At 35.1% G+C, this 230,686-nt stretch carries 192 protein-coding genes, 6 tRNA genes and 44 pseudogenes (2 of these 242 running past the window's edge); 128 read left to right on the top strand and 114 right to left on the bottom strand.

The window, feature by feature from the left end; genetic code table 11:
* On the bottom strand, positions 1-225 hold the 5' portion of the coding sequence (locus AAGD95_RS02055; protein WP_341818703.1) for a heme lyase CcmF/NrfE family subunit. The gene continues 1,803 nt to the left of window position 1, outside the view; the window shows 225 of its 2,028 coding nt (coding positions 1-225); the start codon lies at positions 223-225; its stop codon lies off the left edge, out of view.
* A gap of 225 nt (positions 226-450) precedes the next feature.
* Here AAGD95_RS02055 and AAGD95_RS02050 point away from each other — a divergent pair, with 225 nt between their 5' ends.
* Together AAGD95_RS02050 and AAGD95_RS02045 are read left to right on the top strand one after the other, a co-directional pair.
* Complete coding sequence (locus AAGD95_RS02050; protein WP_341818702.1) at positions 451-801, top strand: hypothetical protein; 351 nt, start codon at positions 451-453, stop codon at positions 799-801.
* Positions 802-853: 52 nt separating this feature from the next.
* Positions 854-1,705, top strand: a complete 852-nt coding sequence (locus AAGD95_RS02045; protein ID WP_410542088.1) for an IS982 family transposase — start codon at positions 854-856, stop codon at positions 1,703-1,705.
* 291 nt (positions 1,706-1,996) lie between these two features.
* Here AAGD95_RS02045 and AAGD95_RS02040 read toward each other — a convergent pair whose 3' ends face one another.
* Entirely contained in the window at positions 1,997-3,271 is a 1,275-nt protein-coding gene (locus AAGD95_RS02040; protein WP_341818701.1) for a pitrilysin family protein, read from the bottom strand.
* A 1-nt stretch (position 3,272) separates the two neighbouring features.
* Positions 3,273-3,881, bottom strand: coding sequence for a superoxide dismutase (locus AAGD95_RS02035; protein WP_265026315.1), 609 nt, complete (start codon positions 3,879-3,881; stop codon positions 3,273-3,275).
* A gap of 175 nt (positions 3,882-4,056) precedes the next feature.
* On the opposite strand from AAGD95_RS02035, the gene AAGD95_RS02030 reads away from it, so the two are divergent.
* Positions 4,057-4,650 (top strand): hypothetical protein, encoded by a 594-nt coding sequence (locus AAGD95_RS02030; RefSeq protein ID WP_341818700.1) that lies wholly within the window; start codon positions 4,057-4,059, stop codon positions 4,648-4,650.
* 553 nt (positions 4,651-5,203) lie between these two features.
* Here AAGD95_RS02030 and AAGD95_RS02025 read toward each other — a convergent pair.
* The 4 genes and pseudogenes from AAGD95_RS02025 to AAGD95_RS02010 all read right to left on the bottom strand — a co-directional run bounded on the left by AAGD95_RS02025 (position 5,204) and on the right by AAGD95_RS02010 (position 7,663).
* Positions 5,204-5,740 carry a transposase gene (locus AAGD95_RS02025; RefSeq protein ID WP_341818699.1) on the bottom strand — a complete coding sequence of 179 codons (537 nt, stop codon included), beginning with the start codon at positions 5,738-5,740 and terminating at the stop codon, positions 5,204-5,206.
* Positions 5,622-6,504: pseudogene (locus tag AAGD95_RS02020) on the bottom strand (IS982 family transposase). The gene AAGD95_RS02025 and the pseudogene AAGD95_RS02020 overlap by 119 nt, the downstream one beginning before the upstream one ends.
* Before the next feature lie 249 nt (positions 6,505-6,753).
* Positions 6,754-7,014, bottom strand: a pseudogene (locus tag AAGD95_RS02015) (lipase family protein); the annotation flags it as partial.
* 10 nt (positions 7,015-7,024) lie between these two features.
* Positions 7,025-7,663, bottom strand: coding sequence for a hypothetical protein (locus AAGD95_RS02010; protein WP_341818698.1), 639 nt, complete (start codon positions 7,661-7,663; stop codon positions 7,025-7,027).
* A gap of 321 nt (positions 7,664-7,984) precedes the next feature.
* Here AAGD95_RS02010 and AAGD95_RS02005 point away from each other — a divergent pair, with 321 nt between their 5' ends.
* The 4 genes from AAGD95_RS02005 to AAGD95_RS01990 all read left to right on the top strand — a co-directional run bounded on the left by AAGD95_RS02005 (position 7,985) and on the right by AAGD95_RS01990 (position 11,510).
* The gene (locus AAGD95_RS02005) at positions 7,985-9,904 is read left to right on the top strand and encodes a porin (RefSeq protein WP_341818697.1); all 1,920 of its coding nucleotides are present in this window, start codon (positions 7,985-7,987) and stop codon (positions 9,902-9,904) included.
* A gap of 114 nt (positions 9,905-10,018) precedes the next feature.
* Entirely contained in the window at positions 10,019-10,243 is a 225-nt protein-coding gene (locus tag AAGD95_RS02000) for a TA system antitoxin ParD family protein (protein WP_341818696.1), read from the top strand.
* Positions 10,240-10,518, top strand: a complete 279-nt coding sequence (locus AAGD95_RS01995) for a type II toxin-antitoxin system RelE/ParE family toxin (protein WP_341818695.1) — start codon at positions 10,240-10,242, stop codon at positions 10,516-10,518. Before AAGD95_RS02000 ends, AAGD95_RS01995 begins: the two co-directional genes overlap by 4 nt.
* Positions 10,519-10,658: 140 nt before the next feature.
* Entirely contained in the window at positions 10,659-11,510 is an 852-nt protein-coding gene (locus tag AAGD95_RS01990) for an IS982 family transposase (protein WP_410542088.1), read from the top strand.
* A 14-nt stretch (positions 11,511-11,524) separates the two neighbouring features.
* On the opposite strand, the pseudogene AAGD95_RS01985 reads toward AAGD95_RS01990, so the two are convergent.
* A pseudogene (locus tag AAGD95_RS01985) lies at positions 11,525-11,794 on the bottom strand (IS982 family transposase); the annotation flags it as partial.
* 77 nt (positions 11,795-11,871) lie between these two features.
* Between AAGD95_RS01985 and AAGD95_RS01980 the strand changes: the two are divergent.
* Positions 11,872-12,141, top strand: a pseudogene (locus AAGD95_RS01980) (transposase); the annotation flags it as partial.
* Between the two features lie 57 nt (positions 12,142-12,198).
* On the opposite strand, the gene AAGD95_RS01975 reads toward AAGD95_RS01980, so the two are convergent.
* Positions 12,199-13,446 carry an IscS subfamily cysteine desulfurase gene (locus tag AAGD95_RS01975; protein ID WP_341818693.1) on the bottom strand — a complete coding sequence of 416 codons (1,248 nt, stop codon included), beginning with the start codon at positions 13,444-13,446 and terminating at the stop codon, positions 12,199-12,201.
* Between the two features lie 646 nt (positions 13,447-14,092).
* Between AAGD95_RS01975 and recJ the strand changes: the two genes are divergently transcribed.
* Positions 14,093-15,832, top strand: a complete 1,740-nt coding sequence (recJ, locus tag AAGD95_RS01970; protein ID WP_341818692.1) for a single-stranded-DNA-specific exonuclease RecJ — start codon at positions 14,093-14,095, stop codon at positions 15,830-15,832.
* A 512-nt stretch (positions 15,833-16,344) separates the two neighbouring features.
* Here recJ and AAGD95_RS01965 read toward each other — a convergent pair.
* The 3 genes and pseudogenes from AAGD95_RS01965 to rsmA all read right to left on the bottom strand — a co-directional run bounded on the left by AAGD95_RS01965 (position 16,345) and on the right by rsmA (position 18,547).
* Positions 16,345-17,195: pseudogene (locus AAGD95_RS01965) on the bottom strand (IS982 family transposase).
* 92 nt (positions 17,196-17,287) lie between these two features.
* Positions 17,288-17,518: pseudogene (locus tag AAGD95_RS01960) on the bottom strand (IS4 family transposase); the annotation flags it as partial.
* 216 nt (positions 17,519-17,734) lie between these two features.
* Entirely contained in the window at positions 17,735-18,547 is an 813-nt protein-coding gene (gene rsmA / locus AAGD95_RS01955; RefSeq protein WP_341818887.1) for a 16S rRNA (adenine(1518)-N(6)/adenine(1519)-N(6))-dimethyltransferase RsmA, read from the bottom strand.
* 78 nt (positions 18,548-18,625) lie between these two features.
* Between rsmA and AAGD95_RS01950 the strand changes: the two genes are divergently transcribed.
* The 3 genes and pseudogenes from AAGD95_RS01950 to AAGD95_RS01940 all read left to right on the top strand — a co-directional run bounded on the left by AAGD95_RS01950 (position 18,626) and on the right by AAGD95_RS01940 (position 20,552).
* Positions 18,626-18,698, top strand: a tRNA-Thr gene (locus AAGD95_RS01950).
* 24 nt (positions 18,699-18,722) lie between these two features.
* A complete protein-coding gene (locus tag AAGD95_RS01945; RefSeq protein ID WP_341818886.1) occupies positions 18,723-19,451 on the top strand; it encodes a triosephosphate isomerase in 729 nt (242 codons plus the stop codon).
* Positions 19,452-19,701: 250 nt separating this feature from the next.
* Positions 19,702-20,552: pseudogene (locus tag AAGD95_RS01940) on the top strand (IS982 family transposase).
* On the opposite strand, the gene uvrC reads toward AAGD95_RS01940, so the two are convergent.
* The 5 genes from uvrC to AAGD95_RS01915 form a co-directional block, all read right to left on the bottom strand.
* Positions 20,549-22,378, bottom strand: a complete 1,830-nt coding sequence (gene uvrC / locus AAGD95_RS01935) for an excinuclease ABC subunit UvrC (protein WP_341818691.1) — start codon at positions 22,376-22,378, stop codon at positions 20,549-20,551. The pseudogene AAGD95_RS01940 and the gene uvrC sit on opposite strands and share 4 nt — an antisense overlap.
* Complete coding sequence (glyS, locus tag AAGD95_RS01930) at positions 22,362-24,479, bottom strand: glycine--tRNA ligase subunit beta (protein WP_265035437.1); 2,118 nt, start codon at positions 24,477-24,479, stop codon at positions 22,362-22,364. The genes uvrC and glyS overlap by 17 nt, the downstream gene beginning before the upstream one ends.
* Before the next feature lie 3 nt (positions 24,480-24,482).
* Entirely contained in the window at positions 24,483-25,322 is an 840-nt protein-coding gene (locus AAGD95_RS01925; RefSeq protein WP_341818690.1) for a glycine--tRNA ligase subunit alpha, read from the bottom strand.
* Positions 25,323-25,366: 44 nt separating this feature from the next.
* Positions 25,367-26,125, bottom strand: a complete 759-nt coding sequence (locus tag AAGD95_RS01920) for a phosphatidylglycerophosphatase (RefSeq protein ID WP_265035435.1) — start codon at positions 26,123-26,125, stop codon at positions 25,367-25,369.
* An 85-nt stretch (positions 26,126-26,210) separates the two neighbouring features.
* Positions 26,211-26,354: a hypothetical protein gene (locus tag AAGD95_RS01915; RefSeq protein ID WP_341818689.1), complete on the bottom strand. Its 144-nt coding sequence runs from the start codon at positions 26,352-26,354 to the stop codon at positions 26,211-26,213.
* Positions 26,355-26,369: 15 nt separating this feature from the next.
* Between AAGD95_RS01915 and AAGD95_RS01910 the strand changes: the two genes are divergently transcribed.
* Positions 26,370-27,221, top strand: a complete 852-nt coding sequence (locus AAGD95_RS01910; protein WP_410542099.1) for an IS982 family transposase — start codon at positions 26,370-26,372, stop codon at positions 27,219-27,221.
* Here AAGD95_RS01910 and AAGD95_RS01905 read toward each other — a convergent pair.
* Together AAGD95_RS01905 and AAGD95_RS01900 are read right to left on the bottom strand one after the other, a co-directional pair.
* A pseudogene (locus AAGD95_RS01905) lies at positions 27,213-27,656 on the bottom strand (transposase); the annotation flags it as partial. The gene AAGD95_RS01910 and the pseudogene AAGD95_RS01905 sit on opposite strands and share 9 nt — an antisense overlap.
* A gap of 103 nt (positions 27,657-27,759) precedes the next feature.
* Positions 27,760-29,037 carry an adenylosuccinate synthase gene (locus tag AAGD95_RS01900; protein WP_341818687.1) on the bottom strand — a complete coding sequence of 426 codons (1,278 nt, stop codon included), beginning with the start codon at positions 29,035-29,037 and terminating at the stop codon, positions 27,760-27,762.
* 180 nt (positions 29,038-29,217) lie between these two features.
* On the opposite strand from AAGD95_RS01900, the gene AAGD95_RS01895 reads away from it, so the two are divergent.
* The gene (locus AAGD95_RS01895; protein WP_341818686.1) at positions 29,218-30,810 is read left to right on the top strand and encodes a hypothetical protein; all 1,593 of its coding nucleotides are present in this window, start codon (positions 29,218-29,220) and stop codon (positions 30,808-30,810) included.
* Between the two features lie 113 nt (positions 30,811-30,923).
* Positions 30,924-31,774 (top strand): annotated as a pseudogene (locus AAGD95_RS01890) (IS982 family transposase).
* 30 nt (positions 31,775-31,804) lie between these two features.
* Here the strand turns inward: AAGD95_RS01890 and hemB are convergent.
* The 10 genes from hemB to AAGD95_RS01840 form a co-directional block, all read right to left on the bottom strand.
* Entirely contained in the window at positions 31,805-32,809 is a 1,005-nt protein-coding gene (gene hemB, locus AAGD95_RS01885; RefSeq protein ID WP_341818685.1) for a porphobilinogen synthase, read from the bottom strand.
* Positions 32,802-33,827 (bottom strand): NADH-quinone oxidoreductase subunit NuoH, encoded by a 1,026-nt coding sequence (nuoH, locus tag AAGD95_RS01880; protein ID WP_265025691.1) that lies wholly within the window; start codon positions 33,825-33,827, stop codon positions 32,802-32,804. The genes hemB and nuoH overlap by 8 nt, the downstream gene beginning before the upstream one ends.
* Positions 33,811-35,859 carry an NADH-quinone oxidoreductase subunit NuoG gene (gene nuoG, locus AAGD95_RS01875; RefSeq protein ID WP_341818684.1) on the bottom strand — a complete coding sequence of 683 codons (2,049 nt, stop codon included), beginning with the start codon at positions 35,857-35,859 and terminating at the stop codon, positions 33,811-33,813. The genes nuoH and nuoG overlap by 17 nt, the downstream gene beginning before the upstream one ends.
* Positions 35,860-35,861: 2 nt before the next feature.
* On the bottom strand, positions 35,862-36,077 hold the full coding sequence (locus AAGD95_RS01870; protein WP_341818683.1) for a hypothetical protein: 216 nt from the start codon (positions 36,075-36,077) through the stop codon (positions 35,862-35,864).
* Positions 36,078-36,322: 245 nt separating this feature from the next.
* Complete coding sequence (locus tag AAGD95_RS01865) at positions 36,323-37,825, bottom strand: leucyl aminopeptidase (protein ID WP_341818885.1); 1,503 nt, start codon at positions 37,823-37,825, stop codon at positions 36,323-36,325.
* Between the two features lie 96 nt (positions 37,826-37,921).
* The gene (locus AAGD95_RS01860; RefSeq protein WP_341818884.1) at positions 37,922-38,572 is read right to left on the bottom strand and encodes a protocatechuate 3,4-dioxygenase; all 651 of its coding nucleotides are present in this window, start codon (positions 38,570-38,572) and stop codon (positions 37,922-37,924) included.
* 1,065 nt (positions 38,573-39,637) lie between these two features.
* Entirely contained in the window at positions 39,638-40,594 is a 957-nt protein-coding gene (locus AAGD95_RS01855) for an IS5 family transposase (protein ID WP_341818409.1), read from the bottom strand.
* Between the two features lie 210 nt (positions 40,595-40,804).
* Positions 40,805-41,569 (bottom strand): SDR family oxidoreductase, encoded by a 765-nt coding sequence (locus tag AAGD95_RS01850; protein WP_341818682.1) that lies wholly within the window; start codon positions 41,567-41,569, stop codon positions 40,805-40,807.
* On the bottom strand, positions 41,556-42,188 hold the full coding sequence (locus AAGD95_RS01845) for a YihY/virulence factor BrkB family protein (RefSeq protein WP_341818883.1): 633 nt from the start codon (positions 42,186-42,188) through the stop codon (positions 41,556-41,558). Before AAGD95_RS01845 ends, AAGD95_RS01850 begins: the two co-directional genes overlap by 14 nt.
* Positions 42,189-42,318: 130 nt before the next feature.
* Positions 42,319-42,513, bottom strand: coding sequence for a hypothetical protein (locus AAGD95_RS01840; RefSeq protein ID WP_341818681.1), 195 nt, complete (start codon positions 42,511-42,513; stop codon positions 42,319-42,321).
* Positions 42,514-42,528: 15 nt separating this feature from the next.
* On the opposite strand from AAGD95_RS01840, the gene AAGD95_RS01835 reads away from it, so the two are divergent.
* Both AAGD95_RS01835 and AAGD95_RS01830 read left to right on the top strand, forming a co-directional pair.
* Positions 42,529-43,380, top strand: a complete 852-nt coding sequence (locus AAGD95_RS01835; protein WP_410542088.1) for an IS982 family transposase — start codon at positions 42,529-42,531, stop codon at positions 43,378-43,380.
* Positions 43,381-43,481: 101 nt separating this feature from the next.
* Positions 43,482-43,835, top strand: a complete 354-nt coding sequence (locus AAGD95_RS01830) for a TrbC/VirB2 family protein (protein ID WP_341818680.1) — start codon at positions 43,482-43,484, stop codon at positions 43,833-43,835.
* On the opposite strand, the gene AAGD95_RS01825 is transcribed toward AAGD95_RS01830, so the two are convergent.
* Complete coding sequence (locus AAGD95_RS01825) at positions 43,832-43,969, bottom strand: hypothetical protein (RefSeq protein WP_341818679.1); 138 nt, start codon at positions 43,967-43,969, stop codon at positions 43,832-43,834. The two genes, AAGD95_RS01830 and AAGD95_RS01825, sit on opposite strands and share 4 nt — an antisense overlap.
* A 15-nt stretch (positions 43,970-43,984) precedes the next feature.
* Here AAGD95_RS01825 and AAGD95_RS01820 point away from each other — a divergent pair, with 15 nt between their 5' ends.
* Positions 43,985-44,836: an IS982 family transposase gene (locus AAGD95_RS01820; RefSeq protein ID WP_410542088.1), complete on the top strand. Its 852-nt coding sequence runs from the start codon at positions 43,985-43,987 to the stop codon at positions 44,834-44,836.
* Positions 44,837-45,150: 314 nt separating this feature from the next.
* Here AAGD95_RS01820 and ccmC read toward each other — a convergent pair whose 3' ends face one another.
* Complete coding sequence (ccmC, locus tag AAGD95_RS01815) at positions 45,151-45,861, bottom strand: heme ABC transporter permease CcmC (protein ID WP_341818882.1); 711 nt, start codon at positions 45,859-45,861, stop codon at positions 45,151-45,153.
* A gap of 135 nt (positions 45,862-45,996) precedes the next feature.
* On the opposite strand from ccmC, the gene AAGD95_RS01810 reads away from it, so the two are divergent.
* The 4 genes and pseudogenes from AAGD95_RS01810 to AAGD95_RS01795 all read left to right on the top strand — a co-directional run.
* Positions 45,997-46,815, top strand: coding sequence for a pyruvate, water dikinase regulatory protein (locus AAGD95_RS01810; RefSeq protein ID WP_341818678.1), 819 nt, complete (start codon positions 45,997-45,999; stop codon positions 46,813-46,815).
* Positions 46,816-46,883: 68 nt separating this feature from the next.
* Entirely contained in the window at positions 46,884-47,012 is a 129-nt protein-coding gene (ykgO, locus tag AAGD95_RS01805; protein ID WP_250296744.1) for a type B 50S ribosomal protein L36, read from the top strand.
* A 49-nt stretch (positions 47,013-47,061) separates the two neighbouring features.
* Positions 47,062-47,376 (top strand): FtsB family cell division protein, encoded by a 315-nt coding sequence (locus AAGD95_RS01800; protein ID WP_265035566.1) that lies wholly within the window; start codon positions 47,062-47,064, stop codon positions 47,374-47,376.
* A 257-nt stretch (positions 47,377-47,633) separates the two neighbouring features.
* Positions 47,634-48,199 (top strand): annotated as a pseudogene (locus AAGD95_RS01795) (IS982 family transposase); the annotation flags it as partial.
* Between the two features lie 15 nt (positions 48,200-48,214).
* Here AAGD95_RS01795 and AAGD95_RS06445 read toward each other — a convergent pair.
* The 4 genes and pseudogenes from AAGD95_RS06445 to AAGD95_RS01775 form a co-directional block, all read right to left on the bottom strand.
* Positions 48,215-48,337 (bottom strand): annotated as a pseudogene (locus tag AAGD95_RS06445) (IS982 family transposase); the annotation flags it as partial.
* A 16-nt stretch (positions 48,338-48,353) separates the two neighbouring features.
* Complete coding sequence (locus AAGD95_RS01785) at positions 48,354-49,205, bottom strand: IS982 family transposase (protein ID WP_410542088.1); 852 nt, start codon at positions 49,203-49,205, stop codon at positions 48,354-48,356.
* 567 nt (positions 49,206-49,772) lie between these two features.
* The gene (locus AAGD95_RS01780; RefSeq protein ID WP_341818677.1) at positions 49,773-50,660 is read right to left on the bottom strand and encodes an aspartate carbamoyltransferase catalytic subunit; all 888 of its coding nucleotides are present in this window, start codon (positions 50,658-50,660) and stop codon (positions 49,773-49,775) included.
* A 205-nt stretch (positions 50,661-50,865) separates the two neighbouring features.
* The gene (locus tag AAGD95_RS01775) at positions 50,866-51,891 is read right to left on the bottom strand and encodes an extracellular solute-binding protein (RefSeq protein ID WP_341818676.1); all 1,026 of its coding nucleotides are present in this window, start codon (positions 51,889-51,891) and stop codon (positions 50,866-50,868) included.
* A 696-nt stretch (positions 51,892-52,587) separates the two neighbouring features.
* Between AAGD95_RS01775 and AAGD95_RS01770 the strand changes: the two are divergent.
* Positions 52,588-53,162 (top strand): annotated as a pseudogene (locus AAGD95_RS01770) (IS982 family transposase); the annotation flags it as partial.
* A gap of 14 nt (positions 53,163-53,176) precedes the next feature.
* On the opposite strand, the pseudogene AAGD95_RS01765 reads toward AAGD95_RS01770, so the two are convergent.
* The 4 genes and pseudogenes from AAGD95_RS01765 to AAGD95_RS01750 all read right to left on the bottom strand — a co-directional run bounded on the left by AAGD95_RS01765 (position 53,177) and on the right by AAGD95_RS01750 (position 58,285).
* Positions 53,177-54,026 (bottom strand): annotated as a pseudogene (locus tag AAGD95_RS01765) (IS982 family transposase).
* 224 nt (positions 54,027-54,250) lie between these two features.
* Complete coding sequence (purF, locus tag AAGD95_RS01760) at positions 54,251-55,636, bottom strand: amidophosphoribosyltransferase (RefSeq protein WP_341818675.1); 1,386 nt, start codon at positions 55,634-55,636, stop codon at positions 54,251-54,253.
* Between the two features lie 25 nt (positions 55,637-55,661).
* A complete protein-coding gene (gene rodA / locus AAGD95_RS01755; RefSeq protein ID WP_341818674.1) occupies positions 55,662-56,765 on the bottom strand; it encodes a rod shape-determining protein RodA in 1,104 nt (367 codons plus the stop codon).
* A 53-nt stretch (positions 56,766-56,818) separates the two neighbouring features.
* Positions 56,819-58,285: a proton-conducting transporter membrane subunit gene (locus tag AAGD95_RS01750; RefSeq protein ID WP_341818673.1), complete on the bottom strand. Its 1,467-nt coding sequence runs from the start codon at positions 58,283-58,285 to the stop codon at positions 56,819-56,821.
* Between the two features lie 64 nt (positions 58,286-58,349).
* Between AAGD95_RS01750 and AAGD95_RS01745 the strand changes: the two genes are divergently transcribed.
* The 3 genes from AAGD95_RS01745 to virB9 all read left to right on the top strand — a co-directional run bounded on the left by AAGD95_RS01745 (position 58,350) and on the right by virB9 (position 60,092).
* On the top strand, positions 58,350-58,664 hold the full coding sequence (locus AAGD95_RS01745) for an NADH-ubiquinone oxidoreductase subunit NDUFA12 family protein (protein WP_341818672.1): 315 nt from the start codon (positions 58,350-58,352) through the stop codon (positions 58,662-58,664).
* A 2-nt stretch (positions 58,665-58,666) separates the two neighbouring features.
* On the top strand, positions 58,667-59,122 hold the full coding sequence (locus tag AAGD95_RS01740) for an outer membrane lipid asymmetry maintenance protein MlaD (protein ID WP_341818671.1): 456 nt from the start codon (positions 58,667-58,669) through the stop codon (positions 59,120-59,122).
* Between the two features lie 187 nt (positions 59,123-59,309).
* The gene (gene virB9, locus AAGD95_RS01735) at positions 59,310-60,092 is read left to right on the top strand and encodes a P-type conjugative transfer protein VirB9 (protein WP_265026132.1); all 783 of its coding nucleotides are present in this window, start codon (positions 59,310-59,312) and stop codon (positions 60,090-60,092) included.
* 4 nt (positions 60,093-60,096) lie between these two features.
* Here the strand turns inward: virB9 and AAGD95_RS01730 are convergent, their stop codons facing one another.
* From AAGD95_RS01730 to AAGD95_RS01715, 4 genes are all read right to left on the bottom strand, one after another.
* On the bottom strand, positions 60,097-60,699 hold the full coding sequence (locus AAGD95_RS01730; RefSeq protein ID WP_341818670.1) for a ribonuclease HII: 603 nt from the start codon (positions 60,697-60,699) through the stop codon (positions 60,097-60,099).
* A 6-nt stretch (positions 60,700-60,705) separates the two neighbouring features.
* Positions 60,706-61,686 carry a phospho-N-acetylmuramoyl-pentapeptide-transferase gene (gene mraY, locus AAGD95_RS01725; RefSeq protein WP_341818881.1) on the bottom strand — a complete coding sequence of 327 codons (981 nt, stop codon included), beginning with the start codon at positions 61,684-61,686 and terminating at the stop codon, positions 60,706-60,708.
* A gap of 442 nt (positions 61,687-62,128) precedes the next feature.
* Positions 62,129-62,671 carry a demethoxyubiquinone hydroxylase family protein gene (locus AAGD95_RS01720; RefSeq protein WP_341818669.1) on the bottom strand — a complete coding sequence of 181 codons (543 nt, stop codon included), beginning with the start codon at positions 62,669-62,671 and terminating at the stop codon, positions 62,129-62,131.
* A complete protein-coding gene (locus AAGD95_RS01715) occupies positions 62,646-63,065 on the bottom strand; it encodes a disulfide bond formation protein B (protein ID WP_341818880.1) in 420 nt (139 codons plus the stop codon). The genes AAGD95_RS01720 and AAGD95_RS01715 overlap by 26 nt, the downstream gene beginning before the upstream one ends.
* Between AAGD95_RS01715 and AAGD95_RS01710 the strand changes: the two genes are divergently transcribed.
* Entirely contained in the window at positions 63,019-63,153 is a 135-nt protein-coding gene (locus AAGD95_RS01710) for a hypothetical protein (protein ID WP_341818890.1), read from the top strand. The genes AAGD95_RS01715 and AAGD95_RS01710 overlap by 47 nt on opposite strands.
* A gap of 10 nt (positions 63,154-63,163) precedes the next feature.
* Here the strand turns inward: AAGD95_RS01710 and der are convergent, their stop codons facing one another.
* The gene (der, locus tag AAGD95_RS01705; RefSeq protein ID WP_341818668.1) at positions 63,164-64,489 is read right to left on the bottom strand and encodes a ribosome biogenesis GTPase Der; all 1,326 of its coding nucleotides are present in this window, start codon (positions 64,487-64,489) and stop codon (positions 63,164-63,166) included.
* Between the two features lie 129 nt (positions 64,490-64,618).
* Between der and AAGD95_RS01700 the strand changes: the two genes are divergently transcribed.
* Both AAGD95_RS01700 and AAGD95_RS01695 read left to right on the top strand, forming a co-directional pair.
* Positions 64,619-65,452, top strand: a complete 834-nt coding sequence (locus AAGD95_RS01700) for a hypothetical protein (RefSeq protein ID WP_341818667.1) — start codon at positions 64,619-64,621, stop codon at positions 65,450-65,452.
* Positions 65,453-65,522: 70 nt separating this feature from the next.
* Positions 65,523-66,479, top strand: coding sequence for an IS5 family transposase (locus tag AAGD95_RS01695; protein WP_341818621.1), 957 nt, complete (start codon positions 65,523-65,525; stop codon positions 66,477-66,479).
* Positions 66,480-66,532: 53 nt separating this feature from the next.
* Here the strand turns inward: AAGD95_RS01695 and AAGD95_RS01690 are convergent.
* A pseudogene (locus AAGD95_RS01690) lies at positions 66,533-67,383 on the bottom strand (IS982 family transposase).
* A gap of 15 nt (positions 67,384-67,398) precedes the next feature.
* On the opposite strand from AAGD95_RS01690, the gene AAGD95_RS01685 reads away from it, so the two are divergent.
* The 4 genes and pseudogenes from AAGD95_RS01685 (at position 67,399) to AAGD95_RS01670 (ending at position 70,601) form a co-directional block, all read left to right on the top strand.
* Complete coding sequence (locus AAGD95_RS01685) at positions 67,399-67,539, top strand: hypothetical protein (RefSeq protein ID WP_341818666.1); 141 nt, start codon at positions 67,399-67,401, stop codon at positions 67,537-67,539.
* 262 nt (positions 67,540-67,801) lie between these two features.
* Positions 67,802-68,652: pseudogene (locus AAGD95_RS01680) on the top strand (IS982 family transposase).
* A gap of 95 nt (positions 68,653-68,747) precedes the next feature.
* Positions 68,748-68,948: a hypothetical protein gene (locus tag AAGD95_RS01675; protein ID WP_341818665.1), complete on the top strand. Its 201-nt coding sequence runs from the start codon at positions 68,748-68,750 to the stop codon at positions 68,946-68,948.
* 126 nt (positions 68,949-69,074) lie between these two features.
* Positions 69,075-70,601, top strand: a complete 1,527-nt coding sequence (locus tag AAGD95_RS01670; RefSeq protein WP_341818664.1) for an acyl-CoA carboxylase subunit beta — start codon at positions 69,075-69,077, stop codon at positions 70,599-70,601.
* Between the two features lie 53 nt (positions 70,602-70,654).
* Here the strand turns inward: AAGD95_RS01670 and AAGD95_RS01665 are convergent.
* Positions 70,655-70,727: transfer RNA gene (locus AAGD95_RS01665), tRNA-Thr, on the bottom strand.
* Positions 70,728-70,856: 129 nt separating this feature from the next.
* Between AAGD95_RS01665 and mutM the strand changes: the two genes are divergently transcribed.
* Positions 70,857-71,672: a bifunctional DNA-formamidopyrimidine glycosylase/DNA-(apurinic or apyrimidinic site) lyase gene (mutM, locus tag AAGD95_RS01660; protein ID WP_341818663.1), complete on the top strand. Its 816-nt coding sequence runs from the start codon at positions 70,857-70,859 to the stop codon at positions 71,670-71,672.
* A gap of 16 nt (positions 71,673-71,688) precedes the next feature.
* Entirely contained in the window at positions 71,689-72,282 is a 594-nt protein-coding gene (gene pdxH, locus AAGD95_RS01655) for a pyridoxamine 5'-phosphate oxidase (protein ID WP_341818662.1), read from the top strand.
* 199 nt (positions 72,283-72,481) lie between these two features.
* Here the strand turns inward: pdxH and AAGD95_RS01650 are convergent.
* Positions 72,482-73,332 (bottom strand): annotated as a pseudogene (locus tag AAGD95_RS01650) (IS982 family transposase).
* Between the two features lie 15 nt (positions 73,333-73,347).
* Here AAGD95_RS01650 and AAGD95_RS01645 point away from each other — a divergent pair.
* From AAGD95_RS01645 to AAGD95_RS01630, 4 genes are all read left to right on the top strand, one after another.
* Positions 73,348-73,767, top strand: coding sequence for a transposase (locus AAGD95_RS01645; protein WP_341818291.1), 420 nt, complete (start codon positions 73,348-73,350; stop codon positions 73,765-73,767).
* A gap of 784 nt (positions 73,768-74,551) precedes the next feature.
* Positions 74,552-75,124 carry a Holliday junction branch migration protein RuvA gene (gene ruvA / locus AAGD95_RS01640; RefSeq protein ID WP_341818557.1) on the top strand — a complete coding sequence of 191 codons (573 nt, stop codon included), beginning with the start codon at positions 74,552-74,554 and terminating at the stop codon, positions 75,122-75,124.
* Positions 75,121-76,101: a Holliday junction branch migration DNA helicase RuvB gene (gene ruvB, locus AAGD95_RS01635; RefSeq protein ID WP_341818558.1), complete on the top strand. Its 981-nt coding sequence runs from the start codon at positions 75,121-75,123 to the stop codon at positions 76,099-76,101. Before ruvA ends, ruvB begins: the two co-directional genes overlap by 4 nt.
* Before the next feature lie 77 nt (positions 76,102-76,178).
* Positions 76,179-77,078 (top strand): hypothetical protein, encoded by a 900-nt coding sequence (locus tag AAGD95_RS01630; RefSeq protein ID WP_341818559.1) that lies wholly within the window; start codon positions 76,179-76,181, stop codon positions 77,076-77,078.
* Between the two features lie 114 nt (positions 77,079-77,192).
* Here AAGD95_RS01630 and AAGD95_RS01625 read toward each other — a convergent pair.
* Positions 77,193-77,333, bottom strand: a pseudogene (locus tag AAGD95_RS01625) (IS982 family transposase); the annotation flags it as partial.
* An 81-nt stretch (positions 77,334-77,414) separates the two neighbouring features.
* Between AAGD95_RS01625 and AAGD95_RS01620 the strand changes: the two are divergent.
* Both AAGD95_RS01620 and AAGD95_RS01615 read left to right on the top strand, forming a co-directional pair.
* Positions 77,415-78,283 (top strand): annotated as a pseudogene (locus tag AAGD95_RS01620) (IS982 family transposase).
* Between the two features lie 13 nt (positions 78,284-78,296).
* Positions 78,297-78,476 (top strand): annotated as a pseudogene (locus AAGD95_RS01615) (transposase); the annotation flags it as partial.
* 1,015 nt (positions 78,477-79,491) lie between these two features.
* On the opposite strand, the gene AAGD95_RS01610 reads toward AAGD95_RS01615, so the two are convergent.
* Positions 79,492-79,566: transfer RNA gene (locus AAGD95_RS01610), tRNA-Gln, on the bottom strand.
* Positions 79,557-79,892, bottom strand: a complete 336-nt coding sequence (gene cutA / locus AAGD95_RS01605; RefSeq protein WP_341818661.1) for a divalent-cation tolerance protein CutA — start codon at positions 79,890-79,892, stop codon at positions 79,557-79,559. The genes AAGD95_RS01610 and cutA overlap by 10 nt, the downstream gene beginning before the upstream one ends.
* Positions 79,893-80,111: 219 nt before the next feature.
* Between cutA and AAGD95_RS01600 the strand changes: the two genes are divergently transcribed.
* The 5 genes from AAGD95_RS01600 (at position 80,112) to AAGD95_RS01585 (ending at position 82,584) form a co-directional block, all read left to right on the top strand.
* Complete coding sequence (locus AAGD95_RS01600; protein WP_341818660.1) at positions 80,112-80,396, top strand: IS630 transposase-related protein; 285 nt, start codon at positions 80,112-80,114, stop codon at positions 80,394-80,396.
* Between the two features lie 312 nt (positions 80,397-80,708).
* Complete coding sequence (locus tag AAGD95_RS06440; protein WP_406831131.1) at positions 80,709-80,825, top strand: hypothetical protein; 117 nt, start codon at positions 80,709-80,711, stop codon at positions 80,823-80,825.
* A 40-nt stretch (positions 80,826-80,865) separates the two neighbouring features.
* Positions 80,866-81,027, top strand: a complete 162-nt coding sequence (locus AAGD95_RS01595; protein ID WP_341818659.1) for a transposase DNA-binding-containing protein — start codon at positions 80,866-80,868, stop codon at positions 81,025-81,027.
* A gap of 20 nt (positions 81,028-81,047) precedes the next feature.
* Positions 81,048-81,191 carry a hypothetical protein gene (locus tag AAGD95_RS01590; RefSeq protein ID WP_341818658.1) on the top strand — a complete coding sequence of 48 codons (144 nt, stop codon included), beginning with the start codon at positions 81,048-81,050 and terminating at the stop codon, positions 81,189-81,191.
* Positions 81,192-81,558: 367 nt separating this feature from the next.
* Positions 81,559-82,584 carry a pyruvate dehydrogenase complex E1 component subunit beta gene (locus tag AAGD95_RS01585; protein ID WP_341818657.1) on the top strand — a complete coding sequence of 342 codons (1,026 nt, stop codon included), beginning with the start codon at positions 81,559-81,561 and terminating at the stop codon, positions 82,582-82,584.
* Here AAGD95_RS01585 and AAGD95_RS01580 read toward each other — a convergent pair.
* Positions 82,581-83,298 (bottom strand): annotated as a pseudogene (locus AAGD95_RS01580) (transposase). The gene AAGD95_RS01585 and the pseudogene AAGD95_RS01580 sit on opposite strands and share 4 nt — an antisense overlap.
* 15 nt (positions 83,299-83,313) lie before the next feature.
* Between AAGD95_RS01580 and AAGD95_RS01575 the strand changes: the two are divergent.
* From AAGD95_RS01575 to folD, 6 genes are all read left to right on the top strand, one after another.
* Positions 83,314-83,496, top strand: coding sequence for a hypothetical protein (locus AAGD95_RS01575; protein ID WP_341818656.1), 183 nt, complete (start codon positions 83,314-83,316; stop codon positions 83,494-83,496).
* Positions 83,497-83,626: 130 nt separating this feature from the next.
* A complete protein-coding gene (locus AAGD95_RS01570; RefSeq protein ID WP_341818655.1) occupies positions 83,627-84,805 on the top strand; it encodes an aspartate aminotransferase family protein in 1,179 nt (392 codons plus the stop codon).
* A gap of 88 nt (positions 84,806-84,893) precedes the next feature.
* The gene (locus AAGD95_RS01565; protein ID WP_341818654.1) at positions 84,894-86,174 is read left to right on the top strand and encodes an HlyC/CorC family transporter; all 1,281 of its coding nucleotides are present in this window, start codon (positions 84,894-84,896) and stop codon (positions 86,172-86,174) included.
* Between the two features lie 13 nt (positions 86,175-86,187).
* The gene (locus AAGD95_RS01560; RefSeq protein WP_341818653.1) at positions 86,188-86,454 is read left to right on the top strand and encodes a DUF2312 domain-containing protein; all 267 of its coding nucleotides are present in this window, start codon (positions 86,188-86,190) and stop codon (positions 86,452-86,454) included.
* A complete protein-coding gene (locus AAGD95_RS01555; protein WP_265025842.1) occupies positions 86,447-87,109 on the top strand; it encodes a UbiX family flavin prenyltransferase in 663 nt (220 codons plus the stop codon). The genes AAGD95_RS01560 and AAGD95_RS01555 overlap by 8 nt, the downstream gene beginning before the upstream one ends.
* Positions 87,093-87,971 carry a bifunctional methylenetetrahydrofolate dehydrogenase/methenyltetrahydrofolate cyclohydrolase FolD gene (folD, locus tag AAGD95_RS01550; protein WP_341818878.1) on the top strand — a complete coding sequence of 293 codons (879 nt, stop codon included), beginning with the start codon at positions 87,093-87,095 and terminating at the stop codon, positions 87,969-87,971. Before AAGD95_RS01555 ends, folD begins: the two co-directional genes overlap by 17 nt.
* A gap of 244 nt (positions 87,972-88,215) precedes the next feature.
* Here folD and AAGD95_RS01545 read toward each other — a convergent pair.
* Together AAGD95_RS01545 and AAGD95_RS01540 are read right to left on the bottom strand one after the other, a co-directional pair.
* A pseudogene (locus AAGD95_RS01545) lies at positions 88,216-89,066 on the bottom strand (IS982 family transposase).
* The gene (locus AAGD95_RS01540) at positions 89,030-89,470 is read right to left on the bottom strand and encodes a transposase (RefSeq protein WP_341818652.1); all 441 of its coding nucleotides are present in this window, start codon (positions 89,468-89,470) and stop codon (positions 89,030-89,032) included. The pseudogene AAGD95_RS01545 and the gene AAGD95_RS01540 overlap by 37 nt, the downstream one beginning before the upstream one ends.
* A 416-nt stretch (positions 89,471-89,886) precedes the next feature.
* On the opposite strand from AAGD95_RS01540, the gene recR reads away from it, so the two are divergent.
* Positions 89,887-90,486, top strand: coding sequence for a recombination mediator RecR (gene recR, locus AAGD95_RS01535; RefSeq protein ID WP_410542098.1), 600 nt, complete (start codon positions 89,887-89,889; stop codon positions 90,484-90,486).
* 3 nt (positions 90,487-90,489) lie between these two features.
* Complete coding sequence (locus tag AAGD95_RS01530) at positions 90,490-91,719, top strand: P-loop NTPase fold protein (RefSeq protein ID WP_341818650.1); 1,230 nt, start codon at positions 90,490-90,492, stop codon at positions 91,717-91,719.
* Positions 91,720-91,792: 73 nt separating this feature from the next.
* Here AAGD95_RS01530 and AAGD95_RS01525 read toward each other — a convergent pair whose 3' ends face one another.
* From AAGD95_RS01525 to AAGD95_RS01505, 5 genes and pseudogenes are all read right to left on the bottom strand, one after another.
* Entirely contained in the window at positions 91,793-92,677 is an 885-nt protein-coding gene (locus AAGD95_RS01525; protein WP_410542086.1) for an IS982 family transposase, read from the bottom strand.
* Between the two features lie 333 nt (positions 92,678-93,010).
* Positions 93,011-93,412: pseudogene (locus AAGD95_RS01520) on the bottom strand (transposase); the annotation flags it as partial.
* Between the two features lie 674 nt (positions 93,413-94,086).
* Positions 94,087-94,695 (bottom strand): SCO family protein, encoded by a 609-nt coding sequence (locus tag AAGD95_RS01515; RefSeq protein WP_341818649.1) that lies wholly within the window; start codon positions 94,693-94,695, stop codon positions 94,087-94,089.
* 44 nt (positions 94,696-94,739) lie between these two features.
* The gene (dnaQ, locus tag AAGD95_RS01510; protein WP_341818648.1) at positions 94,740-95,435 is read right to left on the bottom strand and encodes a DNA polymerase III subunit epsilon; all 696 of its coding nucleotides are present in this window, start codon (positions 95,433-95,435) and stop codon (positions 94,740-94,742) included.
* Positions 95,436-95,481: 46 nt separating this feature from the next.
* Complete coding sequence (locus AAGD95_RS01505) at positions 95,482-96,111, bottom strand: Tim44/TimA family putative adaptor protein (protein WP_410542082.1); 630 nt, start codon at positions 96,109-96,111, stop codon at positions 95,482-95,484.
* A 164-nt stretch (positions 96,112-96,275) separates the two neighbouring features.
* On the opposite strand from AAGD95_RS01505, the gene secB reads away from it, so the two are divergent.
* The 4 genes from secB to AAGD95_RS01485 all read left to right on the top strand — a co-directional run bounded on the left by secB (position 96,276) and on the right by AAGD95_RS01485 (position 103,602).
* Complete coding sequence (secB, locus tag AAGD95_RS01500) at positions 96,276-96,779, top strand: protein-export chaperone SecB (RefSeq protein WP_265025696.1); 504 nt, start codon at positions 96,276-96,278, stop codon at positions 96,777-96,779.
* A gap of 14 nt (positions 96,780-96,793) precedes the next feature.
* Positions 96,794-99,379, top strand: coding sequence for an aconitate hydratase AcnA (gene acnA / locus AAGD95_RS01495; protein WP_341818647.1), 2,586 nt, complete (start codon positions 96,794-96,796; stop codon positions 99,377-99,379).
* Between the two features lie 132 nt (positions 99,380-99,511).
* Positions 99,512-102,652, top strand: a complete 3,141-nt coding sequence (gene putA / locus AAGD95_RS01490) for a bifunctional proline dehydrogenase/L-glutamate gamma-semialdehyde dehydrogenase PutA (protein WP_341818646.1) — start codon at positions 99,512-99,514, stop codon at positions 102,650-102,652.
* A 422-nt stretch (positions 102,653-103,074) separates the two neighbouring features.
* On the top strand, positions 103,075-103,602 hold the full coding sequence (locus tag AAGD95_RS01485) for a transposase (protein WP_341818583.1): 528 nt from the start codon (positions 103,075-103,077) through the stop codon (positions 103,600-103,602).
* On the opposite strand, the pseudogene AAGD95_RS01480 reads toward AAGD95_RS01485, so the two are convergent.
* Positions 103,483-104,327 (bottom strand): annotated as a pseudogene (locus AAGD95_RS01480) (IS982 family transposase); the annotation flags it as partial. The gene AAGD95_RS01485 and the pseudogene AAGD95_RS01480 overlap by 120 nt on opposite strands.
* 15 nt (positions 104,328-104,342) lie before the next feature.
* On the opposite strand from AAGD95_RS01480, the gene AAGD95_RS01475 reads away from it, so the two are divergent.
* The 3 genes from AAGD95_RS01475 to AAGD95_RS01465 all read left to right on the top strand — a co-directional run bounded on the left by AAGD95_RS01475 (position 104,343) and on the right by AAGD95_RS01465 (position 109,853).
* A complete protein-coding gene (locus AAGD95_RS01475; protein WP_341818645.1) occupies positions 104,343-104,537 on the top strand; it encodes a hypothetical protein in 195 nt (64 codons plus the stop codon).
* 321 nt (positions 104,538-104,858) lie between these two features.
* On the top strand, positions 104,859-108,224 hold the full coding sequence (carB, locus tag AAGD95_RS01470; RefSeq protein WP_341818644.1) for a carbamoyl-phosphate synthase large subunit: 3,366 nt from the start codon (positions 104,859-104,861) through the stop codon (positions 108,222-108,224).
* A 120-nt stretch (positions 108,225-108,344) separates the two neighbouring features.
* Complete coding sequence (locus AAGD95_RS01465; protein ID WP_341818643.1) at positions 108,345-109,853, top strand: hypothetical protein; 1,509 nt, start codon at positions 108,345-108,347, stop codon at positions 109,851-109,853.
* Between the two features lie 14 nt (positions 109,854-109,867).
* Here AAGD95_RS01465 and AAGD95_RS01460 read toward each other — a convergent pair whose 3' ends face one another.
* Positions 109,868-110,677 carry an SDR family oxidoreductase gene (locus tag AAGD95_RS01460; RefSeq protein WP_341818642.1) on the bottom strand — a complete coding sequence of 270 codons (810 nt, stop codon included), beginning with the start codon at positions 110,675-110,677 and terminating at the stop codon, positions 109,868-109,870.
* 5 nt (positions 110,678-110,682) lie between these two features.
* Positions 110,683-111,327 carry an alpha/beta hydrolase gene (locus tag AAGD95_RS01455; protein ID WP_341818641.1) on the bottom strand — a complete coding sequence of 215 codons (645 nt, stop codon included), beginning with the start codon at positions 111,325-111,327 and terminating at the stop codon, positions 110,683-110,685.
* Between the two features lie 223 nt (positions 111,328-111,550).
* Between AAGD95_RS01455 and AAGD95_RS01450 the strand changes: the two genes are divergently transcribed.
* Both AAGD95_RS01450 and AAGD95_RS01445 read left to right on the top strand, forming a co-directional pair.
* The gene (locus tag AAGD95_RS01450; RefSeq protein WP_341818621.1) at positions 111,551-112,507 is read left to right on the top strand and encodes an IS5 family transposase; all 957 of its coding nucleotides are present in this window, start codon (positions 111,551-111,553) and stop codon (positions 112,505-112,507) included.
* A 269-nt stretch (positions 112,508-112,776) separates the two neighbouring features.
* Positions 112,777-113,472: pseudogene (locus AAGD95_RS01445) on the top strand (transposase).
* Positions 113,473-113,531: 59 nt separating this feature from the next.
* On the opposite strand, the pseudogene AAGD95_RS01440 reads toward AAGD95_RS01445, so the two are convergent.
* Positions 113,532-114,382, bottom strand: a pseudogene (locus AAGD95_RS01440) (IS982 family transposase).
* Positions 114,383-114,682: 300 nt separating this feature from the next.
* Between AAGD95_RS01440 and AAGD95_RS01435 the strand changes: the two are divergent.
* Positions 114,683-115,855, top strand: coding sequence for an NADH-quinone oxidoreductase subunit D (locus AAGD95_RS01435; RefSeq protein ID WP_265026012.1), 1,173 nt, complete (start codon positions 114,683-114,685; stop codon positions 115,853-115,855).
* A gap of 243 nt (positions 115,856-116,098) precedes the next feature.
* Here AAGD95_RS01435 and AAGD95_RS01430 read toward each other — a convergent pair.
* From AAGD95_RS01430 to AAGD95_RS01390, 9 genes and pseudogenes are all read right to left on the bottom strand, one after another.
* A pseudogene (locus AAGD95_RS01430) lies at positions 116,099-117,442 on the bottom strand (IS4 family transposase); the annotation flags it as partial.
* Positions 117,443-117,457: 15 nt separating this feature from the next.
* A pseudogene (locus AAGD95_RS01425) lies at positions 117,458-118,308 on the bottom strand (IS982 family transposase).
* A 130-nt stretch (positions 118,309-118,438) separates the two neighbouring features.
* The gene (gene ccmE / locus AAGD95_RS01420; protein ID WP_341818640.1) at positions 118,439-118,831 is read right to left on the bottom strand and encodes a cytochrome c maturation protein CcmE; all 393 of its coding nucleotides are present in this window, start codon (positions 118,829-118,831) and stop codon (positions 118,439-118,441) included.
* A gap of 117 nt (positions 118,832-118,948) precedes the next feature.
* Complete coding sequence (locus AAGD95_RS01415; protein WP_341818639.1) at positions 118,949-119,731, bottom strand: biotin--[acetyl-CoA-carboxylase] ligase; 783 nt, start codon at positions 119,729-119,731, stop codon at positions 118,949-118,951.
* Between the two features lie 17 nt (positions 119,732-119,748).
* Entirely contained in the window at positions 119,749-121,113 is a 1,365-nt protein-coding gene (locus AAGD95_RS01410; RefSeq protein WP_341818638.1) for an NADH-quinone oxidoreductase subunit N, read from the bottom strand.
* Positions 121,110-122,552 carry an NADH-quinone oxidoreductase subunit M gene (locus AAGD95_RS01405; RefSeq protein ID WP_341818637.1) on the bottom strand — a complete coding sequence of 481 codons (1,443 nt, stop codon included), beginning with the start codon at positions 122,550-122,552 and terminating at the stop codon, positions 121,110-121,112. Before AAGD95_RS01405 ends, AAGD95_RS01410 begins: the two co-directional genes overlap by 4 nt.
* A gap of 7 nt (positions 122,553-122,559) precedes the next feature.
* Positions 122,560-124,413 (bottom strand): NADH-quinone oxidoreductase subunit L, encoded by a 1,854-nt coding sequence (gene nuoL, locus AAGD95_RS01400; RefSeq protein WP_341818636.1) that lies wholly within the window; start codon positions 124,411-124,413, stop codon positions 122,560-122,562.
* Positions 124,414-124,417: 4 nt separating this feature from the next.
* Positions 124,418-124,726 carry an NADH-quinone oxidoreductase subunit NuoK gene (gene nuoK / locus AAGD95_RS01395; protein ID WP_250294899.1) on the bottom strand — a complete coding sequence of 103 codons (309 nt, stop codon included), beginning with the start codon at positions 124,724-124,726 and terminating at the stop codon, positions 124,418-124,420.
* The gene (locus tag AAGD95_RS01390; protein WP_341818635.1) at positions 124,717-125,304 is read right to left on the bottom strand and encodes an NADH-quinone oxidoreductase subunit J; all 588 of its coding nucleotides are present in this window, start codon (positions 125,302-125,304) and stop codon (positions 124,717-124,719) included. The genes nuoK and AAGD95_RS01390 overlap by 10 nt, the downstream gene beginning before the upstream one ends.
* A gap of 180 nt (positions 125,305-125,484) precedes the next feature.
* Between AAGD95_RS01390 and AAGD95_RS01385 the strand changes: the two are divergent.
* Positions 125,485-126,060: pseudogene (locus tag AAGD95_RS01385) on the top strand (IS982 family transposase); the annotation flags it as partial.
* 14 nt (positions 126,061-126,074) lie between these two features.
* Here AAGD95_RS01385 and AAGD95_RS01380 read toward each other — a convergent pair.
* Entirely contained in the window at positions 126,075-126,926 is an 852-nt protein-coding gene (locus AAGD95_RS01380; protein WP_410542088.1) for an IS982 family transposase, read from the bottom strand.
* Between the two features lie 102 nt (positions 126,927-127,028).
* On the opposite strand from AAGD95_RS01380, the pseudogene AAGD95_RS01375 reads away from it, so the two are divergent.
* From AAGD95_RS01375 to AAGD95_RS01355, 5 genes and pseudogenes are all read left to right on the top strand, one after another.
* A pseudogene (locus AAGD95_RS01375) lies at positions 127,029-127,244 on the top strand (transposase); the annotation flags it as partial.
* Between the two features lie 376 nt (positions 127,245-127,620).
* On the top strand, positions 127,621-128,043 hold the full coding sequence (locus tag AAGD95_RS01370; RefSeq protein WP_341818634.1) for a hypothetical protein: 423 nt from the start codon (positions 127,621-127,623) through the stop codon (positions 128,041-128,043).
* A gap of 120 nt (positions 128,044-128,163) precedes the next feature.
* On the top strand, positions 128,164-130,077 hold the full coding sequence (locus AAGD95_RS01365; RefSeq protein ID WP_341818633.1) for an ATP-dependent helicase: 1,914 nt from the start codon (positions 128,164-128,166) through the stop codon (positions 130,075-130,077).
* 213 nt (positions 130,078-130,290) lie between these two features.
* Complete coding sequence (locus AAGD95_RS01360; RefSeq protein WP_410542086.1) at positions 130,291-131,175, top strand: IS982 family transposase; 885 nt, start codon at positions 130,291-130,293, stop codon at positions 131,173-131,175.
* A 137-nt stretch (positions 131,176-131,312) separates the two neighbouring features.
* Positions 131,313-131,447 (top strand): annotated as a pseudogene (locus AAGD95_RS01355) (IS5/IS1182 family transposase); the annotation flags it as partial.
* Positions 131,448-131,481: 34 nt separating this feature from the next.
* On the opposite strand, the gene AAGD95_RS01350 reads toward AAGD95_RS01355, so the two are convergent.
* The 4 genes from AAGD95_RS01350 to AAGD95_RS01335 all read right to left on the bottom strand — a co-directional run bounded on the left by AAGD95_RS01350 (position 131,482) and on the right by AAGD95_RS01335 (position 134,154).
* Positions 131,482-132,033 carry a 5-formyltetrahydrofolate cyclo-ligase gene (locus AAGD95_RS01350; protein ID WP_341818632.1) on the bottom strand — a complete coding sequence of 184 codons (552 nt, stop codon included), beginning with the start codon at positions 132,031-132,033 and terminating at the stop codon, positions 131,482-131,484.
* On the bottom strand, positions 132,017-132,637 hold the full coding sequence (locus AAGD95_RS01345) for an oxidoreductase (RefSeq protein ID WP_265026527.1): 621 nt from the start codon (positions 132,635-132,637) through the stop codon (positions 132,017-132,019). The genes AAGD95_RS01350 and AAGD95_RS01345 overlap by 17 nt, the downstream gene beginning before the upstream one ends.
* Positions 132,638-132,732: 95 nt before the next feature.
* The gene (locus tag AAGD95_RS01340) at positions 132,733-133,887 is read right to left on the bottom strand and encodes a SurA N-terminal domain-containing protein (RefSeq protein ID WP_341818877.1); all 1,155 of its coding nucleotides are present in this window, start codon (positions 133,885-133,887) and stop codon (positions 132,733-132,735) included.
* 176 nt (positions 133,888-134,063) lie between these two features.
* A tRNA-Ser gene (locus AAGD95_RS01335) sits at positions 134,064-134,154 on the bottom strand.
* Between the two features lie 314 nt (positions 134,155-134,468).
* On the opposite strand from AAGD95_RS01335, the pseudogene AAGD95_RS01330 reads away from it, so the two are divergent.
* Together AAGD95_RS01330 and AAGD95_RS01325 are read left to right on the top strand one after the other, a co-directional pair.
* Positions 134,469-135,206 (top strand): annotated as a pseudogene (locus tag AAGD95_RS01330) (transposase); the annotation flags it as partial.
* A 9-nt stretch (positions 135,207-135,215) separates the two neighbouring features.
* Positions 135,216-136,099 (top strand): annotated as a pseudogene (locus AAGD95_RS01325) (IS982 family transposase).
* Between the two features lie 154 nt (positions 136,100-136,253).
* Here the strand turns inward: AAGD95_RS01325 and ispD are convergent.
* On the bottom strand, positions 136,254-137,465 hold the full coding sequence (ispD, locus tag AAGD95_RS01320; RefSeq protein WP_341818631.1) for a 2-C-methyl-D-erythritol 4-phosphate cytidylyltransferase: 1,212 nt from the start codon (positions 137,463-137,465) through the stop codon (positions 136,254-136,256).
* 86 nt (positions 137,466-137,551) lie between these two features.
* Here ispD and AAGD95_RS01315 point away from each other — a divergent pair, with 86 nt between their 5' ends.
* From AAGD95_RS01315 to AAGD95_RS01300, 4 genes are all read left to right on the top strand, one after another.
* Positions 137,552-138,082 (top strand): alpha/beta hydrolase, encoded by a 531-nt coding sequence (locus AAGD95_RS01315; protein WP_341818630.1) that lies wholly within the window; start codon positions 137,552-137,554, stop codon positions 138,080-138,082.
* Between the two features lie 35 nt (positions 138,083-138,117).
* Entirely contained in the window at positions 138,118-138,447 is a 330-nt protein-coding gene (locus AAGD95_RS01310) for a hypothetical protein (protein ID WP_341818629.1), read from the top strand.
* 49 nt (positions 138,448-138,496) lie between these two features.
* Positions 138,497-139,561, top strand: a complete 1,065-nt coding sequence (locus AAGD95_RS01305) for an AI-2E family transporter (RefSeq protein WP_341818628.1) — start codon at positions 138,497-138,499, stop codon at positions 139,559-139,561.
* 129 nt (positions 139,562-139,690) lie between these two features.
* Positions 139,691-140,326: a DnaA ATPase domain-containing protein gene (locus AAGD95_RS01300; protein WP_265026005.1), complete on the top strand. Its 636-nt coding sequence runs from the start codon at positions 139,691-139,693 to the stop codon at positions 140,324-140,326.
* A 174-nt stretch (positions 140,327-140,500) separates the two neighbouring features.
* Here AAGD95_RS01300 and AAGD95_RS01295 read toward each other — a convergent pair whose 3' ends face one another.
* From AAGD95_RS01295 to AAGD95_RS01285, 3 genes are all read right to left on the bottom strand, one after another.
* The gene (locus AAGD95_RS01295; protein WP_410542088.1) at positions 140,501-141,352 is read right to left on the bottom strand and encodes an IS982 family transposase; all 852 of its coding nucleotides are present in this window, start codon (positions 141,350-141,352) and stop codon (positions 140,501-140,503) included.
* Positions 141,353-141,814: 462 nt separating this feature from the next.
* The gene (gene groL, locus AAGD95_RS01290) at positions 141,815-143,464 is read right to left on the bottom strand and encodes a chaperonin GroEL (protein ID WP_265025571.1); all 1,650 of its coding nucleotides are present in this window, start codon (positions 143,462-143,464) and stop codon (positions 141,815-141,817) included.
* A gap of 100 nt (positions 143,465-143,564) precedes the next feature.
* Positions 143,565-143,855, bottom strand: coding sequence for a co-chaperone GroES (locus AAGD95_RS01285; RefSeq protein ID WP_265035585.1), 291 nt, complete (start codon positions 143,853-143,855; stop codon positions 143,565-143,567).
* Between the two features lie 174 nt (positions 143,856-144,029).
* On the opposite strand from AAGD95_RS01285, the gene AAGD95_RS01280 reads away from it, so the two are divergent.
* The 3 genes and pseudogenes from AAGD95_RS01280 (at position 144,030) to secD (ending at position 148,237) form a co-directional block, all read left to right on the top strand.
* The gene (locus AAGD95_RS01280; RefSeq protein ID WP_341818627.1) at positions 144,030-144,836 is read left to right on the top strand and encodes a folate-binding protein; all 807 of its coding nucleotides are present in this window, start codon (positions 144,030-144,032) and stop codon (positions 144,834-144,836) included.
* 523 nt (positions 144,837-145,359) lie between these two features.
* Positions 145,360-146,243, top strand: a pseudogene (locus AAGD95_RS01275) (IS982 family transposase).
* Positions 146,244-146,728: 485 nt separating this feature from the next.
* Positions 146,729-148,237 carry a protein translocase subunit SecD gene (gene secD / locus AAGD95_RS01270; RefSeq protein WP_341818876.1) on the top strand — a complete coding sequence of 503 codons (1,509 nt, stop codon included), beginning with the start codon at positions 146,729-146,731 and terminating at the stop codon, positions 148,235-148,237.
* On the opposite strand, the gene AAGD95_RS01265 is transcribed toward secD, so the two are convergent.
* Positions 148,234-149,019: an enoyl-ACP reductase gene (locus tag AAGD95_RS01265; RefSeq protein ID WP_341818626.1), complete on the bottom strand. Its 786-nt coding sequence runs from the start codon at positions 149,017-149,019 to the stop codon at positions 148,234-148,236. The genes secD and AAGD95_RS01265 overlap by 4 nt on opposite strands.
* 336 nt (positions 149,020-149,355) lie before the next feature.
* Between AAGD95_RS01265 and AAGD95_RS01260 the strand changes: the two genes are divergently transcribed.
* The 3 genes from AAGD95_RS01260 (at position 149,356) to dxr (ending at position 152,061) form a co-directional block, all read left to right on the top strand.
* Positions 149,356-150,207 (top strand): IS982 family transposase, encoded by an 852-nt coding sequence (locus tag AAGD95_RS01260; RefSeq protein ID WP_410542088.1) that lies wholly within the window; start codon positions 149,356-149,358, stop codon positions 150,205-150,207.
* 119 nt (positions 150,208-150,326) lie between these two features.
* Entirely contained in the window at positions 150,327-150,824 is a 498-nt protein-coding gene (locus AAGD95_RS01255) for a hypothetical protein (protein WP_265026115.1), read from the top strand.
* 73 nt (positions 150,825-150,897) lie between these two features.
* Positions 150,898-152,061 (top strand): 1-deoxy-D-xylulose-5-phosphate reductoisomerase, encoded by a 1,164-nt coding sequence (dxr, locus tag AAGD95_RS01250; protein WP_341818625.1) that lies wholly within the window; start codon positions 150,898-150,900, stop codon positions 152,059-152,061.
* Between the two features lie 54 nt (positions 152,062-152,115).
* Here dxr and AAGD95_RS01245 read toward each other — a convergent pair whose 3' ends face one another.
* The gene (locus AAGD95_RS01245) at positions 152,116-152,967 is read right to left on the bottom strand and encodes an IS982 family transposase (RefSeq protein ID WP_410542088.1); all 852 of its coding nucleotides are present in this window, start codon (positions 152,965-152,967) and stop codon (positions 152,116-152,118) included.
* 182 nt (positions 152,968-153,149) lie between these two features.
* On the opposite strand from AAGD95_RS01245, the gene dnaE reads away from it, so the two are divergent.
* The 6 genes from dnaE (at position 153,150) to AAGD95_RS01215 (ending at position 159,725) form a co-directional block, all read left to right on the top strand.
* The gene (dnaE, locus tag AAGD95_RS01240; protein WP_341818875.1) at positions 153,150-156,590 is read left to right on the top strand and encodes a DNA polymerase III subunit alpha; all 3,441 of its coding nucleotides are present in this window, start codon (positions 153,150-153,152) and stop codon (positions 156,588-156,590) included.
* A gap of 48 nt (positions 156,591-156,638) precedes the next feature.
* Positions 156,639-157,421 carry a 30S ribosomal protein S6 gene (gene rpsF, locus AAGD95_RS01235; RefSeq protein WP_341818624.1) on the top strand — a complete coding sequence of 261 codons (783 nt, stop codon included), beginning with the start codon at positions 156,639-156,641 and terminating at the stop codon, positions 157,419-157,421.
* Positions 157,421-157,696, top strand: a complete 276-nt coding sequence (rpsR, locus tag AAGD95_RS01230) for a 30S ribosomal protein S18 (RefSeq protein ID WP_250294995.1) — start codon at positions 157,421-157,423, stop codon at positions 157,694-157,696. The genes rpsF and rpsR overlap by 1 nt, the downstream gene beginning before the upstream one ends.
* 7 nt (positions 157,697-157,703) lie before the next feature.
* On the top strand, positions 157,704-158,249 hold the full coding sequence (rplI, locus tag AAGD95_RS01225; protein ID WP_341818623.1) for a 50S ribosomal protein L9: 546 nt from the start codon (positions 157,704-157,706) through the stop codon (positions 158,247-158,249).
* A gap of 111 nt (positions 158,250-158,360) precedes the next feature.
* Positions 158,361-159,653, top strand: a complete 1,293-nt coding sequence (purB, locus tag AAGD95_RS01220) for an adenylosuccinate lyase (RefSeq protein WP_341818622.1) — start codon at positions 158,361-158,363, stop codon at positions 159,651-159,653.
* Positions 159,653-159,725: transfer RNA gene (locus AAGD95_RS01215), tRNA-Met, on the top strand. The genes purB and AAGD95_RS01215 overlap by 1 nt, the downstream gene beginning before the upstream one ends.
* Positions 159,726-159,901: 176 nt before the next feature.
* Here AAGD95_RS01215 and AAGD95_RS01210 read toward each other — a convergent pair.
* The 3 genes and pseudogenes from AAGD95_RS01210 to AAGD95_RS01200 all read right to left on the bottom strand — a co-directional run bounded on the left by AAGD95_RS01210 (position 159,902) and on the right by AAGD95_RS01200 (position 163,135).
* A complete protein-coding gene (locus AAGD95_RS01210) occupies positions 159,902-161,158 on the bottom strand; it encodes an iron-containing alcohol dehydrogenase (protein ID WP_341818874.1) in 1,257 nt (418 codons plus the stop codon).
* A gap of 40 nt (positions 161,159-161,198) precedes the next feature.
* Positions 161,199-162,049: pseudogene (locus AAGD95_RS01205) on the bottom strand (IS982 family transposase).
* 129 nt (positions 162,050-162,178) lie between these two features.
* Positions 162,179-163,135, bottom strand: coding sequence for an IS5 family transposase (locus AAGD95_RS01200; RefSeq protein ID WP_341818621.1), 957 nt, complete (start codon positions 163,133-163,135; stop codon positions 162,179-162,181).
* 121 nt (positions 163,136-163,256) lie between these two features.
* Between AAGD95_RS01200 and dapE the strand changes: the two genes are divergently transcribed.
* A complete protein-coding gene (dapE, locus tag AAGD95_RS01195) occupies positions 163,257-164,453 on the top strand; it encodes a succinyl-diaminopimelate desuccinylase (RefSeq protein WP_341818620.1) in 1,197 nt (398 codons plus the stop codon).
* A 464-nt stretch (positions 164,454-164,917) separates the two neighbouring features.
* Here dapE and AAGD95_RS01190 read toward each other — a convergent pair whose 3' ends face one another.
* Both AAGD95_RS01190 and pdhA read right to left on the bottom strand, forming a co-directional pair.
* Entirely contained in the window at positions 164,918-165,823 is a 906-nt protein-coding gene (locus AAGD95_RS01190) for an IS982 family transposase (RefSeq protein ID WP_341818619.1), read from the bottom strand.
* A 349-nt stretch (positions 165,824-166,172) separates the two neighbouring features.
* Positions 166,173-167,153, bottom strand: a complete 981-nt coding sequence (pdhA, locus tag AAGD95_RS01185; RefSeq protein ID WP_341818618.1) for a pyruvate dehydrogenase (acetyl-transferring) E1 component subunit alpha — start codon at positions 167,151-167,153, stop codon at positions 166,173-166,175.
* Positions 167,154-167,218: 65 nt separating this feature from the next.
* Between pdhA and hemJ the strand changes: the two genes are divergently transcribed.
* Complete coding sequence (gene hemJ, locus AAGD95_RS01180) at positions 167,219-167,647, top strand: protoporphyrinogen oxidase HemJ (protein ID WP_265026302.1); 429 nt, start codon at positions 167,219-167,221, stop codon at positions 167,645-167,647.
* Between the two features lie 165 nt (positions 167,648-167,812).
* Here the strand turns inward: hemJ and AAGD95_RS01175 are convergent, their stop codons facing one another.
* On the bottom strand, positions 167,813-168,139 hold the full coding sequence (locus AAGD95_RS01175; protein ID WP_341818873.1) for a transposase: 327 nt from the start codon (positions 168,137-168,139) through the stop codon (positions 167,813-167,815).
* 179 nt (positions 168,140-168,318) lie between these two features.
* On the opposite strand from AAGD95_RS01175, the pseudogene AAGD95_RS01170 reads away from it, so the two are divergent.
* Positions 168,319-169,169, top strand: a pseudogene (locus tag AAGD95_RS01170) (IS982 family transposase).
* Here AAGD95_RS01170 and AAGD95_RS01165 read toward each other — a convergent pair.
* Positions 169,166-169,741: a transposase gene (locus AAGD95_RS01165; RefSeq protein ID WP_341818617.1), complete on the bottom strand. Its 576-nt coding sequence runs from the start codon at positions 169,739-169,741 to the stop codon at positions 169,166-169,168. The pseudogene AAGD95_RS01170 and the gene AAGD95_RS01165 overlap by 4 nt on opposite strands.
* 170 nt (positions 169,742-169,911) lie before the next feature.
* Here AAGD95_RS01165 and tyrS point away from each other — a divergent pair, with 170 nt between their 5' ends.
* Positions 169,912-171,162, top strand: a complete 1,251-nt coding sequence (tyrS, locus tag AAGD95_RS01160; RefSeq protein ID WP_341818616.1) for a tyrosine--tRNA ligase — start codon at positions 169,912-169,914, stop codon at positions 171,160-171,162.
* Between the two features lie 99 nt (positions 171,163-171,261).
* On the opposite strand, the gene AAGD95_RS01155 is transcribed toward tyrS, so the two are convergent.
* Entirely contained in the window at positions 171,262-172,113 is an 852-nt protein-coding gene (locus AAGD95_RS01155; protein WP_410542088.1) for an IS982 family transposase, read from the bottom strand.
* 15 nt (positions 172,114-172,128) lie between these two features.
* On the opposite strand from AAGD95_RS01155, the gene AAGD95_RS01150 reads away from it, so the two are divergent.
* On the top strand, positions 172,129-172,266 hold the full coding sequence (locus tag AAGD95_RS01150; RefSeq protein WP_341818614.1) for a hypothetical protein: 138 nt from the start codon (positions 172,129-172,131) through the stop codon (positions 172,264-172,266).
* Positions 172,267-172,315: 49 nt separating this feature from the next.
* Here the strand turns inward: AAGD95_RS01150 and ubiB are convergent, their stop codons facing one another.
* A complete protein-coding gene (gene ubiB, locus AAGD95_RS01145) occupies positions 172,316-173,746 on the bottom strand; it encodes a 2-polyprenylphenol 6-hydroxylase (protein ID WP_341818613.1) in 1,431 nt (476 codons plus the stop codon).
* Entirely contained in the window at positions 173,743-174,483 is a 741-nt protein-coding gene (locus tag AAGD95_RS01140) for a metal ABC transporter ATP-binding protein (protein WP_265026426.1), read from the bottom strand. The genes ubiB and AAGD95_RS01140 overlap by 4 nt, the downstream gene beginning before the upstream one ends.
* Here AAGD95_RS01140 and AAGD95_RS01135 point away from each other — a divergent pair.
* Entirely contained in the window at positions 174,475-175,356 is an 882-nt protein-coding gene (locus tag AAGD95_RS01135; protein WP_341818612.1) for a zinc ABC transporter substrate-binding protein, read from the top strand. The genes AAGD95_RS01140 and AAGD95_RS01135 overlap by 9 nt on opposite strands.
* 65 nt (positions 175,357-175,421) lie before the next feature.
* On the opposite strand, the gene AAGD95_RS01130 is transcribed toward AAGD95_RS01135, so the two are convergent.
* Both AAGD95_RS01130 and rpmG read right to left on the bottom strand, forming a co-directional pair.
* A complete protein-coding gene (locus tag AAGD95_RS01130; RefSeq protein ID WP_341818611.1) occupies positions 175,422-175,658 on the bottom strand; it encodes a helix-turn-helix domain-containing protein in 237 nt (78 codons plus the stop codon).
* A gap of 64 nt (positions 175,659-175,722) precedes the next feature.
* On the bottom strand, positions 175,723-175,923 hold the full coding sequence (rpmG, locus tag AAGD95_RS01125; protein ID WP_265026429.1) for a 50S ribosomal protein L33: 201 nt from the start codon (positions 175,921-175,923) through the stop codon (positions 175,723-175,725).
* Between the two features lie 149 nt (positions 175,924-176,072).
* Here rpmG and AAGD95_RS01120 point away from each other — a divergent pair, with 149 nt between their 5' ends.
* The 5 genes from AAGD95_RS01120 to AAGD95_RS01100 all read left to right on the top strand — a co-directional run bounded on the left by AAGD95_RS01120 (position 176,073) and on the right by AAGD95_RS01100 (position 182,861).
* On the top strand, positions 176,073-177,836 hold the full coding sequence (locus AAGD95_RS01120; protein ID WP_265034605.1) for a ribonuclease E/G: 1,764 nt from the start codon (positions 176,073-176,075) through the stop codon (positions 177,834-177,836).
* Positions 177,837-177,923: 87 nt separating this feature from the next.
* A complete protein-coding gene (dnaK, locus tag AAGD95_RS01115) occupies positions 177,924-179,846 on the top strand; it encodes a molecular chaperone DnaK (RefSeq protein ID WP_265026431.1) in 1,923 nt (640 codons plus the stop codon).
* Between the two features lie 79 nt (positions 179,847-179,925).
* Positions 179,926-180,213, top strand: a complete 288-nt coding sequence (locus tag AAGD95_RS01110; protein WP_341818610.1) for a BolA family protein — start codon at positions 179,926-179,928, stop codon at positions 180,211-180,213.
* A gap of 4 nt (positions 180,214-180,217) precedes the next feature.
* The gene (gene metC / locus AAGD95_RS01105; RefSeq protein ID WP_341818609.1) at positions 180,218-181,459 is read left to right on the top strand and encodes a cystathionine beta-lyase; all 1,242 of its coding nucleotides are present in this window, start codon (positions 180,218-180,220) and stop codon (positions 181,457-181,459) included.
* Positions 181,434-182,861 (top strand): UDP-N-acetylmuramoyl-L-alanyl-D-glutamate--2,6-diaminopimelate ligase, encoded by a 1,428-nt coding sequence (locus AAGD95_RS01100; RefSeq protein ID WP_341818608.1) that lies wholly within the window; start codon positions 181,434-181,436, stop codon positions 182,859-182,861. The genes metC and AAGD95_RS01100 overlap by 26 nt, the downstream gene beginning before the upstream one ends.
* Here the strand turns inward: AAGD95_RS01100 and AAGD95_RS01095 are convergent.
* Together AAGD95_RS01095 and AAGD95_RS01090 are read right to left on the bottom strand one after the other, a co-directional pair.
* Positions 182,843-183,028, bottom strand: a pseudogene (locus tag AAGD95_RS01095) (ComF family protein); the annotation flags it as partial. The gene AAGD95_RS01100 and the pseudogene AAGD95_RS01095 sit on opposite strands and share 19 nt — an antisense overlap.
* Before the next feature lie 15 nt (positions 183,029-183,043).
* Entirely contained in the window at positions 183,044-183,895 is an 852-nt protein-coding gene (locus AAGD95_RS01090; protein WP_410542088.1) for an IS982 family transposase, read from the bottom strand.
* Positions 183,896-184,380: 485 nt separating this feature from the next.
* Here AAGD95_RS01090 and rpmF point away from each other — a divergent pair, with 485 nt between their 5' ends.
* The 3 genes from rpmF to AAGD95_RS01075 are packed head-to-tail and all read left to right on the top strand — an operon-like array spanning position 184,381 to position 186,560.
* Positions 184,381-184,572: a 50S ribosomal protein L32 gene (gene rpmF / locus AAGD95_RS01085; RefSeq protein ID WP_341818872.1), complete on the top strand. Its 192-nt coding sequence runs from the start codon at positions 184,381-184,383 to the stop codon at positions 184,570-184,572.
* 1 nt (position 184,573) lies between these two features.
* On the top strand, positions 184,574-185,611 hold the full coding sequence (gene plsX, locus AAGD95_RS01080; protein ID WP_341818607.1) for a phosphate acyltransferase PlsX: 1,038 nt from the start codon (positions 184,574-184,576) through the stop codon (positions 185,609-185,611).
* Complete coding sequence (locus AAGD95_RS01075) at positions 185,604-186,560, top strand: beta-ketoacyl-ACP synthase III (RefSeq protein ID WP_341818606.1); 957 nt, start codon at positions 185,604-185,606, stop codon at positions 186,558-186,560. The genes plsX and AAGD95_RS01075 overlap by 8 nt, the downstream gene beginning before the upstream one ends.
* A 13-nt stretch (positions 186,561-186,573) precedes the next feature.
* On the opposite strand, the pseudogene AAGD95_RS01070 reads toward AAGD95_RS01075, so the two are convergent.
* Positions 186,574-187,457: pseudogene (locus AAGD95_RS01070) on the bottom strand (IS982 family transposase).
* Between the two features lie 158 nt (positions 187,458-187,615).
* Between AAGD95_RS01070 and AAGD95_RS01065 the strand changes: the two are divergent.
* The 3 genes and pseudogenes from AAGD95_RS01065 (at position 187,616) to gatA (ending at position 191,581) form a co-directional block, all read left to right on the top strand.
* Positions 187,616-189,000 (top strand): annotated as a pseudogene (locus AAGD95_RS01065) (IS4 family transposase).
* A gap of 140 nt (positions 189,001-189,140) precedes the next feature.
* On the top strand, positions 189,141-189,992 hold the full coding sequence (locus AAGD95_RS01060) for an IS982 family transposase (protein ID WP_410542088.1): 852 nt from the start codon (positions 189,141-189,143) through the stop codon (positions 189,990-189,992).
* Positions 189,993-190,084: 92 nt separating this feature from the next.
* Positions 190,085-191,581, top strand: coding sequence for an Asp-tRNA(Asn)/Glu-tRNA(Gln) amidotransferase subunit GatA (gatA, locus tag AAGD95_RS01055; protein WP_265034567.1), 1,497 nt, complete (start codon positions 190,085-190,087; stop codon positions 191,579-191,581).
* A gap of 562 nt (positions 191,582-192,143) precedes the next feature.
* Here gatA and AAGD95_RS01050 read toward each other — a convergent pair.
* A complete protein-coding gene (locus tag AAGD95_RS01050; protein ID WP_341818605.1) occupies positions 192,144-192,338 on the bottom strand; it encodes a hypothetical protein in 195 nt (64 codons plus the stop codon).
* A 15-nt stretch (positions 192,339-192,353) separates the two neighbouring features.
* Between AAGD95_RS01050 and AAGD95_RS01045 the strand changes: the two genes are divergently transcribed.
* Positions 192,354-193,205, top strand: a complete 852-nt coding sequence (locus tag AAGD95_RS01045) for an IS982 family transposase (protein WP_410542088.1) — start codon at positions 192,354-192,356, stop codon at positions 193,203-193,205.
* 498 nt (positions 193,206-193,703) lie between these two features.
* Here AAGD95_RS01045 and miaB read toward each other — a convergent pair whose 3' ends face one another.
* Positions 193,704-195,020: a tRNA (N6-isopentenyl adenosine(37)-C2)-methylthiotransferase MiaB gene (miaB, locus tag AAGD95_RS01040; protein ID WP_341818604.1), complete on the bottom strand. Its 1,317-nt coding sequence runs from the start codon at positions 195,018-195,020 to the stop codon at positions 193,704-193,706.
* Positions 195,021-195,584: 564 nt separating this feature from the next.
* Here miaB and AAGD95_RS01035 point away from each other — a divergent pair.
* From AAGD95_RS01035 to AAGD95_RS01005, 7 genes and pseudogenes are all read left to right on the top strand, one after another.
* A pseudogene (locus AAGD95_RS01035) lies at positions 195,585-196,322 on the top strand (transposase); the annotation flags it as partial.
* A gap of 9 nt (positions 196,323-196,331) precedes the next feature.
* Positions 196,332-197,216 (top strand): IS982 family transposase, encoded by an 885-nt coding sequence (locus AAGD95_RS01030; RefSeq protein WP_410542086.1) that lies wholly within the window; start codon positions 196,332-196,334, stop codon positions 197,214-197,216.
* Between the two features lie 80 nt (positions 197,217-197,296).
* Positions 197,297-197,569 (top strand): hypothetical protein, encoded by a 273-nt coding sequence (locus AAGD95_RS01025; protein WP_341818603.1) that lies wholly within the window; start codon positions 197,297-197,299, stop codon positions 197,567-197,569.
* 6 nt (positions 197,570-197,575) lie between these two features.
* The gene (locus AAGD95_RS01020; RefSeq protein WP_341818602.1) at positions 197,576-198,187 is read left to right on the top strand and encodes a hypothetical protein; all 612 of its coding nucleotides are present in this window, start codon (positions 197,576-197,578) and stop codon (positions 198,185-198,187) included.
* Between the two features lie 30 nt (positions 198,188-198,217).
* On the top strand, positions 198,218-198,886 hold the full coding sequence (gene pyrF, locus AAGD95_RS01015) for an orotidine-5'-phosphate decarboxylase (RefSeq protein WP_341818600.1): 669 nt from the start codon (positions 198,218-198,220) through the stop codon (positions 198,884-198,886).
* A 410-nt stretch (positions 198,887-199,296) separates the two neighbouring features.
* Positions 199,297-199,995 carry a transposase gene (locus tag AAGD95_RS01010; RefSeq protein WP_341818189.1) on the top strand — a complete coding sequence of 233 codons (699 nt, stop codon included), beginning with the start codon at positions 199,297-199,299 and terminating at the stop codon, positions 199,993-199,995.
* Positions 199,996-200,127: 132 nt separating this feature from the next.
* Positions 200,128-200,978, top strand: a pseudogene (locus AAGD95_RS01005) (IS982 family transposase).
* An 881-nt stretch (positions 200,979-201,859) separates the two neighbouring features.
* Here the strand turns inward: AAGD95_RS01005 and AAGD95_RS01000 are convergent.
* Positions 201,860-201,936: transfer RNA gene (locus AAGD95_RS01000), tRNA-Met, on the bottom strand.
* Positions 201,937-202,282: 346 nt separating this feature from the next.
* On the opposite strand from AAGD95_RS01000, the gene AAGD95_RS00995 reads away from it, so the two are divergent.
* On the top strand, positions 202,283-203,167 hold the full coding sequence (locus AAGD95_RS00995) for an IS982 family transposase (protein WP_410542086.1): 885 nt from the start codon (positions 202,283-202,285) through the stop codon (positions 203,165-203,167).
* 126 nt (positions 203,168-203,293) lie between these two features.
* Here the strand turns inward: AAGD95_RS00995 and prmC are convergent, their stop codons facing one another.
* Entirely contained in the window at positions 203,294-204,136 is an 843-nt protein-coding gene (prmC, locus tag AAGD95_RS00990) for a peptide chain release factor N(5)-glutamine methyltransferase (protein ID WP_341818599.1), read from the bottom strand.
* Between the two features lie 309 nt (positions 204,137-204,445).
* Positions 204,446-205,297: an IS982 family transposase gene (locus tag AAGD95_RS00985; protein WP_410542088.1), complete on the bottom strand. Its 852-nt coding sequence runs from the start codon at positions 205,295-205,297 to the stop codon at positions 204,446-204,448.
* 15 nt (positions 205,298-205,312) lie between these two features.
* On the opposite strand from AAGD95_RS00985, the gene AAGD95_RS00980 reads away from it, so the two are divergent.
* Entirely contained in the window at positions 205,313-205,444 is a 132-nt protein-coding gene (locus AAGD95_RS00980; protein ID WP_341818598.1) for a hypothetical protein, read from the top strand.
* Between the two features lie 518 nt (positions 205,445-205,962).
* On the opposite strand, the gene fabD is transcribed toward AAGD95_RS00980, so the two are convergent.
* On the bottom strand, positions 205,963-206,937 hold the full coding sequence (gene fabD, locus AAGD95_RS00975; RefSeq protein WP_341818597.1) for an ACP S-malonyltransferase: 975 nt from the start codon (positions 206,935-206,937) through the stop codon (positions 205,963-205,965).
* A gap of 128 nt (positions 206,938-207,065) precedes the next feature.
* Here fabD and rpmE point away from each other — a divergent pair, with 128 nt between their 5' ends.
* Positions 207,066-207,269, top strand: coding sequence for a 50S ribosomal protein L31 (gene rpmE / locus AAGD95_RS00970; protein WP_250294634.1), 204 nt, complete (start codon positions 207,066-207,068; stop codon positions 207,267-207,269).
* A 38-nt stretch (positions 207,270-207,307) separates the two neighbouring features.
* Positions 207,308-208,102 carry an NAD kinase gene (locus AAGD95_RS00965; RefSeq protein WP_341818596.1) on the top strand — a complete coding sequence of 265 codons (795 nt, stop codon included), beginning with the start codon at positions 207,308-207,310 and terminating at the stop codon, positions 208,100-208,102.
* Between the two features lie 106 nt (positions 208,103-208,208).
* On the opposite strand, the pseudogene AAGD95_RS00960 reads toward AAGD95_RS00965, so the two are convergent.
* Positions 208,209-208,423: pseudogene (locus tag AAGD95_RS00960) on the bottom strand (transposase); the annotation flags it as partial.
* A 102-nt stretch (positions 208,424-208,525) separates the two neighbouring features.
* On the opposite strand from AAGD95_RS00960, the gene AAGD95_RS00955 reads away from it, so the two are divergent.
* Positions 208,526-209,377: an IS982 family transposase gene (locus AAGD95_RS00955; RefSeq protein WP_410542088.1), complete on the top strand. Its 852-nt coding sequence runs from the start codon at positions 208,526-208,528 to the stop codon at positions 209,375-209,377.
* Here the strand turns inward: AAGD95_RS00955 and AAGD95_RS00950 are convergent.
* Positions 209,349-209,561, bottom strand: a complete 213-nt coding sequence (locus AAGD95_RS00950) for a type II toxin-antitoxin system RelE family toxin (protein WP_341818871.1) — start codon at positions 209,559-209,561, stop codon at positions 209,349-209,351. The two genes, AAGD95_RS00955 and AAGD95_RS00950, sit on opposite strands and share 29 nt — an antisense overlap.
* A 65-nt stretch (positions 209,562-209,626) precedes the next feature.
* Positions 209,627-209,860: a DUF6290 family protein gene (locus tag AAGD95_RS00945; RefSeq protein ID WP_341818595.1), complete on the bottom strand. Its 234-nt coding sequence runs from the start codon at positions 209,858-209,860 to the stop codon at positions 209,627-209,629.
* Between the two features lie 251 nt (positions 209,861-210,111).
* On the opposite strand from AAGD95_RS00945, the gene lipB reads away from it, so the two are divergent.
* A complete protein-coding gene (gene lipB / locus AAGD95_RS00940; RefSeq protein WP_341817024.1) occupies positions 210,112-210,729 on the top strand; it encodes a lipoyl(octanoyl) transferase LipB in 618 nt (205 codons plus the stop codon).
* A gap of 233 nt (positions 210,730-210,962) precedes the next feature.
* Positions 210,963-211,964 carry an LD-carboxypeptidase gene (locus tag AAGD95_RS00935; protein WP_341818870.1) on the top strand — a complete coding sequence of 334 codons (1,002 nt, stop codon included), beginning with the start codon at positions 210,963-210,965 and terminating at the stop codon, positions 211,962-211,964.
* A gap of 123 nt (positions 211,965-212,087) precedes the next feature.
* Here AAGD95_RS00935 and AAGD95_RS00930 read toward each other — a convergent pair whose 3' ends face one another.
* Positions 212,088-212,939, bottom strand: a complete 852-nt coding sequence (locus tag AAGD95_RS00930) for an IS982 family transposase (RefSeq protein ID WP_410542088.1) — start codon at positions 212,937-212,939, stop codon at positions 212,088-212,090.
* A gap of 103 nt (positions 212,940-213,042) precedes the next feature.
* On the opposite strand from AAGD95_RS00930, the pseudogene AAGD95_RS00925 reads away from it, so the two are divergent.
* Together AAGD95_RS00925 and AAGD95_RS06435 are read left to right on the top strand one after the other, a co-directional pair.
* Positions 213,043-213,528 (top strand): annotated as a pseudogene (locus AAGD95_RS00925) (IS982 family transposase); the annotation flags it as partial.
* Positions 213,529-213,544: 16 nt separating this feature from the next.
* Positions 213,545-213,667: pseudogene (locus tag AAGD95_RS06435) on the top strand (IS982 family transposase); the annotation flags it as partial.
* A gap of 298 nt (positions 213,668-213,965) precedes the next feature.
* Here the strand turns inward: AAGD95_RS06435 and topA are convergent.
* Positions 213,966-216,416, bottom strand: coding sequence for a type I DNA topoisomerase (topA, locus tag AAGD95_RS00915; RefSeq protein WP_341818594.1), 2,451 nt, complete (start codon positions 216,414-216,416; stop codon positions 213,966-213,968).
* A 452-nt stretch (positions 216,417-216,868) separates the two neighbouring features.
* On the bottom strand, positions 216,869-217,720 hold the full coding sequence (locus AAGD95_RS00910; protein ID WP_410542088.1) for an IS982 family transposase: 852 nt from the start codon (positions 217,718-217,720) through the stop codon (positions 216,869-216,871).
* A gap of 127 nt (positions 217,721-217,847) precedes the next feature.
* Here AAGD95_RS00910 and AAGD95_RS00905 point away from each other — a divergent pair, with 127 nt between their 5' ends.
* The 5 genes from AAGD95_RS00905 to ubiA all read left to right on the top strand — a co-directional run bounded on the left by AAGD95_RS00905 (position 217,848) and on the right by ubiA (position 223,785).
* Entirely contained in the window at positions 217,848-218,522 is a 675-nt protein-coding gene (locus AAGD95_RS00905) for an efflux RND transporter permease subunit (protein ID WP_341818593.1), read from the top strand.
* 88 nt (positions 218,523-218,610) lie between these two features.
* On the top strand, positions 218,611-220,173 hold the full coding sequence (gene nusA / locus AAGD95_RS00900) for a transcription termination factor NusA (RefSeq protein WP_341818869.1): 1,563 nt from the start codon (positions 218,611-218,613) through the stop codon (positions 220,171-220,173).
* 9 nt (positions 220,174-220,182) lie between these two features.
* The gene (gene infB / locus AAGD95_RS00895) at positions 220,183-222,507 is read left to right on the top strand and encodes a translation initiation factor IF-2 (RefSeq protein ID WP_341818592.1); all 2,325 of its coding nucleotides are present in this window, start codon (positions 220,183-220,185) and stop codon (positions 222,505-222,507) included.
* 9 nt (positions 222,508-222,516) lie between these two features.
* Complete coding sequence (locus AAGD95_RS00890; protein ID WP_341818591.1) at positions 222,517-222,924, top strand: ribosome-binding factor A; 408 nt, start codon at positions 222,517-222,519, stop codon at positions 222,922-222,924.
* A 3-nt stretch (positions 222,925-222,927) separates the two neighbouring features.
* Entirely contained in the window at positions 222,928-223,785 is an 858-nt protein-coding gene (gene ubiA / locus AAGD95_RS00885; RefSeq protein WP_341818590.1) for a 4-hydroxybenzoate octaprenyltransferase, read from the top strand.
* Positions 223,786-224,233: 448 nt separating this feature from the next.
* Here ubiA and AAGD95_RS00880 read toward each other — a convergent pair whose 3' ends face one another.
* Complete coding sequence (locus AAGD95_RS00880; RefSeq protein WP_410542088.1) at positions 224,234-225,085, bottom strand: IS982 family transposase; 852 nt, start codon at positions 225,083-225,085, stop codon at positions 224,234-224,236.
* A 414-nt stretch (positions 225,086-225,499) separates the two neighbouring features.
* On the opposite strand from AAGD95_RS00880, the gene AAGD95_RS00875 reads away from it, so the two are divergent.
* Positions 225,500-228,154, top strand: a complete 2,655-nt coding sequence (locus tag AAGD95_RS00875; RefSeq protein ID WP_341818868.1) for a 2-oxoglutarate dehydrogenase E1 component — start codon at positions 225,500-225,502, stop codon at positions 228,152-228,154.
* Positions 228,155-228,405: 251 nt separating this feature from the next.
* Here the strand turns inward: AAGD95_RS00875 and AAGD95_RS00870 are convergent.
* The 4 genes and pseudogenes from AAGD95_RS00870 to AAGD95_RS00855 form a co-directional block, all read right to left on the bottom strand.
* Positions 228,406-229,289, bottom strand: a pseudogene (locus tag AAGD95_RS00870) (IS982 family transposase).
* Between the two features lie 226 nt (positions 229,290-229,515).
* Positions 229,516-229,839 (bottom strand): Grx4 family monothiol glutaredoxin, encoded by a 324-nt coding sequence (gene grxD / locus AAGD95_RS00865; protein ID WP_265035036.1) that lies wholly within the window; start codon positions 229,837-229,839, stop codon positions 229,516-229,518.
* Between the two features lie 15 nt (positions 229,840-229,854).
* Complete coding sequence (locus tag AAGD95_RS00860; RefSeq protein WP_265035034.1) at positions 229,855-230,073, bottom strand: BolA/IbaG family iron-sulfur metabolism protein; 219 nt, start codon at positions 230,071-230,073, stop codon at positions 229,855-229,857.
* 78 nt (positions 230,074-230,151) lie between these two features.
* On the bottom strand, positions 230,152-230,686 hold the final stretch of the coding sequence (locus tag AAGD95_RS00855; protein WP_341818589.1) for a malic enzyme-like NAD(P)-binding protein. It continues 788 nt past the right edge of the window; 535 of the gene's 1,323 nt are visible here — the last part of the coding sequence; the start codon falls outside the window, past its right edge — the gene reads right to left on this strand; the stop codon is at positions 230,152-230,154.

The following is a 230,686-nucleotide window of genomic DNA, read 5'->3' as shown; positions in this document are numbered from 1 at the left end:
TCCACAAATCTTATAGATCAAAGGTTTTGTTGTGTGTGAGTGGTAATATACGTTTTCAAGTGAAAAATCATTTGTAATGTGGCAGTAAATCAAAATAGCCATTGATGTTGATACACAAAAAAATATGGCAGTGGTAATAAACCGATAAGAACTGAGCGGTAAAAACAAATATGTCAAAGACAATAAGCAGGCTACCAATAGCAATATATTCCCAAATTCAGGCATAAAAAATTATAGTTTTTATATAAACAATATTACTAATGACAAGTTAGAAGTTAAAGTGTTAATTGACGCTAGCATAATGCTCCCGTAGTTAGCTGTGCTAACAATGTCAGCATTAATTAAAAATTAAATATTAAATCTTTATACTTTTATAGATAGCGTTAATATTGAGGTAACATTGTGGGTACAACTAAGATTAGTAAATTTCCATTTAATATAAAAGGTAAAGTGGCAAAACAACATGCCGAACCAATAGTCGCAAAAAATCTCTATACTATTTTGGGATTCAAAGATATAGAAGATTTTGAAAATAAGACAAGTAAGCTTGTTAATAAAAAAGTTTGGCAATCATTTGTTGACTGCTTTGCAAAAGAAATAGATTATGCAGCAACCGAAAAAGTTGTAAAAAACATCGTTTGTAACATTGCAAAAAGTGATCAAGGTAATGCTTTTACCAAAACTGAACATCTGATATTAAATGAAAAGCAAGATAATAGAAAGAGAGAAAAAGCGATTAGAAAAGCTAATAACGCGAATTCTGGATTAAAGGAGAATAGAAAAGGCAAGAAAACAGGGTAAACTCAGCAGTTATAAAAAAACAGATGAGGTTAACCATGGAAGATATAACAAACTGTTTTGTTTGGTCGATGATTTTTGCAGAGATATAGAGAAAAATTTTGCAGGTAAACTACTGCCAAATGGTAAAAAACCCACAAGAACAACGGAAATTGAGCACTCCGAAATCATGACAATAATCCTGCTATATCAACAATCTCCGTGTAAAAATTTCAAAACTTTCTATCTACATTACCTAACGTTGCTCTACAAATCAGAGTTTCCAAAGTTGCCTTCATATACCAGGTTTGTTGCTCTAAAGCCTAGGGTTTTGTGGCATTTAGCAATGTTGTTGCATTGGCTTTGTGGACAGTCAGAAAACACTGGAATTTCATATATAGACACAACTCCCATTGCAGTTTGTCATGCAAAAAGAATATCCAAAAACAAAGTTTTTGCTGGAATTGCAAAATTAAGCAAGAGTACTTACGGCTGGTTTTTTGGTTTCAAATTACATATGGTAATCAATGAAAATGGTGAAATTCATTCACTTACGCTAACAAAAGGCAATGTTGATGATAGGATACCTGTGCCAAATCTGACGGAAAAATTAACCGGCCTTTTGTTTGGTGACAAAGGTTATATTGCAAAAGAGCTTTTTCAGAAGCTGTTTGACCGAGGTTTGAAACTTGTTACCAAGGTGAAAAAAGGTATGAAAAATGCATTGATTTCGCTAAATGAGAAGATTTTACTGAGAAAAAGGTCTATCATTGAGACTGTTTTTGGTTACCTAAAAAATAGACTAGAAATTGAACACACTCGCCATAGATCCCCTGTTAATTTTTTGGTTCATATCTTTTCTACTCTCATTTCCTATTCCATCAAATCCAAAAAGCCTTCTATTTCCTATACTTTCTTCCTTCCTTAATCCAGAATTCGCGTTGTAAGCAAAAAACCACTTGCACCACCAGTACCTCCTAAAAATTATACGGAAAAAGTTACGCAAAGCAGAAATGCAGATGGGATTGGAATAGGTAAGTGATTCATGTATAAAAGACAAGAGTTAACTGACAGAAGAATTAAAACTAATGTCAGACTCTTGTTTAATATATATAATTGCTTATATGTATGGTTCATAGCATATTATTTCAACTTACATTTCTGTAATCACTGTGCTAAATTATATTGTAAAGCAGCCAAATCAATATAATAGAATACGCTAAGCTTTAAGCATAGAAACCACTTTATCGTAACTTGGCAATGATTTAATTTCTCCAATTGCAGCTAGAGTGGTTTTTTCATGCTGAGATAACAATTCTTCTGCTGCTTTTTTTACGTTAGCAGTGGTAACTGCACTAATTTTTTCTATTAATTCATTTTTACTGATGTACCTATTATAGTTACCGTAGTAGTGTCCCAATGTTTCAGCACGTGAGCTAACACCTTCGCGCGACATTAAAATTTGGGATTTTACTCGCTCTTTCACTCTATTTACTTCTTCTTCCTTCAGATCATCTGTAGACAACTTCTTCAACTCTGTCATTATAGATTTTAAAAGCTTATCTAAGTTACTACTGTCTGTACCAGCAAAAATGGAAAACACCCCTGTATCAGTGTAGCTGGAATTAAATGAATAAACAGAGTAAGCTAATCCCTGCTTTTCCCTTACTTCCTGGAACAGACGTGATGACATTCCGCTCCCTAATATAGAATCAAGCACTTGAAACGTGTGATATTTATCGTCATAACGAGAAACGCTAGGTAAACCAATTAGCAAGTGCACCTGATCTAATTTACGATGTTCTAAATACTCACCACCAGTGTAGCTCGTCGCATTTTGGCTTTTTTTTAGCTTTTTAGAATGAATCTTTGAGAGAAAATCTTTGGTTAATGCAACAACTTCTTCATGTTCAACATTTCCTGCAACGGCAAATAGCATATTCTCGCCAAAGTAATGTTCGTTTATGTAGTTATTTAGATTTTCCCTAGTAAATGACTTTACCGTATCTTGCGTACCTAAGATTGACTTACCAAATGGTTGATCTTTATAAGCTGCCTCAAAATATTTATCGAAAACAATGCCACTTGGTGAATCATTAGTTTGAAAAATCTCTTGTATTACAACGCCCTTCTCACGTTCCAATTCATCTTCTGGAAATGTTGAATTCATCAATATATCTATTAATATATCAATACCAGTTTTGATGTACTTCTTGAGAACTTTTGCATAATAGGTGGTGCTTTCCCTACCAGTGCTGGCGTTGAAAACCCCACCTATGTCGTCAAAAGCTTTTGCAATTTCAAACGCAGTTCTTGTCTTCGTTCCTTTGAAAGCCATGTGTTCTAGAAAATGGGATATTCCATTTTGATTTGCACTTTCCGCTCTACTGCCAACACCAACTCGTATACTTAAAGCTACAGAGTCAACATCACGCACCTGCTCAGTTATTATGCGCAGACCATTATCTAATTTCGTTACCTGAGGTGTATTCATCTTATGTATTCTTTTTTAAATTTTCTTCTGCAAAATCCCAATTAATCAAATGGTCAAGGAAAACTTTTATGTAGTCAATTCTACGATTTTGACAATCTAAATAGTATGCGTGCTCCCACACATCCATAGTGAGTAATGGCACTTGACCATAAGTTAATGGCAAATCTGCATTTGGAGTTTTGGTGATTTTGAGCTTTCCTTTTTCAAGCACTAACCACACCCATCCACTACCAAACTGGCTTACTCCATAATTGGAGAATTCTTCATAAAATTTATCAAAGCCACCGATATCGTCCTGAATTTTTTTTGCTAAAAGACTACTATCTTTAGGCTTACCACCACCATTTTTTTTCATTGAGTTCCAATAAAAAGTGTGGTTCCAAACTTGTGCTGCGTTATTAAATATAGGCAAGTTGTCGCTATTACCATGCACTTTTGTTATTAATTCCTCAATTTTCACATGTTGATAATCCGTATTTTCAACCAGCTCGTTGAGTTTATTTAAATATCCTTTATGGTGCTTATCATAATGAAAATCTAAGGTTTTTGCAGATATGTAAGGCTCCAAAGCGGTTTTACCGTATGGTAATTCAGGTAAAGTAAAATTCATTCAACCTCCTCAATTTCTAACCTACTGCGATGTTAGAGCAATATATGCTTTTGTGCAACATATAATTTGGTTAAAATATTCATATTATTGCAATTGTTCTAAAATAAGTTATACTAGTACAGTAACGTTAATAATAATTACATTTTTTATTATATAGTTCTTTTAGGAGGCTAATATGTCAAGTTTATGTGAAAACCTTAAGTATTCATATGAGAATTTTAAGCAATATGCTCAACACGGAACTGTTCCTGCTGTAGAAAAAAATAACAGTCAAGTTCCACAAAACTGTTTCTATAAGTCTGTTCATCATATCGATAGTGTTGTGGGACCAGTGAAGGATATGCTCGTAGGGGTAAATAAAGATGCCGATACTTCAACAACAACTTTGGGAAAAAGAGAGAAAAAAGTCTGCGGTACGAGACATAATGAATTTTATCATGGCTTTGCAAATTTATTACTTGTACTCTATACAGGGGTTGCATATTTAACGTATTTGCCAGTAAAATTAATTTCACATTTAAAGGGAACAGATGGTCCAAAATCTCTTTTAGGGTATACCAATAATTTGCAGAACAAAGCAGAACAACATGGTGAAACCTGCGCTAAGTTCTTAAGTTTAGTCTTGTCTTACATTATTTCAGCCGTCATCTGGGCTGCAGCACTCATTATTACACCACTGACTTGGGCTGTTGATAAAGTGTTAAGTAAGTTTAGTGACGCAAAGTCTGAAGCTGCTGACCTTAATGGGAAAGCTCCTCTACTAAGCTAATCTGAACAACATGGCTTTAACACTTGGCCACCGGAAAGGGTGTTATCCCAGTGCTTCGGTACTGGGATGGCTTTGTTGCATCGCTAGCTATGATGGATTAAAGATAAAAAAGATGGAGAATATCAGTAGCTTATTATTCTGGTATTTATAACAAGAACGGTCAGTGAATACCTAAATTTGAGTAAAAGAAATTTCACTACCACTCACTAATCCGGCTAAAATTCAAGAATTTCAATGCTTTAGCTATTTTCAATAGAATTAAGTTTATTAATATAAATAATAAATTACTATTCTTAAATTTGATCAGATTGATTGCAAAAAAACAAGATTTTCAATAGGTTGCTTATAATCCTAACTATAGTTAGCCTTTCATAAGTAGCGATGCAACAAAGCCTACTGGGATCCAGCCTTCCATGCAATCCCATCAAAAACGTTTATTTGAGCATAAGATTAGCTATTTTCTATGCTCACCAACCCAGCGTACAGTAGGAATTTCTGGATTCCAGCGGGCTTTGTTGCATAGCACCTTAAGCAGTGATGGTTTACGACAAATTTATGTAATGATTTCAAATTTATCCATACCAATATCAGTGAATTTGTTGAGCAAATAGCACTTAATTAGTAATTCTTTTTCACGATTTACTTCAGATTTATTCCTAAAGCTAAATCCAAATACTTGCTTCAACCTTGAGAAAAATCCTTCTATGTAAGATCTCTTTCCATAAATTGCTTCCTTTTTCCACTCTTTTACACCATCTTGTCCATATAATTTTATTAACCTAATAGCAGCATTTCTGTCAGACATATAATCTATTTTTGAATGTTCTGCTGCATCCTTTTTTGGTAGAACTTTTGTCTTTATATCGTATTTCTTACACAATTTATAAAGTTTGTGCCTATCGTATGCCCTATCTGCATATAATGCTTTTATTTTGTGCTGAAAATTAACTTCTTCAAACGCGAATTCTGGATTAAGGAAGGAAGAAAGTATAGGAAATAGAAGGCTTTTTGGATTTGATGGAATAGGAAATGAGAGTAGAAAAGATATGAACCAAAAAATTAACAGGGGATCTATGGCGAGTGTGTTCAATTTCTAGTCTATTTTTTAGGTAACCAAAAACAGTCTCAATGATAGCCTTTTTCTCAGTAAAATCTTCTCATTTAGCGAAATCAATGCATTTTTCATACCTTTTTTCACCTTGGTAACAAGTTTCAAACCTCGGTCAAACAGCTTCTGAAAAAGCTCTTTTGCAATATAACCTTTGTCACCAAACAAAAGGCCGGTTAATTTTTCCGTCAGATTTGGCACAGGTATCCTATCATCAACATTGCCTTTTGTTAGCGTAAGTGAATGAATTTCACCATTTTCATTGATTACCATATGTAATTTGAAACCAAAAAACCAGCCGTAAGTACTCTTGCTTAATTTTGCAATTCCAGCAAAAACTTTGTTTTGGATATTCTTTTTGCATGACAAACTGCAATGGGAGTTGTGTCTATATATGAAATTCCAGTGTTTTCTGACTGTCCACAAAGCCAATGCAACAACATTGCTAAATGCCACAAAACCCTAGGCTTTAGAGCAACAAACCTGGTATATGAAGGCAACTTTGGAAACTCTGATTTGTAGAGCAACGTTAGGTAATGTAGATAGAAAGTTTTGAAATTTTTACACGGAGATTGTTGATATAGCAGGATTATTGTCATGATTTCAGAGTGCTCAATTTCCGTTGTTCTTGTGGGTTTTTTACCATTTGGCAGTAGTTTACCTGCAAAATTTTTCTCTATATCTCTGCAAAAATCATCGACCAAACAAAACAGTTTGTTATATCTTCCATGGTTAACCTCATCTATTAATCCAGAATTCGCGTTAGCAGGATAGTAAAAGAGAGATACGTTATTATTTGACTTGAAATCACTTTCATCCATCATCTTAATAGCTTCATGATAACCATCTATTCCATGAAAATAATCTATACCAGAATATCCTTCTGGTGTTGGTACTCTTAATTGTGCACCTACGTGAGCATAACCAAACGAACCAGGTAATACTGCTGGCACTGGATCTTGCCTGTGGTGAGTGACCCTTATGGTTTTTTCCTGAAGAGCGTCATTATAAATTTCACTAGCAGTAAGGTCAAAAACCCTTGGATCAGCAAAAGTTGCAACATGAACATCTTCAGCGTCTTCTTTTTTGTTGAGGCATAAAGCAGCTATCTTAGCAATAGCTCCTCCCATGCTATGACCTGTGAGATTAATTCTAAAATCTTTTATTTCTGATTTTTGTTTTTCAGCATGAGATTTCAAAATGCCATAAAGATTAGGCCATGAATCTTGAAACGAATTATTAAAGCCACGATGCATTCTTCCACCTTCAGGTAAAAGTTCTGAGGGAGTAAAAAACAAAATTGAGATCAGTGATTCCATCGTTTAAGCCCGATAAGCCATATTCTAATGGATTTTTCAAACGAGTACCATGGTAAGCTATTGTTATTTCTTTATCTTTTATAAAAACATGACCAGCATCTTTTTCGAATCCATTACCAAATGGAATAATTTCATAACCTTCACTAATAAGTTCAGCTCTAGTTTTATACATTTTTTCAGTGGATGGAATAATTTCAAAATCTTCTACAACTTTAAATTCAGTTTTGTATACTCCTTCAGCTAAGTTGTGACATCTTTTTTCACTTAGCTTATTGTCGTCATCGCCATAGCTTATTTTACAGAAATTACTCATTTCCAATAATTTCTCTTTATTAAATCCTGCAATTTCTGCAATACTTTCATCTATTTGGTAAGAAGAAGGTAAAGAATATGGTTCATTTGGGTCAGCAGGATTTATAAATTCATAATCTTCAATGATCTCAAACTCATCATCCACCTTATATTTGCCGTTATCTGCTAAGATGGAGCTTGATTGTTCAACATCACTTAATTGTGAATCTATACTACTTGCACTAGTACCTGTGGTGCTAAACCAATTGCGTAAAAAACTAAAATCCATAACCACCTCAATCTACTATCAGCTAAACAATTTATTTAACTATAATGTAGATTGATATTATTGTCAATAGTATTTTCTATAATCTTTCTATTGCTAGAATAAAAAAATTTTACTTCCATAGAATAAATATAGAGTTATAATGGACTAACAAGCGAACCTCTGTACTAAATTTTGGTTAATATACACGTTGAGCGTATTAAGAAAGTTGCTTTTAAGGTATTGCATTTTACTTTTATTTTCGTTATAAGGTTGCTTTAAGTTGAATTTTCAACATTTTTATACTATTTACATTTAAGATATGATTTCAAAATTTTTTGGGGGCACTTCATGAAAAAATCTATTTATACTAGAACTGCTCTAGCTTCTCTATTAACTTTATATTCTTTCAGCGGCTTTGCAGCTGACTTTCCTGATGAGAGTATGAAGGAAATAAAAAAGCAAGAGAGCACAAAAACTTCTGGAAAAACAGAAGTTATGAAAACATCAAATAAAAAACTGAAAGAAAAGATGGACAGAATATGTAATGCTGATCCAAGAAAAAAAGCTGAAGAGCTTAAGAAAAAAGAGGAGATCAGGCTAGCAAATGAGAAAAAAGCAAAGCTTATAGAGGATTCAAAAGCGAAAGCTCTAAGCGCTAAGAATTCTAATATAGAAAAAGGTAAAGTTTCAAAAACTAAGCGTTCTAAAACTAAGAATGCTAAAGTTGAAGCTAAAGATGTAAAGAAGGATGTAAAAGTTGTTAATCAAAATACAGAGAAAAAAGGTAAGGCAAGTCCTGTTGTTTCAGTTGGTGGAGTTGATGTTATCGATACCAACCAAGGGCAAAGTAATTTAAGAATAACTTTTGGCGGTGTTGTTGATGCTCAAGGCTATGGCAAAGCAGGGCCAAGTAGCACAGATTATAAACGCTACGACGTTATGCCTGGCAAATCTATAAATTATTATGAGGATGCTACGGATAAGGTAAAAGGAGCAAATCCAGTGTTCCCTGAGGGAATAGGAAATATCGGTGACTATAGCGATAATATGGGTATGATTGCTGATGCGATATTGCACCTCAGAGCAGAAAATAAGAATGAAGATTTAGGTCTTCTTTATGGTGCTGACGTGCAGTTTCATGTTCCAGTGACCGAAGGTAAGGGAGCTTCACAGGGTGTTTATGCTGCAAAAGGCAGAAGTGCGCATGTGTTTGTTAACTCAAAATATGGTGACGTGAAGCTTGGTTACCAATTTGGTCCTGAGGCTCTAATGAGACTTGATGCAACAAGAATTGCAACTGTTGACGGAGCTGCAGATAGTGACTGGTTCAGAAAAGTGAACTTAGAAGGAAGCGCTGCAAGCTTTCCATTTTATGTAACACCACGTCTTTACACTGAAAGTTTTTCGAGTGAAAGTGAAAAATTCTCTTTCCGTATGGCAGGGAAATATAACAAAGGCGTTATGACTACACTGCCGTTTAGAGTTGCTTACTACTCACCAAATTATATGGGCGCAAGGTTTGGTGTTAGCTATTCACCTCGCTATGATAGTAGTTTATTTGTTATAAAGGATGATGATGACATAAAACATGTCGGTCCAGATTATGAGCATATAGTAAGTGCTGGTGCATCATATGAATATGACTTTGATAAATACAAGGTGAAAGTTAAAACTTCTGCAGTTGGTGAATATGGTTGGCCAAAACAATCAAATAAAGATAAGCATGTTTATAATGAATATGTGGAGTACAATGACCTGATGGGCGTTAATTTGGGTGTAAGCGCTGATTATAAGATTAATGAAGACCAAGGCGTAAAATTTGCTGCTTCTTTTGCATACTTGGGCAAATCTGCTCAACCAAAGGATATTAAAATAAAAGGTAATGATGACTATGAAAAAATTCCTGCAAAGGATTCTCAAGGTCAAAACAATGAGGAGTATAAAAGAATTGCAGGCTTAGCTCAATTCAATAACAATACCATGTATTGGACTGCAGGGGCTGGTTATCAACATGAGAATATCTACACAAGTTTGACGTACTTTGGCAGCAGAATGAATGACAAAGATATGCTTCACGATGGCGCACTTGGCGTTCAATATGATCTGTCTCCTGCATGTAGTAAGAGCAAATTTGTTCCTTACGCAGCTCTCCATTATTTTATGACTAATGAGAAAGGTAATGATATTAAGCTGAAAGGTAAGCCTAATGATGCTGTACCTTCTAACCAAGGAATTCTCCTTCTTACTGGTGTGAAATTTTCTTTCTAACCAGCCAGTACACACCACAGCTTGAATGTGGTGTGTATTTCCAGATGAAAATTATTTATATTGAAAAAATTTTCAATATATGGTATAATAGCTTAAAGTAGAAGTAACAATATCATGGGTATAACAGTAAATCTTGATGGAGAATTTGAGAAAATAGTACAGTCTCATTCCATGTTACAAAATCGTTCCGTACCACAACAAATCGAGCATTGGGCTAAAGTTGGTCAAGTTGTTGAAGATAACCCTGAGCTAAGCTATAACATCATTAAAGAGATTCTATCAGGTATTGAGGATGCAAAATCAGGTGATGTTGAGGAGTATAAATCTACAAAATTTTGAAGGTTCTTCTCACCAACACTTTTAAGCGGTCAATGAAAAAGCTGCATAACAGTCAACTACCTAAACTTGAAGAAGCTATCAAGCAAATTCAAGATAATCCATGTATCGGAGAACTAAAGTCAGGTGACCTTGCAGGTGTTCGTATATACAAATTCTCTATTTTTAATCAACTTACTTTGTTGGCTTATCTTTATAATGAACAAAATAATGAGTTGACACTTCTTGCCCTTGCTCCACATGAGAATTTTTATAGAGATCTGAAGAAGCGAGTTTAGTCAACATAGCAGCCGTTTCTTTTCTACCATTATTTATAACGCGAATTCTGGATTAAAGGAGAATAGAAAAGGCAAGAAAACAGGGTAAACTCAGCAGTTATAAAAAAACAGATGAGGTTAACCATGGAAGATATAACAAACTGTTTTGTTTGGTCGATGATTTTTGCAGAGATATAGAGAAAAATTTTGCAGGTAAACTACTGCCAAATGGTAAAAAACCCACAAGAACAACGGAAATTGAGCACTCCGAAATCATGACAATAATCCTGCTATATCAACAATCTCCGTGTAAAAATTTCAAAACTTTCTATCTACATTACCTAACGTTGCTCTACAAATCAGAGTTTCCAAAGTTGCCTTCATATACCAGGTTTGTTGCTCTAAAGCCTAGGGTTTTGTGGCATTTAGCAATGTTGTTGCATTGGCTTTGTGGACAGTCAGAAAACACTGGAATTTCATATATAGACACAACTCCCATTGCAGTTTGTCATGCAAAAAGAATATCCAAAAACAAAGTTTTTGCTGGAATTGCAAAATTAAGCAAGAGTACTTACGGCTGGTTTTTTGGTTTCAAATTACATATGGTAATCAATGAAAATGGTGAAATTCATTCACTTACGCTAACAAAAGGCAATGTTGATGATAGGATACCTGTGCCAAATCTGACGGAAAAATTAACCGGCCTTTTGTTTGGTGACAAAGGTTATATTGCAAAAGAGCTTTTTCAGAAGCTGTTTGACCGAGGTTTGAAACTTGTTACCAAGGTGAAAAAAGGTATGAAAAATGCATTGATTTCGCTAAATGAGAAGATTTTACTGAGAAAAAGGTCTATCATTGAGACTGTTTTTGGTTACCTAAAAAATAGACTAGAAATTGAACACACTCGCCATAGATCCCCTGTTAATTTTTTGGTTCATATCTTTTCTACTCTCATTTCCTATTCCATCAAATCCAAAAAGCCTTCTATTTCCTATACTTTCTTCCTTCCTTAATCCAGAATTCGCGTTGCTAAATGCCACAAAACCCTAGGCTTTAGAGCAACAAACCTGGTATATGAAGGCAACTTTGGAAACTCTGATTTGTAGAGCAACGTTAGGTAATGTAGATAGAAAGTTTTGAAATTTTTACACGGAGATTGTTGATATAGCAGGATTATTGTCATGATTTCGGAGTGCTCAATTTCCGTTGTTCTTGTGGGTTTTTTACCATTTGGCAGTAGTTTACCTGCAAAATTTTTCTCTATATCTCTGCAAAAATCATCGACCAAACAAAACAGTTTGTTATATCTTCCATGGTTAACCTCATCTGTTTTTTTATAACTGCTGAGTTTACCCTGTTTTCTTGCCTTTTCTATTCTCCTTTAATCCAGAATTCGCGTTTTTAGCGTATGAAGAAAGAATAATGGATCTACGTAAGGAAGAAGCCATCCTTGAATACAGACTTGACCTTGCTGAAGAGAAAGGTATACAAATTGGCGAAGAAAGAGGCATCAAAATCGGTAAAGAGGAAGGAAAAATTGAAGTCGTAAAAGCAATGCTGGCTAATAATGTTGATGTCAACACTATTGTCAAGTTTACTGGCCTTTCTATTAGTGAGATTGAAGAATTAAGTGAAAATCTGTGAATGGTTACAGAGTAATTTCAAAGTGCATTTGCAGTTGGACTGGCTGAATGGATACATTTAATGAGAGTCCCATTTCACGGTGTTCAAATCTACTCCTTCTTGTACCATCTCCCAAAGTGGGCTCATTTCTCTCAGTCGGCCAACATTTTTAGCAACAAGATCTGCTGCGTACAAAACTTCTTCTTTAGTTGTAAATCGGCCTAGGCCAAATCTAATTGATGAATGCTCAAGGTCATGGCCATTATTTAGCGACCGTACGACATAGGAAGGCTCAAGAGACGCAGACGTGCACGCAGAACCAGAACTTACTGCTAAATCCTTGATTGCCATGATGAGAGACTCACCCTCAACATAGGGAAAGCTCAAGTTTAGGTTGCCAGGAATTCTATTTTCATAATCACCATTTAAAATGATATCAGGAAACGCTTCTTTTATCTTGTTATACAAAATATCCCTTAATTCTTCCACTCTAGTTGTTTCTTTTTTCATTTCTTCTCTAGCAATACGTGCCGCTTCACCAAAACCAACTGCAAGAGGTGTTGGAACTGTTCCAGAACGCATACCTCTTTCTTGTCCACCACCACTAATTAGTGGTACCAGCCTAACACGAGGATTCTTTCTACGGACATATAATGCACCTATTCCCATAGGTCCATAAATTTTGTGGCTAGAGAGACTCATAAGATCAATGCACATCTCATTAACATCAATTGGAACTTTTCCAAAGCTTTGAGCAGCGTCTGTGTGGAAAAATATATTATGCTTTCTACATATTACACCAATTTCTTTGACAGGCTGAATTACTCCGATTTCATTATTTACCATCATCACTGAAACTAGGATTGTTTTATCAGTAATTGCTTCCTCAAGCTTTGATAAATCTATAATTCCGTTTTGCTTAACAGGCAAATATGTAACTTTAAAGCCTTCATTTTCCAGATGCCGACAAGAATCCAGAACACACTTATGCTCCGTGCAGACAGTTATTATATGATTTCCTTTATTTTTATAAAAGTGAGCAACGCCCTTGATTGCCGTATTATTTGACTCAGTTGCACCTGAGGTAAAGATAATTTCTTTGCTATCTGCGTTCACCAGATCAGCGATATGTTTCCTTGCTTTTTCCACTGCTTCTTCAGCAGTCCAACCAAATGAATGGCTGCGAGAGTGTGCATTACTGAACTCACCAAAGCAAGGTATCATCACCTCTAAAACACGGGGATCTACTTTAGTAGTAGATTGATAATCAAGAAATATTGGTAATTTTATTTTAGCATCATGTATTTTTTTACTTTCAACATTCATAAAGCTACCACAGAGACAAAATTTACAATTATTTTATAGCATTAAAACTTAATTTTTTCAAGATATAATCTTGCATCAACAAACGTTGTCACCAAAGGGATGTGTGTATGACGCTGGTTCACTCTGTGATGGTGTCATGCAAGTAGCTTGACGCTGGGATGGCTTTGTTGCATCGCTAGCTATGATGGATTAAAGATAAAAAAGATGGAGAATATCAGTAGCTTATTATTCTGGTATTTATAACAAGAACGGTCAGTGAATACCTAAATTTGAGTAAAAGAAATTTCACTACCACTCACTAATCCGGCTAAAATTCAAGAATTTCAATGCTTTAGCTATTTTCAATAGAATTAAGTTTATTAATATAAATAATAAATTACTATTCTTAAATTTGATCAGATTGATTGCAAAAAAACAAGATTTTCAATAGGTTGCTTATAATCCTAACTATAGTTAGCCTTTCATAAGTAGCGATGCAACAAAGCCATTCCAGTGTCAGCTACTTTCATGACACCCTCATAAAGGAACCAGTGTCAAGCTACTTTGATGACACCTTTTTTCTGCTTAGTTTAGGTTATGCAGAAGTCTAATACAATTATAGAACAAGCTTAAAAATTCTGGTAAAGTAGTTTTATTTACAAAGAATATGCTACTTGAAATTGAAAAGCGCAGCATAACAAATGCATTGTGGAAGTTACAAGAAGCAGATCAAAGGGAAATCTTAACTCTTATACAGAGATTTGAGTTGCCAGAAGTACTAGCAAGAATATTGGTTACTCGTGGTGTTAACATAGAAAATGCAAGCGACTTCTTATATCCACTAATCAGATTGCTATTACCAGATCCCTTTCACCTTCTTGATATGGATAAAGCTGTTTCTCGTATAATACGGGCAATAAAAAATAATGAAAACATTGCAATATTTGGTGACTATGATGTTGATGGTGCAACGTCGTCAGCATTGATCAACAGGTACCTAAGAGCAATCGGTATACACTCTATAATCTACATTCCAGATCGTGTTGATGAGGGCTATGGATTAAACACAGATGCTTTATTACAACTTAAAAAAAACGGGATCGATTTATGTATTTCCGTTGATTGTGGTACGCTTGCATATCAACAAATAGAAGATGCAAAGGTCTTTGGTCTTGATATTATAGTTGTCGATCATCATCTTGGTACGGAAAAATTACCAAGCGCCGTAGCAGTTGTTAACCCAAACCGCCTTGATGAGAGCTCTCCTTATAATAACTTAGCAGCAGTTGGAGTGTCATTTCTGCTAATTGTTGCTCTTAATAAAAGCCTACGTGAGCAAGGATTTTTTACCAACAAAAAAGAACCAGATTTATTTGATCTGCTGGATTTGGTTGCCCTGGGAACTGTCTGTGATGTTATGCAGATTACCGGCCTAAATAGAGCATTTGTCTCACAAGGATTAAAAGTGATGTCAGCAAGAAAAAACGTTGGCTTGCGTGTTTTATTTGATGCTTTGGGAATCCTTGAAAAACCAAGTGTTTCGCGGTTAGGGTTTAGTATTGGGCCATGCATAAATGCTGGAGGAAGAATCGGAGAAGCATCGCTTGGTGCACGGCTACTTTCTACGGATGATGAAGAAGAGGCACATTCAATCGTGCTAAAATTAATAGATTTGAATAATGCAAGGAAAGTGTTAGAAAATGAGGCTCTCTTAGAAGCCACAGCACAAGCGGAAAAATTTGCCCAATTAGGTGTAAATTTTATAATGGTAAGTGGCAATTGGCACCAGGGGATAATCGGTATAATTGCATCAAGGCTAAAGGAGCAGTTTCACTTACCAACGATAGTGATGTCTTTAAACAATGGAATAGGAAAAGCAAGCTGTAGATCAATTTTGGGAGTTGATATCGGTGCTGCAGTCCTTTCCGCAAAGTTTATAAATTTGATTATTGAAGGTGGTGGCCATAGTATGGCGGCAGGATTTTCAATTAAAGAAGACAAAATAAATGATTTGCATGATTTTTTTACTGAAAGATTTTCAAACTCTATAAATGAGAAAACTTTAAAAGCTGATAGTATAGTAACTGCTAAAGCAATAAATTTATCTTTATGGAATCAATTGCAACGCTTGGGACCATTTGGAGTTGGGAATCCTGAACCAAGGTTTATTATCCAAGGAGCAAAGATAAGAAAGCCTGAAGTTATAGGAGTTGACCATATAAAATGTTTTATTGCTGATGATAATGTTATGGTAAGAGCTATTGCATTTCGCTCTGCAAATACTCACCTTGGCTCTGCTATCATGCAGGGTAATGTTAAAGCCATTTTGGGTAAAATCTCTATGAATTACTGGAATGGCAATGAATTTGTACAATTTTTAATAGAAGATGTATTGACCATTAGTTGAGTGTATCTGTTCAGCAGAGTGGCAAAATAGGTAGACAAGATAAACCAAAAAATCAAGAAAAAGTGAGTGTACAACAAATGGTGTCATTCCAGTGCTTGACACTGGAATGGCTTTGTTGCATCGCTACTTATGAAAGGCTAACTATAGTTAGGATTATAAGCAACCTATTGAAAATCTTGTTTTTTTGCAATCAATCTGATCAAATTTAAGAATAGTAATTTATTATTTATATTAATAAACTTAATTCTATTGAAAATAGCTAAAGCATTGAAATTCTTGAATTTTAGCCGGATTAGTGAGTGGTAGTGAAATTTCTTTTACTCAAATTTAGGTATTCACTGACCGTTCTTGTTATAAATACCAGAATAATAAGCTACTGATATTCTCCATCTTTTTTATCTTTAATCCATCATAGCTAGCGATGCAACAAAGCCATCCCAGTGTCAAGCACTGGGATGACACCATTTGTTGTAAACTCACTTTTACTCTATGGTTATAACGCGAATTCTGGATTAAGGAAGGAAGAAAGTATAGGAAATAGAAGGCTTTTTGGATTTGATGGAATAGGAAATGAGAGTAGAAAAGATATGAACCAAAAAATTAACAGGGGATCTATGGCGAGTGTGTTCAATTTCTAGTCTATTTTTTAGGTAACCAAAAACAGTCTCAATGATAGACCTTTTTCTCAGTAAAATCTTCTCATTTAGCGAAATCAATGCATTTTTCATACCTTTTTTCACCTTGGTAACAAGTTTCAAACCTCGGTCAAACAGCTTCTGAAAAAGCTCTTTTGCAATATAACCTTTGTCACCAAACAAAAGGCCGGTTAATTTTTCCGTCAGATTTGGCACAGGTATCCTATCATCAACATTGCCTTTTGTTAGCGTAAGTGAATGAATTTCACCATTTTCATTGATTACCATATGTAATTTGAAACCAAAAAACCAGCCGTAAGTACTCTTGCTTAATTTTGCAATTCCAGCAAAAACTTTGTTTTGGATATTCTTTTTGCATGACAAACTGCAATGGGAGTTGTGTCTATATATGAAATTCCAGTGTTTTCTGACTGTCCACAAAGCCAATGCAACAACATTGCTAAATGCCACAAAACCCTAGGCTTTAGAGCAACAAACCTGGTATATGAAGGCAACTTTGGAAACTCTGATTTGTAGAGCAACGTTAGGTAATGTAGATAGAAAGTTTTGAAATTTTTACACGGAGATTGTTGATATAGCAGGATTATTGTCATGATTTCGGAGTACTCAATTTCCGTTGTTCTTGTGGGTTTTTTACCATTTGGCAGTAGTTTACCTGCAAAATTTTTCTCTATATCTCTGCAAAAATCATCGACCAAACAAAACAGTTTGTTATATCTTCCATGGTTAACCTCATCTGTTTTTTTATAACTGCTGAGTTTACCCTGTTTTCTTGCCTTTTCTATTCTCCTTTAATCCAGAATTCGCGTTTTGAGGGTGGAACTTTACAAGTTAGTGGATCCATAAGTTCACATTCTATTCCCAAACTTTTTTTAACTAACTTTAAAATCATAGAAAATACTGTCGTAAAAGGGAGTTTTCTTGTTCGCGTGAAACTGTTCTTTCCAACACAATGGATTCTCTGAAAAGCTTTCGAGTATATTATATTTTTAATTTGTAGAATAAAATTTTTCCTTTTTGCATGTTTCACCTAAAAAGGACACATTTTAAACTTCTTTGTTGAAATAAAATAGAAACAAAAGTGCTGTTTCCTGCGGCTTCTGGATAATTTAATGGTAAAAAATTTAGAGAGAAATTTTGCACATTATCGCTTATATTTTTCCTTAAGTTGACGTCATTGCCTGAACGGATACGTTCTGTCGTATAGCTCTAACTGTTTTTAGGGGATAGAAAGGCTATATGGTTGCTAATATATTTTATTGCAAAATAAGCATTCTACATTATTTGCCAGCAAACAAAACTGCTCAATAGTTAAGTTTTCTGGACGTTCGTTTCCACTCAATTTAGCGTTTTCAAGGACAGTTTCAGCGTGGTTCGTTATATTTTGCAAGCTATTTCTCAGCATCTTTCTTCTTTGAGAAAAAACGATACGTGTTAATCTTGTTAAGGTTTCCAAATTTACTGCAAACTTTGGGGTAGGCAAAGGATTTACTGTAATTACTGAAGAATGTATTTTTGGTCTTGGAAAAAACTCTTTAGGTTCAATATCAAATTCCTTTTTTATATCACATAGCAACTGGCTTAGCACTGATAAGGAACCATAATCTTTAGAATTGGGTCTTGCCGTAATGCGATCTGCTACCTCTTTTTGAAACATTAATGTCAAACTCGTAAAAAATTTTATATTATTTAACCACTTTAAAAATAACACTACCGAGATATTGTAAGGCAAGTTAGCAATAACTTTGACTGGGCGCTCTATCAGCTCTTCTTCTATAACATGCAGTGCATCCGCTTCTATAATTCTATACTTTCCTTGATGCTCATTTAGCAGTTGGTCATGGTGTTTTACTAAATCTCTATCTTTTTCTATAGAAAGTAGAGACTTTGGATTATGCACCAATATTTCTCTTGTTAATGCACCATATCCAGGACCAATTTCAATGACATTAAAATTCTCTAGACTACCGGCTAAAGCGACGATTTTTTTTGTTATCTCACTCGATAAAATAAAATTTTGCCCTAGACTCTTTTTTGGCTTCAGTAAAAATTTTCTCATATTATTTTCATTATACAGTATTTTAAAAATCAGTTGACTAAAATCCATTGATAATTGTATATTATTAATGTGTTTAACGCCGGCTTAGCTCAATTGGTAGAGCAACTGACTTGTAATCAGTAGGTTGTCAGTTCAAGTCCGACAGCCGGCACTCTCGCCCATATAAGTAAAGTTGATGTCCTTTTTAATAGTAGCAAATTGGAAAATGAATGGAATGCGTTCTTCATTTGTTGATTTTATAGGCAAACTTAACAACAAGAGCAACAAAATTACCTCTAAATTAGTAATTTGCCCTCCTTTTACATCATTTCCAAGCAGTATAGAGTTGAACAATAATATTAATATAGGAGCACAGAATTGCCATCATAAAAAGTTCGGTTCTTACACAGGTGAAATTAGCGCAGAAATGTTAAAAGAACTAGGGTGTACTTACGTAATACTTGGGCATTCTGAAAGGGCCAATAAAAAAGATAGTGAAATAAAACTTAAGTCAGAAATAGCAATAGAATCAGGCTTACACCCAATTATCTGTGTAGGTGAAAATTCAGAAGATTATAAGAATGAAAAAACAAAAGAAGTAATAGAATATCAATGCAAAAACCGTTTGCCAACACACGGTGAATATACCGTAGCATATGAGCCAATATGGGCAATAGGCACAGGTCATGTGCCAAATAATGATGCAATTGCTGAGGTGATAGAGGTAGTAAAATTGTGTACTGGTAAAAAACACATTATATATGGTGGTTCAGTCAGTTCAGAAAATATAGAAAATTTGCTCAGTATCTCAAATTTATCAGGAGTTTTAATTGGCAGTGCAAGCTTAGATTTCGATCACTTTTATAAAATTATACAACAAGTTGAAAAAAAGTTTTCTCTTATCAATTCTAAAATCAGCAACTAAGAATCCTATGACAAATGTCATCATTCCAGTGTCAAGTGTACGAGCATCTAGTAAAACGACATAGCTATAGCTATAGTAATCTAGAAAATTAACGATATTTTATTCCCCGGTGAACGCTCTATTCTGTTTTCCAACTCTAGTTCTAAAAACGCGAATTCTGGATTAAAGGAGAATAGAAAAGGCAAGAAAACAGGGTAAACTCAGCAGTTATAAAAAAACAGATGAGGTTAACCATGGAAGATATAACAAACTGTTTTGTTTGGTCGATGATTTTTGCAGAGATATAGAGAAAAATTTTGCAGGTAAACTACTGCCAAATGGTAAAAAACCCACAAGAACAACGGAAATTGAGCACTCCGAAATCATGACAATAATCCTGCTATATCAACAATCTCCGTGTAAAAATTTCAAAACTTTCTATCTACATTACCTAACGTTGCTCTACAAATCAGAGTTTCCAAAGTTGCCTTCATATACCAGGTTTGTTGCTCTAAAGCCTAGGGTTTTGTGGCATTTAGCAATGTTGTTGCATTGGCTTTGTGGACAGTCAGAAAACACTGGAATTTCATATATAGACACAACTCCCATTGCAGTTTGTCATGCAAAAAGAATATCCAAAAACAAAGTTTTTGCTGGAATTGCAAAATTAAGCAAGAGTACTTACGGCTGGTTTTTTGGTTTCAAATTACATATGGTAATCAATGAAAATGGTGAAATTCATTCACTTACGCTAACAAAAGGCAATGTTGATGATAGGATACCTGTGCCAAATCTGACGGAAAAATTAACCGGCCTTTTGTTTGGTGACAAAGGTTATATTGCAAAAGAGCTTTTTCAGAAGCTGTTTGACCGAGGTTTGAAACTTGTTACCAAGGTGAAAAAAGGTATGAAAAATGCATTGATTTCGCTAAATGAGAAGATTTTACTGAGAAAAAGGCTATCATTGAGACTGTTTTTGGTTACCTAAAAAATAGACTAGAAATTGAACACACTCGCCATAGATCCCCTGTTAATTTTTTGGTTCATATCTTTTCTACTCTCATTTCCTATTCCATCAAATCCAAAAAGCCTTCTATTTCCTATACTTTCTTCCTTCCTTAATCCAGAATTCGCGTCAGTACTCCTCTCTTATAATTCACGTGTTTAAGAATGACTTCTGCTAAACCTTTACTAATTCCATGTACGTTTTGAATTTCAACCAGAGAAGCTTTGCTTATATTTTTCACTAAACCAAAATAAGACATCAACGCTTTTTTTCTTTTGTTGCCAATGCCGGGTATTTTGCTTAATTGTGAAACTATAAACTGTTTATCGCGTTTTTTTCTATGTGAAGTTATCGCAAAGCGGTGGGCTTCATTACGCAGCGATTGTAAGTAAAGCATGACTTTGCTGTCATTTGCCAGACTGAATTCTTCCCTGCCCAGCATATAAAATCTTTCATTTCCTGCGTTACGATCAGGACCTTTTGCCATACAAGCAAAAGGAACGTTTATATTCAATACTTCCAGTACATTCTGTACTATGGAAACATGTCCTGGTCCACCATCAATCAGTAAAAAATCAGGTATTATGCCTTTTATATTGCCGGAGAAACGTCTGGTTAGCACTTCCCTCATCATTTTATAGTCATCGCCTGAAAATTTTTCCTTTATAGTAAATTTTCTGTACTCACTTTTTAAAAAACCCTCCTGCCCTGCAACAACCATTACACCAATTTGTTGGTTTCCAAATATATGGCTATTGTCATAAACCTCAATACGCTTTGGAATGTTTGGTAACAAGAAGATTTTGCTAAGCTCTTCAAGCTTTTCTAGGTTATTTCTATAATCGATAAGCTTCTGCTCTAAGCTATGCTGAGAGTTATCATAAACAAATTTCAATAAATCACGCTCTTTTTTATTCTTTGCATGCAGAACTTTTACTGGCTTTTGAGCAACCTTATATAGTGCTTGTTCTATAATTTCCTTATCCACAATAGAATCTGGAACGTAAATTTGTATTGGAGGTATGTTAGCTGAATTATAAAAATTGACCAAAAAGGTGGATAAAATTTCATCATTTGAGTGATCACCACAGTTCTCGGCAAAGTAAGGAGTGCTGCCGTAGTTGTCTTTATTTCTGAACGATAACACACTAATACATGCTAGATCCTCTTCACGTACAATACTGAAGAAATCTGCATCTTTTTCAAAAGAAAAATCCGTGTGCTGTATTTGAATTTGCTCAAGAAACTTTACCCGATCTCTATATATAGCAGCAAGCTCATAGTTTTCTTCACTGCTGCACTTTCTCATTGTGAAAAGTAACTGTTCTTTCACTTCCTTATTTCTTCCAAGCAATGTATTTCGTGCCTGTTTTACTGATTGGCAGTAGTCGTCTTTTGTGATTTTGTTTATGCATGGTGCTGAGCAGCGCTTAATTTGATACTCAATACATGGTCTTTTTGTTGATGAAAAGTATTGATCTGAACATACTCTCAAGAGAAAAACTCTTTGCAATGATAATATAGTTTGCTTAACAGCAGCGACAGATGTAAAGGGACCATAATAATGAAACTCATTCTTCTTAAATTTGCCTCTATATTTCGCTATTCTTGGATAATCGTGCTTGGAAATTGTTATATAAGGATAATATTTTCCATCCTTAAGCACAATATTATAAGGTGGCTTCAACGATTTTATTAACTGTGCTTCAAGAAGCAGTGCTTCGATTTCATTCTCAGTGATGAATATTTCAACCTTAATAACCTGTGAGAGCATAACTCTAATTCGTTCAGAAAGGTTTTCGAATTGAAGGTAGTCGGATAACCTCGACTTCAAGTTTTTTGCTTTACCAATGTATAAAATCTTATTCTTATCTCCAACCATCTTATACACGCCACAGGACTGTGGAGATGATTTGATTTGTTCTTTATATTGCCTGAGCATTTATCCATTGCTTAACCTGTATGAGGTTAAAATCTGCTACTAAATGAAAGACGGAAACTACATTTTCAAGCAAAGATAATCTGTTTCTTCTCAGCTTATCAGAATCACAGTTAATCTTTACACTGTCCATAAACTGATTGATAAACGGAGCAAAACCAGCAAGTTCATCAAGCGCTGCATTAAAGTGGTTATTTTTTATTGCTTGTTTTATGTTTTTACAAGCAGTTATAGCACAATTTGATAGCGCAATTTCTTCATTTTCAATCAAAAATCTCTTACCGTAAGATGCACTATAAGTAGTGCCATCACTTTTCCTTACTTTGCTCATCATGTTACTGACTCTTTTGTAAGTGCTTAGAATCTGTTCACCCTCTGGCGTACTAAGATAACGATCCAATATAACAGTTTGCTTTTCTGCTGTCAGCAGATCATTAATATCGATTTTATATAGTATTGAATCTACGACATCTTGCCTTATATCTCTATTTTTTAAAATAACCTTGAATCTTTCTAAGCAGAATCTAAATACTAGTTCTGAAATTTGTTTTCTATTTGGCTTATCAACTGACGTTGTATTTTTATTAAATAGAAGCCTTGAATATAAAGATACTGACTTGTCTATCATTAGCCTAATTGGAATATGCAAATTATTTTCAAGTATTGTCCTAATTATACCAATTGTCATTCTCCGCAAACCAAACTGATCATACGAACCAGAGATTTTCTCACCTGCTGCAATTAAACCAACTAAGCTATCCACTTTGTCTGCAATTGACACAGCAATTGCTGAAGGGGATTTAGGACATTCCTGCTCTGGCCCGATTGGCTTATAGTGTTCAGTTATAGCTTCCACTATTTCTTTATCTTCGTGAAAATAAGAAGCATAATATCCACCCATTACTCCTTGTAATTCTGGAAACTCTCTTACTATCGATGTTGCCAAATCAGCTTTTGCCAAATATGCAGCACGTTCAACTTTTATCAGCGAAGCATGTGGAATAAATATAGCTATATACTTTGACAGAGCCGTAATACGCTTTACCTTTTCCCCCACGCTGCCAAGTGAAGCATGGAATAATATCGAACCTAATTTTTTGACATAATAATCTAGATTTTCCTTTTTATCTTGAGATATTAAAAATTGGGCATCAGCAAGACGTGCTTCTAATATTCTTTCGTGTCCTTTAACAACTTCACCATTGTTGACGTTGACAACAGTGACAAAGTGTGAAATTCTCTTTCCATTACTTAAAGCAAGGTATTTTTGCTGCGTATTAATTATACTAAGAATTACTTCCTTCGGTAATCCAAATGACTTTTCTTGATTCACTTCACCAAACAGTACGATTGGCCACTCTATAAGCCCTGTCAATTCATTTAGTAAATAATCATTTTTCTCAAGTTGTAAATTCTGCTCTTTTGTGAATTTATTAATCTGATCTAGTATAAATTGCTTTCTTTTGTCCATTTGGAGAATTACACTGTTTTTTTCTAGCAATTCAAAATAGTCTTTAGGTGCTTTAACAGTTAACGCTGTACCACTTGAGAGAAATCGATGGCCATATGTTGTGTTAGATGCTGTGATCCCTGCAAAAGACACAGGTATTATTTCATCATTTAAAATGCATAAAATGTTTTTAATTGGCCTAACCCACCTTTCTTTTCCTTCGCCCCATCTCATACTTTTTGGCCAAGAGAAATTTTTTAATATTTCTCCTAGTTGATTTTTAAGAAACTCTTGAATGTTAAATGAGCAGCTTTCTCTTTTAATGAAGTAAAAATCCTCATTATTTACTTTTCGAACGAGCAAATCTTCTTCATTTTTCTGATATTTTCTTAAAAAACCTTCGATAGCACTTTTTGGTGCGTTAATGTTTGGTCCCTTAACTTCGTTATTGGAATCCTTTAGCTCCAAAGCATTTATGTTGTCGACAAATAGGGTAATGCGACGTGCCGTTACAAAAACCTCTATAGATGCAAATCTTAAATTGTTTTTATTAAAAGCACTGGTAATATAACTCTTAACTTGAACTGCAGCTGAATTCTGCATTCTCGGTGGTATTTCTTCTGAAAGGCACTCAAATAATAACTGCAACGACATACGCTATTTACTCATGTACAATTCACAACATTTTTTTGTCAGCTCTCTAACTCTACCAATATGCGCTGTACGTTCATTTACACCAAGCACACCTCTTGCATCAAGCAGATTAAGTAGGTGACTAGTTTTAATACATTGGTCATAAGCTGCCACTGGTAGCTCCTTTTCAATAAGGAACTTACACAATTTTTCCGTATCTTCGAATTGCTGCTGTACCACTTTAGTATCATAATAATCTAACGCTAGATAAGAAAATTCATATTCTCTTTGTTTAAAAATATCTCCGTAAGTTACACCATTATCGTTCCAAATTATATCGTAAACATTATCTACACCTTGTATGCACATTGCTAAACGTTCCAACCCATATGCCACCTCACCAGGAATCATCTTGCAGTCAATCCCTCCAACTTGCTGTATATAAGTAAGCTGTGTTACTTCCATTCCATTGCATGTAACTTCCCATCCAAGTCCTGATGCACCAACACTTGGATTTTCCCAATCATCTTCAACAAACTTAATATCATATTTTTCTGTAGATATGCCAAGAGCTTTTAAGCTATCTAAATAGACGTCTTGTAAATTATTACCAGACGGTTTTATTATAACTTGGTATTGATGATGTTGATACAAGCGATTAGGGTTATCGCCATAGCGACCATCTCCTGGCCTAATTACTGGTTGTAGATATGCAATTTTTGTCGGTTTTGTATCAATTGCAGACATAATTGTTGCAGGATGTAATGTGCCAGCACCAACTTCAGATGTGTATGAGTGAAGTATAACACATCCTTCACTAGCCCAAAAATCTTGTAACTCTTTTATTATACTTTGTAAGTTCACACAAATTGCACACTTTTTATACTAAATATATAAATAAATAAGTACTATTCAATATTTATTTTTTTTGCAGCACTATGTAAATAATCACCTAAAACTGCTGAACTTTCCCTCACATACTGAATTATGCTTTTATTTAGGACAATTGCATCATGCATAGTTAAATCGCAGAATATAAATGCTGTTAAATACAGTAAAATCACCGCATAAAATGTGTGAAAAATCCCCTCAAATGTAATTGACATTGCATTATTATAGCTGAGCTGTATTGAACTTATTGGCCATGGTTTTATCACTTCTACGACATTAAAAAATACGTAAGGTATCATAAGAAAAAAGAAAAAGTGCATAAAATCATTAAACCAAAATGGGCATTGAAACATCTGCTTACATATACTCCCATAGAGTTTACTTACAGCATAATAAATTGACATTATTGCTGGCATTGAAAGTGCTACAGTCAGTACTTGCCCTGACGCTATTTGTATTACTATGTCTTCACCACTGTTTGCTGAAGGGTCCTGAGCATGAAAAATAAATATTCCAATTAATTGCATTACTAACATAACTATTGCCAATTTTGTAAAAATAGCAGCTACAACTATTCCTGAATTTGGCATTTTATATAGTAAATATTCGCCTCCATATGTAAAAATCAATATAACATCGACAATAAATAATATTAAAAAAGAAGACCAATAGTTCTGCCAACCTGGTAAATATCCTATTCCCAAAAAAGAGCTTACTGTTTTGGCAGGAAAAACCTTGCCCAGCATCTTTCCCAAAAATTCAAAAAAAATCCCCATGCCCTAAGTAACACTTGGTTTATATTATTTATAATACTGTATTGTAACGGACTTATCAATAACTTAAAACATGTATTGGAAAATTTTAAGTAATATGCAGCAACAGTAGAAGAACATGCGCCAAAAATTTAGTAATTTTATAACGCGAATTCTGGATTAAAGGAGAATAGAAAAGGCAAGAAAACAGGGTAAACTCAGCAGTTATAAAAAAACAGATGAGGTTAACCATGGAAGATATAACAAACTGTTTTGTTTGGTCGATGATTTTTGCAGAGATATAGAGAAAAATTTTGCAGGTAAACTACTGCCAAATGGTAAAAAACCCACAAGAACAACGGAAATTGAGCACTCCGAAATCATGACAATAATCCTGCTATATCAACAATCTCCGTGTAAAAATTTCAAAACTTTCTATCTACATTACCTAACGTTGCTCTACAAATCAGAGTTTCCAAAGTTGCCTTCATATACCAGGTTTGTTGCTCTAAAGCCTAGGGTTTTGTGGCATTTAGCAATGTTGTTGCATTGGCTTTGTGGACAGTCAGAAAACACTGGAATTTCATATATAGACACAACTCCCATTGCAGTTTGTCATGCAAAAAGAATATCCAAAAACAAAGTTTTTGCTGGAATTGCAAAATTAAGCAAGAGTACTTACGGCTGGTTTTTTGGTTTCAAATTACATATGGTAATCAATGAAAATGGTGAAATTCATTCACTTACGCTAACAAAAGGCAATGTTGATGATAGGATACCTGTGCCAAATCTGACGGAAAAATTAACCGGCCTTTTGTTTGGTGACAAAGGTTATATTGCAAAAGAGCTTTTTCAGAAGCTGTTTGACCGAGGTTTGAAACTTGTTACCAAGGTGAAAAAAGGTATGAAAAATGCATTGATTTCGCTAAATGAGAAGATTTTACTGAGAAAAAGGTCTATCATTGAGACTGTTTTTGGTTACCTAAAAAATAGACTAGAAATTGAACACACTCGCTATAGATCCCCTGTTAATTTTTTGGTTCATATCTTTTCTACTCTCATTTCCTATTCCATCAAATCCAAAAAGCCTTCTATTTCCTATACTTTCTTCCTTCCTTAATCCAGAATTCGCGTTGCTACGGTCAGTTATCTCTGCTGTTGTTATATAAATTGCATGCTTGCGTATCTACTGCAATACGGCCCTGAAATCTTCTTGCCTGCATCATAGCTTCAGCAGTATCTGCATTTTTTACACTCTGTGCATCAATTATGCAGAAGCTTTTCCGACCATTGTTTTGTCGCAACTATTTTTTTTTAATACCAGCTCCAGAACACTTTCTTTATTTGCATCTGGTTTTTCACTCCACTTCTTAAAATAGTCGTAACAATTGCGCCATTTTGGAAACTCTTTTGGTACCATTCTCCACTGGCAACCACTTTTTAACACGTATAACACTCCACAAAATACATCATATAAATCAAGTGTTCTTGGTTTTATCTTCTTTCTGCAAGATTCCAGATCTGCTACAATAATCTCAAACTTTTCTCGACTTATGTCACTTGGTTATAAACTTCGCATATCCTACTTTATATACTTTATCCTCTCACTTTATCTCTTTTTTGAGATTACGTACAGGCTCTAAGATACAAAGACGTTTTCAGAAATCTTTAAGCTCAATAACATCCTCTCTCTTTGGACTAGTTGAGATTAGATGAATTGGTACACCTATTAATTTTTCTAACCTGTCTATATATTTTATTAAATTAATAGGCAATGCTTCAATCGACCTTTTACCTTGAGTATTTTCTTTCCAGCCAGGAAACTCTTCATATATTGGCTCTAATTCCTCCTGTATTGAATGCGATGCGGGTAAATAATCATACATTTTCCCACTATACTTGTAACCAGTGCATATTTTAATTGTATCAAAAGAATCAAGCACATCTAATTTGGTTAATACAATGCTTGAAACTCCAGAAAGTTGCACAGCCTGGCGCACTAAAACTGCGTCAAACCATCCGCAGCGCCTTCTTCTATTGCTCACTGTTCCAAGCTCCTTGCCTATAGTAAATAAGCTATCCCCCACTTCATTCTTTTGCTCAGTAGGAAATGGGCCATTGCCTACTCTGGTTGTATAAGCTTTCGCCACACCAATAATGTTAGCATTCGAGAATAACCCTGAGCCTGTTATTGCTTGCGATGCTACAGTATTACTTGAAGTAACAAAAGGGTAAGTTCCGTGGTCGATATCTAAAAATGCGCCTTGGGCACCTTCAAATATTATTTTCTTACCTTCTTTCATCAAGTCATTTAATATCTTCCATACAGGTTTTTTATATGGAAGAATTTTTTCTGAAATCTCTTGAATTTCCTTTAATATTTCTTCTTTTTTAACCACCTGGTAGTTAAGGCCTTTTCTGATAGCATTGTGGTAATTCAGAAGAGTATCCACTCTTTTGTTGAGCTCATCTGCGTTTTCTAAGTCACAAAGGCGTATAGCTTTCCTGCCAACTTTATCTTCATAACATGGCCCTATCCCTTTGTTTGTTGTACCAATTTTGTGATTTCCGTTTAAATCTTCAAATAGCTTTTCCTTGTCCTTATGTACGCTAAGTATTAATGGACAGCTCTCGGATACCATCAAGTTGTTATAGTTTATTTCCACTCCTTTAACTTTCAATGACTCTATTTCTGAGACTAGAGCATGCGAATCAAGAGCAACACCGTTTCCTATAATAGATATTTTGCCCGTTCTCAAAACAGCAGAGGGCAGTAAATTTAATTTATAAACCTCATCATCTATTACTATAGTGTGCCCTGCATTATTTCCTCCCTGAAATCTCACAACTACATCTGCATTCTCAGAAAGATAATCTACTATTTTACCCTTGCCTTCGTCACCCCATTGCAGACCAATAATTACAATGTTATTCATCATTATTTTCTAAATTAATACATAAATATTAATACAGTACGCTACAAATGAAAAGAGAAATCTACGCCTTTCCTACACCTCTTAAATAAAGAAATATACTGTCGATTTTCTTAATATATTACCAAATTATTCATCATTATATGATATAACTTACAGCATATTTACAGTAAGGTGTTATTTATGAAAGAGACAAAAGGAAAAAATAATAAGAGTCCAGTAGTTAAATTAAAGGCCACAGCTAAAGAGTTCAATTTTAGTAAATTAAGAGCAGATCAAGATAATAAATTAGCGAATTCCGGTGAAACAATGTTCTTAGATTTTCAAAGGATGAATTTTATTATTAACGGAAAAGAAATAGATAAAAATCTTATTATTGCATTTAAGGAAGGAGCTAAGCACCGCAGAAGCGAACTTTTTAATAGTGATGATATATATAATGACGAAATATTTAACAAAAAAGGAACAAGAGAAATAGATACGGATCATGGCAAAGCATTTGTTGCTTCAGTACTTGAAGATATTGAGAAAGAGCTTGCAAGTGATGCATTGGGTGAGCTGTGGAAGGATCACTGCGAGAATCCCAAAACTGCTGATTATCAAAAAACTGATTCATATAAGAAAGAATTTGAAGAATTTTACAATGCTGGCCACGGGTATATCCATTTATTACCTACAGAGAGAGATGAAAACAAGGATTACCGTTCCTTTGCAAAAGAAGTTTTCAAGAAAATGTTTAGATACGCTGGAGCAGAAGTTCCAAGTAATGCTATTTTAGAAGAGCTAGTCACCAATTGTAATCAAGCAGGGTATGGGGCTGGTATATTTAATGAATCTCATGCCGCACTCAGTAGTTGTAATTTAACTCCACACAGTCCTAAAAAAGCGCTAAACATTTACTGCACTGACCACAACCGCATAAAAGTGACGTCTGATATGGCAATGCCTATAACCACGATTGACAATCCGGAAGAGAAAATATGTGACCTATCCAGCTCATTAGAATTCACACTTGAATCTCAAGATGGTAAAAATAGTATAACATATAAAGAAGGTAAATTATCACTTACTATTCCTAAAGAGTTAAAAAATTATAAAGATAATGGCAAGAGCTTGTTTGACATTATTAAAGAATATTTTCAGAAATTCTGTGCAAAATTAGGATTTAAACCTGAGACAAAAATACAAATAGAGTATAGCTTAGGTACTCAAAGTAACTATTTAGATGGTACAATATCTACTACAGGATCAGATGCAAATGAAGAATTTATCGATCTTTTAGAGAAAAGTCTCAAAGATGGGTTGTCGAAACTAGATGATAATCAAGAAGATATTGATGCTTATGTTGAAGGTAAAGTGCCTACTGTTATTGAGTTATTAAGTAATTATGCTAAACTTGAAGATAATAAAGAAAACAGAGAGTTATTAACAAGTGAAGTAGCAGATAATTTAGGGCTTTCCACTCAAGATAAAACAGCATCAGAAGCATTGATGGAATTAAACTCTTTACCTTCTTTGATAAAAGGTCAGGTTAATCATAATCAAGTGCAGTTTGTTGTAAATATTTTTACCAATTTAATCATTGAAGGAAAAAGAGAAGTATACGAAAAAAAAGGTGCGATTAATGCAATTGATGCAATTCATAAGGAGATAGATAAGGCAATTGTTGAACAAGAAAAAAAAGCAACTAATAAACAAGATATAGAAAATGATAAATGGACAGATAGAATAACAAAACAGAGATTATCTGTGGAATCACATGAACATTTACTTTAAAGATACTGGTAACGCGAATTCTGGATTAAAGGAGAATAGAAAAGGCAAGAAAACAGGGTAAACTCAGCAGTTATAAAAAAACAGATGAGGTTAACCATGGAAGATATAACAAACTGTTTTGTTTGGTCGATGATTTTTGCAGAGATATAGAGAAAAATTTTGCAGGTAAACTACTGCCAAATGGTAAAAAACCCACAAGAACAACGGAAATTGAGCACTCCGAAATCATGACAATAATCCTGCTATATCAACAATCTCCGTGTAAAAATTTCAAAACTTTCTATCTACATTACCTAACGTTGCTCTACAAATCAGAGTTTCCAAAGTTGCCTTCATATACCAGGTTTGTTGCTCTAAAGCCTAGGGTTTTGTGGCATTTAGCAATGTTGTTGCATTGGCTTTGTGGACAGTCAGAAAACACTGGAATTTCATATATAGACACAACTCCCATTGCAGTTTGTCATGCAAAAAGAATATCCAAAACAAAGTTTTTGCTGGAATTGCAAAATTAAGCAAGAGTACTTACGGCTGGTTTTTTGGTTTCAAATTACATATGGTAATCAATGAAAATGGTGAAATTCATTCACTTACGCTAACAAAAGGCAATGTTGATGATAGGATACCTGTGCCAAATCTGACGGAAAAATTAACCGGCCTTTTGTTTGGTGACAAAGGTTATATTGCAAAAGAGCTTTTTCAGAAGCTGTTTGACCGAGGTTTGAAACTTGTTACCAAGGTGAAAAAAGGTATGAAAAATGCATTGATTTCGCTAAATGAGAAGATTTTACTGAGAAAAAGGTCTATCATTGAGACTGTTTTTGGTTACCTAAAAAATAGACTAGAAATTGAACACACTCGCCATAGATCCCCTGTTAATTTTTTGGTTCATATCTTTTCTACTCTCATTTCCTATTCCATCAAATCCAAAAAGCCTTCTATTTCCTATACTTTCTTCCTTCCTTAATCCAGAATTCGCGTCAAAAATTTAGTAATTTTATAGGGCTTGTGCACTTAAATTTTTTGCAATATCAAGTGCAGCGTAAGTGAATATTGCATTTGCACCCGCACGTTTGAAACCAATCAAAGACTCATAAATCACCTTGTCATAATCTAGCCAGCCATTATTTGCAGCAGCTTTTATCATTGCGTACTCACCGCTTACTTGGTAAGCAAAAATCGGAAAATTAAACTTATCACTTGCTGTTTTGATAATATCTAAATATGGCATACCTGGTTTAATCATAATAAAATCTGCACCTTCATTTATATCCATTTCAATTTCGCACATTGCTTCGCGCGCATTTTTATAATCCATTTGATAACCACTTTTGTCTATAGAATGTGATAGCCCACATGAACCAACGACTTGCCTGAATGGAGCATAGAAGCTAGAGCAGTATTTCACCGCATAAGATAATATTAATACGTCTTGTAAGTTGTTATCATCTAATGATTTTCTGATTCTTCCTATTCTACCATCCATCATGTCAGAAGGAGCAACTATATCACATCCTGCCTTCGCTAAAGCAAGTACTTGCTTACACAGTACTGATATAGTTTCATCGTTTTCTACATCCACCTGATTATCTTTTAAAATGCCGTCATGGCCATGAATAGTGTATGGATCCAGTGCAACATCTGCAATAACACCAATTTCCGGTACCTTTAATTTTACAGCACAAATTGCTTTGCAGATTAAATTGTCAGAATTATACGCTTCCTCAGCGTTTTCAGATTTTAGTTTACTACCAACTACAGGAAAAATTGCAACAGCATTAATTCCTAAATCTTTAGCTTCCTTAACTATGGACACTAATCCATCTATTGAATAACACTTTACGCCTGGTAAGCCAGAAATTGGTTCAGTTGTTTCTTCTCTGTTATGAACAAACAGAGGAAGAACCAGATCATTTACTGATAAACTATTTTCACTTGTTAAATTGCGAACCCATTTGCTCGAGCGCCTGCGCCTTAACCGTGTGTTTGGAAAATTAAACATTGGATCCAGGCAAATTCCCAGTAAAGAGCAACACCCCTGAAATGAGTATCACCCAAAGCACCGATATTGGTAAAAACACTTTCCAACCAAGGCGCATTAGCTGATCATATCGGTAACGAGGTATTGTTGCTCTAATCCAAATAAATATAAACAAAAGTATAACTATTTTCAAAATGAACCAAATTAAACCTGGAATTTTATAAAGCAAACCAAGTTCTAATGGAGGATACCACCCTCCTAGAAAGAATATCGTCATCATAGCACTTGCTAGAATCATATTTGCATATTCTCCAAGAAAAAAGAGGGCAAAAGGCATGGATGAATATTCAACGTTATATCCAGAGACAAGCTCTGCTTCAGCTTCTGGTAAATCAAATGGGTGACGATTAGTTTCTGCAAGCAAAGAAATAAAAAATATTATTCCTATAGGCATTAGTAGTAAATCAACCCAAAATGGCATATTATGTTTTGCCACTACCATTTCTCCAAGATTTAATGTTCCAGTGGTAATAACGACTGTAGCAACTATTAAGCCTATTGAAACTTCATATGAAATCATCTGAGCAGCCGACCGTATAGCGCCAAGAAATGCATAATTAGAATTGCTTGACCAGCCTGCAATAATTACGCCGTATACTCCCAGCGACGATATAGCTAGCACATAAAGCACTCCAACATTAATATTTGCTATAACCTTAGGAATAACTACTTGCTGGCCATTTTCTACAATTACTTCAGCACCAAACGGTATAACTGCCCAGGCAATTAATGCCAAAATAAAGGTAAGCATTGGAGCCATAATGAACAGTATAGTGCTCGCTCTAAATGGTATTATCGGCTCTTTAATTATCAATTTGATAGCATCTGCGAACGGCTGCAATAACCCAAATGGCCCGACTACACTTGGGCCGTGCCTTAGTTGAATTGCAGCAATAACCTTACGCTCAAAGTATACCAAGTATGCAACTGAAAGTAGTAGCGGTACTAAAACAAATAAAATATTAACTAGCGTGTTCATAAAAAGCCTTAGTACAATCCGCCATTATTTTTGAAGCGCGACTTATTGAATCCGTCATATAAAAATTACACTCCTTTAAAGTAAAAGGTGTATTACTTAAGCTTATTTCACCGCTGCTGATTGGAATCCATTTATTTTTTATCACTTGATCAGCATTTCTAAACTGTGGACCGATAGTATCTAATTTTTTTCTCACGTCAAATAAACTATCATATGGTAAGGAGAGATCCAAATATTGCGAGAGATTTTTAATAATTAACCAATCCTCCTTTGCTTCACCTGGAGGAAATACAGCTAAATTTGTTCTTTGCGCTCGACCTTCAGTGTTTACATAAGTTGCATATTTTTCTGTATATGCAGCACCAGGCAAGATAACATCTGCTACATGTGCACTTTTATCACCATGATGACCTTGATAAATTACAAATGTATTTTCTAATTTTGATGTATCAATTTCATCTGCACCAAGAAGATAAACCACTTCTATTTCACCACTTTCTGCATGTTCCAATATTTGATTAATATCCCTTTCGCCTTTTTTAGAAGCAAACCCAATATCTAGCCCACCAACTCTTGCTGCAGCTTTATGCAGCACATTAAAGCCATTCCAGTCGTCTCTGACCATGTTAAATTTTTCTGCAATTTTGCCAGCTAGAACTAGAACTGATTCAGAATCGTCTCTTATCAACGCATCTTGACCGATAATCAGCATAGGGTTTTGAGCAGCTACCAGCAGCTCACAGAACTTATGATTTCCATTTGCTATTTCACTCAAAATATCAGGATTATCGCCCAATTTCTCAACATGATATAAATATTCAATGTTAGGACCAACACTTGCAACAGGAAAGTTGCCCTGTAAATATCTCTTTCTCAATCTTACGTTAATGATCGGTGCTTCTATCCTTGGATCTGTATTTATAAGCAGACATAAATCTGCATTTTCTATACCTTCAATAGTGGTATTGAACACATATGACCCACGATTACTTGGTATAAGCTTTGCACCATCTTGCCTGCAGTCTATATTTCCCGAGCCGAGCTTCTGCATCACTTCTTTGAGTAGAAGCATAGACTCACAATCTGCTAAATCACCTGCAATTGCAGCTATTTTATTTGATTTTGTATTCTTTAATTTTTTTGCAGCAATAGTCAATGCTTCATTCCAATCAACTGGGGCTAATTTACCATCTTTTTTTACATAAGGTCGATCAAGACGCTGAACTTTTAGTCCATCATAGGCAAAGCGGGTTTTATCTGATATCCATTCTTCATTTACCTCTTCGCTCAGTCTTGGTAATATTCGCATAACTTCCAGGCCACGATAATCAACTCTAATGCTACTTCCCACAGCATCTAGCACATCTATAGTCTCACAATGTGATAGCTCCCATGGACGCGCTGTAAAGGAGTAAGGCTTTGAAGTTAAAGCCCCTACCGGGCAGAGATCTATGATATTTCCAGATAATTCAGAACTAATATGCCTTTTTATGTAAGTGCTAATCTCTATATTTTCTCCCCTTCCGATTCCTCCAAGTTCATTTGTACCTGCAACATCAGACAAAAATCTAACACACCGAGTGCAATGAATGCATCGATTCATCGCAGTCTCAATCAGTGGTCCGAAGTGTTTTTTTGGCACAGCCCTCTTATGCTCATCAAGTCTGCTGTTTCCTTTCCCATAAGCCATCGTGATATCTTGCAAATCGCATTCACCACCTTGATCGCAAATTGGGCAATCAAGCGGGTGGTTAATTAGCAAAAACTCAAGCACACCTTCACGTGCTTTTTTAACCTTAGGGGTATCAGTGTGAATAACCATCCCTTCTGCAACTGGCATTGCACAAGAGGCTACTGGTTTTGGAGGTCCACCCTCCACTTCAACCAAACACATTCTGCAGTTACCAGCAATTGCTAAACGCTCATGATAACAAAAACGTGGAATTTCAACGCCCACAATTTCACAAGCTTGAATTATAGTGAGCCCATGCTCTACTTCACATTCCTTAGAATTAATAGTAACTTTAACCACAACTATTGTACAGCTTCCCACTTTATAGGATTGCCGCTTACCTCATCTTCAACCATATTGCCGTTGTCATATTGAGCAGACATATAATTCATGCGCGAGTCACGATCTATATATCTAACAGGTTTTACCGGTTTATCTTTATACATTTTTTGCTCGGCTTTCTTACGCTGAGTAGGGTTATTTTTACTAGCTGTCTTTGCTTTCCCACCTACTGCCATATAAACTCCTAAAAACTTTTCATTCTATTTTAACACTTAAGTATATAGCGTCAATATTTAATAACTTTAAAATTTCAATAGATCTCTTATTATAATCATTGTTTAAATAAAAAGTTACTCCTTGATATCATTCCAGTGCTTGACCAGAAAAAAAGAAATATGTATCAGCTACTTTCATTTGCTGCGCCTCGAAAATAAATGTTCATGTAGCTGTGAGTCAAGCCATAAATCCAGTATAAAGACCTTTAATCATTGGCTTCATAGTACTTTTCAACCAACTTATTAAGTAACCTTACACCAAAACCTACTGCTCCTCTTGGACAAATGTCAGTACCTTTTTCGTGCCAAGCAGTGCCTGCGATATCTAAATGTGCCCAGCAAGTTTCATTCACAAAACGCTGTAAAAACTGTGCAGCCATTATGCTATCTCCACCAGAGCCTGCAGGAGCGATGTTTTGAACATCAGCAATCGGTGAATCAATAATTTTGTCATAAGTTTCATTCATAGGAAAACGCCATAACTTCTCACTTACTTCATTTCCTGCATCAATCAGACGGTTTGCTAATTCATCATTATTTGAAAAAAGACCAGCATATTCGTTATTTCCAAGTGCAACCACTATAGCACCAGTTAAAGTTGCAAGATCAATCATAAATTTTGGTGAGAATCTGTCTTGCGTATACCATAAAGCATCTGCAAGTATGAGCCTTCCTTCTGCATCGGTGTTCAACACTTCTATTGTCTGTCCAGACATTGAAGTTACTACATCACTCGGTCTTTGAGCATTACCACCCACTGCATTTTCTGCAAGTGCGACCACGCCGATTGCATTTACTTTTGCTTTTCGTCCTGCTAAAGCATGCATCACCCCAACCACAGTAGCAGAGCCTGCCATGTCATATTTCATTGACTCCATACCACGTGAAGGTTTGAGTGATACTCCACCAGTGTCAAACGTTATACCTTTACCAACAAAAGCTATTGGCTTTTGTTCTTTAGCAGCCCCATTCCATTTTATCACTACTAATTTTGGTTCTTTACTACTTCCTTGTGCGACTCCAAGCAAGGCTCCCATTTTTTTCTCTTCCATCTGCTTTTTATCAAGCACTTCGATTTCAAGGCCAAGCTTAGTAAGTTCTTTTTTTATATGATCAGCATAGGATTCTGGATATAGAATGTTAGGAGGCTCTGTTATAAAAGAGCGCGCAAGGAATATACTCTCACCTTCTTGCCTTAAGTGCTCAAATGATCTTTCAGCATTACTTAATTGCTTATCTTTTACTAATACGGTAATTTCCTTTACCTCTGTAATTTTCTCATCCTTTTTAGTTTTATACTTATCAAACTTAAAACTACGCAGAAACGCACCATATGCAACATTTGCTGCACTACCTTCGATTAAAATCGCTGCTTTCTTAATTTTTAATCTGCTTAGCTCACAATATATTTTACCACCAATATTTAATTCTTTATTTTCATTCCATTCATCCTTCTTACCAAGTCCAACAACTATGACATTTTTTTCTTCTGGCAAAGTAGTAGAGAAAAATTCACCAAAACTTCCATTGAAATCGCTAAATTGCTTTATATTATCTATGATCTGTTTTCTTTGCAAAACTCCGCCATCATTTACGGTTTCGTTGTCCTCAAATAAACCCGTTACTATTGTTTTAAAATCGGGCGAAATTTTAGAAATTGTTATTTTCATTGCTGGCATCTCCGTTGCAAATAATTGTAAACTGTACATAAAACATAGCAAAAACATCAGTAAGATATTTTTCATATACATCCTAAGTACAATAACACTTAAGTTTACTATGGACTACCTTATATGCAAGGGTTTTTATCTTTTATTAGAGAACTTATTATATCCGCCCAAGGTAATGTTAAACGTATAGGTTTTTATGACCTGATCACTGTAAGTAAATGGTGTTATGAGAAGGCTTGCAAGCCCATTACTAACAAAATCTCCAAGAACAGGATCAGCACAATTATCGCAATTATGGTCAGCAAAAAACATTTGCGTTGTGAATTCTGGAAAATCTGGATGTTGAACTAGAAAGTTGATATGTGGAGCTCTATCACCAATTTTGCCAGGTGCTATCGTAATAAAATTATAATAGCCAAGGTTATTCACTACAAACCTTCCTGATCCAGCAAAATTCGGATCGAGTTGATTATCCTCTATATTCTTATCGTAATGGTCCACGCCGCGTGAATTTGCGTGCCATATAGAAACTACAGCATTTTGTATTGGTAAACAGTTTATATCAGTAATTCTACCCACTATGTGTATTAATTCTCCTGTTGCACTATTTGGAGAACCAGGTTTCCTTCTTAAATTGTTTGAAGAGTTAAAATTTTTTGGCCTTGCATCAAGATCATAAATCTCTGGAGTTTCAATGCAGTTAAGCAAAACAGGATCAGCTGCAAATAGCGGCAAACTGAATACCGTTTGTACTAAAAACGCTAATAAGATATTTTTCACATTCATTTCATTCACAATAGACTTCTTGCATAACCATATAACAAACTTTTATTGGGAATAGAAACAAAAAACTTACTTGACACCCTTCGCCAGTCCCCTTATCATGAGACTGAAGCTATTTATTTATCTTCGCAATCTGTGCAGGTTAATGACAAAAAACTTAGGGTATTTGGCGTCTCATGTTTAATTTTTCGCACTACGTGCATCGCATGTCTTTAAAAATTCTGGGTTTTTACCTATATAAGCCGAAACGCGCTTACAAAGCGTTTAAGACAGCAAAAAACGTCAAATTGACAAGGGAGAATTTGAATGCTAGCTACTACGGGGTTTCTTTGCCTTTTTTCCTGCTTAGTAAATTTCTTAAACACTTGCGGTGTAGGTTAGTTGCAAGTTAAAAGCAGCTAAATCGCTCTTAATCAAGCGTTTTAGAATAAAAAAACGCCGATATTTTAGTACATAGTAAATAGCCAACCACCAACGGGGTTTCTTTTGCCTTTTTTTTATTTGGTAAATTTCTTAATGTTTATAGCTAAACGACAACCGTCATTCCAGTACCTTCTCTTGTCATCCCAGTGCCCAGACACTGGGATGGCTTTGTTGCATCGCTAGCTATGATGGATTAAAGATAAAAAAGATGGAGAATATCAGTAGCTTATTATTCTGGTATTTATAACAAGAACGGTCAGTGAATACCTAAATTTGAGTAAAAGAAATTTCACTACCACTCACTAATCCGGCTAAAATTCAAGAATTTCAATGCTTTAGCTATTTTCAATAGAATTAAGTTTATTAATATAAATAATAAATTACTATTCTTAAATTTGATCAGATTGATTGCAAAAAAACAAGATTTTCAATAGGTTGCTTATAATCCTAACTATAGTTAGCCTTTCATAAGTAGCGATGCAACAAAGCCATTCCAGTGTCTGGGCACTGGAATGACACCGTCTTGGATGGAAGGGCTGGATGACAGGAGAAGGAGGCTACTTTCATGACATTATCATAAAGTAAAATGAGATCCCAGTGGGCTTTGTTGCATAGCACCTTAAGCAGTGATGGTTTACGACAAATTTATGTAATGATTTCAAATTTAGCCATACCAATATCAGTGAATTTGTTGAGCAAATAGCACTTAATTAGTAATTCTTTTTCACGATTTACTTCAGATTTATTCCTAAAGCTAAATCCAAATACTTGCTTCAACCTTGAGAAAAATCCTTCTATGTAAGATCTCTTTCCATAAATTGCTTCCTTTTTCCACTCTTTTACACCATCTTGTCCATATAATTTTATTAACCTAATAGCAGCATTTCTGTCAGACATATAATCTATTTTTGAATGTTCTGCTGCATCCTTTTTTGGTAGAACTTTTGTCTTTATATCGTATTTCTTACACAATTTATAAAGTTTGTGCCTATCGTATGCCCTATCTGCATATAATGCTTTTATTTTGTGCTGAAAATTAACTTCTTCAAGCAAATCGCAAGCTCCATAGTGGTCAGAGTAGAAGCCATTACTGTATCTTGCAGCTATAGCTTTTTTACTATTTACACTTAACATAACATGTAACTTTCTTACTTGCTCGTAGCTTCGGTACTTTCTATCTGCACTGTTTTCCTTACTGTGGCCAGGAGTGTTACTGTAAATGCTGATACTTGTGCTATCTATGATAATTTCAATATTTTCCATGTTGCTTTTATCAACCCTGCAATCATTTATCTTAATATTAAGTTTTTTAAACCTTCTTGATGCTTGTGAATAGCTGATAACTGCCAAATTTTTTCCTATTTGTTGCAGATATCCTTTTATAAACCCCACCGTTTGTCTTAAACCAATTCTAAAAAGATTGACAATTATATGCACCAAAATTACGACTTTATCACTGTAAATATAGTTGCCGCCCTGCATTTTTGGACTATTTTCATACCAATTTTCGATAGCTTCATCGATGTAACGAAAAATATTTCCCCTTTTTTCAAGGAATTTGTTATATTCGTTTTGGTTACTGACTTTCATTTTCTGTGGCATATTTTTTCTTCAACAGTTAAATGGTTATTTATAATGAATTTTGTCAGTAGCCACCAGATTTTTTCGGTTGCTATGCAACAAAGCCATCCCAGTGTCACGCACTGGGATGACACCATAGAGGCACTGGGATGACATCCTTCCTAGTGGACTCAAATCACAATGTTCATACAGTTGTGGGCTTAACGGTATCTTTGCAGATACTATGGTAATTTATTCGGGAGATTTGCTGAGCGGTAAGATTTTTCCTGATACGCTGCAGTCTTCAGAAGCTAATTCCACAAATTTATCTGTTAGTTTATCAGGTGACACCAATTCAGATGTATCTTTTCCAAGAAATGCCTGCTCACTACCCACAGGTCCTTCCGTGTATGCAGCATTTACACATAATTTTGTATGTTTTGTCTCAGATGCATATATCTGCACCACTATTTCTAGTGCAACTTTACTCGCAGCATACGGCATCCAATATGGATAAGAGGAAGGAGAAAGTGTCACCTCTGAGGTCATGAATATCGCTCTTCCAGCATTAGACTTTTTTAGCATTGGATCTAAGTTTTTTAGTAAGTACCAATTGGCAGTAAAATTTGTATTCATTACGTTCTGTAGCTCTTCAAGCTCGCAATCATGAACAGGGTTCAATTTGCCTAAAATTCCAGTACACGCAACTAATATATCAAGTGCTCCAGATTCTGATAATTTCAGGCTTTCTATCATGTTTGTCAGTATCTTTACATTCTCAAAGTCTAAAAGATCAAGCTGAATTAGTTTCACAGAGCCTTCTTTAAATTCTTCAAGCTCTTCAATTTCATTATATAGTGGCTTGAGATTATCAAGAGATCTTGAAATCAGAATCACACATGCACCTTCTCTTACAAACCTTTTTGCAACAGCAGAGCCTATTTCACCTGAAGCCCCGGTAATTAAAGCTACTTTACCTTCTAACTTACCCATTTCTTTTTCCTTAGCGAGATTCATTGAAGTATTTTAGCTGAAAATTAAATTTTGCTCCATATATAAAAATCAAACTTAGCATATAAAAAAATAGTAATGACACTACCATACCACCTAAACTTCCATATATCAAATTCAGTTGATCAAAGGAAGCTTTTAAGTATTGCTTGAAAGCTGAAGCGGAAATCGTCCAAAGAATAACAGCCACACAAGATCCAGGAAAGACGTCTGATAAATTTTGTTTTATGTTTGGCAACATAAAATATATCCAAGAGACTACTGTGAAAAGTACAAATTCAATGAGCAGGTATTTAGTATAACTTAGCCCCTGATAGGAAAAATCAATTAGCATTGGCACTAATGTAGAGAACGCTATAGTTAGAGTTATAATAAGCGTGATCACTAAAAATTGTAATATACTGAGTACCCTTCTCCATATATAAGGCGGCGAAACCGGAATTTTATAAGCTTTGTTCAATACTGTTCTTAGCCCTTCAATTGTTGACGAGGCGGTCCAAACAGCACCTACAATTGCTAAAGTTAGTAAGCTTTGCGGCAGGCCTGATATTATCTCCCTAATGCGTGGCATCAAAGATGATAAAATATCCTGTGGCATGTTATCAATGATAAATACCCAGCCAATGTTATACTGGTCTCAGAAACTTGCGAATGTTGACGCCACAGCCATTAAAACGATGAGAAAAGGAAATATTGATAACAGAATTAAAAATGATAAATACCCTGCGTGCTCCACCCCATCGTTATGAATTGTGTCAATCAAAGCACGATAAAGGCAATAAACGATGCTGTAAAATTTCTGTAGCACTGTAATATAAACGAACCAAGAAAAGTATTCTAAATGAAATAAAGGATACTTTTAAACGCGAATTCTGGATTAAAGGAGAATAGAAAAGGCAAGAAAACAGGGTAAACTCAGCAGTTATAAAAAAACAGATGAGGTTAACCATGGAAGATATAACAAACTGTTTTGTTTGGTCGATGATTTTTGCAGAGATATAGAGAAAAATTTTGCAGGTAAACTACTGCCAAATGGTAAAAAACCCACAAGAACAACGGAAATTGAGCACTCCGAAATCATGACAATAATCCTGCTATATCAACAATCTCCGTGTAAAAATTTCAAAACTTTCTATCTACATTACCTAACGTTGCTCTACAAATCAGAGTTTCCAAAGTTGCCTTCATATACCAGGTTTGTTGCTCTAAAGCCTAGGGTTTTGTGGCATTTAGCAATGTTGTTGCATTGGCTTTGTGGACAGTCAGAAAACACTGGAATTTCATATATAGACACAACTCCCATTGCAGTTTGTCATGCAAAAAGAATATCCAAAAACAAAGTTTTTGCTGGAATTGCAAAATTAAGCAAGAGTACTTACGGCTGGTTTTTTGGTTTCAAATTACATATGGTAATCAATGAAAATGGTGAAATTCATTCACTTACGCTAACAAAAGGCAATGTTGATGATAGGATACCTGTGCCAAATCTGACGGAAAAATTAACCGGCCTTTTGTTTGGTGACAAAGGTTATATTGCAAAAGAGCTTTTTCAGAAGCTGTTTGACCGAGGTTTGAAACTTGTTACCAAGGTGAAAAAAGGTATGAAAAATGCATTGATTTCGCTAAATGAGAAGATTTTACTGAGAAAAAGGTCTATCATTGAGACTGTTTTTGGTTACCTAAAAAATAGACTAGAAATTGAACACACTCGCCATAGATCCCCTGTTAATTTTTTGGTTCATATCTTTTCTACTCTCATTTCCTATTCCATCAAATCCAAAAAGCCTTCTATTTCCTATACTTTCTTCCTTCCTTAATCCAGAATTCGCGTTTTTAAGCAAAAAAATCCTTACCGTTTACTTAAATTTAATCAAAGTGATAGATAATCAAACATGAAATAGAAATTATCGGAGGCATAATGAAAAATTTTCTTCTACTTATAGCTTTAATTCTCTCCTTTGCATTTGATGCAAATGCTGATGAAACAGCAAGTACAATATGCAACATAATAGACTATACTAAAACACTAGGCGGACCAATGATCACGATAGTGATAATAGGTGCAGCTTTGCTTGCGATATTTGGCAGAATGCCGTGGCCTGCACTTTTTGCGCTAGGTATGTTTACTGCTACGTTTTTTGGCGCTCCTTCAGTTGTAAAGGCAATAACAGGACAAGAGGTGTGTCAGGCAACTGCTACTAGTAATTGCCCTACTGGTCAAACAATGAAGGCAGGCACAGGAAATGATAAAACGGTTAAGTGTAGACCTTAACAATCAGCAGAAGCAACAGAAAATATTGAGTATATGGTGCTCCTTAAACGCGAATTCTGGATTAAAGGAGAATAGAAAAGGCAAGAAAACAGGGTAAACTCAGCAGTTATAAAAAAACAGATGAGGTTAACCATGGAAGATATAACAAACTGTTTTGTTTGGTCGATGATTTTTGCAGAGATATAGAGAAAAATTTTGCAGGTAAACTACTGCCAAATGGTAAAAAACCCACAAGAACAACGGAAATTGAGCACTCCGAAATCATGACAATAATCCTGCTATATCAACAATCTCCGTGTAAAAATTTCAAAACTTTCTATCTACATTACCTAACGTTGCTCTACAAATCAGAGTTTCCAAAGTTGCCTTCATATACCAGGTTTGTTGCTCTAAAGCCTAGGGTTTTGTGGCATTTAGCAATGTTGTTGCATTGGCTTTGTGGACAGTCAGAAAACACTGGAATTTCATATATAGACACAACTCCCATTGCAGTTTGTCATGCAAAAAGAATATCCAAAAACAAAGTTTTTGCTGGAATTGCAAAATTAAGCAAGAGTACTTACGGCTGGTTTTTTGGTTTCAAATTACATATGGTAATCAATGAAAATGGTGAAATTCATTCACTTACGCTAACAAAAGGCAATGTTGATGATAGGATACCTGTGCCAAATCTGACGGAAAAATTAACCGGCCTTTTGTTTGGTGACAAAGGTTATATTGCAAAAGAGCTTTTTCAGAAGCTGTTTGACCGAGGTTTGAAACTTGTTACCAAGGTGAAAAAAGGTATGAAAAATGCATTGATTTCGCTAAATGAGAAGATTTTACTGAGAAAAAGGTCTATCATTGAGACTGTTTTTGGTTACCTAAAAAATAGACTAGAAATTGAACACACTCGCCATAGATCCCCTGTTAATTTTTTGGTTCATATCTTTTCTACTCTCATTTCCTATTCCATCAAATCCAAAAAGCCTTCTATTTCCTATACTTTCTTCCTTCCTTAATCCAGAATTCGCGTTGGTAGGCTCCTTGAATATTTTAGAGTTCATGGTTGCAACGGTTGCTATTTTACAATGCACCTCATCGTAAAAACTACGTGCCGTTGCATCATCTGTTTCAAGAACGTTGGTAAAATGTTCAAGTTGATCTCGATTCAATACCTGATCTATTCTAGTTAGTTGGTCATTGCTGCTTTTAAAATTAGTTAGATCACATAACATAGCACGTTCTTCAGTTTCAGCAGGCAAGTATTTAAAGTGACCAAAGATATTTTACCTAATTTTCTCTAGCATATTTACCTGTATACTTACAAAGCTACCTAATACCGCATACTGATTTCTCTCTTTATCTTATATAAATTAATTAAGTAAAGCGAATACAGTATCCACACTACTAAAAAAAATGTGGCACAAAACATAAACATTACAACGAGTGGCAACAGCAAAGAACTTTCTATTGCTACTCCACCTCTTCTCAAAATGCTTGCTGGCTGATGGAGAGTAGACCATAAATTCACAGAAAACTTTACTATAGGAATATTTATAGCACTAAAAATGGCAAATACTGCTGCTGATTTTTCTGCCCTCGCTTCATTATCAAAAGCGCTCCACAATGAAAGGTAGCCAACATATAGGAAAAATAAAATCAGCATTGAAGTAAGCCTTGCATCCCATACCCACCAAGTGCCCCAGGTTCCTTTTCCCCAAATGCTGCCTGTGATTAAGCATATTGCAGAAAAGATTGTCCCTGCAGGAGCAGCAGCATGTGCCAAGACACTAGCAATGCTATTGTTCCATACTAATGAAATGAAACTGAGTGAAGCAATTAATCCATATATTCCAAGAGCAAGCCATGCAAAAGGCACATGAAGATACATAATTCGTACAATTTCTCCTTGTTTATAATCTTCTGGGGAGAAGAATAACGCCAAAAACATTCCAATCAAAAAACATGCGAAACAAATAACCCCAAGCCAAGGTAGAGCTTTCTTAGAAAAATAAGAGAAATTTGTAGGCTTTAATAAAAACATTCGTTTTGAGAATAATTGTGTTAAGAATTTACCAATTAGTTTGAGTTTTATCAACAGGATAGTTTTTCTATATTTACGTAGGTCAACAAATTAGCATAATTTCAGTAGCAGATTGCTAGCTATTATTTTTAGTATATGACCCTTAAAAAGCTTAATCTACATTTAGTATCAGATTCAAGTGGTGAAACTGTTATATCAGTTGCAAAATCAGCCCTGAAACACTTTCGTTCTATAGAAACGATCGAATATGTTTGGTCTTTTGTAAAACGAGAAGAGCAGATTGACAAAATTCTGGAGGAAATTAATAGGAAAAGTGATGAGCATAATTTTGTTATATGCACTATTACTGATGATGAGCTAAGAAAATATCTAAAAGATAACTGTATAAAGTTGAAAATTCCCTATAGAGCAATATTATCACATATTATTAGAGAAATTTCGTCTTATCTTGAAATTGAAAAAGACGAAAAGCTTGACTTGCATACTGAGATAAATAACGAATATTTTCAGCGCATTGAGGCAATAAACTACACTATTAATCATGATGATGGACAAAATATTCAAGATATTGATAAAGCAGATATAATTTTGGTTGGAGTTTCACGCACATCAAAATCTCCCACCAGTACGTATTTAGCTTACCGAGGCTATAAGGTTGCAAATATTCCTTTTGTTAGTGGAGTACCCTTTTATGTCGACTTGGCAAAATTAAAAAATAAACTAACGATAGGGGTAACAATAGACGTAAGTAGGCTAATAGAAATACGCAAAAATAGACTTACTTCAATTAACAACGAAGATAATAATATATATGCTAACCCTGAGAAAGTAGAAAAGGAAATTAAAGAAGCAGAGGAACTATTTAAGCAGAATAACTGGCCAATTATTGATGTCACGCAAAAGTCAATCGAAGAAGTATCAGCAACAATTATACAATATTTTAATAAAATGTGAAAATTTATCAATTGACTAACTCTCTGTAAGTGATCATAATATGAGGTAATTTAGTTCTTACTATAGATATGAAAGTCAAGAGTTCGCTAAAATCTCATCGTAACAGAGATAAAAATTGTAAAGTTGTGAAAAGGGGTGGTAAGATTTACATTATAAATAAGGTAAAGCCAAGGTGTAAAGCGCGTCAAGGTTCTTAGCTTTTTGTTCACCTTTTCATGTTATATATTTCTTGTATGTGAAAGTACGGTGCTTATATCTAAAAAGAAGCAAAAGTTGCTGTGTTTAAGCGCAGCCTTACTCATTTCTTCTCTTACATTATATTTCAGCATTAGCACAATTACAGGCAAACGTGGCTTGTTGACGTTAATCGATTTAAAAAAAGAAATTGAGTACAATGAACTTTTGCTGAAGGATATCTCTTTTGAAAAGGAAAAGTTGGGTAACAAAGTATTCGGCTTATATGAAAAAAGCTTGGATTTAGATCTGCTTGATGAGCAAGCAAAAAATGCTTTAGGTTATGTGAACCCTAATGAACTTATGGTTGTTCTTGACGTGGAATAGCAGTATAGAACAGATCAGATCTCCCTACGTCATACCGCCGCGGTATCTCGTTGTAGATTTCACTAACAAGCAGCGGAATGACGGGTTACCAAATTGTAGGTAAATCTAAGGTAACCGTTCACAGATTTCCACTTAATTCTTCAATCTCACTAATAACGCGAATTCTGGATTAAAGGAGAATAGAAAAGGCAAGAAAACAGGGTAAACTCAGCAGTTATAAAAAAACAGATGAGGTTAACCATGGAAGATATAACAAACTGTTTTGTTTGGTCGATGATTTTTGCAGAGATATAGAGAAAAATTTTGCAGGTAAACTACTGCCAAATGGTAAAAAACCCACAAGAACAACGGAAATTGAGCACTCCGAAATCATGACAATAATCCTGCTATATCAACAATCTCCGTGTAAAAATTTCAAAACTTTCTATCTACATTACCTAACGTTGCTCTACAAATCAGAGTTTCCAAAGTTGCCTTCATATACCAGGTTTGTTGCTCTAAAGCCTAGGGTTTTGTGGCATTTAGCAATGTTGTTGCATTGGCTTTGTGGACAGTCAGAAAACACTGGAATTTCATATATAGACACAACTCCCATTGCAGTTTGTCATGCAAAAAGAATATCCAAAACAAAGTTTTTGCTGGAATTGCAAAATTAAGCAAGAGTACTTACGGCTGGTTTTTTGGTTTCAAATTACATATGGTAATCAATGAAAATGGTGAAATTCATTCACTTACGCTAACAAAAGGCAATGTTGATGATAGGATACCTGTGCCAAATCTGACGGAAAAATTAACCGGCCTTTTGTTTGGTGACAAAGGTCATAACGCGAATTCTGGATTAAGGAAGGAAGAAAGTATAGGAAATAGAAGGCTTTTTGGATTTGATGGAATAGGAAATGAGAGTAGAAAAGATATGAACCAAAAAATTAACAGGGGATCTATGGCGAGTGTGTTCAATTTCTAACGCGAATTCTGGATTAAGGAAGGAAGAAAGTATAGGAAATAGAAGGCTTTTTGGATTTGATGGAATAGGAAATGAGAGTAGAAAAGATATGAACCAAAAAATTAACAGGGGATCTATGGCGAGTGTGTTCAATTTCTAGTCTATTTTTTAGGTAACCAAAAACAGTCTCAATGATAGACCTTTTTCTCAGTAAAATCTTCTCATTTAGCGAAATCAATGCATTTTTCATACCTTTTTTCACCTTGGTAACAAGTTTCAAACCTCGGTCAAACAGCTTCTGAAAAAGCTCTTTTGCAATATAACCTTTGTCACCAAACAAAAGGCCGGTTAATTTTTCCGTCAGATTTGGCACAGGTATCCTATCATCAACATTGCCTTTTGTTAGCGTAAGTGAATGAATTTCACCATTTTCATTGATTACCATATGTAATTTGAAACCAAAAAACCAGCCGTAAGTACTCTTGCTTAATTTTGCAATTCCAGCAAAAACTTTGTTTTTGGATATTCTTTTTGCATGACAAACTGCAATGGGAGTTGTGTCTATATATGAAATTCCAGTGTTTTCTGACTGTCCACAAAGCCAATGCAACAACATTGCTAAATGCCACAAAACCCTAGGCTTTAGAGCAACAAACCTGGTATATGAAGGCAACTTTGGAAACTCTGATTTGTAGAGCAACGTTAGGTAATGTAGATAGAAAGTTTTGAAATTTTTACACGGAGATTGTTGATATAGCAGGATTATTGTCATGATTTCGGAGTGCTCAATTTCCGTTGTTCTTGTGGGTTTTTTACCATTTGGCAGTAGCTTACCTGCAAAATTTTTCTCTATATCTCTGCAAAAATCATCGACCAAACAAAACAGTTTGTTATATCTTCCATGGTTAACCTCATCTGTTTTTTTATAACTGCTGAGTTTACCCTGTTTTCTTGCCTTTTCTATTCTCCTTTAATCCAGAATTCGCGTTTATAACAAGAACGGTCAGTGAATACCTAAATTTGAGTAAAAGAAATTTCACTACCACTCACTAATCCGGCTAAAATTCAAGAATTTCAATGCTTTAGCTATTTTCAATAGAATTAAATTTATTAATACAAATAACAAATTACTATTCTTAAATTTGATCAGATTGATTGCAAAAAAACAAGATTTTCAATAGGTTGCTTATAATCCTAACTATAGTTAGCCTTTCATAAGTAGCGATGCAACAAAGCCAACCTTTTCCCACGTTCTGACCAGGTGAAAAAGCTGTTTTTACGATAGCCGTCTAATTTGCCGTTCTGCAAGGTTGTTGATTGACTTCAGGCTTTCGTAAAAACTTCCACACCATATCCTCGGCCTTAACATCTTAGCAGCCATTCTCAAACCATTTACAAGCCTTGTCATTTCATGCCCTCCCTTTTTGCATTAGTTGTATAGCATCTTTTAATATTAACAAGGCCTATAATAGTGCAGCACTGCCTTACGTATTGCCAATCCGAATTCTACTTGCTGTAAAATAACACAATCTGCTACATCACTGCTAAGCTCAATCCCTCTGTTTATTGGCCCTGGGTGCATAACAATCGCATCTGGTTTTGCGTATGATAGCTTTTGTGAATCAAGTCCATACAAATGAAAATATTCTTTCTCTGAAGAACTATTATTCATGCGCTCTTTCTGCAGCCTTAAAAGCATAATTACGTCAGCATCCTTTATACCTTCAATTAATGAATAATGGACTGAATCTACTTCAGGAAAATGCTTACAAATCAAAGTTGGTGGTGCGACCAAGCATATTTTTGCTCCAAACATTTTTAGCAATCTTATATTTGATCTTGCAACTCTACTGTGCAGAATATCTCCACATATCACAACTTTGAGGTCCTTTATTTGCTTTTTATGATTGATGATTACAAGATAATCTGCAAGAGCTTGAGTTGGGTGTTCACTGCTTCCATCGCCTGCGTTGATTAGCGAGCAGCTAACATTCTTAGCCAGCATATTAACAGTACCGCTATTTTTTTGCCTGATTATCATGTAATCAGGATTCATTGCATTTAATGTTTTGATCATGTCTTTTAGATCTTCTCCCTTGTTAATAGAAGAAGATCTTATTGGCAAAGTTACAACATTTGCTCCAAGGCTTTTTGCTGCTATTTCAAAAGACGCAAGTGTACGCGTTGAATCTTCAAAAAATAAATTTATTACTGTCTTATTTTCCAAGATATAACTATTTGCAGCTTCTTTTTTAAGGTACTGGTTGGCCAACTTAGTTATATTTTCTACATCATCGACTGTAAGGTCTGAGATGTTTAACAAATTCCTTCTCTTGTTCATAATTTCCTTTTCAACTACTTGAACCTATTCTACTTTCTTACTATCGTTTTTCAATAGACCTCTTGTGCAGCAATTGTTTTGGTGAAAGAACGGGAAAAGATAGTAAAGTCAAAGTTGAGTTGGAGAAAAGTTCAGCGAGTCAAGAGCAAAGTACTGCAAAAGGTTAGCATAAATCTTTCATCCCAGTGTTTGGTGGCACTGGGAATTACTTCCACTTACACTCATCCGCTATCATAACAGCCTCAAAAAGATGCTTCTCAAGTTCACTTAGAGGCAAATCACTTTGTGAATAATTTCCCCAAGATTTTAGTATATCGGAAGTTTCAACGCCTTCAATAATAGGATATTCTTGGTTTTTTTTAGCGTATAACTCTTGAGCCTGCTTGCTTACTAAAAATTCCAATAAGACTATAGCATTTTCCCTGTTTTTTGCGTTTTTTGTTACTGCGGCACCACTGATGTTTACCATTACACCGTGATCGTTGCGATTAGGAAAAAAAGCCCCTAGCTTGTCTGCAACATTCTTTTTATTTTCTGATGAAAGAATTCTCGCAAAGTAGTAGCTGTTTACTATTGCAACATCTCCCTCACCAGCTGCTACGGCGTAAATTTGGTCAGTATCACCACCACTTGGTTTTCTTGCCATATTGCTCACAATTCCGCTTACCCATTCTTTCGTCTTTTCAAAACCATTATTTGCAATCATAAAAGCAATTAACGATCTGTTATATGGACTTGTAGAAGAACGCACTAATATTTTTCCTTTCCATTTTTCATTTGCTAAATCTTCATAAGTACTTAAGTCCTTAGGGTCTACTGACTCTTTATTGTAAACCAATATCCTAGTTCTTTTTGTAAGACCAAACCAATAATCTTCACTGTCTCTAAATCTTGCAGGTATAACACTTTTTAAAACCTCTGAATCCACTTGAGATAAAAGCCCTCTTTTTTTTGCTAGAATTAAGTTGACTGCATTAGCAGTTAAAAATAAGTCAGCTTCACCCCCGTTTTCTATTCGTGAAAGTAGCTGAGAATAATCATCAATGATGTAACGTACTTTAATGCCTGTATTTTTCGTGAATTCATCAAACAAAGTACGTACTAATTCCTCTTTACGTGATGAATAAACATTTACCACTTGTGAGTCATTAGTTCCGTCGTTTCTGTATAAATAAGTAATAACTATCAATATAATTGCTATTAAGGACGTGAATATAAAGGCTTTTTTCATATTGGATAAAAAATAAACTTCTTTCAGTTAAAGATACTCAAATAACGCAATCTTAGCAAGTGTAAAATTCGTTAGATAAGTCATGAGAGCTACAAAAACTTCCTTGACAAACTCCGCCAGTCCCCATATCATGAAACTGAAGCTATTTATTTATCTTCTCTGTACAGATTAAATGACAAAAAAACTCAACGTATTTGGCGTCTCATGTTTAATTTTTTGCACTATGTGCATCTTATGTCTTTATCAAATTTCTGGGTTTTTACCTACACAAGCTGAAATACGCTTATAAAGCATTTAAAACATCAAAAAACGCCAACTTAAAAAATGGATAGTGAATAACTAGCTACCCTAGGGTTTCTTTTGCCTTTTTTTCTGTTTAGTTAATTTCTTAACGTTTATAATTTAGATTAGTTGCAGCTTAAAAGCAGCTGAATCGCGGTTATTAAGCGTTTAGAATAAAAAAACGCCATACTTGAAAGTATAATGTAAGTAATTAGCCAACCACGGGGTTTCTTTTGCCTTTTTTTTATTTGGTAAATTTCTTAATATTTATAGCTAACATGAACAAACATTTGAGAGTAACTTCCGCTATTAACGCGAATTCTGGATTAAAGGAGAATAGAAAAGGCAAGAAAACAGGGTAAACTCAGCAGTTATAAAAAAACAGATGAGGTTAACCATGGAAGATATAACAAACTGTTTTGTTTGGTCGATGATTTTTGCAGAGATATAGAGAAAAATTTTGCAGGTAAACTACTGCCAAATGGTAAAAAACCCACAAGAACAACGGAAATTGAGCACTCCGAAATCATGACAATAATCCTGCTATATCAACAATCTCCGTGTAAAAATTTCAAAACTTTCTATCTACATTACCTAACGTTGCTCTACAAATCAGAGTTTCCAAAGTTGCCTTCATATACCAGGTTTGTTGCTCTAAAGCCTAGGGTTTTGTGGCATTTAGCAATGTTGTTGCATTGGCTTTGTGGACAGTCAGAAAACACTGGAATTTCATATATAGACACAACTCCCATTGCAGTTTGTCATGCAAAAAGAATATCCAAAACAAAGTTTTTGCTGGAATTGCAAAATTAAGCAAGAGTACTTACGGCTGGTTTTTTGGTTTCAAATTACATATGGTAATCAATGAAAATGGTGAAATTCATTCACTTACGCTAACAAAAGGCAATGTTGATGATAGGATACCTGTGCCAAATCTGACGGAAAAATTAACCGGCCTTTTGTTTGGTGACAAAGGTTATATTGCAAAAACGCGAATTCTGGATTAAGGAAGGAAGAAAGTATAGGAAATAGAAGGCTTTTTGGATTTGATGGAATAGGAAATGAGAGTAGAAAAGATATGAACCAAAAAATTAACAGGGGATCTATGGCGAGTGTGTTCAATTTCTAGTCTATTTTTTAGGTAACCAAAAACAGTCTCAATGATAGACCTTTTTCTCAGTAAAATCTTCTCATTTAGCGAAATCAATGCATTTTTCATACCTTTTTTCACCTTGGTAACAAGTTTCAAACCTCGGTCAAACAGCTTCTGAAAAAGCTCTTTTGCAATATAACCTTTGTCACCAAACAAAAGGCCGGTTAATTTTTCCGTCAGATTTGGCACAGGTATCCTATCATCAACATTGCCTTTTGTTAGCGTAAGTGAATGAATTTCACCATTTTCATTGATTACCATATGTAATTTGAAACCAAAAACCAGCCGTAAGTACTCTTGCTTAATTTTGCAATTCCAGCAAAAACTTTGTTTTGGATATTCTTTTTGCATGACAAACTGCAATGGGAGTTGTGTCTATATATGAAATTCCAGTGTTTTCTGACTGTCCACAAAGCCAATGCAACAACATTGCTAAATGCCACAAAACCCTAGGCTTTAGAGCAACAAACCTGGTATATGAAGGCAACTTTGGAAACTCTGATTTGTAGAGCAACGTTAGGTAATGTAGATAGAAAGTTTTGAAATTTTTACACGGAGATTGTTGATATAGCAGGATTATTGTCATGATTTCGGAGTGCTCAATTTCCGTTGTTCTTGTGGGTTTTTTACCATTTGGCAGTAGTTTACCTGCAAAATTTTTCTCTATATCTCTGCAAAAATCATCGACCAAACAAAACAGTTTGTTATATCTTCCATGGTTAACCTCATCTGTTTTTTTATAACTGCTGAGTTTACCCTGTTTTCTTGCCTTTTCTATTCTCCTTTAATCCAGAATTCGCGTTTTTGGGTAATTTAATGGTAAAAAATTTAGAGAGAAGTTTTATACACAATCACTGATATTTTCCCTTAAGTTGACGCCATTGGCTGAACGGGTACAATTGAGCTTCAGTGATCTTGTGTAGACTATTTGCCAATCGGATAATCACCAGTGAAACAAGCATCACAATATTGTGGTGTAGCATTGTTACGCTTTTCTGCTTTAACAGCCTGATATAGTCCATCAATACTCAAGAAGGCTAGGCTATCTACTCCTATAACTTCCTTAATTTCCTCTACAGATTTATTTGCAGCAATTAAATCTTTGCACTCTGGCGTATCTATTCCATAAAAACAAGAATGCTTAATTGGTGGGCTTGAAATTTTGAGGTGAATTTCTTTTACTCCTGCATCCTTTAACATAACTATTATATTTGTTAACGTACTACCACGCACTATACTATCATCTATTAAAATTATGTTTTTACCCTTTAAAATGTGCTTATTAGCGTTGAATTTCAATTTTATTCTAACTTTACGTACTTCAGCGGTTGGTTGTATAAAAGTTCTTCCTATGTAATGATTACGAATTATCCCCAGTTCCATAGGTAATCGTGAATGTTCTGCGTATCCAATAGCTGCAGCTATTCCAGAATCAGGTATTGGTACAATCATATCCACATTATTTTTTGGTGGACTTTCCTTCGCAAGTATTCTTCCTATTTCTTTTCTTGTATCGTATATAGACCTATTCTCCATTATGCTGTCTGGTCTTGAAAAATAAACGTATTCAAAAATACAAAAACTTGATTTTTGCTGTGGGAAAGGAAACATTGAGGCTAGCTTACTATTCGAACTGATGGTAACTAATTCGCCTGGTTCTATTTCTCTAACAAATTCTGCATTTACTATATCAAGAGCACAAGTTTCAGATGCAAGAACGTAAGAACTGTTTAACTTTCCTAAAACAAGAGGCCTGATTCCAGATGGATCACGTACTCCAATAACTACTTCTTGATTGATTGCCACAAAAGAATAAGCACCTTGTATTCGCTTTAATGCATATATAAAACTCTCTAAGAAGCTATCTTTTTCACCGCTTGCTGTTAGATGCACTACTACTTCTGTATCAATATCTGACTGAAAAACGCACTCTTGTTTAATTAATTGTTCGCGTATCGGAGAAATATTAATTAAATTACCATTATGTGCTATGGCAAAATCCCCAAATTTGCCACTTTTGCCAAACATGGGCTGCACTCCAAATTTACTACCACTTGTTGAGTATCGAACATGACCTATTGCACAATCTCCAGGTAAGGATTTCTTTATTTCATCTATATCATCAAATACGCTGCTCACTTGACCTTGAAAGTGATAAGAGTGCAGCTTATCGTTGTTACTGGTTGCTACGCCAAAAGACTCTTGACCTCTATGCTGCAAAGCGTGGAGAGCAAGTATAGAGTTAAAAGCAGCACTTTGGTTGCAACTTATGCCAAATACCCCACACTCCTCACGCATTTCATCTAGCATAAAAACTATTAAGTAAAGTTTAATTCTACTTTAGCATAGGTAAAATACAAGCATTTTGTTGTTCATCTGCTTTTATTGCCAGCAATAATCCTATACATATCAAACTTGCAGCAGTTGTACTTCCTCCATAGGACAGAAATGGCAATGGGTCGCCTATCACAGGCAAGAGGCCTATTGACATTCCGATGTTTATAAAGAAATGAGCACTAAAAAAGGCGAAAATTCCGATAGATACTAACTTAGAAAAATAATTTTTCGACCTATAAGCGATAGAGAAAATTATTCCAAGTAATGAGGTATAAAGCAAAATTAAAGCCATGCTACCTAAAAAGCCCCACTCCTCACTCAGCACTGCAAAAGCAAAATCTGTACGCTTTTCCGGCAAAAATCCAAGTTGAGTTTGACTTCCATTAACAAAGCCCTTACCAAGTAAACCTCCTGAACCAATAGCTATCTGAGATTGCTGCGCATTATAACCTATCCCAAGTGGATCCACTGATGAATCCAAAAACGACAATATCCTTTGCTTGTGATAAGGACGTAAAAAAGGCCAAATAGCCGGTACTGCAAAAATGCCAAGAGTTCCACATATTACTGAATGAGATCTTTTTATTATTGCTGTGAATATAATTGACATCCCTATAAGTAACATTATTACAGCTGTGCCTAAATTAGGTTGCTTTAACACCAAGAACACGGGTAAGAAAATAATTATAAGTGCCTTAAGCAATCTTTTAAATTCCATCATTTTATACACACTCTGCTTATCAAAATAGCGAGCAAGCACAAGTATTAAGCCCACTTTTGCAAATTCTGATGGTTGCAAACTAATCGACCCAATTCTTATCCACCTCGTCGCACCCATTATGTGTGAGCCAAAAAAATTTACTGCTAATAGCGAAATCGTTGCTGCTATATAAAAAAAGTAGGCGTGCTTCAAATAAAAATCTAGTTCTATGAATGACATAGCTATAGCGAGTAGGAAAAAGAAGGAGAATATGACCAGTTGGTGAATCGCAAATGGCACCCACTTTCCTCCAGCAGAAGAGTATTGAACAACAATGCCAACGCAAAACAGAGCTATCACGTTAATGACTAACAACCAATGAATCTTCTTCAGCCTATCCACAATAAAGACCTTATAACCTTAAAGTATAGTAAAATATGAAACAAAGATAAAAATCAAAAAACCAACTTCTCAACTACTAACCGAATTGAAGTGCTATATATTCCAGTTACTACTGTTAAAGCTGCCATAAATAATAGACAGAAAAGCATAGGAAATGGCACATCATTAATTTTGTCCGGTGTCATTCCAGTGCGTGACGTTGCATCATCTTCAAAATACATTTTCTCTACCATCTTCCACATATATATCAATGCAAGGAAAGAGCCAGCAGCAAATGTTACAAGGGAAATCCACGCATGAGATTCGATAATTGCTTTCATTATATACCACTTGCTTACAAAGCCATTTGTTAAAGGCACACCGATTAATGCTAAACTGAGTAGAGTGAACGCAAGTGCTGTATAAGGCATTGATTCCTTGAGTACCGATAAATTCTCTATTTTTGTTGTATCAAATTTGTAAGAAATACATCCTGCAGCCATGAATAAAGATGTTTTTATTATGCTGTGGTTTACTATGTGAAGAATTGCTGCAAATACACCTGTTTTTGAGTTAAAACTCAGTGCTAAAATTATATAACCAATTTGGCTAATACTAGAGTGAGCAAACAGTCTTTTTATGTCTTTTGCGGTTATTGCAAATATCGACCCAAATACAATAGCGCAAAGTGCGAGGATAATTATCACATTGTCCAACAGCGGCTTAAACAAGAAAAAATTTTGTTGGAAAATGGTATAAAAGATTCTGATGAAAACATATATCATCACTTTAGTTACTGTGCCTGAAAAGAATATGCTAATGAAACTTGGTGCCTCACTATATGCATTAACCAGCCACCTGCTTAATGGAAATAGTGCCATTTTGATTGAGAGACCAACAAAAATGAACAATGTGCCAAGTCTCATGATGTTATTATCGTATAATGGCACTATTCTCTCAGCCATGTCAGACATATTGAGCGTTCCTGTCATGGAGTACAAAAGCCCGATGCCAAATAAATAAAATGTTGCGCCTATTGTTCCACTAATTAGATATTCAAATGCTGCAACTAGAGCTTTTTTATCCCTTCCCATTGAAACTAATACATAAGAAGAAAGAGATGAAATTTCCAAAAAAACATAAAGATTGAATATGTCGTTTGTTACTAAAATTCCGAATAGTCCGCTTAAGCACAACAGAAATAGAGAGTAAAAACCAGTGATTTTGTTTTTGCTAATTTCTTTTTCGTTAATATAAAAGCTATAAAGCACACTAATCAGTGCTATAAAATTCACCAAAGTTAGAATCAAGGAGTTTAACACGTCGATTCTTAACTCTATGCCGTACGGAGGAGCCCAATTTCCAAGGTGATAAGTTATAATCTCGCCTTTATATGTTTTAATGAGTAGTATCGATGAAATGATAAGAGTGATTGTTGTTGCAATAAAAGAAATGAACCAAGACACCTTGTGTTTCTTGGCAAGAAAGCAAAACATTGATGCAATTATTGGTATAATAACTTGTAAAATTGGTAATTGCATTAAATTATTGTTAATATATCGTTAAAGTATTAGTATATATAATACTTTTTGTTTTAATACCCTTATGTTATCTAAAGTTTGTAATGCAATAAAACGCCTATTACGAAGAGAAGATAAATTTGTAGGAAGAGATGAAAATGGAAATTCTTACTATGAATCAAGTAAAGGGAAAAGGTGGGTTATATATAGCAGTGTCTCTGAGCCTACAACAGTGTCTCCGGAATGGCATATATGGCTTCACTATACTGATAATGTAGTACCAGTTAATAATAAAAAAAGAAAAGTAAAACATACTCCTAATTTAACGGGTACAAAAGATGCATACTATCCAAACCAAAAAGTGAAAAATTACTATAAAAGCTGGAGTCCTGATAACTAAAGATGCGAAGGTCAAATATACTTGAAATAACCGCTGGATTATTTGTATTAATTTTTACTATTTTTCTGATTTTCTTTGCTATTGATAAGCTATCTTACATAAAGAAAAACTATAAGGATTGCAATAAAATATATGGTCTTTTTGCTAACGCTAACGGTATAGGAGTTGGTGATAGTGTCAAGATCTCTGGTGTGGACGTTGGAAGCATAACTGTTGTATCACTTGATAAAGCTACCTACGTAGCACGAATCGATATGTGTATAAGCAGAGACATAAAATTGCCAATTGATAGTTCAGCTCTGATCACTAGCAGTGGAGTTGTTGGTAGTAAATTTGTTAATATATCACCTGGGTCAGATGCTAAACTAATTTTGAATGGTGGTAAAATAGAGCATACTCAAGCTGAAGCAAATATGGGTGGAATAATGGACAAAATTATTGGTATGTTTACGAAGTGAAAATGGCAGGATTCCAAGTATATCCGTTTAGGTGAAGCCTCCTGTAGTTCTAAAGTATTTAAGGAGTTTGCCTTATTTCTTGCCTTTTCTACCGCTCGCTAACCTATAATTGGGGTTTATAGTATAGCTTAACAGTTGCAGTGCATGTCTATCAATGATAAAATGAAGATTAATTTATTTTGATATTATGATTGGTTTACTGTTTGCCGTACTGTTGTTCCTCTGTGGTAGTGATGCACTTGCAAAACAGGAGCCACGTTCAATAGCTGGAGATGATCACATAAAGGTGATAAATTATAACCCACAGGCTATACATAAGTATACGGGTTTTTATGGTTATCAATCCAGCATATTGTTTGAACCAGGGGAGGTAATACAAAACCTTTCAATGGGTGATTCAACTGGTTGGCAACTCCTTCCTCAAGGTAACAGATTGTTTATTAAGCCTATAGATGATATTGCCGATACTAACGCAACTATAATTACCAATAAAAGAGTTTATTACTTTGAGCTTCATGCTGAAGAAGCAACTGGACTAGATGATCCAAGATTAGCATATGAAGTAAGGTTTCTTTATCCACTATTTAGCAGTGATGAGATTTACACAACAAATAACGGTGATATCTTCGAACAAGCTAGTCATAACATTATTCCTGATATAAACGACATTGAAGTTGTAAAGAAGGGATTAAATTTTAATTATTCCATCTCGCACGTTAAAGGCAGTCAGTCAATAATACCAATTAAGGTTTTTGATGATGGAAAATTTACATATCTGCAATTCAATAAAATAAACTCTGATTTCCCGGCAGTTTTTATGGTTGATTCTGCAGGGTATGAGTCTTTAGTAAACTTCCGTACAGTTGACGACTACCTGATAATCGAAAGGGTGAGTTCAGTGTTTACCTTAAGGAATGGATCAAGTACAGTTTGCCTATTTAATGAAAATGCGCCTTTCAAAAAAGGGTGAGTGATTAAAGGCTATAATGCCCGAGATATGGGTGCAAAATTTTTCTATGGTGTTCTGTAATTCCATAAAGGCCAATAGCGTTAAGGTGCTCTTTTGTCCCATATCCTTTATTTTTATACCAATTATATTCAGGATGCTTATTGTTCAATTCTTGCATAAGCCGATCTCTCGTAACTTTTGCAACGATTGAAGCTGCTGCAATTGATGTACTCAAATTATCACCATTTACTATGGATTTCACTTGCCATTTCACTTCAGGTGGTTGATTACCATCAACTAGCACATAATCTAATTCTAGGTCCAAGTCTATTAACGCACGTTTCATTGAAAGTTTTGTTGCTTGCAAGATATTGTATGAATTTATTTCTTCTACGCTTGCCATTCCTATACCAAATTTTGCAACGGATGTTATTTTTTCATATAGGACTTGCCTACATTGAGGAGTCAACTTTTTCGAGTCGTTGATTCCATCAATAATTGTATTTCTATCAATAAACACTACGGCTGCGGATATTACTGGACCAGCTAGCGGACCTCTTCCAACTTCATCCACTCCTGCTATCACTCCTGATAATTTATTTTCTAATGTAAAGTCTGGGTATTTCATAGGTTTTTATAATAAGAAAGTTATAGTAAAAACTGAACAGATAATAGAAATTATCCAAAATTTCATAACGATTACATTTTCTGACCATCCCTTCTTTTCAAAGTGATGATGTATTGGTGCCATAAGAAAAACTCTTTTTCCTTTTCCATATTTAAACTTTGTATATTTAAAATATGATATCTGAATAATTACAGATAGAGTCTCTATTACAAAGATTATTCCAATAACGGCAAAAAGCATTTCTCTTTTAATTAGGACACTAGTTAACCCTAAAGCTGCGCCTACCGACAAGCTACCAACATCACCCATAAATATTTTTGCTGGATGTGTGTTAAACCACAAAAAACTTAGAATAGCTCCTATAAATGCAATGCAGAATAAAGTAATATTCATATCTGCTTGAGTTATGTATGCAATTAGCCCCAAAAAAGCAAAGGAAGTGATGACTTGAGTTGCAGCAAGGCCATCCAAACCATCTGTGAGATTCACAGCATTAGAAGAGCCGACAATTACAAACGCAGCAAACGGAACATATAGATAGCCAAAGTCGATTATTATTCCTTTAAATAGGAACATTTTTGTAAAACCTTCAGCAGAGTATAGCTTAAGTATAGACATACTAACCAGAGTTACAATAAACTGAATAAGTATTTTGGTTTTTGCACTTAAACCTCGATAGTGATTTGTCTTCAATTTTAAATAATCATCAATAAATCCAAGTAGAGCAAAAAATAGAGTTGTCAATATCAGCAGCAAGATTTCTGGTGTTAACTGAGCCCAGAGTAAAATTGGTAATAAAGAAGAAATCAGTATTATTATTCCGCCCATAGGTGGTACATTCTTTTTTGTTATTAAATGACTTTCTGGTCCACATGATCTAATTGGTTGCCCATCTTTACTTATTTTTTTTAGAAGCTTTATAAAATAGGGAAAAAGAATAAATCCAAAAACAAATGAGGTAAAAAATATTTTTGTAGCTAAGATCATCTGCTTATTTAATTGACTAAGTATCATACCATCTGGGTAAGGTCAATAATCATCTCCTGCTTTTTCTAGCTTTAATTGTAGTCCTTGAGATAAATTGGTTAGTACGCCGTTCATCGGATTGTGTCTAAAGTTAGATATGACAAAATGATCCTTATCGAAAATGTAAGATGTGAAAGGTAAGTTAATTCTTTCTTCGTTATTTATTTTGACAGCTACGAGCTTACTTCTACCATCACAAGCAGTATCTCCTGGTTCTAAATTAAAACGCACTTTTATCCCTCTTTAGTAATCTATACTCTGGATGTAGTTAATTTACAAATACTAATTATTTATTAATAATGGTGATATGTAAATATAGTTATAAAGTAACTGTTACACTTGAATTTCTTCCTGGTTTCTGTTGTCATCAGAACATTAAAAACACTTTAAGAAAGCTGCTTAGTTAAATTAACTTGGACAAGTAAATAGCAGCTTTGCAGCCTGTTTTTATGAATGAAGATAAAATGTTGTAGCCAAATGCGCTTTCAGCATTGTGCTGAATTGCAATATCTCTGTGCTCTAACTCCTCGTCACGAAATTTACTTATAGTTTCTTTTAATTCTCCATCTTCTAAATGTGAAACTTGCTCTCTGTAGTGCTCCCCTATAACTTCTTCAACTGCAGCAGTGCAAGCCATAGCAGCTTTTTTGCCCATAATGGCAGTTGCAACGCCAAGTGACACTCCTAAAACACGCCAAACTGGCAACAAAACAGTAGGACGAACTTTTTGCTCTTTAATTTTCTCATTAAAATAGTGAAAATGCTTTTTTTCCTGCTCTTCCATTTCAATTATTTCATTGATTATAGAAGATTTTTTAAGAATAAATTTTTGACCAGAATAAATACAAATAGCTCCATATTCTCCAGCATGATTTACTCTAATTGCCTGTTGCAAGAACTGATTGTTGCTGCACCTTAAATTATTTAGATTTCTTTCTTTCTCCACAATACACTTTACCTGATACGAACAGAGCTACTATGAGATAAATTAGATTCCATGTTGCTAGGGAAACACCTAGAACGTAATGAGGTCTGTCACAAGATGGAGAGTAATTAGGGTTTAACAGATTATTTCTTAACTCTTCTACACTAGCGTTACTACTTACTTGCTCTGTGCATCCTAAAATGTCATGAAACCAATGAAGTTCAAGGCCTACATGGTAAAAAGATATTATTGCACCTACGAGATAACTGCAAAACATTGCATAGATTAGAATTTTGTTGTTTTTAAGCATGCACGCTACTGCAAGTAATCCGGCGATATAGTAAACTATTCGCTCGTATGTACATAACTTGCATGGCAGCATGTTGAAAAAATATTCTAGCACATATGCAAAAATTAGAGCAAAAGCACTTGATAGCAGAAAGACTGTAGGAATTCTGGAGTTATTACACATAACTTTAAGTAAATTATCCCTGAAAGTATAAAGCAGAGTATTCATTTTGCATAGGGATTTTTATTTTTTTTCAAAAGTAATCTGACTGGCACGCCTTCAGCAAAGAAATTTTTTCTAAGATCATTAATTAAATAGCGTTTGTAACTTTCATCAACACTTTCAGGTATGTTACATATCAAAGAAAAAGCTGGAGGTTTAGTACCAATTTGAGCGATATACTTCATTTTAACTGCTTTGCCTTTTACAAGCGGGTGAGAGTGCCTATCTAAAGCTTCAATTAGCCACTTATTCAGTTTTGCAGTGCTGACTTTCTTGTTCAAAGATTCACTCACTTCAAGACACTTATCTACCACATCACCGCAGCGCATACCTTTTAACGCAGAAATTGTTATAGTTGGCACTCCCAAGAATAACCGAGTCACTTCCTGTTGTTTGACAAATTTTATTAATTTACTTCTGTCATCTTTATTTATTAAATCCCACTTATTTAAAACAACGATAATCCCCTTTCCTCCTTTGATTGCAGCTTCACCAATTGATAAATCCTGCTGCTCAATACCAAGTAGGGAGTCTAGCATTAAAACTACCACATGAGAGCGCTTTATTGATTCTAAGCTTTTCTCAACAAATCTTGATTCTAATTTATCTGTAACATTAGCCTTTCTGCGGATTCCTGCGGTATCGATGAGAGTAATTAGCTTTCCATTATGATCGTATACAATATCTAAAGAATCACGTGTTGTGCCTGGCTCTGAATTCACTATTACTCTGTTTTCTGTAAGCAAGCTGTTTAAAAAAGTTGATTTTCCGACATTTGGACGACCGATGATTGCAATTCTAAGTCTGCTGGATTCATTTTCAAGTAGTTCAGTGTCCTCATTTAAATCTTCAATAACACCAGCTAGTGCATCATAAAGATCAACCATACCAAGATTATGTTCGGCAGAGATGTATACCGGGCCTATAAAATCAAAAAACTGCAAATAATCAACATTTTCAGACTTATGACTCTCGCATTTATTTGCTATGAGGATTACAGATTTATTCATTTTTCTCTTCAGCCACTTTGCAAGTTCTTTGTTTTGCTCATTTTGCACTTTTGCGTCAACAAGAAAGAAAATGACATCTGCACTCAATAAAGAAAATTCTATTTGCTCAATAACTTGCAGTGAAAAACTAGTTTGGTCGTTCCATCCTCCTGTATCTATAACTTTAAACTCTAAATCGCTAATTCTGCCTATTCCTTCTCTTCTATCTCGTGTAACCCCTGGAATATTGCTGACCACCGCTGCTTTTCTTCCCACCAATCTATTAAAAATAGTTGATTTACCAGCATTTGGTAGGCCTACTATAGCGATTTTTAGCATAATTTAAGAGCACCTTCTATACACAGTAAATTATAACCGAAATCTTGCAATTTAACTATTGACTTTATAGATCACGCTAGCATACTATAACTAGAATTTCTTGTTTTATTATGTCAAGTAGGGAGATATATGGTAGGTCAAGGTATACAAAAGCATAATCCAGATTCGATAGATGAGGGGTATTGTGGTTCTCCAGGTAGTTACAAGGGTTTTGAAGATAAGATCATAGATGATGAAGATGTAGATGAGTCTGAAGATACACTCAATGTATCATACAAACCAGAATATATAAAGGATATGGATAAGCCTGAGGATGAAGATACACTTGATCACAATGTATTAAATAAAACTTTTATAATAGAAGATACACTTGATCACAATATACTAAATAAAGCTTTTATAATAGAAGATGGTGAAGGTGAGCCTAAAGCGTTAGAAGCGACGAACGCATCTCAATCAGACATAACAATGTATAAACAAGTTGATGAATGTATACGTGAAAATACCTTGAGTACATTATTGAGCACAAGACGTCAAGCTAGCACCTTACACTTGTATAGCGATGAGACAGTTGCAGAGGGAATGATAAAGGAATCGCTAGAGCTCATAGCACTTGGAAAAGACAAAAAGATAATGTTTGGCATGCCATGTTATGCGTTCTCTGAGAATACATCATTAATAGATTTTTTGGTGCGCAACTTATATATCCTAAAAACACAAGAGTTGTCCACTTATGAAAGATATCAACTAGATCTTCTTTCATCAAAAATGTCCGATCTAGTTTCAACAGGCACTTATATGAGTGAGGAAGCTTTGAAGTTATTGCCAACAAGTCTACTGGAAAAACATACCAGCTATTTATCAAATCTAAAACAAATTGTATGTGAGGGCATTGAAAAAGATGGAGAAGAAAATGTGATAAAAGATGTTATAACGCGAATTCTGGATGGCTTTGTTGCATAGCAACCGAAAAAATCTGGTGGCTACTGACAAAATTCATTATAAATAACCATTTAACTGTTGAAGAAAAAATATGCCACAGAAAATGAAAGTCAGTAACCAAAACGAATATAACAAATTCCTTGAAAAAAGGGGAAATATTTTTCGTTACATCGATGAAGCTATCGAAAATTGGTATGAAAATAGTCCAAAAATGCAGGGCGGCAACTATATTTACAGTGATAAAGTCGTAATTTTGGTGCATATAATTGTCAATCTTTTTAGAATTGGTTTAAGACAAACGGTGGGGTTTATAAAAGGATATCTGCAACAAATAGGAAAAAATTTGGCAGTTATCAGCTATTCACAAGCATCAAGAAGGTTTAAAAAACTTAATATTAAGATAAATGATTGCAGGGTTGATAAAAGCAACATGGAAAATATTGAAATTATCATAGATAGCACAAGTATCAGCATTTACAGTAACACTCCTGGCCACAGTAAGGAAAACAGTGCAGATAGAAAGTACCGAAGCTACGAGCAAGTAAGAAAGTTACATGTTATGTTAAGTGTAAATAGTAAAAAAGCTATAGCTGCAAGATACAGTAATGGCTTCTACTCTGACCACTATGGAGCTTGCGATTTGCTTGAAGAAGTTAATTTTCAGCACAAAATAAAAGCATTATATGCAGATAGGGCATACGATAGGCACAAACTTTATAAATTGTGTAAGAAATACGATATAAAGACAAAAGTTCTACCAAAAAAGGATGCAGCAGAACATTCAAAAATAGATTATATGTCTGACAGAAATGCTGCTATTAGGTTAATAAAATTATATGGACAAGATGGTGTAAAAGAGTGGAAAAAGGAAGCAATTTATGGAAAGAGATCTTACATAGAAGGATTTTTCTCAAGGTTGAAGCAAGTATTTGGATTTAGCTTTAGGAATAAATCTGAAGTAAATCGTGAAAAAGAATTACTAATTAAGTGCTATTTGCTCAACAAATTCACTGATATTGGTATGGATAAATTTGAAATCATTACATAAATTTGTCGTAAACCATCACTGCTTAAGGTGCTATGCAACAAAGCCATTCTGGATTAAGGAAGGAAGAAAGTATAGGAAATAGAAGGCTTTTTGGATTTGATGGAATAGGAAATGAGAGTAGAAAAGATATGAACCAAAAAATTAACAGGGGATCTATGGCGAGTGTGTTCAATTTCTAGTCTATTTTTTAGGTAACCAAAAACAGTCTCAATGATAGACCTTTTTCTCAGTAAAATCTTCTCATTTAGCGAAATCAATGCATTTTTCATACCTTTTTTCACCTTGGTAACAAGTTTCAAACCTCGGTCAAACAGCTTCTGAAAAAGCTCTTTTGCAATATAACCTTTGTCACCAAACAAAAGGCCGGTTAATTTTTCCGTCAGATTTGGCACAGGTATCCTATCATCAACATTGCCTTTTGTTAGCGTAAGTGAATGAATTTCACCATTTTCATTGATTACCATATGTAATTTGAAACCAAAAAACCAGCCGTAAGTACTCTTGCTTAATTTTGCAATTCCAGCAAAAACTTTGTTTTGGATATTCTTTTTGCATGACAAACTGCAATGGGAGTTGTGTCTATATATGAAATTCCAGTGTTTTCTGACTGTCCACAAAGCCAATGCAACAACATTGCTAAATGCCACAAAACCCTAGGCTTTAGAGCAACAAACCTGGTATATGAAGGCAACTTTGGAAACTCTGATTTGTAGAGCAACGTTAGGTAATGTAGATAGAAAGTTTTGAAATTTTTACACGGAGATTGTTGATATAGCAGGATTATTGTCATGATTTCGGAGTGCTCAATTTCCGTTGTTCTTGTGGGTTTTTTACCATTTGGCAGTAGCTTACCTGCAAAATTTTTCTCTATATCTCTGCAAAAATCATCGACCAAACAAAACAGTTTGTTATATCTTCCATGGTTAACCTCATCTGTTTTTTTATAACTGCTGAGTTTACCCTGTTTTCTTGCCTTTTCTATTCTCCTTTAATCCAGAATTCGCGTTTTTCACTGTTGCTTATTGGAAAAGTCATCTGGAATCTGCCCTTTATATCATGATATTTTCCATCTTGTATTCGTATTACATCATCTCCTTTCCCGATCTTTAATGCTCCATCTAAATTTTGAAATTCTGGATTACTCAGGAATTTTGCAGGAATCACAATGCTTGCTTCTGGACACTGTATACAATAAAATTTATTATCTCTTTCTACTATAAACGCGAATTCTGGATTAAAGGAGAATAGAAAAGGCAAGAAAACAGGGTAAACTCAGCAGTTATAAAAAAACAGATGAGGTTAACCATGGAAGATATAACAAACTGTTTTGTTTGGTCGATGATTTTTGCAGAGATATAGAGAAAAATTTTGCAGGTAAGCTACTGCCAAATGGTAAAAAACCCACAAGAACAACGGAAATTGAGCACTCCGAAATCATGACAATAATCCTGCTATATCAACAATCTCCGTGTAAAAATTTCAAAACTTTCTATCTACATTACCTAACGTTGCTCTACAAATCAGAGTTTCCAAAGTTGCCTTCATATACCAGGTTTGTTGCTCTAAAGCCTAGGGTTTTGTGGCATTTAGCAATGTTGTTGCATTGGCTTTGTGGACAGTCAGAAAACACTGGAATTTCATATATAGACACAACTCCCATTGCAGTTTGTCATGCAAAAAGAATATCCAAAACAAAGTTTTTGCTGGAATTGCAAAATTAAGCAAGAGTACTTACGGCTGGTTTTTTGGTTTCAAATTACATATGGTAATCAATGAAAATGGTGAAATTCATGCACTTACGCTAACAAAAGGCAATGTTGATGATAGGATGCCTGTGCCAAATCTGACGGAAAAATTAACCGGCCTTTTGTTTGGTGACAAAGGTTATATTGCAAAAGAGCTTTTTCAGAAGCTGTTTGACCGAGGTTTGAAACTTGTTACCAAGGTGAAAAAAGGTATGAAAAATGCATTGATTTCGCTAAATGAGAAGATTTTACTGAGAAAAAGGTCTATCATTGAGACTGTTTTTGGTTACCTAAAAAATAGACTAGAAATTGAACACACTCGCCATAGATCCCCTGTTAATTTTTTGGTTCATATCTTTTCTACTCTCATTTCCTATTCCATCAAATCCAAAAAGCCTTCTATTTCCTATACTTTCTTCCTTCCTTAATCCAGAATTCGCGTTAAAAGGTTGTAATGACTCTATCTTCTGAAAAGGCTGACAAACCAGAAAATGCCTCAAGCTTTGGTGCAATAACAGTGCATATGGATGATAAAAGTTGTGAAATATTCTCAAAGTACCTTGAAGAGCTAGAAAAAGAACCACGTATAAGCAAGGTTGTTGAGGCTGCTAAAAGTTTTGTGCAAAACAAAACTGTTTCACCTCCTCTTTCTTCTTTAGGTGATATTAATATCCAGCATCCTAAGAGCAATGTCGAAAGTTTACAGAGTAGTGGCAAAGTCTAGGTTGGAAAAAGTTTTAATTATTACGATACACATACACTGTTGCATATAGCAATAGTGTATGTATATAGTAGTAGAGTTTGTAAGCTTAATTAAGGTCTACAACTAATTTAAAAACTACTTTATTGTATGCAAGACTTTAAAATACTAGAAAATCTAAAAACCAAAGCACTAGAAGCTGAAAAAGGAGGTGGTTCTGACAGGATTACCAAACAACATGAAAAAGGGAAATTAACTGCTAGAGAAAGACTCAGTATATTGCTTGATGAAAATTCGTTCGAAGAATACGATAAATTCGTGAAGCATCACGCAGCTGATTTTGGCATGCAGAATGCTAATTTTTTAGGTGACGGGGTCGTAATCGGTCATGGTACTATTTATGGCAAAAAAGTTTTTGTTTACTCTCAAGATTTTACTGTCTTTGGTGGATCACTTGGTGCGCCACATGCAAAAAAAATATGCAAAATTATGGATATGGCAATTAATGCCAGAGTTCCGGTCATTGGACTAAATGATTCTGGTGGAGCCAGAATTCAGGAAGGAGTAAATTCTCTTGCTGGTTATGGAGAAATTTTTCAAAGAAACGTAAATGCATCAGGTGTTATACCACAAATTTCTTTAATTATGGGCCCATGTGCAGGTGGTGCAGTTTATTCCCCAGCATTAACTGACTTTACTTTCATGGTGAAAAACAGTTCATATATGTTTATAACCGGGCCAGATGTAGTAAAAAAGGTTACCTACGAAGATGTAAGTTTCGAAGACCTTGGTGGAGCAAAAATTCATACAAGCAAAACAGGAGTGGCAGATTTTGCATTCAATAATGATGTTGAGATGCTACTCAAAATGCGTGAATTCCTTACCTTTTTACCAGCAAATAATCAAGAATCACCAAAATCTGCACCAACCTGTAATGATGTTAATGAGACTGATGAATCCTTAAACACTCTAATTCCTACCAATCCTAACACTCCTTATGATATGTATGAACTCATTGAAAAAGTGTGTGATGGAAGGAAATTTTTTGAGTTAAAACCTGATTTTGCTCGTAATATCATAATTGGTTTTGGTAGAATTGGAGAAAACACTGTTGGTATTGTTGCAAATCAACCTATGCACCTTGCAGGATGTTTGGATATTGATTCTTCAAGAAAAGCTGCAAGGTTTGTGAGGTTTTGTGACGCATTTAACATTCCGATCATCACACTTATTGATGTTCCAGGATTTCTGCCGGGTACAAATCAAGAATACAATAATATAATACAACACGGAGCGAAACTGCTTTACGCTTATGCTGAAGCGACCGTGCCGAAAATTAGCCTTATCACTAGAAAAGCGTATGGTGGTGCATACATTGTTATGAATTCGAAACATCTAAAAGGTGATATAAATTATGCCTGGCCAACTGCTGAAATAGCTGTGATGGGCCCTGAAAGTGCAGTTGAGATTATATTTCGATACGAAAAAGATCAGCAAACACTGATTAAAGAGTATAAAGAAAAATTTGCTAATCCATTTTTTGCTGCATCATATGGATACATTGATGACATTATAGTGCCAAGTAAAACAAGGCATCACTTTTGTAAAGCATTAGAGCTACTCAAAAACAAGAAAGTAGAAAGGATATGGAAAAAGCATGACAACTTACCTCTGTAACTTTCTTCTAAGCCTTGCTTACAAGTTATGCAATATTATAAGTGTAATCAGTGTGCCGTTACCAAGACTCGAACTTGGGACCTCGTCATTACCAATGACGTACTCTACCACCTGAGCTATAACGGCAGGATTTATATATAATGATAATGAATAATATAAAAAAGAATAAGGAAAAAGAAGAGGAGAAAAAAAGATTAGCGAAAGCTTTAAAGCAAAATATTTTGAAAAGAAAAAAGCAGCAACAGAGTAGACAAGATGCCAGAACTACCGGAAGTGGAAGTAATCTCTAACTTCTTGCTTGATAAAATTAAAAACAAGCAAATTAGTAATGTTATAGTTAATAATTGGAATTTACGTGCCCCAATAACAAAAAATATTGATGATATGCTAAAGGGCAAAGTCATACGCAACATCAAGCGTAGAGGTAAGTATACGATCTGGAATACAGATGGTAGTATGGCTGTAATCATACATCTTGGCATGAGTGGAAAGCTTATATATGCTGACCACGATCAAGTGAAGAATAAACATGATCATGTGGTATTTTTATTTTCTGATAATACTTCAATAATCTTTAATGATCCAAGAAGATTTGGAGTAGTCATTGTCTTAAATAAAGAACAAGAAGTAAATTTTTTTGATGATTTCGGAATAGAGCCCCTCACAGATGAATTCAGTGGAGACTATTTACAGGAGTTGCTGAAAAACAAAAAAGCAAATATCAAATCAGCATTAATGGACAATAAATTAATAGTTGGCGTAGGCAACATATATGCTTCTGAGAGCTTGTTTAGAGCCCGCATATCACCACTCAGGTCAGCAAAAGACTTGACCTATAGAGAGTGCGAAAAACTTGCTACTGAAGTAAAAAATACTCTGAGTGATGCAATTGCTGCAGGCGGTTCAACACTGAAAGATTATGCACAGCCATCTGGATCTGCTGGACACTTTCAAAATCACTTTTACGTATATGGTAAAGTTCAAAAACCTTGCAAGATCTGCAACAATATCATAACACTTATACGACAAAATGGCCGTAGCACTTATTTTTGCAACGCGTGCCAGAATTAAGATTTTATTTTTTGATATGATATTTTCACCTGAAAAAGATCCGTTTGATTTGTTTTCAAAGTGGTATAAAGCAGTACTTAATTCTCCGTGTAAACAACCAACTGCGATGACGCTAGCAACTTGTAGCAAAGACTGCATTCCATCTGCAAGAGTGGTATTACTAAAGGAATATAGCAAAGAAGGTTTTGTGTTTTTCACTAACGTAAACGGTAAAAAAGGGAAAGAATTGACTGAGAACCCCAAAGCTGCGTTAGTGTTTCATTGGATAGAATTTGCTAGGCAAGTACGAATTGAAGGAGAGGTTAAACTTCTAAACGATGAAAGAACTGACAAATACTTCTCTTCTCGAGCGCGCGATAGTCAAATTAGCGCATGGTGCTCAAAACAATCGAGCATTCTGAAAGATTGGCAAGATTTTGAGCAAGCTATAAAATTGAAGGAAAAAGAATTTTACAATATACAAGTTTCTTGTCCTGACTTTTGGGTGGGATTTTGCGTAATCCCAAAAGTAATTGAATTTTGGCAAGAAGGTGAATATAGGAAGCATATTAGATTTAGATACACCCTTGTTGAGGGAAGCGATTGGAAAATAGAACAACTATATCCCTAGCTACATTCGTTATTGCAGACCCTTCTTAATTTACCACTGAGAATTGGATGACACCCTACTAATCCGAGTTCTGGATTAAGGATAAAAAAGGGCAAAAATATCAATAACTTATAATTTTATAGCTAAAGTGACTTAGGTTTACCGATAATTTGAAAAACAACAAATTCGTCATTCCGCTACTTGTAACGCGAATTCTGGATTAAGGAAGGAAGAAAGTATAGGAAATAGAAGGCTTTTTGGATTTGATGGAATAGGAAATGAGAGTAGAAAAGATATGAACCAAAAAATTAACAGGGGATCTATGGCGAGTGTGTTCAATTTCTAGTCTATTTTTTAGGTAACCAAAAACAGTCTCAATGATAGACCTTTTTCTCAGTAAAATCTTCTCATTTAGCGAAATCAATGCATTTTTCATACCTTTTTTCACCTTGGTAACAAGTTTCAAACCTCGGTCAAACAGCTTCTGAAAAAGCTCTTTTGCAATATAACCTTTGTCACCAAACAAAAGGCCGGTTAATTTTTCCGTCAGATTTGGCACAGGTATCCTATCATCAACATTGCCTTTTGTTAGCGTAAGTGAATGAATTTCACCATTTTCATTGATTACCATATGTAATTTGAAACCAAAAAACCAGCCGTAAGTACTCTTGCTTAATTTTGCAATTCCAGCAAAAACTTTGTTTTTGGATATTCTTTTTGCATGACAAACTGCAATGGGGTTGTGTCTATATATGAAATTCCAGTGTTTTCTGACTGTCCACAAAGCCAATGCAACAACATTGCTAAATGCCACAAAACCCTAGGCTTTAGAGCAACAAACCTGGTATATGAAGGCAACTTTGGAAACTCTGATTTGTAGAGCAACGTTAGGTAATGTAGATAGAAAGTTTTGAAATTTTTACACGGAGATTGTTGATATAGCAGGATTATTGTCATGATTTCGGAGTGCTCAATTTCCGTTGTTCTTGTGGGTTTTTTACCATTTGGCAGTAGTTTACCTGCAAAATTTTTCTCTATATCTCTGCAAAAATCATCGACCAAACAAAACAGTTTGTTATATCTTCCATGGTTAACCTCATCTGTTTTTTTATAACTGCTGAGTTTACCCTGTTTTCTTGCCTTTTCTATTCTCCTTTAATCCAGAATTCGCGTCTTAAGCAGTGTAATCAATATGGCATAAAAACGAAAATTCCTCCGAAAAACAACGCAGCAGAGCATCCAAAATTGGATTATATGCTTGATAGAAATGCCGCTATTCAGTTAATGAAATTACATGGTGAGAATGGTATAAAAAGATGGAAAGAAGAAGTAAATTACGGAAAAAGATCGTATATTGAAGAATTTTTCTCAAGGTTGAAGCGAATATTTGGGTTTAGTTTTAAGAATAAATCTGAGACAAATAGAGAGAAGGAACTACTTATTAAATGCTACTTAATGAACAAATTTACTGCAATTGGTATGCCTAAATTTGAAATAGTCGCATAAAATTATTTACTCTGGAAAAAACTTACGTTGCTATGCAACAAAGCCCACTGGAATCCAGGAATTTTGATTGGGCACTAAGTTGGTGAGTATAAAAGTATAGCTAACGCGAGCTCTACGTCATACCACCACGGTATCTCTTAGCCGCTAACACGTAGCGGGACGACAGCAATCCTACGTCATACCGCCGCGGTATCTCTAGATCCCGCTAACAAGCAGCGGGATGACGATTGTCGTTTAGCCATAAACATTAAGAAATTTACCAAACGAAAAAAAGGCAAGAGAAGCCCCGTTGGTGGTTGGCTATTTACTATGTACTAAAATATCGGCGTTTTTTTATTCTAAAACGCTTGATTAAGAGCGATTTAGCTGCTTTTAACTTGCAACTTACCTACACCGCAAGTGTTTAAGAAATTTACTAAGCAGGAAAAAAGGCAAAGAAACCCCGTAGTAGCTAGCATTCAAATTCTCCCTTGTCAATTTGACGTTTTTTGCTGTCTTAAACGCTTTGTAAGCGCGTTTCGGCTTATATAGGTAAAAACCTAAAAATTTTTAAAGACATGCGATGCACGTAGTGCGAAAAATTAAACGTGAGACGCCAAATACCCTAAGTTTTTTGTCATTAACCTGCACAGATTGCGAAGATAAATAAATAGCTTCAGTCTCATGATAAGGGGGCTGGCGGAGTTTGTCAAGTGGTTTTTTAGCCACGTTTCCCTGTTATAATGTTCGTTTGCTTGACCTAAGATCCAGGAGTATTTAAACTGAACTCTATATAGTGTTAAAAATGATAGGAAATCTAAGCGGAATAGTTGATGAAGTGCGCAGCGATCACATAATCCTGAATGTGAATGATGTTGGCTATATGGTGTATCTTTCAGCCAAAACTTTAAGTGCTTGTGCAATTGGAAGTAGAATCAAATTACTTATCGAAACCTATGCAAATAACAGAGAAAACACTACTCAGCTATATGGTTTTATAAGCAAAGAAGAACAGCAGTGCTTGAGGTTGCTAGTTAAAGTAAGCGGTGTTAGCTATAAAACTGCAATGTCAATTTTGAGTAAATTAACTCCAGAACAGCTATTTTTGGCAATTATGAATGAAGATAAAGTAACACTCAAGATGAGTGGACTTGGCCTGAAACTCATAAATCGAATCATCACTGAATTGAGTGGCAAAGTAAGTAAACTAGAAATAAATAACAATAACTTTAATCCAATTAATGAAGATGCCCTTTCAGCATTGATCAATCTTGGGTATGAAAAAATGAAAGCTTATGATACGATAAAAAAAATACAAGACGAACCGTCAAACCTGGACACTAAGGATATTATTCGCATGGCGCTTAAAACACTATGAAATCAATATCGTGCGGTAAAGAATATACTGAAGATGTGCGCAATATTAACATCAGGCCTGAGCAACTTGATGATTTTGTCGGGCAAAAAGACTTAATACAAAATTTAAAAGTGTTTATAAACGCTGCGCAGACGAGAACTGAAGCTTTAGATCACGTCTTATTGTACGGTCCTCCAGGGCTTGGCAAAACAACTTTAGCACAAATTGTTTCTAAAGAATTAAGAGTTAGCTTTCGCGCAACTTCTGGTCCTTTACTTAGTAAAGCTGGGGACTTGGCTGCAGTGCTTACCACTTTAAATGCAAAAGATGTTCTATTTATCGACGAAATCCATAGATTAAATCGCAGCATCGAAGAAGTTTTATATACTGCTATGGAAGATTTTTGCTTGGACATATTAGTAGGTGAAGGTCCATCTACTCGCACTTTAAGGATAGATCTACCACCATTTACGCTAATTGGAGCAACTACACGGCTTGGATTACTTTCTGCGCCACTCAGAGATCGTTTTGGCATTCCTTTGCATCTTGAGTTTTATTCTTTTGAGGAGCTAGTCGATATTATAAAAAGAGGCGCAAGAGTTCTTTCTGCTGAAATTGAAGATGGTGCTGCGCGGGAAATTGCCTGCCGTGCGCGCGGTACTCCAAGAATTGCTTTGAGGTTACTCAGAAGGATAAGGGATTTTGTTGAAGTGAAAGATGATAAAAAAATCACTTATGAAGTCGCTGATTCTGTATTGCTAAAATTGGGTGTAGATAAAATGGGACTTAATAAACTTGATATGCATTATCTAAGATTTTTATTCAACACCTCAGGACCTGTTGGAATTGACACTATATCTATTGCACTATCTGAGGATGTTGGCAATATTGAAGAAACAGTAGAACCTTATTTAATCAAAATTAGTTTTGTAAAGCGCACACCAAGAGGACGCGTTCTAACCGACCAAGCAAAGGAGTATTTGAGCTTTCAACATTAAACATCATAATTTATATTGATTAATCGGCATGATATCTATATGCTAATATTTATATATTAAGAATAATGGAGACATATATGTTAACTAATAGCACTGAAACTGTATCTTTGATTGGAACTTCTTCTAATTTAAATATCAGTCCTTCTGATAATCATCCAATTTCGGATACTAAAAATGTACCTAAATCAACAATTGAAACTTTTCCTGATCAAAGTGTAAGTGATGATTCTTATGCAGTGGAAAAAGGACTTCCTGATAATGCGCCCAAACTTGCACCAGGCGAGAGGCCGTTTACAGGTACCAAAGATACACGTGACTGTAGTAAAGTTATAGATCTTGATGATGAAGAAACAAGACGTAAATTCTTTTCTGCTGCTAAAACTGACAAAGAAGGACAAAATGAGCATAGGGGTAAGTATGTTGTAGGCAAAGTTCTTGACGAAGTTATTAGTGAAGTAAAGAAACATTTTCCTCACTATAAAGCAGTAAATCTTAGAACAGGTAGAAAGCCAGGTAAGCCTGAACTTACTGCAAGAGTTATGCTAGACAATATACAAGAAGGGATAAATATAGCTAAATTTTTAAATAGTGATGTGTGCAAACAATATAACATAAAAGCATTTACATTGTTACTACCTCCAAGCGAAAAAAGAGGGATACGTCTCCGAATTGACGAACATGGAACAAAAATTTACGAAGTGGCAAATGGGTCATATGAGATGACTCTGAAGTGGCATGTTGAAGGAAAGGAATGTAATATTAAAATTAACATTTATGATAATGGCTCCGTAGAACTTATTGAGAGTAACGGTGTTACTAAAGAGCAATTGGCTGCAAATAATCTAAAAATAGGAAGGCAATATGAAGCAAAGCCTTTACATGAAGCGTTAGTATCACAATTGCCACAAACACAATTACAACAAGGCTCTGAAGTAGTAAAAGTTTTGCCACAATCTTCACAAGTGCAACAGATGTGAGCATAACGCGAAAACATCAAGCTTCTGCTGCTCACAATAGGTAAAGTAGTGAAAATTCAGTATAAGTTGCTTGCATCTGCAAGTAACTTATACTCTTATAACGCGAATTCTGGATTAAGGAAGGAAGAAAGTATAGGAAATAGAAGGCTTTTTGGATTTGATGGAATAGGAAATGAGAGTAGAAAAGATATGAACCAAAAAATTAACAGGGGATCTATGGCGAGTGTGTTCAATTTCTAGTCTATTTTTTAACGCGAATTCTGGATTAAAGGAGAATAGAAAAGGCAAGAAAACAGGGTAAACTCAGCAGTTATAAAAAAATAGATGAGGTTAACCATGGAAGATATAACAAAACTGTTTTGTTTGGTCGATGATTTTTGCAGAGATATAGAGAAAAATTTTGCAGGTAAACTACTGCCAAATGGTAAAAAACCCACAAGAACAACGGAAATTGAGCACTCCGAAATCATGACAATAATCCTGCTATATCAACAATCTCCGTGTAAAAATTTCAAAACTTTCTATCTACATTACCTAACGTTGCTCTACAAATCAGAGTTTCCAAAGTTGCCTTCATATACCAGGTTTGTTGCTCTAAAGCCTAGGGTTTTGTGGCATTTAGCAATGTTGTTGCATTGGCTTTGTGGACAGTCAGAAAACACTGGAATTTCATATATAGACACAACCCCATTGCAGTTTGTCATGCAAAAAGAATATCCAAAAACAAAGTTTTTGCTGGAATTGCAAAATTAAGCAAGAGTACTTACGGCTGGTTTTTTGGTTTCAAATTACATATGGTAATCAATGAAAATGGTGAAATTCATTCACTTACGCTAACAAAAGGCAATGTTGATGATAGGATACCTGTGCCAAATCTGACGGAAAAATTAACCGGCCTTTTGTTTGGTGACAAAGGTTATATTGCAAAAGAGCTTTTTCAGAAGCTGTTTGACCGAGGTTTGAAACTTGTTACCAAGGTGAAAAAAGGTATGAAAAATGCATTGATTTCGCTAAATGAGAAGATTTTACTGAGAAAAAGGTCTATCATTGAGACTGTTTTTGGTTACCTAAAAAATAGACTAGAAATTGAACACACTCGCCATAGATCCCCTGTTAATTTTTTGGTTCATATCTTTTCTACTCTCATTTCCTATTCCATCAAATCCAAAAAGCCTTCTATTTCCTATACTTTCTTCCTTCCTTAATCCAGAATTCGCGTTAATAGAGTCAGTAGGATGTAAAGTTTTATATTTACCAACCTACTCACCTGATCTCAACCCTATTGAGCACTATTGGTTTAAAATTAAGCACAATATTCGAAAAATATCTCACATGTTTGCTGATTTTTTCAATGCCGTTTACTTTATCCTTAAAAATGTCTCTACCTTTGTGGATTAAGCTATAGCTGATGAGATACCGCGGCGGAATGACGGTTAAGTCACTCGTCATTCCGCTACTTGTTAGCGGGATCTGCTGTGGCGACATAAACTCAAATCATTTCAAATTTCAATCCAAAGAGGTATCATCATGTCAAACAACTTCAATTTCAAAGAATTTTTTCACCATTACGAAGCAAACAGTACGTCAGATGATATACAACGGTACTGTATACTGTGGAAATCAGTGATAGCACAGGCAATGACTGATGCAGCAAGTGACTGTAAAAAAACAGAAAGCTTGTTCTTGGTTGTCAGACTTTAGTCAAGATTTTGTGCACACATGTATATTGGCTGATTGTGATCCGGTATACGTAAAAAACAAAATACAGCCAATCTTAAAAAGCCTTACTAGATAAAGCCTTTTTATATACTCAATGAGGTTTACTCCTTTTACCGAAAAAAATATCATGCAATCTCCTATCTATAGTTTTCTCTATATCTTTGACTAATAGCTGCTTTATCATGTTTACTTTCCGCTCTGCATCTTGAGCATGATGCTCATTGTTACCACTGTTATTGCTGTAATTATTCTTATCACTATAACTACTGTTACTTGGTTTACTACTGTTACTGAACTCACTACCCTTTTTTCTTCTTGTGATTATGAACTTGAGTATCTGCACTATCTTTTCCTTTAAAAAGGACTTCCAGCCTGTGCTAAGGAACAACTTATAGAGAAAATGCGGAGTAAGAAACGCCACTAATATTCGAATAGAAATTCCGTAACCGAGATCTTCCCTGTTTTCATAATACCACTTGCAATATTGAAACAAACGGTAAAACGCATTTTTGAAAGAGCCAAATTCTACAGCATACCAAAAACCATTGCTGAGAAACATGAGCATAATGCTGGATATATAAAGATACATTGTGAAGAGAAACAGTTTCACAGTTATATCTTTTAGACTACCTAATATATAATTTAATAATCTTAATCTATAGAAAAGTGATATCATTTTACGCCCACTTCAACATGGCTGGGGTGGAAGGATTCGAACCTTCGCGTGGCGGTATCAAAAACCGCTGCCTTACCACTTGGCTACACCCCAATACTACTTACATCAATAACACTATTAGCCCAATTAGTAAAAGATTTATTTGCTTTTTCTATGGGCATCACAGCAATAGCTGGCTGATCATAAGAATGCATTGCTTCGATTTTTTCTACAATTTTATCAACTTGATCATTTTTGCTCTTCATAATTGCTACTACTTCACAAGTATTACTAATTTTACCTTCCCATAAATACAGAGAATTCACTTCGGGAAATATATTGACACATACAATTAATTTCTCGTTTAACAATTCTTCAGAAACAGTTTTAGCTTCTTTAAAATTTGAAAAAGTTGTATAAACCAAAACTAAACTATTCATTAGAATCTATATAAACGCATTGCTACTATACTTCACTCAGGTTTATTCATCAAGAGAAAATAGATTAGATTTACTTCGAAATCCTGTCATTTCAGCGCGTGATGCTGGAACCTATAGCCAAAAGTTTACCTACAATCCGATAAGCAACAAATTCGTCATTCCGCTACTATAGTATTTCCCAAAACAAATGATAAAGGTATAATATGGAATTAATGAAATATGAGGCAAGTAATGGCATACAGTGTAGACTTAAGGGAGAAAGCTATCTCTTTGGTGGAAAGAGGGAAGTCAAAATCTGAAGTAGCAGATCTTCTAGAAATAGGAATTGCAACCTTGTACAGATGGCTGAAAAAGAAAGGAAACGGTGAAAGCCTGGAGGCAGGAAAGAATGGAAGTTTTATTCGAAAAATAGATCCAGAAGTACTCAAAGAATATGTCAAAAAACACCCAGCTAGCAGAAATGAAACAAAATCTAGGATTTGGAATAAATTCAATTTGGTATAGGTTAAAACAGCTAAAAATAACCTTAAAAAAAAGTCACAGAACGTAGTCAAGAAGATAGGCAGCGCTTTACCGATAAAATCTCAAAAATAGACCACTCTAGCATTTTATATATAGATGAAGCAGGAGTTGATAATAGATTATACCGAGAATATGGACGAGCTCCAAAAGGAGAAAAAATATATGCTCTGGAAAAAAGCGAGAGAGAGTAAGTATAATAGGCGGATGAGAAGTTCATTGCACCAATAAACTTTCACGGGAGAAAGAAGTATTTAATGCGTGAGATATTACTGCCACAGTTAAAGCGTGATAGTTATGGATAATGCTATATTTCATAAGACTCCTAAAACAAAGTCATTAATAGAGTCTTTTGGCTGTCATTTGTTGTACCTTCCAGCATATTTACCAGCTCACTTTTACCCACAAATATAAGAAGTGAGTAAGATAGATATTAAATAAAATTGGGACCAAAATGAATGAAGTAAGTACAAATGTGCAATATACTGATGGCTTAGGGGATAAATGGCTGGAAAGAGAGTTAAAACACGTTAACTTGGGGGATATAAGGCTTAATAAGAGACTTATTGAAACAAGCTATTGTATAGAGGGTAAGGCATCTGAATCAAAGCTGTAGTAGATGGAAAGAAGCCAAGGGTGCATACAAGCAATGAAAAGCTTAAGGATAAGGAAATTTATTTTTCCCATTATAAAGAAACTATGGAGAGAATAAAAGGAAATCAGTTTGTTTTTTCAGTTCAAGATACAAGTTCATATCTAAATGTGGTAAAAGTGGGCTAAAATGGCTGGTTTTGTATTATATTAAAACTATTATAAAGAAAAGTTCGAACAGATCTAGCAGTAGGGCACTGGGATGACACCTTTGTGTTTGAGGCAAAATCGGCTATAACACTTAACATACTGCCTTTGCAAACAAATGTTCGTACAGCTGTGTGCTTGACACTGGAATCTAGAAAACTTAATTGCAAGTAATGCATTGGGTTTGGTGAGTATGGGTTTTGCGTTATAGAATGAAGCACTGACCTTACCCATCACTGAATTAAAAGAAGTAGATATTCAAGCAACATAATGTTTGTAAAACTTAATTTGTACGCTTCCTAGTAATTCTGATATAGTTACTTTAGTTAAAGTCTACAAAAGTTTATAAATGGCAACCTTAAGTGTAAGAGAAGCTTTATGCACAGCAATCAGAGAAGAGATGCAAAACGACCCTGATGTGCTTATCATGGGTGAAGAAGTTGCAGAGTATGATGGTGCTTATAAAGTAACGAAAGGATTACTGAAAGAGTTTGGAGAAAACAGAGTAGTTGATACTCCTATTACCGAACATGGATTTGCTGGCCTTGCTGTTGGAGCGGCATTTGCTGGATTAAAGCCAATAGTCGAGTTTATGACTTTTAATTTTTCTATGCAGGCTATTGACCAAATTGTGAATTCCGCAGCAAAAACAAATTATATGTCAGGCGGACAACTTGGATGCCCTGTAGTATTTCGTGGACCAAATGGCGCTGCAGCAAGAGTTGCTGCACAACACTCTCAATGCTTTGCATCTTGGTATTCGCATATACCGGGGTTAAAAGTAATAGCACCCTATTTTGCCTCCGATTGCAGAGGTCTGCTTAAAGCTGCAATTCGTGACCCTAATCCGGTAATATTTCTAGAAAACGAAATAGCTTACGGACATGAACATGAAGTTTCTGACTCTGAGCTGTCAAATAAAGATTATCTACTTGAGATAGGCAAAGCTGCTGTTATACGAGAGGGAAAGGATGTAACTATCACTGCTTTCTCATTAAAATTAATGGATGCCTTAAATGCAGCAGATTTACTTTCTGATGAGGGCATAGAAGCTGAAGTTATTGACCTCAGAACCTTAAGACCACTTGACACTCAAACTGTTATTAACTCTATTCAGAAGACTAATAGGTTAGTTAGTGTAGAAGAAGGATGGCCATTTGCAGGAATAGGAGCAGAGCTGTCAGCCGTTGTCATGGAACAAGGATTTGACTACCTTGATGCTCCAGTTATACGCGTAACTGGCAAGGACATCCCCTTACCTTACGCTGCAAATCTGGAAAAAAAAGCATTACCGCAAGTGGAAGATATAGTTGAAGCCGTGTATCAGGTCTGTTTTAGAAAAAAAACAACCCTATTAACGCGAATTCTGGATTAAGGAAGGAAGAAAGTATAGGAAATAGAAGGCTTTTTGGATTTGATGGAATAGGAAATGAGAGTAGAAAAGATATGAACCAAAAAATTAACAGGGGATCTATGGCGAGTGTGTTCAATTTCTAGTCTATTTTTTAGGTAACCAAAAACAGTCTCAATGATAGCCTTTTTCTCAGTAAAATCTTCTCATTTAGCGAAATCAATGCATTTTTCATACCTTTTTTCACCTTGGTAACAAGTTTCAAACCTCGGTCAAACAGCTTCTGAAAAAGCTCTTTTGCAATATAACCTTTGTCACCAAACAAAAGGCCGGTTAATTTTTCCGTCAGATTTGGCACAGGTATCCTATCATCAACATTGCCTTTTGTTAGCGTAAGTGAATGAATTTCACCATTTTCTATGAAATTCCAGTGTTTTCTGACTGTCCACAAAGCCAATGCAACAACATTGCTAAATGCCACAAAACCCTAGGCTTTAGAGCAACAAACCTGGTATATGAAGGCAACTTTGGAAACTCTGATTTGTAGAGCAACGTTAGGTAATGTAGATAGAAAGTTTTGAAATTTTTACACGGAGATTGTTGATATAGCAGGATTATTGTCATGATTTCGGAGTGCTCAATTTCCGTTGTTCTTGTGGGTTTTTTACCATTTGGCAGTAGTTTACCTGCAAAATTTTTCTCTATATCTCTGCAAAAATCATCGACCAAACAAAACAGTTTGTTATATCTTCCATGGTTAACCTCATCTGTTTTTTTATAACTGCTGAGTTTACCCTGTTTTCTTGCCTTTTCTATTCTCCTTTAATCCAGAATTCGCGTTTACAGGATGACACAGACGCCATACTGTGCTTATTTTCGATATCTCTGGATTTCGCTAATAAGTGGCGAATCGTTGGTAAAACTAAGTCACTTTAGCTATAGAATGACAAAAAAGGTTTGCATTGGCTAAATTTTTAGTTGAAGTAGCATAAGAGGTTAAAGGAAAAGCTTTGTGTTAATGGATTCATTTCAGGTATAGTATAGATAATACCACAATACTTATAAAATGGATCATGTTGTTAATGCGTATAATAGACTTGACACTCCTATAGTCAGGGGAGAAGGGGCATATCTTTTTGATAAAGATGGTAAAAAATATTTAGATTTTGCTGCAGGTATTTCTACAACTTCTTTAGGGCATTGTCATCCATACATTACAGATAAGCTGAAAGAGCAATCGAGCTCATTATGGCACTGCTCTAACATTTTCACTATTCCCGAGCAAGAAAGACTTGCCGAGCGTTTAACAACCCTTACTTTTGCAGATAAAGTTTTTTTCTGCTCAAGTGGGCTTGAAGCAACAGAAGCTGCAATTAAGTTTATTCGTCGTTACTTTTATTCAAAAGGGCAAGCAAAACGTAATCGTATTGTTACAATTGAAGGAGGCTTTCATGGCCGCAGTATTGCTGCAATTTCTGCTGGAGGCAATGAAAAATCACGCGAAGGTTTTGCTCCGCTCCTTTCTGGTTTTGATAAAGTGCCAAGAAATGACATTAAAGCTTTGGAGAAAAAAATCAGCAATGAAACAGCCGCTGTGTTTCTAGAGCCCATACAAAGCGAAGGTGGAGTATATCCACTAGACGTAAAATATCTTCAAAAAGTAAGGGAAATAACAAAAGCTCAAGGGATAATTTTGTGCTTTGATGAAGTGCAATGCGGATATGGACGCATCGGTTCTTTGTTTTATTATCAAAATGTCGGCATTGAACCTGATATGCTAACCTGTGCAAAAGCTATGGGTAACGGTTTTCCTCTAGCTGCATGTTTAGTAAAAGATTACATAGCAGAAGCAATCACTCCAGGAACTCATGGATCAACCTATGGTGGCAATCCACTTGCCATGACTGTTGGTAATGCGGTACTCGATATAATGCTAAAAGAAGGCTTTTTTGACCATGTTAAGAGAATTAGTAAATATTTAAAAGAAAAGCTGTTGCCTTTAGCTAAAGAATTTCCTGAGATGATTTCAGAAGTTCGTGGAGAAGGGTTACTAATGGGAATAGAACTAGCAACTCCTGTAGCCGATAAAATTATTAGTCGATCTCTTGATAAAGGTTTAATAATAACTAGGGTTTTAAACAACAAAGTAGTAAGGATAACCCCACCACTTATCATTGAGGATGAGCATGTGAACGCAGCTTGTAATATGCTTTATGATTTGTTTTTTAAGATTAAAGATATATAAAATTCGGTAATATAAATTCAAGCTTGCAAATGCCTTTCATAACATGTAAAATTAACTTTGTTTTTTATCACAATAACATCGTACTTTAATGGATTGGTTATTGGTATTAGTATCATCAGCAATTTTTATTTTGTTAATTTTATCGTTTTTGTTCTCAGGAGCAGAAATAGGCTTAACCTCAATTAGACGTTCTCGAGTTAATAAGCTAAAGCTAGACGGTAACAAAAGAGCCAGGGTAATAGACCGCTTATTAAATAAGAAAGAATTGACAATAGGAACGGTATTGCTCGGCAATACAATTATTAATATTACTTGCTCTGCTTTATTTACAGCAATATTTATCAATCATTTTGGAAATGAGGGCATTCTCCTATCAACAATTATAATGACATTTTGTATTTTATTGTTCTGCGAAGTTCTACCAAAAACTTATGCTATTCAAAATCCTGAAAAATTTGCATCATTTTCTGCTTATTTTGTATTGTTTTTTGTAAAGATTTTTTCTCCATTGACGCTAGGTATTCAATTTATTGTTAACCTCATCCTGAAATTATGTGGGCTGCATAAAGATAAGGAAGTGATATCTGCAGCGGATGCAATGCGTAATATGATTACTCTTCACCGCAGTGAAGGAACTATGTTACAACAGGATTTAGATATGCTAAGCAGCATACTTGATTTAGCTGAAACAGAGATATCACAAATCATGACTCACAGGAAAAATTTGTTCTCTCTTGATATAAATCAAAATAAAGAAGAGCTGATAAGGAAGATTTTAACCAGCAGTCACAGTAGAATTCCTTTGTGGCAAGAAGAATCAGAAAAAATTGTAGGTGTAATTCACGTGAAAGGTCTAATAAATGCCTTGCGTGAAAAGAATAATAAAGCGGAAGAAGTTGACATTACCCAAGTTATGTCAAAGCCTTGGTTCATACCAGAAAGTACACCGCTCAGCGTGCAACTTCACAACTTCCGTAAGAACAGGAAACACCTTGCATTTGTTATTGATGAGTATGGAGCACTGCAGGGAATTGTAACTCTTGAGGATATACTGGAAGAAATAGTTGGAGAAATTTCGGATGAGCATGACCTGATTACGGAGAATTTCATAAAGAAAATATCTGATAATATGTATCACATAGAAGGAAAATCTACTATTAGGGACATTAACAGGCAGTTACACTGGAATCTCCCTGATGAAGAAGCTACAACTCTAGCAGGTATGATTGTGAATGAAATAGAGCGCATTCCTGACGAAGGCGAGGAGTTTTCCATGTATGGTTTTCGCTTTAAGATTTTAAAAAAAGATAAAAATATTATTACTGTTGTTGAAGTGCAAGTAAAAACTGGTAATACTAGCAGCAATTAATTAGTGGAGTTTCATGGAAGATACAGTAAAAATAACGGCTGAAGAGTTGAAGGGTTACATAGAGAGAGTCGAAAAACTTGAACAAGAAAAGAGGGATGTGCAAGATCACATTCGTGATGTATATGCAAAAGCCGCAGATGAAGGTTGGGATACAAAAGTGATGAAACAAATTATTAGGCTGAGGAAGATGGATGATGATGACAGAGAGGAACAGGAAATATTGCTTGATACCTATAAACGTGCATTGGGAATGAGCTACGAAGAAGAGTTAAGTGAATAGCAGAATTGTAATTGGAATAAGTGGAGCATCTGGTTCTATTTACGGTGTACGTATTTTAGAGGCGTTAAGAAATATTAATAGATCTCTTATCCGAGTAGCTGACACTGGGATCCAGAAAAAGTGTATAGATTCCAATGTCAGCTACTCAAATGGCACCAAACCTGGTTATGAAACTCATTTAGTGATAAGCCGTGCTGGGAAAATAACTCTAGCTCATGAGATTAAAGAAAAACTTGAAGATATTACATCACTTGCAGATTTTTACTATTCTGAAGAAAAAATAGGAGAAAAAATAGCAAGCGGCTCATTTAAAACTTCAGGAATGATTGTAGCACCATGCTCTATGAAGACAATGTCTGAAATCGCATCAGGTGTTACTTCCAATCTATTGACAAGAGCTGCAGATGTAACACTAAAAGAAAGAAGAAAGTTAGTTCTTATGGTGCGAGAGTCACCACTGCATCTTGGGCATTTACAAAATATGTTAAAATTAACGGAGATGGGAGCGATTATTGCTCCACCAGTGCCTGCTTTTTATATTAAACCGAAATCGTTGGATGATATTATTAATCATTCTGTTGGCAAAGTATTGGATTTATTTGATATCAAATTACCTGACTTTAAGGAGTGGCAAGGAAGTGACAATTATTATTGATGGTAAAAAAATAGCGAACGACCTGTGTGAGAGGCTATCACAAAAGATTTATGCCCTAAAGAGGGAGCATAATATTTTTCCTTGCCTAAAAGTAATTCTCGTTGGTAGCAATCCAGCAAGTCAGGTTTATGTTCGCAACAAACAGAAAAAAGCAGAATCAGTAGGCATAAGTTCTGAAACAATTCTTTTATCTTGTGAAACATCAGAAGATGAGTTAATTGGAAAAATTAATGAATTAAATGAAGATCCATCTGTGCATGGCATTTTAGTACAGTTGCCTTTACCAAATCATATTAGTGCAAGCAGAGTAATTAACGCAGTAAGTATTGAAAAAGATGTAGATGGCTTCCATGATGAAAACGTTGGCAAATTAGTTAAAGGTGAAAAAAACTGCCTTATACCTTGCACTCCTAAAGGTTCTTTGCATTTAATTAAATCAATTGAAGAGAACCTTTCCGGTAAAAACGCAGTGGTAATTGGTAGGTCAAATATCGTGGGTAAACCAATGTTTCACCTGCTATTGCAAGAAAACTGCACTGTTACCATCTTGCATTCACAAAGCAAGGATTTAGCTGAATATTGCTCTAAAGCGGATATAGTAGTTGCAGCAGTCGGAAAGCCAAATTTTGTTCAAGCAGACTGGATAAAGAAAGGTGCAATAGTGATCGATGTTGGCATAAATAGCGTTAACGTAGGAGAGCTTGTAGGTGATGTTGACTTTGAGGGAATAAAAGGGAAAGCCAAAGCTATTACTCCAGTACCCGGGGGCGTTGGCCCAATGACCATTGCATTTCTAATGATGAACACTGCCATTGCTGCTTGCTTACAGAAGGGAGTTGATGCTTCTAATTTTATTAGTTGAGGTATGAAGAGGAAAGCTGTATGAAGATAGACATCTCACAATTAATAAAAAATTGAGATTTTTGAAATTCCTCAGTAGTCAAATTTATTAAATATTTAGGATCATCATCTATTCTTTTTTCTCTACAAACGCGAATTCTGGATTAATAGATGAGGTTAACCATGGAAGATATAACAAAACTGTTTTGTTTGGTCGATGATTTTTGCAGAGATATAGAGAAAAATTTTGCAACGCGAATTCTGGATTAAGGAAGGAAGAAAGTATAGGAAATAGAAGGCTTTTTGGATTTGATGGAATAGGAAATGAGAGTAGAAAAGATATGAACCAAAAAATTAACAGGGGATCTATGGCGAGTGTGTTCAATTTCTAGTCTATTTTTTAGGTAACCAAAAACAGTCTCAATGATAGACCTTTTTCTCAGTAAAATCTTCTCATTTAGCGAAATCAATGCATTTTTCATACCTTTTTTCACCTTGGTAACAAGTTTCAAACCTCGGTCAAACAGCTTCTGAAAAAGCTCTTTTGCAATATAACCTTTGTCACCAAACAAAAGGCCGGTTAATTTTTCCGTCAGATTTGGCACAGGTATCCTATCATCAACATTGCCTTTTGTTAGCGTAAGTGAATGAATTTCACCATTTTCATTGATTACCATATGTAATTTGAAACCAAAAAACCAGCCGTAAGTACTCTTGCTTAATTTTGCAATTCCAGCAAAAACTTTGTTTTGGATATTCTTTTTGCATGACAAACTGCAATGGGAGTTGTGTCTATATATGAAATTCCAGTGTTTTCTGACTGTCCACAAAGCCAATGCAACAACATTGCTAAATGCCACAAAACCCTAGGCTTTAGAGCAACAAACCTGGTATATGAAGGCAACTTTGGAAACTCTGATTTGTAGAGCAACGTTAGGTAATGTAGATAGAAAGTTTTGAAATTTTTACACGGAGATTGTTGATATAGCAGGATTATTGTCATGATTTCGGAGTGCTCAATTTCCGTTGTTCTTGTGGGTTTTTTACCATTTGGCAGTAGTTTACCTGCAAAATTTTTCTCTATATCTCTGCAAAAATCATCGACCAAACAAAACAGTTTGTTATATCTTCCATGTAAATGCTGATACTTGTGCTATCTATGATAATTTCAATATTTTCCATGTTGCTTTTATCAACCCTGCAATCATTTATCTTAATATTAAGTTTTTTAAACCTTCTTGATGCTTGTGAATAGCTGATAACTGCCAAATTTTTTCCTATTTGTTGCAGATATCCTTTTATAAACCCCACCGTTTGTCTTAAACCAATTCTAAAAAGATTGACAATTATATGCACCAAAATTACGACTTTATCACTGTAAATATAGTTGCCGCCCTGCATTTTTGGACTATTTTCATACCAATTTTCGATAGCTTCATCGATGTAACGAAAAATATTTCCCCTTTTTTCAAGGAATTTGTTATATTCGTTTTGGTTACTGACTTTCATTTTCTGTGGCATATTTTTTCTTCAACAGTTAAATGGTTATTTATAATGAATTTTGTCAGTAGCCACCAGATTTTTTCGGTTGCTATGCAACAAAGCCATCCCAGTGTCAGCTACTTTCATGACACCATTCTTTCTTCTGGATTCCAGACTGGAATGACACCGTCTTGGATGGAAAGGCTGGATCCAAGTAGTCAGGCTACTCGGATGACAAAGGAGAGCTGCTCGGATGATACCTTTTTCTACTTAGTTTGGGTTATGCAAGAAGTCTATTATAATCAGGCTTTAAGTGTGCGGAAGTAATTTTTTTTCGTTAAAGTAAAAAATTTTTTCTATAGCTAATCAAAGTGGATCAAGAGAAACTTACCACTTTCTTTACAAAGGGTTTGATGTTACCATTTTACTGCCTATTCTGAATTTATTGAATGAACATTAACATAAAAAATCTAGTTCAGGCTTTCTCTAAATTGCCAAGTTTAGGGCCATCATCATCACGCAGGTTAGTTATACATTTACTCCAAAACAAAGAAAAAGTTATGCTACCACTTGCATCTTTGATTAAAGAGCTAGCAGATCTTATAATAGAGTGTGAAGTTTGCGGAAATCTAGATACTAAATCACCTTGTTCTATTTGTACTAATCCAAAACGTGACACTAAGTTACTGTGTGTAGTAGAAGAATTAGGTGATCTATGGGCGTTTGAAAAAGGAAATATATATTCAGGTTTATACCATGTTTTGGGTGGCAGATTGTCTGCGATAAATGGTATAGGTCCAAAAGAACTTAACCTTGACACTATTCTGAAAAGAGTGACGGAGTCTAAAATTGAAGAGATAATTATCGCAATTAATCCGACATTAGAGGGTCAAGTTACTGCACAATATATAATTGAATTGCTAAAAAATTTGGATGTGAAAATATCACGTCTTGCTTGCGGCATACCAATGGGCGGAGAAATTGACTACCTAGATGAAGGAACTCTGAGAATAGCACTTACTTCAAGACAAGAATATGAGTTAAATATAAAATAAGGTATGTGCTTTAAAAAACTTGTATCGTTAATAACGTTCAAGAAGAAAGAAACAGCACCACCACTTAAAGTGGTGGCTTGGGAAAATGACCGTCTAAACTATAAGCAATTTTCAGGTAAATTCAACACTATAATTAAAACAATTGATAAGTCTTTTACAATAATATCTTTAGAAGGATATGATGGATGGGGCAAGACGTTTTTTTTGAAAGAATCGGTAAAAGAGCTAAAGCAACAAAATGAAATTGCAGCTTATTATAGCGCATGGGATATCAATGCACTGGATCAACCGCTTCCTTCTTTTTTAAATTTCCTATTTGAAGATTTATTTGCATCGTATAAAGTAAAAAGAAGCGTTATACAACAGTTCAAGAACATAAACAAAGAACTGTTTTCTCTAAACACAATAGGAAAGCTGATCAGTAAATCTCCACTTGCTATGCTTTCAGTATTTCTTGATGCTGCAAAAGAGGCTGATAAAAAAGACATAGGTTTTGTCTTGAGTGAATTAAGTCTTCTCCAAAGAAGAAAAGAGAGTACTAGAGATTTTAAAACACAGTTAGCGGATGTGGTTAATAAAATCAGAAAAGACAAAAACATTTATATAATGGTGGATAATCTTGATGTGTGCCGTCCTAAATTCGTTGTCGATTTTTTGGAATCTATAAAGCATATGCTTGATGTGGAGGGGCTGGTTTTCATTATTTCTGTAAGTAAAGATAAGAGTAATGTACAGAGAGCAATCAGCACAATACTTGGACCGAATTTTGACCTAAAATCTTTTACTGATCTCTTTTTACATTTACCAAAACAACCGATAGAAAAATTTACAAAAGAACTATTTGAAAATATTAAATTACCGAAAAAATCAAAAAATTTGATTATAGATAGTTTTATACTTTATGCAGAAAGCCTATCACTATCGCTGAAAACAATAGAATATTGCGCAAAAAAAATAAAACTATGTCTTCTGAATTATATAAAGGAAGAACTACCTGATCCGAATTTGTTTGCATTTTTGGTAATACTGCAATCAATAAATATTGATATATATGAGGAACTAGATTCCTCATGTCAAAGATCCTTGGAAAAAATTGAAAATGAATATAAATCTTTAATTTTAACCCACATAAATGGTCAAGAGGAATGGGAAAAACTTAAAACCTCTCTAGAAGCTGCTTTTGCAGAGAAGGAGTCAAAAATTAACAAAGCTATAAAGGACATAATATTTTAAAAAGATACCCTACCTTTGCATATACAAGGATAGGGTAACATTTGATTAACGCCCTTTTAACGCGAATTCTGGATTAAGGAAGGAAGAAAGTATAGGAAATAGAAGGCTTTTTGGATTTGATGGAATAGGAAATGAGAGTAGAAAAGATATGAACCAAAAAATTAACAGGGGATCTATGGCGAGTGTGTTCAATTTCTAGTCTATTTTTTAGGTAACCAAAAACAGTCTCAATGATAGACCTTTTTCTCAGTAAAATCTTCTCATTTAGCGAAATCAATGCATTTTTCATACCTTTTTTCACCTTGGTAACAAGTTTCAAACCTCGGTCAAACAGCTTCTGAAAAAGCTCTTTTGCAATATAACCTTTGTCACCAAACAAAAGGCCGGTTAATTTTTCCGTCAGATTTGGCACAGGTATCCTATCATCAACATTGCCTTTTGTTAGCGTAAGTGAATGAATTTCACCATTTTCATTGATTACCATATGTAATTTGAAACCAAAAAACCAGCCGTAAGTACTCTTGCTTAATTTTGCAATTCCAGCAAAAACTTTGTTTTTGGATATTCTTTTTGCATGACAAACTGCAATGGGAGTTGTGTCTATATATGAAATTCCAGTGTTTTCTGACTGTCCACAAAGCCAATGCAACAACATTGCTAAATGCCACAAAACCCTAGGCTTTAGAGCAACAAACCTGGTATATGAAGGCAACTTTGGAAACTCTGATTTGTAGAGCAACGTTAGGTAATGTAGATAGAAAGTTTTGAAATTTTTACACGGAGATTGTTGATATAGCAGGATTATTGTCATGATTTCGGAGTGCTCAATTTCCGTTGTTCTTGTGGGTTTTTTACCATTTGGCAGTAGTTTACCTGCAAAATTTTTCTCTATATCTCTGCAAAAATCATCGACCAAACAAAACAGTTTGTTATATCTTCCATGGTTAACCTCATCTATTAATCCAGAATTCGCGTTAATAGCAGCATTTCTGTCAGACATATAATCTATTTTTGAATGTTCTGCTGCATCCTTTTTTGGTAGAACTTTTGTCTTTATATCGTATTTCTTACACAATTTATAAAGTTTGTGCCTATCGTATGCCCTATCTGCATATAATGCTTTTATTTTGTGCTGAAAATTAACTTCTTCAAGCAAATCGCAAGCTCCATAGTGGTCAGAGTAGAAGCCATTACTGTATCTTGCAGCTATAGCTTTTTTACTATTTACACTTAACATAACATGTAACTTTCTTACTTGCTCGTAGCTTCGGTACTTTCTATCTGCACTGTTTTCCTTACTGTGGCCAGGAGTGTTACTGTAAATGCTGATACTTGTGCTATCTATGATAATTTCAATATTTTCCATGTTGCTTTTATCAACCCTGCAATCATTTATCTTAATATTAAGTTTTTTAAACCTTCTTGATGCTTGTGAATAGCTGATAACTGCCAAATTTTTTCCTATTTGTTGCAGATATCCTTTTATAAACCCCACCGTTTGTCTTAAACCAATTCTAAAAAGATTGACAATTATATGCACCAAAATTACGACTTTATCACTGTAAATATAGTTGCCGCCCTGCATTTTTGGACTATTTTCATACCAATTTTCGATAGCTTCATCGATGTAACGAAAAATATTTCCCCTTTTTTCAAGGAATTTGTTATATTCGTTTTGGTTACTGACTTTCATTTTCTGTGGCATATTTTTTCTTCAACAGTTAAATGGTTATTTATAATGAATTTTGTCAGTAGCCACCAGATTTTTTCGGTTGCTATGCAACAAAGCCATTCCAGTGGGATTTGTTGCATCGCTACTTATGAAAGGCTAACTATAGTTAGGATTATAAGCAACCTATTGAAAATCTTGTTTTTTTGCAATCAATCTGATCAAATTTAAGAATAGTAATTTATTATTTATATTAATAAACTTAATTCTATTGAAAATAGCTAAAGCATTGAAATTCTTGAATTTTAGCCGGATTAGTGAGTGGTAGTGAAATTTCTTTTACTCAAATTTAGGTATTCACTGACCGTTCTTGTTATAAATACCAGAATAATAAGCTGCTGATATTCTCCATCTTTTTTATCTTTAATCCATCATAGCTAGCGATGCAACAAAGCCCACTGGGATCCAGGAATTTTATTAAGTTGGCAAGCATAAAAATAGCTGTTTTATGTTAAAACACAACGTTTTAATGATTATGGAAAGGCTGGATCCCAGTGTCTGGGCACTGGCCCACTGGTGGCCCAAACTACAACGTTCGTACAGTTGTGTGTGTCTTCCCATGGAGATTGCTCTCAAATCATAATGCTCATGCAGTTGCGTGTTCGATTAATTTACTGCGCAACAGAAGAATCTATAATTCAGTTTACGTATTTTCTTATTTCAGCCAAAATCTTATCAGATTGACTTTCGTCTGAATTTAAATCAGCTGCAAAGTGTGTAACATATTTTCCTCCAGGGCCAATAAGATATATTATCGAAGAATGGTTGATTTCTTCTTCTCCGTCTACTTTGCTTGCATATACTTTATATTTTGCAACTACTTCGTCTATTTTTTCTCTTTCACCAGTTAACATTTGTATTCTATGGTCAAATTGCTGCTGAAATTCTTTAAGTCTTTCCGTGCTATCGCGCTCAGGATCAACTGTAATAAAAAATGTTTTTAGCTTGTTGTTAGTTTTCTCATCTAACTTTGCAAGTGTTTCTGAAATTATCCCAAGGTTCATAGGGCAAATTCTTTTGCATGAGGAAAACCCAAAGAAAATCATCATGTATTTATCTTTAAAATCACTACTGCGTAAGATCTGTCCGTCCTGATTAATTAAAGAAAAATCTCCGCCTATCTTAACTTCTGTGTTGTGAATCGCTACTGGGGCAAATATGCCTTTTTTGGTGAAATAACAATAACCTAAAAAAACAACTGCTAATGCTACTAGCATATTAGATAACAATCTTATAAACCTTACCATTAGGGTGCTCTCAGTAAAATTAAATTGTATCTTTATTAGTTGACCTATTCAATATATTTATTCCAAAGTGTATTGTTAATTTTGTCTAACAGTTTCTTATGTTCATCAATTTCTTCACTATTTGGTGAATGTTTTCTGGGAGTTAGATTACGCACTTTATGCTGAACGAATGTAGAGTTACTGTCCTGATTGCATTCATTATCAAACAGAAAGGTTTGTAACCCTCCTGTAAGTTCAACATATACCTTTGCAAGCAATTGAGCATCAACTAGTGCTCCGTGCAATTCTCTATTCTCTAGCGATATATCAAAACGCTTACATAATGCATTCAAAGAAGCAGGTGATCCTGCGAATTTTTTCCTCGCAAGAGGTAATGTATCTAGCACTCTATCTGAGGAAATTAACCCAGCATTCAGCTTGCTTAACTCCATGTTAAGGAACTTAACATCGAATTCAGCGTTGTGAATTACCAAAATATCATTAGATATAAAGTCAAGAAATTCAAGTGCAACATCTAAAAATAATGGTTTATCTTCTAAAAATTCTTCACTAATACCGTGAATCTTAAACGAGTGATAAGGTATATCTCTTTCTGGGTTAAGGTACCGATGGAATACTTTACCTGTTGGAATGCGGTTAATTAATTCCACACACCCTATTTCGATAATTCGATGACCAGATTTAGTGTCAAGACCTGTCGTTTCAGTGTCAAGTACTATTTCGCGTAGCTTGCTTTCCATGGTTAACTCTAAATAAAACTAATCTTACTTGTCATTTGTCTTATCGTTACTTATCTTTATTATAGTGAATAGAAACAAGCAACCAGCTTGGGTCTGATGAATTAACATTTTTTTTGAATTGCCATACATCCTCAACTTTATTAATGGTGGATGTACTACCTGATATGATATCCCCTTCATTGTTCTTAACGAAGTTAATTTGCTCTGAAAGGAAATATATTGCAATAAACACTGTGTTTTTTACTAGCTTTATTTCTAAAATCTTTTGTGAAACGATAGAAACAATTATAGACTCGTGCACCTCTTTACGATGTTTAATCTTCTCTGCAAAATTATCATATAAGTCTTTATCGAGAAGTGGTTTTAACTGAGACAAATTTCCTTGATTGAAATACTTTATTATTAATTCAAAAGCTATGCTTGAACCTTCTATAAAGTGGGAAATAGAAAAATCTTTGTTTTTTTTTAATATTTGTTCATAAGTAACTTTTATTGAATTTTTATCATTGCTATCAATGTAATCCTCAATGTTTTCTACTACATCTTCTTTACTTCGACTTACATCCAATACATTAGTTAGCTTTTTTAGGTTGAGATTGGCTGACCTTCCTAAAGAATTATACAAACGTGAAAAAATGAACGCCGCTAATAAAGCATATATTACAAGCTCTATCATAGTAACTCAACTCCTTGGCATATAAAGTATCCGAACATTATTAATTATTAATGAAAATATGTTTTTCATATCAACTTATAATCAGGTTTGCTATTCATTTGTAAATGAATATATTATATAAGAAAGTATTAAATATCTCAACTTAATTAAAGGAGACGTAAGAAATGCCACAACAAAAAATGAGAATTCACGGTCAATATGTTAAAGATCTATCGTTTGAGAATCCAAATTCGCCATTCCTTTCTTCAAATAAAGCTCCCGATATTAATGTAATGGTTAATATCAATTCAGCAAAATTAGAAGGAATGGAAAACAAAGAAGGAGTAAATGAAGAAAAATCTTTCCATGAAGTTACTTTGCATATAGAAGTCAGAGCAACGATAAAAGATGCAGATATAAAAGATGGCGTAGCTTTCATTTGTGAGACGAAATATTGTGGCATTTTTTCAATAGAAAATTTAAAAGAGTTGAGTGAGGAAGAGGTAAGACAAGCTTTGTTTATTGGCGGACCTACTTTTCTTTTCCCTTTTGCAAGAGAAATAATTGCAAGAGTTACAAGTAGTGGTGGATTTCCCCCACTGATGCTGGATCCTATAGATTTCGAAACTATGTACGAGCAGCAAAGTCAACAACAAAAAAGTAACGGTAGTAATTCCAATTTTAACTAATATAGTGTGATAGGATGAACAATTCTTTAAATGCAAAAACGACTTTAAACATTGACGGGAAGTCATACAACTATTTTAGCCTAAGTAGTGCTAGTGAATTTTTAGGGACAGATGTAACTAAATTGCCCTGCTCACTTAAGGTGCTGCTTGAAAATTTATTGCGTAATGAAGATGGAGTAAACGTAAAGCTGGATGACATAAGAGTACTAGCAGACTGCGTTAATAAACACACTAATCACGAAATTAGCTATAAACCAGCAAGGGTGTTGATGCAAGATTTTACAGGGGTTCCTGCTGTTGTTGATTTAGCTTCAATGCGGAGTTATGTCAAGAAAAATGGAGGAAGCCCGAGCAACATAAATCCTTCTGTACCGGTTGATCTTGTGATCGACCATTCTGTTCAAGTAGATAGTTATGGAAGTGTTTCTGCATTCAGTAAGAATGTTGAGCTAGAAGTAAAAAGAAATTTGGAGAGATATCAATTCTTAAAGTGGGGGGAATCGTCCTTCAGAAATTTTAGAGTAGTACCGCCAGGTACTGGAATTTGCCACCAAGTGAATCTTGAATATTTAGCGCAAGTTGTGTGTAATAATGATGGAGTCATATATCCTGACACTTTAGTTGGTACTGACAGTCATACTACAATGATTAACGGGTTATCAGTCCTTGGTTGGGGTGTTGGAGGCATAGAAGCTGAGTCTGTGATGCTTGGTCAACCAATTAGTATGGTGATTCCAGAAGTAGTTGGATTTAAATTAATTGGCAGATTGTCGGAAGGAGTAACTGCGACTGATTTAGTGCTGACGGTTACCAATATCCTAAGAACAAAAGGCGTTGTTGGTAAGTTTGTAGAATTTTATGGTGATGGTTTAGATTATTTATCTTTGGCAGATAGAGCCACTATAGCAAACATGGCCCCGGAGTATGGCGCAACTTGTGGATTTTTTCCAATTGATCAGAAAACACTCGATTATTTACATTTAACAGGGCGACCAGAAGAGCTGATCAAATTAGTTGAAGTCTATTCAAAAGAGCAGGGATTGTGGCGCAGCAATGACGAATTAGCATTTTTTGACACACTAGAGCTTGATTTATCAAGCGTGAAGCCAGTAATGGCTGGTCCCAAAAGACCACAAGATAAGGTTTTTCTTTCACAAGTGGCAGAGTCTTTTTCTAAATCATTTTCAGTTAATGAGTCAAAGGAAAGCGATAAACTCCAAGATGGAAGTGTAGTTATTGCAGCAATAACAAGCTGCACTAACACCTCAAATCCAAGTGTGATGATTGCTGCAGGTCTTGTAGCTCGTAATGCAATTAAACTTGGATTAAAATCAAAGCCTTGGGTTAAAACTTCTCTTGCTCCAGGGTCACAAGTTGTAACAGAATATTTAGAAAAGTCAGGGTTGCAGGTAGATCTGAATGCTTTGGGCTTTAATTTAGTTGGATATGGTTGCACAACTTGCATTGGGAATTCTGGTCCACTTAATAAAGATATAGAAGATGGCATTAAAAACAAAAACTTAACCGTTGCTGCAGTTTTATCTGGCAATCGTAACTTTGAAGGAAGAATTCATCCGTTAGTCAAAGCTAATTACTTGGCATCTCCGCCACTTATTGTTGCATATGCACTTGCAGGCACTGTGCAAATTGATTTGACAAAAGATTCAATTTGCAAAGATAAGAATGGAAATGATGTCTATCTCAAAGATATATGGCCAACAAACAATGAAATCGAAGATTGTGTTAAAAGTGTGGTAACACGTGAGATGTTCATACAAAAGTATAAGGATGTTTTTTCTGGTGATGAACATTGGCGAAAGATAAAGTGTGAAAAAAGTGAAATCTATAATTGGGATGCAAACAGCACTTACATACAAAATCCGCCTTATTTTGATAATTTATCACCTAAAAATAATAAAATCGATATAAAAGGTGCACAAATATTGGCAATGTTTGGCGATAGCATAACCACTGATCACATTTCCCCTGCTGGAAATATTGCCTCAAGTAGTCCTGCAGGTATATATTTAAAAAATCTTGGAATTGAGCCACAGTACTTTAATTCGTATGGGTCTCGTCGTGGTAACCACAATGTAATGATGCGTGGGACTTTTGCTAACATTAGAATAAAAAATGAAATGGTAAGCATCGAAGGCGGCTATACAAAATATATTCCTTCTCAAGAAACTATGTCGATTTTTGATGCAGCAATGCGCTACAAGGAAGCTCTCATCATTGTGGCAGGAAAGGAGTATGGCACAGGTTCAAGTAGGGATTGGGCAGCAAAGGGTACTTTATTGTTGGGGATTAAAGTTGTAATTGCAGAAAGCTTTGAGCGTATACATAGGTCCAACTTGGTCGGCATGGGTGTTCTTCCACTTATATTCCAAAATGGAATAACCAGAAAGATATTTGATGGTAGTGAGGTAATAAGCATAAAAGGTGAAATAGTGCCAGGTGGAAATCTAGAATGTATCATCAAAAGAAAGGATAATTCAAAGCAATCAATTCAACTCAAATGCTGTGTACAAACCGCAACTGAGATTAAACACTTGATGTGTGGTGGAGTGTTAAGCTACATACTTGCACAATCTTTTTGATTTAGTGAAGTTATTGCATGGACTTCTTCTAGCCAGCCCTGATCCCTTTTTAAATAATGATTTGTTCTATGCAAAGTTATGATATAATTTTACCTTACATATGGTAATAGAGTGTTTTGCAGATAATTATATATGATTAGTCCTATACAAGAACCTAACGAGTTGAGAAAACGTTTACAAGGGTTTTATCGTACTGATGAGAAAAGTTATGTACGTTATCTTGTAGAAAAAACAGAACTTTCGGTTGATTCGAAAAACAGAATTTACAATATTGCAAAACAAGTTATTGAAAAGATTAAAGGCAACAAATTAGATATCATAGATTCTTTCATGCAGCAATACTCGCTTTCCAACGACGAAGGAATAGCACTTATGTGTCTTGCTGAGTCACTACTTAGAATACCAGATGATTATACAATAGACGAGCTAATCAAAGATAAAATTGCCAATCAAGAATGGAGTAAATATTTAGGACATTCTTCCTCATTGTTTGTCAATGCTTCCACGTGGAGTTTAATGATAGGAAGTAGTATATTGAGAGATAATGAAGGCGATTCGAAGTTCTATTACGCAATTTCTAAATTACTTAAAAATTTAGGAGAGCCGATTATTCGCAAAGCAGTAAAACAAGCAATGTCTATGCTTGGTAATCATTTTGTTGTTGGAGAAACCATAGAAGAAGCTTTAAGGTACGCAAAACTAGATGACAATAGTAAGTTTTTATACTCTTTTGATATGCTTGGCGAAGCTACTCACACAGCTGAAGATGCAGAAGAGTATTTTGATTCATACATGCACTCAATAAAAGCTATAGGTGAATCCACTGACATAAATGATTGCTTTAAATCGCATGGAATTTCAATCAAACTTTCTGCTTTACACCCACGTTATGAATTTGGTCAATTTGACCGAATTGCTGGTGAGATATTCACTAAGGTTTTAGAGCTCTGCCGCGAGGCAAAAAAATACAACATTTCACTATGCATAGACGCAGAAGAAACAGAAAGACTTGAGATGTCATTAGTTTTATTCAAGCAATTGCGTCTTGATGAGTCACTTTCTGAGTGGGAAGGACTTGGCTTGGCTGTGCAAGCGTATCAAAAACGTGCTTTGTCTGTTCTTGATTTTGTTGAGGATGTTGCTATTCGATCAAAGCACAAAATTATGGTGAGACTTGTAAAAGGTGCATATTGGGATTCAGAGATCAAGCGTACGCAAGAATTGGGATTAAATGATTACTCAGTATTTACAAGAAAAAGCTATACTGACGTATCTTACCTCGTGTGCGCACAGAAACTTTTGAGTAAACCAAACAGCTTTTACCCATGCTTTGGAACTCATAACGTCTATACTTTTGCTTCTATCATGGAACTTGCTGATAAAAACCACCCTGGATTTGAATTTCAACGCTTACATGGAATGGCAAAAGACTTATATGATTATGCAATGTCAGAGCTTGCAACAAATGTTAGCTGTCGTGTCTACGCACCCGTTGGGGAACATAGTGACTTGTTGCCTTATCTTATAAGACGCCTTCTTGAAAATGGAGCTAATAGTTCGTTCGTCAATCAAATAAGTGATCCTAACGTTAAAATCGATGAGTTAATTTCAGATCCACTGGAAAAAGCTATAAATTTTAATTATGAACCTCATCCAAATATTCCATTGCCACAAGATATTTTGAAAGAAGAAAGAAAAAATTCCTTGGGAATGGATATTAGTGATTCTGTGATAGTCTCACAATTTGCAGATGATATAAAGGGTTTTAGTGAAAAGAAATGGCAAGTTGGACCAATAATTGACGGACAGTCACTTTTTGATGATGCCAAATTTACTGAAGTGGTGAATCCTGCACATTTGGAAAATGTAATTGGAGAAGTGTCGAACGCAACAAGTGATCAAGCTTTAAATACTCTTGAAGTAGCCCGCAGTGCATTTTCTGATTGGCAGAGCACTCCAGCGGAAGAACGTGCTAAACACTTGAAAAAAGCTGCTGACTTACTTGAAGAAAGAATGAAAGAGTTAATTTACATTCTGATTGTGGAAGCAGGAAAAATTTTATCTGATGCAATAGCAGAAGTACGAGAAGCAGTCGACTTTCTGCGTTATTATGCAATGATAGCAAAGAATGAACTGAGCGACTGGAAAAAATTGCCAGGTCCAACAGGTGAAGATAACTTCATCTTTTTTGAAGGCAGGGGAGTTTTCCTGTGTATATCACCATGGAATTTTCCACTTGCTATTTTTCTTGGGCAGGTCTCAGCTGCACTTGCAGCAGGTAATGCAGTGCTGGCAAAACCGGCAGAGCAAACGCCGATTATTGCCTACGAAGCTGTTAAGATACTACATGAAGCTGGGATACCAAAGAATGTGTTACACCTCATTCCTGGGGATGGTGGATATTTAGGCAAAATATTAGTTCCAGATAATAGAATTGCCGGAGTAGCTTTTACTGGCTCAACGCAAACCGCTCAAATAATCAATAAAATGCTTGCCAATAGGGATGGTCCTATTGTGCCATTTATTGCTGAAACTGGCGGATTAAATGCTATGATTGTTGATAGCTCTGCTCTCTTAGAGCAAGTGACTACGGATGTTTTGCTTTCTGCGTTTCGCAGCGCTGGCCAACGCTGTTCTGCGCTTAGAGTGCTATTTATTCAAGAAGATATAGCAGAAAAACAGATAAGAATGATATGTGGTGCAGCGCAAGAACTAAAGATTGGTGATCCAATACAACTTAGTACTGATATTGGTCCAATAATTGATAAAGCATCTATCGATATGCTAACTCAACATACGCAAAAAATGTCAGAGGACGAAGATTCAAATCTGTTATTTAAAGTACCCATGGATACAAATCCTCATAATGGTTATTTCTTTCCTCCATATATTTATGAGATACAAAAAATTTCGCAATTAAAGCAAGAAGTATTTGGTCCTGTTTTACATATCATACGTTTTAATAAGTCAAATTTGAATGAAGTGATAAATGATATAAACAATACAGGATATGGGCTCACGTTTTCTTTGCAGAGTCGGATACAAAGTCAAATTGACACTATAAGTAAAAAAATATCAGTTGGAAATGTCTACATCAACCGTAACCAGATAGGTGCAGCAGTTGGGATACAACCATTTGGTGGTAGAGGACTATCTGGCACTGGGCCAAAAGCTGGTGGTCCTCATTATTTACAGCGTTGTTCTACAGAAAAAGTTGTAAGTGTTAACAATACAGCATTCGGTGGTAACACTACACTTATGTGTTTGGATTAATTTGCGGGCCCTAATTTTTCTCCTATCTTACCCCTAAACTAGACGTTCGTGCAGACAGCGCTAAAATCCGAAAAGGACCAGTTCATGCACTAGACTTCTTGCATAACCTAAACTAAGCAGAAAAAAGGTGTCATCCGAGTAGCCCCTTCGGTTTCATCTCAGTGCCTCTATGATGTCATCCCAGTGCCCTGACTACTTGGATCCAGGAAAAAGAATGATGTCATGAAAGTAGCCCCTATGATGTCATTCCAGTGCTCCTTTCTCGTCATCCCAGTAGCCTCCTTTTTTTGTCATCCCAATACCCCCCTCTTGTCATCCCAGTGCGTGACACTGGGATGGCTTTGTTGCATAGCAACCGAAAAAATCTGGTGGCTACTGACAAAATTCATTATAAATAACCATTTAACTGTTGAAGAAAAAATATGCCACAGAAAATGAAAGTCAGTAACCAAAACGAATATAACAAATTCCTTGAAAAAAGGGGAAATATTTTTCGTTACATCGATGAAGCTATCGAAAATTGGTATGAAAATAGTCCAAAAATGCAGGGCGGCAACTATATTTACAGTGATAAAGTCGTAATTTTGGTGCATATAATTGTCAATCTTTTTAGAATTGGTTTAAGACAAACGGTGGGGTTTATAAAAGGATATCTGCAACAAATAGGAAAAAATTTGGCAGTTATCAGCTATTCACAAGCATCAAGAAGGTTTAAAAAACTTAATATTAAGATAAATGATTGCAGGGTTGATAAAAGCAACATGGAAAATATTGAAATTATCATAGATAGCACAAGTATCAGCATTTACAACGCGAATTCTGGATTAAGGAAGGAAGAAAGTATAGGAAATAGAAGGCTTTTTGGATTTGATGGAATAGGAAATGAGAGTAGAAAAGATATGAACCAAAAAATTAACAGGGGATCTATGGCGAGTGTGTTCAATTTCTAGTCTATTTTTTAGGTAACCAAAAACAGTCTCAATGATAGACCTTTTTCTCAGTAAAATCTTCTCATTTAGCGAAATCAATGCATTTTTCATACCTTTTTTCACCTTGGTAACAAGTTTCAAACCTCGGTCAAACAGCTTCTGAAAAAGCTCTTTTGCAATATAACCTTTGTCACCAAACAAAAGGCCGGTTAATTTTTCCGTCAGATTTGGCACAGGTATCCTATCATCAACATTGCCTTTTGTTAGCGTAAGTGAATGAATTTCACCATTTTCATTGATTACCATATGTAATTTGAAACCAAAAAACCAGCCGTAAGTACTCTTGCTTAATTTTGCAATTCCAGCAAAAACTTTGTTTTGGATATTCTTTTTGCATGACAAACTGCAATGGGAGTTGTGTCTATATATGAAATTCCAGTGTTTTCTGACTGTCCACAAAGCCAATGCAACAACATTGCTAAATGCCACAAAACCCTAGGCTTTAGAGCAACAAACCTGGTATATGAAGGCAACTTTGGAAACTCTGATTTGTAGAGCAACGTTAGGTAATGTAGATAGAAAGTTTTGAAATTTTTACACGGAGATTGTTGATATAGCAGGATTATTGTCATGATTTCGGAGTGCTCAATTTCCGTTGTTCTTGTGGGTTTTTTACCATTTGGCAGTAGTTTACCTGCAAAATTTTTCTCTATATCTCTGCAAAAATCATCGACCAAACAAAACAGTTTGTTATATCTTCCATGGTTAACCTCATCTGTTTTTTTATAACTGCTGAGTTTACCCTGTTTTCTTGCCTTTTCTATTCTCCTTTAATCCAGAATTCGCGTTTTAGGAATAAATCTGAAGTAAATCGTGAAAAAGAATTACTAATTAAGTGCTATTTGCTCAACAAATTCACTGATATTGGTATGGCTAAATTTGAAATCATTACATAAATTTGTCGTAAACCATCACTGCTTAAGGTGCTATGCAACAAAGCCATCCCAGTGTCTGGGCACTGGGATGACACCTCTGGGCACTGCCGTCATAAAGGAACCAGTGTCAGCTACTTGAATGACATCATTTGCTGTGCAATTTACCTTCAAAAATGAATGTTTGTACAGCTGTGTGTCAAGCACTGGAATCTGCCACGCAAATTGCAATGTTCGTACAGTTATGCGTCAAGCCTAAAAGTAGTTAGCTAATAGGTTTAATAAAAATTCACATATACAGGAAAGATTGGTAACATTACTTGAATAGAGACCGTTATTGTAATTATGCCGAAACGCACAGATATAGAATCTATATTAGTAATAGGAGCAGGCCCAATAGTTATAGGTCAGGCATGTGAATTTGATTATTCCGGAACGCAAAGCTGTAAAGTATTAAAAAGCGAAGGTTATAAAGTCATTTTGGTTAACTCCAACCCTGCAACTATAATGACAGATCCTGAGTTTTCTGATGCGACGTATATTGAGCCGGTACTGCCTGAAATCATAGAGAAAATTATAATTAAGGAGAGGCCAGACGCAATATTGCCAACAATGGGCGGGCAAACAGCGCTCAATTGTGCAATAAAACTTGCAGATGATGGAGTGTTAGACAAATACAATGTAGAATTAATAGGGGTAAATAGAGAAGCAATAAAAAAAGCGGAGGATAGAGAGTTATTCCGTCAGTCCATGGATAGAATAGGACTGAAATACCCCAAAAGTATCATTATAAAAAATCAAGAACAAATAAAAAAGGCTTTGGACTACGTTGGATTACCAGCAATCATCCGTTCATCATTCACTCTTGGTGGCGCAGGTAGTGGCATAGCATATAATAAAGAGGAGTTTTTCAATATCGCAGAAAGTGCTCTCAAAATTTCGCCAATAAATGAAGTTCAGATAGATGAATCAATTATCGGCTGGAAAGAATATGAAATGGAAGTTATCCGCGATTGTAAAGATAACTGCATAATAGTCTGTTCGATAGAAAATGTTGATCCGATGGGAGTGCACACTGGGGATAGCATAACTGTTGCTCCTGCTTTGACTCTGCGTGACGTAGAATACCAACAGATGAGAAATGCATCTATAGCAGTGCTGAGAGAAATTGATGTTAGTGCCGGTGGTGCAAATGTTCAGTTTGCAGTGAATCCTAAAGAAGATGGAAGCCTCGTTGTAATTGAAATGAATCCAAGGGTTTCTCGCTCTTCTGCACTTGCTTCGAAAGCAACAGGCTATCCTATTGCAAAAGTTGTAACTAAACTTGCTATTGGCTATTCGCTCGATGAAATACGTAACGACTGCGCTCCAATAATACCAGCAGCATTCGAACCAGTGATTGATTATATCGTCACTAAAATTCCTCGATTTGAGTTTGAAAAATTTAAGGGGACGAATTGTGAATTATCAACTTCCATGAAATCAGTGGGAGAAGTAATGTCTATAGGCCGCACTTTCAATGAGTCACTACAGAAAGCTTTCCGTTCACTTGAAACTGATCTTACAGGACTTGATGAAGTATTTCCTGAGAACATTGATATTAAATCTCAATTAGCAAAATTGCTGCCAAACAGATTACTGATTGCTGCTGACGCAATGCGTCACGGAATTAGCATAGAAGAAATAAATTCGATTACAGGATATGACTTATGGTTTCTGCAAAATATACAGCAAATCATCTTAGCTGAACAAAAAATCAAGGAAAACGGCCTTCCTGAGACTGCATATGAAATGTTAGAGCTGAAAAAAATGGGATTTTCAGATGCAAGATTGGCAAAATTAAGTAACAAAAAAATAGAACAGATTGAAGAAATAAGAAAAAAATTTGGCATCAAACAAGTTTATAAACGTGTAGACACCTGTGCAGCTGAATTTGAATCGAGCACTGCTTATATGTATGGCTGCTATGAGGGTGATGTTGAAAATAAAACGGAATGTGAGGCGAATATTTCTGACCGAGAAAAGGTTGTCATTTTAGGAAGTGGTCCAAATCGCATTGGTCAAGGTATTGAGTTTGATTATGCATGTGTACATGCAGCTTCTGCCGCCAAAGAAATGGGGTATGAAACAATAATGATCAACTGTAATCCAGAAACTGTCTCAACTGACTACGATACCGCTGATCGTTTATATTTTGCACCACTCATTGCAGAGGATGTGCTTGAAATACTAAGTAAAGAGCAAGAAAATGGCACACTGATTGGTGTGATAGTTCAAATAGGTGGTCAAACACCTTTAAAGTTAGCCAAAGTGCTTAACGAGAGAGGTTTCAAAATTTTGGGAACTTCGTTTGATTCTATTGACCTTGCAGAAGATCGCATGAGGTTTAAAAATCTTGCTTTGCAACTTAATTTAAAACAACCTGAAAGTTCTATCTGCCATTCAGTAGAAGAAGCGTTAACCAATGCAGAAAAGGTGGGGTTTCCACTAGTAGTCAGGCCATCATATGTCCTCGGCGGTCAGTCTATGTCGATTAGACACGATACTCAGAGCTTTAAAGAGTATGTCTTGAATCAAACCAAAATTTTTGAACACGGATCGCTGCTTCTTGATAAATTTTTAGTCAATGCAGTTGAGGTTGACGTTGATGCTGTATGTGATGGGGAAAAAGTTTTCATTGCAGCGGTCATGGAGCACATTGAAGAAGCTGGTATCCACTCTGGCGATTCAACATGCTCAATACCGACAAATACATTGAGTGACGAAGTAATAAAAGAGATCGAGCTACAAACTGAGAGAATAGCATTAGCATTAAAAGTGAAAGGTCTGATAAACATTCAGTTTGCTGTTCAAGAGAATAGACCTCTTGCAGAACCTGTTTGTGATGAGAAATTTTTAGGAAAAGTGCAGATGAGCACCACAGAATACTCGAATGTATTTGAGGAGCGCAGACAAGCTTTGACGACAAAATTGCCTTCAGAAATCGAGTTATGCAAGAGGTCTAGTGATGTATACATACTTGAAGTGAATCTAAGGGCTAGTCGCACAGTTCCTTTTATTTCCAAGGTAATCAACATTCCTGTTGCAAAGCTTGCCACTCAGGTTATTTTGGGTAAAAAATTGAATCAGGAAAACAAGCCTTTCAATCATTTTGCAGTTAAAGCTGCTGTTTTTCCATTTACCCGCTTTGCAGGAGTTGATACTTTACTTGGTCCTGAAATGAAATCAACAGGAGAAGTGATGGGAATTGACTTATCTTTCGAAGCTGCACTTGCAAAAGTGCATATGGCTGCAGGATACAAGTTACCAACAGAAGGAACAGCTCTGGTTTCAGTAAAAGATGATGATAAAGAGTATATATTGCCAGTTGCACGAATGTTGAAAGAACTGAGTTTTGAAATATATGCCACCAAAGGCACAGCTTCGTATCTGAACAATAACGGCATTGCTGCAAAAGCTGTAAATAAAGTGAGAGAAGGCAGACCCCACATCGTTGATATGCTCAAAGATGGAAAAATAAATCTAGTGATCAATACCTCAAAAGGTGTAAAGTCAGTCTCAGACAGCAAAAATATTCGCAGAACTGCTATTTTGCAAAATATAGCTTACAGCACCACAGCTTCTGGAAGTAAAGCGTTAGTGCTTGCAATTCAATATGTAAAGAATAGCAAATTGGAAGTGAAATCATTACAGCAGATACAAAACATTTAAATATCAAAACTAAAATAATTCATTGCTCTATCTTAAAATCGTGGTAGAGTAATGTAAATTAAATTTCTTTACTGACTTGCCTATGTATTATAGTATTTGTATGGGTAATGGTTATATAACATGACTTATGAGATAAAAAAGCAACAAATAATAGATCAACAAATTTTTGAAAGTAATATAAAAGATCCGACGAAGTTCTCTCTTAATCAAGAGTATTACTTTGCCGATGATGATAATCAACAAAATGTTGAAAGTAATATAGGAAATCTGGCGAAGCTCTTGCTTGATCAAGGATATAACCTTGCCGATGATGATCAGGTAATTTGCGCTGATTCTCTTCTTCCAGAAAACTCATTTTTAATGAATCTGTCACCAACTCATAACTGGTTAGACGAAAGTGATAATCGACTACAGCACTTTAGTAATTATGATTCAGATGATAGTTCCGCTGATGGTAATCAGACGCCTTATACTGAATCAAGTGATTGGGACTCAAATTCGAGCTGTAGTTCAGATTATTCTTATTTTTTGGAAGATGGCTCACTTTTAATGGATCTAGAAATACCATTAACTACAAGTGAAAGTAAGCTGATTGGTGAATTTTGTAAGGAGATGAAAAAGGTGGAAAAAGAAAAAAACAAAGGAAGAGCTTTAAGGCTTGTTCGAGACATAACAAATAAATATTTAGGGAAAGGGATAAGACTAAATTCATGTTATGGTGATCGTTATAGAACTGTAACAAATTTGATATTTGAAGAAATAATAGATGTTATTAAGAATGAAGGCCTATGCCCTAGCAGTAAAGCGCATGCATTTGGAGGTCAGGATGTTTCCTGTAACAATGAAGATCAAGATGATGACAACACGAATGAAGCACTGGAAGATGGTAATTTAGACATCATAAGAAGCGCCATTATGGATTTATTGTTAAAAGGTGGGAAAGTAGAAAGAGGTCTTTTCGATGGTGGTGAGCTAGGACATGTAACTTCTGATTTTGATTATGTCAATGATCTCTTTGCGGAATGTAAGGAAATTGAAAACGATCTAAAAAATGTAGCATATGAAAGTATTGTAAACAAAAATAAGCAAACCCAAAAGGATGAATTAGAAGTAGAGATAGATAATGGATGTTTTTATATAGAATATCCACAAGATAGTATTGTTAAAGTTGCAAAAATCCTAAGCAATGAAAAGAATGAAGGTTTAAACTTAAGAGTTGGTATACTGCAAATTGGGAAAAGTATAGTAAGAGTTGAAAGCTACAACGGAAAAAGAAATTATCTGGATGTTTGTAAGCAAGGTGTAACATTATCTTTTGATAGTGAAGCAGGAAAAATCAGTATTCATCTAAATCCTAAGAAAAATAGTAATGAAATAGAAGTAAAGATTGATAAGGAGAGCGAAGCAAGGCTTAACGAGTTAGAAGATAAGGGGGAAAATTTAGGAGAAAGCTGTCTTTTAGGAAGAAAAAGTGTTTGGGAAGCTATACGAGATGGAAATTTTGAAAGAAATAGTATACCTAAAGAATCAACTAGCGTAATTGAACAGCCAAATGCTGCAACGAATACTCCACAATCTTCCCTAGAGAACATTCGTCTGAACGGACACAATCACAGAACTAAGCAATAGGCCTATCTATCATTCTAATGTGATTTCAGTTTTTTTACGTGCAAACTCTTTAATCCCACCTTGTAGTTAGGATAAATTAGAGAGACATTAAGATCTTTTTTAATTTTAACATTACTTACTTTTTTTGATCCTAAATAAAAACTCTGTGCATAATCTGGTAAGGAAGAAACCTCAATTGGCTCTGGAGGGCTAACATTGAGAAGTTTGGTCGCATACATTACCACTTCAGATTGTGTAGTGGGTAAATCGTCTGCACAATTGTATATTTCACCAAGTTTTATGTTTTGCATGGAAGAAAATAGAATATTCGATATATCTTCAACGTGAATACGAGAAAAAAAATGCCCTTCCTTTTTCACATTTCTTGCTTTGCCAAGCTGCAAGTCAATTAACACGTTCCTACCAGGACCGTATATTCCAGCTAAACGAAAAATATGTACAGGCAGTTTGCTATTCAGCCACTTCTTTTCAGATTTAAGGCGTTTTTCTCCTCTGATTTCTATAGGTTGTGTTTCAGATTCCTCATTCACCCAATTACCAGAGTGATCACCATAGACGCTAGTTGCAGACAAATAACCAAACCATTTAACATTTTGCAGGCAATCACCGTATCTCTCCACAACATCATCGCCATCTGGAGGAATAGAAATTAAAACGTGCGTTGCGCTTTTAAGCAGATCTTGACTAACTTTCTCATAATTAAAGAGGATTACATTTTGTATATTTTTACTTCTTGATGTGCCACTGACTTTCCAACCTAAGTTTAGTAGTTTTTTCGATAAAAATTTAGCTACATATCCATAACCAAAGCAAAACAAGTGCATAGAAGTTAGTTGCTGAAATTTTTCTTGATAAACTCTATACCTAATTTTATTCCCTCTTCATTAATAATATGTCCTAATGCATGAATTGGGTGTCCCTCAACATTTACCCCAGTTTCTTTCAGAGCTTTAACCGCTAAGTCGAGAGACGAAAAAGGTACCACGTCGTCAGCATCACCATGGATAACACATATGTTAGGTTTTGATTTGATCTCTGGTACAGTTTTTGAAGGTGAAAGAAACCTACCAGAGTATGCAACAACTGATGCACAGGATTGAGAGCGGGTGAGAGCTGTATGTATTGCAAGCATTGCTCCTTGAGAAAATCCAACTAAAGAAAGTTGCGTATCTTTTAAATTAAGCTCCTTTAATTTTGTATCAATGAAATGATTTACAATTGATGTAGCATTTTTTACTCCATTATATAGCGCTTCCTCACTACGATCTTCCAAGCTGAACCACTGATAACCATCACCTATTTCTCTTTCAAACGGAGCATTGGGTACTGCAAAATATGAACCCAGTAAAAACTTGCTCATAACTTTAGCAAGGTGAATGAAATTATCGCCACTTGAGCCCCAACCATGTAAAAAAACAATCAAATTTTTCTTATTTCCGCCTGCACAAATTTCTGGACCTTTAAGTTCAATCATTTTTTTCCTTTTGCGTTTATATTTTTATCTAACACTAATTTTCAAATTTGCAAAACCAATGTGCAATTATGTACACTAGCTCATAACTGTATGAACATTGCAATTTGCATAGCAGATTCCAGTGCTTGACACTGGAATGGCTTTGTTGCATAGCAACCGAAAAAATCTGGTGGCTACTGACAAAATTCATTATAAATAACCATTTAACTGTTGAAGAAAAAATATGCCACAGAAAATGAAAGTCAGTAACCAAAACGAATATAACAAATTCCTTGAAAAAAGGGGAAATATTTTTCGTTACATCGATGAAGCTATCGAAAATTGGTATGAAAATAGTCCAAAAATGCAGGGCGGCAACTATATTTACAGTGATAAAGTCGTAATTTTGGTGCATATAATTGTCAATCTTTTTAGAATTGGTTTAAGACAAACGGTGGGGTTTATAAAAGGATATCTGCAACAAATAGGAAAAAATTTGGCAGTTATCAGCTATTCACAAGCATCAAGAAGGTTTAAAAAACTTAATATTAAGATAAATGATTGCAGGGTTGATAAAAGCAACATGGAAAATATTGAAATTATCATAGATAGCACAAGTATCAGCATTTACAGTAACACTCCTGGCCACAGTAAGGAAAACAGTGCAGATAGAAAGTACCGAAGCTACGAGCAAGTAAGAAAGTTACATGTTATGTTAAGTGTAAATAGTAAAAAAGCTATAGCTGCAAGATACAGTAATGGCTTCTACTCTGACCACTATGGAGCTTGCGATTTGCTTGAAGAAGTTAATTTTCAGCACAAAATAAAAGCATTATATGCAGATAGGGCATACGATAGGCACAAACTTTATAAATTGTGTAAGAAATACGATATAAAGACAAAAGTTCTACCAAAAAAGGATGCAGCAGAACATTCAAAAATAGATTATATGTCTGACAGAAATGCTGCTATTAGGTTAATAAAATTATATGGACAAGATGGTGTAAAAGAGTGGAAAAAGGAAGCAATTTATGGAAAGAGATCTTACATAGAAGGATTTTTCTCAAGGTTGAAGCAAGTATTTGGATTTAGCTTTAGGAATAAATCTGAAGTAAATCGTGAAAAAGAATTACTAATTAAGTGCTATTTGCTCAACAAATTCACTGATATTGGTATGGATAAATTTGAAATCATTACATAAATTTGTCGTAAACCATCACTGCTTAAGGTGCTATGCAACAAAGCCATCCCAGTGTCTGGGCACTGGGATGACACCATCTGCCACGCAAATTGCCTGCAAATTGCAATGTTCGTACAGTTGTGGAATGGATCGCGGTATGACGGTTCGTGGCAGCATGACGGTTCGCGGCGGCATGACGATAAGCTCGTCATCCCGCTACTTGTTAGCGGCTAAGAGCTTATTCGCAAACGAAAAAATATAGTATATGAGTTTTAAAAATGGGGTTAGAAATGAGAAAAAAGTATCCTACAGATCTTAGTGAAAGAGAGTGGTCGGCTAATAGAGAAACACTTTAGAACGCGAATTCTGGATTAAGGAAGGAAGAAAGTATATGAACAATTTAGGAGGTGGAAAAAGCAAGGAATTTTCGAAAAAATGAACTACGATATCACTAAATATAGTAGGTCAAAAATGGGAAGAAACGAGGAGCCAAGTGCTTGCATAGTAATCTGTAAAAACGACAGAAAAAGGGGGGTCAAAGGTTATGATGGGAGTAAAAAAGTAAAAGGTAGAAAAAGGCACATAATCTCAGGGTTTTATATTAGGCTGTTATGTAGGTGCTGCTAGTGAAAATGACAGAGATGGTAGCATTGGATAATATGAGGAAAAATATACTAACGTTAAGAAAATGTGGTCTGATATGGGGTATCAAGGAAGAAATTTAAAGGAGTACATAGAAAAAGAGTACGGAATAGACATTGAAATTGTTAAAAGGCCTCCATGTAGGTTTTGGGTACACAAAGACACACCACCTGAACTACTACCAATGAGGGAACAGGGGTTTAAAGTACAGTCAAGAAGATGGGTTGTAGAAAGGACTTTTGCTTGAGGAATAGAAGGCTATCAAAGGAATATTTACAACATCCACTGAAAATTTCATACACCTGGCTATGAGTAGGGTTATGTTAAGGAGGGAATATGCTTGAGTTTACCAGTTTCCGGACAAGCTCTGAGAAGGATTCTATCCATAAACGCGAATTCTGGATTAAGGAAGGAAGAAAGTATAGGAAATAGAAGGCTTTTTGGATTTGATGGAATAGGAAATGAGAGTAGAAAAGATATGAACCAAAAAATTAACAGGGGATCTATGGCGAGTGTGTTCAATTTCTAGTCTATTTTTTAGGTAACCAAAAACAGTCTCAATGATAGACCTTTTTCTCAGTAAAATCTTCTCATTTAGCGAAATCAATGCATTTTTCATACCTTTTTTCACCTTGGTAACAAGTTTCAAACCTCGGTCAAACAGCTTCTGAAAAAGCTCTTTTGCAATATAACCTTTGTCACCAAACAAAAGGCCGGTTAATTTTTCCGTCAGATTTGGCACAGGTATCCTATCATCAACATTGCCTTTTGTTAGCGTAAGTGCATGAATTTCACCATTTTCATTGATTACCATATGTAATTTGAAACCAAAAAACCAGCCGTAAGTACTCTTGCTTAATTTTGCAATTCCAGCAAAAACTTTGTTTTGGATATTCTTTTTGCATGACAAACTGCAATGGGAGTTGTGTCTATATATGAAATTCCAGTGTTTTCTGACTGTCCACAAAGCCAATGCAACAACATTGCTAAATGCCACAAAACCCTAGGCTTTAGAGCAACAAACCTGGTATATGAAGGCAACTTTGGAAACTCTGATTTGTAGAGCAACGTTAGGTAATGTAGATAGAAAGTTTTGAAATTTTTACACGGAGATTGTTGATATAGCAGGATTATTGTCATGATTTCGGAGTGCTCAATTTCCGTTGTTCTTGTGGGTTTTTTACCATTTGGCAGTAGTTTACCTGCAAAATTTTTCTCTATATCTCTGCAAAAATCATCGACCAAACAAAACAGTTTGTTATATCTTCCATGGTTAACCTCATCTGTTTTTTTATAACTGCTGAGTTTACCCTGTTTTCTTGCCTTTTCTATTCTCCTTTAATCCAGAATTCGCGTTATAAGCCCTACGGACCCTATGGTTATTAATGCATACGATGCAAACTTTTTTTGATCAGGCATGATAATCCTCTTCATTGATGTAATCCTTCATTATTACATAATGTTGCAACCAATGTCAATTATATAACTGAGGGTTTTTAATTGACTTTCAACGTACTTCAGTCTATACAATTCTAATATCTTAAACTATCGGATATGCCTGATCTAAAGACAATGATGTTAAATTTTGGCCCTCAGCATCCGGCTGCACATGGAGTGTTGCGTCTTGTTTTGGAGATGGATGGTGAAGTAATCGAGAGGGCAGATCCCCATATTGGGCTTTTGCACCGCGGTACTGAAAAATTAATAGAACATAAAACGTACCTTCAAGCTTTGCCTTATTTTGATCGCCTTGATTATGTATCACCAATGTCACAAGAGCATGCATATTCACTGTGTGTGGAGAAATTGTTGCAATGCGAAATTCCAATTAGGGCAAAGTATTTACGTGTCTTGTTTTGTGAACTGACGAGAATACTAAATCATTTACTGAACGTTTCTTCTCAAGCGCTTGATGTTGGAGCAATGACCCCTCTTTTATGGCTCTTTGAAGAAAGAGAAAAAATACTGGAATTTTACGAAAGAGCTTCAGGTGCAAGGTTTCACGCAGCTTACATCAGGCCAGGTGGAATTGCAGCAGATGTTCCAGAAGGTTTGATTGAGGATATTGCAAAGTTTATAGAGCAATTTCCAAAGTATATAGACGATGTTGATGAACTTTTAACAGAAAATAGAATATGGAAGCAACGCACTGTAGGAATTAGTGAAATATCAGTAGCGCAAGCACTTGATTGGGGCTTTAGTGGCCCAATGTTGCGCGCTGCTGGGCTTGCTTGGGATTTGCGAAAAAGCCAGCCATATGAGATATATGATCAACTAGATTTTGATATACCGATCGGCCAAAATGGCGACTGTTATGACCGTTATCTAGTTAGAATGGCAGAGATCAGGCAGTCTGTTAGCTTAGTGAAGCAGTGTATAGAGAAAATGCCTGAAGGGCCAGTAAAAACTGAAGATAGAAAAATTTCTCCACCGCCAAGAGCGGAGATGAAAAAATCTATGGAAGCTCTCATCCACCATTTTAAACTTTATTCGGAAGGGTATCATGTACCAAAAGGTGAGGCTTACACAGCTGTTGAGGCACCAAAAGGCGAGTTTGGAGTGTATATAGTTTCAGATGGTACCAATAGACCTTACAGATGCCGAATAAGAGCACCTGGCTTTGCACATTTACAAGCCTTAGATTTTATGGCAAAAGGACACATGCTTGCCGACGTTGCAGCAATTATTGGCTCACTCGATATAGTTTTTGGTGAGATTGATAGGTAATTATTGGTATCCGTTCAGGATAGCGGCAAGGTAGTATAACCATAGAGTAAAAGTGAGTTTACAACAAATGGTGTCATGCAAGTAGCTGACACATAACTGTACGAACATTTGTTTGCAAAGGCAGTATGTTAAGTGTTATAGCCGATTTTGCCTCAAACACAAAGGCAGTGCCTTGACTACTTGGATCTAGAAAAATTGATTGTGCACTATACAACATTTTCGTGTCCGTTCAGGATCTTACTATTACCCACAAATATGGGGTTCATGAGCAAGTCTCCATCCTTCTGCTAGATCAAAGAGACGTCTCCATCCTTTCCAAAGAGTAATTGGTCCTGGTTTTTGGTCGCTTTTTCTTGCTAAATAACCTCCAAGTTGAGCAATCCACGAAACGGCTTCTTTTATAGTAGGGGCTATACTTGGACATGGTTTTTTGTGTATTTTAACATATAAAACTTTCCATTCTTCCTCAGCTAATAAGCCAGTACATGGTAATGTTGGGTTAATTCTTGCAATTGATGTAATAAAGAAAATTCTCCAAGCAATAATGCTCATGACTGTTAAATACCTCATTAATCTTTCTGCTGTTCCAAGCCTACATTCCTCAACTTTGAGACCAGATTTTAAAATCTTATGCAATATCTCTATTTTCCATCTCAAACAATACCAACTAACTTTTTCAACAGCTTCTTCAAAAGTACTGACCGAAAGATTTGTTAAAAGCATCCACTCTAGCGGACTTGCTCCTGGAGGAGAATTTCTTTCAACAACATGAATTGCGTGAAGTTGTAGACTGAATAATGCTGTCGGTTTATATTTTATGTGACCTTCTTTACATTTTATATGGCTTTCATGTGGACTCATCATAAATTTTCCGAATCTAATTTCTAGAAATGCTGTCCTTTTTTGCTTATTATCTCTAGCAGGGATTTCAACTTCTACTTTTCCAGTGCAAGAAAGGCCTTGGATAAATGACCATAATTTTTGCTTATTCCTGGTATGCATAAATTTTTTATTTACATTTCTGTTGTGACGAGCTCTTACTAAAATTGCTGAGTTAAGATTATGTGCAAGTTCAAAAAAATCATGTATATCTGCTTCTCTGTCACATACAGTTATAACCTCGGTTTGGGTCGGATCTATAATATTATTTGTTTTCTTTAAGCTTTCTAGCCATTTCATACTTTCTTTATCCTCAATATGAACGTTACTACGATGGCTCTTTAGTCTTTTTTCTTCTTCAGAAATTGGTGGCCTCGAGTAAATCTTTTGATCCAATATTCCCAGTACCAAACCTTCCGTACTAACAGCAAGGGCTGTATGCATTACTGTACCTTTACCTCCTTTCCCAGCAATAGTTCCCAATCCGCTTGTTTTTTTATGGCTTGAGTATGAAATATAAGTTGTATCTTGAATTACAAGAACTCTTTTATGAGCTTTTGTTCTTTCAACTGTTTTATCAATGTGTGAAGCTAGAATATCAACTTCTTTTACGTTCTCATTTTGAAAAAAACGATATGCAGCTTTTGCTTCTGACCAACTTCCGCATGCCTCATTAATTGAGCTCTCAGGTAAACCTATCACACTATCAACGCGAATTCTGGATTAAGGAAGGAAGAAAGTATAGGAAATAGAAGGCTTTTTGGATTTGATGGAATAGGAAATGAGAGTAGAAAAGATATGAACCAAAAAATTAACAGGGGATCTATGGCGAGTGTGTTCAATTTCTAGTCTATTTTTTAGGTAACCAAAAACAGTCTCAATGATAGACCTTTTTCTCAGTAAAATCTTCTCATTTAGCGAAATCAATGCATTTTTCATACCTTTTTTCACCTTGGTAACAAGTTTCAAACCTCGGTCAAACAGCTTCTGAAAAAGCTCTTTTGCAATATAACCTTTGTCACCAAACAAAAGGCCGGTTAATTTTTCCGTCAGATTTGGCACAGGTATCCTATCATCAACATTGCCTTTTGTTAGCGTAAGTGCATGAATTTCACCATTTTCATTGATTACCATATGTAATTTGAAACCAAAAAACCAGCCGTAAGTACTCTTGCTTAATTTTGCAATTCCAGCAAAAACTTTGTTTTGGATATTCTTTTTGCATGACAAACTGCAATGGGAGTTGTGTCTATATATGAAATTCCAGTGTTTTCTGACTGTCCACAAAGCCAATGCAACAACATTGCTAAATGCCACAAAACCCTAGGCTTTAGAGCAACAAACCTGGTATATGAAGGCAACTTTGGAAACTCTGATTTGTAGAGCAACGTTAGGTAATGTAGATAGAAAGTTTTGAAATTTTTACACGGAGATTGTTGATATAGCAGGATTATTGTCATGATTTCGGAGTGCTCAATTTCCGTTGTTCTTGTGGGTTTTTTACCATTTGGCAGTAGTTTACCTGCAAAATTTTTCTCTATATCTCTGCAAAAATCATCGACCAAACAAAACAGTTTGTTATATCTTCCATGGTTAACCTCATCTGTTTTTTTATAACTGCTGAGTTTACCCTGTTTTCTTGCCTTTTCTATTCTCCTTTAATCCAGAATTCGCGTTATTTAGGTACAGCTGGGGTTAGGGAGTTTATTTTAAAACTTTCGGCATATAGTTCTCATCATGTTTTGCAAACACCGTATCTGCAAGAAAGGTACTGTTATCAGACATTTTACCTTGCACAACAACACCACTTTTTTCTGAAAACATTGGTGGAAGTATCCCTTGGTATTTTACCACAACGCTTTTGTTAAAATCTGTCATTTGAAAAACTACTTCACTTTCGCTCCGTATCACACTATCTTCAACAACCATTCCACCAACACGGATTGGCTTTTGACTATTTGGTAAAACTATTGCCTCACTTACTGTATAGAAAAATGAGATATTTTCTTTGAGCGTTGTTAAAATAAAAAAGACTATGCAGCTTAAAAAGCAGAAAATTCCTGAAGTTATAAGTAATCTCTTATGTTTCTTCTTCATTATTATCTTTCAGGCTTTCTAGAATTTTTTTACTTTTAGTATAGCAAGAAATGGTAAAAATCAGTTCTCCGGTAATCAACGTAAAACTAATAAGGTAAGCAAAAATTACATATGTATTCATAATGCATTATCAATAAATAACTCACCTGCATCAAAATAAATTAAGCTTCCATCCTTTTGCTGCAACACCAATTTACCACTTTTATCTATATCAGCAAAAATTCCTTCATACAATTTGTCAGCTAACTTTACACTGATTTGCTCGTTCATCTTGAATGCTCTTGTAAGCCACATTTTTCTTATAGCATAAAACCCATCAAATAGCCATTGCTTTCTTAGCTTATTAAAGTTTATTATTAATTCTTTTAACAGGTCTGTATTAGACACAGACTCACCGTAATTGCTAATGCACGTTGTTCCTGGAAGTGGTGCATGATTGACATTAATTCCGATTCCTATAATGAGCCAATTCGAATTGGATCTTTTTTCAAGCAATATTCCGCTTATTTTCTTGCCATCGATTAGAATGTCATTTGGCCATTTATATTGAACGTTACTGTCACTTATAAATGACAATAACGTATTCCTGACAGCAAGAGCAGTCACAAAAGTCAGTTCTGTTAATTTGCTTAAATTTTCTTTGTCATTCCAGCGCGTGACGCTGGAATCCAGCATTGGAATGACGCCAGAATGATTATGCAAGAGGTCTATGATTAAACTTACATAAAAATTACCCTCGGGAGAAATCCAGCTTTTTCCAGTGCGCCCTCTACCCTCTGTTTGTTTATCGGCAATAATAATAGTTTCATTTGATATTCCTCTCCCAATTAAATCCAACGCTTCTTTATTAGTGCTTGAAACTTCTTTGTAATGATGAATATGAAAACCCTCAGGGATCACTTTGTCAGCCCTTTAGTTCAATGAGTGAGTAAAACGTACAAGAAAAGAACGAGATTGATCAGTGAAGCCACTGAAGTGATAATGAATAGACCCTTAGAATAAGCAACCTTATTACCACTAGCTTTATCAAAATACATAGCTTTTATGATATTTAGATAATAGTAACACGATACAACACTTGCTATTACAAGGATCAAGGACAGGCTGATAAAGCCAGAATTTATTAAACTTTTGAATATAAAAAATTTAGCGATAAAACCTGCAAGTGGAGGTATTCCCGACATCGAGAGTAACAGCACAGAAAGATGAAATGCTACAATTGGGCGTTTCTTCCCTATACCAGATAAATTTGCAATATCACAATCGTCATCGTCAATTTGTACGAGATATGAGAATAGCCCTATGCTTGTGATGATATATATCACCAGATACATTAAGGCACTATCTGTTCCTGCTTGTGTAAAAATAGAAAGTGAAGCAAATATAAAACCAATGTGACCAATTGAACTGTAAGCAAGGAGCCTTTTTAAGTTTTGCTGACGCAAGGCCCCAAAAGCTGAGATAAGCACAGACAATGCTGAAACGTATAAGAAAATAGGCTGAACATAACTTTTTACATTTACTAACTCTTCATTCATCAATCGAATTAAAAATGTTACAAGTGCAGCTTTTGGAGCTGTAGAAAAAAACGCAGTTACTATGGTAGGTGCACCTTGATAGACATCTGGAGCCCACATATGAAAAGGAGCAATAGCAAGCTTGAAACACAAACCAATTAGGACAAAGACTAACCCAAAAACTATTCCATAAGTTATCTGATGGTTTTGCAAGAATGAACTTAACTCAGAAAAATTGACTTGTCCTGTATATCCATAAAGCAATGACATACCATACAGCATAATGTAGGAAGATAATGCACTAAGTGCAAAATATTTCACTCCTGCTTCACATGAATAAGCTGAATCTTTATTAAAGCTCGCAAGAACATATAAAGATATACTCATCAACTCAAAAGCTAAGTAAAAAGAAATCAGACTATTTGCTGAAACTAAAGTTATCATGCCAAATAGCGCAAAAAGAATCAGTATTGAAAATTCATATTTATAGTCATATTTTGATAAATTCAGCATCAAAAGTATTAAAATTCCTGTGCTGAGAATTAACCCTTGGGCTGACCTGATGTATAAATTGAGTTTTAACAACGAATTAAAGAGAAAAATTTCATTGTTTTCTGCCGAAATAATTAAAATAATCAAAGTTATCACTGTGCAGCCAAGTGCTAATAAGTTGATAGTTCGGCGGTTAAATATAATTCCAAGCAGTAGCAACACTAACGAGGAGATAATAGAGAACGTTTCCGGCAATATCTGTATATAATTCATAGCGCATCATATTTGACTAACAAATTTGCCATACATGGCTTCAAATAATTCAGTGCAAGGGTTGGGTAGAATCCAAGCAAAATAACAAACACTGCAAGCAGAATTAAGACAGAAAATTCTATGCTATCCAAGCGGTTATTTAATAATTTAGAATAGCTAACCCCCCATATTATTTGCTTACATAAATTCAGCATATAAACTGCGCTTAAAATAGTGCCAAGTGCGATAAATCCTGTAAAAAACCCTATGCTCTTAAACATTCCAACCATAGCCAAAAACTCACCTATGAATCCAGATGTTCCAGGTAGCCCTATTGAAGCCATTGAAAATAAAATGAACATAAAACCAAATTTTGGCATTGTGTTTACTATGCCAAAATATTTTGCAATCTCCAAAGTTCCAGTTCGAGTATATAGCATTCCAACACATAAAAATAAAGCAGCAGAAATAAGGCCATGACTAATCATTTGAAATATAGCGCCGAGTACTCCTTCCTCACAAAATGAAAAGAGGCCAGCAGTAACGATCCCCATATGTGCTATTGAAGAATAAGCTATTAACTTCTTTATATCATCTTGAGCAAACGCAACTAGCGAAGCGTATATTACTGCAATAATGCTCAGCACAACAACGAAATTTGAAAAATACAAACTTGCCTGAGGAAGCATTGGAATAGAAAACCTTAAAAATCCATATCCCCCCATTTTAATAAGCAAGCCAGCTAAAATCACAGATCCAGAAGTTGGTGATTGCACATGCGCATCAGGAAGCCAAGTGTGAAATGGAAACATCGGTACTTTTATTGCAAAAGAAATAAAAAATGCAATCCACAGCAATGACTGCACTTTAAGATCAAGGCTTGGCACTAATGTAGCTAATTTTTGTATATTAAACGTTCCAAAAATGTTATAGATGTACACCAATCCAAGTAGGAATAATAATGAGCCAGTTAATGTATAAAGAAACAACTTAAACGTCGCATATACCCTTTGCTTCCCTCCCCAAATGCCAATAATAAAGAACATTGGTATTAAAACAGCTTCAAAAAATACATAAAAGCTTATAGCATTCAGTGAAACGAAAAAACCGACTACAAAACTCTCAAGTAGCAGAAACAATGCCATGTATGGCTTGAGAGTCGTATAACTCATTTTGCAATTATAGAGCATACAAATAACAAACAAGAAGGTCGTAAGTAGAAGGAAAAGCAACGATATCCCATCCACCCCTATTCCAATATCTCTTACTGGATAGCTGACAAACTGAAAGTCCGCATTGTTATAATCAAATTCTATACAAGCTACAATGCTAAGCAAAAATGGAAGTACAGCAAAAAATAGGGCAAGGAATCTTAGGTGTATAGATTGATGATTAATCCTGATTAAAGATAAAATCAACGCTCCTATCAGTGGAAGCAAGAATATACTAAGTAACAACACCTTCTATTTAATTCCAAATAATATACAAAGCACCGATTATTAGAGTAACAAACATAATAAGCGCATAATCAAATATATAACCAGTTTGTAACTTTATAGAACTTTTTGAACATTCATTAACCAACCTTACAACACCACCTGGTCCAAATGAATCAATAGCCCTAACATCAAACTTCCATAGAAGCCTAGATATAAGCCTTATCGGTACAATTACAACAAAATCATATACCTCATCAAAGTACCATTTATCCTGCAAAAATTTAAGTAAAAATTTACTCTTAATTTGCTTAAATTTTTGATAGTGGTAAATCAGATATGCAAGTGCTATTCCACTTAGGCTCGCTAAGGTCGGTAGTAATTTTATAAAGAAATTATGAACTCCATGCTCATCAATAACTACTAAACTTGATTTCCAAAACGCATTACTAGTTATGTTCAAAATATTTGCTCCCCACACTCCAGAAAATACCGAACCAAAAGCAAGTATCAGTAATGGTATAAGCATAATCTTTGGTGCCTCATGTATATTAATTTTACTTTGTTTTTGGCTATGGAACACAAGAAGCAATAACCTCCAAGAGTAAAACGCTGTGAAGAATGCAACAACTAAGCTTATTACAAAAGCAAAACTATCCGCACTATAAGCATGTTCAATTATCAAATCCTTTGAGTAAAAACCTGCAAATGGAAATATTCCAGAAAGTGGAAGAGACCCAATCCACATGAGAGTGTAAGTGCAAGGGATTTTCTTCCAGCAATTTCCCATTTTCTGAATGTTTTGCTCATGATGCATTGCATGAATCACATTGCCAGCACCAAGAAATAGTAAAGCTTTAAAAAAAGCGTGTGTCATTAAATGAAAAATAGCAACATTGTAAGCAGAAAGCCCACATGCCATGAACATATAACCAAGTTGACTGCAGGTTGAATAAGCAATTATTTTCTTTATATCGTTCTGAGTAATCGCAACGGTGGCTGCAAAAAAAGCAGTAAGTGCACCAACAATAACTATTAATTCTCGTGCCACATTTGATAACTCAAACAATGGAGAACATTTTGCTATTAAAAATATACCTGCTGTTACCATCGTTGCTGCATGAATGAGTGCAGAAACAGGAGTTGGCCCTTCCATTGCATCTGGCAACCAAACATGTAAACCAAGCTGTGCAGATTTACCCATACAGCCAATAAAAAGTAATATGCATATTATATGAATTATTTTAAATTCACAGCAGAATGCCCTAATGTTCTGTGCGCCAAGAAGATCAGCTGTGTCAAAAACTTCAGTAAATTTCAAAGAGTGAAATGTATAATAAATGAGAAAGATCCCAATCAATAGTGCAAAGTCTCCTACCCTATTCACAACAAATGCTTTAATTGCTGCATTATTTGCAGAATATTTTTCGAACCAAAATCCTATGAGTAAATAAGAACATAGGCCAACCCCTTCCCAGCCAAAAAAAAGCTGCACGAAATTATCGCTTACAACCAGCACAATCATGCAAAACGTAAACAGCGATAGGTAAGAAAAAAACCTCGACTTCCCTTTATCATGCTCCATATAACCGATAGAATAGAGGTGGACTACTAGTGAAACGGTGGTAATAACAATAAGCATTAAGGATGAGAGAGCATCCACACTAATTGCCCAATTTACTTTTAATACACTTAATGAAAACAAAGGAAATAAAACTAAATGATAGTTTTCAGAGAAGGTGAGAAAAACATACCAAGATAAAACTGCAGATATTCCAATCCCTGCCGTTGTAACTAACTGACCAAAAACATCTTTTCTAAAAAGTGCTGCAAATAGCGAACCAAAAAGTGGCAAAAATACTATTAATTTCAGTATATCCATCATACTTTCATTCTTTCATTAAGTTCGCTTGTTCAACATCTATATTGCCACGGCTTCTATAATATACAACCAATATTGCAAGCCCAACTCCTGACTCTGCTGCCGCAACAGTCAACACAAACATCACAAAAATTTGCCCAACTATATCATTCATAAAGGCAGAAAAAGCGACTAGATTGATATTAATTGCCAAGAGTAATATTTCTATTGATAACAGTATGTTGATTATGCTCTTACGGTTGATGAAAATACCGCATATTCCAACAGTGAACAAAATAGCAGCAACTATCAGAAAATGATTTAATCCTATTTCCATTCTACTCCTTTTCCAAATTTAGCCTTAACCAATTTTACAGATGAAGATTGTGTCAATTGCTTTAATACATTCTGTTTTTTAACTCCTTTTTTCTTGTCCTGCAAAGTAAGAGCAATTGCACCGACAATTGCAACAAGTAGCAAAATTCCAGAAAGATGAAAAGCGTACATGTAGTCGGTATACAGCAAATTACCAATAGCTTTCACATTATTGGCATTATAGTTTATAACATTACTTATATTCAGTGCTGAGCTGCGAATAACAAAACTGATAATTAAAAAAAACACAATACACAACATAGCACCAAGAGTGAAATGCTTTGCAAAACCCTGGCGCAACCTTATGTAATCAATATCGAGCATCATAACTACAAAGAGGAATAACACTGCAACTGCACCGATGTATACTATCAGCACCATCATAGCAATGAATTCAGCTCCAAGGAGAATAAAAAGAACTGCAGAATTAACGAAGGTGAAAATTAAAAATAATACTGCATGCACAGGATTTCTTACACTAATTACGCATACAGCAGATAAAATGCTAAGAATTCCAAAAAAATAAAAGAAGAAAGGCATTGATACTTTAACTGCAACAATAGTTACTAATTTAAAGTGACTATCGTTGTAAAGTCAATACTAAATGCCTACCTTATGACGCGAATTCTGGATTAAAGGAGAATAGAAAAGGCAAGAAAACAGGGTAAACTCAGCAGTTATAAAAAAACAGATGAGGTTAACCATGGAAGATATAACAAACTGTTTTGTTTGGTCGATGATTTTTGCAGAGATATAGAGAAAAATTTTGCAGGTAAACTACTGCCAAATGGTAAAAAACCCACAAGAACAACGGAAATTGAGCACTCCGAAATCATGACAATAATCCTGCTATATCAACAATCTCCGTGTAAAAATTTCAAAACTTTCTATCTACATTACCTAACGTTGCTCTACAAATCAGAGTTTCCAAAGTTGCCTTCATATACCAGGTTTGTTGCTCTAAAGCCTAGGGTTTTGTGGCATTTAGCAATGTTGTTGCATTGGCTTTGTGGACAGTCAGAAAACACTGGAATTTCATATATAGACACAACTCCCATTGCAGTTTGTCATGCAAAAAGAATATCCAAAAACAAAGTTTTTGCTGGAATTGCAAAATTAAGCAAGAGTACTTACGGCTGGTTTTTTGGTTTCAAATTACATATGGTAATCAATGAAAATGGTGAAATTCATTCACTTACGCTAACAAAAGGCAATGTTGATGATAGGATACCTGTGCCAAATCTGACGGAAAAATTAACCGGCCTTTTGTTTGGTGACAAAGGTTATATTGCAAAAACGCGAATTCTGGATTAAGGAAGGAAGAAAGTATAGGAAATAGAAGGCTTTTTGGATTTGATGGAATAGGAAATGAGAGTAGAAAAGATATGAACCAAAAAATTAACAGGGGATCTATGGCGAGTGTGTTCAATTTCTAGTCTATTTTTTAGGTAACCAAAAACAGTCTCAATGATAGACCTTTTTCTCAGTAAAATCTTCTCATTTAGCGAAATCAATGCATTTTTCATACCTTTTTTCACCTTGGTAACAAGTTTCAAACCTCGGTCAAACAGCTTCTGAAAAAGCTCTTTTGCAATATAACCTTTGTCACCAAACAAAAGGCCGGTTAATTTTTCCGTCAGATTTGGCACAGGTATCCTATCATCAACATTGCCTTTTGTTAGCGTAAGTGAATGAATTTCACCATTTTCATTGATTACCATATGTAATTTGAAACCAAAAAACCAGCCGTAAGTACTCTTGCTTAATTTTGCAATTCCAGCAAAAACTTTGTTTTTGGATATTCTTTTTGCATGACAAACTGCAATGGGAGTTGTGTCTATATATGAAATTCCAGTGTTTTCTGACTGTCCACAAAGCCAATGCAACAACATTGCTAAATGCCACAAAACCCTAGGCTTTAGAGCAACAAACCTGGTATATGAAGGCAACTTTGGAAACTCTGATTTGTAGAGCAACGTTAGGTAATGTAGATAGAAAGTTTTGAAATTTTTACACGGAGATTGTTGATATAGCAGGATTATTGTCATGATTTCGGAGTGCTCAATTTCCGTTGTTCTTGTGGGTTTTTTACCATTTGGCAGTAGTTTACCTGCAAAATTTTTCTCTATATCTCTGCAAAAATCATCGACCAAACAAAACAGTTTGTTATATCTTCCATGGTTAACCTCATCTGTTTTTTTATAACTGCTGAGTTTACCCTGTTTTCTTGCCTTTTCTATTCTCCTTTAATCCAGAATTCGCGTATGAAAAATGCATTGATTTCGCTAAATGAGAAGATTTTACTGAGAAAAAGGTCTATCATTGAGACTGTTTTTGGTTACCTAAAAAATAGACTAGAAATTGAACACACTCGCCATAGATCCCCTGTTAATTTTTTGGTTCATATCTTTTCTACTCTCATTTCCTATTCCATCAAATCCAAAAAGCCTTCTATTTCCTATACTTTCTTCCTTCCTTAATCCAGAATTCGCGTTCAAAGGGCTCCTTGTATTTGTTCAACATAATAACTTATTATGTCAGTCGTTTTTTTAACTGATTCAACATTATGGATTCTTAAATTTTCCACAGATGTTAAAGACATAATAACTATCCGTTCTTCAAGTGAAAGTTTTCTTTGCTCATCAGAATTAGTAGGCATATTTTCTCCTATTTACTATACTTAAACATACAATAATTTTAACTAATATTTTCACAATTGTCAAATTTAGGCGTCCATTTTTCTTAAAGTTCAAAGTACACAACAAAAACTTTACAGAGTGCAAGTAGTAAAATTCTTGACAACTTTAATTTATTAACGCATAATATATGTATATTAATAGCCAGCGGTAGCTCAAAATGTACAACATATTTGGTTATTTCAAAAGCAACAATAGTTCTAACGCACAAAGTAGCAGACTAGATGGAGAAAGTTATCAATACACCACAAGAGATTATGTGACAATTTACTTTAATAACACACTAGCCAATTTAGATAGATCGTGGAGAGAATTTAAAGAAAAAGCGTATGGATTTATGTATGATATCGGAACTTGGTTGAAAGAAACATATGAAAATCTCACTGCACGACCTGCAACGCATAATCACTATACCCCAAAAGAAAGACCCCTTGTTGAAGAAATAGAAATGAAGGAACTAAATTGTACATATAAGCCATTCCAAACTCCACCTATCCACCCAACAAGCAGAAGTTCTGGTGCCAATGACTTAAATCAAGTTGTTGTTACTCAGCATACACTTGAAACTACCCCAACAAGATAGATCTACGTTTAAATATGTAGTACTTGAGTGAAGCATTCTTTAACTGTTCTATTCAATAAAACCTTTACAATATTTCGATCATAGGTTTAACTTTACAAAGTTATAATCTATAGGGCTACGATGGACGATTATCTCTCACTGCTAAATCCAGAACAACAATCAGCTGTAACTAACATAGATGGACCAGTTTTGATACTAGCAGGAGCCGGAACCGGAAAAACAAGAACGATTACTTCAAGAATAGCGCACATAATTAGGAACGGTCACGCTTATTCTGATGAGATATTAGCAGTTACATTTACAAATAAAGCAGCAAATGAGATGGTATCAAGGGTACTTGAGCTAACGGGCACAAACATACCATGGCTTGGCACTTTCCATGCAATTGCAGCAAAAATTTTGCGCCTGCACGCAGAAATTGTGGGCTTAAACCCCAATTTTACAATCATTGGTGTGGATGATCAATTACAGGTAATAAAAAATATTATTAATGAAATAAACCCTGATTACCTATCAGAAAAATGTAAGACCATTATGAATATTATTCAGCAATGGAAAGAGAAGTGTTTGTTGCCATCTGAAGTGGAAGATATTCAATCATTTAGGCCAGTGTACGTGATTGCACTCAAAGTCTATCACCAATATCAGGAAAGGTTGAGATTCCTTAACTCTGTCGATTTTGGTGACTTATTGCTATATAACATACAACTCTTTAATCAAAAGACCGAAGTTCTGTCCTACTACCAAAACAAGTTTAAATATGTCATGGTAGATGAATATCAAGATACAAATGCGATACAATATCTTTGGCTAAAATACCTTGCAAAAGAGCACTCAAATATTTGCTGTGTAGGAGATGATGACCAGTCGATATATAGTTGGCGTGGTGCAGAAGTTGAAAATATTTTGAAGTTCTCCGATGATTTTAAAAATGCAAAAACCTTCAAGTTAGAGTGTAATTATAGATCAACACCCCACATACTTGCAACTGCGTCATATGTTATCAATCACAATAAGACTCGCTTAGAAAAAAAATTGTGGACAACAAACATTGAAGGGGAAAAGGTAAATCTAATAAAATTATGGGACGGAAAAGCTGAAGCAAGGTTCATAAGCGAACAGATATTAAAGCTCAATAAATACAGATTTAGTGACATTGCAGTGCTGGTAAGGGCCACTTTTCAAACTAGAGTTCTCGAAGAGTATTTTATAAAATATTCAATTCCCTACAAGATTATAAGTGGCGTAAAATTCTACGAACGTCAGGAAGTCAGGGATATAATTGCATATTTAAGGCTTGTTACAAACAATAACGATGACTTAGCTTTCGAAAGGATCGTAAATCGGCCAAAAAGAAGCATAGGAGCTACAACTCTAAAGAAAATATACACGACTGCTCAGGATAACAAAATTTCTTTTTTTGAGGCAGCAAAAATATTAGTTAATAGTAATCAAGTAACCGAAAGAATTAAACTCTCACTCAACGATTTTTTAAATAAAATTAAAGCTTGGGAAGAAATAGTAAGCGTAAAACCACTGCATGAATTCATTAAAATCGTAGCAAACCAATCAGGGTATATTGAAATGCTTGAAAATGAGGAGGTAACAGGCTTAGCACGAATAGAAAATGTCAAGGAGCTCATCTCATCTTTAAAAAATTTCGATAATGTCACAACTTTCTTGGAGCACATAAGTTTGGTGATGGAAGTGGATAATATGAATAACGATGACACCGTATATGTTATGACTCTTCATGCAGCCAAAGGACTTGAATTCCCGTACGTGTTTCTACCTGGTTGGGAAGAGGGATTATTTCCTCATCAAAGATCTTTTGATGACAAAAGTGGTAAAGCTTTAGAAGAAGAAAGGAGACTCGCATATGTTGGCATAACCAGAGCCAAAGAAAGGTTAATCATTTCATGTGCAGATAGGAGAGAAATCAATAATCAGTGGCAACCAATGCGCACTTCTCGGTTCATTAAAGAATTGCCAAGAGAAAATGTTGAGGTGATCAAGAGTAACGCCTACTGTTGAAGCTATAACTGCAGACAAACACATCTTGCAAACCTGAATTACTTCAATTATATGTTTCTCCTGGCAAAAAGGGAGTGTTAAATAAACCATACGCGTCAAGTTAAGGAAATATCGCCCAATATAGCACCATTTAAACTTGTTTGTTACATTTATTTTTTTGGAAATTTTGATCTAAAATAAGATAATTCTTTTAGAAACGCGAATTCTGGATTAATAGATGAGGTTAACCATGGAAGATATAACAAACTGTTTTGTTTGGTCGATGATTTTTGCAGAGATATAGAGAAAAATTTTGCAGGTAAACTACTGCCAAATGGTAAAAAACCCACAAGAACAACGGAAATTGAGCACTCCGAAATCATGACAATAATCCTGCTATATCAACAATCTCCGTGTAAAAATTTCAAAACTTTCTATCTACATTACCTAACGTTGCTCTACAAATCAGAGTTTCCAAAGTTGCCTTCATATACCAGGTTTGTTGCTCTAAAGCCTAGGGTTTTGTGGCATTTAGCAATGTTGTTGCATTGGCTTTGTGGACAGTCAGAAAACACTGGAATTTCATATATAGACACAACTCCCATTGCAGTTTGTCATGCAAAAAGAATATCCAAAAACAAAGTTTTTGCTGGAATTGCAAAATTAAGCAAGAGTACTTACGGCTGGTTTTTTGGTTTCAAATTACATATGGTAATCAATGAAAATGGTGAAATTCATTCACTTACGCTAACAAAAGGCAATGTTGATGATAGGATACCTGTGCCAAATCTGACGGAAAAATTAACCGGCCTTTTGTTTGGTGACAAAGGTTATATTGCAAAAGAGCTTTTTCAGAAGCTGTTTGACCGAGGTTTGAAACTTGTTACCAAGGTGAAAAAAGGTATGAAAAATGCATTGATTTCGCTAAATGAGAAGATTTTACTGAGAAAAAGGTCTATCATTGAGACTGTTTTTGGTTACCTAAAAAATAGACTAGAAATTGAACACACTCGCCATAGATCCCCTGTTAATTTTTTGGTTCATATCTTTTCTACTCTCATTTCCTATTCCATCAAATCCAAAAAGCCTTCTATTTCCTATACTTTCTTCCTTCCTTAATCCAGAATTCGCGTTAGAAGAGTCTATAAATTACTAGCTTTATTGCTTAATATCTAAAATGATTTTTACCACTTTTCTTTTTCCTTATGCTACTTTCCCTTAACTTGACGCGTATGGTTTATTTAACACTCCCAAACGTTGAAAGAACGTTTGCTTGGCTCTCCAATTTTAGGCGCATGAGCAAAGATTATGAGCATTCTCCTCTTACTTCAAAAAACAATATCTTCTTTAATATGATCACTATTATGCTTCACAAATTAGCTCATTTTTGAGTTTGAAGACAGGCTCTTAGAAAGTGGGATTACGCTATTCCTTTCTATCCGCTTTCTTGGGCAATCCACCTCCACATCTAACACACATCTCAGTGATTATAATATCCAATTTTTGATCATGTTTTTCTACAGGTAAATTTTTACAATATTGTTTCTCATAGGCTACACCTATAAATATTTTTCCAAGCGGCCGCAGTTTTTCTATCATTGTATCATACCAACCACCGCCAAAACCTAATCTATTAAAATGATCATCAAAAGCAACAACAGGAGTAATGATTGTATCGGGAATTACATCTTCATTTGTTTCGTTCCATCCCTCAAATCTTAGTAACTGATTTTTATCAGGAATTGCTACTTTATAACCTAAATAGAGCAAACGACACATCAAAGGGACAACATTTATTTCCTCATCCATTGGAATGTAAGCCGCAATTGTTTTGCCTTTAACGTAACTTAAGTTCTGATTAAAGAGATTAATAAGGGAATTTGCCGCATAACTGGAATAACTTTCATCAATATCTTTTCTTATAGTTCTATATTGCTCTCTTATTTCCTTTTTGTGCTGTTTAATATCTTTGAACATGATCTATCCATTTTGCAGTGAGTTTTTCTTGTAAACTATTTTGCTTCAAGCGCTCACTTAAAAAGTCAAAGTCAATAAATTCCATATCCTGGTCTTGATTACTGCAGCTATAAACAAAACTCCTTTCTCCTGTTTCCGTATTTATATGTTGCTGCACACACTGAGCACAGATTTCTTTCATCATACACTGCATAGGAGAATTAACTGATGATATTGCTATGTGGCCTGATTTCAGATATGGCTTTAAAATTGTTTTTCTAGCTTCATTCACAGCTTTCATCATTTTATCAGAACCAATAGTGATAATTTTATCTATAGCGTTCAAATTAATACCTAATCTTCCTTGTTGATAAGAGACTATTGCATCAACTATATTACCATGAAAGGATTTATCTTGATCTCTGCTTGTTTCTATCAATCCTTCTTCACATGCCCAAACTACTGCATTTGATGCACGTTCTATCAGTGCTCGTTTAAATACATCACTTAACTTCTTATAGCCAGCAAAGTACAAAACCTTGTTATTATTTTCAAGACATGCCTTCCCTATCGAAAATAACACTGCATTTCCAACTCCACCACCAATTAGCATTATATTCTTCATGTGCTATTTTAACTATATTTGTTCAAATTTTTTGAAATTTTATAGAACAAAGTAATTTTCGCACACAAAGACAGAGACAAGGACACTCTCTGACTTCAACTATACCGATAACTGACAGCTGCATTTTTACGCATATCATCTAATAACAAGTTGCTTTGTATCATAATCTTTTGTTGGTACATCTGCTGTTTAATTGCTTCTATACCCGCTACATTACTCTTGATATCACACAACATCATTAACTTTGCAGTGCCATTTTCTTTCAATTCTACTATTTCATTCACACTTGTTTTACTAAATAAAATCTGTAAATCAGGATTTAAATCTCGCATTTTTATTTCAAATTCTTTTGCGTTTGGCAGCTTAAAATTATCTGCCAATTTATCAAAATTTAAACAATTAACTTTTTGCTCCTTTAAACTATCTAATAAACTTTCTGAACCTTCAACCACAATCTGTTTTAATTTTAAAGTGCTTTCCAGCAGTGCATGATTAAGTTGTACTTTATCTATTACTTTTATAACAGAGTAACCTTCACTGAAACTGAATGGACCTGCTAAATCGCCGGTTTCTAATCCTTCTAAAACGCTCTTGAGTTTGCCTTTCAGCTGACTTAAATTAACTGTTGCTTTACGTATCTTTATTGGAGATTCTGGAATAAAGTCATCATTACTATTACGTAATTTTTTTACTAAATCTTCAGCTATACCATAAACATCCTTGTCTTTTTGATCAGGAATTATAAACTCTTGGAACGTGATAAGATAATCCGGCTTTTCTGTTTGCCTTTTTACATCATCTACTTCTTTATCGCTTATATTAATAAATGGCACAATTCTTACTTCAATAATTTTGCCCCACAGTAACTGACATTTTATTTGTTTTCTTAAAATACCAAGATCTATATTATGCTTCTCTATGTATTGATCAACTTCATTAGCCTTAAGTTTAAAACTTTGGGTTAAAAATAACATGATAGCATTATCTAACTCCTCGTTGCTCAATTTTATATTCAGCCTCTGCGCTTCATTGATAATGATAATTTCGTCTATTAGCTCCCTAAGAATTTGAGGCTTTGCTTCTTTTTGATTAACACTTTGAGTGCCAAACAATGAATTTATAAAGTTGATGCGTTTTTCGATGTCCAAATTTGAAATTGGCTCGCCATTTACATCTGCAATAATTTCAATCTCGGTTGCAAGCAACCTAAGTGGCAACACTATCAACAGTAAAATTAGTATTTTATGCATATAAGTAAGGTTAATAACCAATTCTATAATAAATACTGAGTCAATGCTAGCCAACTTTTTAATAGTGATCTCAGTGACAATGGAAATAAAAACCATTGCAACAAAATCAGGTACGCTGGTAAATAGGCTAAAAACATGCTAATATAGCGAATTTAGACCGTGCTCAAAACAGTATACGGAAGGAGAGGGATTCGAACCCTCGATACGACTTTTGGGTCGTATAACGGTTTAGCAAACCGCCGCCTTCAGCCGCTCGGCCACCCTTCCAAATTTAGAACCTAAAGATTATATAATACCAAGACCTCTACCACCTGTCTAATGCTTTTAACAGCAACATTTTTCCGAACAACTGTAATTTTTAGATCTGTGGTACAAAAATCTATAGCTAACCCAAGAAAGGTTTCCCTACGTCATACCGCAATTCATTCCACAACTGTACAAACATTACAATTTGAGCCTACCAGAAGAATGTCATGCCAGTGCTTGACACTGGAATGGCTTTGTTGCATAGCAACCGAAAAAATCTGGTGGCTACTGACAAAATTCATTATAAATAACCATTTAACTGTTGAAGAAAAAATATGCCACAGAAAATGAAAGTCAGTAACCAAAACGGGTATAACAAATTCCTTGAAAAAAGGGGAAATATTTTTCGTTACATTGATGAAGCTATCGAAAATTGGTATGAAAATAGTCCAAAAATGCAGGGCGGCAACTATATTTACAGTGATAAAGTCGTAATTTTGGTGCATATAATTGTCAATCTTTTTAGAATTGGTTTAAGACAAACGGTGGGGTTTATAAAAGGATATCTGCAACAAATAGGAAAAAATTTGGCAGTTATCAGCTATTCACAAGCATCAAGAAGGTTTAAAAAACTTAATATTAAGATAAATGATTGCAGGGTTGATAAAAGCAACATGGAAAATATTGAAATTATCATAGATAGCACAAGTATCAGCATTTACAGTAACACTCCTGGCCACAGTAAGGAAAACAGTGCAGATAGAAAGTACCGAAGCTACGAGCAAGTAAGAAAGTTACATGTTATGTTAAGTGTAAATAGTAAAAAAGCTATAGCTGCAAGATACAGTAATGGCTTCTACTCTGACCACTATGGAGCTTGCGATTTGCTTGAAGAAGTTAATTTTCAGCACAAAATAAAAGCATTATATGCAGATAGGGCATACGATAGGCACAAACTTTATAAATTGTGTAAGAAATACGATATAAAGACAAAAGTTCTACCAAAAAAGGATGCAGCAGAACATTCAAAAATAGATTATATGTCTGACAGAAATGCTGCTATTAACGCGAATTCTGGATTAATAGATGAGGTTAACCATGGAAGATATAACAAACTGTTTTGTTTGGTCGATGATTTTTGCAGAGATATAGAGAAAAATTTTGCAGGTAAACTACTGCCAAATGGTAAAAAACCCACAAGAACAACGGAAATTGAGCACTCCGAAATCATGACAATAATCCTGCTATATCAACAATCTCCGTGTAAAAATTTCAAAACTTTCTATCTACATTACCTAACGTTGCTCTACAAATCAGAGTTTCCAAAGTTGCCTTCATATACCAGGTTTGTTGCTCTAAAGCCTAGGGTTTTGTGGCATTTAGCAATGTTGTTGCATTGGCTTTGTGGACAGTCAGAAAACACTGGAATTTCATATATAGACACAACTCCCATTGCAGTTTGTCATGCAAAAAGAATATCCAAAAACAAAGTTTTTGCTGGAATTGCAAAATTAAGCAAGAGTACTTACGGCTGGTTTTTGGTTTCAAATTACATATGGTAATCAATGAAAATGGTGAAATTCATTCACTTACGCTAACAAAAGGCAATGTTGATGATAGGATACCTGTGCCAAATCTGACGGAAAAATTAACCGGCCTTTTGTTTGGTGACAAAGGTTATATTGCAAAAGAGCTTTTTCAGAAGCTGTTTGACCGAGGTTTGAAACTTGTTACCAAGGTGAAAAAAGGTATGAAAAATGCATTGATTTCGCTAAATGAGAAGATTTTACTGAGAAAAAGGTCTATCATTGAGACTGTTTTTGGTTACCTAAAAAATAGACTAGAAATTGAACACACTCGCCATAGATCCCCTGTTAATTTTTTGGTTCATATCTTTTCTACTCTCATTTCCTATTCCATCAAATCCAAAAAGCCTTCTATTTCCTATACTTTCTTCCTTCCTTAATCCAGAATTCGCGTTCATAGTGCAAAAAATTAAAAATAAGACGCCAATTACGTAATACTGTTGTCGTTTAATCTGCACAGATTGAAGATAACTGAATACCTTCAGTTTCATGATAAGGGGGCTGGCGAAGGGTGTCAAGTAAGTTTTTTCGTTTCTATTCCCAATAAAAGTTTGTATGCAATAACACAGAAGCATATGCTGCTATTCCTTCATTTCTTCCAAGAGAACCTAATTTTTCTGCAGTGGTTGCTTTGACATTTACGAATTCATCATCAATCTCTAATGCTTTTGATATGAATTTCTTCATTTCTACTTTGTAAGGCGATATTTTAGGCTCCTCACAAACTATAGTAATATCTAAATTAGACACGCTGTACCCTTTTTCCTGTGCTTTTTTAGCAGCAAAGTCAAGAAAGTGAGATGAATTGCAATCTTTCCATTCAGAGGAACTAGGAGGGAAATGTTCTCCTATGTCGCCACATCCCAGTGCTCCGAGTATTGCATCAACGATTGCATGTATTGCAACATCACCATCGGAATGTGCTTCTATTGCCATGTTGTGCTCAATTTTCACACCGCAAATTTTTATAAAGCTCTCAGCACCATTTTGAACTTTAATGAACTTATGTATATCATAACCAGTTCCGACACGAAATTTTGGCTCTTCAAAAAGAAGCTTTGCCATATTGATATCCTCTTTTGTGGTTAACTTAAAATTGCTTTTCTCACCTTTAATAATTGCAACATGTTTTTTGTGCTCTACCATTAGTGATGAATCGTCAGTAAATTCTTTGTCTGATTGATGGCACGATAATAATTCTTTGAAATTAAAAATTTGAGGAGTTTGTATGGCTCTGAGTTTTCCTCTTGAAATCGTAGATTCAACGAAATTATTACCCACCAATGACATAGTATCTTCAACTTCTATTGCTGGAACTACTCCTGTATATTGATCATTAATCATGAATTGAGCCAAGTTATCTATCAGAACATTTGACACAAAAGGCCTACAAGCATCGTGTATAACTACAAAATCTGGGTTAATTTTTTGTAAGCTTTCAAGCCCTAGTTTAACTGAACTTTGCCTACTTTCTCCTCCGTATACAGGGCTTAGTAATTTAGTGTCTGTAATTAGTGATATAGCTTTCTCATAGGAATTTTCATGATCTCTATTAATTGCTATTCTTATGTAATCTATATATTGGTTAGTCAGAAATCTTTTAATTGTATGAAATAAAACAGATTTACCTGCCAGTTTTGTATACTGCTTAGGAATCGTAGAATTGCATCTACTGCCTACTCCCGCTGCAACTATTAATGCTGCTATTTTGTATTTCTTAAGTCTGTTAGTGTGCATATTTGTCATTTTCAGCGTAAGTGTATAGTAACAAGTTATTTACAGTTTTAAAAAAAGAGTGTATCATCTTAATTAAGATATAATACGATGCTAGAATGCACATTACTAAGTGTAATAAAGAAAATGAGATACACCTTATATTCTTTCATGGAATAGGGGATAACTATAAAAGTGCTCACAATTATGTACAAGGTTTAAATGGATCAAATAATAACCATGCACATAAATATCCAAGCGCATTTCAGAACTACATAACTTATGCTGCAGTTAGCTTTCTGTTCCTCGTGGCATCTGTATCAGCGCCCATTGCAATATTACTACTTATAAGCCCCATAACAGCTGGAGTAGTTGGTTTAGCAAGCTTAGCTGCTCTAACTTGCATTTTTTTATCCGTAATGCTTATTTTTATTCCCTTTATAAATAGAGATCAAAGTTTGCTTAAGCCCTCGATAGAAGAAATCAATGAATTAATGGACAAGGGTGTGAGGCCTGAAAACATTATACTTTTTGGCCATTCCTTTGGAGGAGCAGTTGCATCGGCAGTTTTGAAGCACTTTGCAGACAAAAACGTTAAACTTGGAGGTGTTATTTTACTAGCACTTTCAGCTCTTTTCATACAGCAATAGGGCATTTTCCGATCCCTCAAGCAAAAATTTTAAGTATGTTGCCCTCATCCATTTTAAAAAAATTGCTAAAGGCTTTAGATCTAGATTTTGATCTAGTGAACGATATACGAAAGTTGCGAGATGAGGGGAAATTGAATATGCCAATAATAGTTATTAATAACAAAGGAGATCACTTAATACCACAACCTGCACAATTGGCGCACGCAATAGAAAATGATAAATTGATATGTGAAAAATTGATCAAGACTGTTAATTCGAAAAGGTGTGAAGATGATCCACATAACGGAGTTTTATCTAGTTGGGAATTGGATGAAAATTTGACTGATCTAATACTTAATAAAATTGATAAAACAATGAATAGATAGTATTTACAATAAACTGTATATTTTTCAGTAAATTGACTATGCTAAAAGCATGCAAAAACGTCATATAACTATTTGTTTTATACTGCTTTTTATAATAGGAATGTTATTCCTGATGCGTCCTATGATTTTTCCATGTTTAATATCTATTGTTATTGCATATTTGTTTAATCCGCTAGTAGTCAAATTTGAAAAGTATAGAATACCGCGTTCATGTTCTGTAATTTTTATAATACTTGTTTTGTTAATAGCTTTTATACTAGTTATAACATTTGTTTTACCTATTATATATGTTCAAATTACTTCAATATTAAATTTCTTAGTGAGTAAAGTGCCTTCATTAAAGCTTAAAGTAATCCCCTCTGTATTAGAATTTCTTAATATAAAAATCGAGGATAGCTTATTTGATCACTTATCTAAAAATCTAGCAGAAAATTACAGCGACTATGTATCTTATTTCATGAATGCTCTTGATATTGCTAGTAACTTTATAATCCAAGTGTTAAGTTCAAGCTTTAACACGGTATCATTAATGGTGATTACTCCTGTAGTGTTTTTCTATATATTACGTGATTGGCCTTTAATTATAGAAAAAGCTAATAAATTAATTCCTGTTTCTTATAGAGAAAAAGTTGCAAATTATTTTTCCAAAGTGGATTTCATCATATCTAATTATCTAAAGGGGCAGGTAAATGTATGTATTGTCATGATGGTCTTTTACTCTGTGAGCCTGAGCATAATCGGATTGAAACACTCTATTGTTATTGGAATTTTATCAGGAATGTTAACGTTCATACCTTACGTAGGGCCATTATTATACACCATTATTGGGTTTTTGAGCGCTATTACTCAATTTAGTGGATGGTTTGAAAGTGCTGCTGTTTTGCTATTATTTGGTGTTGGACAATTAATAGATTCAAACATATTAGTTCCTTTATTAATAGGAAAAAAAGTTCATATACATCCAACTGTAATTATTCTGGGAATTACTATATGCGCTTCATATTTTGGATTTACAGGTATATTACTTTTTATTCCAATAATAGCAATGTTCAATGTATCAGTAGAATATGCAATCAATAAATATTTTAAAAGTGAGCTTTATAAAAACGGCTAACAGACCTTTTGCATAATCAATTTATGGTAAGAGGAGAAATGAGCCCAGAATACCTGAGATATTTGAGGAGCGTAAGTAAATTTCTGCGCAAAAATTACTACCAGAAAGAGGTTACGTAAGAGGTTTAACGTGCAATTAAATTTATTTAACAACAATCAAGCTGATTATAGTCGGCAAAATTACATCATCTTAGATGAAAATAAGCACGTATATAATTCGGTAGTTAATGATTTATCTTGGAAATGTCTGATTCTTTTTGGACCTAAAAGCTCCGGTAAAACTCATCTTGCTCATATTTGGCAGTCAATAAACGATGCAATTTTTATCAATGTGAATAACTTTGTAAGCGAGATTAGGTATAGCGATGCTTTTATTTTAGAAGACGTACAAAACATTAAAGATGAAGCAATGTTATTACATTGTTACAATTACATGAAAGAAAGTGACAAGAGGCTGCTAATCACTTCTTCAATTTCACCAAAAAAGCTTAACTTCAAACTAAGAGATTTAAGCTCTCGAATATTGTCAACTATCAGCGTAAAAATTTTGCCTGCAAGCGAGGAATTATTAAGAATTATGCTAATAAAACGATTTTCAGATAAACAGTTAAAAATTGATTTAAAAGTGATTAATTATATTTTAGCAAGAATAGAACGTTCTTTCTATAGCATTGATAAAATCATAGAGAAGATAGATAATGAATCTATAGGGTCAAATGTGACCGTTCCTTTTATTAGCACTTTATTAAAAAAAGATGCCATTTGATTTCTTCCTTTGTAAAGTACTCATTGTATATATTAAAAATTTATTAACACCCATAACACTAACGTAATTGAAATCTCTATCTGTCCATGTTAGAATTATAATAAATGTTATGTTATAATAAATATAGATAGATACAGCTAAGAAGTATTCTATATTTATAACGCGAATTCTGGATTAAGGAAGGAAGAAAGTATAGGAAATAGAAGGCTTTTTGGATTTGATGGAATAGGAAATGAGAGTAGAAAAGATATGAACCAAAAAATTAACAGGGGATCTATGGCGAGTGTGTTCAATTTCTAGTCTATTTTTTAGGTAACCAAAAACAGTCTCAATGATAGACCTTTTTCTCAGTAAAATCTTCTCATTTAGCGAAATCAATGCATTTTTCATACCTTTTTTCACCTTGGTAACAAGTTTCAAACCTCGGTCAAACAGCTTCTGAAAAAGCTCTTTTGCAATATAACCTTTGTCACCAAACAAAAGGCCGGTTAATTTTTCCGTCAGATTTGGCACAGGTATCCTATCATCAACATTGCCTTTTGTTAGCGTAAGTGAATGAATTTCACCATTTTCATTGATTACCATATGTAATTTGAAACCAAAAAACCAGCCGTAAGTACTCTTGCTTAATTTTGCAATTCCAGCAAAAACTTTGTTTTTGGATATTCTTTTTGCATGACAAACTGCAATGGGAGTTGTGTCTATATATGAAATTCCAGTGTTTTCTGACTGTCCACAAAGCCAATGCAACAACATTGCTAAATGCCACAAAACCCTAGGCTTTAGAGCAACAAACCTGGTATATGAAGGCAACTTTGGAAACTCTGATTTGTAGAGCAACGTTAGGTAATGTAGATAGAAAGTTTTGAAATTTTTACACGGAGATTGTTGATATAGCAGGATTATTGTCATGATTTCGGAGTGTTCAATTTCCGTTGTTCTTGTGGGTTTTTTACCATTTGGCAGTAGTTTACCTGCAAAATTTTTCTCTATATCTCTGCAAAAATCATCGACCAAACAAAACAGTTTGTTATATCTTCCATGGTTAACCTCATCTGTTTTTTTATAACTGCTGAGTTTACCCTGTTTTCTTGCCTTTTCTATTCTCCTTTAATCCAGAATTCGCGTAAATAGTATTATATAGATTATTTATTAACATAGCATTATTCTAATATATACAACTGTAATATAAATGGGTGAAAAGAATAAGTCATTGTGGAAAACACATATAGCTAAACTGACTTAGATTTACCGACAATTTGAAAAACAAAAATTCGTCATTCCGCTACTTGTTAGCGGAACCTATCCTTGGCGGTATGACGTAGGAAAACCTTTCTTGGGTTAGCTATAGACAACCATAATATAAAAGAGTGAAACGGATGCAAACAGTAGTGCATTTCTGCACCAAACGTATTACCTTTAACGAATAGTAAAATGTGAGATTTTTTGGAACTACCGTGGAGCAATTGCTCCACGGTTTCACTCTACTTAGAATCCACCCATGCCACCCATTTCTCCTGCGCCCATAGGAGATGAAGCATTTTCTTTGCTTGGTACATCAACTATCATAGATTCAGTAGTAATCAGCACACTCGCAACAGATATCGCTGTTTCAAAAGCAATACGCACCACTTTTGCTGGATCAATCACACCAGCTGTAAATGCATTAGCGTAATTCATAGCCTCAACGTTGTATATAAGCTCTTTATCATTCTGCTTAATCAAATAGTCAATTATAACAGCAGATTCAAGACCAGCATTTTTAACTAACCTTCTAATTGGAGCACTGAGAATTTTCTTGATAATGTTTATGCCTATTTGCTCTTCGTCACTTGCACCTTTTAATTTGTCGAGAACAGATGAAGCATAAAGAAGCGCAACTCCACCACCTGGAACTATGCCTTCTTCAATTGCAGCTCTTGTTGCATGCAGCGCATCTTCAACTCTATCTCTACGTTCTTTAACTTCGACTTCAGTTGCTCCACCAACTTTTAGCACAGCAACACCACCTGATAATTTCGCTAAACGTTCTCTTAGCTTTTCTTTATCATAATCAGAAGTTGAAGTTTCAATTTGAGATTTGATCTGCTCGATTCTAGCTTTCACACTGTCAGAATCGCTATTTTCGCTGACAACTGTGGTATTATCTTTAGTAATTTTAACATTTTTAGCAGTACCAAGATCATCAAGTGTCAGATCTTCCATCTTAATTCCAAGTTCATCTTTTATGACGTACTTAGCACCAGTCAAAGTTGCTATATCTTCGAGCATCTCCTTTCTTCTGTCACCAAAACCTGGAGCTTTTACTGCAGCAACTTTTAAACCACCACGCAATTTATTGATAACTAAAGTGCTTAATGCTTCACCTTCGATATCCTCTGCAATAATAACTAAAGGTTTACCAGATTTAACAACAGCTTCAAGAATAGGAAGTAAAGGTTGAATAATATTTAATTTTTTCTCTGTAATTAATAGATAAGGATTATCAAGCTCCACGATCATTTTTTCATTATTTGTAATAAAATACGGAGAAAGATAACCGCGATCAAATTGCATGCCAGTAGTCAGCTCAACTTCTAACTCTTTTGAACCTTTACTTTCTTCAACAGTTATTACACCCTCTTTTCCAACTTTTTTCACGGAATCAGCAATACTGTTACCTATATCCTTATCACCATTTGCAGAAATTATTGCAACTTGTGCCACTTCGTCTATTTTCTCTAGAGAAATTGTACGAGACATTGACGTAATTTCCTTTAATATTACATCTTTCGCCTTCTGTATTCCGTTTTTAATACCAACACGATCGTTTCCAGCAGCAATTGACTTTGAAGCTTCCATTATCATATTGCTAGTTAGTATTGAGCACGTTGTTGTACCATCACCAACTTTGTCGTTACATTGAGAACAACTTTGGGCAAAGATGCTTGCTATTGCAGCATTTAGTGGTTTTTCAGGCTTGATGCCCTTCATCACCTTATAACCATCTTTTGTAATTTCTGGTGCTCCATAGGGCTTATTAATCCCTACTGTTTTTCCCCTAGGTCCCGCAGTTATTGCCACCGTTGAGTCTACTATTGCTGCGACTTCACGAAAGGCTTCTTGCAACTGCTCACCTGATACTACTACATTAGTCATTTTTATCACCTCTTGTTAATAAAAAATTTAGAAAACTATAATAAAACCATTTACAATGCGCCATGTTGCGCTTTGTTTCAGTTTAGTAAAATAAAGACTGCTATTTAATGACAGCAAGTATATCGGACTCTTTCATCACGATAAGCTTTTCATCATTATGTTCTATTTCTGTACCAGCCCATTGACGATAGAACACTTTATCACCAGCTTTCACAGTTAAAGCTACGCGTTCGCCATTTGAGTTGCGTGAACCTTCACCAGTTGCTACAATTTCACCTTTAGTAGGTTTCTTTTCAGCACTTGATGGAAGCATAATTCCACCTTGCTTTTCCTCGCTAACAGGCTTGATCAGCACGCTATCATCCAATACATTTAAACTTACATTTGACATTTGCTTTTCCTCTCAACAAATTAACCTATAACTTTATATATATACTCGTAAGTTAGATTTCAAGGGCTGGAGCTTGTAAAATATGCACACCATTATAAAATATGTACGCCAAAAGCAGTTTCTAAAAGAGCCTAATGTTATATAATAAGATTTAGATTTATTTATGGAGATTTCATGAGTTATATACCATTCTTAAGTCGTGGTGTGATAGTGCTATATGGGCCTGACACTAGAGATTTTCTGCAGGGTATTATAACCAATGATATTAATAAGTTGGGTAGCCAAAAAGCCATTTACTCTTTATTGCTTAGCCCTCAAGGAAAATATCTATATGATTTTTTTCTTATTGAATATGGTAAATACACCCTCTTGGAGTGCGAAAACATGCACTTGCAGCAAATAATCGAGAAACTAGATTTACTTAAAACTTATTTGAGGGTGAAGATTAAAGACGTTAGTGCACTATATAAGGTTGGAGTTTTGTTTAATACTAAGTCAACGGAGTGTAGTGGTAAGTCACAAGTTATTTTTCAAGATCCAAGGCACAAACTGCTAGGAATGAGGATCATACATAAAGGTGAAATAAAGGAGCCAGTTGGGGATTTTACTCAGTATGAAAAAGTTAGAATTCAAAACCTCGTTCCAGATGGAGCAAAAGATATGGTACAAAATTCATCGTTCCCACTGCAATTTTTAATCGATAAAGTAAACGGTATAAGCTTTAATAAGGGGTGTTATATAGGTCAGGAAGTCGTAAATCGAATGAGCAGACAAGAAATATTCAGAAGAAAGCTTTACCTTGTTGAGGGGGATAACGCACTTCCATATATTGGCACTAAAGTGACAAATGAAAATAATGAGGAAATAGGGGAACTGCGCTCTAGTGTAGACAACATTGGACTTGCATTGCTTAATACTGGAAAGAGCCATGCAAATTTATATGCTAGTGGGGTCAGGTGCGTTGAGACGTTGAAGTCTTAAGGTAGCGCATATAGAAACGAAAAAGCTGCTTGACACATTTCGCCAGCCCCTTTATCATAAAACTGAAGGTATTCAGTTATCTTCATCTGTGCAGATTAAACAGCAAGAAAACAACGTAGTTGGCGTCTTATTTTTAATTTTTTGCACTATGTGCACCTTATGTCTTCACAATATTTCTAGGTTTTTACCTATATAAGCTGAAACGCGCTTATAAGTCGTTTAAGACAGTATAGTACGCCAATTTGCAGGATTAGAGAGTGAACACTAATTACCACGGGGTTTCTTTGCCTTTTTTCTGCTTAGTAAATTTCTTAAACATTTTAGCTAAGGTTAGTTGCACTTAAAAGCAGCTAAATTGCAGCGTTTAAGGCTTAAAAAACGCCAATACTGAAAATAGACAATGACCAGGGCTTCTTTTGCCTTTTTTTTTATTTGGTAAATTTCTTAATATTTATAGCTAAACGACAACCGTCATCCCGCTACGTGTTAGCGGGATCTATGTTAAAACGCGAATTCTGGATTAATAGATGAGGTTAACCATGGAAGATATAACAAACTGTTTTGTTTGGTCGATGATTTTTGCAGAGATATAGAGAAAAATTTTGCAGGTAAACTACTGCCAAATGGTAAAAAACCCACAAGAACAACGGAAATTGAGCACTCCGAAATCATGACAATAATCCTGCTATATCAACAATCTCCGTGTAAAAATTTCAAAACTTTCTATCTACATTACCTAACGTTGCTCTACAAATCAGAGTTTCCAAAGTTGCCTTCATATACCAGGTTTGTTGCTCTAAAGCCTAGGGTTTTGTGGCATTTAGCAATGTTGTTGCATTGGCTTTGTGGACAGTCAGAAAACACTGGAATTTCATATATAGACACAACTCCCATTGCAGTTTGTCATGCAAAAAGAATATCCAAAACAAAGTTTTTGCTGGAATTGCAAAATTAAGCAAGAGTACTTACGGCTGGTTTTTTGGTTTCAAATTACATATGGTAATCAATGAAAATGGTGAAATTCATTCACTTACGCTAACAAAAGGCAATGTTGATGATAGGATACCTGTGCCAAATCTGACGGAAAAATTAACCGGCCTTTTGTTTGGTGACAAAGGTTATATTGCAAAAGAGCTTTTTCAGAAGCTGTTTGACCGAGGTTTGAAACTTGTTACCAAGGTGAAAAAAGGTATGAAAAATGCATTGATTTCGCTAAATGAGAAGATTTTACTGAGAAAAAGGTCTATCATTGAGACTGTTTTTGGTTACCTAAAAAATAGACTAGAAATTGAACACACTCGCCATAGATCCCCTGTTAATTTTTTGGTTCATATCTTTTCTACTCTCATTTCCTATTCCATCAAATCCAAAAAGCCTTCTATTTCCTATACTTTCTTCCTTCCTTAATCCAGAATTCGCGTTTTCAGTATTGGCGTTTTTTAAGTCTTAAACACTGCAATTTAGCTGCTTTTAAATGCAACTCACCTTTGTTTAAATGTTTAAGAAATTTACTAAGCAGAAAAAAAGGCAAAAGAAACCCCGTGGTAATTAGTGTTCACTCCCTAATCCTGCAAATTGGCGTACTATACTGTCTTAAACGACTTATAAGCGCGTTTCAGCTTATATAGGTAAAAACCTAGAAATGTTGTGAAGACATAAGGTGCACATAGTGCAAAAAATTAAAAATAAGACGCCAACTACGTTGTTTTCTTGCTGTTTAATCTGCACAGATGAAGATAACTGAATACCTTCAGTTTCATGATAAAGGGGCTGGCGAAGGGTGTCAAGTAAGTTTTTTCGTCTCTATAGCTACTTGGATAGGTTATTTGGACAATAGAGAATTTTACAAAAATCTATTTTTAACTTACACTGCAATTTTAAACCTACAACTTATGTACAACAGGCTTATAGTCAAATCTTTTTCAGTATTATGCATCTGTTTACTTGCTTTATACATAACACTGCCAAATTTCTTTGATAATAAGCTTTTTATTTCGAAAAAAAGAATAAACTTAGGCCTTGACCTGAAAGGAGGGGCATCTTTGCTTCTAAACATAGACTTAGACTTCTATTTTAAGGAAAAGCTAGGCATGCTTGCTGATGAGATAAGAGAGACATTGCTAACAAAAAATATTGTATCTAACGTACAAAATAGCGTTGTAAATTTAAGTAATGCTGATGACTATAAGAAAGCATCTGTGTTGATTAATGCAATAAATCCAAATTTAGAGCTAAATAGAAGAGATTCTTCAATTCTCATTTCGTATAAATCCCATTATAAAAATTCTTTGATCAGTGAAGTAGTTGCAGAATCAATAAACAATGTCCAGCGCCGTTTGGACAAACTTGGCACAAAGGAAGTCAGCGTTCAAAAACAAGGGCAGAATAAAATATTAGTGCAGGTGCCTGGAGTAGAAGACACCGAACAGATAAAATCTCTGCTTGGCAAAACTGCTAAGCTAGCTTTTCATTTGGCAAACACTAACATAGCCAAGGTGCAGGATATAGATTATGAAACTACTGTCATGCTCAAGGATTCTTTAGGTAATTCTTATCCAATATTCCGCAAAACTGAAATAGGTGGTGATGCACTGATTAATGCATCAGTTAGATTTGGTCACTTAGGTAAACCAACAGTGCATTTTAAATTTGACAGCATAGCGAGTAAAAGATTCGCGAAAATCACTAAAGAAAATGTGGGAAAACCTTTTGCAATTGTTCTGGATAACACAGTTTTAACAGTACCTACAATACGTGAGCCAATTTTAAATGGAGAGGGAGAAATTAGCGGTAATTTTACTGAAAAACAAGCAAGCGAACTTGCAATACTTTTAAAATCTGGAGCACTGCCAGCGCCACTTAAAATAATTGAAGAAAAAAACATTGGCCCAAGCCTTGGAGAAGAATCAATAAAGGCAGGGGAAATGGCAGCAACAATCTCTATTATAGCCGTGGCTTTATTTATAATTATCACTTACGGCAAATTAGGTGTATTGGCCTCTATTGCGCTTTTTTCTAATGTAATTCTTATATTATCAATTCTCACTCTGCTTGAAGCAACTCTAACTTTACCTGGAATTGCCGGTATTGCACTCACTGTCGGTATGGCGGTGGATGCAAATGTTTTAATATTTGAGCGAATTCGTGAGGAAATCAAATCTGGCAAGAGAGTGGAACGTGCTATTGAAGAAGGGTTTAAAAACGCTATAAAGACAATACTGGATTCAAATATCACTACATTAATTGCTGCAGGAATAATGTTCATTATTGGCAGCGGAGCAATTAGAGGCTTTTCTGTCACTTTATCAATAGGAATTTTATGTTCGATGTTTTCTGCAATCACAGTCACAAAACTCCTGATAGAGTTGTGTATGAACCCGAAGGAACTAGTGCTTTGTTAGTCAACCACCTTCATTCCCACAACGTTATATCCTGAATCGACGTGCAAAATTTCTCCAGTAGTGCCACTACTTAAGTCGCTTAATAAGTATAACGCTGCCTTGCCAACATCCTCTATTGTAACATTGCGTCTAAGCGGAGAATTATTTCTATTCCATTCTGATATGAAGTGAAAATCGCTTATTCCAGAAGATGCTAAAGTTCTGATTGGACCAGCGGAAATTGCATTTACTCTGATATTTTGTGGCCCGAGATCACATGCTATATATTTTACACTTGCTTCAAGTGCTGCTTTACATAAACCCATAACGTTATAATTTGGCATAACTTTTTCAGCGCCATAATAAGATAAAGTAAGTAAACTACCACCACCTGACATCATTTTTTCAGCCCTTTGCGCTAAAGCAGTAAAAGAATAGCACGATATATGCATTGCATTGAGGAAGTTATTCAGTGAAGTATTGACATATTTACCATCTAACTCATTTTTATCGGAGAATGCTATTGCATGCACCAAAAAGTCAAGAGTACCCCATTTTTTCTCTATTATTTCAAAAGCGTTATCTATGATTTTTTCATTTGAAACGTCACAGTGTAATATTAGCTCCACATTTAATTCATCTGCTATTGGTAATAATTTTTCTTTTATTATTTCGTTCTGGTAGGTGATTGCAAGTTCTGCTCCGTGCTCTGAGAGAGTTTTTGCTATACCGCATGCTATCGATCTCTTATTTATTATTCCGGTTATTAATCCCTTTTTGCCTTGTAATAGATTTGTTGTCATAGAACTATCTGTTTTTTTTATAATTTGGAATATTAACTAGGCAAAGTCAAGATATCACTATGTTTTAAAACATTCTTTGCAGTATAGCTTAATGCATAAAGGTAGAGACAAAGGTGTAGAGATATGGTAGAGTAGAAAAAACCAAAAGAGAGGTAATAGATGGCATCACCATATCAATATGAGCTAAGGGAAAGAGTGATTTCAGCAGTGGAATCTGGAATGGCAGTAGTAAAAACGCGAATTCTGGATTAAAGGAGAATAGAAAAGGCAAGAAAACAGGGTAAACTCAGCAGTTATAAAAAAACAGATGAGGTTAACCATGGAAGATATAACAAACTGTTTTGTTTGGTCGATGATTTTTGCAGAGATATAGAGAAAAATTTTGCAGGTAAACTACTGCCAAATGGTAAAAAACCCACAAGAACAACGGAAATTGAGCACTCCGAAATCATGACAATAATCCTGCTATATCAACAATCTCCGTGTAAAAATTTCAAAACTTTCTATCTACATTACCTAACGTTGCTCTACAAATCAGAGTTTCCAAAGTTGCCTTCATATACCAGGTTTGTTGCTCTAAAGCCTAGGGTTTTGTGGCATTTAGCAATGTTGTTGCATTGGCTTTGTGGACAGTCAGAAAACACTGGAATTTCATATATAGACACAACTCCCATTGCAGTTTGTCATGCAAAAAGAATATCCAAAAACAAAGTTTTTGCTGGAATTGCAAAATTAAGCAAGAGTACTTACGGCTGGTTTTTTGGTTTCAAATTACATATGGTAATCAATGAAAATGGTGAAATTCATTCACTTACGCTAACAAAAGGCAATGTTGATGATAGGATACCTGTGCCAAATCTGACGGAAAAATTAACCGGCCTTTTGTTTGGTGACAAAGGTTATATTGCAAAAGAGCTTTTTCAGAAGCTGTTTGACCGAGGTTTGAAACTTGTTACCAAGGTGAAAAAAGGTATGAAAAATGCATTGATTTCGCTAAATGAGAAGATTTTACTGAGAAAAAGGTCTATCATTGAGACTGTTTTTGGTTACCTAAAAAATAGACTAGAAATTGAACACACTCGCCATAGATCCCCTGTTAATTTTTTGGTTCATATCTTTTCTACTCTCATTTCCTATTCCATCAAATCCAAAAAGCCTTCTATTTCCTATACTTTCTTCCTTCCTTAATCCAGAATTCGCGTATATAGGATGACAGAAATTGTTTGTATTAGCTATATTCAAAAGCTCTATTGATATTTTGCAATATTTGTGATAAAATAATAGCTTAAGGTTGAGAGTAAAAATTTATGAGTGAAGCTCAAGGTCCAAATATTGCAGAATGGCAAGCGCAGCAGCAACACCAAGAAGCCGCTGGTGAGAAAAGTGGTTTTGGTCTTGGTCATAGTGACTCTGTTTCAACAGTTGTCGATGGAATGAAGTGGTTGTTCAACTTTCATGAAGGGGCGATTGCTGCTTATAATAATGTGTTTGAAAGTTTGGTAAGTGGCAGTAGTTTAGTAACACTGCTTGGAAAATCAGGTAATATGTTTGGCATAAAATTTCTTGAAAGCCTTGCAGAATATTTTTCAGGTGGAGGTGGAGAAGATATGCCATCAGAAGGAATGGATATGGCTCATGGTGATGATGGACCTCACTCAGATGATTACCCTCATGCCAATAATGAAATGGCTCATAATGCTGATGGTTTGCAAGACATGCATGATGCAGGTGACCACCATGGTCAATCTTTTTCGCCTGGTCCTTCACCGTCTGTTGGCGATGATCACGGGCATGAACTTGGTTAAACGCTTAAAAACTGCTGAATAGTATGCAAGAAGGCCTAATAAGAAAAGTTGCTATTGTTATGAGTTTGTCTTAGTGAAAAAGGTTTCAGTTTTAGGATCAACAGGAAGCATTGGAAAAAAGACTGTAGATTTGCTCTCAAAGAGAAAAGAAGAATACCAAGTGGAAGCACTAAGTGCCCATTCAGACTTTGCTCTACTGGCACACCAAGCAAAACTGTTGAATGCAAAATACGTTGCTATCTCCGATGAAAGGTTTTACAAAGATTTAAAAGAAAGTCTACTTGGTACAGATGCAAAAATAGCAATTGGCGCTACAAACATTGCTACCATACCTGTTGATCTCTCAGTTGTTGCAATAGTTGGCATTGCAGGCCTTAAGCCAGTCATGGAGGTTATAGAAAGCGGTACCAAAGTCATTGCATTGGCAAACAAAGAAAGCATTGTTTGCGGTGGAAAGTTATTACTCAAAAAAGCTAAAGAAAAAAACGTACAAATAATCCCTATCGACTCTGAACACAACGCAATTTTTCAAGTTTTGCAAAATGACGATAAATGCGTAGAAAAGATCATACTTACTGCTTCTGGTGGACCATTCTTAAATTATAGTCTTGAGCAATTAAGAAATGTCATGGTAGATAAGGCGCTTAGTCACCCCACTTGGAATATGGGAAAGAAAATCTCGGTTGATAGCGCAACAATGATGAATAAGGCACTAGAGATAATAGAAGCACATAACTTGTTTAATATCAGCCCGAATAAAATTGAAGCAGTAGTGCATCCTGAGTCAATAGTACATGGAATCGTAGTTTATAAGGATGGTTTCAACTTTGCTGTGCTTGCAGAGACTGACATGGCAATTCCTATTTCATATGCTCTATCTTGGCCAGAAAGATCAGCTTTAAATTATAAACTAGACCTAACAAAGCAAGGAAAATTGACCTTTCAAGAGCCAGACCATAAGCATTTCCCTGCGCTAAAGCTTAGCATGGCAGTGTTAAACTCTTCTGCTCCACAAACAAACAGTATTGTGCTCAATGCTGCAAATGAAATAGCTGTTAATGAATTTTTGAAGTCACGAATCGGCTTTTTAAAAATAGTAGAGGTAGTGGAATCAACAATGGAAAGTTTTGATAGTTATACTGATATTAATTCACTATCTGATATAATAAATATTGATTGTGAAAGTCGTATTATTGCTAATAAAATTGTTGAAAGTAAAGTTGTTGCGTATAGCTAGAGGTTATCTAAGGAGAGAAAGTCACCCTTCTCCCCCATAAACGCGAATTCTGGATTAAGGAAGGAAGAAAGTATAGGAAATAGAAGGCTTTTTGGATTTGATGGAATAGGAAATGAGAGTAGAAAAGATATGAACCAAAAAATTAACAGGGGATCTATGGCGAGTGTGTTCAATTTCTAGTCTATTTTTTAGGTAACCAAAAACAGTCTCAATGATAGACCTTTTTCTCAGTAAAATCTTCTCATTTAGCGAAATCAATGCATTTTTCATACCTTTTTTCACCTTGGTAACAAGTTTCAAACCTCGGTCAAACAGCTTCTGAAAAAGCTCTTTTGCAATATAACCTTTGTCACCAAACAAAAGGCCGGTTAATTTTTCCGTCAGATTTGGCACAGGTATCCTATCATCAACATTGCCTTTTGTTAGCGTAAGTGAATGAATTTCACCATTTTCATTGATTACCATATGTAATTTGAAACCAAAAAACCAGCCGTAAGTACTCTTGCTTAATTTTGCAATTCCAGCAAAAACTTTGTTTTTGGATATTCTTTTTGCATGACAAACTGCAATGGGAGTTGTGTCTATATATGAAATTCCAGTGTTTTCTGACTGTCCACAAAGCCAATGCAACAACATTGCTAAATGCCACAAAACCCTAGGCTTTAGAGCAACAAACCTGGTATATGAAGGCAACTTTGGAAACTCTGATTTGTAGAGCAACGTTAGGTAATGTAGATAGAAAGTTTTGAAATTTTTACACGGAGATTGTTGATATAGCAGGATTATTGTCATGATTTCGGAGTGCTCAATTTCCGTTGTTCTTGTGGGTTTTTTACCATTTGGCAGTAGTTTACCTGCAAAATTTTTCTCTATATCTCTGCAAAAATCATCGACCAAACAAAACAGTTTGTTATATCTTCCATGGTTAACCTCATCTGTTTTTTTATAACTGCTGAGTTTACCCTGTTTTCTTGCCTTTTCTATTCTCCTTTAATCCAGAATTCGCGTAGATAGGCTTTTGTTCTCATGAAAATTATGTTCTCATGGGTAAATTAATGTTATCCTTTTTTGTTGATCTAAAGTTTTTTATGTTCATACACTTACGTGTTCATAGTGTTTATTCGCTGCTTGAAAGCTCGGTTAAAATTGAGGAGCTGATCGGCCTTTGTTTGCGAAATAAAATGCCAGCGGTTGCAATTACTGATTCAGGTAACTTGTTTGGCTCGCTCGAGTTTTCAGAATATGCAGCAAGTAGGGGAATACAGCTAATAATAGGATGCAATATTATAGTTAAACATTCAGAACAAAATTTACCTATATTATTGCTTGCAAAAAATGAGCAAGGGTACACTAATTTAGTCACTTTGGTGAGTGAGTATTTTAGAAAGCGCAAGAATAACAGCGATATTCCTTACGTTGATTTTGATGAGCTATTGAATTTAAGTACGGGTCTGATCGCTTTAACCGGTGGATGTTTAGCTCAACTATTGTTGGGGCAAGATAAAGAAACGGTTGAAAAACTGCTTTCAGCATTCAATGGTCATTTATATGTTGAATTGCAGCGTCATGGATTGAATAAAGAGCTAGAGCTTGAAGAAGCTTTGATAGACTTTGCTTATCAGCGCAATATACCACTGGTTGCAACGAACGATGTGTTTTTTCCAAATAGGTCTGACTATGAAGCTTATGACATATTAACGTGCATATCGGAGGGGAGTTATGCCCTGGAGAATAACAGAAAGAAGTTAACTACCGAGCATTACTTCAAATCTGTGGCAGAAATGGAGGAGCTGTTTAGCGACATTCCCGAAGCAATTCATAACACTTTAGTGATAGCTAAGCGGTGCTCTTACATGCCAAGAAGCAGGCAGCCTATCTTGCCTAAATTTCCTTGTCGAGAAAATAAAACTGAGAATGAAGAACTGAGGGAGCAGGCAGTTGCAGGATTGAAGCTGCGTATTGCAAAATCCTCTTCTGTCACCAGAACACCCTCCACTGTCATCCCAGTACTTGATACTGGGATCCAGAGAGATTCCAGTGTCACGCGCTGGAATGACACCAAACCAGATGATGACACACAACATGATATCGATTTCAAGCAATACTACGACAGGTTAGATTATGAACTAAGTGTAATCACTTCAATGAACTATGCTGGTTACTTTCTAATAGTTTCTGACTTTATCCGCTGGAGCAAAGCAAATGGCATTCCAGTTGGTCCAGGAAGAGGCTCTGGTGCTGGATCAATTGTTGCTTGGAGCTTACAGATTACAGACCTTGATCCAATAAAGTTTGGCCTAATATTTGAAAGATTTTTAAATCCCGATCGTGTATCAATGCCTGACTTTGATATCGATTTCTGCCAAGAGAAAAGAGACCTGGTTATTGATTATGTTCAGAAAAAATACGGTTATGTTGCTCAAATAATCACTTTTGGTAAATTGCAGGCAAGGGCAGTATTACGTGATGTTGGTAGAGTATTACAAATGCCTTACTCTCAAGTGGATAAAATATCTAAAATGGTTCCATTTAATCCAGTAAATCCTGTAACTTTATCACAAGCGATAGAGTTTGATCAAAACCTGCAGAAAGAACGGGATAGTGATGAGGTAATTGCAAAGCTTCTTGATATATCTCTTAAGCTTGAAGGAATATATCGTCACGTTTCAACTCATGCTGCTGGAATTGTAATATGCGATCAAAAATTAGAAAATTTTGTTCCCGTGTATTATGATCCAAATTCGGCTCTGCCAATCACTCAATACAGCATGAAATATGTGGAGAAAGCTGGGCTAATAAAATTTGATTTTCTTGGACTTGGTACGCTAACGCTAATAGATCATGTGTGTCGTTTAATTAATCGTGATGAAAAAAAGATCGATATTTCTTCAGTTTCTTTGAATGATCAAAAAACCTATGAGATGCTCTCTAGCGGTGATTCAATTGGAGTGTTCCAGCTTGAAAGTTCGGGAATGAGAGAAGCTTTAATCAAGTTAAAACCAGACTGCATCGAGGACATCATCGCTTTAATCTCTCTTTATCGTCCAGGACCTATGGATAACATTCCAACTTATGCTGCAAGAAAACATGGACTTGAAAAGCCAGATTATATTCATCCATTACTTGAGGGAATATTAAAAGAAACGTTTGGGGTAATAATCTACCAAGAACAGGTGATGGAAATAGCGCGTATTCTCTCTGGATATAGTCTCGCAGAAGCAGATTTGTTAAGACGTGCCATGGGTAAGAAAATCAAGGAAGAGATGGATAAACAACGTACACTTTTCGTCCAAGGGGCAACGAAGAATGGCGTTGATTATGACAGGGCAAGTTATATCTTTGACCTTGTTGCAAAATTTGCTGGTTATGGATTTAATAAATCTCACGCAGCTGCATATGCGGTTATATCTTATCAAACAGCTTACCTTAAAGCTAATTATCCATTAGAATTTTTTACAGCACTAATGAATCTGAATATTGATGATAGAGATAAACTGAATTTATTTTATCATGCAGCAAAGTTTAGTGGCGTTACCGTTCTTCCACCTGATATAAACAAATCTAAAGCTGAATTCTCAATAGAGAACGAACGCATACGTTATGGTATTGCTGCCTTGAGGAATGTTGGTTTTTCTATAGCGGAGGGAATAGTGAACGTACGTTCAAGCGCTTGTAAGGACATATGGGAATTCATTCAAAATTCAGGTCATATAATAAATAAGAGAGCGCTAGAAAGCCTGATTAAATCCGGAGCATTCGATAGCGTGCATAAGAACAGAAAGCAGCTATATGAGTCAATGGACACACTGATTTACTTTGCAAATAAAAACAAACAGGATAGAGAATCAAGTCAAGCTGCTTTGTTTGGTAGTCTTGATGTCCTCAAACCGAAATTTGAGAATGTGGAAGATTTTGATGAAGAGGAAAAATTAGAGCATGAGTTATTTTCACTAGGATTTTATTTAACTAATCATCCACTTGAAAAATTTAGAACTCTTCTGGAAAAGTTAAATATTGGGTTTATCGGAGAAAATAGAACAGCAAAAACTGCTGGGGTAATATTAAATGCACGTATGAGAACCTCAGAGCGTGGAAGGTTTGTTATACTCACACTTTCTGATCCCCATAACGTTTCTGAAATAGCATTCTATAATAATGAAATAATAGAAGAAAAAAGAGATTTATTTTCACCAGGAACATTTGTGATAATTGATCTTGAAGCTTCGGAAAATACGACAAGATTAGCAGGCAAGGATATATCTGAGTTTACAAAAAGAATCACTTCTACAATAAAAGAATTAGTTCTCACCACTGAGTGCACGGATTTGCAAAAAGCCGCTATGGAATTAAACACAATATTGAAAGATGAAGGCAGAACCAAAATAATGCTAAAACTTCTTCTCGAAAAACATAAAGTGAGCATCTTATTACCAGGTGCATACTCAATTGCTCCTCAAATTGTTTATGAAATATCTAACTTAAGCTGGATTAAAGGCGTAGAAATTAATACAAATAACTTGCTTATATAAAAAAGCTTTATATAATGAAATATTTAATCGGTATTAAAGGAAGATATAGTGAATCTTTATGAATTTATTTTTATAGCACAACAAAGATTATTACAGCAAGAAGTAGAGGAGATGGTACAAGAGCTAGCTGTTTCATTGAAGAATATTAAAGCAGATGTTATTTTCCAGAAGATTAAGAGTCTTATGGAAAGGCAAAATAGCACGCTTACAAAACAAGAGTTAGAAACGCGTGCTGAAAACATTAAAGAAGGTCTAGTTGCTTACTCTGATTTCTTGGAAGATCTTACAAAAATTTTATGGATTGAATTGGAAAAAGATCTTTCAAATTTGAAAGAAGTGAAGTCAAAAATCGATAAAGAGTTGAAAGATGACCTAAAAGATTTAGGAATAACGCAAGATTTTATAAAATTTCTAGGAGGCAGTGAGCAAATTACTAAAAGTGCGTTTATCCATAATGCAGTAAATGCTTTGAAGAGAAATATTTCAGAACATCTAATAAAGATTTTTCAAGATATTTTGAAAGATTTTAGAATAAACGGTCCAACTCAATCGAGCAAAGCATTGGAAATGCTTTTGGAAAACATTGAAGCATCAGGATTAATTAAGTATGAACATTGGGGTCTTTTGGATTTTGCATATCCAATAAATAAGATGAAGAGCGGTCATTATTGTATAATGTGTATAAGTTCTACTGCAAGCATTCTGGATGAATTTGTGCGTAGAATGAAACTTAATGAGAACGTTATTCGCCACTTGTCTGTGCAGGTTGATAAATTTTTTGAAGGTAAATCTTATATGATGAATAAACAAATTGAGGAGCAAAACGCATAATGATGAAAAGACGAAATAGTTTTAATAATTCTTACGTATCTGTAAATAATAGGACTGGCTTTAGGCGTTCTAAAGTTTGCCCTCTTGCTGCGTCTAAAGATGAAGACATAGATTATAAGAATACAGATTTATTATCCAAGTTTACTTCTGACTATGGTAGGATATTACCTAGAAGATTAACAGGCGTATGTGCAAAAAAACAAAGGAAGTTACGCTTAGCGGTCATAAGGGCACGTTTTTTGGCTCTTGTTCCTTACTGTACTAAAAAAGTTTAGGTAATTTATGTTGATAATTTTAAAGGAAAATATAAGGACTTTAGGTAAGCTTGGTGAAGTTGTAAAAGTTAAACCAGGTTATGCACGTAATTTTCTTTTTCCACAAAGAAAAGCGGTGAAAGCTACCAAGGAAAATTTAACAAAGCTAGAGGAGCAACGTTTATTACTGGAAGAAGAGAATATAAAAAGATTAAATGTAGCAAAAGAGCTTGTATTGTCACTACAGGATAAGTTTGTGGTATTGACAAAGCAAGCTTCAGAGGATGGTAAAATTTTTGGTTCTGTAACAACACGTGAAATTGCGAAAGTTTTACTACAAGAAGGACGTGCGATAGATCATCGTAGTTTATCTTTTGGTGGAATAAGCATCAAAAACTTGGGTGAATACCAAGTAAACGTAGAATTACATAGTGAAGTAGTAGTACCAATTACTATATACGTCGTGAAATCCGAAACAGATGCAAATGAGCTAAGGCAAGTAAAATTGCAAAATCAGAAGTCTGAGCAACAAGAAGATGAAGCAGTTGAGCAAGAAGATACAAATAACGAATAGCAGTGAATAAAATATGTCAACTGTTCCTGTCATTCCAGTGCCTTTTTTTTCTGTCATCCCAGTCCTTGACACTGGGATCTAGCATGTTCAAAGATAAGACGGGGTCATCTAATGATTCCACGCTATAGCTGTAAAGAGATGTCTGAGATTTGGGAAGAAAGCAACAAGTTTAATATATGTCTCAAAATAGAAAAATTAGCGTGCGAAGCTCAAGCAAAGCTAGGAATTGTCCCTAAGGATATTGCTCAGAAGCTCTCTGATGCTATTGAATTTGATATTGAACGTATCAACGAAATTGAATCCATTGTAAAACACGATGTTATAGCTTTTCTGACGTATGTTGCTGAAAAAGCGGGAATTGATGTTCGTTATCTTCATTATGGAATGACAAGTTCTGATGTTTTGGATACATGCCTTGCGGTGCAGTTGAAAGAGTCATGTGATATTTTACTCGAGAATTTAAAAAATATACTTGCAGTATTGAAAAAAAAAGCTGAGGACTATAAAGATATTGTTTGTGTTGGGCGTAGTCATGGAATGCATGCAGAACCAACAACTCTTGGATTAAAATTTGCTAGATTTTATGCTGAATTTAAACGCAATTATCAGAGATTAATTAGCGCGCAAAAAGAGATCTCAATTTGTAAAATATCAGGTGCAGTAGGTAATTTTGCAAATGTTGATCCGTTTGTTGAAGAGTATGTAGCGAAAGAAATGGGACTCATACCTGAAACCATATCGTCTCAAGTCATTCCTCGTGATAGACATGCCATGTTCTTTTCAGTTTTGGGAGTGATTGCAAGCTCAATAGAAAATATTGCAATTGAAATTCGTCATTTGCAAAGAACTGAAATCGGCGAAATTTCTGAGCATTTTTCCACTGGGCAGAAGGGAAGCTCTGCTATGCCACACAAATGTAATCCTATTTTAAGTGAAAATCTGACTGGACTCTCACGTTTAATACGCAGTTATGTTTTTCCTGCGTTAGAAAATGTTGCATTGTGGCACGAACGTGATATATCACACTCATCTGTGGAAAGATGCATTGCTCCTGATGCCTGTATAACAATGGATTTTGCTTTAGTGCGATTAACAGATTTGATAGATAAATTGGTGATCAATGAGGAAAACATTGAGAAGAACTTAAATTCTTCAAAAGGTTTAGTTTTCTCACAGCGTGTATTGCTTGAGTTAGTAAATAGTGGTTTGGCGAGGGAAGAGGCGTATAAAATTGTTCAGAGCAATGCAATGAAAGTGAAACAAAACAACAGTGATTTTCTGGCCGAATTGAAACAAGATAAATCCTTACTTGAAGTTATTAACTCTGAAAAACTTGAATCTTTGTTTGATTTGAAATATTATACAAAGCATGTAGGTCACATATATAGCAAGGTTTTCAATTAGGCTGAGTAGCTCAGTTGGTAGAGCAGGAGGATCATAATCTCTTGGTCGGGGGTTCGAGTCCCTCCTCAGCCACTCGAACTAGACTATGTTTAAAAAGCAGTGCACTGAGTGGAATAGTGTGACTCAGTGTCAGCTACTTGGAGTGAGTTGTGTATCCACTCAGGTGAGGAAACAATGGATAGAAGATTGTGAAAAGGTTTAGCTTTTGGCCTATGATCCCTTTAAATGACAGAATGTCACTACAAAACTTAACTTTCTTCTATGCAGTTAGCCAGGTCAAGAAAGGTGAATCTATCTCTTGTTACAAACGCAAGATCGACCACTTTACAATATTGTTCTTTATTCCAACTGAGGTGCTCTGGTAAGTGTGGAATTGATAGATCTTCAAATATTTTTTGCAGGTGTTTTGCAGGTAGTAAATTTTGCTTAATTAAACTGGAAATATTATGCCATTCTTTACAAATAATCTCTTGGATTTTTTGCTGCAGAATTTGCTTCTGTTCTAGAATTTTTACAAATTCGATATTATCAAAGCACTGAGTTATATGTTTTACATCTAAAGTGGTCGGTTTGATAATCGGGTTTTGTATTGATAATATCTTTTCCTGCAAATTAGCCATGGTAATCGTCGTAACAGCAATTTTTTCGCCATGTAGTGAGGAATGATCTCTTGTTACCATTTCCATTGCGTGAGCTATCATATGCTCTCCTTGGCTTGCAGAATAGCTGCCTTTTGATATTACCATTCCAAGTCCTGAAATTAATAGAACTTCCATAAGTAATAGGACCACTTTTCTACTTCTTTTAGTAAGCGCCGTATACTCTCTTAGCAAAATTTGCTCCAAATCGCGAACAAGTGTAAAAGGTAATTCATTGTATTCTGTGCCAAGCAACAAATGAGATAGTAGCCAGTCAGCCTGAACTGTTGAACGGCAAATGAAATCTGCAAATCCGCTTAATGTGAGGCGCAGTGGTGCATTGGTAAGTATGTCTATATCTATATATATCGCTCTTGGAAGATGTGCTTTGAACGATTTTTTATATCCATTTACTAATATTGAAGCATTTGCGGATGTATATCCATTCATAGAAGCGGCTGTTGGGAAGGATATATAATCTTTTTTCTCGAGGTAGCTTGCATATTTGCAGATATCGTTAACGGTGCCGCTACCAAATGCAACTATTAAGTCACTGTCTTTTACTTTGTTTCTCACTAGATTTACGGTTTCAAGAGAGGCAGCTCTGCTTGGTGTCATTTCTCTACCTGATGTCATCCCAGCGCGTGACACTGGAATGGCAGGTGGGGTTGGAATAATTAAATGAGAAATTTTATTAAATACGTTTTTGTTTAAAAGTTTTGCTGTATTTTCATCTGCAACTAGAAAGACGTCATTTCCGTGTCGTGTGCATATTTCATAGATATCATCAGCAAGGTAGTAATCTGTTATTATTTCCCTTAGAAAAGTTTGTTCGGTTTGATGTAATATTTGTTTTAAATAGTGCATAGAGTGTTTACAATATAGCAGTATAAACGCGAATTCTGGATTAAGGAAGGAAGAAAGTATAGGAAATAGAAGGCTTTTTGGATTTGATGGAATAGGAAATGAGAGTAGAAAAGATATGAACCAAAAAATTAACAGGGGATCTATGGCGAGTGTGTTCAATTTCTAGTCTATTTTTTAGGTAACCAAAAACAGTCTCAATGATAGACCTTTTTCTCAGTAAAATCTTCTCATTTAGCGAAATCAATGCATTTTTCATACCTTTTTTCACCTTGGTAACAAGTTTCAAACCTCGGTCAAACAGCTTCTGAAAAAGCTCTTTTGCAATATAACCTTTGTCACCAAACAAAAGGCCGGTTAATTTTTCCGTCAGATTTGGCACAGGTATCCTATCATCAACATTGCCTTTTGTTAGCGTAAGTGCATGAATTTCACCATTTTCATTGATTACCATATGTAATTTGAAACCAAAAACCAGCCGTAAGTACTCTTGCTTAATTTTGCAATTCCAGCAAAAACTTTGTTTTTGGATATTCTTTTTGCATGACAAACTGCAATGGGAGTTGTGTCTATATATGAAATTCCAGTGTTTTCTGACTGTCCACAAAGCCAATGCAACAACATTGCTAAATGCCACAAAACCCTAGGCTTTAGAGCAACAAACCTGGTATATGAAGGCAACTTTGGAAACTCTGATTTGTAGAGCAACGTTAGGTAATGTAGATAGAAAGTTTTGAAATTTTTACACGGAGATTGTTGATATAGCAGGATTATTGTCATGATTTCGGAGTGCTCAATTTCCGTTGTTCTTGTGGGTTTTTTACCATTTGGCAGTAGTTTACCTGCAAAATTTTTCTCTATATCTCTGCAAAAATCATCGACCAAACAAAACAGTTTGTTATATCTTCCATGGTTAACCTCATCTGTTTTTTTATAACTGCTGAGTTTACCCTGTTTTCTTGCCTTTTCTATTCTCCTTTAATCCAGAATTCGCGTCTTAAGCAGTGATGGTTTACGACAAATTTATGTAATGATTTCAAATTTATCCATACCAATATCAGTGAATTTGTTGAGCAAATAGCACTTAATTAGTAATTCTTTTTCACGATTTACTTCAGATTTATTCCTAAAGCTAAATCCAAATACTTGCTTCAACCTTGAGAAAAATCCTTCTATGTAAGATCTCTTTCCATAAATTGCTTCCTTTTTCCACTCTTTTACACCATCTTGTCCATATAATTTTATTAACCTAATAGCAGCATTTCTGTCAGACATATAATCTATTTTTGAATGTTCTGCTGCATCCTTTTTTGGTAGAACTTTTGTCTTTATATCGTATTTCTTACACAATTTATAAAGTTTGTGCCTATCGTATGCCCTATCTGCATATAATGCTTTTATTTTGTGCTGAAAATTAACTTCTTCAAGCAAATCGCAAGCTCCATAGTGGTCAGAGTAGAAGCCATTACTGTATCTTGCAGCTATAGCTTTTTTACTATTTACACTTAACATAACATGTAACTTTCTTACTTGCTCGTAGCTTCGGTACTTTCTATCTGCACTGTTTTCCTTACTGTGGCCAGGAGTGTTACTGTAAATGCTGATACTTGTGCTATCTATGATAATTTCAATATTTTCCATGTTGCTTTTATCAACCCTGCAATCATTTATCTTAATATTAAGTTTTTTAAACCTTCTTGATGCTTGTGAATAGCTGATAACTGCCAAATTTTTTCCTATTTGTTGCAGATATCCTTTTATAAACCCCACCGTTTGTCTTAAACCAATTCTAAAAAGATTGACAATTATATGCACCAAAATTACGACTTTATCACTGTAAATATAGTTGCCGCCCTGCATTTTTGGACTATTTTCATACCAATTTTCGATAGCTTCATCGATGTAACGAAAAATATTTCCCCTTTTTTCAAGGAATTTGTTATATTCGTTTTGGTTACTGACTTTCATTTTCTGTGGCATATTTTTTCTTCAACAGTTAAATGGTTATTTATAATGAATTTTGTCAGTAGCCACCAGATTTTTTCGGTTGCTATGCAACAAAGCCATCCAGAATTCGCGTTATAAGTATTTTAAGATTGACATGAAAATTGACCCTGTAGAGCTAACTAAGAAATTGATCTCTTTTGAGAGTATAACACCAAGGGACGGCGGGGCAATAGAGTATATAGCAACAATCTTCAAGAAGAGCGGCTTTGATTGTGAAATTTTAGAATTTGGTGATAAAGTTAAAAATCTTTATGCGAAATATATAAATGGAGTACCAAATTTGTGCTTTGCTGGGCATGTTGATGTTGTGCCACCAGGTCAATTAAAAGATTGGGCATTTGGTCCATTTAATCCAGAAGTGAGGGATGGTATATTATATGGAAGAGGGGCGGCTGATATGAAAAGCGGAGTAGCTGCGTTTATTGCTGCTATGGTAAATTTGATTGCAGAGAAGTTTCAGTTCAATGGTTCAATAAGTGCATTGATTACCAGTGCTGAAGAAAGCACGGAAGAATATGGAACAAAGGCAGTTTTGGAATGGATGAAAAGTAAGCAAAAAAAGGTGGATTTCTCTGTGGTTGCTGAACCAACCAGTAGTGAGAAATTAGGTGATACCATAAAAATAGGCAGAAGAGGTTCTGTAACATTTGAATTAATTTGCCATGGAAAACAAGGGCACGTTGCCTATCCAGACCTAGCAGATAATCCAATATATAAGGTAATATCGATATTGAGTAAGGTAAAAAATACTACTTTTGATCGTGGTAATAAATATTTTCAGCCTTCACATTGCGAAGTTACTACTATCGATGTTGGAAATAATACTAGCAATCTAATACCTGGTTCAGCAACTACACGTTTTAACATTCGATATAACAATGAACAAACACCTGGTGACCTATATAAGCTGATTGATGAAATATGCTCTAGTGTAACTAACGATTATAAGCTTTCTATGCATAGCAGCAGGGACGTTTTCCTCTCTACTCCCGATAGGAATACTAATATTATGCTTGATGCAATAAATAAAGTTACCAGTATTGATGCTGCGCTGAGCACAAGTGGTGGCACATCTGACGCTGCGTTTATCAAAGATGTTTGTCCAGTGATTGAATTTGGTATAATCAACAAAACCGCACATCAGATAAACGAATGCGTATTAGTAGACGATATACACAAGTTAACAGCTATATATAAGGAATTTATAGAAAATTATTTCAATCCCACTAATAAAATAGTGAATCAGGTCAACGTAGTTAGTAATATATCTAGTGGTCCATTGTTAGCTTAGCTCTCTTGCATAACTGTTGTTTGAGTAACAACTAGTATCATTCCAGGTTAGAATCCAAAAACCATGAGAGCTATAAAAACTTGCTTGACACCCTTCGCCAGCCCCCTTATCATGAAACTGAAGCTATTGTATTTGCTTTCGCCAATCTGCAGATTAAAAGGTAAGGATTACTTAATGTATCGGCGTCTTATGTTTAATTTTTTGCAGTATATAGATACTGTATGTCTTTACAAAACTTCATCTACATCTAGATTTTTATCTAAATAAGCTGAACGCGCTTATAAAGCGTTACAAGACATCAAAAAATGCCAATACTCGACAGAGATAGTAAAAGACTAGCTAACTCGGGGATTCTTTGTCTTTTTTTCTGCTTGGTAAATTTCTTAAACATTTGCAGCGTAAGTTAGTTGCAATTAAAAGCAGCTAAATCTTGCTTGTCAAGCGTTTAAAACGCGAATTCTGGATTAAGGAAGGAAGAAAGTATAGGAAATAGAAGGCTTTTTGGATTTGATGGAATAGGAAATGAGAGTAGAAAAGATATGAACCAAAAAATTAACAGGGGATCTATGGCGAGTGTGTTCAATTTCTAGTCTATTTTTTAGGTAACCAAAAACAGTCTCAATGATAGACCTTTTTCTCAGTAAAATCTTCTCATTTAGCGAAATCAATGCATTTTTCATACCTTTTTTCACCTTGGTAACAAGTTTCAAACCTCGGTCAAACAGCTTCTGAAAAAGCTCTTTTGCAATATAACCTTTGTCACCAAACAAAAGGCCGGTTAATTTTTCCGTCAGATTTGGCACAGGTATCCTATCATCAACATTGCCTTTTGTTAGCGTAAGTGAATGAATTTCACCATTTTCATTGATTACCATATGTAATTTGAAACCAAAAAACCAGCCGTAAGTACTCTTGCTTAATTTTGCAATTCCAGCAAAAACTTTGTTTTTGGATATTCTTTTTGCATGACAAACTGCAATGGGAGTTGTGTCTATATATGAAATTCCAGTGTTTTCTGACTGTCCACAAAGCCAATGCAACAACATTGCTAAATGCCACAAAACCCTAGGCTTTAGAGCAACAAACCTGGTATATGAAGGCAACTTTGGAAACTCTGATTTGTAGAGCAACGTTAGGTAATGTAGATAGAAAGTTTTGAAATTTTTACACGGAGATTGTTGATATAGCAGGATTATTGTCATGATTTCGGAGTGCTCAATTTCCGTTGTTCTTGTGGGTTTTTTACCATTTGGCAGTAGTTTACCTGCAAAATTTTTCTCTATATCTCTGCAAAAATCATCGACCAAACAAAACAGTTTGTTATATCTTCCATGGTTAACCTCATCTATTAATCCAGAATTCGCGTTCATAGGGACACTGGGATGATAGGGGAGGGAGGCTACTTGGATGACACCATTCTTTTTCCTGGATCCAAGTAGTCAGGGCACTGGGATGACAGGCTAGCCTGACAACCGTCATCCCGCTACTTGTTAGCGGGATCTATGCTAAGATACCGCGAATGAATCGCGGTATGACGGTTCGCGGTGGTATTACGTAGAGCTTGCGTTAGCTATACTTTTATACTCACCAACTCAGCTGGATCCCAGTGTCTGGGCACTGGGATGACAAAAAAAGGAGGGCACTTGGATGATGGGAGAAGGAGCTACTTGGATGACATCGTTTACTATTACAATGTTCGTACAGTTCTGGATAAAAAAATTAGCTAACAAATTTATAAACATCAGTATACAACTCATCAACGCTTGGTTCTTTACTATTTTTGGCAAAATCTTCCGACTTTTTTACTAAATCACGTACTTCCTTATCAATTACTTTACATTCTTCTTCTGAAGCAATTTTATTATCTATCATGTATTTCTTTAAAGTGCCTATAGGGTCATGATTTTGCTTCATATCTTCAACTTCTTCTTTTAAGCGATAAGTAGCAGGATCTGACATCGAATGGCCGCGATATCGATATGTCTTCATTTCAAGCAGGATAGGCCCTTTTCCGCTGCGTGTGTGTTCCGCTGCTTCGCTTGTAGCCGCATAAACAGAGAAAAAATCCATTCCATCAACTTGTTTTCCAGAAATACCAAAACTTTCTCCTCTTTTATATAACTCTGTTACTAAAGTTGATCTTTGCACAGAAGTTCCCATTGCGTATTCGTTATTTTCTATGATGTAAACCACAGGCAACTTCCACAAAGCTGCCATATTAAATGATTCATATACTTGTCCTTGATTTGCAGCACCGTCACCAAAATACGTGAATACCACGTTATCTTTTTTCTTATATTTATTAGCAAATGCTATTCCTGTGCCAATTGGAACTTGTGCTCCCACTATTCCATGTCCACCGAAGAATTTTTTTTCAACGTCAAATACGTGCATCGAACCACCTTTACCTTTCGAGCATCCTGTTTCTTTGCCAGTGAGTTCTGCCATTACAACATTTGGATCAGAATCACATGCGAGCATTAAGCCATGGTCTCTATAACTTGTGATAAAAGCGTCACCTAATTTTGATGCAGCTTGAGTTCCAACTGCAACTGCTTCCTGTCCTATTGATAGGTGACAGAACCCGCCTATTAATCCCATCCCATATAATTGTCCTGCTTTTTCCTCAAATCTGCGTATGAGTAGCATTTTCCTGTAGAATCCAATTATCTGTTCTTTAGTGAAATTTTCTGCTTTCATATCGATTTCTTTTTCATTAAACTAAAATAATATCAGAAATTTTTAACATTTTGTAATAAATCTCAATGGATTACTACCACTGGCTTGAAGCTTTTCACATTATCTCCGTCATTATGTGGATGGCAGGTATGCTTTATTTACCCAGGCTTTATGTCTACCACGCAACTGTAAAACCGGGATCGGAAAATGATAGCTTGCTTCAAACAATGGAAAAGAGGCTACTTAGATATATCATAAACCCTGCAATGCTTTTCTCACTTGGTTTGGGAATGACATTAATGATTATAAGAGAAGCATATCGCGAAGGGTGGTTCCATGTGAAAGCACTAGCATTATTTTTTATGTTTGCTATTCATGGACTGCTTGCAAAATACAGAAAAGATTTTGCAATGGGTTCAAATGAAAAAAAACACGTTTATTTTCGTGTTTTAAATGAAGCAGTTACAGTATTGATAATAGTTATAGTTATTATGGTTGTTGTAAAACCTTTTTGACTGAACTTACCCAAAAAAAGCAGAAAGCTCGTATCTGTTCAGATGCATGGCTAATGTACAATACTGAAATAAAAATTCCAGTGCTCCCTTTCTTGTCATCCCAGTGCGTGACACTGGGATGGCTTTGTTGCATAGCACCTTAAGCAGTGATGGTTTACGACAAATTTATGTAATGATTTCAAATTTAGCCATACCAATATCAGTGAATTTGTTGAGCAAATAGCACTTAATTAGTAATTCTTTTTCACGATTTACTTCAGATTTATTCCTAAAGCTAAATCCAAATACTTGCTTCAACCTTGAGAAAAATCCTTCTATGTAAGATCTCTTTCCATAAATTGCTTTCTTTTTCCACTCTTTTACACCATCTTGTCCATATAATTTTATTAACCTAATAGCAGCATTTCTGTCAGACATATAATCTATTTTTGAATGTTCTGCTGCATCCTTTTTTGGTAGAACTTTTGTCTTTATATCGTATTTCTTACACAATTTATAAAGTTTGTGCCTATCGTATGCCCTATCTGCATATAATGCTTTTATTTTGTGCTGAAAATTAACTTCTTCAAACGCGAATTCTGGATTAAAGGAGAATAGAAAAGGCAAGAAAACAGGGTAAACTCAGCAGTTATAAAAAAACAGATGAGGTTAACCATGGAAGATATAACAAACTGTTTTGTTTGGTCGATGATTTTTGCAGAGATATAGAGAAAAATTTTGCAGGTAAACTACTGCCAAATGGTAAAAAACCCACAAGAACAACGGAAATTGAGCACTCCGAAATCATGACAATAATCCTGCTATATCAACAATCTCCGTGTAAAAATTTCAAAACTTTCTATCTACATTACCTAACGTTGCTCTACAAATCAGAGTTTCCAAAGTTGCCTTCATATACCAGGTTTGTTGCTCTAAAGCCTAGGGTTTTGTGGCATTTAGCAATGTTGTTGCATTGGCTTTGTGGACAGTCAGAAAACACTGGAATTTCATATATAGACACAACTCCCATTGCAGTTTGTCATGCAAAAAGAATATCCAAAACAAAGTTTTTGCTGGAATTGCAAAATTAAGCAAGAGTACTTACGGCTGGTTTTTTGGTTTCAAATTACATATGGTAATCAATGAAAATGGTGAAATTCATTCACTTACGCTAACAAAAGGCAATGTTGATGATAGGATACCTGTGCCAAATCTGACGGAAAAATTAACCGGCCTTTTGTTTGGTGACAAAGGTTATATTGCAAAAGAGCTTTTTCAGAAGCTGTTTGACCGAGGTTTGAAACTTGTTACCAAGGTGAAAAAAGGTATGAAAAATGCATTGATTTCGCTAAATGAGAAGATTTTACTGAGAAAAAGGTCTATCATTGAGACTGTTTTTGGTTACCTAAAAAATAGACTAGAAATTGAACACACTCGCCATAGATCCCCTGTTAATTTTTTGGTTCATATCTTTTCTACTCTCATTTCCTATTCCATCAAATCCAAAAAGCCTTCTATTTCCTATACTTTCTTCCTTCCTTAATCCAGAATTCGCGTTTCAAGCAAATCGCAAGCTCCATAGTGGTCAGAGTAGAAGCCATTACTGTATCTTGCAGCTATAGCTTTTTTACTATTTACACTTAACATAACATGTAACTTTCTTACTTGCTCGTAGCTTCGGTACTTTCTATCTGCACTGTTTTCCTTACTGTGGCCAGGAGTGTTACTGTAAATGCTGATACTTGTGCTATCTATGATAATTTCAATATTTTCCATGTTGCTTTTATCAACCCTGCAATCATTTATCTTAATATTAAGTTTTTTAAACCTTCTTGATGCTTGTGAATAGCTGATAACTGCCAAATTTTTTCCTATTTGTTGCAGATATCCTTTTATAAACCCCACCGTTTGTCTTAAACCAATTCTAAAAAGATTGACAATTATATGCACCAAAATTACGACTTTATCACTGTAAATATAGTTGCCGCCCTGCATTTTTGGACTATTTTCATACCAATTTTCGATAGCTTCATCGATGTAACGAAAAATATTTCCCCTTTTTTCAAGGAATTTGTTATATTCGTTTTGGTTACTGACTTTCATTTTCTGTGGCATATTTTTTCTTCAACAGTTAAATGGTTATTTATAATGAATTTTGTCAGTAGCCACCAGATTTTTTCGGTTGCTATGCAACAAAGCCATTCCAGCGTCACGCGCTGGAATGACATCATCATCGATATCTTCAATGACAATGTTCACATATAAAATAACATACTAAAAAGATTATGAAACACAAGTCCGAGTTTTTAAATTTTATCCAAGAAAGAGGGTACCTATACCAATGTACAAACATTGAAGGGTTAGATCAGCTATTATACGAAAATAATCATATAGTCGCATACATTGGGTTTGATTGCACAGCACCAAGTCTTCATATTGGTCATCTAATGCATATTATGATGTTCCGCCACCTGCAAAAATTTGGTTACAAGTCGATAGTTTTACTTGGAGGTGGCACAACGAAAATCGGCGACCCATCCGGTAAGGATAAAGCAAGAAGCTTCTTATCTATCAAGGATATTAGCGAAAATATATCTAGTATAAAGAAAACATTGGAGAAAATGATATCTTTCGATGATGGAAAGACTGGTGCAGTTATAGTAAATAACGCAGACTGGCTGGATAGTATAAAATACATAGATTTTTTGCGTGATATAGGAGCTTATTTTTCTGTAAATCGTATGCTAAGTTTTGATAGTGTGAAAACCAGGCTAGATAGAGAGCAAACCTTAAGCTTTCTGGAATTCAATTACATGCTATTGCAAGCTTACGACTTTACTGAATTAAACAAAAAATATGATTGTCGTCTGCAGATTGGAGGGTCAGACCAGTGGGGAAATATAGTAAACGGAATTGAGCTTGGAAAAAAGTTGAATTTACCTGAGCTGTTTGGCCTTACTACGCCTCTTTTATTAAATGCACAAGGAAAAAAAATGGGCAAAACTGAAAGTGGAGCAATATGGCTCGATGGCGATATGCTAAAACCTTACGACTACTGGCAATATTTTCGCAACGTTGATGATCAAGATGTTGGACGTTTTTTAAGATTGCTCACTGATGTGCCAATTGATGAGATTAGAAAACTAGAATCTTTAAAGGATCAAGAAATAAATGAAGCAAAAAAGGTCTTGGCAACAGAAGTGACAAAAATATGTCATGGTGACAAAGAAGCGGCACTCGCACGATCTGCTGCAGTCTCTGCTTTTGAGAATGAAGATAGCTCACTACTTCCTGATTACATCATAAAAAAAGAACAAGTTGCAAGCGGCATATCCTTAGTAAACCTACTGCGTGACACCGGTTTGGAATTTTCAAAATGCGCAGCAAAGCGTTTAATACAGGGCAATGGATGCAAAGTTAATGATAATATTATAAACAACGTTAATTATATAATAAATTCCGAGAGCTTCAAAGGTCGGTCATTTATAAAACTGTCTGCAGGAAAGAAACGCCATATAAAAGTCGTGGTGGGTTAATAAATTTTTATGGAAGAAAGGATATATTAGAAAATTGAGGGCTTTATATATGAAATAAGGAGGCAAAAATGAGACTGTATTATAAACGCGAATTCTGGATTAAGGAAGGAAGAAAGTATAGGAAATAGAAGGCTTTTTGGATTTGATGGAATAGGAAATGAGAGTAGAAAAGATATGAACCAAAAAATTAACAGGGGATCTATGGCGAGTGTGTTCAATTTCTAGTCTATTTTTTAGGTAACCAAAAACAGTCTCAATGATAGACCTTTTTCTCAGTAAAATCTTCTCATTTAGCGAAATCAATGCATTTTTCATACCTTTTTTCACCTTGGTAACAAGTTTCAAACCTCGGTCAAACAGCTTCTGAAAAAGCTCTTTTGCAATATAACCTTTGTCACCAAACAAAAGGCCGGTTAATTTTTCCGTCAGATTTGGCACAGGTATCCTATCATCAACATTGCCTTTTGTTAGCGTAAGTGAATGAATTTCACCATTTTCATTGATTACCATATGTAATTTGAAACCAAAAAACCAGCCGTAAGTACTCTTGCTTAATTTTGCAATTCCAGCAAAAACTTTGTTTTTGGATATTCTTTTTGCATGACAAACTGCAATGGGAGTTGTGTCTATATATGAAATTCCAGTGTTTTCTGACTGTCCACAAAGCCAATGCAACAACATTGCTAAATGCCACAAAACCCTAGGCTTTAGAGCAACAAACCTGGTATATGAAGGCAACTTTGGAAACTCTGATTTGTAGAGCAACGTTAGGTAATGTAGATAGAAAGTTTTGAAATTTTTACACGGAGATTGTTGATATAGCAGGATTATTGTCATGATTTCGGAGTGCTCAATTTCCGTTGTTCTTGTGGGTTTTTTACCATTTGGCAGTAGTTTACCTGCAAAATTTTTCTCTATATCTCTGCAAAAATCATCGACCAAACAAAACAGTTTGTTATATCTTCCATGGTTAACCTCATCTGTTTTTTTATAACTGCTGAGTTTACCCTGTTTTCTTGCCTTTTCTATTCTCCTTTAATCCAGAATTCGCGTTTTAAAGAAAGTGGAAAATTGGACATTCTCAACTCGACTCCTGCAGATTAAAAATTAAGTTGAATCAAAAATTGGGTTTGACGCAGTTTTTTCCCATAGTTTAAGAAATTAAAAATTTAACGACTAGAATTATAATTACAGACCACAGTAAAAAATAGACTTTTCCATTTGATTTATTTTTAACTTGGATGTTTTCTAATTTTTTATCAGCTATTAGGTTTAATTTTTCTATAAGGCTAAATATCCCTTGGATTGTTTTTATGGGATAAGAACTTCTAATTTTTTCCCTATACCCTATTTTACTTTCATGTTGACTGCTTATCCACGCTTCAACTACTTTCCACATATTGATTTCTGGGTAGATCTTTCTACATGTCCCTTCTAGTAAAATCATAGTTTTCTGCAGCAATAACAATTGTGTTTGAACTTTCATATCAAAATCACCCGTTATTTTTAATAGCTGAGCAAGTAAACTAGCAAATGAAATTTTCTGTATAGGCTGCCCAATAATGGGTTCACCTATTGCCCTGCAAGCTGTGACAAAATTTCTATGCTGTGATGAAACATAACCAGCTTTAAAGTGCATTTTTGCAACGTGATCATAATCCCGATTTAAAAAGCCTTTGAGTATCTCTATAACGTAATAGCATGTCTCACGATCTATTCTACCCATGATTCCACAATCCAGGGCAATAATATTGTTATTACTATCAACCATTAGATTTCCAGGATGCATATCAGCATGAAAAAAACAATCCCTGTATACCTGATTACAAAACGATTCTATAAGGTTGATAGCTATTTGCTTACGATTATTCAGTTTTTCAACTTCGTATATTGGCGTTGCTTCTATCCATTCTAATGTTAAAACCTTTTTCGAAGTTCTATTCCAATCTACTTCAGGTACGTAAAAACCTCTGTCATTTTTTGTGTTTTCCTTTAGTTCCGAAGAGTGAGCAGCTTCAAAACGTAGATCTAACTCTAATCGGCAAATTTCAGCAAAAGTTTTGACTAATTCAATCGGCTTCAGCCTTTTTGATTGTTCGCTAAATTTTTCTGCAATTTCCGCAAGCCAAGAAAGCATCTTTATATCCCTTGAGAATGTTTTCTCAATATTTGGCCTTAAAACCTTCACAGCAACTTCTTTACCCTCAGTTGTAACCGCTCTATGCACCTGAGAAATCGATGCTGCTGCAATTGGCTTTTCAGAAAAGCTTGAAAAAATGTCGCTCAATTTACAATTAAACTCACTTTCTATAGTTTTAACTGCTATTTTATGTGAAAACAATGGCAATCTATCACATATCAATAACAAGTTATTTGTTATATCCTCATTTAAAACATCAGTACGTGATGAGATAGACTGCCCAAACTTAATGAACACCGGACCTAATTTTTCAAGAGCACGCTTTAGTTTATGGCCTTGTATCTTATTTATTGATTTCTTTGATGGTGGAAGTAAATAAGGTAATATATTGTAACGCGTCAGCACTGTAGTTATGTGCAGAAGACGCAAAATATTTTGAATCATTTCGCTGCGTAACTGCTAAAGATTTCATTTAGGGTTTTATTCTTCATAATCTCACCAGGCTTACCTTGGCAGTAGACAGTATTATTTATACAAATTATGTAATCTGAGCATGGTAGAGCAGAGTTAAGATCATGAGAAGTCATAAGAATCGACACTAATCGGTTTTTTGCTATTTTGCTTATAATATCATAGAACTTAGCCCGTGCGTTAATATCCATTGCACTAACTGGTTCATCTAGAATGATCAAGTCAGGCTCTGCGATTAAACAACGTGCAAGCAGTAGTAGTTGTGTTTGCCCTGCAGAAATTTCTAACACTTGATTCTTCAAAATGTTACCGATACCAACCAACTCTATCGCTTCTGTAATAATGGATTGATTTTTCTTTGGTCTTTTCAAGGAACTATTTAAAAGGAAATATTCAACTGTTATTGGCATCAAATTACTAACACTAAAATTTTGCGGCATATAGCCAATTTTTATGTTGTCAGCAAATACGATACTACCAGTACAGCTTTTATTTATGCCAGCAATTGCTTTCACTAAAGAGGTTTTACCTCCACCATTTGGACCAAGTATTGTAATTACGTCTCCTCTTTCCATGAACATATTGATATTGTCAAGGATTCTTTTACCATCATATGTGAGAGCAAGATTTTCTATTTTTAGAACATGATTATTGACATTATTTAACTTATTGACAAAATTTAACTTCTTCTCAACGTTTATATGAGACATTTACTGACTTTTTTTCTATTACTTTCATTTACACTATACTATAATATTGCTTTTTCATCCAATTTAAAAGTTGTAGCTACAATCAAACCTATCCACTCACTTGTGGCTTCTGTTACAGAAGGGATTTTAGAACCGGAATTGCTTGGCTATGCAACATCTGCGCATAATTATATATTAAAGCCATCTGATGCGAGTAATTTGGAATCAAGTGATGTCATATTTTACACTGACGATAACTTAGAGACGTTTGTTCAAACTTTCGCTAAAAATAATAAAGAACTAGTGCAATTGTCAAAGGCAATCAACCTACTTCCTGCTCGGCCACATTCATTTTCTAGAAAAATCACTAATATTCAAGATGAAAAAGACCTACACATTTGGCTGAGTCCCGAAAATGCAAAGAGCATGATACTTTTTATAAGTGCAACATTGTCTAACATAGATAAAGAAAATTCCCATCGATACAACTCTAATGCAACAAAAGCTATAAAAAAAATAGACCAAGAAGTAAAAGAAATCATGAAAGAACTGAATGATTTTAAAAATCAAAAATACATCGTCACTCATGATGCTTATCAATATTTTGAAAAATATTTTGGTTTAAATCACCCAAGCGCCATTCTTTCTATAGAAGAGGATTCTTACATAGGTATGAAGAGTTTAATGAAGCTAAAAAAGATAATGAAGGAAGAAAACGTTAAATGTATATTTGCTCATTCACAGGAAGATAGCATAAAGCCTAATGCCCTTTCTAATAACGCAAAAATGGTAGTTCTTGATCCTATTGGATCAGACATAGAGCCTGGAAAAGATGCATATCTAGCTATAATCAATAGCATTGGACAAAATTTTAAGTCTTGTTTTGTTGAGTAATAAGCTCCCTTTTAGCTTACCGTTTTATTGTTCTGCAATTTAAATTACCATTTGTCCTTTACATATTATGCAGGTTTAGAATTATGCTTTATTCTTACGTTTATGTCTTGGCCCAATGCAATCAATAAGTTAAGCAAGTATTCTAAGGAGAACCCTTCGACTCTTGATCTATTGATTTGAGATACTTTAGGCTGATCAATCTTTAGAGCGTTTGCTGCTTTTTTCTGTGTTGTGTACTGCTTACTTATTAATTGTGCAATGATCTTTATTAATTTCAGTTTTGTATCTTTTACATCCCCCAACTCTACTATTATAGGATAACTTAATTGTAAATTTTGCATAATAATAAAATTCCTTATAAAAAAATTACTTTAGTTTTTCTTCTTTAAATAACACATGCCTTCTGACTACTGGGTCATACTTCCTAAACTCCAGTTTTCTGGTGAGCTTTTTTGGATTACGCTTTTTTACATAAAAATAGCCAGTTGACTTTTCTTCACCAGTTTTTGTTGTCTTGATTGCAGTGCTGACTAACTTAACAAGCAAAGAAGCATTTTTTTTCGTCATACTTATAATGATATAATAAATTCTATGCGAGTTTATTACGCAAAACACTAAAAGTCAACCGAATAATGCAGATCGTAAAATTCTTGACAATCAACAGTGCATTAAGTAGCATAAAGTTAACTTCAGAATAAAAAGCAAACGGTAAATAAGTGGCAAATAGTGGCAAAAGGTTATTGTTGATAGAAAATTCCACCTGTTCTAATGAGGTAAGAGTTGCCTTATCAGTTAATAATAAGGTTGTAGAATTTGAACAAGAATTCAAGGAAAAAAAACAATTAAGAGGTAATATATATGTTGCTTATATAAAGCGTATAGAGCCTTCTTTGCAGGCCGTATTTATTGAATATGGAAAAAATAAGCAAGGTTTTTTGTCTTTTTCTGAGATATCTCTAGATTACTTCAATATTCCAGAAAAAGAAAAGGAAACTATCTTTGAGAGCTACTCAAATGACGATTGTACAGAAGAAGCCCCAGCAAATATTTCTTCAGATTCTGCAGCTAGTAAGAATGTCAACGAGTCAGGTAGTGGTTTTGTAAGAGAGGTACCTTTATATAAAAAATATAAATTACAAGATGTTATTTCAGTAAATCAAAAAATATTGGTTCAGCTAACTAAAGAGGAACGAGGCAATAAAGGAGCTTCATTTACAACATACATAACTTTAGTGGGTAGATACTGTGTTTTCATGCCAAATTCCATGAGCAAAGGTGGAGTGTCCCGCAGAATTGAAGATGCTAATGTCAGAAAGCAGTTAAAGGATATACTAAATTTAATAAACTTGCCAAAAAGATCAGGTTTAATAGTAAGAACTGTTGGTTCAGGAAAAAGTAAGAAAGAAATTGAGCAGGATTACGATTACTTATCCTCATTATGGCAGAACATTCAGAAAAATGCCTTCTCTGTAAACGCTCCATCATTAATTTACAACGAAGCAGATGTAATTATGAGATCTGTTCGTGATTTTTGTAGCGATGGTATAGAAGTTATAGTGTCTGGAAAGGAAGCTTTTGAAGCAGTTAGGCAATATGCTAACAATGCACTAAAAGGTAGTAAATTGCGCTATAGATTGTATAGAGGTTATGTTCCGATCTTTACTTACTATGGAATTGAAGATCAAATTTCTGAGTTATATAGCAATAGAGTAGAATTGCCATCTGGTGGGTCTTTGATAATAACTTTAACTGAGGCGTTTGTTTCAATAGACGTAAATTCAGGAAAGATGACAGGAGAAGATAGCATAGAAGAAACAGCTTATAGAACCAACATGGAAGCAGTACCTGAAATATCAAGACAGGTGAATCTTAGGGGCCTATCAGGATTAATAGTAGTCGATTTTATTGATATGTTGAAATATCAGTATTGCAGAGCTGTTGAGTCTGCTATAAGGCAAGCGTTTAAAGATGATAAAGCTAAGGTTCAATTTAGCTACATAAATGACTTTGGTTTAATGGTATTTTCAAGACAAAGAATCAAACCAAACATACAAGAAATTAATACTACAGAGTGTTTACACTGCAAAGGTACTGGAAGAGTAAAATCAAACGAAGTAATTGTTGCATCGATACTAAGGGACTTACAACATATTGCTAATAAGAATCGAAATAAGTCTTTTGATTTAGTAGCGCACAGTGCAGTTATAGCGCATATTTTTAATAATAAACGGAATACAGTTTCTACAATCGAAAAAGAGTTTAATATTACATTGAACGTCAGTATTGATAACAGTTTAGATGTAAATACATTTGTTTTAAAACAAGGAGATGATGTTAATTTAAACGATTATAAGCCATTACAGAACTCTGGATACCAAATTGGGGATAGCAGCAATGAAGAAGCTGATAATTCAAATAAACTACGAGGCAATTTTTGGCTGACTAAGTGGCTTTCGCGCCTTTTAAGTTCTAATAACTAATTAGAACTCCTAAATTGGGCTTGTAATTAATAAGTCCTATACTTATATATTCTTATATCAGATAATATTTACAATGGGGTACTCATTATGGGAAGAGCAATAGGTATAGATCTCGGAACAACAAATTCCTGTGTTGCAATAATGCAGGGCAAAGACACAAAGGTAATAGAGAATAAAGAAGGAGCAAGAACTACTCCATCTATAGTTGCATTTACTTCATCAGGAGAAAAATTGATTGGTGCTCCAGCAAAAAGGCAAGCAACCACCAATGCAAGTAATACCTTTTTTGCTACTAAGAGATTAATAGGCCGTCAATACGGTGATTCTGAAATGAAAAATCTAAACGTGCCGTATAAAGTGTTTGCAGCAAAAAATGGTGATGCATGGGTTAAAACCACTGATAATAAAGAATACTCTCCTAGCCAAATTGGTGCATTTATACTACAAAACATGAAAGAAGCAGCAGAAGCTTATCTTGGAGAGGAAGTAAAAGATGCTGTGATAACAGTGCCAGCATACTTCAACGATTCTCAACGTCAAGCAACAAAAGATGCAGGGAAAATCGCCGGATTAAATGTACTCAGAATAGTAAATGAACCGACTGCCGCAGCGCTTGCTTATGGTCTTGATAAGAAACATGGGCACACAATAGTGGTGTATGACCTTGGTGGTGGTACATTTGATGTCTCAATACTTGAAATAGGTGAAGGGGTTTTTGAAGTAAAGGCTACAAATGGTGACACTCATCTTGGAGGTGAAGACTTTGATAACGCAATAGTGAGTTATTTACTAGATGAATTCAAGAAAAGTAATGGCATTGATTTGAAAAATGATCCAATGGCTATGCAAAGAATCAAAGAAGCTGCTGAAAAAGCGAAAATTGAATTATCAAGTGCAATGGAAACGGAAATAAATCTACCGTTTATTACAGCTGATGCAAGTGGTCCAAAACACTTAAATATGAAATTAACGAGAGCAAAACTTGAAAGCTTAGTGAATGATTTAATCGAAAGAACTATGGCTCCTTGTAAAAAAGCTCTTGAGGATGCTGGTTTGTCTGCTAGTCAAATTGGCGAAGTGGTTCTCGTTGGTGGCATGACTCGTATGCCAAAAGTCATAGAGAAAGTTAAAGAATTCTTTGGCAAAGATCCACATAGAGGAGTGAATCCTGATGAAGTTGTAGCAATTGGAGCTGCAATACAGGCGGGAATCATTCAAGGTGATGTAAGAGATGTGTTACTACTTGATGTGACTCCACTTTCTCTTGGTATTGAAACTCTAGGAGGAGTGTTTACTCCACTTATTGAGCGTAATACTACCATTCCTACAAAAAAATCTCAGGTATTTTCAACTGCGGAAGACAATCAAACAGCTGTTACAATTAAAGTGCATCAAGGTGAAAGAAAACTGGCAGTTGATAACAAGCTACTTGGTCAGTTTAGTTTGGAAGGGATACCTCCTGCTCCTCGTGGAGTTCCACAGATTGAAGTAACATTCGACATAGATGCAAATGGAATAGCACACGTTTCTGCAAAAGATAAAGCTACTGGAAAAGAGCAAAAAATACGCATTCAATCTTCAGGTGGTCTATCTGATGATGAAATAAATCGCATGGTAAAAGAAGCTGAAGAAAAAGCACAAGAAGATGAAAAGCGTAAGAAATTTATTGAAGTGAAGAATCAGGCGGATAGTTTAGTTCATTCTACAGAAAAGTCTCTGACAGAGTATGGTGATAAAGTGTCATCTGAAGATAAATCTGCTATTGGAAATGCATTGAATGAGCTAAAAGAAGCGAGTAAATCTGATAACATTGATGACGCTGATTCAATCCAGCAGAAAGTTACCAACCTTTCTCAAATCTCTATGAAGCTTGGGGAAGCTATGTATAATGCCTCACAACAAAATAGTGCTGGAAATGGCTTTTCATCAGAAGGGAATCCAAATGATAAAGAAGAAAAAGTAGTAGATTCTGATTATCAAGACATAGATAATAAAGAAGAGAATAAGTAATTGTGATCACTTTTCCTGTCATCCCAGTGTCACGCACTGGGATGACAAGAGGAGCGTATTGTTGCTTAAAGGAGCCATTATGGATATTATTAAAACGATAGAAGAAAAGATACGCGATTCGATAGATGTAATTGATATCAACATTATCGATGAATCAGCAAAGCATGCTGATCATTATTTTGCTTCATCTTCAACACTACCTTCACATATCAAGCTAATATTAATATCTGACAGCTTGATCGGAATGAACACTCTCAAAAGGCATAAATTGATCTATGAATTATTAAAGAGTAAGATAGAGCTAATACATGCAATTTCTCTTCACTTGTATACGCAAAACGAGTACAATTTAAAAAATAAAGAATAAAAATGTGAAGGAAGAGTCTTTATTAGTTAAAGCAGGAAGAAAATTTAATGACTATAAAGGTTCTATGAACCCGCCAGTTTATCATTCTTCTACCATATTATTTCCTACTTACAAAGACTACTTAAATGCTGCAAATGGAGAAAGTATATACGATGTAATCAACGATGGTGTTGCAAGGGATTATAGCTACAGTAATGTTGGTACTCCTACTGTTCATTATCTTTCAAATGCACTTGCTGAAATTGAAGGGAGTGGACAAGCGCTTATTTATCCTTCCGGACTATTTGCACTTACTTTTGCTATTTTGACTTTCACTAAAGCGGGTTCGCATGTCTTGATACAAGATAATAGTTATTACCGACTTAAGAGATTTGCCGAAAATGAGCTACCAAAAAGAGGAACAGAAGTAACTTTTTATGATCCAACACAGGATATAACTGATTTAATTCAGAGTAATACTTCATTAATAATGATCGAGACTCCTGGTTCTGTAACGTTTGAGATTTCTAATATAGAGCATATAGTAAAAGTTGCTAAAGAACGTGGAATCGTAACCGTTTGCGACAATTCATGGGCCACTCCTTTGTTATTTAAGCCGCTTGATTATGGAATTGATGTTGCACTATATGCGGTAACAAAGTATCTAGCCGGTCACTCAGATTTATTGATGGGGACTATGATTGCTGAAGGTGAAATTTTTAAATTGCTTTATGAGAGCTATAAAAATTATGGAGTAACCATTCAATCGCACGACTGTTATCTTGCACATAGGGGACTAAGAACACTGCACACACGTATGAAAAAGTACCAAAATACAGCAATGGAAGTGGCAAAGTGGCTAGAAGCACAGCAAAAAGTTAGAAAGGTTTTATATCCAGCACTTCCCTCCCATCCTCAACACGAATTATGGAAAAGTTACTTTAAAGGAGCAAGCGGCGTATTCAGTATAGTATTGGGTAGAGAATATTCATGTGAAGAACTAAGCTGCATGGTTGATCACATGAAAATTTTTGGTATCGGTGCTTCTTGGGGAGGGTGCGACAGTTTGATATTACCAATAGATCGTAGATCTATGTCAAGATCTGTAATGAATTCAGATTATGGTGGAAGTTTTATACGGATATTTTGTGGACTGGAAGATCCTGAAGATTTAATCTTTGACCTTAATGACGCACTAAAAAGGTTACCATGTTTAGACTTTCAAAACGATGAAGTAGGACATGAAACTGAGAGAATTACTGCATAACATTATTGATGTTAACTTTGATATTGAAATCAAAGGCGTCACATGTAATCCCAAGAAAATCAAGGAAGGTTATCTTTTTGTTTGTGTGTCAGAAAGGGATAGGATTTACATAGATCAGATATTATCTTGTGGAGCTAAAGCGATAATTGCAAGTGATTGCATAACAGAAGCTGCAAGCCTTGGTATCATTCCAGCGCGTAATGCTGGAATCTGTATCTTCCACCCAAACCCTCAAGAAATATACAGCGAAATAGTCAGCAGGTTTTATCAATTCAAACAGCCCAAATATGTTGCTGCTGTAACTGGTACAAATGGTAAAACTTCAGTAGTAGAATTTTGCCGCCAGATCTGGCAAAACTCTGGCTACAATGCTGCGTCTATTGGAACACTTGGAACATGTATCAATAATGACAGAGAAGATAATAACGATAGTCTTACCACTCCAGGTGCAGATGATCTTTATTCCACATTGCGTGGTATAAATGTAGAACACTTAGTGTTGGAATCATCAAGTCATGGAATTGATCAATACAGAATCCATGGATTAAAGTTGAGTGCTGCAGCTTTTACTAATTTCTCGCAAGATCATTTAGATTACCATAAAAATCTTGGTGAATATTTAGAAACTAAAAAAAGGTTATTTTACGAGGTATTACCAGAAGGAAAAACAGCGATTTTAAATGCGGATATAGATGAATACGGCGCATTGCTTAAAATAGCTAAAAAACGCAGCAACAAAATTATCACCTATGGAAAAACAGGCTCTGATATTACTTTATTAGAGCAAACACCAACCCCTAATGGTCAATATCTTACAGTAAAAATTGATAACCAAATTTACAATACATTTTTCCCAGTTTTAGGAAAATTTCAAGCATATAATCTGCTATGTGCAATTGGTATATCTGGATTAAATTACAGAGAAATATGCGTAGAAAAACTCGTTTCTCCACCAGGAAGAATGGAAAAAGTGAAACCTTTTGCATTCGTGGATTACGCTCATACTCCAAGTGCGCTTAAACAAGCCCTATTGTCTTTAAAATGGCACGTTAACAAAAAAATAGTCCTAGTTTTTGGATGCGGTGGAAATCGTGATCAAACAAAACGTGCAGAAATGGGTAAAATAGCACAAATGTATGCAGACAAAGTGATAATCACAGATGATAATCCGCGTGATGAGAATCCGGCAGAAATTCGTCGTGGTATTTTACTACATTGCCCTGATGCGCTAGAGATAGAAGATAGAAGAGAAGCTATAGAGAAAGGTATAGATATTGCCCATAACGAAGGTATGATTCTGCTGGTTGCAGGAAAAGGACATGAGAAATTCCAAATTGTAGGAAGCCAAACTTTTGAGTTCAGTGATGTTGAGGTTATTAAAAATCATGCCTTAACATACTGATTTTCACAATCATTCACTGTTCTTGCAAGTGATAGCACTCTCACTTCTCTTGCACCGGAGTTTAAAATTTCTTGAGAGCAAGATCTTACAGTTGCTCCGGTTGTTACCACATCGTCAACTAATATCACGATTTTATTTTTGATAATTTCTTTATTGCTTGTTTTAAAAACGCGAATTCTGGATTAAGGAAGGAAGAAAGTATAGGAAATAGAAGGCTTTTTGGATTTGATGGAATAGGAAATGAGAGTAGAAAAGATATGAACCAAAAAATTAACAGGGGATCTATGGCGAGTGTGTTCAATTTCTAGTCTATTTTTTAGGTAACCAAAAACAGTCTCAATGATAGACCTTTTTCTCAGTAAAATCTTCTCATTTAGCGAAATCAATGCATTTTTCATACCTTTTTTCACCTTGGTAACAAGTTTCAAACCTCGGTCAAACAGCTTCTGAAAAAGCTCTTTTGCAATATAACCTTTGTCACCAAACAAAAGGCCGGTTAATTTTTCCGTCAGATTTGGCACAGGTATCCTATCATCAACATTGCCTTTTGTTAGCGTAAGTGAATGAATTTCACCATTTTCATTGATTACCATATGTAATTTGAAACCAAAAAACCAGCCGTAAGTACTCTTGCTTAATTTTGCAATTCCAGCAAAAACTTTGTTTTTGGATATTCTTTTTGCATGACAAACTGCAATGGGAGTTGTGTCTATATATGAAATTCCAGTGTTTTCTGACTGTCCACAAAGCCAATGCAACAACATTGCTAAATGCCACAAAACCCTAGGCTTTAGAGCAACAAACCTGGTATATGAAGGCAACTTTGGAAACTCTGATTTGTAGAGCAACGTTAGGTAATGTAGATAGAAAGTTTTGAAATTTTTACACGGAGATTGTTGATATAGCAGGATTATTGTCATGATTTCGGAGTGCTCAATTTCCGTTGTTCTTGTGGGTTTTTTACCATTTGGCAGTAGTTTACCTGCAAAATTTTTCTCTATATCTCTGCAAAAATCATCGACCAAACAAAACAGTTTGTTATATCTTCCATGGTTAACCTCATCTGTTTTTTTATAACTGCTGAGTTTACCCTGTTTTCTTGCCTTTTCTATTCTCCTTTAATCCAGAATTCGCGTTATAAGTAATATACGACCAGCAATAGCTATACAATAGACTTCTTGCATAACCCAAACTAAGTAGAAAAAAGGTATAGCTAACACGTAGCGGGATGACGGTTGTCAGGGTGTGTCATCCCAGCACCCCCTATGATGTCATCCCAGTGCTTGACACTGGGATGGCTTTGTTGCTATGCAACAAAGCCTACCGCGATTCATTCGCGGTATAGATTCCGCTAACTAGTAGCGGAATGACGGTTTTTCAAATTGTAGGTAAACCTAAGCCACTTTAGCTATAGAACTCAATTACGTAAGCAAACCTTACTTATTTTACTATCCCTGTTTACTTCCTGTAAAAAACATGTTACTAATGAATTGAATTTTGTAGTAGAATGGAGGAAGTTTTGGCAGTTCCAAAAAGAAAAAAGTCAAAGTCAAGGCGTAATATGCATCGTTCTCATCATGCTATTGAGCCTAAGAATGTTGTGGTATGTTCAACAACTGGGGAATTCATGTTGCCTCACAATGTAGCAGTCGATGGCAGTTACAAAGGAAAACGAGTTTTCATTAAGCAACAGGCAGAATGCCTATTATGATATGTTATCTACGGTCAATAATAATATAGTTATTGCACTTGACGCTATGGGGGGCGATTTTGCGCCTCTTTCCGTAATTCAAGGTGCTGGTTTTTTTTTGGATAATCTTGTTGACCCAGGCATTAAAGTTTTTTTTCATATTTATGGAGATAAGGAAGAAGTATCTCCTTTGCTTTCAAAATACAAAAAAGTAAGTAACAATTCTGAGTTTACTCATTGTTCTGACAATGTTCTTGCAAATGATAAGCCATCTTTTGCGCTGAGACATCGTAAAGACTCAAGTATGAAAGCTGCAATTGTTGCAGTGAAAGAAGGTAAAGCTTTCGGAGTGGTATCTTCAGGCAACACCGGAGCGTTGATGGCAATTTCCAGATTTATTTTAGGAACATTACCAAATATTTATCGTCCTGCTATTGCCTCTATCTGTCCAACTAAGACAAAAAGCTTCGCTTTGCTTGACCTTGGTGCAAATGTTGATTGTAATGCCGACTCATTATTTCAATTTGCGTTAATGGGTAGTATATTTGCAAAAATAGCATTAAAAATTGACAATCCTGAAGTTGCTTTGCTAAATATCGGTACAGAAGAAGTTAAAGGTAATGACTCAGTGCGCGGCGCTTTTGAGTTGCTTAAAAAAGCTTCTGGCATTAATTTCAAAGGATATATAGAGGCAAGTGAATTTTTAGAGGGTAATATAGATGTGATTGTTGCTGATGGTTTTGTTGGCAATATAATGCTCAAAACGGCTGAGGCAACCGCTAGTACCTTTATCAATCTAATAAAGCAGGAAGTATTCAACTCGTGGATAGCGAAAATGCTTGTTGGTATATTGTTAAAATCCAAACTAAATAAAGCATTAACGCGTTTTAATCCCCAAATTAGAAGTGGAGCTATGTTTTTAGGGCTAAATGGTATCATCATTAAAAGTCATGGAAATTCTGATGCTATTTCTTTTGCCCATGCCATAAAATTTGCAGTAAATGCAATTAGTGAAAATTTAAATCAAAAGATAATTAACGGGGTAAGTCATATTGAATAAAAGTTTCATATTAAGCACTGGATCTTACCTACCAAGAAAAATGCTGAGTAACAACGAAATTGCATCGATAGTTGAGACAAGCGATGAATGGATAAGGCAGAGAACAGGAATAGCTCAAAGGCATATAGCAGATGAAGGAGAATTAACGTCAGATCTAGCTGTAAATGCAGCAAAAAGTGCTATAGAAAAAGCTAAAATTTCAGTGGATGAAATTGACTTGATTATAGTTGCAACAACAACACCTGATAAAACTTTGCCTAGCTGTGCAACGATTGTACAAAGTAAGTTAAAATGTAAAAATGCATTTTCTTTTGATGTACAAGCAGCATGCTCTGGTTTTATATATGCAGTTACAGTTGCTGATTCGCTCATAAAATCTAACAATAGAATAAAATATGCGCTCGTTATTGGTGCTGAAATAATGTCTAGGATTGTTGACTGGGAAGATAGGTCAACTTGTGTACTCTTTGGTGATGGTGCTGGTGCAGTGATAATAAAATCAGAAATGGGTAGCAGCGGCATCATATCAACAAACTTACACTCTGATGGCAATGTGGACATACTATGTACGAACGGAGGGGTATCCTCAACTGGTGATTCTGGAAAAATATGCATGAATGGAAGAGAAGTGTTTAAACATGCAGTGGATAAGTTAACAGCCTCAGTAGAGGAAACTCTGAAATGCAATAATTTGAAAATCACTGATATTGACTGGTTAATTCCCCATCAAGCAAACATTCGTATTATTGAAGCAGTAGTAAAGAAATTAGATTTTCCTATAGAGAAAGTGATTAATACCGTTGATAAGCATGCAAACACCTCAGCAGCGTCAGTTCCACTGGCCTTAGACTATGCAATACAAGAATCAAAAATAAAATCAGGAAATCTGGTACTGCTGATTTCAATAGGCGCAGGCCTGACCTGGGGTTCCGTGTTGCTGCACTATTAACGCGAATTCTGGATTAAGGAAGGAAGAAAGTATAGGAAATAGAAGGCTTTTTGGATTTGATGGAATAGGAAATGAGAGTAGAAAAGATATGAACCAAAAAATTAACAGGGGATCTATGGCGAGTGTGTTCAATTTCTAGTCTATTTTTTAGGTAACCAAAAACAGTCTCAATGATAGACCTTTTTCTCAGTAAAATCTTCTCATTTAGCGAAATCAATGCATTTTTCATACCTTTTTTCACCTTGGTAACAAGTTTCAAACCTCGGTCAAACAGCTTCTGAAAAAGCTCTTTTGCAATATAACCTTTGTCACCAAACAAAAGGCCGGTTAATTTTTCCGTCAGATTTGGCACAGGTATCCTATCATCAACATTGCCTTTTGTTAGCGTAAGTGCATGAATTTCACCATTTTCATTGATTACCATATGTAATTTGAAACCAAAAACCAGCCGTAAGTACTCTTGCTTAATTTTGCAATTCCAGCAAAAACTTTGTTTTTGGATATTCTTTTTGCATGACAAACTGCAATGGGAGTTGTGTCTATATATGAAATTCCAGTGTTTTCTGACTGTCCACAAAGCCAATGCAACAACATTGCTAAATGCCACAAAACCCTAGGCTTTAGAGCAACAAACCTGGTATATGAAGGCAACTTTGGAAACTCTGATTTGTAGAGCAACGTTAGGTAATGTAGATAGAAAGTTTTGAAATTTTTACACGGAGATTGTTGATATAGCAGGATTATTGTCATGATTTCGGAGTGCTCAATTTCCGTTGTTCTTGTGGGTTTTTTACCATTTGGCAGTAGTTTACCTGCAAAATTTTTCTCTATATCTCTGCAAAAATCATCGACCAAACAAAACAGTTTGTTATATCTTCCATGGTTAACCTCATCTATTAATCCAGAATTCGCGTTTGTAGAACATCACAGATTGCACCCATAGGGCACAGCCCTTACTATTACCCACAAATCTATAAATAATAAAGATGAAGGCTTTTATTTTATTAATTCGACTTTTTACTATAAAAAAAACTATAGTCTAAAAATGGAAATATATGGTAAAAAGAAATTTAAGCACCTCAACTGGTGAATGGGCAGAAAGTGAATTTGGAATTGTTAATTTTGGTGATAAAAGATTAAGTAAAAGGCTTTTAAAAATAGTTAATAGTTTTGCTGAATCGCCTGAACATTCAATAAATCAAGCTTGTGAAGATTGGCATCAAAGTAAAGCAGCTTATAGATTTTTCCAAAACGATGCTATTTCTGAAAGAAAGATATTAGACAGTCATATAATTAAAACTGTTGAAAGAGCTAAAGAATACTCAACTATCTTAGCTATCCAAGACACGAGTTATATTTCATATAAAAATCATAAAAAGACCGAAGGATTAGGGATTATAGCAGCAAGATTAAGATCTAAAACAACTGATTTTAAAACCCATGATGCATACAACGTTTGCAGTTACAACAGAAGATAGGATTATTGAATCAAAAAATTAGTACTAGACCTTCCTTAGCTGAAGACCTAAAGGAGTTGAAAAGAAGAAGCCATAATACTGCTCTTCCCATAGAAGAGAAAGAAAGCATACGGTATCACTTAAAGACTCTACTAAACATCCTGGATTAAAGGATGTTAAGGTAGTTACCGTTTGTGATAGAGAAGCAGATATTTATGATTTATTTGAAGTTGCTTCCACTAATCAATCTCTTTTTGTAGTAAGAGGAAATCAAAACAGAACAGTAAACAAGAAGTCGACTTATTCTGAAAAAGGTGGTAAAAGATTGTGGGATTTGATGAATCGCATGTCTTGTCAAGGAGAAATTCAAGTCTGCTCGCGATAATAAACCTCAAAGAACAGCAGTTTTAGAAGTAAAGTTTAGTAACTTTGTGATGAATGCATCAAAAAATAACGCTAGACGTAAAACCCAAAAACTTCCTAATTTAAATTTAAATACTGTCTATGTTATAGAAAAATATCCCCCATTTGGCGAAGAGCCTATGAACTGGATTTTATTGACAAATATAAATATTAATAATTTTGAAGAAGCAGTAGAAAAAATACAATGGTATTGCTTAAGATGGAGAATAGAGGTTTTTCATAAAATTTTGAAATCCGGTCTTAAAGTTGAAGAATGTAGGCTCCAAACAGCAGATAGATTAATCCGCTTTCTTACAATTATGAGTATAATTGCATGGAGAATATTCTTTATCACATTGGTAGCTAGCAAACCTTTCTTGTACTGTCATACTGACTGATGATGAATGGAAGGTTTTGTATACCAAAATGCTTAAGACAAAAAACTATCCTGTGACCCCACCACCTATAAGAGAAATCGTGAGGTGGGTGGCCAAATTAGGAGGGTTTTTAGCCCGCAAAATGACTTAGCTATAGCTCTGTGGAAGGGATGGAAACGTCTCTTTGATTTAGCAGAAGGATGAAGACTTGCTCATGAATTCTATACTTGTGGGTAATAGTAACGCGAATTCTGGATTAAAGGAGAATAGAAAAGGCAAGAAAACAGGGTAAACTCAGCAGTTATAAAAAAACAGATGAGGTTAACCATGGAAGATATAACAAACTGTTTTGTTTGGTCGATGATTTTTGCAGAGATATAGAGAAAAATTTTGCAGGTAAACTACTGCCAAATGGTAAAAAACCCACAAGAACAACGGAAATTGAGCACTCCGAAATCATGACAATAATCCTGCTATATCAACAATCTCCGTGTAAAAATTTCAAAACTTTCTATCTACATTACCTAACGTTGCTCTACAAATCAGAGTTTCCAAAGTTGCCTTCATATACCAGGTTTGTTGCTCTAAAGCCTAGGGTTTTGTGGCATTTAGCAATGTTGTTGCATTGGCTTTGTGGACAGTCAGAAAACACTGGAATTTCATATATAGACACAACTCCCATTGCAGTTTGTCATGCAAAAAGAATATCCAAAAACAAAGTTTTTGCTGGAATTGCAAAATTAAGCAAGAGTACTTACGGCTGGTTTTTTGGTTTCAAATTACATATGGTAATCAATGAAAATGGTGAAATTCATTCACTTACGCTAACAAAAGGCAATGTTGATGATAGGATACCTGTGCCAAATCTGACGGAAAAATTAACCGGCCTTTTGTTTGGTGACAAAGGTTATATTGCAAAAGAGCTTTTTCAGAAGCTGTTTGACCGAGGTTTGAAACTTGTTACCAAGGTGAAAAAAGGTATGAAAAATGCATTGATTTCGCTAAATGAGAAGATTTTACTGAGAAAAAGGTCTATCATTGAGACTGTTTTTGGTTACCTAAAAAATAGACTAGAAATTGAACACACTCGCCATAGATCCCCTGTTAATTTTTTGGTTCATATCTTTTCTACTCTCATTTCCTATTCCATCAAATCCAAAAAGCCTTCTATTTCCTATACTTTCTTCCTTCCTTAATCCAGAATTCGCGTTTCTAGCTGTAACTATAAATGTATGGATTTTTTATCGTACTATGTTACAATCAATGTCTTGCTAAAAATTAAATATTAATGAACGAACTAAGAAAGTTAAGTATTACACAAATGCATGACGGGCTCAAAAAAAAGAGTTTTTCTGCCGTTGAACTCGTAGAGGCGCACATTAGTGCGGTTGAAAATGAGAAATTAAATGCATTTATAACAAAAACCCCAGAGATAGCAATGAAAGCTGCTAAAGCTGCAGATGAATATTTCTCTAGGCAAAAGGATGATTTAATCTCGCCGCTCATGGGTATACCAGTTGGCATCAAAGATCTATTCTGTACAAAAGGAATAAAAACAACAGCATGCTCAAAAATGCTGGAAAATTTCGTTCCGACTTACGAATCTACGGTGTCTGACTTGCTTTTAAAAAGTGGAGCAGCCATGCTCGGTAAGCTTAATATGGATGAATTTGCTATGGGTTCTGCGAACACAAACAGCTATTTTGGCCCTGTTGAAAATGTGTGGATTAGAAAAAGTGATGGGGAAAAAGTTGTTCCTGGTGGATCATCTGGTGGATCTGCAGCATCGGTTGCTGGATTTTTATGCGCTGGAGCGTTAGGGAGCGACACCGGTGGATCTGTACGCCAACCAGCAGCTTATTGTGGAGTAGTTGGAATAAAGCCAACTTATGGAAGATGCTCGCGTTTTGGTATGATTGCATTTGCGAGTTCTCTGGATCAAGCAGGAGTCATTACTCGTTCTGTCTCTGATTCAGCATTAATGCTGGAAGCAATTTGTGGCTATGATACAAAAGATTCAATATCAAGCGAAAAGCCAGTGCCTAAATTTTCTAGCTTCATAAATGGTGATGTCAAGGGTAAGCGTATTGGTATACCAAAAGAATATAGGATGGATGGAATTTCAGAGGAAATAGTCCATAATTGGGAGAAAGTTGCTTCCTATTTAAAAGAAAATGGCGCTGAAGTTGTTGACGTTACTCTGCCACATACTAAATATGCAATACCAGTCTATTATTTAATCTGTTCTGCTGAAACTTCATCCAATCTCGCTCGTTATGATGGTGTGCGTTATGGATTAAGGGTTGATGCTGATACCCTTGAAGAAATGTATTCACTAACAAGAGCAGAAGGTTTTGGTAAAGAGGTGAAAAGAAGAATTTTAATTGGCGCTTATGCGCTTTCTTCAGGTCATTATAATGAATATTACGAAAAAGCGCAGTGCATTAGGGCATTAATCAGAAATGATTTTATAAAAGCGTTTGAAAAAATAGATTACATACTTGTGCCATCTGCTCCAACAGAAGCTTTTGGCTTAAATGAAAAGCCAGATCCGCTAATTATGTGCATCAATGATGTGTTTACTGTGCCGGCAAGTCTGGCAGGATTGCCTGCTATTTCTGTTCCTGTAGGACTCTCCAATGAGGGTTTACCACTTGCCTTGCAAGTAATTGGAAATTATTATGACGAAGCTGGAATATTAAATGTGGCAAGTGTGATAGAGCAAAATTGCGGCAGAACAATTAGCACTGATTTCCATCCAAAAGAGTGTCATTCCAGCGCGTGAAGCTGGCATAAAACGGAACTAGAATTAAATGCAAAAATTGCTTTACAAGCTTCGCCAGCGCCCTTATCATGAAACTGAAGCTATTTATTTATCTTCGCAATCTGTGCAGGTTAATGACAAAAAACTTAGGGTATTTGGCGTCTCATGTTTAATTTTTCGCACTACGTGCATCGCATGTCTTTAAAAATTCTGGGTTTTTACCTATACAAGCCGAAACGCGCTTACAAAGCGTTTAAGACAGCAAAAAACGTCAAATTGACAAGGGAGAATTTGAATGCTAGCTACTACGGGGTTTCTTTGCCTTTTTCCCTGCTTAGTAAATTTCTTAAACACTTGCGATGTAGGTTAGTTGCAAGTTAAAAGCAGCTAAATCGCTCTTAATCAAGCGTTTTAGAATAAAAAAACGCCGATATTTTAGTACATAGTAAATAGCCAACCACCAACGGGGCTTCTTTTGCCTTTTTTTTCGTTTGGTAAATTTCTTAAATATTTATGACTAAAGTAATTTAGGCTTACCGACAACCGTCATCCCGCTACGTGTTAGCTGGATCTATGCTATAGCTTAATCCACAAAGGTAGAGACATTTTTAAGGATAAAGTAAACGGCATTGAAAAAATCAGCAAACATGTGAGATATTTTTCGAATATTGTGCTTAATTTTAAACCAATAACGCGAATTCTGGATTAAAGGAGAATAGAAAAGGCAAGAAAACAGGGTAAACTCAGCAGTTATAAAAAAACAGATGAGGTTAACCATGGAAGATATAACAAACTGTTTTGTTTGGTCGATGATTTTTGCAGAGATATAGAGAAAAATTTTGCAGGTAAACTACTGCCAAATGGTAAAAAACCCACAAGAACAACGGAAATTGAGCACTCCGAAATCATGACAATAATCCTGCTATATCAACAATCTCCGTGTAAAAATTTCAAAACTTTCTATCTACATTACCTAACGTTGCTCTACAAATCAGAGTTTCCAAAGTTGCCTTCATATACCAGGTTTGTTGCTCTAAAGCCTAGGGTTTTGTGGCATTTAGCAATGTTGTTGCATTGGCTTTGTGGACAGTCAGAAAACACTGGAATTTCATATATAGACACAACTCCCATTGCAGTTTGTCATGCAAAAAGAATATCCAAAAACAAAGTTTTTGCTGGAATTGCAAAATTAAGCAAGAGTACTTACGGCTGGTTTTTTGGTTTCAAATTACATATGGTAATCAATGAAAATGGTGAAATTCATTCACTTACGCTAACAAAAGGCAATGTTGATGATAGGATACCTGTGCCAAATCTGACGGAAAAATTAACCGGCCTTTTGTTTGGTGACAAAGGTTATATTGCAAAAGAGCTTTTTCAGAAGCTGTTTGACCGAGGTTTGAAACTTGTTACCAAGGTGAAAAAAGGTATGAAAAATGCATTGATTTCGCTAAATGAGAAGATTTTACTGAGAAAAAGGTCTATCATTGAGACTGTTTTTGGTTACCTAAAAAATAGACTAGAAATTGAACACACTCGCCATAGATCCCCTGTTAATTTTTTGGTTCATATCTTTTCTACTCTCATTTCCTATTCCATCAAATCCAAAAAGCCTTCTATTTCCTATACTTTCTTCCTTCCTTAATCCAGAATTCGCGTTATAAGATCAGCTACTTTCCATGCTGGTTTGCTTGCTCACAAGCAAACTTTTCTGGATTCCAGTGGGATTTGTTGCATCGCTACTTATGAAAGGCTAACTATAGTTAGGATTATAAGCAACCTATTGAAAATCTTGTTTTTTTGCAATCAATCTGATCAAATTTAAGAATAGTAATTTATTATTTATATTAATAAACTTAATTCTATTGAAAATAGCTAAAGCATTGAAATTCTTGAATTTTAGCCGGATTAGTGAGTGGTAGTGAAATTTCTTTTACTCAAATTTAGGTATTCACTGACCGTTCTTGTTATAAATACCAGAATAATAAGCTACTGATATTCTCCATCTTTTTTATCTTTAATCCATCATAGCTAGCGATGCAACAAAGCCATTCCAGTGTCAAGCACTGGAATGACATCGTTGTAACATTGTACCATATTACAATGTTCGTACAGTTGTGATAGATGCCCAACAAGTCTATTTTTAAAGCCCACATCCTAATAAACTATTCTGCCGAGCTTCCAATACCTTCACATTTACTATTTTATCTCTATACTTCCCTTCAGGATCATCAATGCATACTGATTGCATATATGGGCTTTTACCAATAATTTGGTTTTGGTGTTTGCCTTTTTTATCACTGAACAAAGCAGGTATAGTTTTGCCTACCATACTCTGGTTAAACTCAAGTTGTTGCTTACTAATTAATTTCTGTAAACGAAGAAGGCGTTCTGTTTTAACCTCTTCTGGCACTTGATCTTTTCTTTCTGCTCCTGGTGTGCCTGGTCTTGGGCTGTATTTAAAACTATAAGCCTGAGCATATCTAACTTTTTCTACTAATTTCATAGTTTCTTCAAAATCTTTTTCGGTTTCTCCAGGAAAACCAACGATAAAATCAGAAGAAAATTCGATTTCAGGTTTCAATTTGCGAAATCTGTCTATTATTTCCAAATACTCCTCTGCAGTGTGTTTCCTGTTCATCACGCGCAATATTTTATTCGAACCTGACTGCACAGGCAGGTGAACAAACGGCATGAGTTTTGGCTCTTCCACATGTGCCAAGTAGAGAGATTCATGCATATCTCTTGGATGAGAAGTTGTATAACGAATCCTCTCTAGCTTTTCAATTTTAGCAATATGACTAATTAATTTTCCTAAATCCCACACTTCCCCTTCGCATTCCCCATGGTAAGCATTGACGTTCTGACCAAGCAAATTGATCTCATTTGCCCCATTTGCAACTAATTTCAATACTTCGCGAAATATTTCATTTACTGGTCGTGAGTACTCAGCTCCACGAGTGTAGGGCACTACACAAAATGTACAAAACTTATCACAACCTTCTTGTATGGAAAGAAACGCAGAAGATCCTTGGCTATTGCCGTAACATTCATCTGGCAATTTATCAAACTTTGCAACTTCCGGAAAATCAGTATTTATTACATGACCTTTACTTCTTCTTGCTTTGACTATCAGTTCTGGTAAAGCGGCAATGCTTTGCGGACCAACAACAATATCCACAAATGGGGCTCTTCTGAACACTTCTTCTCCCTCTGCTTGCGCTACACATCCAGCCACCACTATAGTCATTTCTTTTCTTGATGAATGAATCCTTCCAAGCTCTGAGTAAAGCTTTTCTGCTGCCTTCTCTCTAATATGGCAAGTATTCAATATCACCAAATCAGCTTGTTCTGCATCACTAACAACGTTGAACCCTAGAGGCTTAACTATATTCTCCATTAAAACGGAGTCATAAACGTTCATCTGACAGCCGTAAGTTTTGATGTATAGGCCTTTCATATTTGGTATATCTTTTTCAAAACTCTACATACAATCACATTAAATGTCTAACAGAATAAACACGCACACCCCAGCGCGTGACGCTAGTAAACTTGCTAGCACAATAGATTTTGACAAAATTATACGAAAAACTGGATCCCAGTGGGCTTTGTTGCATCGCTAGCTATGATGGATTAAAGATAAAAAAGATGGAGAATATCAGTAGCTTATTATTCTGGTATTTATAACAAGAACGGTCAGTGAATACCTAAATTTGAGTAAAAGAAATTTCACTACCACTCACTAATCCGGCTAAAATTCAAGAATTTCAATGCTTTAGCTATTTTCAATAGAATTAAGTTTATTAATATAAATAATAAATTACTATTCTTAAATTTGATCAGATTGATTGCAAAAAAACAAGATTTTCAATAGGTTGCTTATAATCCTAACTATAGTTAGCCTTTCATAAGTAGCGATGCAACAAATCCCACTGGAATGGCTTTGTTGCATAGCAACCGAAAAAATCTGGTGGCTACTGACAAAATTCATTATAAATAACCATTTAACTGTTGAAGAAAAAATATGCCACAGAAAATGAAAGTCAGTAACCAAAACGAATATAACAAATTCCTTGAAAAAAGGGGAAATATTTTTCGTTACATCGATGAAGCTATCGAAAATTGGTATGAAAATAGTCCAAAAATGCAGGGCGGCAACTATATTTACAGTGATAAAGTCGTAATTTTGGTGCATATAATTGTCAATCTTTTTAGAATTGGTTTAAGACAAACGGTGGGGTTTATAAAAGGATATCTGCAACAAATAGGAAAAAATTTGGCAGTTATCAGCTATTCACAAGCATCAAGAAGGTTTAAAAAACTTAATATTAAGATAAATGATTGCAGGGTTGATAAAAGCAACATGGAAAATATTGAAATTATCATAGATAGCACAAGTATCAGCATTTACAGTAACACTCCTGGCCACAGTAAGGAAAACAGTGCAGATAGAAAGTACCGAAGCTACGAGCAAGTAAGAAAGTTACATGTTATGTTAAGTGTAAATAGTAAAAAAGCTATAGCTGCAAGATACAGTAATGGCTTCTACTCTGACCACTATGGAGCTTGCGATTTGCTTGAAGAAGTTAATTTTCAGCACAAAATAAAAGCATTATATGCAGATAGGGCATACGATAGGCACAAACTTTATAAATTGTGTAAGAAATACGATATAAAGACAAAAGTTCTACCAAAAAAGGATGCAGCAGAACATTCAAAAATAGATTATATGTCTGACAGAAATGCTGCTATTAACGCGAATTCTGGATTAATAGATGAGGTTAACCATGGAAGATATAACAAACTGTTTTGTTTGGTCGATGATTTTTGCAGAGATATAGAGAAAAATTTTGCAGGTAAACTACTGCCAAATGGTAAAAAACCCACAAGAACAACGGAAATTGAGCACTCCGAAATCATGACAATAATCCTGCTATATCAACAATCTCCGTGTAAAAATTTCAAAACTTTCTATCTACATTACCTAACGTTGCTCTACAAATCAGAGTTTCCAAAGTTGCCTTCATATACCAGGTTTGTTGCTCTAAAGCCTAGGGTTTTGTGGCATTTAGCAATGTTGTTGCATTGGCTTTGTGGACAGTCAGAAAACACTGGAATTTCATATATAGACACAACTCCCATTGCAGTTTGTCATGCAAAAAGAATATCCAAAAACAAAGTTTTTGCTGGAATTGCAAAATTAAGCAAGAGTACTTACGGCTGGTTTTTTGGTTTCAAATTACATATGGTAATCAATGAAAATGGTGAAATTCATTCACTTACGCTAACAAAAGGCAATGTTGATGATAGGATACCTGTGCCAAATCTGACGGAAAAATTAACCGGCCTTTTGTTTGGTGACAAAGGTTATATTGCAAAAGAGCTTTTTCAGAAGCTGTTTGACCGAGGTTTGAAACTTGTTACCAAGGTGAAAAAAGGTATGAAAAATGCATTGATTTCGCTAAATGAGAAGATTTTACTGAGAAAAAGGTCTATCATTGAGACTGTTTTTGGTTACCTAAAAAATAGACTAGAAATTGAACACACTCGCCATAGATCCCCTGTTAATTTTTTGGTTCATATCTTTTCTACTCTCATTTCCTATTCCATCAAATCCAAAAAGCCTTCTATTTCCTATACTTTCTTCCTTCCTTAATCCAGAATTCGCGTTTAGAGCAAAAATTAGAAGCTAAAATAAACCGTGTATTTGAAATAACAGGCAAATTAGAAAAAATAATGAAGGAAAAAGATGAGCTTGGTGAGCAAGAAGAAGAATTACTTTGTAAAATCTCGCGTTTATGTGAACAGTTACAAGAAAAAGAAAATGATATAGCTAAAAAAGAAGAACGCATAACGGAATTGAAAAGGAAAGTAGACAATAATAAATATGAAGAATTACAAAATAAAGAAGTTCATAAAGAAATAGAAAAATTATCTAAAGAAAAAGAGGAATTATGTAAAGAAATAGAAAAATTATGTAAAGAAAAACATATATTATATAATAAATAAGAAGAATTGTATAAAAGACAAGAAGAACTTTATGTAGAATTAGATGAGTTACAATGTAGATTTCAAGAAATTAATCAGAAAAATAAAAACTTATCTCAAGAATTAAAAAAGAAATCTGAAGAGTTACGTGATGCAAATGATTGCATTAATAGTCAATGTTGTGAGTTAGACGGAATAAGAAAAGATTGTAACAATGAGGTAAAAAGTTTAAAAAATTTACTTTTAAAGCAAGACGCTCAAATAGAACAACTTGAAGAAGATTTGTTGAGAAATGCAGAAGAGAAAAAGGGTTATTTACTGGAAATGTTAGAACCTGTGGTAGACGAGGTAGAAAAATTGGTAAACAATAATGAAGCGATCGGAGATCATAGTAGAAAAATAATATTACAGGAGACTCAAAAAATAAAGTTTATATTGAAGGAAATTATGCAATTCACGCCAGGTGAAGATTCTAGATGTGAATCACCATCAGAGGAAACGTTTGATTTTTCACTGGAGGATCTTGGATATGTAAGTCGCTCATCCACTCCGATCAAATTGCCAAATTCACTATTGACAGAATCTTATGAACGCAGTCAGTTCAATCAGAGTGAAAGTATTTGCAAAACACAACAATGAGTCTTATTATAAGATAAATCATGCAAGATAATGAACCCAATAATATGCGCACTGGATACAGAAGACTTAAATAAGGCTATTTCTCTAGCTAATGCCTTACGTAATAAAGTTGGCATGGTAAAGCTGGGATTAGAATTTTTTGCTGCTCATGGTCTCTCTGGAGTGCAAGAAGTTGCAAAATGCAATGTACCAATTTTTTTAGATCTGAAATTGCATGACATTCCAAACACTGTAGCTAAAACAGTTGAAGTAATAAAAGTTCTGAACGTTGAAATGTTAACTCTGCACATCATTGGTGGAACAAAAATGCTTGAAGAAGCGCTAAGTGTAGTGCAAGGCACAAAAATAAAGCTGATTGGAGTAACGGTGCTAACTAGTATGAGCAATGAGGATTTAAACGAGCTTGGAGTAGCAAGAGAGGCAAAATCACAGGTAATTTTGCTTGCAAAGCTTGCAAAAAAGATAGGACTCTATGGAATAGTCTGTTCTGCATTGGAAGCTCAAGAAGTGCGCCGAGAATGCGGTGAAGACTTTAAAATTATTACTCCAGGAATTCGTATAGATCCAGGTCATGACGACCAAAAAAGAACAGCAACACCAAGAGAAGCAATAAATTCAGGAGCTGATTATATCGTCATTGGCAGACCCATTACAAAAACTGCAAGTAGTGCAGAATTAATATTGAAATCCCTTATCTAATTGAAGCAGATAAAAAAAAGTGCTTGACATAAAAAAAACAAACATTATATAGTGTTGTTATCTTTTATTTTGTCCCGCTTAATTTAATTACTGAATTAAGCTTACAGTACTAGGCGTGGTACAAAGTGCCACGCTATTTTCCGATTTACATTTTCAACAGATAAAAAATGATGCCATTCCAGCGCGTGGCGTTGGAATCCAGTTTTCCATCCAAGACGGCAGTGCCCAGACACTGGTTTCCATATCAAAAATGTTTATTTTCCAGCTACTTTTATACTTATAAATTAGTGTGCTTTCTTATAATTAAAATTCCTGGATCCCAGTGGGCTTTGTTGCATAGCAACCGAAAAAATCTGGTGGCTACTGACAAAATTCATTATAAATAACCATTTAACTGTTGAAGAAAAAATATGCCACAGAAAATGAAAGTCAGTAACCAAAACGAATATAACAAATTCCTTGAAAAAAGGGGAAATATTTTTCGTTACATCGATGAAGCTATCGAAAATTGGTATGAAAATAGTCCAAAAATGCAGGGCGGCAACTATATTTACAGTGATAAAGTCGTAATTTTGGTGCATATAATTGTCAATCTTTTTAGAATTGGTTTAAGACAAACGGTGGGGTTTATAAAAGGATATCTGCAACAAATAGGAAAAAATTTGGCAGTTATCAGCTATTCACAAGCATCAAGAAGGTTTAAAAAACTTAATATTAAGATAAATGATTGCAGGGTTGATAAAAGCAACATGGAAAATATTGAAATTATCATAGATAGCACAAGTATCAGCATTTACAGTAACACTCCTGGCCACAGTAAGGAAAACAGTGCAGATAGAAAGTACCGAAGCTACGAGCAAGTAAGAAAGTTACATGTTATGTTAAGTGTAAATAGTAAAAAAGCTATAGCTGCAAGATACAGTAATGGCTTCTACTCTGACCACTATGGAGCTTGCGATTTGCTTGAAGAAGTTAATTTTCAGCACAAAATAAAAGCATTATATGCAGATAGGGCATACGATAGGCACAAACTTTATAAATTGTGTAAGAAATACGATATAAAGACAAAAGTTCTACCAAAAAAGGATGCAGCAGAACATTCAAAATAGATTATATGTCTGACAGAAATGCTGCTATTAACGCGAATTCTGGATTAAAGGAGAATAGAAAAGGCAAGAAAACAGGGTAAACTCAGCAGTTATAAAAAAACAGATGAGGTTAACCATGGAAGATATAACAAACTGTTTTGTTTGGTCGATGATTTTTGCAGAGATATAGAGAAAAATTTTGCAGGTAAACTACTGCCAAATGGTAAAAAACCCACAAGAACAACGGAAATTGAGCACTCCGAAATCATGACAATAATCCTGCTATATCAACAATCTCCGTGTAAAAATTTCAAAACTTTCTATCTACATTACCTAACGTTGCTCTACAAATCAGAGTTTCCAAAGTTGCCTTCATATACCAGGTTTGTTGCTCTAAAGCCTAGGGTTTTGTGGCATTTAGCAATGTTGTTGCATTGGCTTTGTGGACAGTCAGAAAACACTGGAATTTCATATATAGACACAACTCCCATTGCAGTTTGTCATGCAAAAAGAATATCCAAAACAAAGTTTTTGCTGGAATTGCAAAATTAAGCAAGAGTACTTACGGCTGGTTTTTTGGTTTCAAATTACATATGGTAATCAATGAAAATGGTGAAATTCATTCACTTACGCTAACAAAAGGCAATGTTGATGATAGGATACCTGTGCCAAATCTGACGGAAAAATTAACCGGCCTTTTGTTTGGTGACAAAGGTTATATTGCAAAAGAGCTTTTTCAGAAGCTGTTTGACCGAGGTTTGAAACTTGTTACCAAGGTGAAAAAAGGTATGAAAAATGCATTGATTTCGCTAAATGAGAAGATTTTACTGAGAAAAAGGTCTATCATTGAGACTGTTTTTGGTTACCTAAAAAATAGACTAGAAATTGAACACACTCGCCATAGATCCCCTGTTAATTTTTTGGTTCATATCTTTTCTACTCTCATTTCCTATTCCATCAAATCCAAAAAGCCTTCTATTTCCTATACTTTCTTCCTTCCTTAATCCAGAATTCGCGTCTAAAGCGTCCAAAAGGCTTTTCATGCCGTCCAGTTCTTATTCACGTTAATGGTGTGAGTGATGACGTTATAGATAGTGATTACTTTTCAAACATAATTGATTTTGGAGAATTATTGAATTGTAAGTAATTCTTGCTCTACTTTTTCAACTTTGTGTCATTTAACATTGGAACAAGATTCCAGATGACATCTTTCTTGAACTCTTACTATAACAATGTTCGTACAGATATGTGCCACGCGCTGGAATGACATGGTGAGGCGTCATGCTGCCGCGAACCGTCATACCGTCACGGTATCTCTTAGCCGCTAACACGTAGCGGAATGACGAATTACTTGACTTTTACAGGGATGACGGTTGTTGTTTAGCCATAAATATTTAAGAAATTTACCAAATGAAAAAAAAGGCAAAAGAAGCCCTGGGGTTATTATCCGCTTTAAAATATTGGCGTTTTTTATGTTTTAAACGCTTGATAAGCGAGATTCAGCCGCTTTTAATTGCAACTAACTTACGCTGCAAATGTTTAAGAAATTTACTAAGCAGAAAAAAAAGACAAAGAATCCACGAGTTAGCTAGTCTTTTACTATCTCTGTCGAGTATTGGCATTTTTTTGATGTCTTGTAACGCTTTATAAGCGCGTTCAGCTTATTTAGATAAAAATCTAGTGTAGATGAAGTTTTGTAAAGACATACAGTATCTATATACTGCAAAAAATTAAACATAAGACGCCGATACATTAAGTAATCCTTACCTTTTAATCTGCAGACTGGCGAAAGCAAATACAATAGCTTCAGTTTCATGATAAGGAGGCTGGCGAGGCTTGTCAAGTAGTTTCTACCTGAAACCACAATATTCGCACAGTTGGAAAATGGTTGCGGGAGTAGGATTTGAACCTACGACCTTCAGGTTATGAGCCTGACGAGCTACCGAGCTGCTCCATCCCGCGTCGTTGCTTATTTAGTTATTATATATACAATAATAGAAAATAAAAGAATAAAATTACATTATGGTGTATATTTTGTGTATTTATTAACTTTTCTTGACATAATAGTTAGTTATATACGTCATAACCTACACAATGAAAAATATAACTTGATACTATGGTTTCCTGTGTGTCAGTGTGTAGGGATTTTAACCTATTTTTCCCTAAGTTTTGAACCAAGCTGCACTTTTACCATATCTATTTTTCTTTTGCTTTTACCCACACTAATTCTGATTGCAATATTGTATAAAAGGTACGCGATATTATGTATCGCTTTAATTACAGTGCTCATAACGCGAATTCTGGATTAATAGATGAGGTTAACCATGGAAGATATAACAAACTGTTTTGTTTGGTCGATGATTTTTGCAGAGATATAGAGAAAAATTTTGCAGGTAAACTACTGCCAAATGGTAAAAAACCCACAAGAACAACGGAAATTGAGCACTCCGAAATCATGACAATAATCCTGCTATATCAACAATCTCCGTGTAAAAATTTCAAAACTTTCTATCTACATTACCTAACGTTGCTCTACAAATCAGAGTTTCCAAAGTTGCCTTCATATACCAGGTTTGTTGCTCTAAAGCCTAGGGTTTTGTGGCATTTAGCAATGTTGTTGCATTGGCTTTGTGGACAGTCAGAAAACACTGGAATTTCATATATAGACACAACTCCCATTGCAGTTTGTCATGCAAAAAGAATATCCAAAAACAAAGTTTTTGCTGGAATTGCAAAATTAAGCAAGAGTACTTACGGCTGGTTTTTTGGTTTCAAATTACATATGGTAATCAATGAAAATGGTGAAATTCATTCACTTACGCTAACAAAAGGCAATGTTGATGATAGGATACCTGTGCCAAATCTGACGGAAAAATTAACCGGCCTTTTGTTTGGTGACAAAGGTTATATTGCAAAAGAGCTTTTTCAGAAGCTGTTTGACCGAGGTTTGAAACTTGTTACCAAGGTGAAAAAAGGTATGAAAAATGCATTGATTTCGCTAAATGAGAAGATTTTACTGAGAAAAAGGTCTATCATTGAGACTGTTTTTGGTTACCTAAAAAATAGACTAGAAATTGAACACACTCGCCATAGATCCCCTGTTAATTTTTTGGTTCATATCTTTTCTACTCTCATTTCCTATTCCATCAAATCCAAAAAGCCTTCTATTTCCTATACTTTCTTCCTTCCTTAATCCAGAATTCGCGTTTAAGGTGCTATGCAACAAAGCCATCCCAGTGTCACGCACTGGGATGACGAGGTAGAGGGTACTGGGATGACATAGGATAATATGGGATGAAGGAGATAATACAAAAAAACATTAGCTATGTTTTTGCATAACAATGCCTCTCTTCATTCCTGCCAAATCATATACGTATTCTTGAAAAGCTAATTCGTATGAGGGTATTATTTTGTCAATATCATTTTGATCTTCACCTATCTCCAATATCGCAAACCCATTTTTTTTAAGGCACTTTCTCAATATTGGAAAAATACTCAAATAACAACTCAGACCATCAATACCACCATCAAGAGCAATGCTTGGCTCTTTTTGCACTTCAGCTTGCAGGTCTTTTAATTTGCTTCTTTTTATATATGGAGGGTTGCTAATTATAAGATCAAATGAACCTCTGCACTCTGTCCACGAACTTGGAAATATTTTGGCTCTGCTGAGGAGATTATGTTTCTTTGTGTTCTGATAGGCAACTTTGTATGCTTCCAAGCTTTTTTCAAAACCGATGCCGACAGCATATTCATACTCACTAAGTACGGATATCAATAAACAACCTGTACCTGTACCAAAATCCGCGATTTTTAGTTTCTGCTTTTTGTTTGGGTAATATTTTAACACTGTTGAGATTAATGTTTCACTATCTGGTCTTGGATCTAAAACATGTTGGTTAACTATAAAATTTTTACTCCAGAATTCACGATTACCTATTATTTGCGATATTGGATATCTTTCCGCTCTTTTTTTTGTTAATTTCCAAAATAAAAGTTCTTTCTCCATCGGCACTTGATCAGCATGGTTCATAATTATGAATGATCTTTCCACTCCAAGTATGTGCTGCATGATGATTTCACAATCTAAATGTGGTGATTCAACTTTATGTGACGATAATAACTCCGATCCTTCTTGAATTAAAGTGCTGATTGTTTTCATTATTCTAAAAATGTGTTCCTTTCAGCCAAGAATAGCAAGATGAGCGTAGAGCTTCCAGTTTAGGGTACTGCACTAAATCCCAGTGTCAAGCACGCAGCTGTACGAACATTGCAATTTGCAGATTCAAGTAGCTTGACTACTTGGATCCAGCTAAGTTGGTGAGTATAAAAGTATAGCTTCTACGTCATGCCGCCGCGGCGCTAACACGTAGCGGGATGACGAGTTACTATGCCGCCGCGAACCGTCATACCTACCCCTACAATAACATTGCAAGTATTGGTCTTTTTCCCTATAAACGCGAATTCTGGATTAAGGAAGGAAGAAAGTATAGGAAATAGAAGGCTTTTTGGATTTGATGGAATAGGAAATGAGAGTAGAAAAGATATGAACCAAAAAATTAACAGGGGATCTATGGCGAGTGTGTTCAATTTCTAGTCTATTTTTTAGGTAACCAAAAACAGTCTCAATGATAGACCTTTTTCTCAGTAAAATCTTCTCATTTAGCGAAATCAATGCATTTTTCATACCTTTTTTCACCTTGGTAACAAGTTTCAAACCTCGGTCAAACAGCTTCTGAAAAAGCTCTTTTGCAATATAACCTTTGTCACCAAACAAAAGGCCGGTTAATTTTTCCGTCAGATTTGGCACAGGTATCCTATCATCAACATTGCCTTTTGTTAGCGTAAGTGAATGAATTTCACCATTTTCATTGATTACCATATGTAATTTGAAACCAAAAAACCAGCCGTAAGTACTCTTGCTTAATTTTGCAATTCCAGCAAAAACTTTGTTTTTGGATATTCTTTTTGCATGACAAACTGCAATGGGAGTTGTGTCTATATATGAAATTCCAGTGTTTTCTGACTGTCCACAAAGCCAATGCAACAACATTGCTAAATGCCACAAAACCCTAGGCTTTAGAGCAACAAACCTGGTATATGAAGGCAACTTTGGAAACTCTGATTTGTAGAGCAACGTTAGGTAATGTAGATAGAAAGTTTTGAAATTTTTACACGGAGATTGTTGATATAGCAGGATTATTGTCATGATTTCGGAGTGCTCAATTTCCGTTGTTCTTGTGGGTTTTTTACCATTTGGCAGTAGTTTACCTGCAAAATTTTTCTCTATATCTCTGCAAAAATCATCGACCAAACAAAACAGTTTGTTATATCTTCCATGGTTAACCTCATCTGTTTTTTTATAACTGCTGAGTTTACCCTGTTTTCTTGCCTTTTCTATTCTCCTTTAATCCAGAATTCGCGTTTAAGGTGCTATGCAACAAAGCCCACTGGGATCCAGGAATTTTGATTGGGCACTAAGTTGGTAAGCATAAAAGTGGCTGATCTTATGTTAAAACACAACGTTCTTGATGAGATTACGGCAAGGCTGGATTGGCTTTGTTGCATCGCTACTTATGAAAGGCTAACTATAGTTAGGATTATAAGCAACCTATTGAAAATCTTGTTTTTTTGCAATCAATCTGATCAAATTTAAGAATAGTAATTTGTTATTTGTATTAATAAATTTAATTCTATTGAAAATAGCTAAAGCATTGAAATTCTTGAATTTTAGCCGGATTAGTGAGTGGTAGTGAAATTTCTTTTACTCAAATTTAGGTATTCACTGACCGTTCTTGTTATAAATACCAGAATAATAAGCTACTGATATTCTCCATCTTTTTTATCTTTAATCCATCATAGCTAGCGATGCAACAAAGCCATTCCAGTGTCAAGCACTGGAATGACACCATTTGCTGTGCAGTTTACCTTCAAGAATGAATGTTCGTACAGTTGTGCGTCACGCGCTGGCAAACAGATGTGTTTAACTTAACCCAACTTTAAATTTTTCGCTGTTAGTACTAATGATTCATTAAAGAAGCTGTCAATATCGCCAATACTATCTATACTTTTTGTACTGATAGATTGGTCAATCCTTTTGACTAAATTAGATAAAACTTTATTAGGGCCAATTTCAACGAACTTGTTAATACCACAACGCGCCATATGTAAAACCATTTCTCTCCATCTCACTCTGCTTATGACTTGTTTAGCAAGTAAAGTTTTTATAACTTTGGGATCACTCTCCTCTTTAGCTGTAACATTTGATATCAAAGGAACTATAGGGCGAGTCATTTTAATACCCTTCAAAAATTCCAAAACTTTTTCATCAGCAGGTTTCATAAGAGATGAATGAAAAGGTCCACTAACTTGTAATTTAATCAATTTCTTCACACTCGAGTTTTTGAATAAATCAGTTAATATCTCAAGGACTTCTGCAGTACCACTTACCACTACCTGCCCACCGCCATTATCGTTTGCAATTTCACAAATTCCGTCAATTTTGGCTGATCTTAATATGTCTTCCACTTCATTTATCTCTGCTCCAAGCAACGCAACCATTCCGCCTTTACATTTCAGTGAAGCTTCATGCATTGCTTCGCTGCGAACTTTTAGCAGCTTGACTGCAGACTCAAGAGTCAATGCCCCTGCAGCACATAGCGCTGTATATTCGCCAACTGAATGCCCACAAACATATTTAACATTGTGATCAGTGAAAAGAGATTTGCCAAACACATGCTCGATAACGCGTAGCATTGCAATTGACACTGCCATTATAGCTGACTGAGCGTTTTCTGTAATGGTTAATTCTTCAATAGGACCGTTGAAGATTAAATGAGACAGCTTTCTACCCAATATGCTATCTACTTCATTAAATACTTGTCTTGCAACGGAAAACTCACTATATAAGCTCTTTCCCATTCCTACAAACTGAGAGCCCTGACCAGGGAAAGCGAAAATCATGATAACTATTATTTATTCCCTATTAAGTATAACATTTTATCTATTTTTTGTCAATATTTTAGAATAATGATTGACTTAGTGAATTAAGTTCACTAGAATATTAACTGACTAAAAGTTTATAAGCAACAATGAATTATCATAAAATTATTATAGTTATGACAGACGGTCAAGAGTTTGAAACTCGTTCCACTTATGGAAAGGAAGGCGACAGGGTAAAGCTTGATAGAGATCCTCTTACTCACCCTGCATGGACTGGAAGTTTGACAAGCGGGTCAGCAAGTAAAACTAGCAAATTAGCTAAGTTTAACGATAAATATGGAAGCATTTTCTAATTTTCCTCCTCTTTAAGTTTTAGAGAGTTTACTGAAGTATGCATAAATACAAAAATATAGGCTATGTTGCTTCTCAATCACCAAAATCGCAGGAAGTATCTAAACTATTAAAGAAACTTAATTTTATCAATATAACAGAAGAAAATAAGTCCGAAATTGATCTACTGATAGTTGTTGGCGGTGATGGCTTTATGCTACGCACCTTGCATAATTACGTTATAGAAAACAAAAACACACACGTATACGGAGTAAACACTGGCAATGTTGGGTTTTTGATGAATAAATGCTTTAGCCGCAGTGAAGATTTAATTGATCATATAGAGCATGCAACTTCAACTCAGTTAACTTTGCTAAAAATGGAAGCAACAGACACAAGTGGCAAGAGATATCATTACATAGCAGTAAATGAAGTATATGTTTTTAGAAAAGCAAATCAAATAGTAGAGATGAATATTACTATTAATGATAAGCTAAAAGTAGAAAAATTTAGAGGGGACGGAGTAATATTATCTACTCCCACAGGCAGCACTGCATATAACTTCTCTGCCGGTGGCCCAATTTTACCACTAAATTCAAACTTACTTGCACTGACCTCTATTAATAGCTATTACCCAAGGCATTGGAATGGAGCACTAATCTCAAATGATACGATCGTACAAATTGACATTAACGACACAAAAAACCGTCCAGCACTTGTAGTATCAGATTATAAGGAGTTTCATAATATATCACAGATAAAAATACAAAAAGACCATGGGAACACAATCACTCTGCTTTTTGATAAGGATTATTCACTTGATGAAAGAATCTTTGATAGGCAATTTTTATACTAAATTTTTCATAATTATCCGGTACCTGTTCAGATGCATGGCTAATGTACAAATACTGAAACAAAAATTCCAGTGCTCCCTTTCTTGTCATTCCAACGCGAATTCTGGATTAAGGAAGGAAGAAAGTATAGGAAATAGAAGGCTTTTGGATTTGATGGAATAGGAAATGAGAGTAGAAAAGATATGAACCAAAAAATTAACAGGGGATCTATGGCGAGTGTGTTCAATTTCTAGTCTATTTTTTAGGTAACCAAAAACAGTCTCAATGATAGACCTTTTTCTCAGTAAAATCTTCTCATTTAGCGAAATCAATGCATTTTTCATACGCGAATTCTGGATTAAAGGAGAATAGAAAAGGCAAGAAAACAGGGTAAACTCAGCAGTTATAAAAAAACAGATGAGGTTAACCATGGAAGATATAACAAACTGTTTTGTTTGGTCGATGATTTTTGCAGAGATATAGAGAAAAATTTTGCAGGTAAACTACTGCCAAATGGTAAAAAACCCACAAGAACAACGGAAATTGAGCACTCCGAAATCATGACAATAATCCTGCTATATCAACAATCTCCGTGTAAAAATTTCAAAACTTTCTATCTACATTACCTAACGTTGCTCTACAAATCAGAGTTTCCAAAGTTGCCTTCATATACCAGGTTTGTTGCTCTAAAGCCTAGGGTTTTGTGGCATTTAGCAATGTTGTTGCATTGGCTTTGTGGACAGTCAGAAAACACTGGAATTTCATATATAGACACAACTCCCATTGCAGTTTGTCATGCAAAAAGAATATCCAAAAACAAAGTTTTTGCTGGAATTGCAAAATTAAGCAAGAGTACTTACGGCTGGTTTTTTGGTTTCAAATTACATATGGTAATCAATGAAAATGGTGAAATTCATTCACTTACGCTAACAAAAGGCAATGTTGATGATAGGATACCTGTGCCAAATCTGACGGAAAAATTAACCGGCCTTTTGTTTGGTGACAAAGGTTATATTGCAAAAGAGCTTTTTCAGAAGCTGTTTGACCGAGGTTTGAAACTTGTTACCAAGGTGAAAAAAGGTATGAAAAATGCATTGATTTCGCTAAATGAGAAGATTTTACTGAGAAAAAGGTCTATCATTGAGACTGTTTTTGGTTACCTAAAAAATAGACTAGAAATTGAACACACTCGCCATAGATCCCCTGTTAATTTTTTGGTTCATATCTTTTCTACTCTCATTTCCTATTCCATCAAATCCAAAAAGCCTTCTATTTCCTATACTTTCTTCCTTCCTTAATCCAGAATTCGCGTTTATAAATGTCTTTTCTGTGTCCTATCTCTGTGATAACCACTTCATATTTTATAATATTTACGGAATAGACAACGCGATAATCACCTACCCTTAATCTTCTTTGTCCTTTAAATCTGTAATATAATGGCTCACCAAGGTTAATGGGATCAACTGTAAGGCGCTTATTTATCGCATTTATGATCCTTAATCTTATTGTTTTTGGAAGAGCTGGAAGGTCTTTCTCAAGAACACTTTCTATGAAGATAATATTGTATTCCAGTCTACATCCTCACTTCTAATTTTCTTCACACCTGAAACATTACGTTTAGCAGCACGCTCAATTAGTATTTTATCTTCCTCATTTTCAATTGCTTCTTGTATTAGCTTCTCTGCTAGTTCTTTAATGGACTTATTTCTTATTTTAGCCAGTCCAGCAAGACACTCTGAAATTTCGTTGTTGAAAGTTATGCTAAATTTTGAGTTTGCCATATATTTTACCTAAAATCTACTAATAAGTATACAACATTTTTCTGAATTTTTCAATAAAAAAAGTTGCCTATACGTAAAGAGGACCTGTGTTGACAAATAATTAAACATTTGTCATGTACTATGTTTGTTAAGGAGAAATAGCACAGAAGTTAGTATTAAGTATATTAGGAATAAGAAAGGCTGCGCTCAGTCTCACACACTGGAATAACAGGAAAAAACGAACTGCTATACTAAAAAAAAAGAAATAGAATATGACAGAATGGCTAATATCTAATCAGCTTATTGATTATAACTGTGCCGTAAAATCTATGGAAGAAAAAATTCAACAAATTTACAATAATTCAGCAGACGAATTAGTATGGCTACTCCAGCACCCTCCACTTTATACTGCAGGAATCAGTGCAACAGCTGATGATATTGTTGAAAAACTATTTCCTATATATAAAACAGGAAGGGGTGGTAAACACACATATCATGGTCCAGGACAGCGCATCATATATTTAATGTTAAACCTTAAAAAAAGAAATAAATGCGACATAAAGCTATATATTAGAGACCTAAGTAAGTGGATAATAAATGTTTTAAAGCAATTTAATATACTTGGAGAATTTAAAGAGGATAGAATAGGTGTTTGGGTGAATAACAATGGAGTAGAAAAAAAAATTGCAGCTTTTGGTATTCGCTTAAGAAAATGGGTAACTTATCATGGCATAGCGCTTAATGTCTCCCCCAACCTCTCTCACTATAAGGGCATTATTCCTTGTGGACTGCAAGATTATGGCGTCACGTCAATGGAAGAACTAGGAGTGAAAGTTCCACTCTCTGAATTGGATGATATACTAAAAAAAGAGTTTTATAAGATATTTTAATGATCATTTACCTTTTATATCTCATTCTTACCTTATGTGCTAACACACAACTGTACGAACGTTGTAGTTTGGGAGCAATTCCCACCAGTGGGGTGTCATCCCAGTGCCCAGACACTGGGATCCAGCTTCTATGCAACTTAATTAAAAACGTTTGTTTTAGCGTAAGACAACTACCTTTAGCTCATCAGCTCAGTTATAAGCAAAATTTCTGGATTCCAGTGTCAAGCACTAGAATGACACCATTTGCTGTGCAATTTACCTTCAAAAATGAATGTTCGTACAGCTATGGTGCTAACACAGGTATTCATGCAATCGACCAAGTTGATATTATTGCTCCTTCTTCGAAAGGAAAAGAATCAGATCTGACTACCATAAAAGGGTATGTAGAAGCTTTGGATTTTAATCCCCATATTTCGGAGAAAATATATAGTAATTATAATCCATTTTATTCCAACTCTGATGAATTCAGAGCAAATGATTTGATTAGTGCACTAACCGGTGATAGTAAAATAATCTGGTGTATCAGAGGAGGAGAAGGGGCTTCTCGGTTAATTCCCTATCTAGAAAAGTTACCCAATGATAAAAAAGAAAGGATTGCTCAAAACAAAAAAATCCTCATAGGCTATAGCGATATAACTGCCTTGCACATCTATCTACAAGCTAAATATAATTGGCAAACTCTTCACGGCACCATGTTGGAAATGATAGTAAATAACTCCATTTCTGAAAGCTCTGTTAAAAAATTGAAAGAGTTAATTCTTAACAAGCAGGATTCTATCAGATTTGATAAGCTAAAGATGATAAATAATGGCATTAGACTAAAAGATGGCAGATTAAAGTCTAAAATCATCGGTGGTAATATGACTCTAGTTGAAAATAGTATAGGAACTGCTTGGCAAATAAATGCAAAAGGTAAAATTCTATTTTTAGAGGACATAAGAGTTTACCCATACGCAATAGAGCGCAGTTTAGATCACTTAAAGCAAGCTAATATTTTCGATGGAGTACATGCAGTAATCTTTGGGGATTTCATTAACTGTTATAATGATAATCTTGTTGAAGTTGTAAAAGAAAGGTTTGCAAAAAGTGTTAACTTTCCTGTATTTACAATGAAAGGGGTAGGCCATGGACATACAAATGACCCTTTACCTCTTAACACTCACGCTATTATTAGCGTTCAAGACGAAAAAGAAGGTTTGTTTTTTATGGATGTGCAAAATGTTAGCTACACATAGCTGATAGCTCACTAGGCTTCTTTTGAAATTGTTAAGGTAATTGTCATCCCAGTGCCCTGACTACTTGGATCCAGAAGACTTAATTTTAACCAAGCAGGCTGCATAATAAACGCGAATTCTGGATTAAGGAAGGAAGAAAGTATAGGAAATAGAAGGCTTTTTGGATTTGATGGAATAGGAAATGAGAGTAGAAAAGATATGAACCAAAAAATTAACAGGGGATCTATGGCGAGTGTGTTCAATTTCTAGTCTATTTTTTAGGTAACCAAAAACAGTCTCAATGATAGACCTTTTTCTCAGTAAAATCTTCTCATTTAGCGAAATCAATGCATTTTTCATACCTTTTTTCACCTTGGTAACAAGTTTCAAACCTCGGTCAAACAGCTTCTGAAAAAGCTCTTTTGCAATATAACCTTTGTCACCAAACAAAAGGCCGGTTAATTTTTCCGTCAGATTTGGCACAGGTATCCTATCATCAACATTGCCTTTTGTTAGCGTAAGTGAATGAATTTCACCATTTTCATTGATTACCATATGTAATTTGAAACCAAAAAACCAGCCGTAAGTACTCTTGCTTAATTTTGCAATTCCAGCAAAAACTTTGTTTTTGGATATTCTTTTTGCATGACAAACTGCAATGGGAGTTGTGTCTATATATGAAATTCCAGTGTTTTCTGACTGTCCACAAAGCCAATGCAACAACATTGCTAAATGCCACAAAACCCTAGGCTTTAGAGCAACAAACCTGGTATATGAAGGCAACTTTGGAAACTCTGATTTGTAGAGCAACGTTAGGTAATGTAGATAGAAAGTTTTGAAATTTTTACACGGAGATTGTTGATATAGCAGGATTATTGTCATGATTTCGGAGTGCTCAATTTCCGTTGTTCTTGTGGGTTTTTTACCATTTGGCAGTAGTTTACCTGCAAAATTTTTCTCTATATCTCTGCAAAAATCATCGACCAAACAAAACAGTTTGTTATATCTTCCATGGTTAACCTCATCTGTTTTTTTATAACTGCTGAGTTTACCCTGTTTTCTTGCCTTTTCTATTCTCCTTTAATCCAGAATTCGCGTCAAAAACAAAGTTTTTGCTGGAATTGCAAAATTAAGCAAGAGTACTTACGGCTGGTTTTTTGGTTTCAAATTACATATGGTAATCAATGAAAATGGTGAAATTCATTCACTTACGCTAACAAAAGGCAATGTTGATGATAGGATACCTGTGCCAAATCTGACGGAAAAATTAACCGGCCTTTTGTTTGGTGACAAAGGTTATATTGCAAAAGAGCTTTTTCAGAAGCTGTTTGACCGAGGTTTGAAACTTGTTACCAAGGTGAAAAAAGGTATGAAAAATGCATTGATTTCGCTAAATGAGAAGATTTTACTGAGAAAAAGGTCTATCATTGAGACTGTTTTTGGTTACCTAAAAAATAGACTAGAAATTGAACACACTCGCCATAGATCCCCTGTTAATTTTTTGGTTCATATCTTTTCTACTCTCATTTCCTATTCCATCAAATCCAAAAAGCCTTCTATTTCCTATACTTTCTTCCTTCCTTAATCCAGAATTCGCGTTAGAAATTGAACACACTCGCCATAGATCCCCTGTTAATTTTTTGGTTCATATCTTTTCTACTCTCATTTCCTATTCCATCAAATCCAAAAAGCCTTCTATTTCCTATACTTTCTTCCTTCCTTAATCCAGAATTCGCGTTTAAGAATAGTAATTTGTTATTTGTATTAATAAATTTAATTCTATTGAAAATAGCTAAAGCATTGAAATTCTTGAATTTTAGCCGGATTAGTGAGTGGTAGTGAAATTTCTTTTACTCAAATTTAGGTATTCACTGACCGTTCTTGTTATAAATACCAGAATAATAAGCTACTGATATTCTCCATCTTTTTTATCTTTAATCCATCATAGCTAGCGATGCAACAAAGCCATTCCAGCGTCGCGTGCTGGAATGACAATAAAGAGCATATGGTTACGCAAGAAGTCTACTTTTTATTCTTAATCAACTCTAAAGCCTTCTTCAAATCTATGCTTTCAATATCTGCACTCTTGCCCAAAGCAACGTTTGTTTTACCGCATTTTATATAGAATCCGTACCTACCGTTGCAGATGAAAACTTCTTTTCCCTTTTCATTAACCCCGAGAGATTTTAGCTCTTTGCGTGGACTGTTTGCAATAATTTGTACAACTTCGCTCAATTCTGTATTCAGCACCTCTTTGGAGCTTTTCTTAAGAGAAAAGTATTTACCATCATAGAAAATATAGTATCCAAATCGTCCAAGGCCTATTTTTACTTCCTTTCCGGTTTCTGGGTGTTCTCCAATTACTTTTGGCAAGGAAAGTAACTGAGTAGCGGTATTCAGATCAATCTCATTAACATTTATATCTTTTGGTATAGAAACCGCTTTTTTCTTTTCTGACTCATTATTAAACTGCAGGTAAAGCCCAAAAGGACCTTTTTTAATTACTACCTCTTGTCCTGTTATATCATCTACACCTAAACTTTTTGGATATTCTGAATTGTCGTTACTACCTGTAATTTCTTTTGTATGGTTGCATTCAGGATAGTTAGAACATCCAAGAAATACCCCCGCGCGCCCGAAGTTTAATTTCAATATGCCATCAGAGCAAATAGGACATTTCGTATTCACCTCTTTTCTTCCTTCTTCTGAACAAAACCAATCGACTACCAAATCGTGAATGCCGCTGAAAACTTCATCATGCGTCATTTGCTTGACAGAGTTTACATGACCAAAAAATGGCACCCAAAAGTGGCCTAATTCTTTTTTCCAATCTGCATGTCCATTTGAGATTAAATCAAGCTTTTCTTCCATTTGTGCTGTGAAATCATACTCTATACAACGCTGAAAAAAGGTTTCTAAAAATATAGTAACGATTTTACCACGACTGCTTGGAATAAACCTTTTGCTATCCAATGAAACGTACTCACGATCTTGTAATACCGAAATAATTGTTGCATAAGTTGATGGGCGGCCTATACCGATTTCTTCCATTTTTTTTACGATACTTGCTTCACTATAACGAGGTGGCGGTTGAGTAAAGTGCTGTTTTGGCTCAACTGAAATCAGCTTACACGCTTCCCCTTCTTTCATGACAGGTAGCAGGCCTTCATTTTCGGCTTCTATGTTATCTTGGTAGACTCTATAAAAACCATCAAAGAATATACTTGATCCACTTGCTCGCAGAATTACTTTCTGGTCAGTAGAACTAATTTCAACTACCACTTGATCAAGGATCGCCGATTCCATCTGACTTGCAATGGTTCTTTTCCAGATTAAATCGTACAATTTAAATTGCTCTGGCGTTAAGTAATCCTTAATACTACCCGGCGTTCTGTTGATATCAGTTGGACGAATTGCTTCATGTGCTTCTTGAGCATTTTTGACCTTTTTTACATATTTACGAGGAGACTGCGGTAAATATTTATCACCATATAATGACTTAATTGACCCTCTAATTGAGTTTATAGCCTCACCTGCAATATGAAACCCATCTGTACGCATGTAAGTTATCAACCCTACAGTTTCACCACCAATATCGATACCTTCATATAAATTTTGCGCTATGCGCATAACACTTTTCACATTAAAATACAGTTTATTCACTGCATCTTGCTGAAGACTTGAAGTAATAAACGGAGGAAGCGGGTTTCTCTTAACTTGCTTGCGTTCTACTGTGCTTACAGCATATTGCCTTGACTCAATCTCCCTGACTAAGTTCTTTGCCTCTTCTTCATTCTTAATATCAAATTTTTCTAGCTTTTTATTGTCATAGTGGCTTAGCATAGCAAAAAAAGCCTCATCTTTGCTATTTTGCATTTCTGCCTTTATGCTCCAATACTCCTGTGTTATAAACTTACTGATTTCATCTTCTCGTTCGCATATAAGCTTTAATGCAACAGACTGCACTCGCCCTGCAGACTTGCTCCCCGACAATTTCGTCCATAACAGCGGTGATAAGCTAAATCCAACTAGATAATCCAAAGCTCTGCGTGTTTGCTGTGCACGCACTAAATCCATATTTATTTCACGTGGATTTTTTATAGCCTCTTGTACTGCTCTTTTTGTTATCTCATTAAAGACTACTCTATAAATGTTGTTTTCATTACTGATTGCTTTCTTTTCTTTTAATGTCTCTATCACATGCCAAGCCATTGCTTCCCCTTCTCTGTCTGGGTCTGTTGCAAGATATATATCTGATGTTTTGCTTGCGGCTTTTACTAACTCTTTTATATACTTTTCTGCTTTTTCAATGGTTTCATACTTTATAGCAAAATCATTATCCGGATCGACAGAACCGTTTTTTGCTGGAAGATCCCTCACATGTCCAAAGGATGCAGCTACTTTGAACTCTTTACCCAAATATTTACCTATTGTCTTTGCTTTCGCAGGTGATTCAACTATTAATAATGCCATGTTGTTAATTATTTTAGTACTTAAAGATAATATGTTGAGAAATATACGATGAAAAGTAAAAAAATATTTTAATAGGTCTTGTGAATTTTACAAAGTAGATTATTCATGGATTCTAGAAAACCCTTGGACGTTGCTATTTTCAAGTGACTTTGAAGGCTCATTTATGTAAACATTCTACCCAGTATTTCAGTAACTGTCAATTTTGCTAACAAATTACGTGAAAATTTATAGAAAACACTGAACTCTGTAGCATTACAAAAAATCCAATTATTTTCTTGCATTACTCTCTGTCATCCTGCTACTCCTTTCTTGTCATCCCGCCGCGAACCGTCATACCGCCGCGGTATCTCAGCCGCTAACAAGAGATCCCGCTAACACGTAGCGGGATACTTAACCGTCATGTCGCCGCGAACCGTCATACCGTCACGGTATCTCTTAACGCGAATTCTGGATTAAGGAAGGAAGAAAGTATAGGAAATAGAAGGCTTTTTGGATTTGATGGAATAGGAAATGAGAGTAGAAAAGATATGAACCAAAAAATTAACAGGGGATCTATGGCGAGTGTGTTCAATTTCTAGTCTATTTTTTAGGTAACCAAAAACAGTCTCAATGATAGACCTTTTTCTCAGTAAAATCTTCTCATTTAGCGAAATCAATGCATTTTTCATACCTTTTTTCACCTTGGTAACAAGTTTCAAACCTCGGTCAAACAGCTTCTGAAAAAGCTCTTTTGCAATATAACCTTTGTCACCAAACAAAAGGCCGGTTAATTTTTCCGTCAGATTTGGCACAGGTATCCTATCATCAACATTGCCTTTTGTTAGCGTAAGTGAATGAATTTCACCATTTTCATTGATTACCATATGTAATTTGAAACCAAAAAACCAGCCGTAAGTACTCTTGCTTAATTTTGCAATTCCAGCAAAAACTTTGTTTTTGGATATTCTTTTTGCATGACAAACTGCAATGGGAGTTGTGTCTATATATGAAATTCCAGTGTTTTCTGACTGTCCACAAAGCCAATGCAACAACATTGCTAAATGCCACAAAACCCTAGGCTTTAGAGCAACAAACCTGGTATATGAAGGCAACTTTGGAAACTCTGATTTGTAGAGCAACGTTAGGTAATGTAGATAGAAAGTTTTGAAATTTTTACACGGAGATTGTTGATATAGCAGGATTATTGTCATGATTTCGGAGTGCTCAATTTCCGTTGTTCTTGTGGGTTTTTTACCATTTGGCAGTAGTTTACCTGCAAAATTTTTCTCTATATCTCTGCAAAAATCATCGACCAAACAAAACAGTTTGTTATATCTTCCATGGTTAACCTCATCTGTTTTTTTATAACTGCTGAGTTTACCCTGTTTTCTTGCCTTTTCTATTCTCCTTTAATCCAGAATTCGCGTAAATAGGATTGATGGATTACGTACAGTGACAATTTCCGCTGATGTGGATACTAGCTATCTTGTTGATGAAAGAGTAAAGTTCATTCAGAATTCTATTGCCCAGGATTGGGACAAGGGAGTAAAAATTGATTTTAAAGGCGACAAAGAAGATCAACAAAAATCAGGAGCATTTTTGTTAAAGGCTTTTATATTAGCGATTACACTAATGATATTGGTATTAGTGACACAGTTTAATAATGTATACCATACATTTATCGTAATGACAGCAGTGTTTTTATCCACCACATGTGTGTTTTTTGTTTTCTTTCTTATCCAACAAGTTTTCGTAGTTGTTATGTGTGGAGTGGGGATAATTGCTTTGGCAGGAATTATAGTGAATAATAACATACTATTGCTTGATGCCTTTCGTCACCAAATTAAGGTACACAAAAATGACATCAAGCGATGTGTAATAAACGCTGCAATTTCTCGCGTTAGGCCAATATTGCTTACCGTTGCAACCACAGTTCTTGGTTTAATACCGATGATTACCAGGTTAAATATCAATTTTTTTACGCTACAAATCACATATGATGCTCCATCAAGCCAGTGGTGGGTTGACATTTCAACAACCATAGCAAGTGGAATATTGGCTGCAACGGTTTTAACTTTATTCTTTACTCCTGCGTTGCTTGTCATACAAAGACATGAAAAAACTTGACTTAAATTAGCAATCATTTAACATTTAAGATAGCGTTCTTTGCCCGTTGAAGCTATAATTATAACTAATTACATTGGATTTATTTATTATGATTGCTAATCGTAAAAGCAGTGTTAAGCAGAAAAGTAACAAGAATAACATAGTTGGAAGCCTTGATGTAATAAAAACAGCAGGAGAGCTTTCACTTCAAAAAGGTTTGGATTTTGATGTTTTAATAAAGGCACTAGAAAGTGCTATAGAAGCAGTGGCTTATCAAAAATATGGTAGCAAAAGTAAAATTGTAGTTAATATAGATAGAAATACAGGCAAAGTTACTTCATACAGAAAACTAAAAGTTATTGATGACGAATCAAATGAAGAAGAGAACACTGAGTATGAATCAATTACGCTTACACAAGCTAAATTAATAAAAGGAGATGCAAAAGTTGGAGATACTGTTAGTGAATTGCTCTCTCTTAACACTGATCTTGCTTCAGCAAGAATTGCCCAGCAAAAGATTGCTCAAATAATTAAAGATGAAGAATCAAAAAAGCAATATGAGGAATTTAAAGATAAGGCGGGAGAAATAAGGTATGGTATTGTTAAACAAGTAGAATATTCAGATCTTATTATAGACATAAATGGCACTAGGGCATACCTTCCTTTGCGAAATTTGACCGGTGGTGAATCATTTCGTGAAGGCGATAAGGTTAAAGCTTACATACAGACTGTTAAGCGCTCTGATGATGGACGTCAAATTGTTCTTTCTAGAACTCATGAAGGCTTTTTAGAGGCATTATTAAATCAAGAAATACCAGAAATTGCTGACAGGTTAGTAACAATTAAAGGTATAGCTAGAGACGCCGGCTCAAGGTCTAAGGTCGCTGTTTTCTCTCCTGACAAGAACATTGATCCAGTAGGTGCTTGTGTTGGAGTTAAGGGAGATAGAATAAAAACTATTATACACGAATTAAATGGTGAAAAAATTGACGTTATAAATTACTCCTCAGATTTGGGTCAATTTGTTATTAAAGCCATTACTCCTGCAGAAGTATCGAAGGTTATTATTGATGAAAATGAAAATTGCATAGAGTTAATAGTTGCTGAAGATCAATTGAGTTTAGCTATAGGAAAAAAGGGCCAGAATGTAAGATTAGCTTCAGAGCTTGTTGGATGGAAAATTGAGATATTAAGCACTCAGCAAGAATCAGAAAGGCGAAGTAAAGAACTTAGTCAATGTTCAGCTTTATTTGCTGAAGCTTTAAACTTAGAAGAGATTATGGGTCAGCTATTGGTAACAGAAGGTTTTTCAAGCGTAGAAGATATATCCAGCGCTTCAATTAAAGAGCTTGCTTCAATAGAGGGCTTTAATGAAGATATTGCAAACGAACTTCATAATAGAGCAAACAAGTACCTGAAAACAGAAAATGATAGAAAAATAGAAGAGCTAAAAAGTTTAGGTATGGAAGATGATGTAATCAATTTAACTTTATCAATAGACAATAAAATTGCTCTTAGTAAACATGATATTAAGACTTTAGAGGACATAGCAGATTTATCAAGTTATGAGTTTTGCAGCATGCTCTCTTCCTCAGCTGATAGAAAAGAAAATCTAAAAGATACAGTAGATTCAATAATCATAGAAGCACGTAAAAAGCTTGGATTAATATAATAAAATAATATGAATAATGAAGATATCAGTAATAAAAAATTAACGCTCCAAGGCTTAAGCAAGCTTAAATTAGACCTCAATTTAAACTCTTCAGCTAGCCCAAGTACTGGAGCTACAGTAGTAAAAAAAAGAAGAAAAAAATCTCATGATGCAGAAGAACATAATTTATTTGACGAGAGTAAATTAGGTTCTTTAACAGAGAAAGAACAAATTTTCCGCATTAATGCTGTGCAGAATGCAGCTTTGCTGAAAGAAAGAAATCAGAGAGAAGAAAAAGAGAAAACAGCAAAAGAAGACAGCAATAAAGAGATTGACGAGAAAAATGAAGCGGACGCTTTATCTAAAGAAATAAATAAGAAAGTTTTAAGTGATACCCACTTAGTTGAACTAAGAGAAGATAATATTGACTATGAGGGCGACGATAAAAAGTCTTCTAAAGTCAACAAAGATATATATTCTAAGCATTCTAAACTGGTAATTGCACAGGCAATAGATGAAAAAACTGAACAACCCCCTGTATTTAAGCAAAGATTTGGTATAAGAGGTAGAAAGTCAAAGTTTACTAAGGGTAAAAATATATCAAGAGAAGTTATTGTACTAGACAAAATAACTATCAGGGAGTTATCTATTCGTATGGCAGAAGATAGCAAGAGTGTGCTAAAAATGTTCAAAGAAGAAGTTGGTGAGAGTTATAGAGTAGATGATCTGGTGGATCCAGATATAGCATGTGAAATAGTGAAAAAATTTAATCATACGGCCAAACGAGTGAGCGATGCCAACAAAGAAAAGGATTTATTTTTTATAGAAGGCAGAGAAAGCCTGCTTAAAAAACTTAAACCACCAATCGTCACTTTTATGGGCCACGTGGATCATGGTAAAACCTCATTGCTCGATGCATTTCGTGAATCTAATGTTGCAGAAAGAGAGTCAGGTGGCATAACTCAACACATAGGTGCTTATCAAATAACGACAAAAGATAAGCAAAAAATTACTTTCATTGATACACCAGGACATGAAGCGTTCACTGCGATGCGTGCATGTGGTGCCAATATTACTAATATAGTTGTAATAGTAGTTGCAGCTGACGATGGAATCATGAAACAAACAGTTGAAGCAATAAATCATGCAAAAGCAGCAAATGTTTCTATTATAGTTGCTATTAATAAAATTGATAAATCTGAGCCTGGTGATGTGGAGAAAGTAATGAGTAGCTTACCTCAATATGATCTCATTCCTGAAGAGCTCGGTGGTGATGTTATAATTGTGCCAGTATCAGCAAAAAAGAAAACTAATTTAGATAAACTAGAAGAGGCAATTTTGTTAATCGCTGAATTAATGAAGCTAGAAGCAATAGAAGATTGTCGAGCACTTGGATGGGTAATAGAATCCAAAATAGATAAAGCAAAAGGAATATCAGCTACGTTGATAGTTGAGGAAGGAACGTTAAAGGTTGGTGATATATTCGTAGTTGGTACAACATACAGTAAAGTACGTAGTATGGTTAATCACCTTGGTCAAAGAGAAAAAGCAGCACTACCCTCCGCTCCAATTGAAATTACTGGTCTAAATGGTGTGCCAAATGCTGGAGATAAATTTGTTGTTGTAAATTCTGAAAAGCAGGCGCGTGAAATTGTTGAATACAGGCTAGAGTTGATCAAGAAAAAGAAAGAAGATTTGGGCGACAATAATTTAGATATATTCAGTCGTAATGACAGTAAAACAGAAGAACTATCTGTAGTTTTAAAGTGCGATGTAACTGGTTCTATTGAAGCAATATCAAGTTCAATTGATAAACTCGGTAAAGACCAAGTGAAATTAAATATCCTACACAAAGCAGTAGGAGGGATAACAGATTCAGATGTGCTGCTTGCAGAAGCATCAAGTGCAGTAATTTTAGCTTTTAATGTAAAAGTGGACTCAAAAATAAGGGATTTGGCAAAACAAAAAGGTATAGAAATACATACTTATAACATAATATACGAGCTCATTGACGACATGAGAATGTATTTAACTAAAATGTTAAAGCCTATTACACGAGAGGTTCGTGTTGGTTCTGCATCTGTAAGGCAAATATTTAATGTATCTAAAGCTGGTAATATCATTGGATGTTATGTAAGTGATGGAGTCATAAAAAAAGATTCTTTAATTAAGGTAGTGCGTGGTGGCAAATTGGTGCATGAAGGAAAGTTAAAAGCACTACGTAGATTTAAAGATGATGTTAAAGAAGTAGATGTAAACTTTGAATGCGGAGTATCACTAGAGGGTAATATCGATATTAAAGTTGGAGATATTTTGGAAGCTTATCAATTAGTGCAAGAAGAAAGGGTGTTATAGTAGCTGGATATGAAAAAGGAAATTAGAAACCTAAAAATAGCATCGGTATTGCATAGAGCAATATCAAGAGTCCTAATGGAAGGTAAGGTGTTCAATAAAAATGTAGCAGTATCTGACGTAAAATTAAGTAAAGATTTGAAAAAAGCAGATGTATATATTGTGTTATCTTCATTGAATATCCAAGTAGCTGACTACTTAGATCCAGAAAAAAGTACGTGGTCACACACTGGAGATCCTTCTGAGAATAACTGTGATATTAACACTGTTGTTAATGAAATGAACCAATCTGCATGGTCAATACGTAAATCTATATTGTGTTATGTTGATTTGCGATTTATACCTGAGTTAGTTTTCAAGCCTGATTTAGCGTTCGATAATTTTGTCAATGTAAGCAAAATATTACATAATCACACTTAATTAATGCATTTCAATCGTTACTTTTCATTAATGAGATTGCACAGTTTAACAGGTTTGTGGCTTGTGCTATTTCCCAGTTTGAGCGGTATTCTTTTAGCCTCAACTTCTCTATCGTATCAGGCTCTTTTTCTCCTTGTTTTGTTTACTATAGGTGCATTTTTAATGAGACCTGCAGGGTGCATAATCAATGACATTTTCGATAGAGAAATAGATGCGCACGTTGAACGAACAAAATATAGGCCACTTGCAAGTGGTGCATTAAACATAAAGCAGGCTTTAGCTTTACTTTCACTGTTACTGTCTATTGCCCTGGTAATCTTATTATTAACTAATAAAACTACACTCATACTTGGAATAATCTCAATGTGTATGATAGCTACTTACCCTTTATTAAAGCGGTATGTTTGGTGGCCACAATTGTTCTTAGGGTTTACCTTCAATATGGGATCGCTCATGGGCTCAGCAGCAATAACAAACCAGATCAGTATAGAATCCTTGCTGTTTTATATAGGATGCGTCTTTTGGACGCTTGGTTATGACACCATATACGCTCATCAAGATAAAAAAGATGATGAAAAACTCGGAATGAAATCTACCGCATTATATTTTGGTGATACAACAAAATCTTGGTTGAAAAGATTTTATTTAATATCTCTTATGGCGTGGCTATATGCTGGTATCTTATCATCATTAAATAACATTTTTTATATTGCTCTACTTGCTGTAGGGTTCATATTTCACCGCCAATACAAAAATTTCAATCCTGACGATCCCAGTCAATGCATGTCCATATTTAAAAATAATTCCTACGTAGGGTTGCTTCTCTTTTTTGGCATCCTTTTAGATAGAATTATCACCTAGGTCCCAAGAGTTTTGGCTCTAATGAAGTCAATAAACTCAGGTAGCCCGCAGAAACAAAAAAACTTGCTTGACACCCTTTGCCAGCCCTCTTATCATGAAACTGAAGCTATTGTATTTGCTTTCGCCAATCTGCAGATTAAAAGGTAAGGATTACTTAATGTATCGGCGTCTTATGTTCAATTTTTTGCAGTATATAGATACTGTATGTCTTTACAAAACTTCATCTACATCTAGATTTTTATCTAAATAAGCTGAACGCGCTTATAAAGCGTTACAAGACATCAAAAAATGCCAATACTCGACAGAGATAGTAAAAGACTAGCTAACTCGGGGATTCTTTGTCTTTTTTTCTGCTTAGTAAATTTCTTAAACATTTGCAGCGTAGGTTAGTTGCAATTAAAAGCAGCTGAATCTCGCTTGTCAAGCGTTTAAAAACGCGAATTCTGGATTAAGGAAGGAAGAAAGTATAGGAAATAGAAGGCTTTTTGGATTTGATGGAATAGGAAATGAGAGTAGAAAAGATATGAACCAAAAAATTAACAGGGGATCTATGGCGAGTGTGTTCAATTTCTAGTCTATTTTTTAGGTAACCAAAAACAGTCTCAATGATAGACCTTTTTCTCAGTAAAATCTTCTCATTTAGCGAAATCAATGCATTTTTCATACCTTTTTTCACCTTGGTAACAAGTTTCAAACCTCGGTCAAACAGCTTCTGAAAAAGCTCTTTTGCAATATAACCTTTGTCACCAAACAAAAGGCCGGTTAATTTTTCCGTCAGATTTGGCACAGGTATCCTATCATCAACATTGCCTTTTGTTAGCGTAAGTGAATGAATTTCACCATTTTCATTGATTACCATATGTAATTTGAAACCAAAAAACCAGCCGTAAGTACTCTTGCTTAATTTTGCAATTCCAGCAAAAACTTTGTTTTTGGATATTCTTTTTGCATGACAAACTGCAATGGGAGTTGTGTCTATATATGAAATTCCAGTGTTTTCTGACTGTCCACAAAGCCAATGCAACAACATTGCTAAATGCCACAAAACCCTAGGCTTTAGAGCAACAAACCTGGTATATGAAGGCAACTTTGGAAACTCTGATTTGTAGAGCAACGTTAGGTAATGTAGATAGAAAGTTTTGAAATTTTTACACGGAGATTGTTGATATAGCAGGATTATTGTCATGATTTCGGAGTGCTCAATTTCCGTTGTTCTTGTGGGTTTTTTACCATTTGGCAGTAGTTTACCTGCAAAATTTTTCTCTATATCTCTGCAAAAATCATCGACCAAACAAAACAGTTTGTTATATCTTCCATGGTTAACCTCATCTGTTTTTTTATAACTGCTGAGTTTACCCTGTTTTCTTGCCTTTTCTATTCTCCTTTAATCCAGAATTCGCGTTATTAGCTACGACATGCAGTATCGCTTTGGTTTGTTTGGCTATGAACGTTAGTATCAACAGAATTCAAGTCCCGTGTTTTACTCTTCAGCAATTATGGCCACTGCTGCATTATGTTGTGCGTGCTGTGCAGTAAAAACTGTGCTTTTTCCACCAGGACCATTGTCTGAATTCACCGAAGCTAGGGAGGAGTTTCTTAAAAGCCAAAAATTGCCAGATCTAGCAAATGGAGCTTAATAACTAGAAACTAAAAAAGTTCTTTTTTAAAAAACTTAAGTTATACTTATAAGTATTTGATACTTTTTATAGTGATTATGTCGAATTTAAGCTGCCTTTATGGTGATAATGCAGAATTTGTGGAAGAAATGTATAGCCGTTATCTGCAGGGCGATAAATCAATCGGGGAAGATTGGTATAGAATTTTTTCAAGCAATTTAGAAATTAACAAAGCGGAGCCCTGCAATGCAACTAAGGTAGATGATTCAGTTTCTAGTTTAGCAAATTTCTTCAGGTCCTATGGTCACTTTTTTGCAGACTTAAACCCATTGTCACCAAGTGAAAATCAAGAAATAGATTACCAAAAATATTCAAATCTATCTCCGGCAAGTGACGCTGAAATCTATAGAGATATTTACTGCAAGAATATCGGTTTTGAATTTATGCATATCTCCTCTTATGAAGAGAGAATATGGCTGCAGGAAAAGATCGAAAATCAAACCTATACGCTGAGTTCACAAGATAAAAAGGAAATACTGAGGCACTTGGTCGAATCCGAAATGTTCGAGCAATTTCTCCATATGAAATTTCCTGGATATAAACGTTTTTCCATCGAAGGTGGAGAGTCAGCTATTGTTGCTATTGAAAAAATCATTAGTGATTCTGCAGCTTTTAGTATTGAAGAAATAGTCCTTGGCATGGCTCACCGCGGACGGCTCAATGTTCTAACCAAAGTTATGGGCAAAGAATATGCAGCAATGCTATCTGAATTTCAAGGCAATCTCGCACACCCAAGTGGTCTTGAGGTGTCTGGCGATGTTAAATATCACCTTGGTTACTCTTCTGATCGAGCACTTGCTGGTGGTAAAAAAATACACTTAAGTTTATGTCCTAACCCATCTCACCTTGAGGCGGTAAATCCGGTTTTGGCTGGAAGAATAAGAGCAAAACAGAATATAAGGTCTGTGCTTGGCATATCAATTCATGGTGATGCGGCTTTCATCGGTCAAGGTGTCGTTGCCGAGACCTTGAGCCTAAGCAACATTGAAGGTTATAAAGTGGGTGGTATTGTGCACATTGTTATAAACAATCAAGTTGGTTTTACTGCTAACCCATGCTGCGCACGATCCTCTTTTTATTGCACTGATGTAGCAAAATCGATAGAAGCCCCAGTGTTTCACGTTAATGGAGATAACCCGGAAGCTGTGAGTTTTGCTGCAAGTCTGGCGATGAAATATAGACAGAAATTTAAAAAGGACGTAGTGATTGATATAATATGCTACCGCAAATATGGCCATAATGAAGGCGATGAACCGAATTTCACTCAGCCACTTATGTATAAGCTGATATCAGAACATAAAACTCCTGGAACATTGTATGAAGAAAAATTGACTGCAGAGAAAGTATTAAGCGGTGATGAGGTAAATAAATTACGCAGTGAATTCAGGGCAAAATTAGATAAAAGTCTTGCTAAATCAGCGGCTTATACTCCAAAAAAAGCTGACTGGTTCGGTGGAGTGTGGTCAAAATTAAGAAGAGCAAAGCTGAACGATTTGAGCGAATACTACACGGATTCTGGTGTTCCGCCAGATGAGTTGAAAAAATTAGGTGTGCATATAAATAGCAACATCCCAAGCAGCTTTAACATTAACAATAAGGTTAGAAAAATACTTGATGGCAGAATAGACAGTATAAATTCCGGTAGTAATATAGACTGGGCAACTGCCGAAAGTCTTGCGTTTGCATCACTGCTCACAGAAGGAATAGAAGTGCGTTTATCAGGACAAGATTCTGGTCGTGGGACTTTCTCGCACCGTCATTCAAGGCTTGTTGATCAGGTAACAGAAGAAGCGTTTATTCCGCTAAACAATATAAATGAAAAGCAAGCTCACTTTGAGGTCATAGATAGCGCTTTATCAGAGTATGCTGTAATGGGCTTTGAATATGGATATAGTCTTGATTCCCCGTATTCACTGGTGCTCTGGGAAGGACAATTTGGTGATTTTGCAAATGGTGCGCAAATTATGATCGACCAGTTTATCGCATCTGCAGAAACAAAGTGGTTGCGATCAAGCGGTCTAGTTTTGTTGCTGCCTCATGGTTATGAAGGGCAAGGACCTGAGCATAGCTCCGCACGTATAGAGAGATTTTTGCAACTCTGCGCAGAGGATAATATGCAGGTAGTTAATTGTTCCACTCCGGCAAATTACTTCCATGTCTTACGCAGACAAATGCATAGAGACTTTCGTAAGCCTCTGGTAGTGTTTACACCTAAATCGCTACTGCGTCATAGAAGAGCAGTTTCTAACCTATCTGACTTTGAAGGAAAATTCCTCACGGTAATCCCAGAATATAGAACAGGTTTAGTTTCGAATGATAAAATACGTAAAGTTGTAATATGCAGTGGTAAAGTTTATTACGACATAATTGAAGTATGTGAGGTACAAAAGGTAAACGATATAGCAATAATACGTTTAGAACAATTCTATCCATTTCCTGCCGATAAACTAAGCAGTGAACTTGAAAAGTACAAAAACGCTGAAATTATATGGTGTCAAGAAGAACCAAAAAATATGGGAGGATGGTTTTTTGTCAACCGATTGATAGAAGAAGTGTTGTCCAATCTCGATATTCAAGCAAAAAGACCTAAGTGTATCGCAAGACCTGCTGCTGTATCTCCTGCATGTGGCTATGCTAGTGTCCATGCTCAGCAACAGGAGGAAATTTTGAAGCAAGTTGTGCAGGGAATCTAGCACAATTGTACAAATATTGAGGTTTTTAAGCAAAAGTGGTGTCATCCCAGTGCCCTGACTACTTGGATTCAGGAATTTTATTAAGTTGGTAAGCATAAAAGTAGCCGTTTTATGTTAAAATACAACGTTTTGATGATTATGAAAAAGCTGGATTTCAGATTGGAATGACATCGTTTACTATGTGCCATATTGCAATGTTCGTACAGTAAGCCATAGGATGACAGAAGCGGAGCTATAACGCGAATTCTGGATTAAGGAAGGAAGAAAGTATAGGAAATAGAAGGCTTTTTGGATTTGATGGAATAGGAAATGAGAGTAGAAAAGATATGAACCAAAAAATTAACAGGGGATCTATGGCGAGTGTGTTCAATTTCTAGTCTATTTTTTAGGTAACCAAAAACAGTCTCAATGATAGACCTTTTTCTCAGTAAAATCTTCTCATTTAGCGAAATCAATGCATTTTTCATACCTTTTTTCACCTTGGTAACAAGTTTCAAACCTCGGTCAAACAGCTTCTGAAAAAGCTCTTTTGCAATATAACCTTTGTCACCAAACAAAAGGCCGGTTAATTTTTCCGTCAGATTTGGCACAGGTATCCTATCATCAACATTGCCTTTTGTTAGCGTAAGTGAATGAATTTCACCATTTTCATTGATTACCATATGTAATTTGAAACCAAAAAACCAGCCGTAAGTACTCTTGCTTAATTTTGCAATTCCAGCAAAAACTTTGTTTTGGATATTCTTTTTGCATGACAAACTGCAATGGGAGTTGTGTCTATATATGAAATTCCAGTGTTTTCTGACTGTCCACAAAGCCAATGCAACAACATTGCTAAATGCCACAAAACCCTAGGCTTTAGAGCAACAAACCTGGTATATGAAGGCAACTTTGGAAACTCTGATTTGTAGAGCAACGTTAGGTAATGTAGATAGAAAGTTTTGAAATTTTTACACGGAGATTGTTGATATAGCAGGATTATTGTCATGATTTCGGAGTGCTCAATTTCCGTTGTTCTTGTGGGTTTTTTACCATTTGGCAGTAGTTTACCTGCAAAATTTTTCTCTATATCTCTGCAAAAATCATCGACCAAACAAAACAGTTTGTTATATCTTCCATGGTTAACCTCATCTATTAATCCAGAATTTGCGTTAATAGCGTAGCTGTGAATAAGTACACCCACACAAATTTTAAGTACTTATTCACAGCTACATCAATTTTTCTATTGACTTTTAACACAACTGCTCCACCTAATGCTTAAGCTTAAAAACACTAGATGCTTTTTTCAAGATACAAGATCCTTTTTCATAGCTATACTACGTTATACCAATTCCAGCGTTTGGGTACTGGTTTCTTGGTACTTATTCCGCAATAATTTTTTTTTCTTTTAATAAGCTTTGCAATTCACCTTTTTCGTACATCTCGCGGGTTATGTCGCAGCCACCGATAAACTCTCCCTTTATATATAGTTGTGGAATTGTTGGCCAATCAGAAAACTTTTTTATAGATTCACGTATTTCATCATTCTCCAATACGTTAATACACTTAAACTTCACATTCAATTTTTTAAGGATTGACACAACGAGTCCAGAGAATCCACATTGAGGAAAATCAGAAGTGCCTTTCATATACAATACCACATCATTTTCTGCTATATTTTTTTTTATTTGTTCAAAATTGTTCATAAATTCACCTTATTTTTAAGTATTAGTTTCTAGCTGCAAGGCATGTATAGACTGACCTTCTAGTGCTTTATATACCATTTTATGCTGTTCTATTTTTGTCTTTCCGAGAAAGCGCTTGGAGGTTATTTTTAAATAATAATGATCATTATCTCCAGCAAGATCATGAATCTTTATATCAGCATCGGGGAACGATTGTTTGACGATTCTTTCTAGCTCATGAATTGCAATAACCATTGATTTGCTTTAAATTACAATACTTTCATTATAAATCTAAAACGATTGAGCACAATTGAATTATTGATTGTATAGTTACTAATATCGTGAAGACAGTAAATTCAGCATGTTAAGAGCACTAGCAAGGCGAGATTTTAATTGATTTTCATATTTGCTCCAATCTTGTATTGCCTTTCTTGCAACACCTGAGTAAACTGCAGCTTTTGCAACAGCAGGAGATACTATAGAAATTAATCTTGGGTCAAATGGAGTAGGTATTATATATTCACGTCCATAGCTCATTTTACGACCGCCATAGGCTGCAGATATCTCACCTGGTACTGGCTCACGGGCAAGCTTTGCTATTGCATCTGCAGCTGCAATTTTCATTTCATCATTTATTGTTGTTGCATATACATCAAGCGCCCCTCTAAATATATAAGGAAAACCCATTACGTTGTTGACTTGGTTGTTGTAATCTGACCTACCAGTTGCGATTATTGCATCTGGCCTCACAGATTTTGCAAACTCAGGCCTTACTTCTGGATCGGGGTTAGCGAGAGCGAAAATAATCGGGTCTTTGCCCATACTCTTTAACATCTCTTCATTTAACACATCTTTTGCAGATAGTCCG

Source organism: Wolbachia endosymbiont (group B) of Ennomos erosarius (assembly GCF_964026905.1).
GTDB lineage: Bacteria > Pseudomonadota > Alphaproteobacteria > Rickettsiales > Anaplasmataceae > Wolbachia.
The sequence above is the reverse complement of the archived record's forward strand: the minus strand, read 5'-3'. Positions and strand labels throughout refer to the sequence as shown.

What these genes read in the sequence shown, in the direction of transcription:
- pdhA (WP_341818618.1), bottom strand. Translation starts at nt 167,153, where the DNA reads ATGAAAGCAGAAAATTTCACTAAAGAACAGATAATTGGATTCTACAGG.
- AAGD95_RS01110 (WP_341818610.1), top strand. Translation starts at nt 179,926, where the DNA reads ATGGATATTATTAAAACGATAGAAGAAAAGATACGCGATTCGATAGAT.
- AAGD95_RS01945 (WP_341818886.1), top strand. Translation starts at nt 18,723, where the DNA reads ATGTCCTTTTTAATAGTAGCAAATTGGAAAATGAATGGAATGCGTTCT.
- AAGD95_RS00965 (WP_341818596.1), top strand. Translation starts at nt 207,308, where the DNA reads ATGCATAAATACAAAAATATAGGCTATGTTGCTTCTCAATCACCAAAA.
- gatA (WP_265034567.1), top strand. Translation starts at nt 190,085, where the DNA reads ATGAACGAACTAAGAAAGTTAAGTATTACACAAATGCATGACGGGCTC.
- AAGD95_RS01025 (WP_341818603.1), top strand. Translation starts at nt 197,297, where the DNA reads ATGAAGGAAAAAGATGAGCTTGGTGAGCAAGAAGAAGAATTACTTTGT.
- AAGD95_RS01435 (WP_265026012.1), top strand. Translation starts at nt 114,683, where the DNA reads ATGCCTGATCTAAAGACAATGATGTTAAATTTTGGCCCTCAGCATCCG.
- nuoH (WP_265025691.1), bottom strand. Translation starts at nt 33,827, where the DNA reads ATGAACACGCTAGTTAATATTTTATTTGTTTTAGTACCGCTACTACTT.
- rpsR (WP_250294995.1), top strand. Translation starts at nt 157,421, where the DNA reads ATGATGAAAAGACGAAATAGTTTTAATAATTCTTACGTATCTGTAAAT.
- groL (WP_265025571.1), bottom strand. Translation starts at nt 143,464, where the DNA reads ATGACTAATGTAGTAGTATCAGGTGAGCAGTTGCAAGAAGCCTTTCGT.
- AAGD95_RS01475 (WP_341818645.1), top strand. Translation starts at nt 104,343, where the DNA reads ATGGTTAACCTCATCTGTTTTTTTATAACTGCTGAGTTTACCCTGTTT.
- AAGD95_RS01135 (WP_341818612.1), top strand. Translation starts at nt 174,475, where the DNA reads ATGAGACATTTACTGACTTTTTTTCTATTACTTTCATTTACACTATAC.
- AAGD95_RS01050 (WP_341818605.1), bottom strand. Translation starts at nt 192,338, where the DNA reads ATGGTTAACCTCATCTGTTTTTTTATAACTGCTGAGTTTACCCTGTTT.
- AAGD95_RS01860 (WP_341818884.1), bottom strand. Translation starts at nt 38,572, where the DNA reads ATGAATGTGAAAAATATCTTATTAGCGTTTTTAGTACAAACGGTATTC.
- prmC (WP_341818599.1), bottom strand. Translation starts at nt 204,136, where the DNA reads ATGAAAACAATCAGCACTTTAATTCAAGAAGGATCGGAGTTATTATCG.
- AAGD95_RS01505 (WP_410542082.1), bottom strand. Translation starts at nt 96,111, where the DNA reads ATGATAGAGCTTGTAATATATGCTTTATTAGCGGCGTTCATTTTTTCA.
- nusA (WP_341818869.1), top strand. Translation starts at nt 218,611, where the DNA reads ATGATTGCTAATCGTAAAAGCAGTGTTAAGCAGAAAAGTAACAAGAAT.
- AAGD95_RS01840 (WP_341818681.1), bottom strand. Translation starts at nt 42,513, where the DNA reads ATGGTTAACCTCATCTGTTTTTTTATAACTGCTGAGTTTACCCTGTTT.
- AAGD95_RS01560 (WP_341818653.1), top strand. Translation starts at nt 86,188, where the DNA reads ATGGAAGATACAGTAAAAATAACGGCTGAAGAGTTGAAGGGTTACATA.
- acnA (WP_341818647.1), top strand. Translation starts at nt 96,794, where the DNA reads ATGAACAATTCTTTAAATGCAAAAACGACTTTAAACATTGACGGGAAG.
- AAGD95_RS01920 (WP_265035435.1), bottom strand. Translation starts at nt 26,125, where the DNA reads ATGGGGATTTTTTTTGAATTTTTGGGAAAGATGCTGGGCAAGGTTTTT.
- AAGD95_RS01310 (WP_341818629.1), top strand. Translation starts at nt 138,118, where the DNA reads ATGTTGCCCTCATCCATTTTAAAAAAATTGCTAAAGGCTTTAGATCTA.
- AAGD95_RS01140 (WP_265026426.1), bottom strand. Translation starts at nt 174,483, where the DNA reads ATGTCTCATATAAACGTTGAGAAGAAGTTAAATTTTGTCAATAAGTTA.
- AAGD95_RS02040 (WP_341818701.1), bottom strand. Translation starts at nt 3,271, where the DNA reads ATGAATACACCTCAGGTAACGAAATTAGATAATGGTCTGCGCATAATA.
- AAGD95_RS01915 (WP_341818689.1), bottom strand. Translation starts at nt 26,354, where the DNA reads ATGGTTAACCTCATCTGTTTTTTTATAACTGCTGAGTTTACCCTGTTT.
- der (WP_341818668.1), bottom strand. Translation starts at nt 64,489, where the DNA reads ATGCTAAAAATCGCTATAGTAGGCCTACCAAATGCTGGTAAATCAACT.
- AAGD95_RS01450 (WP_341818621.1), top strand. Translation starts at nt 111,551, where the DNA reads ATGCCACAGAAAATGAAAGTCAGTAACCAAAACGAATATAACAAATTC.
- AAGD95_RS06440 (WP_406831131.1), top strand. Translation starts at nt 80,709, where the DNA reads ATGGATAATGCTATATTTCATAAGACTCCTAAAACAAAGTCATTAATA.
- rpmG (WP_265026429.1), bottom strand. Translation starts at nt 175,923, where the DNA reads ATGACGAAAAAAAATGCTTCTTTGCTTGTTAAGTTAGTCAGCACTGCA.
- mutM (WP_341818663.1), top strand. Translation starts at nt 70,857, where the DNA reads ATGCCAGAACTACCGGAAGTGGAAGTAATCTCTAACTTCTTGCTTGAT.
- AAGD95_RS01190 (WP_341818619.1), bottom strand. Translation starts at nt 165,823, where the DNA reads ATGAACGCGAATTCTGGATTAATAGATGAGGTTAACCATGGAAGATAT.
- infB (WP_341818592.1), top strand. Translation starts at nt 220,183, where the DNA reads ATGAATAATGAAGATATCAGTAATAAAAAATTAACGCTCCAAGGCTTA.
- purB (WP_341818622.1), top strand. Translation starts at nt 158,361, where the DNA reads ATGATTCCACGCTATAGCTGTAAAGAGATGTCTGAGATTTGGGAAGAA.
- secB (WP_265025696.1), top strand. Translation starts at nt 96,276, where the DNA reads ATGCCACAACAAAAAATGAGAATTCACGGTCAATATGTTAAAGATCTA.
- AAGD95_RS02035 (WP_265026315.1), bottom strand. Translation starts at nt 3,881, where the DNA reads ATGAATTTTACTTTACCTGAATTACCATACGGTAAAACCGCTTTGGAG.
- AAGD95_RS01280 (WP_341818627.1), top strand. Translation starts at nt 144,030, where the DNA reads ATGAGTTATATACCATTCTTAAGTCGTGGTGTGATAGTGCTATATGGG.
- uvrC (WP_341818691.1), bottom strand. Translation starts at nt 22,378, where the DNA reads ATGCTCAGGCAATATAAAGAACAAATCAAATCATCTCCACAGTCCTGT.
- secD (WP_341818876.1), top strand. Translation starts at nt 146,729, where the DNA reads ATGTACAACAGGCTTATAGTCAAATCTTTTTCAGTATTATGCATCTGT.
- AAGD95_RS01350 (WP_341818632.1), bottom strand. Translation starts at nt 132,033, where the DNA reads ATGTTCAAAGATATTAAACAGCACAAAAAGGAAATAAGAGAGCAATAT.
- rpmE (WP_250294634.1), top strand. Translation starts at nt 207,066, where the DNA reads ATGAATTATCATAAAATTATTATAGTTATGACAGACGGTCAAGAGTTT.
- AAGD95_RS01730 (WP_341818670.1), bottom strand. Translation starts at nt 60,699, where the DNA reads ATGAAATACCCAGACTTTACATTAGAAAATAAATTATCAGGAGTGATA.
- AAGD95_RS01850 (WP_341818682.1), bottom strand. Translation starts at nt 41,569, where the DNA reads ATGAATCTCGCTAAGGAAAAAGAAATGGGTAAGTTAGAAGGTAAAGTA.
- AAGD95_RS01365 (WP_341818633.1), top strand. Translation starts at nt 128,164, where the DNA reads ATGGACGATTATCTCTCACTGCTAAATCCAGAACAACAATCAGCTGTA.
- AAGD95_RS01340 (WP_341818877.1), bottom strand. Translation starts at nt 133,887, where the DNA reads ATGCATAAAATACTAATTTTACTGTTGATAGTGTTGCCACTTAGGTTG.
- AAGD95_RS01465 (WP_341818643.1), top strand. Translation starts at nt 108,345, where the DNA reads ATGACTTATGAGATAAAAAAGCAACAAATAATAGATCAACAAATTTTT.
- grxD (WP_265035036.1), bottom strand. Translation starts at nt 229,839, where the DNA reads ATGAACAATTTTGAACAAATAAAAAAAAATATAGCAGAAAATGATGTG.
- fabD (WP_341818597.1), bottom strand. Translation starts at nt 206,937, where the DNA reads ATGATTTTCGCTTTCCCTGGTCAGGGCTCTCAGTTTGTAGGAATGGGA.
- dnaK (WP_265026431.1), top strand. Translation starts at nt 177,924, where the DNA reads ATGGGAAGAGCAATAGGTATAGATCTCGGAACAACAAATTCCTGTGTT.
- dnaE (WP_341818875.1), top strand. Translation starts at nt 153,150, where the DNA reads ATGTTCATACACTTACGTGTTCATAGTGTTTATTCGCTGCTTGAAAGC.
- plsX (WP_341818607.1), top strand. Translation starts at nt 184,574, where the DNA reads ATGTTATCTACGGTCAATAATAATATAGTTATTGCACTTGACGCTATG.
- AAGD95_RS01600 (WP_341818660.1), top strand. Translation starts at nt 80,112, where the DNA reads ATGAGGCAAGTAATGGCATACAGTGTAGACTTAAGGGAGAAAGCTATC.
- ubiA (WP_341818590.1), top strand. Translation starts at nt 222,928, where the DNA reads ATGCATTTCAATCGTTACTTTTCATTAATGAGATTGCACAGTTTAACA.
- AAGD95_RS01685 (WP_341818666.1), top strand. Translation starts at nt 67,399, where the DNA reads ATGGTTAACCTCATCTGTTTTTTTATAACTGCTGAGTTTACCCTGTTT.
- ispD (WP_341818631.1), bottom strand. Translation starts at nt 137,465, where the DNA reads ATGACAAATATGCACACTAACAGACTTAAGAAATACAAAATAGCAGCA.
- AAGD95_RS01315 (WP_341818630.1), top strand. Translation starts at nt 137,552, where the DNA reads ATGCACATTACTAAGTGTAATAAAGAAAATGAGATACACCTTATATTC.
- AAGD95_RS01390 (WP_341818635.1), bottom strand. Translation starts at nt 125,304, where the DNA reads ATGCCTTTCTTCTTTTATTTTTTTGGAATTCTTAGCATTTTATCTGCT.
- nuoK (WP_250294899.1), bottom strand. Translation starts at nt 124,726, where the DNA reads ATGGAAATAGGATTAAATCATTTTCTGATAGTTGCTGCTATTTTGTTC.
- pdxH (WP_341818662.1), top strand. Translation starts at nt 71,689, where the DNA reads ATGATATTTTCACCTGAAAAAGATCCGTTTGATTTGTTTTCAAAGTGG.
- AAGD95_RS00860 (WP_265035034.1), bottom strand. Translation starts at nt 230,073, where the DNA reads ATGGTTATTGCAATTCATGAGCTAGAAAGAATCGTCAAACAATCGTTC.
- AAGD95_RS00890 (WP_341818591.1), top strand. Translation starts at nt 222,517, where the DNA reads ATGAAAAAGGAAATTAGAAACCTAAAAATAGCATCGGTATTGCATAGA.
- ykgO (WP_250296744.1), top strand. Translation starts at nt 46,884, where the DNA reads ATGAAAGTCAAGAGTTCGCTAAAATCTCATCGTAACAGAGATAAAAAT.
- AAGD95_RS01700 (WP_341818667.1), top strand. Translation starts at nt 64,619, where the DNA reads ATGGTAGGTCAAGGTATACAAAAGCATAATCCAGATTCGATAGATGAG.
- AAGD95_RS01585 (WP_341818657.1), top strand. Translation starts at nt 81,559, where the DNA reads ATGGCAACCTTAAGTGTAAGAGAAGCTTTATGCACAGCAATCAGAGAA.
- AAGD95_RS01150 (WP_341818614.1), top strand. Translation starts at nt 172,129, where the DNA reads ATGGTTAACCTCATCTGTTTTTTTATAACTGCTGAGTTTACCCTGTTT.
- AAGD95_RS01895 (WP_341818686.1), top strand. Translation starts at nt 29,218, where the DNA reads ATGAAAGAGACAAAAGGAAAAAATAATAAGAGTCCAGTAGTTAAATTA.
- AAGD95_RS01305 (WP_341818628.1), top strand. Translation starts at nt 138,497, where the DNA reads ATGCAAAAACGTCATATAACTATTTGTTTTATACTGCTTTTTATAATA.
- AAGD95_RS01675 (WP_341818665.1), top strand. Translation starts at nt 68,748, where the DNA reads ATGGATGATAAAAGTTGTGAAATATTCTCAAAGTACCTTGAAGAGCTA.
- hemJ (WP_265026302.1), top strand. Translation starts at nt 167,219, where the DNA reads ATGGATTACTACCACTGGCTTGAAGCTTTTCACATTATCTCCGTCATT.
- AAGD95_RS02005 (WP_341818697.1), top strand. Translation starts at nt 7,985, where the DNA reads ATGAAAAAATCTATTTATACTAGAACTGCTCTAGCTTCTCTATTAACT.
- ubiB (WP_341818613.1), bottom strand. Translation starts at nt 173,746, where the DNA reads ATGATTCAAAATATTTTGCGTCTTCTGCACATAACTACAGTGCTGACG.
- AAGD95_RS01645 (WP_341818291.1), top strand. Translation starts at nt 73,348, where the DNA reads ATGGTTAACCTCATCTGTTTTTTTATAACTGCTGAGTTTACCCTGTTT.
- AAGD95_RS01670 (WP_341818664.1), top strand. Translation starts at nt 69,075, where the DNA reads ATGCAAGACTTTAAAATACTAGAAAATCTAAAAACCAAAGCACTAGAA.
- AAGD95_RS01570 (WP_341818655.1), top strand. Translation starts at nt 83,627, where the DNA reads ATGGATCATGTTGTTAATGCGTATAATAGACTTGACACTCCTATAGTC.
- AAGD95_RS01485 (WP_341818583.1), top strand. Translation starts at nt 103,075, where the DNA reads ATGCCACAGAAAATGAAAGTCAGTAACCAAAACGAATATAACAAATTC.
- nuoL (WP_341818636.1), bottom strand. Translation starts at nt 124,413, where the DNA reads ATGATGGATATACTGAAATTAATAGTATTTTTGCCACTTTTTGGTTCG.
- AAGD95_RS01775 (WP_341818676.1), bottom strand. Translation starts at nt 51,891, where the DNA reads ATGAAAAAAGCCTTTATATTCACGTCCTTAATAGCAATTATATTGATA.
- ruvB (WP_341818558.1), top strand. Translation starts at nt 75,121, where the DNA reads ATGAAATCAATATCGTGCGGTAAAGAATATACTGAAGATGTGCGCAAT.
- tyrS (WP_341818616.1), top strand. Translation starts at nt 169,912, where the DNA reads ATGAAACACAAGTCCGAGTTTTTAAATTTTATCCAAGAAAGAGGGTAC.
- topA (WP_341818594.1), bottom strand. Translation starts at nt 216,416, where the DNA reads ATGGCATTATTAATAGTTGAATCACCTGCGAAAGCAAAGACAATAGGT.
- cutA (WP_341818661.1), bottom strand. Translation starts at nt 79,892, where the DNA reads ATGAATAGTTTAGTTTTGGTTTATACAACTTTTTCAAATTTTAAAGAA.
- AAGD95_RS01165 (WP_341818617.1), bottom strand. Translation starts at nt 169,741, where the DNA reads ATGCCACAGAAAATGAAAGTCAGTAACCAAAACGAATATAACAAATTC.
- AAGD95_RS01010 (WP_341818189.1), top strand. Translation starts at nt 199,297, where the DNA reads ATGCCACAGAAAATGAAAGTCAGTAACCAAAACGAATATAACAAATTC.
- rplI (WP_341818623.1), top strand. Translation starts at nt 157,704, where the DNA reads ATGTTGATAATTTTAAAGGAAAATATAAGGACTTTAGGTAAGCTTGGT.
- glyS (WP_265035437.1), bottom strand. Translation starts at nt 24,479, where the DNA reads ATGTCGTTGCAGTTATTATTTGAGTGCCTTTCAGAAGAAATACCACCG.
- AAGD95_RS01265 (WP_341818626.1), bottom strand. Translation starts at nt 149,019, where the DNA reads ATGACAACAAATCTATTACAAGGCAAAAAGGGATTAATAACCGGAATA.
- AAGD95_RS01460 (WP_341818642.1), bottom strand. Translation starts at nt 110,677, where the DNA reads ATGCACTTGTTTTGCTTTGGTTATGGATATGTAGCTAAATTTTTATCG.
- AAGD95_RS01255 (WP_265026115.1), top strand. Translation starts at nt 150,327, where the DNA reads ATGAGTGAAGCTCAAGGTCCAAATATTGCAGAATGGCAAGCGCAGCAG.
- mraY (WP_341818881.1), bottom strand. Translation starts at nt 61,686, where the DNA reads ATGATCTTAGCTACAAAAATATTTTTTACCTCATTTGTTTTTGGATTT.
- AAGD95_RS01455 (WP_341818641.1), bottom strand. Translation starts at nt 111,327, where the DNA reads ATGATTGAACTTAAAGGTCCAGAAATTTGTGCAGGCGGAAATAAGAAA.
- AAGD95_RS01865 (WP_341818885.1), bottom strand. Translation starts at nt 37,825, where the DNA reads ATGTACAGTTTACAATTATTTGCAACGGAGATGCCAGCAATGAAAATA.
- AAGD95_RS00945 (WP_341818595.1), bottom strand. Translation starts at nt 209,860, where the DNA reads ATGGCAAACTCAAAATTTAGCATAACTTTCAACAACGAAATTTCAGAG.
- hemB (WP_341818685.1), bottom strand. Translation starts at nt 32,809, where the DNA reads ATGTTTAATTTTCCAAACACACGGTTAAGGCGCAGGCGCTCGAGCAAA.
- AAGD95_RS00980 (WP_341818598.1), top strand. Translation starts at nt 205,313, where the DNA reads ATGGTTAACCTCATCTGTTTTTTTATAACTGCTGAGTTTACCCTGTTT.
- AAGD95_RS01825 (WP_341818679.1), bottom strand. Translation starts at nt 43,969, where the DNA reads ATGGTTAACCTCATCTGTTTTTTTATAACTGCTGAGTTTACCCTGTTT.
- carB (WP_341818644.1), top strand. Translation starts at nt 104,859, where the DNA reads ATGCCGAAACGCACAGATATAGAATCTATATTAGTAATAGGAGCAGGC.
- AAGD95_RS01410 (WP_341818638.1), bottom strand. Translation starts at nt 121,113, where the DNA reads ATGAATTATATACAGATATTGCCGGAAACGTTCTCTATTATCTCCTCG.
- AAGD95_RS01830 (WP_341818680.1), top strand. Translation starts at nt 43,482, where the DNA reads ATGAAAAATTTTCTTCTACTTATAGCTTTAATTCTCTCCTTTGCATTT.
- miaB (WP_341818604.1), bottom strand. Translation starts at nt 195,020, where the DNA reads ATGAAAGGCCTATACATCAAAACTTACGGCTGTCAGATGAACGTTTAT.
- AAGD95_RS01575 (WP_341818656.1), top strand. Translation starts at nt 83,314, where the DNA reads ATGGTTAACCTCATCTGTTTTTTTATAACTGCTGAGTTTACCCTGTTT.
- AAGD95_RS01810 (WP_341818678.1), top strand. Translation starts at nt 45,997, where the DNA reads ATGACCCTTAAAAAGCTTAATCTACATTTAGTATCAGATTCAAGTGGT.
- ccmE (WP_341818640.1), bottom strand. Translation starts at nt 118,831, where the DNA reads ATGAAGAAGAAACATAAGAGATTACTTATAACTTCAGGAATTTTCTGC.
- AAGD95_RS02030 (WP_341818700.1), top strand. Translation starts at nt 4,057, where the DNA reads ATGTCAAGTTTATGTGAAAACCTTAAGTATTCATATGAGAATTTTAAG.
- pyrF (WP_341818600.1), top strand. Translation starts at nt 198,218, where the DNA reads ATGAACCCAATAATATGCGCACTGGATACAGAAGACTTAAATAAGGCT.
- AAGD95_RS01565 (WP_341818654.1), top strand. Translation starts at nt 84,894, where the DNA reads ATGGATTGGTTATTGGTATTAGTATCATCAGCAATTTTTATTTTGTTA.
- AAGD95_RS01540 (WP_341818652.1), bottom strand. Translation starts at nt 89,470, where the DNA reads ATGCCACAGAAAATGAAAGTCAGTAACCAAAACGAATATAACAAATTC.
- AAGD95_RS01870 (WP_341818683.1), bottom strand. Translation starts at nt 36,077, where the DNA reads ATGGCAGTAGGTGGGAAAGCAAAGACAGCTAGTAAAAATAACCCTACT.
- AAGD95_RS01210 (WP_341818874.1), bottom strand. Translation starts at nt 161,158, where the DNA reads ATGCACTATTTAAAACAAATATTACATCAAACCGAACAAACTTTTCTA.
- AAGD95_RS01630 (WP_341818559.1), top strand. Translation starts at nt 76,179, where the DNA reads ATGTTAACTAATAGCACTGAAACTGTATCTTTGATTGGAACTTCTTCT.
- AAGD95_RS01900 (WP_341818687.1), bottom strand. Translation starts at nt 29,037, where the DNA reads ATGAATAACATTGTAATTATTGGTCTGCAATGGGGTGACGAAGGCAAG.
- rsmA (WP_341818887.1), bottom strand. Translation starts at nt 18,547, where the DNA reads ATGAGAAAATTTTTACTGAAGCCAAAAAAGAGTCTAGGGCAAAATTTT.
- AAGD95_RS01595 (WP_341818659.1), top strand. Translation starts at nt 80,866, where the DNA reads ATGAATGAAGTAAGTACAAATGTGCAATATACTGATGGCTTAGGGGAT.
- AAGD95_RS01855 (WP_341818409.1), bottom strand. Translation starts at nt 40,594, where the DNA reads ATGCCACAGAAAATGAAAGTCAGTAACCAAAACGAATATAACAAATTC.
- AAGD95_RS01975 (WP_341818693.1), bottom strand. Translation starts at nt 13,446, where the DNA reads ATGAATGTTGAAAGTAAAAAAATACATGATGCTAAAATAAAATTACCA.
- lipB (WP_341817024.1), top strand. Translation starts at nt 210,112, where the DNA reads ATGACAGAATGGCTAATATCTAATCAGCTTATTGATTATAACTGTGCC.
- ruvA (WP_341818557.1), top strand. Translation starts at nt 74,552, where the DNA reads ATGATAGGAAATCTAAGCGGAATAGTTGATGAAGTGCGCAGCGATCAC.
- putA (WP_341818646.1), top strand. Translation starts at nt 99,512, where the DNA reads ATGATTAGTCCTATACAAGAACCTAACGAGTTGAGAAAACGTTTACAA.
- AAGD95_RS01750 (WP_341818673.1), bottom strand. Translation starts at nt 58,285, where the DNA reads ATGCAATTACCAATTTTACAAGTTATTATACCAATAATTGCATCAATG.
- AAGD95_RS01285 (WP_265035585.1), bottom strand. Translation starts at nt 143,855, where the DNA reads ATGTCAAATGTAAGTTTAAATGTATTGGATGATAGCGTGCTGATCAAG.
- AAGD95_RS02000 (WP_341818696.1), top strand. Translation starts at nt 10,019, where the DNA reads ATGGGTATAACAGTAAATCTTGATGGAGAATTTGAGAAAATAGTACAG.
- AAGD95_RS01530 (WP_341818650.1), top strand. Translation starts at nt 90,490, where the DNA reads ATGTGCTTTAAAAAACTTGTATCGTTAATAACGTTCAAGAAGAAAGAA.
- recJ (WP_341818692.1), top strand. Translation starts at nt 14,093, where the DNA reads ATGCTACTTGAAATTGAAAAGCGCAGCATAACAAATGCATTGTGGAAG.
- AAGD95_RS01345 (WP_265026527.1), bottom strand. Translation starts at nt 132,637, where the DNA reads ATGAAGAATATAATGCTAATTGGTGGTGGAGTTGGAAATGCAGTGTTA.
- dapE (WP_341818620.1), top strand. Translation starts at nt 163,257, where the DNA reads ATGAAAATTGACCCTGTAGAGCTAACTAAGAAATTGATCTCTTTTGAG.
- ccmC (WP_341818882.1), bottom strand. Translation starts at nt 45,861, where the DNA reads ATGTTTTTATTAAAGCCTACAAATTTCTCTTATTTTTCTAAGAAAGCT.
- purF (WP_341818675.1), bottom strand. Translation starts at nt 55,636, where the DNA reads ATGCTAGATGAAATGCGTGAGGAGTGTGGGGTATTTGGCATAAGTTGC.
- AAGD95_RS01745 (WP_341818672.1), top strand. Translation starts at nt 58,350, where the DNA reads ATGTTATCTAAAGTTTGTAATGCAATAAAACGCCTATTACGAAGAGAA.
- dnaQ (WP_341818648.1), bottom strand. Translation starts at nt 95,435, where the DNA reads ATGGAAAGCAAGCTACGCGAAATAGTACTTGACACTGAAACGACAGGT.
- AAGD95_RS01740 (WP_341818671.1), top strand. Translation starts at nt 58,667, where the DNA reads ATGCGAAGGTCAAATATACTTGAAATAACCGCTGGATTATTTGTATTA.
- AAGD95_RS00875 (WP_341818868.1), top strand. Translation starts at nt 225,500, where the DNA reads ATGTCGAATTTAAGCTGCCTTTATGGTGATAATGCAGAATTTGTGGAA.
- AAGD95_RS01515 (WP_341818649.1), bottom strand. Translation starts at nt 94,695, where the DNA reads ATGGTAAGGTTTATAAGATTGTTATCTAATATGCTAGTAGCATTAGCA.
- AAGD95_RS01695 (WP_341818621.1), top strand. Translation starts at nt 65,523, where the DNA reads ATGCCACAGAAAATGAAAGTCAGTAACCAAAACGAATATAACAAATTC.
- AAGD95_RS01370 (WP_341818634.1), top strand. Translation starts at nt 127,621, where the DNA reads ATGTACAACATATTTGGTTATTTCAAAAGCAACAATAGTTCTAACGCA.
- virB9 (WP_265026132.1), top strand. Translation starts at nt 59,310, where the DNA reads ATGATTGGTTTACTGTTTGCCGTACTGTTGTTCCTCTGTGGTAGTGAT.
- AAGD95_RS01780 (WP_341818677.1), bottom strand. Translation starts at nt 50,660, where the DNA reads ATGAACAAGAGAAGGAATTTGTTAAACATCTCAGACCTTACAGTCGAT.
- AAGD95_RS01100 (WP_341818608.1), top strand. Translation starts at nt 181,434, where the DNA reads ATGAAACTGAGAGAATTACTGCATAACATTATTGATGTTAACTTTGAT.
- AAGD95_RS00935 (WP_341818870.1), top strand. Translation starts at nt 210,963, where the DNA reads ATGACACCATTTGCTGTGCAATTTACCTTCAAAAATGAATGTTCGTAC.
- AAGD95_RS01200 (WP_341818621.1), bottom strand. Translation starts at nt 163,135, where the DNA reads ATGCCACAGAAAATGAAAGTCAGTAACCAAAACGAATATAACAAATTC.